At 69.0% G+C, this 230,686-nt stretch carries 220 protein-coding genes and 1 tRNA gene (2 of these 221 only partly in view); 155 read left to right on the top strand and 66 right to left on the bottom strand.

The features are described 5' to 3' along the window. The 6 genes from aroC to BHQ18_RS03050 all read left to right on the top strand — a co-directional run. Nucleotides 1-985, top strand: partial view of a chorismate synthase gene (gene aroC, locus BHQ18_RS03025; protein ID WP_069412345.1) — the 3' portion only. The gene continues 218 nt to the left of window position 1, outside the view; only the last 985 of its 1,203 coding nucleotides appear in the window; its start codon lies off the left edge, out of view; it ends in the stop codon at nt 983-985. Further along, a complete protein-coding gene (locus BHQ18_RS03030) occupies nt 985-1,629 on the top strand; it encodes a shikimate kinase (RefSeq protein ID WP_069412102.1) in 645 nt (214 codons plus the stop codon). Before aroC ends, BHQ18_RS03030 begins: the two co-directional genes overlap by 1 nt. Next, nucleotides 1,622-2,698 (top strand): 3-dehydroquinate synthase, encoded by a 1,077-nt coding sequence (gene aroB / locus BHQ18_RS03035; protein ID WP_069412103.1) that lies wholly within the window; start codon nt 1,622-1,624, stop codon nt 2,696-2,698. Before BHQ18_RS03030 ends, aroB begins: the two co-directional genes overlap by 8 nt. Next, on the top strand, nt 2,695-3,147 hold the full coding sequence (gene aroQ / locus BHQ18_RS03040) for a type II 3-dehydroquinate dehydratase (RefSeq protein ID WP_069412104.1): 453 nt from the start codon (nt 2,695-2,697) through the stop codon (nt 3,145-3,147). Before aroB ends, aroQ begins: the two co-directional genes overlap by 4 nt. Before the next feature lie 319 nt (nt 3,148-3,466). Beyond that, a complete protein-coding gene (locus BHQ18_RS03045) occupies nt 3,467-4,405 on the top strand; it encodes a methionyl-tRNA formyltransferase (protein ID WP_069412105.1) in 939 nt (312 codons plus the stop codon). Nucleotides 4,406-4,407: 2 nt separating this feature from the next. Then, complete coding sequence (locus tag BHQ18_RS03050) at nt 4,408-5,316, top strand: ATP-grasp fold amidoligase family protein (RefSeq protein WP_069412106.1); 909 nt, start codon at nt 4,408-4,410, stop codon at nt 5,314-5,316. Between the two features lie 550 nt (nt 5,317-5,866). Here the strand turns inward: BHQ18_RS03050 and BHQ18_RS03055 are convergent. Next, the gene (locus BHQ18_RS03055; RefSeq protein WP_069412107.1) at nt 5,867-6,424 is read right to left on the bottom strand and encodes a B-4DMT family transporter; all 558 of its coding nucleotides are present in this window, start codon (nt 6,422-6,424) and stop codon (nt 5,867-5,869) included. 33 nt (nt 6,425-6,457) lie between these two features. Between BHQ18_RS03055 and BHQ18_RS03060 the strand changes: the two genes are divergently transcribed. The 4 genes from BHQ18_RS03060 to BHQ18_RS03075 are packed head-to-tail and all read left to right on the top strand — an operon-like array spanning nt 6,458 to nt 9,172. Then, entirely contained in the window at nt 6,458-7,543 is a 1,086-nt protein-coding gene (locus BHQ18_RS03060) for a M24 family metallopeptidase (protein ID WP_069412108.1), read from the top strand. Between the two features lie 16 nt (nt 7,544-7,559). Continuing rightward, nucleotides 7,560-8,123, top strand: a complete 564-nt coding sequence (gene efp / locus BHQ18_RS03065) for an elongation factor P (protein WP_069412109.1) — start codon at nt 7,560-7,562, stop codon at nt 8,121-8,123. Then, on the top strand, nt 8,116-8,616 hold the full coding sequence (gene nusB, locus BHQ18_RS03070; RefSeq protein WP_069412110.1) for a transcription antitermination factor NusB: 501 nt from the start codon (nt 8,116-8,118) through the stop codon (nt 8,614-8,616). Before efp ends, nusB begins: the two co-directional genes overlap by 8 nt. Nucleotides 8,617-8,620: 4 nt before the next feature. Then, the gene (locus BHQ18_RS03075; protein WP_069412111.1) at nt 8,621-9,172 is read left to right on the top strand and encodes a hypothetical protein; all 552 of its coding nucleotides are present in this window, start codon (nt 8,621-8,623) and stop codon (nt 9,170-9,172) included. A gap of 23 nt (nt 9,173-9,195) precedes the next feature. Here BHQ18_RS03075 and BHQ18_RS03080 read toward each other — a convergent pair whose 3' ends face one another. Next, nucleotides 9,196-10,398 (bottom strand): serine hydrolase domain-containing protein, encoded by a 1,203-nt coding sequence (locus BHQ18_RS03080; RefSeq protein ID WP_069412112.1) that lies wholly within the window; start codon nt 10,396-10,398, stop codon nt 9,196-9,198. A gap of 149 nt (nt 10,399-10,547) precedes the next feature. Here BHQ18_RS03080 and pyrR point away from each other — a divergent pair, with 149 nt between their 5' ends. From pyrR to metK, 12 genes are all read left to right on the top strand, one after another. Further along, nucleotides 10,548-11,132 (top strand): bifunctional pyr operon transcriptional regulator/uracil phosphoribosyltransferase PyrR, encoded by a 585-nt coding sequence (gene pyrR / locus BHQ18_RS03085; protein ID WP_084293860.1) that lies wholly within the window; start codon nt 10,548-10,550, stop codon nt 11,130-11,132. Next, nucleotides 11,129-12,079, top strand: coding sequence for an aspartate carbamoyltransferase catalytic subunit (locus tag BHQ18_RS03090; RefSeq protein WP_069412114.1), 951 nt, complete (start codon nt 11,129-11,131; stop codon nt 12,077-12,079). The genes pyrR and BHQ18_RS03090 overlap by 4 nt, the downstream gene beginning before the upstream one ends. Further along, nucleotides 12,076-13,404: a dihydroorotase gene (locus BHQ18_RS03095; RefSeq protein WP_069412115.1), complete on the top strand. Its 1,329-nt coding sequence runs from the start codon at nt 12,076-12,078 to the stop codon at nt 13,402-13,404. Before BHQ18_RS03090 ends, BHQ18_RS03095 begins: the two co-directional genes overlap by 4 nt. Further along, complete coding sequence (locus BHQ18_RS03100; protein ID WP_069412116.1) at nt 13,401-13,904, top strand: PH-like domain-containing protein; 504 nt, start codon at nt 13,401-13,403, stop codon at nt 13,902-13,904. The genes BHQ18_RS03095 and BHQ18_RS03100 overlap by 4 nt, the downstream gene beginning before the upstream one ends. After that, a complete protein-coding gene (gene carA, locus BHQ18_RS03105) occupies nt 13,901-15,034 on the top strand; it encodes a glutamine-hydrolyzing carbamoyl-phosphate synthase small subunit (protein WP_109789176.1) in 1,134 nt (377 codons plus the stop codon). Before BHQ18_RS03100 ends, carA begins: the two co-directional genes overlap by 4 nt. Before the next feature lie 81 nt (nt 15,035-15,115). Continuing rightward, on the top strand, nt 15,116-18,463 hold the full coding sequence (gene carB / locus BHQ18_RS03110) for a carbamoyl-phosphate synthase large subunit (RefSeq protein ID WP_069412118.1): 3,348 nt from the start codon (nt 15,116-15,118) through the stop codon (nt 18,461-18,463). Next, nucleotides 18,460-19,269, top strand: coding sequence for an orotidine-5'-phosphate decarboxylase (pyrF, locus tag BHQ18_RS03115; protein WP_069412119.1), 810 nt, complete (start codon nt 18,460-18,462; stop codon nt 19,267-19,269). The genes carB and pyrF overlap by 4 nt, the downstream gene beginning before the upstream one ends. 430 nt (nt 19,270-19,699) lie before the next feature. Continuing rightward, on the top strand, nt 19,700-20,017 hold the full coding sequence (mihF, locus tag BHQ18_RS03120) for an integration host factor, actinobacterial type (RefSeq protein WP_003889986.1): 318 nt from the start codon (nt 19,700-19,702) through the stop codon (nt 20,015-20,017). Between the two features lie 10 nt (nt 20,018-20,027). Continuing rightward, entirely contained in the window at nt 20,028-20,603 is a 576-nt protein-coding gene (gmk, locus tag BHQ18_RS03125; protein WP_069412120.1) for a guanylate kinase, read from the top strand. A gap of 73 nt (nt 20,604-20,676) precedes the next feature. Continuing rightward, complete coding sequence (gene rpoZ, locus BHQ18_RS03130) at nt 20,677-20,994, top strand: DNA-directed RNA polymerase subunit omega (protein WP_069412121.1); 318 nt, start codon at nt 20,677-20,679, stop codon at nt 20,992-20,994. Nucleotides 20,995-21,011: 17 nt separating this feature from the next. Next, nucleotides 21,012-22,262 (top strand): bifunctional phosphopantothenoylcysteine decarboxylase/phosphopantothenate--cysteine ligase CoaBC, encoded by a 1,251-nt coding sequence (coaBC, locus tag BHQ18_RS03135; RefSeq protein WP_069412122.1) that lies wholly within the window; start codon nt 21,012-21,014, stop codon nt 22,260-22,262. Nucleotides 22,263-22,358: 96 nt separating this feature from the next. Next, nucleotides 22,359-23,567 (top strand): methionine adenosyltransferase, encoded by a 1,209-nt coding sequence (gene metK, locus BHQ18_RS03140; protein WP_069412123.1) that lies wholly within the window; start codon nt 22,359-22,361, stop codon nt 23,565-23,567. 47 nt (nt 23,568-23,614) lie between these two features. Here the strand turns inward: metK and BHQ18_RS03145 are convergent, their stop codons facing one another. The 4 genes from BHQ18_RS03145 to BHQ18_RS03160 form a co-directional block, all read right to left on the bottom strand. Next, nucleotides 23,615-24,526, bottom strand: coding sequence for a type IV toxin-antitoxin system AbiEi family antitoxin (locus tag BHQ18_RS03145; RefSeq protein ID WP_069412124.1), 912 nt, complete (start codon nt 24,524-24,526; stop codon nt 23,615-23,617). Between the two features lie 156 nt (nt 24,527-24,682). After that, entirely contained in the window at nt 24,683-26,161 is a 1,479-nt protein-coding gene (locus tag BHQ18_RS03150; RefSeq protein WP_069412125.1) for a flavin-containing monooxygenase, read from the bottom strand. A 29-nt stretch (nt 26,162-26,190) separates the two neighbouring features. Further along, entirely contained in the window at nt 26,191-26,610 is a 420-nt protein-coding gene (locus tag BHQ18_RS03155) for an ester cyclase (protein WP_069412126.1), read from the bottom strand. Next, nucleotides 26,607-27,560, bottom strand: a complete 954-nt coding sequence (locus tag BHQ18_RS03160; RefSeq protein ID WP_084293861.1) for an alpha/beta hydrolase — start codon at nt 27,558-27,560, stop codon at nt 26,607-26,609. The genes BHQ18_RS03155 and BHQ18_RS03160 overlap by 4 nt, the downstream gene beginning before the upstream one ends. Between BHQ18_RS03160 and BHQ18_RS03165 the strand changes: the two genes are divergently transcribed. From BHQ18_RS03165 to ribD, 8 genes are all read left to right on the top strand, one after another. After that, nucleotides 27,559-28,290: a lysoplasmalogenase gene (locus BHQ18_RS03165; RefSeq protein WP_205866031.1), complete on the top strand. Its 732-nt coding sequence runs from the start codon at nt 27,559-27,561 to the stop codon at nt 28,288-28,290. The genes BHQ18_RS03160 and BHQ18_RS03165 overlap by 2 nt on opposite strands. Before the next feature lie 77 nt (nt 28,291-28,367). Further along, on the top strand, nt 28,368-30,314 hold the full coding sequence (locus BHQ18_RS03170) for a primosomal protein N' (protein ID WP_109789186.1): 1,947 nt from the start codon (nt 28,368-28,370) through the stop codon (nt 30,312-30,314). Between the two features lie 37 nt (nt 30,315-30,351). Then, nucleotides 30,352-32,190, top strand: a complete 1,839-nt coding sequence (locus BHQ18_RS03175; RefSeq protein WP_069412129.1) for a DUF2207 domain-containing protein — start codon at nt 30,352-30,354, stop codon at nt 32,188-32,190. After that, nucleotides 32,184-32,720: a LemA family protein gene (locus BHQ18_RS03180; RefSeq protein WP_069412130.1), complete on the top strand. Its 537-nt coding sequence runs from the start codon at nt 32,184-32,186 to the stop codon at nt 32,718-32,720. Before BHQ18_RS03175 ends, BHQ18_RS03180 begins: the two co-directional genes overlap by 7 nt. A gap of 22 nt (nt 32,721-32,742) precedes the next feature. After that, a complete protein-coding gene (fmt, locus tag BHQ18_RS03185) occupies nt 32,743-33,672 on the top strand; it encodes a methionyl-tRNA formyltransferase (RefSeq protein ID WP_069412131.1) in 930 nt (309 codons plus the stop codon). After that, nucleotides 33,669-35,030, top strand: coding sequence for an RsmB/NOP family class I SAM-dependent RNA methyltransferase (locus BHQ18_RS03190; RefSeq protein ID WP_069412132.1), 1,362 nt, complete (start codon nt 33,669-33,671; stop codon nt 35,028-35,030). The genes fmt and BHQ18_RS03190 overlap by 4 nt, the downstream gene beginning before the upstream one ends. 4 nt (nt 35,031-35,034) lie before the next feature. Beyond that, entirely contained in the window at nt 35,035-35,712 is a 678-nt protein-coding gene (rpe, locus tag BHQ18_RS03195; protein WP_069412133.1) for a ribulose-phosphate 3-epimerase, read from the top strand. Beyond that, entirely contained in the window at nt 35,709-36,710 is a 1,002-nt protein-coding gene (ribD, locus tag BHQ18_RS03200; RefSeq protein WP_165614526.1) for a bifunctional diaminohydroxyphosphoribosylaminopyrimidine deaminase/5-amino-6-(5-phosphoribosylamino)uracil reductase RibD, read from the top strand. The genes rpe and ribD overlap by 4 nt, the downstream gene beginning before the upstream one ends. Before the next feature lie 4 nt (nt 36,711-36,714). Here the strand turns inward: ribD and BHQ18_RS03205 are convergent, their stop codons facing one another. The 3 genes from BHQ18_RS03205 to BHQ18_RS03215 are packed head-to-tail and all read right to left on the bottom strand — an operon-like array spanning nt 36,715 to nt 39,363. Continuing rightward, the gene (locus BHQ18_RS03205; RefSeq protein WP_069412348.1) at nt 36,715-37,710 is read right to left on the bottom strand and encodes an ATP-binding cassette domain-containing protein; all 996 of its coding nucleotides are present in this window, start codon (nt 37,708-37,710) and stop codon (nt 36,715-36,717) included. 2 nt (nt 37,711-37,712) lie between these two features. Continuing rightward, nucleotides 37,713-38,762 carry an ABC transporter permease gene (locus BHQ18_RS03210; protein ID WP_069412134.1) on the bottom strand — a complete coding sequence of 350 codons (1,050 nt, stop codon included), beginning with the start codon at nt 38,760-38,762 and terminating at the stop codon, nt 37,713-37,715. Between the two features lie 46 nt (nt 38,763-38,808). Next, nucleotides 38,809-39,363 (bottom strand): type 1 glutamine amidotransferase domain-containing protein, encoded by a 555-nt coding sequence (locus tag BHQ18_RS03215; protein WP_205866032.1) that lies wholly within the window; start codon nt 39,361-39,363, stop codon nt 38,809-38,811. Nucleotides 39,364-39,506: 143 nt separating this feature from the next. Between BHQ18_RS03215 and BHQ18_RS30005 the strand changes: the two genes are divergently transcribed. Further along, a complete protein-coding gene (locus BHQ18_RS30005) occupies nt 39,507-39,656 on the top strand; it encodes a hypothetical protein (protein WP_165614527.1) in 150 nt (49 codons plus the stop codon). A gap of 6 nt (nt 39,657-39,662) precedes the next feature. On the opposite strand, the gene BHQ18_RS03220 is transcribed toward BHQ18_RS30005, so the two are convergent. Continuing rightward, nucleotides 39,663-41,246, bottom strand: a complete 1,584-nt coding sequence (locus BHQ18_RS03220; protein WP_069412135.1) for an MFS transporter — start codon at nt 41,244-41,246, stop codon at nt 39,663-39,665. Then, entirely contained in the window at nt 41,246-41,944 is a 699-nt protein-coding gene (locus tag BHQ18_RS03225; RefSeq protein ID WP_069412350.1) for an LppX_LprAFG lipoprotein, read from the bottom strand. The genes BHQ18_RS03220 and BHQ18_RS03225 overlap by 1 nt, the downstream gene beginning before the upstream one ends. A gap of 154 nt (nt 41,945-42,098) precedes the next feature. Here BHQ18_RS03225 and BHQ18_RS03230 point away from each other — a divergent pair, with 154 nt between their 5' ends. From BHQ18_RS03230 to BHQ18_RS03245, 4 genes are all read left to right on the top strand, one after another. Further along, entirely contained in the window at nt 42,099-42,707 is a 609-nt protein-coding gene (locus tag BHQ18_RS03230; RefSeq protein ID WP_069412136.1) for a riboflavin synthase, read from the top strand. A 65-nt stretch (nt 42,708-42,772) separates the two neighbouring features. Beyond that, the gene (locus BHQ18_RS03235) at nt 42,773-44,104 is read left to right on the top strand and encodes a bifunctional 3,4-dihydroxy-2-butanone-4-phosphate synthase/GTP cyclohydrolase II (RefSeq protein ID WP_069412351.1); all 1,332 of its coding nucleotides are present in this window, start codon (nt 42,773-42,775) and stop codon (nt 44,102-44,104) included. Then, nucleotides 44,101-44,580, top strand: a complete 480-nt coding sequence (ribH, locus tag BHQ18_RS03240) for a 6,7-dimethyl-8-ribityllumazine synthase (RefSeq protein ID WP_069412137.1) — start codon at nt 44,101-44,103, stop codon at nt 44,578-44,580. The genes BHQ18_RS03235 and ribH overlap by 4 nt, the downstream gene beginning before the upstream one ends. Next, nucleotides 44,577-45,026 (top strand): PH domain-containing protein, encoded by a 450-nt coding sequence (locus tag BHQ18_RS03245; protein ID WP_069412138.1) that lies wholly within the window; start codon nt 44,577-44,579, stop codon nt 45,024-45,026. The genes ribH and BHQ18_RS03245 overlap by 4 nt, the downstream gene beginning before the upstream one ends. On the opposite strand, the gene BHQ18_RS03250 is transcribed toward BHQ18_RS03245, so the two are convergent. Then, complete coding sequence (locus BHQ18_RS03250; protein ID WP_069412353.1) at nt 45,013-45,438, bottom strand: GNAT family N-acetyltransferase; 426 nt, start codon at nt 45,436-45,438, stop codon at nt 45,013-45,015. The genes BHQ18_RS03245 and BHQ18_RS03250 overlap by 14 nt on opposite strands. A 38-nt stretch (nt 45,439-45,476) precedes the next feature. Further along, nucleotides 45,477-47,438: a gamma-glutamyltransferase family protein gene (locus tag BHQ18_RS03255; protein WP_084293872.1), complete on the bottom strand. Its 1,962-nt coding sequence runs from the start codon at nt 47,436-47,438 to the stop codon at nt 45,477-45,479. Between the two features lie 53 nt (nt 47,439-47,491). Here BHQ18_RS03255 and uvrC point away from each other — a divergent pair, with 53 nt between their 5' ends. The 14 genes from uvrC to BHQ18_RS03325 all read left to right on the top strand — a co-directional run bounded on the left by uvrC (nt 47,492) and on the right by BHQ18_RS03325 (nt 63,307). Next, nucleotides 47,492-49,474, top strand: coding sequence for an excinuclease ABC subunit UvrC (gene uvrC / locus BHQ18_RS03260; protein ID WP_069412139.1), 1,983 nt, complete (start codon nt 47,492-47,494; stop codon nt 49,472-49,474). Continuing rightward, the gene (gene rapZ, locus BHQ18_RS03265) at nt 49,471-50,385 is read left to right on the top strand and encodes an RNase adapter RapZ (protein ID WP_069412140.1); all 915 of its coding nucleotides are present in this window, start codon (nt 49,471-49,473) and stop codon (nt 50,383-50,385) included. The genes uvrC and rapZ overlap by 4 nt, the downstream gene beginning before the upstream one ends. Nucleotides 50,386-50,408: 23 nt before the next feature. Continuing rightward, complete coding sequence (gene yvcK / locus BHQ18_RS03270; RefSeq protein ID WP_069412354.1) at nt 50,409-51,413, top strand: uridine diphosphate-N-acetylglucosamine-binding protein YvcK; 1,005 nt, start codon at nt 50,409-50,411, stop codon at nt 51,411-51,413. Continuing rightward, nucleotides 51,410-52,387, top strand: a complete 978-nt coding sequence (whiA, locus tag BHQ18_RS03275) for a DNA-binding protein WhiA (RefSeq protein WP_109789188.1) — start codon at nt 51,410-51,412, stop codon at nt 52,385-52,387. The genes yvcK and whiA overlap by 4 nt, the downstream gene beginning before the upstream one ends. Before the next feature lie 90 nt (nt 52,388-52,477). After that, on the top strand, nt 52,478-53,191 hold the full coding sequence (locus BHQ18_RS03280; RefSeq protein ID WP_069412142.1) for an ABC transporter substrate-binding protein: 714 nt from the start codon (nt 52,478-52,480) through the stop codon (nt 53,189-53,191). A 72-nt stretch (nt 53,192-53,263) separates the two neighbouring features. Beyond that, nucleotides 53,264-54,286 (top strand): type I glyceraldehyde-3-phosphate dehydrogenase, encoded by a 1,023-nt coding sequence (gap, locus tag BHQ18_RS03285; RefSeq protein WP_069412143.1) that lies wholly within the window; start codon nt 53,264-53,266, stop codon nt 54,284-54,286. A 5-nt stretch (nt 54,287-54,291) separates the two neighbouring features. Then, complete coding sequence (locus BHQ18_RS03290) at nt 54,292-55,506, top strand: phosphoglycerate kinase (RefSeq protein ID WP_069412144.1); 1,215 nt, start codon at nt 54,292-54,294, stop codon at nt 55,504-55,506. Continuing rightward, on the top strand, nt 55,503-56,288 hold the full coding sequence (gene tpiA, locus BHQ18_RS03295) for a triose-phosphate isomerase (protein WP_069412145.1): 786 nt from the start codon (nt 55,503-55,505) through the stop codon (nt 56,286-56,288). Before BHQ18_RS03290 ends, tpiA begins: the two co-directional genes overlap by 4 nt. Nucleotides 56,289-56,319: 31 nt before the next feature. After that, on the top strand, nt 56,320-56,553 hold the full coding sequence (secG, locus tag BHQ18_RS03300; protein WP_066842301.1) for a preprotein translocase subunit SecG: 234 nt from the start codon (nt 56,320-56,322) through the stop codon (nt 56,551-56,553). Between the two features lie 53 nt (nt 56,554-56,606). After that, the gene (ppc, locus tag BHQ18_RS03305) at nt 56,607-59,402 is read left to right on the top strand and encodes a phosphoenolpyruvate carboxylase (protein WP_069412146.1); all 2,796 of its coding nucleotides are present in this window, start codon (nt 56,607-56,609) and stop codon (nt 59,400-59,402) included. 102 nt (nt 59,403-59,504) lie between these two features. Then, nucleotides 59,505-60,725, top strand: coding sequence for a DUF1214 domain-containing protein (locus tag BHQ18_RS03310; RefSeq protein ID WP_234794059.1), 1,221 nt, complete (start codon nt 59,505-59,507; stop codon nt 60,723-60,725). Next, nucleotides 60,722-61,867: a sulfotransferase family protein gene (locus tag BHQ18_RS03315; protein ID WP_069412147.1), complete on the top strand. Its 1,146-nt coding sequence runs from the start codon at nt 60,722-60,724 to the stop codon at nt 61,865-61,867. Before BHQ18_RS03310 ends, BHQ18_RS03315 begins: the two co-directional genes overlap by 4 nt. 50 nt (nt 61,868-61,917) lie before the next feature. Beyond that, a complete protein-coding gene (locus BHQ18_RS03320) occupies nt 61,918-62,499 on the top strand; it encodes a TetR/AcrR family transcriptional regulator (RefSeq protein WP_308204743.1) in 582 nt (193 codons plus the stop codon). Nucleotides 62,500-62,503: 4 nt separating this feature from the next. Continuing rightward, entirely contained in the window at nt 62,504-63,307 is an 804-nt protein-coding gene (locus tag BHQ18_RS03325; protein ID WP_069412149.1) for an SDR family NAD(P)-dependent oxidoreductase, read from the top strand. Nucleotide 63,308: 1 nt separating this feature from the next. Here the strand turns inward: BHQ18_RS03325 and BHQ18_RS03330 are convergent, their stop codons facing one another. Then, on the bottom strand, nt 63,309-63,680 hold the full coding sequence (locus BHQ18_RS03330; RefSeq protein WP_069412150.1) for an ATPase: 372 nt from the start codon (nt 63,678-63,680) through the stop codon (nt 63,309-63,311). Between the two features lie 9 nt (nt 63,681-63,689). On the opposite strand from BHQ18_RS03330, the gene BHQ18_RS29820 reads away from it, so the two are divergent. After that, complete coding sequence (locus BHQ18_RS29820) at nt 63,690-63,890, top strand: hypothetical protein (protein ID WP_131815646.1); 201 nt, start codon at nt 63,690-63,692, stop codon at nt 63,888-63,890. A 7-nt stretch (nt 63,891-63,897) separates the two neighbouring features. On the opposite strand, the gene BHQ18_RS03335 is transcribed toward BHQ18_RS29820, so the two are convergent. Genes BHQ18_RS03335 through tkt form a run of 6 tightly spaced genes read right to left on the bottom strand, consistent with a single transcriptional unit; the run spans nt 63,898 to nt 71,757 of the window. Next, entirely contained in the window at nt 63,898-65,337 is a 1,440-nt protein-coding gene (locus tag BHQ18_RS03335) for an HNH endonuclease signature motif containing protein (RefSeq protein ID WP_069412151.1), read from the bottom strand. A 30-nt stretch (nt 65,338-65,367) separates the two neighbouring features. Beyond that, nucleotides 65,368-66,078 carry a 6-phosphogluconolactonase gene (pgl, locus tag BHQ18_RS03340; RefSeq protein WP_069412152.1) on the bottom strand — a complete coding sequence of 237 codons (711 nt, stop codon included), beginning with the start codon at nt 66,076-66,078 and terminating at the stop codon, nt 65,368-65,370. Continuing rightward, nucleotides 66,075-66,986: a glucose-6-phosphate dehydrogenase assembly protein OpcA gene (gene opcA, locus BHQ18_RS03345; protein ID WP_069412356.1), complete on the bottom strand. Its 912-nt coding sequence runs from the start codon at nt 66,984-66,986 to the stop codon at nt 66,075-66,077. The genes pgl and opcA overlap by 4 nt, the downstream gene beginning before the upstream one ends. Continuing rightward, on the bottom strand, nt 66,983-68,509 hold the full coding sequence (gene zwf / locus BHQ18_RS03350) for a glucose-6-phosphate dehydrogenase (RefSeq protein WP_069412153.1): 1,527 nt from the start codon (nt 68,507-68,509) through the stop codon (nt 66,983-66,985). Before zwf ends, opcA begins: the two co-directional genes overlap by 4 nt. Before the next feature lie 8 nt (nt 68,510-68,517). After that, on the bottom strand, nt 68,518-69,636 hold the full coding sequence (gene tal / locus BHQ18_RS03355; RefSeq protein WP_069412154.1) for a transaldolase: 1,119 nt from the start codon (nt 69,634-69,636) through the stop codon (nt 68,518-68,520). A gap of 27 nt (nt 69,637-69,663) precedes the next feature. Then, nucleotides 69,664-71,757 (bottom strand): transketolase, encoded by a 2,094-nt coding sequence (gene tkt, locus BHQ18_RS03360; protein WP_069412155.1) that lies wholly within the window; start codon nt 71,755-71,757, stop codon nt 69,664-69,666. Between the two features lie 178 nt (nt 71,758-71,935). Between tkt and BHQ18_RS03365 the strand changes: the two genes are divergently transcribed. Continuing rightward, nucleotides 71,936-72,862, top strand: a complete 927-nt coding sequence (locus BHQ18_RS03365) for a heme o synthase (RefSeq protein WP_069412156.1) — start codon at nt 71,936-71,938, stop codon at nt 72,860-72,862. 113 nt (nt 72,863-72,975) lie between these two features. Then, nucleotides 72,976-73,947 carry an Rv2253/PknI dimerization domain-containing protein gene (locus BHQ18_RS03370; protein WP_131815647.1) on the top strand — a complete coding sequence of 324 codons (972 nt, stop codon included), beginning with the start codon at nt 72,976-72,978 and terminating at the stop codon, nt 73,945-73,947. A gap of 1 nt (nt 73,948) precedes the next feature. Here the strand turns inward: BHQ18_RS03370 and BHQ18_RS03375 are convergent, their stop codons facing one another. Beyond that, a complete protein-coding gene (locus BHQ18_RS03375; protein WP_069412158.1) occupies nt 73,949-74,920 on the bottom strand; it encodes a quinone oxidoreductase family protein in 972 nt (323 codons plus the stop codon). A gap of 28 nt (nt 74,921-74,948) precedes the next feature. Here BHQ18_RS03375 and BHQ18_RS03380 point away from each other — a divergent pair, with 28 nt between their 5' ends. Continuing rightward, on the top strand, nt 74,949-75,890 hold the full coding sequence (locus BHQ18_RS03380) for an ATP-grasp domain-containing protein (RefSeq protein WP_069412159.1): 942 nt from the start codon (nt 74,949-74,951) through the stop codon (nt 75,888-75,890). On the opposite strand, the gene BHQ18_RS03385 is transcribed toward BHQ18_RS03380, so the two are convergent. After that, complete coding sequence (locus tag BHQ18_RS03385; RefSeq protein ID WP_069412160.1) at nt 75,840-76,775, bottom strand: COX15/CtaA family protein; 936 nt, start codon at nt 76,773-76,775, stop codon at nt 75,840-75,842. The genes BHQ18_RS03380 and BHQ18_RS03385 overlap by 51 nt on opposite strands. 58 nt (nt 76,776-76,833) lie before the next feature. Beyond that, complete coding sequence (locus BHQ18_RS03390) at nt 76,834-77,403, bottom strand: TetR/AcrR family transcriptional regulator (protein WP_069412161.1); 570 nt, start codon at nt 77,401-77,403, stop codon at nt 76,834-76,836. Nucleotides 77,404-77,486: 83 nt separating this feature from the next. On the opposite strand from BHQ18_RS03390, the gene BHQ18_RS03395 reads away from it, so the two are divergent. Then, the gene (locus BHQ18_RS03395) at nt 77,487-78,182 is read left to right on the top strand and encodes a hypothetical protein (RefSeq protein ID WP_069412162.1); all 696 of its coding nucleotides are present in this window, start codon (nt 77,487-77,489) and stop codon (nt 78,180-78,182) included. On the opposite strand, the gene BHQ18_RS03400 is transcribed toward BHQ18_RS03395, so the two are convergent. From BHQ18_RS03400 to mptB, 3 genes are read right to left on the bottom strand one after another with little or no spacing between them, the layout of a single operon-like run. After that, on the bottom strand, nt 78,096-78,872 hold the full coding sequence (locus tag BHQ18_RS03400) for an ABC transporter permease (RefSeq protein ID WP_069412357.1): 777 nt from the start codon (nt 78,870-78,872) through the stop codon (nt 78,096-78,098). The two genes, BHQ18_RS03395 and BHQ18_RS03400, sit on opposite strands and share 87 nt — an antisense overlap. Beyond that, the gene (locus BHQ18_RS03405) at nt 78,872-79,816 is read right to left on the bottom strand and encodes an ABC transporter ATP-binding protein (RefSeq protein WP_069412163.1); all 945 of its coding nucleotides are present in this window, start codon (nt 79,814-79,816) and stop codon (nt 78,872-78,874) included. Before BHQ18_RS03405 ends, BHQ18_RS03400 begins: the two co-directional genes overlap by 1 nt. Continuing rightward, nucleotides 79,813-81,528 (bottom strand): polyprenol phosphomannose-dependent alpha 1,6 mannosyltransferase MptB, encoded by a 1,716-nt coding sequence (gene mptB / locus BHQ18_RS03410; RefSeq protein ID WP_069412164.1) that lies wholly within the window; start codon nt 81,526-81,528, stop codon nt 79,813-79,815. Before mptB ends, BHQ18_RS03405 begins: the two co-directional genes overlap by 4 nt. 91 nt (nt 81,529-81,619) lie before the next feature. Here mptB and BHQ18_RS03415 point away from each other — a divergent pair, with 91 nt between their 5' ends. The 9 genes from BHQ18_RS03415 to BHQ18_RS03455 all read left to right on the top strand — a co-directional run bounded on the left by BHQ18_RS03415 (nt 81,620) and on the right by BHQ18_RS03455 (nt 89,772). Continuing rightward, nucleotides 81,620-82,357: a helix-turn-helix transcriptional regulator gene (locus tag BHQ18_RS03415; protein WP_069412165.1), complete on the top strand. Its 738-nt coding sequence runs from the start codon at nt 81,620-81,622 to the stop codon at nt 82,355-82,357. Next, the gene (gene sufB, locus BHQ18_RS03420; protein ID WP_069412166.1) at nt 82,354-83,799 is read left to right on the top strand and encodes a Fe-S cluster assembly protein SufB; all 1,446 of its coding nucleotides are present in this window, start codon (nt 82,354-82,356) and stop codon (nt 83,797-83,799) included. The genes BHQ18_RS03415 and sufB overlap by 4 nt, the downstream gene beginning before the upstream one ends. Beyond that, a complete protein-coding gene (gene sufD / locus BHQ18_RS03425; RefSeq protein ID WP_069412167.1) occupies nt 83,799-84,995 on the top strand; it encodes a Fe-S cluster assembly protein SufD in 1,197 nt (398 codons plus the stop codon). Before sufB ends, sufD begins: the two co-directional genes overlap by 1 nt. Then, nucleotides 84,992-85,765, top strand: a complete 774-nt coding sequence (sufC, locus tag BHQ18_RS03430) for a Fe-S cluster assembly ATPase SufC (RefSeq protein ID WP_069412168.1) — start codon at nt 84,992-84,994, stop codon at nt 85,763-85,765. The genes sufD and sufC overlap by 4 nt, the downstream gene beginning before the upstream one ends. Nucleotides 85,766-85,768: 3 nt before the next feature. Continuing rightward, nucleotides 85,769-87,022, top strand: coding sequence for a cysteine desulfurase (locus tag BHQ18_RS03435; protein ID WP_069412169.1), 1,254 nt, complete (start codon nt 85,769-85,771; stop codon nt 87,020-87,022). Between the two features lies 1 nt (nt 87,023). Then, nucleotides 87,024-87,482, top strand: a complete 459-nt coding sequence (sufU, locus tag BHQ18_RS03440; RefSeq protein WP_069412170.1) for a Fe-S cluster assembly sulfur transfer protein SufU — start codon at nt 87,024-87,026, stop codon at nt 87,480-87,482. Continuing rightward, the gene (locus BHQ18_RS03445; RefSeq protein ID WP_069412171.1) at nt 87,479-87,826 is read left to right on the top strand and encodes a metal-sulfur cluster assembly factor; all 348 of its coding nucleotides are present in this window, start codon (nt 87,479-87,481) and stop codon (nt 87,824-87,826) included. Before sufU ends, BHQ18_RS03445 begins: the two co-directional genes overlap by 4 nt. Nucleotides 87,827-87,902: 76 nt before the next feature. Further along, on the top strand, nt 87,903-88,889 hold the full coding sequence (locus BHQ18_RS03450) for an LLM class flavin-dependent oxidoreductase (protein ID WP_069412358.1): 987 nt from the start codon (nt 87,903-87,905) through the stop codon (nt 88,887-88,889). 31 nt (nt 88,890-88,920) lie between these two features. Continuing rightward, on the top strand, nt 88,921-89,772 hold the full coding sequence (locus BHQ18_RS03455; RefSeq protein WP_234794060.1) for a hypothetical protein: 852 nt from the start codon (nt 88,921-88,923) through the stop codon (nt 89,770-89,772). A 22-nt stretch (nt 89,773-89,794) separates the two neighbouring features. Here the strand turns inward: BHQ18_RS03455 and BHQ18_RS03460 are convergent, their stop codons facing one another. Then, nucleotides 89,795-90,667 (bottom strand): alpha/beta fold hydrolase, encoded by an 873-nt coding sequence (locus BHQ18_RS03460; protein WP_069412172.1) that lies wholly within the window; start codon nt 90,665-90,667, stop codon nt 89,795-89,797. 80 nt (nt 90,668-90,747) lie between these two features. On the opposite strand from BHQ18_RS03460, the gene BHQ18_RS03465 reads away from it, so the two are divergent. From BHQ18_RS03465 to BHQ18_RS03500, 8 genes are all read left to right on the top strand, one after another. After that, complete coding sequence (locus tag BHQ18_RS03465) at nt 90,748-91,257, top strand: CGNR zinc finger domain-containing protein (protein WP_069412173.1); 510 nt, start codon at nt 90,748-90,750, stop codon at nt 91,255-91,257. A gap of 83 nt (nt 91,258-91,340) precedes the next feature. Further along, on the top strand, nt 91,341-92,654 hold the full coding sequence (locus BHQ18_RS03470; RefSeq protein ID WP_069412359.1) for an MFS transporter: 1,314 nt from the start codon (nt 91,341-91,343) through the stop codon (nt 92,652-92,654). 47 nt (nt 92,655-92,701) lie between these two features. Further along, nucleotides 92,702-93,250 (top strand): hypothetical protein, encoded by a 549-nt coding sequence (locus BHQ18_RS03475; protein WP_069412174.1) that lies wholly within the window; start codon nt 92,702-92,704, stop codon nt 93,248-93,250. 87 nt (nt 93,251-93,337) lie between these two features. Continuing rightward, nucleotides 93,338-93,976, top strand: a complete 639-nt coding sequence (locus tag BHQ18_RS03480) for a hypothetical protein (RefSeq protein WP_084293873.1) — start codon at nt 93,338-93,340, stop codon at nt 93,974-93,976. Nucleotides 93,977-94,016: 40 nt separating this feature from the next. After that, on the top strand, nt 94,017-94,382 hold the full coding sequence (trxA, locus tag BHQ18_RS03485; protein WP_069412175.1) for a thioredoxin: 366 nt from the start codon (nt 94,017-94,019) through the stop codon (nt 94,380-94,382). A gap of 18 nt (nt 94,383-94,400) precedes the next feature. Beyond that, the gene (locus BHQ18_RS03490; RefSeq protein ID WP_069412176.1) at nt 94,401-95,234 is read left to right on the top strand and encodes an enoyl-CoA hydratase; all 834 of its coding nucleotides are present in this window, start codon (nt 94,401-94,403) and stop codon (nt 95,232-95,234) included. A gap of 13 nt (nt 95,235-95,247) precedes the next feature. Next, nucleotides 95,248-96,876, top strand: a complete 1,629-nt coding sequence (locus tag BHQ18_RS03495) for an ABC-F family ATP-binding cassette domain-containing protein (protein ID WP_069412177.1) — start codon at nt 95,248-95,250, stop codon at nt 96,874-96,876. 120 nt (nt 96,877-96,996) lie between these two features. Further along, nucleotides 96,997-97,188 carry a helix-turn-helix domain-containing protein gene (locus BHQ18_RS03500; RefSeq protein WP_069412361.1) on the top strand — a complete coding sequence of 64 codons (192 nt, stop codon included), beginning with the start codon at nt 96,997-96,999 and terminating at the stop codon, nt 97,186-97,188. Here the strand turns inward: BHQ18_RS03500 and BHQ18_RS03505 are convergent. Then, entirely contained in the window at nt 97,185-97,754 is a 570-nt protein-coding gene (locus BHQ18_RS03505) for a TetR/AcrR family transcriptional regulator (protein WP_069412178.1), read from the bottom strand. The genes BHQ18_RS03500 and BHQ18_RS03505 overlap by 4 nt on opposite strands. A 15-nt stretch (nt 97,755-97,769) precedes the next feature. Further along, nucleotides 97,770-100,604 carry an aconitate hydratase gene (locus BHQ18_RS03510; protein ID WP_069412179.1) on the bottom strand — a complete coding sequence of 945 codons (2,835 nt, stop codon included), beginning with the start codon at nt 100,602-100,604 and terminating at the stop codon, nt 97,770-97,772. Nucleotides 100,605-100,764: 160 nt separating this feature from the next. On the opposite strand from BHQ18_RS03510, the gene BHQ18_RS03515 reads away from it, so the two are divergent. From BHQ18_RS03515 to BHQ18_RS03560, 10 genes are all read left to right on the top strand, one after another. After that, nucleotides 100,765-101,328, top strand: coding sequence for an Rv1476 family membrane protein (locus tag BHQ18_RS03515; RefSeq protein ID WP_069412362.1), 564 nt, complete (start codon nt 100,765-100,767; stop codon nt 101,326-101,328). A 247-nt stretch (nt 101,329-101,575) separates the two neighbouring features. Continuing rightward, nucleotides 101,576-103,000: an NlpC/P60 family peptidoglycan endopeptidase RipA gene (gene ripA, locus BHQ18_RS03520; RefSeq protein WP_069412180.1), complete on the top strand. Its 1,425-nt coding sequence runs from the start codon at nt 101,576-101,578 to the stop codon at nt 102,998-103,000. A 60-nt stretch (nt 103,001-103,060) separates the two neighbouring features. After that, on the top strand, nt 103,061-103,732 hold the full coding sequence (gene ripB, locus BHQ18_RS03525) for an NlpC/P60 family peptidoglycan endopeptidase RipB (protein ID WP_069412181.1): 672 nt from the start codon (nt 103,061-103,063) through the stop codon (nt 103,730-103,732). 165 nt (nt 103,733-103,897) lie between these two features. Then, nucleotides 103,898-105,058, top strand: coding sequence for a chaperone MoxR1 (moxR1, locus tag BHQ18_RS03530; protein WP_069412363.1), 1,161 nt, complete (start codon nt 103,898-103,900; stop codon nt 105,056-105,058). Beyond that, nucleotides 105,055-106,011 carry a DUF58 domain-containing protein gene (locus BHQ18_RS03535; protein WP_069412182.1) on the top strand — a complete coding sequence of 319 codons (957 nt, stop codon included), beginning with the start codon at nt 105,055-105,057 and terminating at the stop codon, nt 106,009-106,011. Before moxR1 ends, BHQ18_RS03535 begins: the two co-directional genes overlap by 4 nt. A 32-nt stretch (nt 106,012-106,043) precedes the next feature. Then, nucleotides 106,044-107,051, top strand: coding sequence for a VWA domain-containing protein (locus tag BHQ18_RS03540; protein WP_069412183.1), 1,008 nt, complete (start codon nt 106,044-106,046; stop codon nt 107,049-107,051). Between the two features lie 10 nt (nt 107,052-107,061). After that, nucleotides 107,062-108,072 (top strand): VWA domain-containing protein, encoded by a 1,011-nt coding sequence (locus tag BHQ18_RS03545; protein ID WP_069412184.1) that lies wholly within the window; start codon nt 107,062-107,064, stop codon nt 108,070-108,072. Between the two features lie 57 nt (nt 108,073-108,129). Beyond that, nucleotides 108,130-108,894 (top strand): 3-oxoacyl-ACP reductase FabG1, encoded by a 765-nt coding sequence (gene fabG1 / locus BHQ18_RS03550; RefSeq protein ID WP_069412185.1) that lies wholly within the window; start codon nt 108,130-108,132, stop codon nt 108,892-108,894. A gap of 30 nt (nt 108,895-108,924) precedes the next feature. Beyond that, the gene (gene inhA, locus BHQ18_RS03555) at nt 108,925-109,734 is read left to right on the top strand and encodes an NADH-dependent enoyl-ACP reductase InhA (RefSeq protein WP_069412186.1); all 810 of its coding nucleotides are present in this window, start codon (nt 108,925-108,927) and stop codon (nt 109,732-109,734) included. Continuing rightward, nucleotides 109,735-110,736: a ferrochelatase gene (locus BHQ18_RS03560; protein WP_069412187.1), complete on the top strand. Its 1,002-nt coding sequence runs from the start codon at nt 109,735-109,737 to the stop codon at nt 110,734-110,736. It begins immediately after the preceding gene. On the opposite strand, the gene BHQ18_RS03565 is transcribed toward BHQ18_RS03560, so the two are convergent. Continuing rightward, a complete protein-coding gene (locus BHQ18_RS03565; RefSeq protein ID WP_069412188.1) occupies nt 110,733-111,584 on the bottom strand; it encodes an Rv1486c family protein in 852 nt (283 codons plus the stop codon). The two genes, BHQ18_RS03560 and BHQ18_RS03565, sit on opposite strands and share 4 nt — an antisense overlap. A 60-nt stretch (nt 111,585-111,644) precedes the next feature. Here BHQ18_RS03565 and BHQ18_RS03570 point away from each other — a divergent pair, with 60 nt between their 5' ends. The 3 genes from BHQ18_RS03570 (at nt 111,645) to BHQ18_RS03580 (ending at nt 113,819) form a co-directional block, all read left to right on the top strand. Further along, nucleotides 111,645-112,076, top strand: coding sequence for an NfeD family protein (locus tag BHQ18_RS03570; RefSeq protein WP_069412189.1), 432 nt, complete (start codon nt 111,645-111,647; stop codon nt 112,074-112,076). A 29-nt stretch (nt 112,077-112,105) separates the two neighbouring features. After that, nucleotides 112,106-113,296 (top strand): SPFH domain-containing protein, encoded by a 1,191-nt coding sequence (locus tag BHQ18_RS03575; RefSeq protein ID WP_069412190.1) that lies wholly within the window; start codon nt 112,106-112,108, stop codon nt 113,294-113,296. Nucleotides 113,297-113,390: 94 nt separating this feature from the next. Then, the gene (locus BHQ18_RS03580; protein ID WP_069412191.1) at nt 113,391-113,819 is read left to right on the top strand and encodes a hypothetical protein; all 429 of its coding nucleotides are present in this window, start codon (nt 113,391-113,393) and stop codon (nt 113,817-113,819) included. Here the strand turns inward: BHQ18_RS03580 and BHQ18_RS03585 are convergent. Next, entirely contained in the window at nt 113,795-114,532 is a 738-nt protein-coding gene (locus BHQ18_RS03585; RefSeq protein ID WP_069412192.1) for a TVP38/TMEM64 family protein, read from the bottom strand. The two genes, BHQ18_RS03580 and BHQ18_RS03585, sit on opposite strands and share 25 nt — an antisense overlap. Nucleotides 114,533-114,631: 99 nt before the next feature. Between BHQ18_RS03585 and mutA the strand changes: the two genes are divergently transcribed. The 4 genes from mutA to lipL are packed head-to-tail and all read left to right on the top strand — an operon-like array spanning nt 114,632 to nt 121,028. Then, nucleotides 114,632-116,449, top strand: a complete 1,818-nt coding sequence (gene mutA, locus BHQ18_RS03590) for a methylmalonyl-CoA mutase small subunit (protein WP_069412193.1) — start codon at nt 114,632-114,634, stop codon at nt 116,447-116,449. 1 nt (nt 116,450) lies between these two features. Beyond that, entirely contained in the window at nt 116,451-118,715 is a 2,265-nt protein-coding gene (gene scpA, locus BHQ18_RS03595) for a methylmalonyl-CoA mutase (RefSeq protein WP_069412194.1), read from the top strand. Next, nucleotides 118,716-119,696 carry a methylmalonyl Co-A mutase-associated GTPase MeaB gene (gene meaB / locus BHQ18_RS03600; RefSeq protein ID WP_069412195.1) on the top strand — a complete coding sequence of 327 codons (981 nt, stop codon included), beginning with the start codon at nt 118,716-118,718 and terminating at the stop codon, nt 119,694-119,696. A gap of 57 nt (nt 119,697-119,753) precedes the next feature. Further along, entirely contained in the window at nt 119,754-121,028 is a 1,275-nt protein-coding gene (gene lipL, locus BHQ18_RS03605; RefSeq protein ID WP_069412196.1) for an esterase/beta-lactamase LipL, read from the top strand. Nucleotides 121,029-121,036: 8 nt separating this feature from the next. Here the strand turns inward: lipL and BHQ18_RS03610 are convergent, their stop codons facing one another. Beyond that, a complete protein-coding gene (locus BHQ18_RS03610) occupies nt 121,037-121,774 on the bottom strand; it encodes a hypothetical protein (protein ID WP_069412197.1) in 738 nt (245 codons plus the stop codon). Nucleotides 121,775-121,819: 45 nt separating this feature from the next. Beyond that, nucleotides 121,820-122,191 (bottom strand): DNA-binding protein, encoded by a 372-nt coding sequence (locus BHQ18_RS03615; protein ID WP_069412198.1) that lies wholly within the window; start codon nt 122,189-122,191, stop codon nt 121,820-121,822. 256 nt (nt 122,192-122,447) lie between these two features. On the opposite strand from BHQ18_RS03615, the gene BHQ18_RS03620 reads away from it, so the two are divergent. Further along, complete coding sequence (locus BHQ18_RS03620; protein WP_234794061.1) at nt 122,448-122,975, top strand: hypothetical protein; 528 nt, start codon at nt 122,448-122,450, stop codon at nt 122,973-122,975. Between the two features lie 321 nt (nt 122,976-123,296). Next, a complete protein-coding gene (gene ileS / locus BHQ18_RS03625; RefSeq protein ID WP_069412200.1) occupies nt 123,297-126,413 on the top strand; it encodes an isoleucine--tRNA ligase in 3,117 nt (1,038 codons plus the stop codon). Here ileS and BHQ18_RS03630 read toward each other — a convergent pair. Then, entirely contained in the window at nt 126,410-126,643 is a 234-nt protein-coding gene (locus BHQ18_RS03630) for an RNA-binding S4 domain-containing protein (protein WP_069412201.1), read from the bottom strand. The two genes, ileS and BHQ18_RS03630, sit on opposite strands and share 4 nt — an antisense overlap. Before the next feature lie 33 nt (nt 126,644-126,676). On the opposite strand from BHQ18_RS03630, the gene BHQ18_RS03635 reads away from it, so the two are divergent. Next, on the top strand, nt 126,677-128,044 hold the full coding sequence (locus tag BHQ18_RS03635) for a DNA polymerase IV (protein WP_084293863.1): 1,368 nt from the start codon (nt 126,677-126,679) through the stop codon (nt 128,042-128,044). Here the strand turns inward: BHQ18_RS03635 and BHQ18_RS03640 are convergent. Then, complete coding sequence (locus BHQ18_RS03640) at nt 128,026-128,502, bottom strand: hypothetical protein (RefSeq protein ID WP_069412202.1); 477 nt, start codon at nt 128,500-128,502, stop codon at nt 128,026-128,028. The genes BHQ18_RS03635 and BHQ18_RS03640 overlap by 19 nt on opposite strands. After that, entirely contained in the window at nt 128,493-129,425 is a 933-nt protein-coding gene (locus BHQ18_RS03645; protein ID WP_069412203.1) for an asparaginase, read from the bottom strand. Before BHQ18_RS03645 ends, BHQ18_RS03640 begins: the two co-directional genes overlap by 10 nt. A 43-nt stretch (nt 129,426-129,468) precedes the next feature. On the opposite strand from BHQ18_RS03645, the gene lspA reads away from it, so the two are divergent. The 5 genes from lspA (at nt 129,469) to dnaE (ending at nt 136,223) form a co-directional block, all read left to right on the top strand. Beyond that, nucleotides 129,469-130,014: a signal peptidase II gene (gene lspA / locus BHQ18_RS03650; protein ID WP_069412204.1), complete on the top strand. Its 546-nt coding sequence runs from the start codon at nt 129,469-129,471 to the stop codon at nt 130,012-130,014. Beyond that, nucleotides 130,015-130,941, top strand: coding sequence for an RluA family pseudouridine synthase (locus BHQ18_RS03655; RefSeq protein ID WP_069412205.1), 927 nt, complete (start codon nt 130,015-130,017; stop codon nt 130,939-130,941). It begins immediately after the preceding gene. Beyond that, nucleotides 130,938-131,840 carry an EamA family transporter RarD gene (rarD, locus tag BHQ18_RS03660; protein ID WP_069412206.1) on the top strand — a complete coding sequence of 301 codons (903 nt, stop codon included), beginning with the start codon at nt 130,938-130,940 and terminating at the stop codon, nt 131,838-131,840. The genes BHQ18_RS03655 and rarD overlap by 4 nt, the downstream gene beginning before the upstream one ends. A 31-nt stretch (nt 131,841-131,871) precedes the next feature. After that, on the top strand, nt 131,872-132,606 hold the full coding sequence (locus BHQ18_RS03665; protein ID WP_131815648.1) for a TetR/AcrR family transcriptional regulator: 735 nt from the start codon (nt 131,872-131,874) through the stop codon (nt 132,604-132,606). Between the two features lie 71 nt (nt 132,607-132,677). Further along, nucleotides 132,678-136,223: a DNA polymerase III subunit alpha gene (gene dnaE / locus BHQ18_RS03670; protein ID WP_069412208.1), complete on the top strand. Its 3,546-nt coding sequence runs from the start codon at nt 132,678-132,680 to the stop codon at nt 136,221-136,223. On the opposite strand, the gene BHQ18_RS03675 is transcribed toward dnaE, so the two are convergent. After that, entirely contained in the window at nt 136,186-136,980 is a 795-nt protein-coding gene (locus BHQ18_RS03675; RefSeq protein ID WP_069412209.1) for a DUF6498-containing protein, read from the bottom strand. The two genes, dnaE and BHQ18_RS03675, sit on opposite strands and share 38 nt — an antisense overlap. A gap of 68 nt (nt 136,981-137,048) precedes the next feature. Between BHQ18_RS03675 and BHQ18_RS03680 the strand changes: the two genes are divergently transcribed. Beyond that, on the top strand, nt 137,049-137,450 hold the full coding sequence (locus BHQ18_RS03680; RefSeq protein ID WP_069412210.1) for an SRPBCC family protein: 402 nt from the start codon (nt 137,049-137,051) through the stop codon (nt 137,448-137,450). A gap of 71 nt (nt 137,451-137,521) precedes the next feature. Beyond that, entirely contained in the window at nt 137,522-139,093 is a 1,572-nt protein-coding gene (locus tag BHQ18_RS03685) for a glycosyltransferase family 39 protein (protein ID WP_069412211.1), read from the top strand. 3 nt (nt 139,094-139,096) lie between these two features. Here the strand turns inward: BHQ18_RS03685 and BHQ18_RS03690 are convergent, their stop codons facing one another. After that, on the bottom strand, nt 139,097-139,324 hold the full coding sequence (locus BHQ18_RS03690; protein WP_069412212.1) for a hypothetical protein: 228 nt from the start codon (nt 139,322-139,324) through the stop codon (nt 139,097-139,099). A gap of 88 nt (nt 139,325-139,412) precedes the next feature. On the opposite strand from BHQ18_RS03690, the gene BHQ18_RS03695 reads away from it, so the two are divergent. Together BHQ18_RS03695 and ilvA are read left to right on the top strand one after the other, a co-directional pair. Continuing rightward, the gene (locus BHQ18_RS03695) at nt 139,413-139,850 is read left to right on the top strand and encodes a nitroreductase family deazaflavin-dependent oxidoreductase (protein ID WP_069412213.1); all 438 of its coding nucleotides are present in this window, start codon (nt 139,413-139,415) and stop codon (nt 139,848-139,850) included. 45 nt (nt 139,851-139,895) lie between these two features. Then, nucleotides 139,896-141,176 (top strand): threonine ammonia-lyase IlvA, encoded by a 1,281-nt coding sequence (ilvA, locus tag BHQ18_RS03700; protein ID WP_069412214.1) that lies wholly within the window; start codon nt 139,896-139,898, stop codon nt 141,174-141,176. Here ilvA and BHQ18_RS03705 read toward each other — a convergent pair. The 5 genes from BHQ18_RS03705 to BHQ18_RS03725 are packed head-to-tail and all read right to left on the bottom strand — an operon-like array spanning nt 141,150 to nt 150,004. After that, entirely contained in the window at nt 141,150-141,587 is a 438-nt protein-coding gene (locus tag BHQ18_RS03705; protein ID WP_069412365.1) for a hypothetical protein, read from the bottom strand. The two genes, ilvA and BHQ18_RS03705, sit on opposite strands and share 27 nt — an antisense overlap. A gap of 38 nt (nt 141,588-141,625) precedes the next feature. Continuing rightward, nucleotides 141,626-143,389, bottom strand: a complete 1,764-nt coding sequence (gene treZ, locus BHQ18_RS03710) for a malto-oligosyltrehalose trehalohydrolase (protein WP_069412215.1) — start codon at nt 143,387-143,389, stop codon at nt 141,626-141,628. Then, nucleotides 143,382-145,673, bottom strand: a complete 2,292-nt coding sequence (gene treY, locus BHQ18_RS03715; protein ID WP_069412216.1) for a malto-oligosyltrehalose synthase — start codon at nt 145,671-145,673, stop codon at nt 143,382-143,384. Before treY ends, treZ begins: the two co-directional genes overlap by 8 nt. A 3-nt stretch (nt 145,674-145,676) precedes the next feature. After that, nucleotides 145,677-147,827 carry a glycogen debranching protein GlgX gene (gene glgX / locus BHQ18_RS03720; protein ID WP_069412217.1) on the bottom strand — a complete coding sequence of 717 codons (2,151 nt, stop codon included), beginning with the start codon at nt 147,825-147,827 and terminating at the stop codon, nt 145,677-145,679. Beyond that, on the bottom strand, nt 147,827-150,004 hold the full coding sequence (locus BHQ18_RS03725; RefSeq protein ID WP_069412218.1) for an acetyltransferase SucT: 2,178 nt from the start codon (nt 150,002-150,004) through the stop codon (nt 147,827-147,829). Before BHQ18_RS03725 ends, glgX begins: the two co-directional genes overlap by 1 nt. A 23-nt stretch (nt 150,005-150,027) precedes the next feature. On the opposite strand from BHQ18_RS03725, the gene BHQ18_RS03730 reads away from it, so the two are divergent. Genes BHQ18_RS03730 through BHQ18_RS03745 form a run of 4 tightly spaced genes read left to right on the top strand, consistent with a single transcriptional unit; the run spans nt 150,028 to nt 153,674 of the window. Further along, nucleotides 150,028-151,323, top strand: coding sequence for an adenosylmethionine--8-amino-7-oxononanoate transaminase (locus BHQ18_RS03730; RefSeq protein ID WP_109789178.1), 1,296 nt, complete (start codon nt 150,028-150,030; stop codon nt 151,321-151,323). Between the two features lie 25 nt (nt 151,324-151,348). Further along, nucleotides 151,349-152,494 (top strand): 8-amino-7-oxononanoate synthase, encoded by a 1,146-nt coding sequence (locus BHQ18_RS03735; RefSeq protein WP_069412220.1) that lies wholly within the window; start codon nt 151,349-151,351, stop codon nt 152,492-152,494. Further along, the gene (gene bioD, locus BHQ18_RS03740) at nt 152,491-153,150 is read left to right on the top strand and encodes a dethiobiotin synthase (RefSeq protein WP_069412221.1); all 660 of its coding nucleotides are present in this window, start codon (nt 152,491-152,493) and stop codon (nt 153,148-153,150) included. The genes BHQ18_RS03735 and bioD overlap by 4 nt, the downstream gene beginning before the upstream one ends. A gap of 2 nt (nt 153,151-153,152) precedes the next feature. Continuing rightward, a complete protein-coding gene (locus BHQ18_RS03745) occupies nt 153,153-153,674 on the top strand; it encodes a 2'-5' RNA ligase family protein (RefSeq protein WP_069412222.1) in 522 nt (173 codons plus the stop codon). Here the strand turns inward: BHQ18_RS03745 and BHQ18_RS03750 are convergent. Continuing rightward, on the bottom strand, nt 153,667-154,245 hold the full coding sequence (locus BHQ18_RS03750; RefSeq protein ID WP_069412223.1) for a TetR family transcriptional regulator: 579 nt from the start codon (nt 154,243-154,245) through the stop codon (nt 153,667-153,669). The genes BHQ18_RS03745 and BHQ18_RS03750 overlap by 8 nt on opposite strands. Before the next feature lie 48 nt (nt 154,246-154,293). Here BHQ18_RS03750 and bioB point away from each other — a divergent pair, with 48 nt between their 5' ends. The 3 genes from bioB to BHQ18_RS03765 are packed head-to-tail and all read left to right on the top strand — an operon-like array spanning nt 154,294 to nt 156,138. Further along, on the top strand, nt 154,294-155,289 hold the full coding sequence (gene bioB, locus BHQ18_RS03755) for a biotin synthase BioB (RefSeq protein WP_069412224.1): 996 nt from the start codon (nt 154,294-154,296) through the stop codon (nt 155,287-155,289). A gap of 24 nt (nt 155,290-155,313) precedes the next feature. Further along, the gene (gene bsaP / locus BHQ18_RS03760; protein WP_069412225.1) at nt 155,314-155,505 is read left to right on the top strand and encodes a biotin synthase auxiliary protein BsaP; all 192 of its coding nucleotides are present in this window, start codon (nt 155,314-155,316) and stop codon (nt 155,503-155,505) included. After that, nucleotides 155,506-156,138: a DUF2567 domain-containing protein gene (locus tag BHQ18_RS03765; protein WP_069412226.1), complete on the top strand. Its 633-nt coding sequence runs from the start codon at nt 155,506-155,508 to the stop codon at nt 156,136-156,138. On the opposite strand, the gene BHQ18_RS03770 is transcribed toward BHQ18_RS03765, so the two are convergent. Both BHQ18_RS03770 and BHQ18_RS03775 read right to left on the bottom strand, forming a co-directional pair. Continuing rightward, nucleotides 156,101-157,438: a lipase family protein gene (locus tag BHQ18_RS03770; protein ID WP_069412227.1), complete on the bottom strand. Its 1,338-nt coding sequence runs from the start codon at nt 157,436-157,438 to the stop codon at nt 156,101-156,103. The genes BHQ18_RS03765 and BHQ18_RS03770 overlap by 38 nt on opposite strands. A 42-nt stretch (nt 157,439-157,480) precedes the next feature. Continuing rightward, nucleotides 157,481-158,146 (bottom strand): NUDIX hydrolase, encoded by a 666-nt coding sequence (locus BHQ18_RS03775; protein ID WP_205866038.1) that lies wholly within the window; start codon nt 158,144-158,146, stop codon nt 157,481-157,483. Between the two features lie 75 nt (nt 158,147-158,221). Here BHQ18_RS03775 and nadA point away from each other — a divergent pair, with 75 nt between their 5' ends. Genes nadA through BHQ18_RS03795 form a run of 4 tightly spaced genes read left to right on the top strand, consistent with a single transcriptional unit; the run spans nt 158,222 to nt 162,228 of the window. Then, complete coding sequence (gene nadA, locus BHQ18_RS03780; RefSeq protein ID WP_069412366.1) at nt 158,222-159,265, top strand: quinolinate synthase NadA; 1,044 nt, start codon at nt 158,222-158,224, stop codon at nt 159,263-159,265. Then, nucleotides 159,262-160,839, top strand: a complete 1,578-nt coding sequence (locus BHQ18_RS03785) for an L-aspartate oxidase (RefSeq protein WP_069412229.1) — start codon at nt 159,262-159,264, stop codon at nt 160,837-160,839. The genes nadA and BHQ18_RS03785 overlap by 4 nt, the downstream gene beginning before the upstream one ends. Further along, a complete protein-coding gene (gene nadC, locus BHQ18_RS03790) occupies nt 160,839-161,696 on the top strand; it encodes a carboxylating nicotinate-nucleotide diphosphorylase (protein ID WP_069412367.1) in 858 nt (285 codons plus the stop codon). The genes BHQ18_RS03785 and nadC overlap by 1 nt, the downstream gene beginning before the upstream one ends. A gap of 46 nt (nt 161,697-161,742) precedes the next feature. Then, nucleotides 161,743-162,228, top strand: a complete 486-nt coding sequence (locus BHQ18_RS03795) for a hypothetical protein (RefSeq protein ID WP_069412230.1) — start codon at nt 161,743-161,745, stop codon at nt 162,226-162,228. Here the strand turns inward: BHQ18_RS03795 and BHQ18_RS03800 are convergent. Both BHQ18_RS03800 and BHQ18_RS03805 read right to left on the bottom strand, forming a co-directional pair. Next, entirely contained in the window at nt 162,209-162,790 is a 582-nt protein-coding gene (locus BHQ18_RS03800) for a TetR/AcrR family transcriptional regulator (RefSeq protein WP_069412231.1), read from the bottom strand. The genes BHQ18_RS03795 and BHQ18_RS03800 overlap by 20 nt on opposite strands. Nucleotides 162,791-162,825: 35 nt before the next feature. Then, the gene (locus tag BHQ18_RS03805; RefSeq protein ID WP_069412232.1) at nt 162,826-163,236 is read right to left on the bottom strand and encodes a nitroreductase family deazaflavin-dependent oxidoreductase; all 411 of its coding nucleotides are present in this window, start codon (nt 163,234-163,236) and stop codon (nt 162,826-162,828) included. A gap of 36 nt (nt 163,237-163,272) precedes the next feature. Between BHQ18_RS03805 and hisD the strand changes: the two genes are divergently transcribed. From hisD to hisI, 8 genes are read left to right on the top strand one after another with little or no spacing between them, the layout of a single operon-like run. After that, nucleotides 163,273-164,628, top strand: coding sequence for a histidinol dehydrogenase (gene hisD / locus BHQ18_RS03810; protein WP_069412233.1), 1,356 nt, complete (start codon nt 163,273-163,275; stop codon nt 164,626-164,628). Continuing rightward, nucleotides 164,625-165,755, top strand: a complete 1,131-nt coding sequence (locus BHQ18_RS03815) for a histidinol-phosphate transaminase (RefSeq protein WP_069412234.1) — start codon at nt 164,625-164,627, stop codon at nt 165,753-165,755. The genes hisD and BHQ18_RS03815 overlap by 4 nt, the downstream gene beginning before the upstream one ends. Next, nucleotides 165,752-166,378: an imidazoleglycerol-phosphate dehydratase HisB gene (gene hisB / locus BHQ18_RS03820; protein ID WP_069412235.1), complete on the top strand. Its 627-nt coding sequence runs from the start codon at nt 165,752-165,754 to the stop codon at nt 166,376-166,378. Before BHQ18_RS03815 ends, hisB begins: the two co-directional genes overlap by 4 nt. Then, the gene (hisH, locus tag BHQ18_RS03825) at nt 166,375-166,995 is read left to right on the top strand and encodes an imidazole glycerol phosphate synthase subunit HisH (protein ID WP_069412236.1); all 621 of its coding nucleotides are present in this window, start codon (nt 166,375-166,377) and stop codon (nt 166,993-166,995) included. The genes hisB and hisH overlap by 4 nt, the downstream gene beginning before the upstream one ends. Before the next feature lie 38 nt (nt 166,996-167,033). After that, nucleotides 167,034-167,774 carry a bifunctional 1-(5-phosphoribosyl)-5-((5-phosphoribosylamino)methylideneamino)imidazole-4-carboxamide isomerase/phosphoribosylanthranilate isomerase PriA gene (gene priA / locus BHQ18_RS03830; protein WP_069412237.1) on the top strand — a complete coding sequence of 247 codons (741 nt, stop codon included), beginning with the start codon at nt 167,034-167,036 and terminating at the stop codon, nt 167,772-167,774. After that, nucleotides 167,775-168,590 carry an inositol monophosphatase family protein gene (locus BHQ18_RS03835; protein ID WP_069412238.1) on the top strand — a complete coding sequence of 272 codons (816 nt, stop codon included), beginning with the start codon at nt 167,775-167,777 and terminating at the stop codon, nt 168,588-168,590. Then, nucleotides 168,590-169,372 carry an imidazole glycerol phosphate synthase subunit HisF gene (gene hisF, locus BHQ18_RS03840; RefSeq protein WP_069412239.1) on the top strand — a complete coding sequence of 261 codons (783 nt, stop codon included), beginning with the start codon at nt 168,590-168,592 and terminating at the stop codon, nt 169,370-169,372. The genes BHQ18_RS03835 and hisF overlap by 1 nt, the downstream gene beginning before the upstream one ends. Then, a complete protein-coding gene (hisI, locus tag BHQ18_RS03845; protein ID WP_069412240.1) occupies nt 169,369-169,713 on the top strand; it encodes a phosphoribosyl-AMP cyclohydrolase in 345 nt (114 codons plus the stop codon). The genes hisF and hisI overlap by 4 nt, the downstream gene beginning before the upstream one ends. A 3-nt stretch (nt 169,714-169,716) precedes the next feature. Here the strand turns inward: hisI and BHQ18_RS03850 are convergent, their stop codons facing one another. Next, the gene (locus BHQ18_RS03850) at nt 169,717-170,517 is read right to left on the bottom strand and encodes an ABC transporter ATP-binding protein (RefSeq protein ID WP_069412241.1); all 801 of its coding nucleotides are present in this window, start codon (nt 170,515-170,517) and stop codon (nt 169,717-169,719) included. Then, the gene (locus BHQ18_RS03855) at nt 170,514-170,972 is read right to left on the bottom strand and encodes a peroxiredoxin (RefSeq protein ID WP_069412368.1); all 459 of its coding nucleotides are present in this window, start codon (nt 170,970-170,972) and stop codon (nt 170,514-170,516) included. The genes BHQ18_RS03850 and BHQ18_RS03855 overlap by 4 nt, the downstream gene beginning before the upstream one ends. Nucleotides 170,973-171,044: 72 nt before the next feature. On the opposite strand from BHQ18_RS03855, the gene BHQ18_RS03860 reads away from it, so the two are divergent. The 14 genes from BHQ18_RS03860 (at nt 171,045) to BHQ18_RS03925 (ending at nt 190,254) form a co-directional block, all read left to right on the top strand. Beyond that, nucleotides 171,045-171,746, top strand: a complete 702-nt coding sequence (locus tag BHQ18_RS03860) for a phytanoyl-CoA dioxygenase family protein (protein WP_069412242.1) — start codon at nt 171,045-171,047, stop codon at nt 171,744-171,746. Beyond that, nucleotides 171,716-173,245, top strand: coding sequence for an anthranilate synthase component I (locus tag BHQ18_RS03865; RefSeq protein ID WP_069412243.1), 1,530 nt, complete (start codon nt 171,716-171,718; stop codon nt 173,243-173,245). Before BHQ18_RS03860 ends, BHQ18_RS03865 begins: the two co-directional genes overlap by 31 nt. Continuing rightward, complete coding sequence (locus BHQ18_RS03870) at nt 173,242-173,847, top strand: TIGR02234 family membrane protein (protein WP_069412244.1); 606 nt, start codon at nt 173,242-173,244, stop codon at nt 173,845-173,847. The genes BHQ18_RS03865 and BHQ18_RS03870 overlap by 4 nt, the downstream gene beginning before the upstream one ends. A gap of 74 nt (nt 173,848-173,921) precedes the next feature. After that, nucleotides 173,922-174,740 (top strand): indole-3-glycerol phosphate synthase TrpC, encoded by an 819-nt coding sequence (trpC, locus tag BHQ18_RS03875; protein WP_069412245.1) that lies wholly within the window; start codon nt 173,922-173,924, stop codon nt 174,738-174,740. Nucleotides 174,741-174,743: 3 nt separating this feature from the next. After that, complete coding sequence (gene trpB / locus BHQ18_RS03880) at nt 174,744-176,003, top strand: tryptophan synthase subunit beta (protein ID WP_069412246.1); 1,260 nt, start codon at nt 174,744-174,746, stop codon at nt 176,001-176,003. Next, nucleotides 176,000-176,788: a tryptophan synthase subunit alpha gene (trpA, locus tag BHQ18_RS03885; protein WP_069412247.1), complete on the top strand. Its 789-nt coding sequence runs from the start codon at nt 176,000-176,002 to the stop codon at nt 176,786-176,788. The genes trpB and trpA overlap by 4 nt, the downstream gene beginning before the upstream one ends. Continuing rightward, nucleotides 176,785-179,370, top strand: a complete 2,586-nt coding sequence (gene lgt, locus BHQ18_RS03890) for a prolipoprotein diacylglyceryl transferase (protein ID WP_069412248.1) — start codon at nt 176,785-176,787, stop codon at nt 179,368-179,370. Before trpA ends, lgt begins: the two co-directional genes overlap by 4 nt. 74 nt (nt 179,371-179,444) lie before the next feature. Next, entirely contained in the window at nt 179,445-180,887 is a 1,443-nt protein-coding gene (locus BHQ18_RS03895) for an HNH endonuclease signature motif containing protein (RefSeq protein WP_069412249.1), read from the top strand. A 127-nt stretch (nt 180,888-181,014) separates the two neighbouring features. Then, nucleotides 181,015-181,422, top strand: a complete 408-nt coding sequence (locus BHQ18_RS03900; RefSeq protein WP_069412369.1) for an NINE protein — start codon at nt 181,015-181,017, stop codon at nt 181,420-181,422. Beyond that, nucleotides 181,412-181,822 carry a DUF2752 domain-containing protein gene (locus BHQ18_RS03905; protein ID WP_069412250.1) on the top strand — a complete coding sequence of 137 codons (411 nt, stop codon included), beginning with the start codon at nt 181,412-181,414 and terminating at the stop codon, nt 181,820-181,822. Before BHQ18_RS03900 ends, BHQ18_RS03905 begins: the two co-directional genes overlap by 11 nt. A gap of 83 nt (nt 181,823-181,905) precedes the next feature. Further along, nucleotides 181,906-186,447: a glutamate synthase large subunit gene (gene gltB / locus BHQ18_RS03910; RefSeq protein ID WP_069412251.1), complete on the top strand. Its 4,542-nt coding sequence runs from the start codon at nt 181,906-181,908 to the stop codon at nt 186,445-186,447. After that, entirely contained in the window at nt 186,440-187,948 is a 1,509-nt protein-coding gene (locus tag BHQ18_RS03915; protein WP_069412252.1) for a glutamate synthase subunit beta, read from the top strand. The genes gltB and BHQ18_RS03915 overlap by 8 nt, the downstream gene beginning before the upstream one ends. A gap of 27 nt (nt 187,949-187,975) precedes the next feature. Next, nucleotides 187,976-189,394, top strand: a complete 1,419-nt coding sequence (gene pyk / locus BHQ18_RS03920; RefSeq protein ID WP_069412253.1) for a pyruvate kinase — start codon at nt 187,976-187,978, stop codon at nt 189,392-189,394. After that, entirely contained in the window at nt 189,394-190,254 is an 861-nt protein-coding gene (locus tag BHQ18_RS03925; RefSeq protein ID WP_069412254.1) for an acyl-CoA thioesterase, read from the top strand. Before pyk ends, BHQ18_RS03925 begins: the two co-directional genes overlap by 1 nt. Nucleotide 190,255: 1 nt before the next feature. On the opposite strand, the gene BHQ18_RS03930 is transcribed toward BHQ18_RS03925, so the two are convergent. From BHQ18_RS03930 to BHQ18_RS03955, 6 genes are all read right to left on the bottom strand, one after another. Continuing rightward, nucleotides 190,256-190,906: a DUF4190 domain-containing protein gene (locus BHQ18_RS03930; protein WP_069412255.1), complete on the bottom strand. Its 651-nt coding sequence runs from the start codon at nt 190,904-190,906 to the stop codon at nt 190,256-190,258. Then, nucleotides 190,903-192,357 carry an ATP-binding cassette domain-containing protein gene (locus tag BHQ18_RS03935; protein ID WP_069412256.1) on the bottom strand — a complete coding sequence of 485 codons (1,455 nt, stop codon included), beginning with the start codon at nt 192,355-192,357 and terminating at the stop codon, nt 190,903-190,905. The genes BHQ18_RS03930 and BHQ18_RS03935 overlap by 4 nt, the downstream gene beginning before the upstream one ends. Next, nucleotides 192,350-193,900: a thiol reductant ABC exporter subunit CydD gene (gene cydD, locus BHQ18_RS03940; RefSeq protein ID WP_205866039.1), complete on the bottom strand. Its 1,551-nt coding sequence runs from the start codon at nt 193,898-193,900 to the stop codon at nt 192,350-192,352. Before cydD ends, BHQ18_RS03935 begins: the two co-directional genes overlap by 8 nt. A 23-nt stretch (nt 193,901-193,923) precedes the next feature. Continuing rightward, nucleotides 193,924-194,961 (bottom strand): cytochrome d ubiquinol oxidase subunit II, encoded by a 1,038-nt coding sequence (gene cydB, locus BHQ18_RS03945; RefSeq protein ID WP_069412258.1) that lies wholly within the window; start codon nt 194,959-194,961, stop codon nt 193,924-193,926. Between the two features lie 16 nt (nt 194,962-194,977). Then, nucleotides 194,978-196,426, bottom strand: a complete 1,449-nt coding sequence (locus BHQ18_RS03950) for a cytochrome ubiquinol oxidase subunit I (RefSeq protein ID WP_069412259.1) — start codon at nt 196,424-196,426, stop codon at nt 194,978-194,980. Between the two features lie 62 nt (nt 196,427-196,488). Next, the gene (locus BHQ18_RS03955; protein WP_069412260.1) at nt 196,489-197,103 is read right to left on the bottom strand and encodes an HdeD family acid-resistance protein; all 615 of its coding nucleotides are present in this window, start codon (nt 197,101-197,103) and stop codon (nt 196,489-196,491) included. A 236-nt stretch (nt 197,104-197,339) separates the two neighbouring features. On the opposite strand from BHQ18_RS03955, the gene BHQ18_RS03960 reads away from it, so the two are divergent. The 9 genes from BHQ18_RS03960 (at nt 197,340) to BHQ18_RS04000 (ending at nt 204,941) form a co-directional block, all read left to right on the top strand. Continuing rightward, nucleotides 197,340-197,690 carry a DUF732 domain-containing protein gene (locus tag BHQ18_RS03960; protein ID WP_131815649.1) on the top strand — a complete coding sequence of 117 codons (351 nt, stop codon included), beginning with the start codon at nt 197,340-197,342 and terminating at the stop codon, nt 197,688-197,690. A 171-nt stretch (nt 197,691-197,861) separates the two neighbouring features. After that, nucleotides 197,862-198,710, top strand: a complete 849-nt coding sequence (locus BHQ18_RS03965) for an ABC transporter substrate-binding protein (protein ID WP_109789179.1) — start codon at nt 197,862-197,864, stop codon at nt 198,708-198,710. 10 nt (nt 198,711-198,720) lie between these two features. After that, nucleotides 198,721-199,650, top strand: coding sequence for an amino acid ABC transporter permease (locus BHQ18_RS03970; RefSeq protein WP_069412263.1), 930 nt, complete (start codon nt 198,721-198,723; stop codon nt 199,648-199,650). Nucleotides 199,651-199,660: 10 nt separating this feature from the next. After that, on the top strand, nt 199,661-200,413 hold the full coding sequence (locus BHQ18_RS03975; protein ID WP_205866040.1) for an amino acid ABC transporter ATP-binding protein: 753 nt from the start codon (nt 199,661-199,663) through the stop codon (nt 200,411-200,413). Between the two features lie 4 nt (nt 200,414-200,417). After that, nucleotides 200,418-201,542, top strand: coding sequence for a MacS family sensor histidine kinase (macS, locus tag BHQ18_RS03980; RefSeq protein WP_205866034.1), 1,125 nt, complete (start codon nt 200,418-200,420; stop codon nt 201,540-201,542). Further along, entirely contained in the window at nt 201,515-202,165 is a 651-nt protein-coding gene (locus BHQ18_RS03985; RefSeq protein WP_069412265.1) for a response regulator, read from the top strand. The genes macS and BHQ18_RS03985 overlap by 28 nt, the downstream gene beginning before the upstream one ends. A gap of 44 nt (nt 202,166-202,209) precedes the next feature. Continuing rightward, nucleotides 202,210-203,916, top strand: coding sequence for a DUF2339 domain-containing protein (locus BHQ18_RS03990; RefSeq protein WP_069412266.1), 1,707 nt, complete (start codon nt 202,210-202,212; stop codon nt 203,914-203,916). A gap of 55 nt (nt 203,917-203,971) precedes the next feature. Continuing rightward, nucleotides 203,972-204,460 (top strand): Dps family protein, encoded by a 489-nt coding sequence (locus BHQ18_RS03995; protein ID WP_069412267.1) that lies wholly within the window; start codon nt 203,972-203,974, stop codon nt 204,458-204,460. A 28-nt stretch (nt 204,461-204,488) separates the two neighbouring features. Continuing rightward, nucleotides 204,489-204,941 (top strand): SRPBCC family protein, encoded by a 453-nt coding sequence (locus BHQ18_RS04000; protein WP_069412268.1) that lies wholly within the window; start codon nt 204,489-204,491, stop codon nt 204,939-204,941. Here BHQ18_RS04000 and BHQ18_RS04005 read toward each other — a convergent pair. Beyond that, entirely contained in the window at nt 204,913-206,208 is a 1,296-nt protein-coding gene (locus BHQ18_RS04005) for an adenylate/guanylate cyclase domain-containing protein (protein WP_084293874.1), read from the bottom strand. The two genes, BHQ18_RS04000 and BHQ18_RS04005, sit on opposite strands and share 29 nt — an antisense overlap. Before the next feature lie 723 nt (nt 206,209-206,931). On the opposite strand from BHQ18_RS04005, the gene BHQ18_RS04010 reads away from it, so the two are divergent. Then, a complete protein-coding gene (locus tag BHQ18_RS04010; protein ID WP_084293866.1) occupies nt 206,932-209,049 on the top strand; it encodes a glycoside hydrolase family 5 protein in 2,118 nt (705 codons plus the stop codon). A gap of 10 nt (nt 209,050-209,059) precedes the next feature. Here the strand turns inward: BHQ18_RS04010 and BHQ18_RS04015 are convergent. Next, a tRNA-Leu gene (locus BHQ18_RS04015) sits at nt 209,060-209,133 on the bottom strand. 87 nt (nt 209,134-209,220) lie between these two features. On the opposite strand from BHQ18_RS04015, the gene BHQ18_RS04020 reads away from it, so the two are divergent. The 6 genes from BHQ18_RS04020 (at nt 209,221) to BHQ18_RS04045 (ending at nt 215,108) form a co-directional block, all read left to right on the top strand. After that, nucleotides 209,221-209,844 (top strand): two-component system response regulator PdtaR, encoded by a 624-nt coding sequence (locus BHQ18_RS04020; RefSeq protein ID WP_205866041.1) that lies wholly within the window; start codon nt 209,221-209,223, stop codon nt 209,842-209,844. 201 nt (nt 209,845-210,045) lie between these two features. After that, nucleotides 210,046-211,263, top strand: a complete 1,218-nt coding sequence (locus BHQ18_RS04025) for a branched-chain amino acid ABC transporter substrate-binding protein (RefSeq protein ID WP_069412271.1) — start codon at nt 210,046-210,048, stop codon at nt 211,261-211,263. Between the two features lie 84 nt (nt 211,264-211,347). After that, nucleotides 211,348-212,385 (top strand): branched-chain amino acid ABC transporter permease, encoded by a 1,038-nt coding sequence (locus tag BHQ18_RS04030; RefSeq protein ID WP_069412272.1) that lies wholly within the window; start codon nt 211,348-211,350, stop codon nt 212,383-212,385. Continuing rightward, nucleotides 212,382-213,545, top strand: a complete 1,164-nt coding sequence (locus tag BHQ18_RS04035) for a branched-chain amino acid ABC transporter permease (protein ID WP_069412273.1) — start codon at nt 212,382-212,384, stop codon at nt 213,543-213,545. Before BHQ18_RS04030 ends, BHQ18_RS04035 begins: the two co-directional genes overlap by 4 nt. Further along, nucleotides 213,542-214,369, top strand: a complete 828-nt coding sequence (locus tag BHQ18_RS04040) for an ABC transporter ATP-binding protein (RefSeq protein WP_069412274.1) — start codon at nt 213,542-213,544, stop codon at nt 214,367-214,369. The genes BHQ18_RS04035 and BHQ18_RS04040 overlap by 4 nt, the downstream gene beginning before the upstream one ends. Then, nucleotides 214,353-215,108 carry an ABC transporter ATP-binding protein gene (locus tag BHQ18_RS04045; RefSeq protein WP_069412275.1) on the top strand — a complete coding sequence of 252 codons (756 nt, stop codon included), beginning with the start codon at nt 214,353-214,355 and terminating at the stop codon, nt 215,106-215,108. The genes BHQ18_RS04040 and BHQ18_RS04045 overlap by 17 nt, the downstream gene beginning before the upstream one ends. A gap of 3 nt (nt 215,109-215,111) precedes the next feature. Here BHQ18_RS04045 and BHQ18_RS04050 read toward each other — a convergent pair whose 3' ends face one another. The 4 genes from BHQ18_RS04050 to BHQ18_RS04065 are packed head-to-tail and all read right to left on the bottom strand — an operon-like array spanning nt 215,112 to nt 217,645. Further along, nucleotides 215,112-215,333, bottom strand: a complete 222-nt coding sequence (locus BHQ18_RS04050; protein WP_069412372.1) for a DUF167 domain-containing protein — start codon at nt 215,331-215,333, stop codon at nt 215,112-215,114. Continuing rightward, nucleotides 215,330-216,019 (bottom strand): YwaF family protein, encoded by a 690-nt coding sequence (locus BHQ18_RS04055; RefSeq protein WP_069412276.1) that lies wholly within the window; start codon nt 216,017-216,019, stop codon nt 215,330-215,332. The genes BHQ18_RS04050 and BHQ18_RS04055 overlap by 4 nt, the downstream gene beginning before the upstream one ends. Continuing rightward, nucleotides 216,009-217,226: a lipid-transfer protein gene (locus BHQ18_RS04060; protein WP_069412277.1), complete on the bottom strand. Its 1,218-nt coding sequence runs from the start codon at nt 217,224-217,226 to the stop codon at nt 216,009-216,011. Before BHQ18_RS04060 ends, BHQ18_RS04055 begins: the two co-directional genes overlap by 11 nt. Continuing rightward, nucleotides 217,208-217,645 (bottom strand): Zn-ribbon domain-containing OB-fold protein, encoded by a 438-nt coding sequence (locus BHQ18_RS04065; RefSeq protein ID WP_069412278.1) that lies wholly within the window; start codon nt 217,643-217,645, stop codon nt 217,208-217,210. Before BHQ18_RS04065 ends, BHQ18_RS04060 begins: the two co-directional genes overlap by 19 nt. A 122-nt stretch (nt 217,646-217,767) precedes the next feature. On the opposite strand from BHQ18_RS04065, the gene polA reads away from it, so the two are divergent. Then, a complete protein-coding gene (polA, locus tag BHQ18_RS04070; protein ID WP_069412279.1) occupies nt 217,768-220,503 on the top strand; it encodes a DNA polymerase I in 2,736 nt (911 codons plus the stop codon). Here polA and BHQ18_RS04075 read toward each other — a convergent pair. Both BHQ18_RS04075 and BHQ18_RS04080 read right to left on the bottom strand, forming a co-directional pair. Beyond that, a complete protein-coding gene (locus BHQ18_RS04075) occupies nt 220,500-221,111 on the bottom strand; it encodes a LysE family translocator (RefSeq protein ID WP_069412373.1) in 612 nt (203 codons plus the stop codon). The genes polA and BHQ18_RS04075 overlap by 4 nt on opposite strands. Before the next feature lie 54 nt (nt 221,112-221,165). Then, the gene (locus tag BHQ18_RS04080; RefSeq protein WP_069412280.1) at nt 221,166-222,332 is read right to left on the bottom strand and encodes a PrsW family intramembrane metalloprotease; all 1,167 of its coding nucleotides are present in this window, start codon (nt 222,330-222,332) and stop codon (nt 221,166-221,168) included. A gap of 162 nt (nt 222,333-222,494) precedes the next feature. Between BHQ18_RS04080 and rpsA the strand changes: the two genes are divergently transcribed. The 3 genes from rpsA (at nt 222,495) to coaE (ending at nt 226,562) form a co-directional block, all read left to right on the top strand. Then, on the top strand, nt 222,495-223,937 hold the full coding sequence (gene rpsA, locus BHQ18_RS04085; protein ID WP_069412281.1) for a 30S ribosomal protein S1: 1,443 nt from the start codon (nt 222,495-222,497) through the stop codon (nt 223,935-223,937). Nucleotides 223,938-224,121: 184 nt separating this feature from the next. Beyond that, on the top strand, nt 224,122-225,312 hold the full coding sequence (aztD, locus tag BHQ18_RS04090) for a zinc metallochaperone AztD (RefSeq protein ID WP_069412282.1): 1,191 nt from the start codon (nt 224,122-224,124) through the stop codon (nt 225,310-225,312). 29 nt (nt 225,313-225,341) lie between these two features. Continuing rightward, nucleotides 225,342-226,562 carry a dephospho-CoA kinase gene (coaE, locus tag BHQ18_RS04095; protein ID WP_069412283.1) on the top strand — a complete coding sequence of 407 codons (1,221 nt, stop codon included), beginning with the start codon at nt 225,342-225,344 and terminating at the stop codon, nt 226,560-226,562. Between the two features lie 12 nt (nt 226,563-226,574). Here coaE and BHQ18_RS04100 read toward each other — a convergent pair whose 3' ends face one another. Then, a complete protein-coding gene (locus BHQ18_RS04100) occupies nt 226,575-227,189 on the bottom strand; it encodes a hypothetical protein (RefSeq protein WP_276045471.1) in 615 nt (204 codons plus the stop codon). A 32-nt stretch (nt 227,190-227,221) separates the two neighbouring features. Then, nucleotides 227,222-227,746 (bottom strand): ribonuclease FAU-1 family protein, encoded by a 525-nt coding sequence (locus BHQ18_RS04105; protein ID WP_084293867.1) that lies wholly within the window; start codon nt 227,744-227,746, stop codon nt 227,222-227,224. An 81-nt stretch (nt 227,747-227,827) separates the two neighbouring features. Here BHQ18_RS04105 and uvrB point away from each other — a divergent pair, with 81 nt between their 5' ends. Together uvrB and BHQ18_RS04115 are read left to right on the top strand one after the other, a co-directional pair. Then, entirely contained in the window at nt 227,828-229,978 is a 2,151-nt protein-coding gene (uvrB, locus tag BHQ18_RS04110) for an excinuclease ABC subunit UvrB (protein ID WP_069412286.1), read from the top strand. A gap of 55 nt (nt 229,979-230,033) precedes the next feature. Next, nucleotides 230,034-230,686, top strand: the 5' portion of a protein-coding gene (locus BHQ18_RS04115; protein ID WP_069412287.1) for a ribosome hibernation promotion factor. It continues 130 nt past the right edge of the window; the window shows 653 of its 783 coding nt (coding positions 1-653); it begins with the start codon at nt 230,034-230,036; its stop codon lies beyond the right edge, outside the window.

Genomic DNA, 230,686 nt, shown 5'->3' on the forward strand with positions numbered 1-230,686 from the left:
CGCGGTGGAGATCGGCAACACCGAATGGCCGAAATGGGAAACCGTGATGGCGCCGGACCCCGTCGACCCGGCCGAGCTCGAAGAGTCGGCCCGCAACGCCCCGCTGACCCGGCCGCGCCCGGGCCACGCGGACTACGCCGGGATGCTGAAGTACGGCTTCGACGACGCCCGCCCGGTGCTCGAGCGCGCCAGTGCCCGCGAGACCGCGGCCCGCGTCGCCGCCGGCACCGTCGCTCGCGCGTTCCTCAAAGAGGCCCTCGGCGTCGAGGTGCTCTCGCACGTGGTCTCGATCGGCGCCTCGGCTCCTTATGTCGGGCCCCCGCCGCAACCCGCCGACCTCGCCGCGATCGACTCCAGCCCGGTGCGCGCTTTCGATGCGGACGCCGAGAAGTCGATGATCGACGAGATCGAGGCCGCCAAGAAGGACGGCGACACCCTCGGCGGTGTGGTCGAGGTGGTCGCCAGCGGGCTGCCCATCGGGCTCGGCTCGTTCACCAGCGGCGACAACCGGCTCGACAGCCAGCTGGCGGCCGCGGTGATGGGCATCCAGGCGATCAAAGGCGTCGAGATCGGCGACGGCTTCGAAACTGCGCGCCGCCGCGGCAGCGTCGCGCATGACGAGATGTACCCGGGCGCCGACGGCGTGGTTCGGTCGACCAACCGGGCCGGCGGGCTGGAAGGCGGTATGACCAACGGCCAGCCGCTGCGGGTGCGGGCCGCGATGAAACCGATCTCCACAGTCCCGCGCGCCCTGGCCACCGTCGACCTGGCGACCGGCGAGGAGGCCGTGGCGATCCACCAGCGTTCCGACGTGTGCGCCGTGCCCGCCGCCGGCGTCGTCGTCGAGACCATGGTGGCGCTGGTGCTGGCGCGGGCGGTGCTGCAGAAGTTCGGCGGCGACTCCCTCGCTGAGACCCGGGCCAACATCGACAACTATCAGCGGACGGTCGCCGACCGGCAGCGGTCCTCCCAACCGGTGCACTGATGGCGCCGCGGGCTGTGCTGGTCGGACTGCCCGGATCGGGCAAGTCCACGATCGGGCGCAGGCTGGCCAAGGTGCTCGACCTTCCCCTGCTCGACACCGACGCCGGGATCGAGGAGACCACCGGCCGCACCATCGCCGACATCTTCGCCACCGACGGCGAGCAGGAGTTTCGCCGGATCGAAGAAGAGGTCATCAGGTCCGCGCTGCAGACCCACGACGGTGTGCTGTCGCTGGGCGGCGGCGCGGTGACCACACCCGGCGTGCGCGACGCACTGGCCGGGCACACCGTCATCTACCTCGAGATCAGTGCCGCCGAGGGAGTCCGCCGGACCGGCGGCAGCACAGTGCGCCCCCTGCTCGCCGGCGGTGACCGCGGCGAGAAGTTCAAAGCGTTGATGACGCAACGGGTTCCGCTGTACCGCAAAGTGGCCACCATCCGGGTCAACACCAACCGGCGCAACCCGGGTGCCGTCGTCCGTCAGATCGTGGCCCGGCTGGAGAACGAGGACAGCGCGAACTCGCGGCGCCGTCGCCGCCCACCATGGCGCCGGGCGCCCTCCTCGCTCGCCGCCGAACCCAGCACCGAGGCCCCGCCGTCCCCGGCGGTGGTCGCCGCCCGCAACGCGAAGGTCAACCGTGACTGAACCAGTAGTCGTCAACGTGGAGGTCGACCGGCCGTACCCGGTGATCATCGGCACCGGCCTGCTCGGCGAGCTCGAGCGGGCGCTCGACGGCAGGCACAAGGTCGCGATCCTGCACCAGCCGACACTGGCCCAGACCGCCGAAGTCATCCGAAGTATGCTGTCGGACAAGGGAATCGACGCGCACCGAATCGAGATCCCGGACGCCGAAAAGGGTAAGGACCTGCCCGTCGTCGGCTTCATCTGGGAAGTGCTCGGCCGCATCGGAGTCGGCCGCAAGGACGCGATCGTGAGCCTGGGCGGGGGAGCGGCCACCGACGTCGCGGGCTTCGCCGCGGCCACCTGGCTGCGCGGTATCGACATCGTGCACGTGCCGACCACCCTGCTCGGCATGGTCGACGCTGCGGTGGGCGGTAAGACCGGCATCAACACCGACGCGGGCAAGAACCTCGTCGGCGCGTTCCATCAACCCGCCGCGGTGCTCGTCGATCTCGCCACGCTGGAGACGCTGCCGCGCAACGAGCTGGTCGCCGGGATGGCCGAAATCGTCAAGGCCGGCTTCATCTCCGACCCGACGATCCTCGACCTCATCGAGGCCGACCCCGAGGCGGCGCTGTCGCCGGCGGGTGACGTGCTGCCGGAGCTGATCCGCCGGGCCATCGCGGTCAAGGCCGAGGTGGTCGCGGCCGACGAGAAGGAGTCGCAGTTGCGCGAGATCCTCAACTACGGCCACACTCTCGCGCACGCCATCGAACGCCGTGAGCGCTATCAGTGGCGCCACGGTGCCGCCGTTTCGGTCGGGCTGGTGTTCGCCGCGGAACTCGGCCGGTTGGCCGGCCGCCTCGACGACCAGACCGCCGACCGTCACCGCAGCGTGCTCACCGCGCTGGGCCTGCCGGTCAGCTACGACCCCGACGCGTTCCCCGATCTGCTCGAGAACATGGCCGGGGACAAGAAGACCCGCGCCGGGGTGTTGAGGTTCGTGGTGCTCGACGGTCTCGCCAAACCGGGCCGACTCGAGGGGCCCGACCCGTCGCTGTTGGCGGCGGCCTACTCGGAGGTGGCGTCGTGAGCCGGACGGTGTTGGTGCTCAACGGACCCAATCTCGGTCGGCTCGGCCGCCGCGAACCGGAGGTCTACGGCAGCACCACGCACGACGAACTGGTGGCGTTGATCGAGCGCGAAGCCACCGAACTGGGGTTCACAGCCGTTGTGCGACAGAGCGACAGCGAAGCCGACCTGCTCGGCTGGATCCACGCCGCCGCGGACGCCGGAGATCCGGTGATCCTCAACGCCGGAGCGCTGACGCACACCTCGATCGCGCTGCGCGACGCGTGCACCGAGTTGCGGGCACCGCTGATCGAGGTACACATCTCCAACGTGCACGCCCGCGAGGCGTTCCGGCACCACTCGTACCTGAGCGCGGTGGCCACCGGCGTGATCGTCGGCCTCGGTGTCCAGGGATATGTTCTCGCGCTGCGATACCTGGCAACCTCGGCCGGCGACGACGCGACGACCTAGAACTCGCTCGGTCTGCGTCCCGCGTGGGCGTGCGACACGCCGATTCCGCGGCAATTGCGGCCCACGAGCCTGTCCGTCGAACAAGAAATCGAATTGCCGCCAATTTTTTGAGCTAACTAGCTTTATCGGCTTACTGACGCTTGGTAGTCGTTTATTTACTGGATCGGCTCGGCAGCAGCAAGATCCTATCGGTGATCTCGCCTGGTTGATCTTGACTTTGGCCTAGCAAGTTAGCTAAGCCTTACGTAAATTGCTCTACGATCTTGACCCGGATGGCGTCACCGCGTCGCCGCCAGGAATCCAGTAAAGGTTGGTGTGAATGCGCGTCGTGGCGTTCGGCTATCAGACCTGGGGGGTCCGAACCCTTCAAGCGCTGCTCGATCTCGGCCATGAAGTCCCGCTGGCGGTCACCCACCCGGCCAGCGAGCAGTCCTACAAGGCGATCTGGTCGGAGTCGGTCGAAGACCTTGCCCGTGACCGCGACATCCCGGTGCACCTCACCGAACGGATCGACAACGACACCGTCGACCTGGTGAAGCGCGCCGAGCCCGACGTCATCGTCGTCAACAGCTGGTACACCTGGATGCCGCCGGAGCTCTACCAGCTCCCGCCGCACGGGACACTGAACATGCACGATTCGCTGCTGCCCAAGTTCACCGGGTTCTCGCCGGTGCTGTGGGCGCTGATCAGCGGTGAATCCGAGTTCGGGCTGACCATCCACCGGATGGACGAGGGTTTGGACACCGGCGACATCCTGGTGCAGCACTCGCTGCCGATCGGGCCGGCCGCGACGGGAACCGAGCTGGTCCTGCGCGGGATGGACTTGATTCCCGGCGCTCTCGAGGAAGCGCTGACCGCGCTGGAATCGGGCACCCCCGTGTGGCGTCCGCAGAACAAGGCGGACCGCACCTACTTCCACAAGCGCTCCGAGCGCGACAGCCTCGTCGATTGGCATTGGCGCGCCGAGGATCTCGAGCGGTTCGTGCGCGCGCTCTCGGATCCGTACCCCCGTGCGTTCGCCTACTACCGCGGTGAACGGATCGAGATCGTGCAGGCGCGGATCTCCGAAGCACGGTACGGCGGAACCCCGGGACGGGTGATCGTGCAGGAGGGCGGCGGTGTCGTGGTGTGCGGACCCGATGCCATCCGCGGGGGGAACCACGGTCTGGTGATCACCCGCGTCCGCACTGCCGACGGCTTCGAGCGCGACGGGAACGAGTTCTTCCTGCGCGGCGGCCATGTGACCAGCCAGGCGTAGACATGCCGTTCCTGGCGAACCGGCCCGCCCCTCCGAAACTGCTTGCGGCGCACCGGCGGATGCTCGCCGCGTTGCCTGTCCCGCTGGTCCGGCAGGCCTTCCATCTGACGATGATCCACCGGCTGGGGAACTTCGAGGACCCGCAGACCTTCAACGAAAAGGTCAACTGGCGGATCCTCTACGACCGGCGGGAGCGCATCGTCGCGGCGTGCGACAAGATGCGGATGAAGGAGATGGCCAGGGCCGCCTGCCCGGGCAGCGACCTGCAGATCCCCGAAATACTCTGGTCCGGAACGGATCTGCGGGATGCGCCCGATCTGCGGACGCTGCCGCCGTGGGTGCTCAAACCCAACCACAGCAGCGGACACGCGCTGTTCGGGCCGAACCGCGACACCGACGTCGAAGCGCTGATCGAGGAGACCCGCGACTGGTGGAAACGCACTCCGCTGGAGCTGGGCGAATGGGGCTACAGCCGCTCCCGGCCGCTGCTGCTGCTCGAGGAGCGCATCCCCACATCGGACGGGCACCCGCCGGCCGACTACAAGTTCTTCGTCTTCGACGGCCGCGTCGAGATGATCCAGGTCAACAGCGGCCGCTTCGGCGACCAGACCGCGACCTTTCTGGATGCCAACTGGAACCGGCTACCCGTGCGCTGGCGGATCCGCCCGGTCGCCGACGAACCACGGCCCGCTGAACTCGACGCGATGCTCGAGATCGCCAGCACCCTGGGCGCCGACTGGGACTTCATCCGCATCGACCTGTACGCCGTCGACGGCGTCGTCTGGTTCGGTGAGTACACGCCGTATCCAGGCGGCGGCCTGCTGCGGTACAAGCCGCCGAGCTTCGACGCCGAGCAGGGACGGCACTGGAAGCTGCCGGACCTGGAAAGCGTGCGGGACGGCCAGCCCTGAGCCGGGCCCGCCGCGGTCCCGTCGCGCCGAGCGTCGGAAGTATGTCGGGTTTTGGGCGAAAATGCGCCATAAACCCGACGCTCACCGACGGCCCGGTAGCTCGTCGCGCCGAGCGTCGGAAGTATGTCGGGTTTCGGGCGAAAATGCGCCATAAACCCGACGCTCACCGACGGCCCGCCCGACGGCCCGAGAGCTCGTCGCGCCGAGCGTCGGAAGTATGTCGGGTTTTGGGCGAAAATGCGCCATAAACCCGACGCTCACCGACGGCCCGCCCGACGGCCCGAGAGCTCGTCGCGCCGAGCGTCGGGAATGTGTCGGGTTTTGGGCGAAAATGCGCCATAAACCCGACGCTCACCGGCCCTGAGCCGGACCTGCCGGAGGCCCGTCGCGCCGAGCGTCGGGAATGTGTCGGGTTTTGGGCGAAAATGCGCCATAAACCCGACGCTGACCGGCCCTGAGCCGGACCTGCCGGAGAGCTCGTTGCGCCGAGCGTCGGAAGTATGTCGGGTTTCGGGCGAAAACGCGCCATAAACCCGACGCTCGCCGACGGCTAGGCGCGGTCCTCGCGCGGAGTCGCCTCGGTCTGAGCCTCGGTCGGCTCGTCGCTGCGACCGTGGCTGACCGCGGCGAACACGTCAGTGTCGGCGCGGTCGTCATCGCCGGCGCGGTGCAGGTGCGGAGTCTGGTCGGCCTTGCGGTCGACGAGCCAGCGGCCGATCGCCACCCCGGCCACCGACATCAGGAACACCACCAGCGCGGTGAACGCCGCGAACGTGGTGAGCTCGTTGATCAGCGCCTCGACGTAGAGGCTCTTATAGAACAGCGAGATGATCCAGGCCACCGCGCCGCTGACGATCCCGGCGAACAACCCGGCGAGCAGCCACGTCATCGCCAAGTCGCCGCGGCGGTCCGGGTCGGGGTTGGTGCGGGCGTCGGTGCGACCGTCGACGATGCCCCAGGCGAACACCGCGACCGCGAACAGCACCACCAGCACGACGCTGATCAGACCCGCCTTGGTTTCCCACGCGTTGATCAACGCTCCCTGCAGCAATCGCACGATCACCATCAGGGTCGCGAACACCAGTCCGCGCAGCAACCACTTACTCATGGGGCCTCACCTTAGCGAGTAGCGTCATCGACCGTGACTATTTCACAGCGCAGGGCCCGGTTGCGCGACCGCCTCGCCGCCGAAGGCCTCGACGCGATGCTGATATCGGACCTGGTCAACGTCCGCTACCTGTCCGGGTTCACCGGTTCGAACGCCGCGCTGCTGGTGCGGGTCGAGGACGAGACGCCGGTGCTGGCCACCGACGGGCGCTACCGCACGCAGGCCGCCCACCAGGCGCCCGACGCCGAACTGGTCATCGAGCGGGCCTGCGGCCCGTACCTGGCCCGGCGCGCCGCGGCCGACGGTGTGCGCCGGCTCGGGTTCGAAAGCCACGTGGTGACCGTCGACGCGTTCGCCGCGTTGACCGACGCGGCCGGCGCGCAGACCGAGTGGGTGCGCGCCGCCGGAACGGTCGAGGCGCTGCGCGAGGTCAAGGACGCCGGAGAGGTCGCGCTGTTGCGGTTGGCGTGCGAGGCGGCCGACGCGGCCCTACGCGACCTGGTCGACCGTGGCGGTCTGCGCCCGGGGCGGACCGAGAAGGAGGTCCGTGGGGAACTCGAGGCGCTGATGCTCGAACACGGCGCCGACGGTCCCTCGTTCGAGACGATCGTCGCGGCCGGACCGAACTCGGCGATTCCGCATCACCGGCCCACCGACGCGGTGCTGGCCGCCGGCGACTTCGTCAAGATCGATTTCGGTGCGCTGGTCAGCGGCTACCACTCGGACATGACCCGCACCTTCGTGCTGTCGCCGGTCGCGCAGTGGCAGACCGAGATCTACGACCTGGTGGCCACTGCGCAGCGGGCCGGCCGCGAGGCGCTGGCGCCGGGCGTGGTGCTCAAGGACGTCGACGCGGCGTCCCGGCAGGTCATCACCGACGCCGGGTACGGCGAGAACTTCAGCCACGGGCTCGGACACGGCGTCGGGCTGCGCATCCACGAAGCGCCAGGGATCAGCGCAGCCTCCGCCGGTACACTGCTTGCTGGCTCCGCGGTGACCGTGGAGCCCGGTGTCTATCTGCCCGACCGTGGCGGTGTCCGCATCGAGGACACGCTTGTCGTCGGGGACGGCACTCCAGACTTGCTCACCCGGTTCCCCAAGGAACTGGCCATCCTCTAAAAGGAGTACTACCAACGTGGCAACGACCGCCGACTTCAAGAATGGGCTCGTCCTGGTGATCGACGGCCAGCTCTGGCAAATCATCGAGTTCCAGCACGTCAAGCCCGGCAAGGGTCCGGCGTTCGTGCGTACCAAGCTCAAGAACGTGGTGTCGGGCAAGACCGTTGACAAGACCTACAACGCCGGGGTGAAGGTCGAGACCGCGACCGTCGACCGGCGCGACGCGACCTACCTCTACCGCGACGGCAGCGACTTCGTGTTCATGGACTCCGAGGACTACGAGCAGCATCCGCTGCCCGAGTCGCTGGTCGGGCGCGCCGCCGACTTCCTGCTCGAGAGCATGCCGGTGCAGATCGCCTTCCATGACGGCTCCCCGCTGTATCTGGAGCTGCCGGTCACCGTGGAACTCGAGGTCACCCACACCGAACCCGGCCTGCAGGGCGACCGCTCGAGCGCGGGCACCAAACCGGCCACCGTCGAGACCGGTGCCGAGATCCAGGTGCCGCTGTTCATCAACACCGGCGACAAGCTCAAGGTCGATTCGCGCGACGGCAGTTACCTGGGTCGGGTGAATGCCTAACCACCGCAGCGAGGGGAAGAGCCGGAGAGCGGATCGGGGACGGCACGCGGCCCGCAAGCGCGCCGTCGACCTGCTCTTCGAAGCCGAGGCGCGAGGGCTCAGCGCCGCGGAGGTGGCCGACGGGCGCACCGCGCTGGCCGAGACCGAAGGCGACGTCTCCCCGCTCAACCCCTACACCGTGACCGTGGCGCGCGGCGTCACCGAGCACGCCGCCCACATCGACGACCTGATCGCCGCGCATCTGCAGGGCTGGACGCTGGACCGGCTGCCCGCGGTGGACCGCGCCATTCTGCGGGTGGCGGTGTGGGAGCTGCTGCACGCCGACGACGTGCCCGAGCCCGTCGCCGTCGACGAGGCGGTCGAACTGGCCAAGCAGTTATCCACCGACGACTCACCGGGTTTCGTCAACGGCGTGCTGGGTCAGGTGATGCTCGTGACACCGCAGATCCGGGCCGCGGCGCAGGCAGTCCGGGGGACCGGACCCCAGGGGTAGCCCGGTGGCCACACCGCAGGACTGGGCGCCGTACTCGAGCGTCGACGAGGCGGCCCGCGTGTACCTGCGCGACCCCGACCTGGCGCTGGACCAACTGCGGTCGGTGGTCGACCTGCCGACCATCAAGTCGTTCATCATGTCGCGCGGTGTGTCCGACGACGCGTGGGGCGACGCCGACCAGTCCCTGTGGCAGGAAGTGGTTCTCACCGACGGCCACCGGTTGATCATCTGGCGCGCCGACGACGAGGTGTCGTCGAACGGGGAGCGCGACCGGCGGATGCTCAACATCTCGGTGCGCACGATCCTGCTGTCGACGATCACCGACCACGTGCTCACCGCCGAATACGAGATGCTCGACGACAACACCCGCCGGCTCTCGGAGGTGCGACTGCGGATGTACACGCAGTTGATCACCCGGTCGCGGCAGAAGTCGGCCACCGAATCCGACATCTACTGCGAGTCTTTCCGCTACTACAAGTCCGTCGACAACGGCGGGCTGGCGCAGATGCAGCGGCTGCTGCAGTTCGGCCGGGTGCTCTCGCGCAGCATGCAGTAGCCGCGGGGCGCAACGATATCGGGCTACAGGTCCAGCGCCTGGTAGGTCCGGCGGATGAACTTCGGCTGGGCGCTCTGCAGTTTGGCCAGCGACGTGTTGCCGGCGATCGCGGCGGCGTCGACCCCGAGATCGGGCAGGTTCTGGATCAGGTAGATCAGGATCACGTCGGCCGACGGGTCGGCCTGCCACCACGTGCCGTAGGCGCCGGGCCAGCTGAACGTGCCCAACCCGCCCGGACCGAACAGCTGGCGGGACTTCGCCGGGTCGGTGACCACCGACAGGTTCAGCCCGAAGCCGCGGCCCACCCAGAACGGCGCACCCAGAAACGGCTGCCGCTTCTGCTCGTCGGTCAGCCGGTCGGTGCGCATGAGGTGCACCGACTCCTCGGACAGCACCCGCGTCCCGTCCAGCGTCCCGCCGGCCAACAGCATGCGCGCGAACCGCAGATAATCGTCGGCGGTCGACCACAGCCCGGCCCCGCCGGCGCAGAACGGCGGATCGGTGATCTGCGGCGGCCCCATCACGTCGTGCTGCAGCTTGTTGTCCTTGTCGAGCTTGTACATCGTGGCCGCGCGGCGGCGGCCCGCCGGGGTGACCGAGAACCCGGTGTCGACCATCCCCAGAGGTTCGAAGATCCGCTCGGCCAACACCTGCGACAGCGGCTTGCCCTCGATCCGCGACAGCACGATGCCCAGGACGTCGGTGGCGTGGCTGTAGGTGAGGCGGTCCCCGGGCTGATGGGCCAGCGGCAGCTGGGCGAGCTCGGCCAGCCAGCGGTCCTGATCCTGCCGGAACGACATCCGGCCGTAGGCGCGGGCCAGCGGCCCGAGCACCGAGAACGCGTAGGCCAACCCGCTGCGGTGCGTCATCAGGTCGTCGACGGTGATCGGGCGCCGCGCGGGCACGGTCTTGTCGAGCTCACCTTTCGGGTCCGCCAGCACCCGCATGTCGGACAGTTCGGGCAGCCACTTGACCACCGGGTCGGTCAGCGCGAGTTTGCCGTCCTCGACGAGGGACATCGCGGCCGCGACCGTCACCGGCTTGCTCATCGACGCGATCCGGAACACCGTGTCGCGCTGCATCGGCAACCGGGCGTCGACATCGCGGTGGCCGAGCTCATTGACCTGCCGCACCTCGCCGGCGTGCCACACCAGGGTGACCGCGCCGGCCAGCAGCCCGGCGTCGATGGCCTCGCGGATGGACGCCTGGTTCTCGTCGAGTTTCATCGACGACAGCGTACGTTCCGCATCCGCCGGCGATTCCGGCACGCATGACGGTCGGCAACGGCGGTAGTGCAGACGGGTGCTAAGCTCGCCGAAGTTTCGACGTCCTTTAAAGAGCCGTCCCGAGAGGCGGAGAAGGAGGTCAGAGTGGCTTGAGCGCGCATTCAGACTCGCCGAGCGCCGACCGGGAGTTGATGTCCGCAGCGGACGTGAGCCGGACCATTTCCCGCATCGCCCACCAGATCATCGAGAAGACCGCCCTCGACGGCGCCGACGCGCCCCGCGTCGTCCTGCTCGGAATCCCCACGCGCGGAGTGACGTTGGCCACCCGGCTGGTGGACAAGATCGAGGAGTTCTCCGGCGTGCGGGTGGCGCGCGGCGCTCTCGACATCACGCTGTACCGCGACGACCTCGACTTCAAGCCGCCGCGCGCGCTGGAGGAGACCTCGATCCCCGAAGGCGGCATCGACGAGGCCCTGGTGATCCTCGTCGACGACGTGCTCTACACCGGCCGGTCGGTGCGCTCGGCGCTGGATGCGCTGCGTGACATCGGCAGGCCGCGGGCCGTGCAGTTGGCGGTGCTGGTCGACCGCGGGCACCGCGAGCTGCCGCTGCGCGCCGACTACGTCGGCAAGAACGTCCCCACCTCGCGCAGCGAGAACGTCAAGGTCCGACTGGCCGAGGACGACGGAATTGACGGGATCTGGATCGCGCCGCACGGAGGGCCGCCAAGGTGAAGCATCTGATTTCGGCCGGAGACCTGTCGCGCGACGACGCGTCGGCCATCCTCGACAACGCGGATCGGTTCAGCCAGGCGCTGCTGGGCCGCGAGGTCAAGAAGCTGCCGACGCTGCGCGGGCGCACCATCATCACGATGTTCTACGAGAACTCCACCCGCACCCGGGTGTCGTTCGAAGTGGCGGGAAAGTGGATGAGCGCCGACGTGATCAACGTCAGCTCGTCGGGATCGTCGGTGTCCAAAGGGGAGTCGCTGCGCGACACCGCGCTGACCCTGCGCGCCGCGGGCGCCGACGCGCTGATCCTGCGCCACCCCGCCTCGGGCGCGCCGCAGCAGCTCGCGGAGTGGACCACCGACGCCGACGGGCACGGCCCCGCGGTGATCAACGCCGGTGACGGCACCCACGAACATCCCACGCAGGCGCTGCTCGACGCGCTGACCATCCGGCAGCGGCTCGGCGACATCGAGGGTAAGCGGGTCGTCATCGTCGGCGACGTCCTGCACAGCCGGGTGGCCCGCTCCAACGTGCTGCTGCTCAACACGCTGGGCGCCGAGGTCGTTCTCGTCGCACCGCCCACACTGCTGCCGGTCGGGGTCGGCGGGTGGCCGGTCACCGTGTCGCACAACCTCGATGCCGAACTCCCGATCGCCGACGCGGTGCTGATGCTGCGGGTGCAGGCCGAACGGATGAACGGCGGGTTCTTCCCGTCGGCCCGGGAGTACTCGGTGCTCTACGGGCTGTCCGAGAAGCGTCAGGCGATGCTGCCCGGCAACGCCGTCGTGCTGCATCCCGGCCCGATGGTCCGCGGTATGGAGATCGCCTTCTCGGTGGCTGATTCCCCGCAGTCGGCTGTGCTGCAACAGGTTTCCAACGGTGTGCACATCCGGATGGCCGTGCTGTTCCATCTGCTGGTCGGTTCGGAGAAGGAGGCCATCAGCGCATGAGCGTGTTGATCCGCGGAGTGCGTCTCTACGGTGAGGGCGACCCGGTCGACGTGTTGGTGGCCGACGGCCAGATCGCCGACATCGGCGCCGGCCTGGCGATCCCCGACTCCGCCGACGTCGTCGACGCCAGCGGGCAGATCCTGCTGCCCGGCTTCGTCGACCTGCACACCCACCTGCGCGAGCCGGGCCGCGAATACGCCGAGGACATCGAAACCGGTTCGGCGGCAGCGGCACTGGGCGGATACACCGCGGTGTTCGCGATGGCCAACACCAACCCGGTCGCCGACAGCCCGGTGGTCACCGACCACGTCTGGCAGCGCGGGCAACAGGTCGGCCTCGTCGACGTGCACCCCGTCGGCGCGGTCACCGTCGGCCTGGCCGGAACGCAGCTGACCGAGATGGGGATGATGGCCGCCGGGGCCGGACAGGTCCGGATGTTCTCCGACGACGGCCTGTGCGTGCACGACCCGCTGATCATGCGACGCGCGCTGGAGTACGCCACCGGGCTCGGGGTGCTGATCGCCCAGCACGCCGAGGAGCCGCGTCTGACGGTCGGCGCGGTGGCCCACGAAGGCCCGAACGCCGCCCGGCTCGGGCTGGCCGGGTGGCCGCGCGCCGCCGAGGAGTCGATCGTCGCCCGCGATGCGCTGCTGGCCCGCGACGCCGGCGCACGCGTGCACATCTGCCACGCCTCCACCGCGGGCACCGTGGAACTGGTCAAATGGGCGAAATCACAGGGTATCTCGATCACCGCCGAGGTCACACCGCATCACCTGATGCTCGACGATGAACGGCTGGTCAGCTACGACGGCCGGTACCGGGTGAACCCGCCGCTGCGCGAGGCCTCCGATGCCGAGTCGCTGCGCCGCGCCCTGGCCGAGGGGATCATCGACTGTGTGGCCACCGATCACGCCCCGCACGCCGAACACGAGAAGTGCTGCGAGTTCGCCGTCGCCCGCCCCGGCATGCTCGGGCTGGAGACCGCGCTGTCGGTGGTGGTGCAGACCATGGTGCGGCCCGGGCTGCTGAGCTGGCGCGACGTCGCCCGCGTGATGAGCGAGCGGCCCGCCGAGATCGTCGGGCTACCCGATCAGGGCCGGCCGCTGGAGGTCGGCGAGCCGGCCAACCTCACCGTCGTCGACCCCGACGCCACGTGGACCGTCGAGGGTGCCGCGCTGGCGAGCCGGTCGAACAACACGCCCTACGAGAGGCTGGAACTGCCCGCCGCGGTGACGCTGACGCTGCTGCGGGGCAAGGTGACCGCGCGGGACGGGAAGTGCTCCCCGGCGGGCAGCGGCGACGCGACCGGGGGACTGGCTCGATGAACACCGGGACGCTGGTCGGGTCGCTGATCATGGCCGCCATCGTGGCGGTGCTGATCGCGGTGCTGATCCAGGCGATGATGCGCGGGTGGCGCAGGCGTGCGGAGCGCCAGGCCGAGCTGATCGGCTCGCTGCCTGCGCTGCCCGACACCGTCGGACCCGCGATCGTGCCGCCCACCAAGGGCATGTACGTCGGCAGCACCCTGGCGCCGCACTGGAACGACCGGGTCGCCGTCGGTGATCTGGGTTTCCGCACCAAGGCCGTGCTGACCCGCTATCCCGAAGGAATCATGTTGCAGCGCACCGGCGGAGTGCCGATCTGGATCCCCGACGAGTCGATCAGCGAGATCCGCACGGAGCGGGGCATCGCGGGGAAGGCCCTCACGCATGAGGGGATTCTGGCGATCCGGTGGCGGCTGCCGTCGGGAACCGAGATCGACACCGGGTTCCGCGCCAACGACCGTCGGGAGTATTCGCTGTGGGTGGAACAGGAGGCCGCGTGAGCGACACCAACAAGGCTCTGCTGGTGCTCGAGGACGGCCGCGTCTTCACCGGCACGACGTACGGCGCGGTGGGGCAGACACTCGGTGAGGCGGTGTTCTCCACCGGCATGTCGGGCTATCAGGAGACCCTCACCGATCCGAGCTATCACGGCCAGATCGTGGTCGCCACGGCGCCGCAGATCGGCAACACCGGCTGGAACCACGAGGACGCCGAGAGCCGCGGCGACAAGATCTGGGTGGCCGGTTACGCGGTGCGCGACCCGTCGCCGCGGGCGTCGAACTGGCGCGCCACCGGCACGCTGGACGACGAACTCGAGCGCCAAGGCGTCGTCGGCATCGCGGGTATCGACACCCGCGCGGTGGTGCGTCACCTGCGCAGCCGCGGCTCGATGAAGGCCGGGGTGTTCTCGGGCCCGGCGCTGGCCGATCTCGACGAGCTGCTGGGCCGGGTGCGCAACCAGCCGGGGATGCTGGGTGCCGACCTGGCCGGCGAGGTCAGCACCGACGTCCGATATGAGGTGGAACCCGAAGGGCCGCAACGGTTCACGGTGGCCGCCATCGACCTCGGGATCAAGACCAACACCCCACGCAACTTCGCTCGGCGCGGTATCCGCAGCCACGTGCTCCCGTCGTCGACCACGTTCGAGCAGATCGCCGACCTCAAACCCGACGGCGTGTTCCTGTCCAACGGGCCGGGCGATCCCGCCACCGCCGACCACATCGTCGCGGTCACCCGTGAGGTCCTCGGCGCGGGCATCCCGTTGTTCGGCATCTGCTTCGGCAACCAGATCTTCGGCCGCGCGCTGGGCCGTTCGACGTACAAGATGGTGTTCGGCCACCGCGGGATCAACGTCCCGGTGATCGATCATCAGACCGGAGCGGTCGCGATCACCGCGCAGAACCACGGGTTCGCGCTCGAAGGCGAGGCGGGGGAGCGGTTCGACACCCCGTTCGGCGAGGCGGTGGTCAGCCACACCTGCGCCAACGACGGTGTCGTCGAGGGCATCAAGCTGGTCAGCGGACGCGCGTTCTCGGTGCAGTACCACCCCGAGGCCGCGGCGGGCCCGCACGACGCGAACTACCTGTTCGACCAATTCATCGACCTGATGGCAGGGGACAAGGGTGCCTGATTTGCGCCGAAACTGTATTCCAGCAGGCCCTCACTCGTACTTTCGCGACAGGATTGCAGTTTCGCGGGGCGGGGTCCGCTGATGCCGAAGCGCAGCGACCTCAACCACATCCTGGTGATCGGCTCGGGGCCGATCGTGATCGGTCAGGCCGCGGAGTTCGACTACTCGGGCACCCAGGCGTGCCGGGTGCTTCGCGCCGAGGGGCTTCAGGTCACACTGATCAACTCCAACCCGGCGACCATCATGACCGACCCGGAGTACGCCGACCACACCTACGTCGAGCCGATCACGCCGGCGTTCGTCGAGCGGGTGATCGCCCAGCAGGCCGAACGCGGCAACCGCATCGACGGGCTGCTGGCCACCCTCGGCGGGCAGACCGCGCTGAACACCGCGGTGGCGCTGTCGGAGAACGGGGTGCTCGACAAGTACGGCGTGGAGCTGATCGGCGCGGACTTCGAGGCCATCCAGCGCGGTGAGGACCGGCAGCGGTTCAAAGACATCGTCGCCAAGGTCGGCGGCGAATCCGCCCGCAGCCGCGTGTGTTTCACGATGGACGAGGTCCGCGAGACCGTCGAGGACCTCGGCCTGCCGGTGGTGGTGCGGCCGTCGTTCACCATGGGCGGGCTCGGCTCGGGCATGGCGTATTCGGCCGAGGACGTCGAACGGATGGCCGGCGACGGGCTGGCGGCCTCGCCGAGCGCCAACGTGCTGATCGAGGAATCGATCTTCGGGTGGAAGGAATACGAACTCGAGTTGATGCGCGACGGCCGCGACAACGTGGTCGTGGTGTGCTCGATCGAGAACTTCGACCCGATGGGCGTGCACACCGGCGACTCGGTCACCGTCGCACCGGCGATGACGCTGACCGACCGCGAATACCAGAGCATGCGTGATCTGGGCATCGCGATCCTGCGCGAGGTCGGCGTCGACACCGGCGGCTGCAACATCCAGTTCGCCGTCAACCCCACCGACGGCCGGCTGATCGTCATCGAGATGAACCCCCGGGTGTCGCGGTCGAGCGCGCTGGCGTCCAAGGCCACCGGCTTCCCGATCGCCAAGATCGCGGCCAAACTCGCGATCGGCTACACGCTCGACGAGATCGTCAACGACATCACCAAGGAGACCCCGGCCTGCTTCGAGCCGACGCTGGACTACGTCGTCGTCAAGGCGCCGCGGTTCGCGTTCGAGAAGTTCCCGGGCGCCGACGGCACCCTGACCACCACGATGAAATCCGTCGGTGAAGCGATGTCGTTGGGCCGCAACTTCATCGAAGCGCTCGGCAAGGTGATGCGCTCGCTGGAGACCAAGCGGGCCGGGTTCTGGACCAAGGCCGCCCCCGACGAGGACACCGTGACGGTCGACGAGCTGCTGACCCGGCTCAGCCAACCGTCCGACGGGCGGCTCTACGACCTGGAGCTGGTGCTGCGCAAGGGCGCCACCGTCGAGCAGGTGGCGCAGGCCTCCGGCGTCGACCCGTGGTTCGTCGAACAGCTCGCCGGCCTGGTCGCGCTGCGCGCCGAGATCGTCGACGCCCCCGTGCTCGACGGCGACCTGCTGCGCCGTGCCAAGTACCACGGGCTGTCCGACCGCCAGATCGCCGCGCTGCGACCCGAACTCGCCGGCGAGGTCGGGGTGCGCTCGCTGCGCGAACGCCTCGGCATCCACCCGGTGTACAAGACCGTCGACACCTGCGCGGCCGAGTTCGAGGCCAAGACGCCCTACCACTACAGCACCTACGAACTCGACCCCGCCGCCGAAACCGAGGTGGCCCCGCAGACCGAACGGCCCAAGGTGCTGATCCTGGGGTCCGGCCCCAACCGGATCGGGCAGGGCATCGAGTTCGACTACAGCTGCGTGCACGCCGCGACGACGTTGAGCCAGGCCGGATTCGAGACCGTCATGGTCAACTGCAACCCCGAAACCGTGTCCACCGACTACGACACCGCCGACCGACTCTACTTCGAACCGCTGACGTTCGAGGACGTCCTGGAGGTGTACTACGCCGAAAAGGCCTCCGGCGCAGGTGGACCCGGTGTGGTCGGGGTCATCGTCCAGCTGGGCGGCCAGACGCCGCTCGGGCTGGCCGAGAAACTGCAGGACGCCGGCGTGCCGATCGTCGGCACCAGCCCCCGCGCGATCGACCTGGCCGAGGACCGCGGCCACTTCGGCGAGGTGCTGACCGCCGCGGGGCTGCCCGCCCCCAAGTACGGCATGGCGACCAGTTTCGAGCAGGCTCGCCGCATCGCCGCCGACATCGGCTATCCGGTGCTGGTGCGGCCGTCCTATGTGCTCGGCGGCCGCGGGATGGAGATCGTCTACGACGACGAGACCCTGCACGGCTACATCACCCGGGCCACCGAACTCTCACCGGAACACCCGGTGCTGGTGGACCGGTTCCTCGAGGATGCCATCGAGATCGACGTCGACGCGCTGTGCGACGGGACCGAGGTCTACATCGGCGGCATCATGGAGCACATCGAGGAGGCCGGCATCCACTCCGGCGACTCGGCGTGCGCGCTGCCGCCGGTGACGTTGGGCCGCAGCGACATGGAGGCGGTCCGGCGGGCGACCGAGGCGATCGCGCACGGCATCGGTGTCGTCGGGCTGCTCAACGTGCAGTACGCGCTCAAGGACGACGTGCTCTACGTACTGGAGGCCAACCCGCGCGCCAGCCGCACCGTGCCGTTCGTGTCCAAGGCGACCGCGGTGCCGCTGGCCAAGGCGTGCTCGCGAATCATGTTGGGCGCCACGATCGCCCAGCTGCGCGAGGAAGGGATGCTGGCGTCGACCGGCGACGGCGCCACCACCGCGCGCAACGCCCCGGTCGCGGTCAAGGAAGCCGTGCTGCCGTTCAACCGGTTCCGCAAGACCGACGGATCGCAGATCGACTCGCTGCTCGGGCCGGAGATGAAATCCACCGGTGAGGTGATGGGCATCGACCACGACTTCGGCAGCGCGTTCGCCAAGAGCCAGACCGCCGCCTACGGGTCGCTGCCCGCCGAGGGCACCGTGTTCGTTTCGGTGGCCAACCGCGACAAGCGCTCGCTGGTGTTCCCGGTCAAACGCCTGGCCGATCTCGGTTTCCGCATACTGGCCACCGAAGGCACCGCGGAGATGCTGCGCCGCAACGGAATTCCGTGCGAGGAGGTGCGCAAGCATTTCGAGGAGCCGCGCGAGGGCAGGCCCGCGTCCTCGGCCGTCGACCTGATCAAGGCCGGCGAGGTCGACATGGTGATCAACACGCCCTACGGGAACTCCGGGCCGCGGGTCGACGGCTACGAGATCCGCTCGGCCGCAGTGGCCAACAGCATTCCGTGCGTGACGACCGTGCAGGGCGCCTCGGCGGCGGTGCAGGGCATCGAGGCCTCGATCCGCGGCGACATCGGCGTGATGTCGCTGCAGGAACTGCACAGCGCGCTGGGCTCGTGACCGGTTTCGGTGCGCGGCTGGCCGATGCGGTGCGCGGCCGCGGACCGCTGTGCCTGGGTATCGACCCGCACCCGGAACTGCTGCGCGCCTGGGACCTGACCGACGACGCCGAGGGGTTGCGGCGGTTCAGCGACATCTGCGTGACGGCGTTCGCCGACATCGCGGTCGTCAAACCGCAGGTGGCGTTCTTCGAGCGGTACGGCAGCGCGGGCTTCGTCGTGCTCGAGCAGACCATCGCCGGGCTGCGCGACGCCGGGGTGCTGGTGCTCGCCGACGCCAAACGCGGCGACATCGGCTCCACGATGGCCGCCTACGCGCAGGCGTGGGCGGGGGACTCGCCGCTGGCCGCCGACGCGGTGACCGCGTCGCCGTACCTGGGGTTCGGGGCGCTGCAGCCGTTGATCGACACCGCGCAGGCGCACGGCCGCGGCGTGTTCGTGCTGGCCGCCACCTCCAACCCGGAAGGTGCGGCCGTCCAGCGCGCCCGCGCCGACGGCCGCACGGTCGCACAGTCGATCGTCGATGCGGCGGCCGAGGTCAACCGGGAGCGGCCCGGTTCGGTGGGGGTGGTCGTCGGCGCCACGCTGTCTGATCCGCCCGATGTGAGCGCCCTGGACGGCCCGGTACTGGCGCCCGGGGTCGGTGCGCAGGGCGGCCGCCCCGACGCGCTGGCGGGCTTCGCAGGCGCCCGCCCCGGCCAGTTGCTGCCCGCGGTGTCGCGGGAGGTGCTGCGCGCCGGGCCGTCGGTGCCAGCCCTGCGCGCAGCGGCCGAAACCATGCGCGATTCGGTGCGCTATCTGGCCTGACGCCGACGCCGACGATCTCAGAAACACCGCGGGAAACAGCTGTCACATTCGTCACAACGCGGGCCGTGTGCGACACGCCGAAAGCGGATGACCAGCGAAAATTTTCTTGCGCGCCGCCGACGACCGGACCCAGATGTGGTCCAGGTCACGTCGTCTGCGCCGCGAAACGGCCCGCGTAGGCTCCGAAATACCTTGAAATGCAGCAATTTCCGGTGGCCCCAGTGCGCGATTTCGCGCCTGAAGGCGGTCGCGGCGACGGGTGCGCCCGACCCACTCGAGGGGTCGACACGCTGGGCTTTTGATGCCGAATGCGGGGGGTGGCGTTCGCTTTAGTCAGCCAGCGTGGGTACGGTCGTCGTCGCTGGCTGTTCCGGGATTTTCCGGGGCGGCTGAGGCGGTAATTATTGATGGTGATGAGACGGAGGAACCCGTGGCCCTTCCCCAGTTGACCGACGAACAGCGCGCGGCAGCGTTGGAGAAGGCTGCTGCCGCACGTCGAGCGCGAGCTGAGTTGAAAGATCGGCTCAAGCGCGGCGGCACCAACCTCAAGCAGGTGCTCAAGGACGCCGAGACCGACGAGGTCTTGGGCAAGATGAAGGTTTCCGCGCTGCTCGAGGCCCTGCCCAAGGTCGGCAAGGTCAAGGCACAGGAGATCATGACCGAACTCGAGATCGCCCCGACCCGCAGGCTGCGCGGTCTCGGCGACCGTCAGCGCAAGGCGCTGCTGGAAAAGTTCGACCAGTCCTAGGCGCAACAAGTTGAGCGCCGGCCGAGGGGCCGGACGGGTGATCGTGCTGTCCGGCCCCTCTGCCGTCGGGAAATCGACCGTCGTTCGCTGTCTGCGCGAACGCGTTCCCGACATGTACTTCAGCGTGTCCGTCACCACCAGAGCCCCGCGCCCGGGCGAGGTCGACGGCGTCGACTACTCGTTCGTCACGCCCGAGCGGTTCTCGCAGCTGATAGCCGACGGTGAACTGCTGGAATGGGCGGAAATCCACGGCGGTCTGCACCGCTCCGGAACCCCGGCGCGGCCCGTCCGCGACGCGATCGCCGCAGGCCGGCCCGTGCTGATCGAGGTCGATCTCGCGGGGGCGCGGGCCGTCAAGACGGCGATGCCGGAGGTTGTCACGGTGTTCCTGGCGCCGCCCAGCTGGGCCGAGCTGGAAAGCCGGCTGATCCGCCGCGGCACCGAGACACCCGAGGCGATGCAGCGCCGACTGGCGACCGCCCGAGCCGAACTGGCCGCTCAGGGCGACTTCGACGAGGTCGTCGTGAACAGTCAATTGGAGTCTGCCTGCGCCGAATTGGTATCCTTGCTGGTGGCCCACCGATAATTCCGCGCCGGGAGCGGCGCCGACGGGCCCGACAGCTATCGAGCACCCCGCTAAAACTCCAGGAGATTTTTTCGTGAGCACCCCCCACGCCGACGCGCAGCTGACCGCTGTGGACGACTTCGACCCGTCCGGCGCCGGCGCCTACGACACGCCGCTGGGCATCACCAACCCGCCCATCGACGAGTTGCTGGACCGCGCGTCGAGCAAGTATGCGCTGGTCATCTACGCCGCCAAGCGTGCGCGCCAGATCAACGACTACTACAACCAGCTCGGCGACGGCATCCTCGAGTACGTTGGTCCGCTCGTCGAACCGGGCCTGCAGGAGAAGCCGCTGTCGATCGCGCTGCGCGAGATCCACGCCGACCTGCTCGAGCACACCGAGGGCGAATAGCAACAGGAGCGGCCCGCATGGAGCCCAAGCGGATCATCGTCGGTGTCGCCGGTGGCATCGCGGCCTACAAGGCGGCGACCGTGGTCCGGCAGCTCACCGAGGCCGGCCATTCCGTGCGGGTGGTGCCGACCGAGTCGGCGCTGCGTTTCGTCGGGGCGGCGACCTTCGAGGCACTCTCGGGCCATCCCGTTCACACCGGCGTCTGGGACGACGTCCACGAGGTGCCGCATGTCCGGTTCGGCCAGGACGCCGATCTCGTCGTCGTGGCACCGGCGACCGCGGACCTGCTGGCCCGCGCGGTGGCCGGCCGCGCCGACGACCTGCTCACCGCCACTCTGCTGACCGCGCGCTGTCCGGTGCTGTTCGCGCCGGCGATGCACACCGAGATGTGGTTCCACCCGGCGACCGTCGAGAACGTCGCCACCCTGCGCCGCCGCGGCGCGATCGTGCTCGAACCCGCGTCCGGCCGTCTCACCGGCGCCGACACCGGTGCGGGCCGGCTGCCCGAGGCCGAGGAGATCACCACCTTCGCCCAGCTGCTGCTGGCCCGCTCGGACGCGCTGCCCTACGACCTGGCGGGGGTCAAGGTGCTGGTGTCCGCGGGGGGAACCCGCGAGCCGATCGACCCGGTGCGGTTCATCGGCAACCGCAGTTCGGGTAAGCAGGGCTACGCGATGGCCCGGGTGCTGGCCCAGCGCGGCGCCGAGGTCACGTTGATCGCCGGACATACCGTCGGCCTGATCGACCCGGCGGGCGTCGACGTCGTGCACATCAGCTCGGCCGCGCAGCTCAAGGACGCGGTGTCCAAGCACGCTCCCGACGCGCACGTGCTGGTGATGGCCGCCGCGGTCGCCGACTTCCGGCCCACCCAGATGCAGACCAGCAAGATCAAGAAGTCGGCCGACCCCGATGCCCCCACCCCGGCCATCGAGCTGACCCGCACCGAGGATGTGCTGGCCGGGGCGGTGCGGGCCCGCGCCGACGGTCAGCTGCCCAACATGCGCGCGATCGTCGGATTCGCTGCCGAGACCGGCGACGACAACGGCGACGTGCTCCACCACGCCCGGGCGAAACTGCGGCGCAAGGGATGTGATTTGCTCGTCGTCAATGCGGTGGGTGAGAATCGGGCGTTCGAAGTGGACAACAACGACGGCTGGCTGCTGGCCGCCGACGGTGCGGAGTCCGCGTTGGAGCACGGTTCGAAAACTCTGATGGCCAGCCGTATTGTGGACGCGATCGTGGCCTTCCTGCGGAGCGGCAGCGGGTAACTCGGATCACGCACACGGCTTGCGCGTAACCCTTGCGCGCGACCAGGAATTTGATGAACTAACTATCTCGATCGAGAAAAGCGGAAGGATCGCGCAGTGAGTGAAGCTCGGCTGTTCACCAGTGAGTCGGTAACCGAGGGGCACCCCGACAAGATCTGTGACGCCATCAGCGATTCGGTGCTCGACGCGCTGCTCGCCGGCGATCCCAAGTCACGCGTCGCGGTGGAGACACTGGTCACCACCGGCCAGGTGCACGTCGTCGGCGAGGTGACCACGGCGGCCAAGGAGGCCTTCGCCGACATCGCCACCACGGTGCGCGAACGCATCCTCGAGATCGGTTACGACTCGTCGGAGAAGGGCTTCGACGGCGAGACCTGCGGCGTCAACATCGGCATCGGCCGCCAGTCACCCGACATCGCGATGGGCGTCGACACCGCCCACGAGACCCGCGTCGAAGGCGCCGGCGATCCGCTGGACCTGCAGGGCGCCGGCGACCAGGGCCTGATGTTCGGCTACGCGATCCGCGACACCCCCGAGTTGATGCCGCTGCCGATCGCGCTGGCGCACCGGCTGTCGCGCCGGCTGACCGAGGTCCGCAAGAACGGTGTGCTCGACTACCTGCGCCCCGACGGCAAGACCCAGGTCACCGTGCAGTACGACGGCACCACACCGGTGCGGCTGGACACCGTGGTGCTCTCCACGCAGCACGCGGCGGGCATCGACCTCGAGGGCACGCTGACCCCGGACATCCGCGAGAAGGTCGTCAACACCGTGCTGGCCGACCTCAACCACGACACGCTCGACACCAGCGACTTCCGGCTGCTGGTGAACCCGACCGGCAAGTTCGTGCTGGGCGGGCCGATGGGCGACGCCGGGCTGACCGGCCGCAAGATCATCGTCGACACCTACGGGGGCTGGGCCCGCCACGGCGGCGGCGCCTTCTCCGGCAAGGATCCGTCCAAGGTGGACCGGTCGGCGGCGTATGCGATGCGCTGGGTGGCCAAGAACGTCGTCGCCGCCGGCCTGGCCGAGCGGGTCGAGGTGCAGGTCGCCTACGCGATCGGCAAGGCCGCCCCGGTCGGGCTGTTCGTCGAGACCTTCGGCAGCGAGAGCGTCGACCCGGCCCGCATCGAGAAGGCCATCACGTCGGTGTTCGACCTGCGCCCCGGCGCGATCGTGCGCGACCTGGACCTGCTGCGGCCGATCTACGCGCAGACCGCCGCCTACGGGCACTTCGGCCGCACCGACGTCGAGCTGCCGTGGGAGCAGCTCAACAAGGTCGAGGACCTCAAGGCCTCGGTCTGACGCCTCTTTCGCCGAGCAGACACAGAATCGCACGCATCCGCTGCGAATCACGCGATTCTGTGTCTGCTCGCGGCGTCTGGTGAGAGGCCCCGCGCCAGGTGGCGTTCCAGGCGCTCGGCGAGTTGGCGCGGATACCGACGCACGTCCTCCGCAATGATCGGCACCATCGTCCAGCCGCAGTCCTGCACTCCGCCATAGCGTTTGCGGTCGCCGATCAACTCGGCCCGACCGGCGTGCCAAGCCACGCTCTCGTATTCGGCCGCGACGCGCGCTTCGGGCCAGGCGAAATCCACTCGCCACGATTCTCCGTTGCGGCCTCGGATCTCGTACTGCAGCTCGGGCAGCGGCAGGCCGTAGTCGATCATCACCAGCCGGGCTTCGCTTTCCATCGCCGACTCCGCGCGGCCGTCCGCGTAGGCCAGAAGCTCGCGCACCGCGACGATGCCGCGACGACCGCGCTGCTCGGCGACCGCCGCGGCGAGGTCGGACGCGGTGCACCATCCGGAGTGCAGTGCGGCATCGAGGGTCGCGAGCGCGCGGGGCCTGCTGAGTTCCCGCGCCACCTCGACCGCGGTCCACGCCGGAGCGGTCGCCAGCCGACCCGAAACCCGTTGCAGCAGAGCCCCGGTGCGCTGATGAACCATCAGTCCGACGGTCGGTCGCATGCGCACGCCGGGGTCGAGGACGTGCACAGCTGAGGTGTTCTCGGTGTCGAATCCGTACAACCGGGCGGCGGTTCCCAGACACGCGACCGCGGGCTGCCCCATGAACAGATCGAGTGCGGCCAGGCGGCCCGCAAGTTCGGGTTCGGCCAGCGCATAGACGCCGTACCAGACTCGCACGAGCCCACCCTTACGCACTTGGACGTCGAGCTCCTGACAGGTCATCACGGCAAGCAGTTGCGACGTGGTTGCATATCCACCGGCGAGTGTCATCAGAGCGAGGGCGTCAGAGTTCACCCTCGAACGGTCGCCCACGCCCGCGCGATGCGGGAGGCCGTCGGCGCGGAATGTGGATCAATTGCCCCTTGGGGATAACCTCCCGTGCCGAGCAGACACAGAATCGCACGCATCCGCTGCGAATCACGCGATTCTGTGTCTGCTCGCGGTAGGGCGCTACGTGAACGCGTAGTCGGCGAGCGGGAACCGGCGGCTGCGCCAGTACGCCTCGAGCGTGGTCGTCGGCCGGATCGGCACATCACCGTTCTTGTCGAAGTAGTAGCTGTTGGCGTTGCGGCAGCTGTCCTGCCAGAAGATCTGCCGGTACCGCTTGCGCATCATCTCGTCGAAGTAGCGGTCGTTGGCGTCCTGGGTGACCTCAACCCGAGAAGCGTTGCGGCGCTTGACTTCCTTAAGACACCGCACGATGTGGTGGGTCTGCGCCTCGATCAGCGCGAAGTACGACGAGCCGACGTACCCGTAGGGCCCGAACACCGTGAAGAAGTTCGGGAAGCCCGGCACGCTGACCCCCTCGTAGGCCTGCAACCGGTGCTGCTCCCAGTGCTCGCTCCACGACCGGCCGGCCGCCCCGGTGACCGTGTACGTCGGCATCGCATCGGTGTCCATCACCTTGAAGCCGGTGGCCAGGATCAGCACATCGGCCTCGTGGGTGGCCCCGTCGACGGTGGCCACCCCGGACCCGGTGATCTTGTCGATCGGCTCGGTGACCAACTCGACGTTGTCGCGGTTGTAGGTCGACAGGTACGTGTTGTGAAAGCCCGGCCGCTTACACCCGACCGCGTAGTCCGGCGTGAGCTTCGCCCGTACCTCGGGATCGTTGACCTCCCTGCGGAGATACGATTCGCCGACCTTGGACATGTTCTTGGCCATCGGGTTGATCGTGAAGTACTGCGCGGGCAGCGTGAACGTCAGCTCGACGTAGGCCTGGCTGAGCAGCCGCTGCACGGTGTGCCCGCCCGGCAACCGCATCAACCGCCGCGCCAGCGTCGGCAGCGGCACGTCGAACTTCGGGAAGCACCAGATCGGTGTGCGCTGAAAGACAGTGAGCTGCTCGACTTTCGGCGCGATCTCCGGGATCACCTGCACGGCCGAGGCGCCGGTGCCGATCACCGCGACCCGCTTACCGGTGAGATCGAGTTCGTGATCCCAACGCGCGGTGTGCATGGTCACCCCGCCGAACGAGTCCACGCCGTCGATGTCGGGGAGCCGCGGGGTGATCAGCGCGCCGCAAGCGTTGATCAGGAAGCGCGCGGTGAGCGTCTCACCGGAGTCGAGGTCGATGCGCCACACGTTCGCGTCGTCGTCGAACGAGGCGCCGAGCACCTTGGTGCCGAACCGGATCTTCGGGCGCAGACCGTACTTGTCGACGCAGTGCTCGGCGTAGGCGCGCAGTTCGTGGCCGGGGGCATAGGTGCGCGACCAGTCCGCATTCTTCTCGAACGAGAACTGGTAGGAGAACGACGGAATGTCAACGGCGATACCGGGATAGGTGTTCCAATACCACGTCCCGCCGGGTCCGTCGCCGGCCTCGATGATCGTGTAGTCACCGACACCCGCCCGGTCGAGGTTGATCGCCGCGCCGATACCGGAGAATCCGGCGCCGACGATGATGACGCTCATATCAGGCACTGTCATAGGGCCTCCCCGTGCTGCTCACCTGCGGGTCACGGTACCCCGGACCTCAGCTGTCGCGACAGCTCCCAGGCGCTGCGTTCGACCCAGTTCGTCAACAGCTTGCCGTCCTCACCGACCGCCCAGACCGCGGTGCCGGTCATCGCGATGTCGCTGCCGTCCGCCTGGCTGCCCAGATAGCCGTTGTTCTTGCCGGTCAGCAGCCAGCGCGACGCCACCCGGCTGCCGTCCGCGTTCGAAAACGACTCCACGACCTCCAGGTGCAGATCGTCGACGACGGCCAGGAACCCGGCGATCCATTCCTTGAAACTCTCCCGGCCGCGGACGGTCTGCCCGCCGGTGACGATGACGAAGTCGTCGACGACGAAGCGGTCCGCGGCCGCCGGGTCGTGGGCGTTCCACACCTCGTCCCAGAAAGCGTGAACGATGTCAACGGATCTCGATGTGCTCATGGCGAGTGCAACGCATCGCGCAGCGCGCTCAATCCCCGATCGGTGGCCTCGGTGGCGGCGGGTACCACGCCCGCGTAGCCGACGTAGCCGTGCACGAGTGTCTCGGCGTTGTGTACCTCCACCGGAACGCCTGCTGCGGTGAGCAATTCGCCGTAGCGGATTCCGTCGTCACGCAGCGGATCGTGCCCGGCCACCGCGATGTAGGCCGGCGGCAGTCCCGACAGGTCGGCGGCGCGGGCGGGCACCAGCGTGGCCGGTGCATCGGACATGTCCAGGTCTCCGATGTACCACCGCGAGAAACCGCTGGCCGCCGCGGTGCCCAGGATCGGCGCGTCGGCGTTCTCGGTGAACGACGGCAGCGACAGGTCGAACGTCGTCGACGGGTACCACAGCAGCTGGAACGCGAGCGCCGGCCCGCCGGCATCACGGGCCAGCTGCGTCACCACCGCGGCCAGGTTGCCGCCGGCCGAGTCGCCGGCGACCGCGACGCGGTCGGGGTCGGCACCCAGGTCGGCGGCATGTTCGGCGACCCACCGCGTGGCCGCCCAGACGTCGTCGACGGCCGCCGGGAAGGGGTGCTCCGGGGCCAGGCGGTAGCTCAGCGACACCACCACCGCGTCCGCGCCGAGCGCATGGCGGCGCGCGATGCCGTCGTAGCTGTCCAGATCTCCGACCACCCAGCCGCCGCCGTGGATGTAGATGACCAGCGGCCGCGGTGACTCCGAGTCGGCGCTGGGCCGGTAAATGCGGATGTCGATGTCCCCGTCGATCGTGCGGTCCTCGCTGTGCACCTCCGGATGCACCGGGACGCGCGGGAGGTCGGCGAAGCGCCGCCGCGCCGCCTCCGGACCTCCCTCGGTTGTCAACTGAAACGGAACCGCCTCCAGTACCTTCAGCAGCATGGCGTCGATGGGTTCCGGGCTGGCCGGCTTCTCTTCGGGAACGGACATGAAGACACCGTACGGTCACCCGCGAACCAGGCTTCTGTGGGTGGCGGCCGGGACCGTCGGCGCCTGTTACGGGCTGTTTCTGCTGGTCACCGCGCTGCGGCTGCCCGCGGGCGCCGAGCTGACCGGTCAGTTCGCGTTGCAGCCGGCGGTGAAGGCGACCGCGGCCGTGCTGCTGGCGATCGCGGCGCTGGGCCACCCGGTCGCGCGGGAGCGCCGCTGGCTGGTCGCGGCGCTGCTGTTCTCGGCGACCGGAGACTACCTGCTGGCGCTGCCGTGGTGGGCGCCGTCGTTCGTGTTCGGGCTGGCCGCCTTCCTGGTCGCGCACCTGTGCTTCCTCGGCGCGCTGATCCCGCTGACCGCCCGCTCGACACCCCGGCTGGTTGCGGCCGGCGTCACCGTGGCCGCCTGCCTGGCGCTGCTGGTGTGGTTCTGGCCGCGGCTGACGGCCGAGAACATGGCGGTGCCGGTGACGCTGTACATCGCGGTGCTCGGCGCGATGGTGTGCGCCGCCCTGCTGGCCCGGCTGCCCACCCCGTGGACCGCGTTGGGCGCGGTGTGCTTCGCGGTGTCGGACGCGATGATCGGCATCAGCAAGTTCGTGCTCGCGCCGGCCGACACCGAGGCGTTGGCCGTGCCGATCTGGTGGGTCTACTGCGCGTCGCTGATGCTCATCACCGCGGGGTTCTTTTTGGGCAGGGCGTCGGTGCCGTCTGCTACCAATTCTGCGTGACGGGGCCCGACGGCCCGGCTCGGCCGGGCGCCACCAGGCAGCAGGCTGAGCACGAGCCGATCGCCCGGGTGCTGCCGATGCTGACGGTGCCGCACCTGGACCGCGAGTTCGACTACCTGGTCTCGGCCGAACAGTCCGACGACGCCCAACCCGGGGTGCGCGTCCGGGTCCGCTTTCACGGCCGGCTGGTCGACGCATTCGTGCTCGAACGGCGGTCCGACACCGACCATCAGGGCAAGCTCGGCTGGCTCGACCGGGTGATCTCGGCCGAACCGGTGCTGACCCCCGAGATCCGCCGCCTCGCCGACGCCGTCGCCGCGCGCTATGCCGGCACCCGCGCCGATGTGCTGCGGCTGGCGATCCCGCCGCGCCACGCCCGCGTCGAGAAGCAGCAGTCCGCGCCACCGGACCCGGTTCCCGCCGCCGCGGTCGACCCGACGGCGTGGAACGTCTACGGCCGCGGTGAGCAGTTCATCGCCGCGCTCGGGGACGGCCGCGCCGCCCGCGCGGTCTGGCAGGCGCTGCCGGGGGAGAAGTGGGCGGACCGGCTGGCCGAGGCCGCGGCGGTCACCGTGCACGCCGGCCGCGGGGTGCTGATCATCGTGCCGGACCAGCGCGACATCGACGCGGTGCACGCCGCCGCGGTGCGCCTGCTCGGCGAGGCGGCGGTGGTCGCACTGTCGGCGGGGCTGGGTCCCGCACAGCGCTACCGGCGGTGGCTGGCGGTGCTGCGCGGCGACGCCCGGCTGGTGATCGGCACCCGCAGCGCGGTGTTCGCCCCCGTCGCCGCCCTGGGGCTGGTGATGGTGTGGGACGACGGCGACGACACGCTGGCCGAACCGCGTGCACCGTACCCGCACGCCCGCGAGGTGGCGATGCTGCGGGCGCACCAATTGCGTTGCGCCGCACTGATCGGCGGGTACGCCAGGACAGCCGAGGCGCAGGCGCTGGTGCGCAGCGGGTGGGCGCACGACCTGGTGGCGCTGCGCCCCACGGTGCGGGCGGCCGCACCGCGCGTCGTCGCGCTCGACGACAGCGGGTTCGAACAGGAACGCGACCCCGCCGCGCGCACGGCGCGGCTGCCGTCGATGGCGCTGCAGGCCGCGCGCAAGGCCCTGGCGGCCGGCGCGCCGGTGTTGGTGCAGGTGCCGCGCCGCGGCTACGTGCCTGCGCTGGCCTGCGGGCGGTGCCGGGCCGTCGCCCGCTGCAGGCACTGCACCGGCCCGCTGTCGCTGCCCGACCGCGACGCCGCCGGTGCGGTGTGTCGCTGGTGCGGCCGTGCTGATCCGCGATTACGTTGCGGACGTTGCGGTTTCGACGAAGTCCGGGCGGTCGTCGTCGGTGCGCGGCGGACCGCGGAGGAACTGGGCCGCGCGTTCGCCGGTACCACGGTCATCACCTCCAGCGGCGACTCGATGGTTGCCGACGTGGGTCCGCGGCCGGCGGTGGTGGTGGCGACGCCCGGCGCCGAACCGGTCGCCGAGGGCGGCTACGGCGCGGCGCTGCTGCTGGACAGCTGGGCGCTGCTCGGGCGCCAGGACCTGCGCGCGGCCGAGGACACGCTGCGCCGGTGGATGGCCGCCGGTGCACTGGTGCGCAGCCGCGCCGACGGTGGTGTCATCGCGGCCGTCGCCGAGTCGACGCTGGCGACGGTGCAGGCGCTGATCCGGTGGGACCCGGTCGGCCACGCCGACGCCGAACTGGCCTCCCGCACCGAGGTCGGGTTGCCGCCGGGCACCCACATGGCCGCCCTCGACGGCACCCCCGACGCCGTCCACGCGTTGCTCGACACCGTCGATCTTCCCGATGTCGCCGAACAACTCGGCCCGGTCGAGTTGCCGTTCGGCGCCCGCCGGCCCCCCGGGCTGGCCGCGGACGCCACCGTGATCCGGATGCTGGTGCGGGTACCGCGCACCGCCGGACTCGACCTGGCGTCGGCGCTGCGCCGGGCGGTCGCGGTGCTCAGCGCGCGCCACGACCAGGATCCGGTGCGTATCCAAATCGACCCGCTGCACATAGGGTGAGTCGCGGAACCGGACCGCCGACGGACGGGAGGGTCGGATGCGGCGGCTGATCGTATGGTCGATCACGGTGCTGGTCCTTGCCTTCGGCGTGATGTGGCCGCTGGTGTTCACCGACGAGGAAACAGACGCCGAACCCGTCGCGGACCCGATGGTCATCACCGACTACCAGGCGGACTACGTCGTCGACGACGCCGGCCGCCTCAACGCGGTCGAGACCATCACCGGTTCGTTTCCCTCGGGCAGGCACGGAATCTTCCGCTACTGGGACATCACCAACCAGAACAGCCCGCATGTTCGGCAAGTGCCGCAGATCAAGTCGATCCTGCTCGACGGGCAGTCGGTGCCGTACCAGATGCTGTGGGAGGATGACGGGCGCTTCCGGGTCGCCAAGATCGGCGATCCCGAGCGCACGCTGAGCTACGGCGCGCACGAGTTCGAGATCCGCTACTCGATCGACGGGGTCCTCGACCCCGGAATCACCGGCGCGGACCGCACTTTCGCGGCGTCGACGGGGGCGCCCGACGAGGCTCCGCCGTCGGTCTTCTACTGGAACGTGATCGCACCGGCCTGGAACAACCCGATCAATCGCGCCGACATCTCGGTCACGCTGCCCGGTGAGGTGCCCGGCGCCCAATGTTCGGTCGGTTTCGGGGTGGGCCGCGAATGCGTGGGGCTGACCATCGACGGCAACACCGTGCGACTGTCGGCGCTGCGCCTCGCTCCGCGCACCCCGGTGACGGTGCGCGCGGGCGTCGACGTGCCGACCCCGGCGCGTACCGAATTGCCGTGGACCCACAAATGGGACGGCATCCTGGGCCATTCGCTGACCGGTCTGCTGTGGGTGGTGGCGCTGACCGTGGCGTCCGGTCTGGCTGCGCTGTGGTGGCATCGCACCACGGTCGAACCGTCGCCGGGGTTTCCGCTGCAGTACGCGCCCCCGGAGGGATTGGGGCCGGTGCAGACCGAGTACATCCGGACCGAAGCGATACCGAAGAACGGCCTCACCGCGACGCTGTTCTACCTGGCCGAGCGCGGTCTCGTCGAACTCCGGCAGATCAGCGACGGCAACTGGCGCATCCGCGGGATCGCCGAGCGGGGCGACTGGGCCGACGTCGACCGGGTCAGCTACGCGGTCGGGTCGGCGCTCAAAGTGACCAGCCCGGGTTCGGAGTTCGAGGCCAAGAAGACCGTCAAGTCCGGGCAGCGCCTCAACAAGGCCAAGACCGACATGACAACGGCGGCCAAGAAGTGGATCACCGACGAGAAGCTGCTGGTGAAACGTAAAGAGGAACTCTGGATCCGCGTCGGCAACGTCGTCGCGTTCCTGCTCATGCTGTGCGCGATCTTCCGCTGGATGTTCCCGACCACCATCTGGGCGGTGCCGTTCGCGGTGTTCTTTGTGCTGACCCTCGGCTCCTGGCGGGCCGGAGTGGGAACCAGGCGAACCGAGGCCGGCCGCGAATTATGGTCGCGCGCAGGCGGATTCCACCGGCTGCTGACCACCGATTCGGCTGAGTCGCGGTTCGACTTCGGGGCCCGCCGGGACCTGTACTCGGCGTACGTCCCGTTCGCGGTGGCCGCCGGGGCAGCCACGCTGTGGGCCAAGAAATACGAGACCAACACCGGAACGCCCGCACCTGACCCGGGCTGGTACCACTCCTCGCCGTCGACGACGACGGGATTCGTCGCCGCCTCCAGCGGCTTCGCCACGAGCTTCGACAGCTTCGAGTCGGCGCTGTCCTCGTCCATCGGCGCCTACACCGCGTCGCAGGCGTCGTCGGGCAGCGGAAGCAGCGGCGGGAGCAGCTTCAGCGGCGGTGGTGGCGGCGGGGGAGGCGGCGGTGGTGGCGGCGGCGGGGGAGGCGGATCATGGTGACCACGCTGCTGATCGTCGCGCTGGTGCTCGCGGTGTCGGCGTTCGTCTTTTCCGTGTTGGGCTACAACAAGTTGCGGGGCGCCGACGTACGGGTCGCCGAGGCGCTCAGCGGGATCGACGTGGAACTGACGCGGCGCGCCTCGCTGATCCCGAGCCTTGTGCACACCGTGGCGACCTTCGCCGCCCACGAGAAAGCCATCCTCGACCACGTCACCAACGCCCGCGCGGCGCTGGCGTCGGCGACGTCGGGCAAATCCGTCGCGCAGCGCAGCGCAGCCGCGAAGGACCTCGACACCGCGTTGGCGCCGCTGTTGGCGCTGGGCCAGGACTACCCGCAGCTGAAGTCCTCGGACAACTTCCTCGATCTGCAGCGCAATCTCGCCGACAGCGAGAACAAGCTCGCGTTCGCGCGGCAGTACTACAACGACGCGGTCGCCACCCTGAACCGGACGCTGACGACGATCCCGTGGATGTTCGTCGCCCCGCTGACCGGTGTGTCGGAGCGCGAGTACTACCAAACTCCGCGCTGAGCGCCGTCTCTAGACTGGCGCGGTGCGCATCGTCTTCGCCGGCACCCCGGAACCCGCCCTGCCCTCGCTGCGCCGACTCATCGAATCTCCCCGCCACGACGTCGTCGCGGTGCTGACCCGGCCCGACGCCGCGGCCGGGCGGCGCGGTAAGCCGTCGCCGTCGCCGGTCGCGCAGGTGGCGCTGGAACACGACATCCCGGTGCTGCGCCCCGCCAAGCCGAACTCCGAGGAGTTCGTCGCCGAACTGGCCGGATACGCACCCGACTGCTGCGCGGTGGTCGCCTACGGCGCGCTGCTGCGCGACGCGCTGCTCGCGGTGCCGCGGCACGGCTGGGTGAACCTGCACTTCTCGGTGCTGCCGGCCTGGCGCGGTGCGGCCCCGGTGCAGGCCGCCATCGCCGCCGGCGACACGGTCACCGGCGCCACCACGTTCCTGATCGAACCCGCACTGGACTCCGGCCCCGTCTACGGTGTCGTCACCGAGACGGTCCGGCCGAGCGACACCGCCGGTGATCTCCTTGCCCGGCTTGCGGATTCAGGTGCCGAACTACTGGAGCGCACGCTCGACGGGATCGCCGACGGATCCCTGACCCCGGTGCCGCAGCCCGCCGACGGCGTCACGATCGCCCCGAAGATCACCGTCGAGGAGGCGCGGGTGCGCTGGGACCTGCCCGCGCACGTCGTCGAGCGCCGCATCCGGGCGGTCACCCCGAACCCGGGCGCGTGGACCATGATCGGCGATCTGCGGATGAAGCTCGGTCCGGTCACCATCGACGACTCCGACACTGCCCTCGCACCGGGAGAGATCCGGGCCGACCGCACCGGTGTGCGGATCGGCACCGCGTCCGCCCCGGTCCGGCTCGGCGTCGTGCAACCGCCCGGCAAGAAGGCGATGAACGCGGCCGACTGGGCGCGCGGCGCGCGGCTCGACGAAACGGTGACAGCCGAATGACCAAGCCCCGCAGGCATCAACGCCGCAAACCGCTCGACCCCGCCCGCCGGGCGGCGTTCGACGTGCTCCGTGCGGTCACCGAGAAGGACGCCTACGCCAACCTCGCGCTGCCGGCGATCCTGCGCGACCGCGGAATCAGCGGCCGCGACGCCGCGTTCGCCACCGAACTGGCCTACGGCACCTGCCGCACGAAGGGTCTGCTCGACGCGGTGATCGCGGCCGCCGCGGGCCGGCCCACCGACCGCATCGACCCGGTGCTGTTGGACCTGCTGCGGCTGGGCACCTACCAGCTGCTGCGCACCCGCGTCGAGCAGCACGCGGCCGTCTCGACCACCGTCGAACAGGCCGGAATCGAATTCGATTCGGCGCGAGCTGGTTTCGTCAACGGTGTGCTGCGTACCATCGCCTCGCGCGACGAACAGTCGTGGGTCGCCGAGCTGGCGCCCGACGCCGAAACCGACCCGATCGGGCACACCGCGTTCGTGCACGCGCACCCCCGCTGGATCGGGCAGGCGTTCGCCGACGCGCTGGGCCCCGACGCCGGTGAACTCGACGCGCTGCTGGCCAGCGACGACGAACGACCCGCCGTCCATCTGGCCGCCCGCCCCGGTGTGCTGACCGCCGCCGAACTCGCCGAGCAGGTCGACGGCACCGTCGGCCGGTATTCGCCGTACGCGGTGTACCTGGCCGGTGGCGACCCCGGCCGGCTCGCACCGGTGCGCGACGGCGCGGCGCTGGTACAGGACGAAGGCAGCCAACTCGTCGCGCGCGCCCTGGCGCTGGCCGAACTCGACGGCGACGACCGCGGCCGCTGGCTGGATCTGTGCTCGGGACCCGGCGGGAAGACGGCCCTGCTGGCCGCGCTGGCGCCCGACGGGGTCACCGCGATCGAACCCGCCCCCGCCCGCGCCGAGCTGGTCGAGCACAACACCCGCGGGCTGCCGGTGCAGGTGCTGCGCGTCGACGGCCGCGACGCCGGCGTCGAGCCCGGCTTCGACCGGGTCCTGGTCGACGCGCCGTGCACCGGGCTGGGCGCGCTGCGGCGCCGGCCCGAGGCCCGCTGGCGGCGCCGGCCCAACGACGTGCCCCCGCTGGCCAAACTGCAGCGCGAACTGCTGGCCTCGGCGATCCGGCTGACCCGGCCCGGCGGAGTGGTGCTCTACGCCACGTGCTCACCGCACCTGGCCGAGACGGTCGGCGTGGTCGCCGACGCGCTGCGCCGCCACCCGGTCAGCGCGCTGGACACCCGTGCACTGTTCGACCCGGTCGACGATCTCGGCGCGGGCCCGTACGTGCAGCTGTGGCCGCACCGGCACGGCACCGATGCGATGTTCGCGGCCGCCCTCAAAGTAGGGTAGGCCCATGGCAAGACCCCTGATCGCGCCGTCGATTCTGGCCGCCGACTTCGCCAGGCTCGCGGAGGAAGCCGAGGCGGTGCGGGGCGCGGACTGGTTGCACGTCGACGTGATGGACAACCACTTCGTGCCGAACCTGACCATCGGTCAACCGGTGGTCGAGTCGCTGCTGAAGGTGACCGACATCCCGCTGGACTGCCACCTGATGATCGAGAACCCCGACCGGTGGGCGCCGCCGTACGCCGAAGCCGGCGCCCACAACGTCACCTTCCACGCCGAAGCCACCGACAACCCCGTCGGGGTGGCCCGCGACATCCGGGCGGCCGGCGCGAAGGCCGGGTTGTCGGTCAAACCCGGCACCCCGCTGGAGCCGTACCTGGAGATCCTGCCCGAGTTCGACACGCTGCTGATCATGTCGGTGGAGCCCGGATTCGGCGGGCAGAAGTTCATCCCCGAGGTGCTGCCGAAGGTCGGCACGGCGCGCCGACTGGTGGACGCCGGTGAGCTGACCATCCTCGTCGAGATCGACGGCGGCATCAACGCCGACACCATCGAGGCGGCGGCCGAAGCCGGCGTGGACTGCTTTGTCGCCGGGTCGGCGGTCTACAGCGCCGAGGATCCCGCCGCGGCGGTGGAGTCGCTGCGTAATCGGGCCGCAGCGGCCGCCAAGCATCTGCAGCTGTGAACGTCGAAGCCGCGATGCGGCTGGCGATCGAACGGTCCGAGGCGGTCAAAGGCCGGACTTACCCCAATCCGCCCGTGGGAGCGGTGATCCTGGACCGCGACGGGCAGGTCGCCGGGGTCGGGGCGACGCAACCGCCCGGTGGCCCGCACGCGGAGGTCCTGGCGCTGCGCAGAGCGGGGGAGCGGGCCGCAGGCGGCACCGCGGTCGTCACGCTGGAACCCTGCAACCATCACGGCCGCACCCCGCCCTGCGTCGACGCGCTGCTCGCCGCGAACGTGTCCGCGGTCGCCTACGCGGTCACCGACCCGAACCCGATCGCCGCGGGCGGGGCGGCGCGACTGGCCGACAGCGGGGTCACGGTCACCGCGGGGGTGCTCGCCGACGAGGTGTCACGTGGACCGCTGCGTGAGTGGCTTCACAAGCAGCGCACCGGAACCCCGCACATCACCTGGAAATTCGCCACCAGCGTGGACGGGCGCAGCGCGGCCGCCGACGGCACCAGTCAGTGGATCACCAGCGAGGCCGCGCGCGCGGACGTGCACCGCAGACGCGGAGTCGCCGACGCCATCGTCGTCGGCACCGGCACCGTGTTCGCCGACGACCCGACGTTGACCGCCCGCCTGCCCGACGGCACCCTTGCCGAACGCCAGCCGCTGCGCGTCGTCGTCGGGGAACGCGAGATCTCCCACGAGGCAAAGGTTCTCAACGACGATTCGCGGACGATGGTGATCCGCACCCGCGACCCGAACGAGGTCATCCGCGCGCTGTCGGACCGCACCGACGTGCTGCTGGAGGGCGGGCCGACGCTGGCGGGTGCGTTCCTGCGCGCCGGGGCGATCCACCGCATCCTGGCGTATGTGGCGCCGATCCTGCTGGGCGGGCCGATCACCGCGGTCGACGACGTCGGTGTGCTGTCCATCGCGCACGCCCAGCGCTGGCGGTTCGACGGGATCTCGCCTATCGGACCCGACGTGCGCCTGAGCCTGGTGCCGGCCTGATCGGTCAGTCCTCGGTCTCGATCGGCCTGTGCTCGAGGAAGTCGCGGGCATCGAAGGAGCCCAACCGTTTACGGAACGCCTGCACGGTGTAGCCCACCACGGTCGCGTCGGTGCCCGCGCGGACGGTGGCCGAGCGTGGCAGGTGGAACAGCGGGCCCATCTCCCCGACGTAGTCGCCCTCGGTCACCGACTTGAGCGTTTCCTCACCGCCACCGGGTGTTTCGCGCACAATTTCGAGTTCACCGCGGGTCACGGTGTAGATCAGGTCACCCATCTCGCCCTGGGTGAACAGGACGTCACCGGCCTCGAGTTCGACGGTCTCGGGTGGACGGTCGACCGAGGCGAAGTTCGGCACCATCTCCACCACCCGGTCGGCGAGCGGCAGGATCCGGCTGTCGTGGGTGGCGACCACCACCATCCGGTCGCCGGAGGCCAGTTCGCGGATCAGCTTGAGCACTTCCTCGACCTGGATGAAATCCAGGTGCGCGGTGGGTTCGTCGGCCAGGATGAGCGGCGGGTCCAGGGCGATCGCCCTGGCCACCGCGACCCGCTGCTGCTGCCCGCCGCTGAGGTCACCGGGCCGGTGCCCGAGGCGGTCCTGCAGGCCGACCCGCGCCAGCAACTGCTCGGCACGTTTTCGTGCCGCGCGCCGCGACAGCCCGGAGGCGCGCAGCGGCACCATGACGTTCTCCGTCGCGGTGAGGCTGGGCACCAGGTTGAACGCCTGGAAGACGAAGCCCACCGTCTCCCGCCGGTATGTCGCAAGGCTTTTCGCGTCCAGCGCGGTGACGTCGATGTCGCCGAAGGTGATCGAGCCGTCGGTGGGCGCCAGGATGCCGCCCAGGCACGACAACAGGGTTGTCTTCCCGCATCCGCTGGGCCCGAGCAGGATGACCAGCGAGCCCGCGGGCACCTCGAGGTCCAGCCCGTCGATCGGGCGCACCGCATGCCCACCGCTGGCGTACTCGACGACCAGCTTCTGCACCGACAGGTCACCCACGATCACGGCCCCCCGAACGCCAGCGCCGGATCGACCTTGACCGCGCGCCGCAATCCGGCGGCGCTGGCCAGCAACCCGATCACCACCGCGATCACCGGCAGCGCCACGAACGCCTGCACCGGCACGATCACCTGCATCGGGAACAGCGGACCGAGCAGCAGCGACAGGCCCGCACCGAGCAGCGCGGCCAGCAGAGCCACGATCACCGCCTGCAGCGCCAGACCGGCCATCACCGAGCGGGTGGGCACGCCGATCGCCTTGAACACGGCGAAGTCGCGCAGCCTCTCCAGCGCCGACAGGTACACCACGGACCCGACGATCAGCGCCGCCACGATCCACAGCAGGACCGCGACGATGGTGATCGAGTTCACCGCGACGCGCAGCGGGCGCAGCAGATCCTCGATCGCACCCGCGCGGTCGAGGACCCGGTAACCGTCGGGCACCTGCTCGAGCGCACCCCGCACACCGATCGAGGCGACCAGCGGCTCACCGCCGTACACCAGTTGTTGGGCGCCCGGTATGGTGAGAAACACGTTGGGCAGGTTGGCCAGCGCGGTCGAGTTGTCGACGAGACCGGTGACCGTCAGCCTGCGCGAAGCGATTTCGACCTCGTCGCCGACGCCGCGGCCCAGCGTCGTCGACACCGCCACCTCGTCGGGACTGCGCGGGACGCGGCCGTCGATCACCGCCGGCATGCCGGGGCCGTCCTCGGGCGCGCCGAAGATGTCGATGTTGCGGGTGTCGCCGTCCAGGGTCGCCGTACCGCCCGCGTAGGCCAGCGGTGCGGCCGCCTCGACGCCGGGCGCCGCCGCGATGCGCCGCAACTCCACCGGCGCGAACGGGGTGGCCCCGACGAACGGACCGGATGCGCCCGCCTTGATCACGAACTCGTCGACCCCGAGGGAATCGACCGTGCGTTCGGCCTCGGTCTGAAATCCGTTGGCCAGACCGGTCAGCACCAGCGTCATCCCGAAGATGATCGCCGTGCTCACCACCGCGATGGCGAAACGCCGCTTTCTCCACTGCATGTCGCGCAGCGCGGCGATGAGCATGCTCGCGACGTTACCGACGTGGCCGCACCCGTGGGCGGGCTTTCACCTACTTGGCGAACGCGTCCACCAGCGCGTTGCAGAACGCGGGCAGATCGTCGGGCTTGCGGCTGGACACCAAAGTGTTTGCCCCGCGCGAGCATTCGACGACCTCGTCGTCGACCCAGTTCGCGCCGGCGTTGACCAGGTCGGTCTTGACGCTCGGCCACGAGGTCAGCGTGCGACCGCGCACCACGTCGGCCTCGATCAGCGTCCACGGGCCGTGGCAGATCACCGCGACCGGTTTACCGGCCTCGAAGAAACTCTTGGCGAACGCCACGGCGGCGGCGTCGGTACGCAGGTTGTCCGGGTTGGCCACCCCGCCGGGCAGCACCAGCCCCGCGTAGTCGGCCGCCGACACCGAATCCGCGGCTTTGTCGGCCTCGAATGTGTCGGCTGGGGTGAGGTGGTTGAACGCCTGGACCTTGCCCACCTCGGTGGACACCAGTTCGGGTGTGCCCCCGGCCTGTTCGACGGCCTTCCAGGGTTCGGTGAGTTCGACCTGCTCGACACCCTCGAGCGCGACCAGAAACGCAATCTTCTTGCCAGTCAATGAATCAGCCATGACCAACGCATACCCACCAGACGAGCGGTCAACCTGACCGGTTTTTCCTCGGTACACTCGATGCGGACGGGGGCCGACACGGCCCCCGATCGCGCTTTCACCGACGATGTGCGCGCTGGTGAGCACGAACAAAGGAACGACCCATGACTGCACTGCAGGACTGGCTCAGTGACCCCCCGATGGTTCCCCGCAGCGTCAAGGCGCTGATCTGCGACGTCTTGCGCCGCCAACCGCCCGAGCCCGTTCGCGAGGCCGAACCGCAACTGCTGGCCCGCGGACTCGAGCGCTGCTGACCGCGACTAGCTGCGGTGGCGGCCCGCGGGTTGCTCAAGTGCGGTCTGCTGGGCGTCGGTTTCGTCGGCGTGTTCGTTCTTCCCGCTGATCAGCAGGCCCAGCAGCGCGCCGACGACGCAGATCACAACGGTGACCAGGAAGATGTCGCCGTACTGCAGGACGTAGGCCTCGCGGTAGCGTTCGGCCTCGGCGGCCAGACGCTCGGCCAGCGTGTCCGCACCGGGCGGGAACGGCAGCGTCTGCAGGTGCTGGTTGAGCCGGTACAGCCCCCACGCGGTCAACCCCGCCAGCCCGATCAGCATGCCGATCATCCGGGCGACCACCACGGCCGCCGACGCGATGCCGTGCTGGGCGGCCGGCACCACCCGCAGCGTCGCCGAGGTCAGCGGGCCGATCACCAGGCCGAGTCCGAGTCCGGCGATGGCCAGATCCGTGTCGAGCACCGGCAGCGAGATGAACCCGAGATCGTGGTGTGACGACAGCACGTCGACGCGCCAGTTCGACACCAGCCAGTAGCCGCCGGCGGCGATCATCAGCCCGACGAACGTCACGATCCGGTCGCCGATGCGGCTGGCCAGCCAACCGCCGATGAGGGCGCCGATCGGCAGCGCGATCAGGAACCGCAGCAGCAGCAGGACGGCCTCGGTCTGGCCCTTGCCCAGCACGCCCTGGCCGAACAGTTCGACGTTGACCAACGTCACCATCAGCGCGGCGCCGGCGCACAGGGAGGCGCCGAGCGCGGCCAGGAACGGCCGGAAATGCACGCCGGCGGGTTCGATCAACCGGGTGCGGGCGAACCGCTCCCAGACGAAGAACGCGATCAGGGCGACCGCGGCGCCGATCAACACCGGCGGGCCGTATTCGGGCAGGATCTGGCGGCCGTCCGGAGCGGGGTTGTAGAGGCCGATCACGGTCAAGCCCAGCGCCACGGCGAGCAGCACACCGCCGACGACGTCGACGCGCTCGGGTTCCTCGGGTTTGAGCCGCCCCGGCAGGCTGTAGTGGATCAGCACCATCGCGACCGCGGCCAGCGGCACGTTGATCCAGAACACGTCGCGCCAGGTGTTGAGCACGGCCACCACCGCGATGCCGTACAGCGGGCCCAGGACGCTGCCGAGTTCCTGCGCGGCGCCGATCCCGCCGAGCACCGAGGCGCGGTTGCGGCTGGCCCACAGGTCGGCGGCCAGCGCCAGGGTCACCGGCAGCAGGGCGCCGCTGGCGACGCCCTGGATGGTGCGCCCGATCACCATCGGGACCAGGTCGTTGGACAGCGCGGTGACCACCGAACCGACCGCGAACCCGGCCAGGCTCAGCTGCAGGATGAACTTGCGCCCGAACCGGTCCGAGGCGCGGCCCAGCAGCGGCATCGCCGCGATGTAGCCGAGCAGGTAGCACGTGATGATCGGCGTGACCCGCTGCAGCTGGTTGATCGGAATCTGCAGGTCGACGATGATGTCGCGGATGATCGCGACGACCACGTAGGTGTCGAGAGCGCCCAGCAGCACCGCCAGGCTGCCGGCGCTGATCGCGATGCGCCGGTTGGTGGTGGCCGAACCGCTACCGGTGAGGACCGACTCCGACGGCGGCATCAGGCGGCGGGCTTGGTGACCGTCACCGGCTTACCCCAGTCCGTCATCGTCATCGTCACGCTGTTGCCCGACGACGGCTCGAGCTTGGCCTGCATCAGCTCGTGGTCGCCGTCCTCGGCGATCCAGGCGGTGCCGGGCACCGGGCCGGTGGCACCGATCTGCGGGGCGATCGCGTTGACCGCGTCGGCGGTGACGGTCCCGGTGACGCGGACGGTCTCGACGCCGTTGAGCGTCTCGCGGCCGTCGGACTTGGCGTCGGAGAAGTTGGCCAGGATGTTGGCCAGACCCTTTTCGGGGCTCAGGATCGCCGACGCGTCGTACACCTCGGCCGCCGGACCGAAGTCCTGCAGCTGGCCGCCGGCGCTGATCGCGCCGTAGAGGATCCCGTCGAACACCACGAACTCGATGCCCTCGAGGCGCTGGCCGAGGAAGTTGATGTTGGCCTTGCCCTGCGCGGCGACCTCGGGCACGTTGGTCAGATCGCCTTCGAGCGACTCGATCGGCAGCTGCTCGATCGTGCCCTCCACGGTCAGCCGCAGATGCACGCTCGTCTGGTTCTTGGTGGTCTCGCTGGACTGCTGCAGCAGCGTCGCCGCATCGGGCAGATCCTTGGCCGACTCATCCGATGACGAGCAGCCGGCGAGGAAAGCGACAGCAAAGACTAGGGCGGCGAAGATCGCCGTGAGGCGGGAGCGCATGAGTGCATCGTAGAGGGTCCGGCGCACCGGACACGGTGCACGGGTGCGACGACAACCCGCCGGACTCCCCGTTGAGCTGCGCATTCGCGGTAATGGTCGGCTGCGGCACACTCGCCCGCGGGTGCGCACGCCGAGCACTGGATAGTCTGGCGGCGTGTTCACCGGAATCGTCGAAGAAGTGGGCGAGGTCGTCGAGAAACAGGATCTCGGCGACGCTGCCCGGCTCGCCATCCGTGGGCCCGTGGTGACCTCCGACGCCGGGCACGGTGACTCGATCGCGGTCAACGGCGTCTGCCTCACCGTCGTGGAGGTGCGCGCCGACGGCGCCTTCACCACCGACGTCATGGGGGAGACCCTGAACCGGTCCAGCCTGGGCGCGGCGGGGGTGGGCAGCCGGGTCAACCTGGAGCGCGCGGCCGCGGTCAACAGCCGCCTCGGCGGGCACATCGTGCAGGGCCACGTCGACGGCACCGGACACGTGATCGCCCGCACCCCGTCGGAGCACTGGGAGGTGGTGCGGATCGCACTGCCCACCGCGTTGTCGCGGTATGTGGTCGAGAAGGGTTCGATCACCGTCGACGGGGTCTCGCTGACGGTTTCGGCGATCGGGCACGACTGGTTCGAGGTCTCGCTGATCCCCACCACGCTGGACCTGACGACGCTGGGCCGCGCCGAGGTCGGCACCCGGGTCAACCTGGAGGTCGACGTCATCGCCAAGTACGTCGAGAGGCTGCTCGGCAGCCGCGACGACGACAGCCGATAACTGGCGTCGGCGCAGGTCAAGCACGCGGCAATAAGTTTACGACAGTGGTGGTTCATACTGATGTGGTGACGAGGCTGGACTCCATAGAGCGCGCGGTCGCTGATATCGCGGCGGGGAAAGCCGTCGTCGTCGTCGACGATGAGGATCGCGAGAACGAGGGCGATCTGATCTTCGCCGCCGAGAAGGCGACACCCGAACTGGTCGCGTTCATGGTCCGCTACACCTCCGGTTACCTGTGTGTTCCGCTGGACGGCGCGATCTGCGACCGGCTGGGTCTGCTCCCGATGTACGCGGTGAACCAGGACAAGCACGGCACCGCCTACACCGTCACCGTCGACGCGAAAATGGGTGTGGGAACCGGGATTTCGGCATCCGATCGGGCGACGACGATGCGGCTGCTCGCTGACCCGACCGCGGTCTCGGACGACTTCACCAAGCCCGGGCACGTGGTGCCGCTGCGGGCCAAGGACGGCGGCGTGCTGCGTCGTCCCGGCCACACCGAGGCCGCAGTCGACCTGGCCCGGCTGGCCGGACTGCAGCCCGCGGGCGCGATCTGCGAGATCGTCAGCCAGAAGGACGAAGGGGCGATGGCGCAGACCGACGAACTGCGCATCTTCGCCGACGAGCACGATCTGGCGTTGATCTCGATCGCCGATCTGATCGAGTGGCGCCGCAAGCACGAGAAGCACATCGAACGCATCGCGGAAGCGCGGATCCCCACGCGGCACGGCGAATTCCGCGCGGTCGGCTACACCAGCATCTACGACGACGTCGAGCACGTCGCGCTGGTCAAGGGCGACATCGTCAACCCGGGCGCAGGGCCCGGCGCCGACGGCCACGACGTGCTGGTGCGGGTGCACTCTGAATGCCTGACCGGCGACGTGTTCGGCTCCCAGCGCTGCGACTGCGGACCCCAACTCGACGCCGCGATGGCGATGGTGGCCCGCGAAGGCCGCGGAGTCGTCCTGTACATGCGCGGGCACGAGGGCCGCGGCATCGGGCTGATGCACAAGCTGCAGGCCTACCAGTTGCAAGACGCCGGCGACGACACCGTCGACGCCAACCTCAAACTCGGGTTGCCCGCCGACGCCCGCGATTACGGCATCGGGGCGCAGATCCTGGTCGATCTGGGTGTGCGGTCGATGCGGCTGCTGACCAACAACCCCGCCAAGCGGGTCGGCCTGGACGGCTACGGGCTGCACATCATCGAGCGGGTCCCGCTCCCGGTGCGGGCCAACAAGGAGAACATCCGCTACCTGATGACCAAACGCGACCGCATGGGCCACGACCTGGTGGGGCTCGAGGACTACCACGAGGCCACCACGATGGCCGACTACGACGAAGGTGTGTACCTGCTGGGCGACCGCCGGCCCACCGATCTCGGTGGAGCGCTGTGAGCGGTGGCGGCGTCCCCGATCTTCCGCAGCTGGACGCATCGGGTCTGAAACTGGGGATCGTCGCCAGCACCTGGCACGAAACCATCTGTGACGCACTGCTCGACGGTGCCCGCCGGGTCGCCGTGGATGCCGGTGTCGTCGATCCCACGGTGGTGCGCGTGCTCGGCGCCATCGAGATTCCGGTGGTGGCACAGGCTTTGACGGCCGACCACGATGCGGTGGTTGCATTGGGTGTGGTGATCCGCGGTGAGACACCGCATTTCGACTACGTCTGCGATGCGGTCACCCAGGGGCTGACCCGGGTGTCGCTGGACTCGTCGACCCCGGTCGCCAACGGTGTGCTGACCACGAACACCGAGGAGCAGGCGCTCGACCGGGCCGGTCTGGCCACCTCGTCGGAGGACAAGGGCGCGCAGGCGGCCGCCGCCGCGCTGTCCACGGCGCTGACGCTGCGACAGATCCGGTCGGGCCGATGAGCACGTGGGACGTCGAGATCCGGCCGCGGCTGGCGCCGCGCTTCGCCTACGGCGCCGCGGCGATCATCCTGGCCGCGCACGTGACCGTCGGCGCGCTGCTCAAGATCGCCTCGACCGGGGTGATCTTTCAGACCGCCGACCAGGTCGCCATCGGGTTGCTCGGTGTCGTGATCGCCGCGATCGTGCTGTTGTTCGCACGGCCCCGCCTGCGGGTCGGGCCGTCGGGGCTGGCGGTGCGAAACCTGGTCAACGACAAGCTCATTCCGTGGTCCGACGTGGTCGACGTGTCGTTCCCGCGCGGTGCGCGGTGGGCGCGGGTCGACTTGCCCGACGACGAGTACGTGCCGATCCTGGCGATTCAGGCCGTCGACAAGGGCCGGGCGGTCGACGCGATGAACAGCGTCCGCGAACTGCTGGAACGCTACAAGAATGTCACCTCACGCTGAGCGACATCATGAGTTCGCCGTCGCGCCGGTGGTCTTCGTCGTGCGAGATGGTGAACCCGAGATCCTCGTAGACGCCCCGAGCCGCCATGTTGTCGGCGGCGACCCGCAGTTTCACTGTCCGGACCCGGCACTCGCCTGCCCAGTCGACCGCGGCGGTGACCAGGCTGTGGGCCAGCCCCCGGCCGCGAACCGCGGGATCCAGCCACAGCGAATACAGGTAGACGGCCTCGGCGTTCTCGTACTGGGCGCCGATCAGGCCGACCGGACGCTCCTCGAGCAGTGCCGCGAACTGCGCGTGATCGCGTAACCGGCGCCGCCACTGCGCGGCGGTGAAGCTCACCTCCTCGCGGAAGCTCGGATCATCCTCGCCGACGGCGTCGGCCAGCGCACGTAACCGCACCGCGGCGAACATCCGCCAGTCGGACTCGTCGAGCCGGGTGACGTGCGCGCTCACCGCGAGTCGCCCATCACCAGACCTTCCCGGCGAGGGTCCGCACCGCCGACCAACTCCCGTCCGTCGCGGACGATCGCCGACAGGCCGCTGGACTGATCGGCCAGGTCCACGTCGTGACCGAGCGCGCGCAGCCCCTGTACCAGTGGGTCATGGTCGCCGTCGTCGGTGGTGTCGATGACCGGGTGCTCGCCGCCGACGTTGGTCTTCGGGGTGTTGGCGGCGCCGAAGTCCACCATGGACACCGCCCGTTGGGGATCCATCCCCCAATCCAGAATGCCGACAGTCGTTTTCACGACGAACTGGATGATCACCGAACCGCCCGGCGAACCCAGCACCGCAGACAGCGGTCCGCGTCGACCCGGCGGACCCGGCGCCGGGCCGAAGATCAACGTCGGCGCCATCGAACTGCGGGGCCGCTTGCCGGGCTGAATGCGGTTGGCCACCGGGACGCCGTCGGGTTTGGTGGGCTCGGCGGAGAAGTCGGTCAACTGGTTGTTGAGGATGAAGCCGTCGACCATGTGGTACGAGCCGAACGAGGACTCCACGGTGGTGGTCAGCGAGGCGGCGTTGCCCTGCGCGTCGACGATGCTGAGCTGACTGGTGCCGTGCTCGGGGGTCGGCGGCCCAAGGCTGCCCGGCGGTCCGAACGGGCCCGGTTCGGCCTTGCCCATGGTGCGCTGTTCGGAGATCAGCGCGGCGCGCCCGGCGAGATAGTCGCTGCCGAGCAGGGTGTCGGGCGAACCGCCGGGCAGCGGGACGAAATCGGTGTCGGCGACGTACTCGTCGCGGTCGGCGTACGCCAGGCGCTCGGCCTCGGAGATCAGGTGCACACCCATCACCGTGGGCCGTCCGCCGTTGAGGTCCATGTCGGTGGGCCGGTGCTCGGCCATCGGGAACCGTTCGAGGATGCCCAGCGCCGAGGCGACCGCGATGCCGCCCGACGACGGTGGCGGCATCCCGCAGATCTCGTGGCCGCGGTAGGGCCTGCAGAGCGGCTCACGCTTCTTGACGGCGTAGCCGGCCAGGTCCTGCGCGGTCATCAGGCTCGGCGTGCGGCCGCCGGACGTGTCGGCCGCCGCGGCGACGATGGCCCCGGCGAGGTCGCCGGTGTAGAACGACTCGGGGTCAGAAGCGATGACGTTCAAGGTCTTCGAGTACGCGGGGTTGGTCAGCCGGGTGCCGGCCTGCTTCGGGCTGCCGTCGGGGTTGAGGAAGTACTCGGCGGCCTGAGGATCGGCCTTCAGGTCCGGTGCGGCGTCCTCGATGGCGGCCGCCAGTCGGTCGCTGATGTCGAAACCGTCGTCAGACAGGGCGACGGCCGGCGCGAACAGGTCGCGCCACGGGGTCTTGCCGTGTTCGGCGTGGGCTTCCTGCAACATCCGGACGATGCCGGGCACGCCGATGGAACGGCCCGAGCCGCGGGTATCGGGTCTGGGTTCGGTCCGGTCGGTGTCGGAGATCCAGCGCAGGTAGTTCTCGGTGGCCGCCGCGGGCGCCGTCTCGCGTCCGTCGTAGGCCTGCACCTGACCGGACGCGGCGTCGAAGTACATCAGGAAGCCGCCGCCGCCGACACCGGAGGACTGCGGCTCCACCAACCCGAGCACCGCCTGGGCGGTGACGAGCGCGTCGGCCGCGGTGCCCCCGTCGCGGAGCACCTCGCAGGCGGCCTGCGTGGCCAGCGGGTTGGCCGTGACGACCGAGTAGGTGGCGGTGCGCACGGGCGTCATGTCCGCGCGGTAGCCGGTGGCGACCCCGGGGTTGGTCGCGATGTTGCGCGGTGTGCTGGACTCGCCCGCGGGGGTCTTCGGCGTCGGGGTGCCGTTCTCGACGATCGCGCACGGCCCTGAGGCTTGCGGATTTTCGGTGCTCTGCTCACCGTCTCGTCCGGCGCATCCGCCGAGCACCATCACGATCGTGGCCAGCGAGGCCAACAGCGTGGTGGGCGTACAGGGCCGCATCACCCGACGGTAGTGGATCGGGCGCGTCGGGACGCGGCAGTAACCTGGATTGCGTGCCCGACCCATCGACGTACCGACCCGCCCCCGGGTCCATCCCCGTCGAACCGGGCGTCTACCGATTCCGCGACCCGCACGGCCGGGTGATCTACGTCGGCAAGGCCAAGAGCCTGCGCAGCCGACTGAACTCCTACTTTGCCGACGTCGCGGGGTTGGCGCCGCGCACCCGGCAGATGGTGACGGCCGCGGGCAGCGTCGAGTGGACGGTGGTCAGCACCGAGGTCGAGGCGCTGCAGCTCGAGTACAACTGGATCAAGGAGTTCGATCCGCGGTTCAACATCCGCTACCGCGACGACAAGTCGTATCCGGTGCTCGCGGTCACCCTGAACGAGGAGTATCCGCGCCTCATGGTGTACCGCGGCGCCCGCCGCAAGGGAGTCCGATACTTCGGGCCGTACTCGCACGCGTGGGCCATCCGCGAGACCCTCGACCTGCTGACCCGGGTGTTCCCCGCCCGCACCTGCTCGGCGGGAGTCTTCAAGCGGCACAGGCAGATCGAACGCCCATGCCTGCTCGGCTACATCGACAAGTGCTCGGCGCCGTGCGTCGGGCGGGTCAGCGCCGAGGAGCACCGGCGCATCGTGCTCGACTTCTGCGACTTCCTGGCCGGCAAGACCGACCGGCTGATCCGCGACCTGGAACGCCAGATGAACGCGGCCGCCGAACAACTCGACTTCGAGCGTGCCGCCCGGCTGCGCGACGACGTCGGGGCGCTCAAACGCGCGCTGGAGAAGCAGACCGTGGTGTTCGGCGACGGCACCGACGCCGACGTGGTGGCGTTCGCCGACGACGAACTCGAGGCCGCGGTCCAGGTGTTTCACGTGCGCGGCGGGCGGGTGCGCGGCCAGCGCGGGTGGATCGTCGAAAAGTCCAGCGAGCCGGGCGATGACAGCCAGGAACAGCTCGTCGAGCAGTTCCTCACCCAGTTCTACGGCGACCAGGCCGCCCTCGGTGGGGCCGCCGACGAGTCGACGAACCCGGTGCCGCGCCAGGTGCTGGTGCCGTGTCTACCGGGCAATTCCGACGAGTTGGCGACGTGGCTGTCCGGGTTGCGCGGGTCGCGGGTCAGCCTGCGGGTGCCGCAGCGGGGCGACAAGCGGGCGCTGGCCGAGACGGTGCGCCGCAACGCCCAGGACGCGTTGGCGCAGCACAAACTCAAGCGCGCCGGTGATTTCACCGCGAGAACTGCTGCGCTGCAGAATATTCAGGATTCGCTCGGGTTGGCCGAGGCGCCGCTGCGCATCGAGTGCGTCGACATCAGCCATGTGCAGGGCACCGATGTGGTGGCCTCGCTGGTGGTGTTCGAGGACGGGCTGCCGCGGAAATCCGACTACCGCCACTACGCGATCCGCGAAGCGGCGGGTGACGGCCGCTCCGATGACGTGGCGTCGATCGCCGAGGTGACCAGGCGCCGCTTCTACCGTCATCTGCACGACACTGCGCACCCGACCGAGGTTGCACCGGAAGGAAAGTCGCGTAAGTTCGCCTATCCGCCCAACCTGTACGTCGTCGACGGCGGGGCTCCTCAGGTCAACGCCGCGCAGGCGGTGCTCGACGACCTCGGCATCACCGACGTCGCGGTGATCGGGCTGGCCAAACGCCTCGAGGAGGTGTGGGTGCCTGCCGAGCCCGATCCGCTGATCATGCCGCGCAACAGCGAGGGGCTGTATCTGCTGCAGCGGATCCGTGACGAGGCGCACCGGTTCGCGATCGCCTACCACCGCAGCAAACGGTCCAAGCGGATGACCGCCTCGGCGCTGGACTCCGTGCGCGGGCTGGGCGAGCACCGGCGCAAGGCGCTGGTCACCCACTTCGGTTCGGTGGCCAGGCTCAAGCAGGCCTCGGTGGAGGAGATCACCGCCGTGCCCGGAATCGGGGTCGCGACCGCACGCGCGGTGCTCGAAGCGCTTGGCGTACCGTCGCAAAGCGACGCGCCCGAAGCCGTAATCGGCAATGATCAGGACAAGGTATCGGGATGACGGACCAGGGTATGCACGAGCATCTGCGCGACGCGGCGGCCGCCGACTCCGGGATCGACGTGGTGCTGGTGACCGGCCTGTCCGGGGCTGGCCGCGGCACCGCGGCCAAGGTGCTCGAGGACCTGGGCTGGTACGTCGCCGACAACCTGCCGCCGGAACTGATCGCGCGGATGGTGGAGTTGGGTCTGGCCGCCGGTTCTCGGATCACCCAACTGGCGGTGGTGATGGATGTGCGCTCGCGCGGGTTCACCGGCGACCTGGACTGGGTGCGCAACGATCTGGCCACCCGCAACATCTCCCCGCGGGTGCTGTTCCTCGAGGCGTCCGACGACATCCTGGTGCGTCGCTACGAGCAGAACCGGCGCAGCCATCCGCTGCAGGGCAACCAGACCCTCGCCGAAGGCATCGCGGCCGAACGCGCGTTGCTGGCGCCGGTGCGGGCCTCGGCGGACCTGGTGATCGACACGTCGACGCTGTCGGTGCCCGCGCTGCGGGAGAGCATCGAACGGGCCTTCGGCAACGAAACCGTCGCGCACACCAACGTCACCGTGGAGTCGTTCGGGTACAAGTACGGGTTGCCGATGGACGCCGACACGGTGATGGACGTGCGGTTCCTGCCGAACCCGCACTGGGTGGACGACCTGCGGCCGTACACCGGGCAGCATGCCGCGGTCCGCGACTACGTTCTCGGACAACCGGGCGCCGCTGACTTCCTCGACACCTATCATCGGCTGCTCGACGTGGTCATCGACGGATACCGCCGCGAGGGGAAGCGATACATGACCGTCGCCATCGGATGCACCGGCGGCAAGCACCGCAGCGTGGCGATCGCCGAGGCGTTGGCGGCGCGACTCGGAGAGGGTGAGGACTTGACGGTGCGGGTGTTGCACCGGGATCTGGGGCGCGAATGACGCCCGGACTCGACGAGGACCGGATGCCGCCGCGGATCGTCGCGCTCGGCGGCGGGCACGGCCTATACGCGACGCTGTCGGCTGCGCGGCGGCTGACACCGCACGTGACCGCGGTCGTCACCGTCGCCGACGACGGCGGGTCATCGGGACGGCTGCGCAACGAGCTCGATGTGGTCCCGCCCGGGGATCTGCGAATGGCATTGGCGGCCTTGGCTTCCGACAGCCCGCACGGGCGGTTGTGGGCGACGATCATCCAGCACCGGTTCGGTGGCAGCGGCGCACTGGCCGGCCATCCGATCGGCAACCTGATGCTGGCCGGGCTCAGCGAGGTGCTGGCCGACCCGGTCGCCGCGCTCGACGAGCTGGGCCGCATCCTCGGTGTCAAGGGCCGGGTGCTGCCGATGTCCCCGGTCGGGCTCGGAATCGAGGCCGACGTCGCCGGGTTGGAGTCCGATCCGCGGATGAGCCGGGTGATCCGCGGCCAGGTGGCGATCGCCACCACCGTCGGCAAGGTGCGCCGGGTCCGGCTGCTGCCGGGCGACCCGCCGGCCACCAGGCAGGCCGTCGACGCGATCCTGGCCGCCGACCTGGTGGTGCTGGGCCCGGGTTCGTGGTTCACCAGCGTCATCCCGCACGTGCTGGTGCCGGAACTGGCCGCCGCGCTGCAGGCGACGACCGCGCGCCGGGCGCTGGTGCTCAATCTGGTCGCCGAACCGGGGGAGACGGCGGGCTTTTCGGTGGAGCGGCACATCCACGTGTTGGCCCAGCACGCACCGGACTTCACGGTGCATGAGATCATCGTCGACGCAAGCCGAGTACCGAGCGACCGCGAGCGTGAGCAACTGCGTCGCACCGCGAACATTCTGCAAGCTCATGTGGAGTTTGCTGACGTTTCCAGACCTGGTACACCTTTACATGACCCGGCGCGGTTGGCCGCGGCGCTGGAAGGTGTGCGGCTGCGCGGCCCGGCGCCGACCGTGCCCACGTCGACAGTGAATGGACCGAGAGGTGACGATCCGTGGCGATGACAGCCGAGGTCAAGGATGAGTTGAGCCGGCTGGTCGTCAATTCGGTCAGCGCTCGACGCGCCGAGGTGGCCTCGCTGCTGCGGTTCGCGGGCGGCCTGCACATCGTCTCGGGCCGGGTGGTGGTCGAGGCCGAGGTCGATCTGGGCATCATCGCGCGGCGGCTGCGCAAGGACATCTACGACCTCTACGGCTACAGCGCGACGGTTCATGTGCTCTCGGCCAGCGGTATCCGCAAGAGCACCCGCTACGTGGTACGGGTGGCCAAGGACGGCGAGGCGCTGGCCCGGCAGACCGGCCTGCTGGACCTGCGCGGCCGACCGGTGCGGGGACTGCCGGCGCAGGTGGTCGGGGGCAGCGTCGCGGACGCCGAAGCTGCTTGGCGCGGAGCGTTTTTGGCGCACGGTTCGCTGACCGAACCGGGGCGCTCGTCGGCGCTGGAGGTCAGCTGTCCCGGCCCGGAAGCGGCGCTGGCGCTGGTCGGCGCGGCGCGTCGGCTGGGGGTCAGCGCCAAGGCGCGCGAGGTGCGCGGCACCGACCGTGTGGTGGTGCGCGACGGCGAGGCGATCGGCGCGCTGCTGACCCGGATGGGCGCGCAGGACACCAGGCTGACATGGGAAGAGCGCCGGATGCGCCGCGAGGTGCGCGCGACCGCCAACCGGTTGGCGAACTTCGACGACGCGAACCTGCGGCGGTCCGCGCGGGCCGCGGTCGCCGCGGCGGCCCGGGTGGAACGGGCGCTGGAGATCCTGGGCGACACGGTGCCCGACCATCTGGCTGCGGCCGGCAAGCTGCGCGTCGAGCACCGGCAGGCGTCGTTGGAGGAACTCGGCCGGCTGGCCGATCCGCCGATGACCAAAGACGCTGTGGCAGGCCGGATCCGGCGGTTGCTGTCGATGGCCGACCGCAAGGCCAAACAGGACGGCATCGCCGACACCGAGTCGGCCGTGACGCCGGATCTGCTCGAGGACGCCTGACTTTTTTGTGGCGAGTGGCCACTTAGCGCGCACGTGTGGGCGAAAAGCGCGTGATAACTGGCCACTCGGCCGGACGACTACGGTGAAGACATGGAGACACTGAGAGTCGGCGTGGCAGCACCCGATCCGCCGTTCAACTCCATGCCCGACGGTGACGGCCTCGACCTCGACCTGATGCGCGCCATCGGCGACAAGATCGGCGCCACCGTCGAATTCGTCGACTACGAGGGTGCCGACTTCACCGGCATCTTCGACGCCCTGGGCGACGGGGCATACGACTGTGTGGCCGCAGGCACCACCGTGACACCCGAACGCGAGCGCAACGCGACGTTCGTCGCGCCGTACCTGATCTCCGGCCAGGCGCTGGCCGTCGACAGCCGTCGTCTGCCCGAGGTCACCTCCGTCGACGACCTCGACGGCCTCATCATCGGCGTGCAACGCGGGAGCACCAGCCAGGCGATCGCCGAACGCCTGGTCGACGACGGCAGAGCCGGCGCCGTGCGCGTCTACGACTACAACGCCGTGCGCACCGCGCTGACCGACCTGAGCAGCGGCGGCTGCGATGCGTTCCTCAAGCTCGCCCCGGTGCTCACCGAACTGGTCAAACCGCTGCCCGGGGTCGAGGTGGTCCAGCGCGGCATCACGGTCGAAGACATCGCGATCGCCGTCGCGCCCGGAAACCAGGCGCTGCTGGGCCGGCTGACCGTCGCGCAGGCCGAACTGGAAGCCGAGGGCGCCCTACAGCGGATCCGCCGCAAATGGCTCGGCAACCCCTTCACCGACCAGAGCCTGGCCGTGCACTGACCAGGTCGCGCGTGGCAGGTATCACACCACTAGGCTGGCTGCCAGTACACCAGGAGCGACTAAGGAGACAGCGTGACCATCCGGGTAGGCGTGAACGGCTTCGGCCGCATCGGTCGGAACTTCTTCAGGGCGCTCGACGCCCAGAAGGCCGAGGGTAAAGCCACCGACATCGAGATCGTCGCGGTCAACGACCTCACCGACAACGCCACGCTGGCGCACCTGCTCAAGTTCGACTCGATCCTGGGCCGGCTGCCCTACGACGTGAGCCTCGAGGGTGAGGACACGATCGTGGTCGGCGACACCAAGATCAAGGCGCTCGAGGTCAAAGAAGGCCCGTCCGCGCTGCCGTGGGGTGACCTGGGCGTCGACGTGGTCGTCGAGTCGACCGGCATCTTCACCAAGCGTGACAAGGCGCAGGGCCACCTGGACGCCGGCGCCAAGAAGGTGATCATCTCGGCCCCGGCCAGCGATGAGGACATCACGATCGTGCTGGGCGTCAACGACGACAAGTACGACGGCAGCCAGAACATCATCTCGAACGCCTCGTGCACGACGAACTGCCTCGGCCCGCTGGCCAAGGTCCTCAACGACGAGTTCGGCATCGTCAAGGGCCTGATGACGACGATCCACGCCTACACCCAGGATCAGAACCTGCAGGACGGCCCGCACAAGGACCTGCGTCGCGCCCGCGCCGCGGCCATCAACATCGTGCCCACCTCCACCGGCGCGGCCAAGGCCATCGGCCTGGTGCTGCCCGAACTGAAGGGCAAGCTCGACGGCTACGCGCTGCGGGTGCCGATCCCCACGGGTTCGGTCACCGACCTGACCGCCGAGCTGCGCAAGTCGGCCACCGTCGACGAGATCAACGCCGCGATGAAGGCCGCCGCCGAGGGTCCGCTCAAGGGCATCATGAAGTACTACGATGCCCCGATCGTGTCCAGCGACATCGTGACCGACCCGCACAGCTCGCTCTATGACGCCGGCCTGACCAAGGTCATCGACAACCAGGCCAAGGTCGTGTCGTGGTACGACAACGAGTGGGGCTACTCGAACCGGCTCGTCGACCTCGTCGCGCTGGTCGGCAAGTCGCTCTAAGACCCGTGGCCATCAAGACACTCGAAGACCTTCTGCAGGAGGGTGTTTCGGGGCGTGGAGTGCTGGTCCGGTCGGACCTCAACGTCCCGCTCGACGAGCAAGGCGCCATCACCGACCCGGGTCGGATCATCGCGTCGGTGCCGACGCTCAAGGCGCTGTCGGATGCCGGCGCCAAGGTCGTCGTCACCGCGCACCTCGGCCGCCCCAAAGGCGGTCCGGACCCGAAGTTCTCGCTGGCCCCGGTCGCCGCGGCGCTGGGGGAGCAGCTGGGCAGGCACGTGCAGCTGGCCGGCGACGTCGTCGGCACCGATGCGCTGGCCCGGGCCGAGGGGCTGACCGACGGTGACGTGCTGCTGCTGGAGAACATCCGCTTCGACACCCGCGAGACCAGCAAGGACGACGCCGAACGGGGCAAGCTGGCCAAAGCGCTGGTCGAACTCGTCGGGGACGACGGCGCGTTCGTCTCGGACGGCTTCGGGGTGGTGCACCGCAAGCAGGCCTCGGTGTACGACGTCGCCACGCTGCTGCCGCACTACGCGGGCACGCTGGTGGCCGCCGAGGTCAAGGTGCTCGAACAGCTGACCAGCTCCACCGACCGGCCGTACGCGGTGGTGCTCGGCGGGTCCAAGGTGTCCGACAAGCTCGCGGTCATCGAGTCGCTGGCCCAGCGCGCCGACAGCCTGCTCATCGGCGGCGGGATGTGCTTCACCTTCCTTGCCGCACAAGGGTTCTCGGTCGGCAGCTCGCTCCTGGAGGAGAGCATGGTCGACACCTGCCGCACGCTGCTGGACACCTACGCCGACGTGCTGCACCTGCCGGTCGACGTGGTGGTGGCCGACAAGTTCGCCGCCGACGCGACCGCCGAGGTGGTCGCTGCCGACCGGATCCCCGACGACCGGATGGGCCTGGACATCGGCCCCGGCACGGTGCAGCGGTTCACCACGCTGCTGTCCAACGCCCGGACCGTGTTCTGGAACGGCCCGATGGGCGTGTTCGAGTTCGCGTCGTTCGCCGCGGGCACCAAGGGGGTGGCCGAGGCCATCATCGCCGCGACCGGCAAGGGCGGTTTCAGCGTCGTCGGCGGTGGCGACTCCGCGGCCGCCGTGCGCCAACTCGGCCTGCCCGACGACGGTTTCTCGCACATCTCCACCGGCGGTGGGGCGTCCCTGGAATACCTTGAGGGCAAGAAATTGCCAGGTCTGGAGGTTCTGGAATCGTGAGCCGCAAGCCGCTGATCGCCGGCAACTGGAAGATGAACCTCAACCACTTCGAGGCCATCGCGCTGGTGCAGAAGATCGCTTTCGCGTTGCCCGCGAAGTACTTCGACAAGGTCGACGTGACGGTCATCCCGCCGTTCACCGACCTGCGCAGCGTGCAGACCCTGGTCGACGGCGACAAGCTGCTGCTGACCTACGGCGCGCAGGATCTCTCCGAGCACGACTCCGGTGCCTACACCGGCGACATCAGCGGGGCGTTCCTGGCCAAGCTGGGCTGCACGTATGTCGTCGTCGGGCACTCCGAACGCCGGACCTACCACCACGAGGACGACGCGCAGGTCGCCGCCAAGGCCGCCGCGGCGTTCCGGCACGGCCTGGTGCCGATCATCTGCATCGGTGAACAACTCGAGGTCCGCGAGGCCGGTAACCACGTCGAGCACAACGTCGAATCGCTGCGCGGTTCGCTGGCCGGGTTGTCCGCCGAGCAGATCGCGCAGGTGGTCATCGCCTACGAACCGGTGTGGGCGATCGGCACGGGCCGGGTGGCCAGCGCCGCGGACGCGCAGGAGGTCTGCAAGGCGATCCGCGAGGAACTGGGCAAGCTCGCGACGCCCGAACAAGCGGCCGGAATCCGCGTCCTCTACGGCGGCTCGGTGAACGCCAAGAACGTCGGCGAGATCGTCGCGCAGGCCGACGTGGACGGCGCGTTGGTCGGTGGCGCGTCGCTCGACGGTGAGCAGTTCGCCACGCTGTCGGCGATCGCCGCCGGCGGCCCCCTGCCCTGAGCACGGTCGCGAGTTAGGTAGTCTGGTCGCCATGGAATTGGCCCTGCAGATCACCCTGGTCGTGACCAGCCTCCTGGTCGTGCTCCTGGTGCTGCTGCATCGCGCCAAGGGCGGTGGTTTGTCCACGCTGTTCGGTGGTGGTGTGCAGTCCAGCCTGTCGGGCTCGACGGTGGTCGAGAAGAACCTCGACCGGTTGACGCTGTTCGTCACCGGTATCTGGCTGGTGTCGATCGTCGGCGTCGCGCTGCTGATCAAGTACAGCTGACCTCACACCCGCCTCACCGTGCGGCCCCCTACCGGGCCGTCGATACTTGACCCATGGCTGAAGTCGCGGACCTCGAACCGATCGGCGCGGTCATGCGCACCCGCGTGGGCCGCGAGGCCACCGAGCCGATGCGCGAAGACATCCGGCTGCTCGGGGCGATCCTCGGCGACACCGTGCGCGACCAGAACGGCGAGCAGGTGTTCGACCTCGTCGAACGTGCCCGCGTGGAGTCCTTCCGGGTGCGCCGCTCGGAGATCGACCGCACCGAGCTGGCCGGCATGTTCGACGGGATCGACGTGCGTCAGGCCATCCCGGTCATCCGCGCGTTCACCCATTTCGCGTTGCTGGCCAACGTCGCCGAGGACATCCACCGGGAGCGCCGCCGCGCGGTGCACATCGAGGCCGGTGAACCGCCGCAACCGAGCAGCCTGGCCGCGACCTACGCCAAACTCGACTCCGCGCAACTGGATTCGACCACCGTCGCCGAAGCGCTCGCCGGGGCGCTGGTGTCGCCGGTGATCACCGCGCACCCGACGGAGACGCGGCGCCGCACCGTGTTCGACACCCAGCACCGCATCACCGCGTTGATGCGGCTGCGCATGCACGGTCACAGCCACACCGAAGACGGCCGCGACATCGAACACGAGCTGCGCCGCCACATCCTCACGCTGTGGCAGACGGCGCTGATCCGGTTGTCGCGGTTGAAAATCCAGGACGAGATCGAGACCGGCCTGCGGTACTACCGGGCGGCGTTCTTCGACGTCATCCCCGCGGTGAACGCCGGTGTGCGCGCCGAACTGAACACCAGGTGGCCCGACGCCGATCTGCTGGCCGAGCCGATCGTGCGGCCCGGCTCGTGGATCGGCGGTGACCGCGACGGCAACCCCAACGTCACCGCCGAGGTGGTGCGATTGGCCACCGGCAGCGCCGCCTACACCGCGCTGGAGCACTACTTCACCGAGATCACCGCGCTCGAAGAGGAGCTGTCGATGTCGGCGCGGCTGGTCCGCATCAGCGACGAGCTCGCGGCCCTGGCCGACGAACGCCACGAGCCGGCCCGCGCCGACGAGCCGTACCGGCGCGCGCTGCGGGTGATCCACGCGCGGCTGACCGCGACCGCGCAGCAGATCCTCGACCGGTTGCCCGAGCACGTGCTCGACCTCGGCCTGGAGCGCTACGACACGCCCGCCGACCTGTTGGCCGACCTCGATGTGGTCTACGGGTCGCTGAAGGCCAACGGCAGCGCCGTGCTGGCCGACGACCGGTTGGCCCGGCTACGGGAAGCGGTGCGGGCCTTCGGGTTTCATCTGTCCGGTCTGGACATGCGGCAGAACTCCGACGTGCACGAGGAGGTGGTGGCCGAACTGCTGGCCTGGGCCGGCGTGCACGCCGACTACCCCTCGCTGGACGAGGCCGAGCGGGTGCAGCTGCTGGCGCGGGAGCTGGCGACCCGGCGGCCGCTGGTCCGCGACGGCGCCGAGTTGTCGGAGTTGGCGCGCAGGGAACTCGACATCGTGGCGGCCGCGGCCCGCGCGGTGCGGGTGTTCGGTCCTGCGGCGGTGCCCAACTACATCATCTCGATGTGCGGTTCGGTGTCGGACATGTTGGAGGCGGCGATCCTGCTCAAGGAGGTGGGCCTGCTCGATGTGTCCGAGTCGCAGCACTACGCCCCGGTTGGGATCGTGCCGCTGTTCGAGACCATCGACGATCTGCAGCGCGGCGCGTCGATCCTGGAGAGCGCGCTGGACCTGCCGGTGTACCGGCGCATCGTCACCGCGCGTGGCGAGAGCCAGGAGGTGATGCTGGGCTACTCCGACTCGAACAAGGACGGCGGTTACCTCGCGGCGAACTGGGCGCTGTACCGCGCCGAGCTGGATCTGGTGGAGACCGCGCGCAAGACCGGAATCCGGTTGCGGCTCTTCCACGGTCGCGGCGGAACCGTCGGCCGCGGTGGCGGGCCCAGCTACGACGCGATCCTTGCGCAGCCGCCCGGCGCGGTGAACGGCTCGCTGCGGATCACCGAGCAGGGCGAGGTGATCGCGGCCAAGTACGCCGAACCGCAGATCGCGCACCGCAACCTGGAGACCCTGGTGGCCGCCACGCTGGAGGCCACGCTGCTCGACGTCGAAGGGCTCGGGGACGAGGCGGGCCCGGCGTACCAGGTGCTCGACGACCTGGCCGCCCGGGCGCAGCGGGCCTATGCCGAATTGGTGCACGAGACACCGGGATTCGTAGAGTATTTCAAGGCGTCCACGCCGGTCAGCGAGATCGGTGCGCTCAATATCGGCAGCAGGCCGACGTCGCGCAAGCCGACGACGTCGATCAGCGATCTGCGGGCGATCCCGTGGGTGCTGGCGTGGAGCCAGTCACGGGTGATGCTGCCCGGTTGGTACGGCACCGGAACGGCTTTCGAGGAGTGGATCGCCGACGGGCAGGGGGAGGACCGGGTCGAGGTGCTGCGCGACCTGTACCGGCGCTGGCCGTTCTTCCGGACCGTGCTGTCGAATATGGCGCAGGTGCTGGCGAAGTCGGACCTGGGCCTGGCCGCGCGGTATTCGGAACTGGTCGACGACGAGCAGTTGCGGCGGCGGGTGTTCGACAAGATCGTCGACGAACACGCGCGCACCCTGCGCATGCACCAATCGATCACCGGACAGGACGATCTGCTGGCCGACAACCCCGCGCTGGCCCGGTCGGTGTTCAACCGCTTCCCGTATCTGGAGCCGCTGAACCACCTGCAGGTGGAGTTGTTGCGGCGCTACCGCTCCGGTGACGACGACGAGCTCGTGCAGCGCGGCATCCTGCTCACCATGAGCGGGTTGGCCACCGCGCTGCGCAACAGCGGGTAACCCGGCCGGTCATTGACACCTCCGACGTGAGGTGTCACAGTCATACCGTCTTAACTGAAAACATAATTTTCATTTAAGCTCGGTCCGACGGTTGGAGTGCCTGTGAGCGACGCGAACCCGATGGCGTGGCTGCCGTTCTCCATCGCGCAGGCGGCGCTGGCCGGGCAGGGCGGCGCAGACGAGCTGGCCCCGGCGTGGGCACACCTCCTGGACCGGTTGAAAGCCGCGGGCACGCTCGTCGCCTCGGCCGACGGCAACCGCAACAGCGTCGACTACGCGTCCGGGATGAGGCACCTGCTGGTGCTGTTGGCCGTCGGTGTCGACGAGGCGCTGCGGGCCGATCCCGATCCGGTGCTGGCGGTGACCCGCACCAGCACCGACGACATCCTGAGCTGGGGCATGGAGTGTCCGGACTGTCTGTATCTGCGGGCCACGCTGCGCAAAGGCGAGACGTACCGGCTCTTCGGCAACCGGGGCACCGCGCGGTACGTCGGACTCCAGACCATGGACGGCATCACCGCCACCTCCAACTGCCTGGTGGACGACCTGAAGCCGGACGCGGACGGGAACTTCGAGGTGGCGCTGTCCGCCGATGAGCAAGAGGGCAACTGGATGCGCGTCGAGGGGGAGCATCCGACCTTGGTCGTCAGGCACTTCTTCTACGACTGGGATACCGAGAAGCCGTCCTCGCTGCAGATCGAGCGGATCGGCGACGCCGCTGAACCGCCCGACCGTTGGCCGGCAGGCGGGTCGAGCGTCGCGCGCCAGATCGAGGCGCTGGGGGAGTTCGTCCACGACAACCTCAAGTTCTTCCTCGACTTCAACGCGGGTCCACCGGCCAACGGGTTCCTGCCGCCGATCGACCGCTCCGACATGGGCGCAGCGGCGGAGAACCGTCCGGTCATCGGGCGCTACGAACTCGAGCCCGACGAGGCCCTGATCCTGGAGGTCGAGCCGCCCCGCGGGGTGTACTGGAGCTATTCGGTGGGCAACGCGTGGTGGGAGACCATCCACTACGGGCGCCATCAGTCCAGCCTCAACGCCCACCAGGCGACGATCGACTCCGACGGGATCCTGCGGGTGGTGGTCAGCGCAAGCGATCCCGGCGTCGCGAACTGGCTCGACACGGCCGGGCACAGCAACGGGGCGATGATCTTGCGATGTGTGCGCACCGAGACCGCCCCGACACCGAGCGCCCGGGTGGTCAAGTTCGCCGATGTCATGTCGGAATTGCCCGCTGACACAACGACGGTCAGCGCCGAGCAGCGAGCGGCCACCCTGGCTGCGCGTCGTCGCGCGGTGCACCGGAGGTTTTCGGCATGACGTTCGTGGCCGATGAGCTGGAAGAGGGGGCACGCGCGGCCACCGGCCTCGACGACTTCGGGTCGCCCTACTACCGCGAGGGTCTGGAGCGCACCGTCGACGCGCTGAACACCGAAGCCGACCTCAACGAGATGGGCAACGTCATCCAGCACGCGACGATCAGCAACGCGCTCATCCAGCGGCTGCGGATCGTCGACACCTACCGGCAGCACCCCGAGATCGACGAGCAGGTCGTCGGGGGGCCGGTGTTCGTCATCGGGTTGCCGCGCACCGGGACCACCGCGCTCAGCCAGCTGGTCGCCAGCGACCCGCAGTTCCGGTCGCTGCGGATGTGGGAGTCCCAGGCGTGCACGCCGCCACCGGAAGCGGCCTCGCAGCACGACGACCCGCGCATCGCCCAGGCGGCCGAGTCGATCGCGATGATGGACAGCATGTTTCCGCTCATGCGCACGATGATGAACTCGGAGCCGGAGGCGGCCACCGAGTGCCAGGATCTGATGGGTATGAGCTTTCGCACCTTCCACTTCGACGGGGTGGTGCGGGTGCCCGGATACGTCGCCTGGCTGCTGCGGTGCGACATGCGCGAGACCTACACCTTCCACCGGCAGGTGCTCAAACTCCTGCAGTGGCATTGCCCACCGACGTTGTGGCACCTGAAGACGCCGGTGCACATGTTCTCGCTCGACGCTCTGGTTGCGGCCTATCCGGACGCCAAATTCCTGTGGTGTCACCGTGATCCGGCCAAGGTGCTGGCCTCGGTGTGCAGCCTGATCCGGTACGTGCGCAGCTGGAGCAGCGATCACGACGACCCGCACGAACTCGGGGTCGAACAGCTCGACTGCTGGGTCGAGGCCATCCGGCGCGCCATGGACTTCCGCACACGCTTCGGAAGTGACCGGTTCACCGACGTCTCCTTCGCCGAGCTGAATGCCGATCCGATCGGCACGCTCGAAAGCAGCTACGACCGCCTGGGTCTGGCGTTCACCGACGAGGCGCGCCGACGGGTGCAGCAGTGGGCGGATGGGCACCGCCCCGGGTCGCGGGGCGAGCACACCTACGAACTCGCCGACAACGGCCTGACCCGCGAGCAGGTGCACGAAGCGTTCGCGGACTACCTCGCGAAGTACGACGCCACCGCCTGATGGACACGGTCGCGCGGCGCAGACGCAAGAAGACGGACCCCGATCCCGGGGTGCGCGATGCGCTGATTCAGGCCGCCGTCGAGATACTGCTGGACGAGGGGATCGGCGCGGTCAGCGTCGCCAGGGTGCTCGAACGGGCCGCGCTGAGCACCCGGGCGTTCTATCGGCATTTCGCGTCGAAGGACGCACTGGTGGCAGCGGTGTTCCTGGAGTTGGCGCGCACCGAGACCCGCAGGCTCAAGCGGAAGATGGCCGCGGCCGCGGATCCGGCCGAAGCGGTGATCGCGTGGATCGACGGGCGGCTGGACCTGGCGTTCGGCCAGGAGGTCAGGCCCGACCTGCGGCGGATGTCGCTTGAGGCGCAGACGCAGATGTCGACGACGCCCGAGCTGATCAGCGACGCTTACGCAGAAATCCTGAAGCCGCTCGTCGTACAACTCGAAAAAGGCAGGGCCGCCGGGATTTTCGCGGACGGCGACCCGGTTACCGACGCATTGTCGATACACGGCGCGATCTGGGCGAGCGTGGAGCGCCAATGGACCAGCGGAGACGGTGATCTGGACGAGGTGCGCGAACACATCATCCGCTTCTGCCTGCGCGGACTCGGCGTGACACACCCGAAGGAAAGGTGACTCGATGGACCTGGGACTGGCCGGCGCGGTGGCCGTCGTGACCGGCGGCAGCAAGGGTATGGGCCTGGCGATCGCAACGACACTCGCTGAGGAGGGTGCGCGGGTCGCGGTGATGGCCAGGGGTGCCGAGGCCCTTGAGGCGGCTGAGGCGAGGCTGCGCGAGGCGGGGGCGCCCGACGCCGTCGGGATCAGCGTCGACATGGCCGACCCCGCGTCGATCACCGCCGGCTTCGACACCGTGGCGCAACGGTGGGGCGAGATCAACAGCCTGGTACACACGGTTGGGCCGGGCGACGGGTACTTCGAGGATCTCGACGACGCGCAGTGGGAACAGGCTTTCACGCTGGGGACGATGTCGGGAGTCCGAGCGGTGCGGGCCGCGCTGCCACTGCTGCGGGCCGCGCAGTGGGGCAGGATCGTCACCCTCTCGGCCCACTCGATCCAGCGGCAGAACCCGCGCATCGTCGCATACACGGCGTCGAAGGCGGCGCTGAGCAGCGTCACCAAGAATCTGTCGAAAAGCCTTGCCAAGGACGGCATCCTGGTCAACTGCATCTGCCCCGGCACGATCGTGACTGCCAGCTTCACCGAGGTGCTCAAGGACATTCTGGCCGCCGACGGGCTCGACGCCACCGACCCCACCGACGTGATGACCTGGATCGACAACAACTTCCACCAGCCGTGCGATCTCGGGCGGGCCGGGCTGCCCGAGGAGATCGCCTCGATCACGGTCTATCTGGCGTCGAGGCGCAACGGCTATGTCACCGGCGCCACCGTCAACGTCGACGGCGGCTCGGATTTCGTCTGAGCTACAGGCCGGCGGAGCGGCGCACCTTGTTCACGGCTCCGCGCACCACCTGCTCGGTGGCGGCCAGTGGTGAGATCACCGACTCGCCGAGGCCGACGATGCGCTCGACGCGGCTCACCACACCCTCCATGCGGTCCACCACCGCGTTGAGCCGCGGGGCGAGCTCGTTGATCTGATTGATGGTTTCGTTGAACCGTTCGAGCGTGGCGTCGAGGGTGGCCGTCGAACTGTTCAGGTCTTCGAGCGTCTCGCTGAGACTCTCGAGGATGGTGTCGACCTGCTCGACCGTGACGTCGGCGTTGAGCGCCGCCTGTGCGAGCTTTCTGATCCGCTCGGGCCCGGTGCGCGCCGGCCGATCACTTTTGTCCACCATGGGGCCATTATGGCGGCCGCTGATCAGCCGTCGGCGTGGAACCGCCGGGCGCGCCGCAGCGTCTCACTTGATGTGGACCAGGAGCAGACCGCGCGGCGGCAGTGCCTGACCGACCCGCGCAGACGCAGGCCACCGTCGCCCAACCGGGGCCTCGACTACGACGCCGGGCTTCGTGACGGCCGGGCTGATGCTCGCAACGACACCGGGTGACGATGCCTCAGAAGGGTGGTGGTTCGTCGTCTCTGGCGAGTTGTTCTGCGAGGAGGAGTTGTTTGCGGTGGAGGCGTTCGGCGTTGTGTTGGCGTTCCAGGGCGATGCGGTAGGCCTTGTCTTGGGCTCTGGTGCGGCGGCGTTTGGGCATCATCGCCCCGCGATGGATGTTGTCGTCGGGGCCCTGGCTGGGCGGGTTCAGGTCGATGACGCCGGTGGGTTCGCCGAGCCGCTTGAAGAATTCGGCTCCGGCGGGGGTGGTCGTGTACGTGTGGCCGCTGGGGGCGCGCCAGATCACCGTGCCGTCGGGCAGTTGAAAATCACGCCAACCATCGGGGCCGGTCCAAAACGTCTTGAGCAGATGGTGAAAAACGCACAGCAGCTTGAGGTTCGACGGATGTGTGGGCCCCATCGGATGGGCGATGGTGTGGTCGATCTGACACTTGGCGGCGGGCACATCACAGCCGGGGAACCGACACGCGAGATCCCGGCAGCGGATGAAACGCGCCAACCCCGCCGAGGGCCGATACCCCGCCTGCGCGCACGGGGCGGGCAGCGCGACCGGTACGAGTTTGGCGGTGGTCAGCCGCTCGCGCAGCAGGGCGGCCGGGATCGCCCCGACTCCGGGCAGATACCCCGGATTACTGCTGCGGCCCTCGATGGTGGCTTGTTCGGCGATCACGTTGATCACCACCTGCGTCGAGGCCGGCAGCGCGGCGCTGTTGGGGCAATCGTGGGCCCCGCAGCCGCACTGCAGCCGCATCTGCCCCTGGGTCATGGCCATCATCGCATCGACGCGGCGCTGCTCGGGCGGGCGCGGATCATCGCGGCACACGGTGGCGGCGACCTCATCGACGCGGGTGTCAAAGCAGACGCCCTCTTCGAAGGTCAGCCGCGCCCACACCCCGACCATCCCTCCACCCATCGGCGCCACATGAACGTAGCGGTCATCACGGGCTGGTTTGGGTTCACGCACCCCGCTCGGGTCGAATTTTTCCACCCACATGTCGATGCGCTCGTCGAGCTTGGGCCCCGACAGTTTCATCCACTTGGTCGCATGGGTGGCAAACGCGGCATCCAGGCGGGCCAGCAGGTCTTTGTCGGTGACGTTGCGGCTGCGGTTGACCAGCGCGATCACCATCCGGTAGTCGATGTCCCCGCCGGCGAACACCGCGCCCACCTTGGGTAGCCGCTCCCGCAGATCGATCGCCAACTCCAACCGGCTGGCCGCCCGCCCACGGCTGATGTTCAACGCCGCCGACAGCTCGGCCACCACGTTGGCATGCCCGTCGATCGCCCAATTGATGCGCTCGTCTTCGTCCTCAGGAGCACGCCGGGCATAAAGCTCACCAACGGCAAGCAACTCCCGACCACAAGCCGCGTTCTGCGCACGCGACGCCGCAGCGATGCACTCCACCACCGCCGCGTCATCGGACCTATCGAACATACATTCGATACTACCCGCGCGGTCGGACAATCAGAGCTGGCTCGCGGCCGCCTCGTCAACCAGCCACACCGTCGCCTCGCGGCCGACGGCCCCCGCGGCCGGCCAGTCGTCGGCATCGGCGCCGCCGACGGCCGCGGCCACCGCCTCGGCTTTGCCCTCGCCCGAGACGACCAGCCACACCTGCCGTGAGCGGCGGACGGCCGGCAACGTCAGGGTGATCCGGCGCGGCGGCGGCTTGGGGGAGTCCTCGACGCCCACCACGAGACGCTCGGTCTCGCGCACGGCGGGGGTGTGCGGGAACAGCGAGTTGATGTGCCCCTCGCCGCCCATCCCCAACAGGTGGACGTCGAAGTCAGGAGCCAGCACCTGCTCGTATGCCGATGCCGCGGCCTGGATGTCGTCGCCGAACTCACCGTCGCTGGCGGCCATCGGGTGCACATTTCCCGTCGGGATGTCGACATGGTCCAGCAGTGCCTCGCGCGCCTGCTTGTGGTTGCGCTCGTCGTCGTCTTCGGGCACGAAACGGTCGTCGCCCCAATACAAGTGGACCTTCGACCAGTCGATGCGCTCGCCCTGTTCGGCCACCCGCCTGAGCAGACCGGTTCCGGTGCCACCGCCGGTCAGCACGATGTGGGCGACGCCGCGGCTGCCGACCGCGTCGAGGATCGCGGTCACCAGCCGGTCGCCGGCCGCGGCCACCAGCGCATCGGTGTCGGCGTACCGTTCGACGACCGCGCTCACAGGTACTCCACCTTGTCGAGGCCCAACAGCGCTTCGTGGTAGATCTCGTCAGGGTCGAGCCGACGCAGATCCTCGGCCAGACATTCCTTGGCTTCCCTGCGCGCCAGGGGGATCAGCGCCTCCGGCCGGCTGGTGCGGGTCAACGTCGCGGTGGTGCCGTCCTGCGGCCGTTTCAGCGTGATGGTCTCGCTGCCGCGGGTCAGTTCCACCTTCAACTCGCCGACCGCGCGCCGGACCGGCCCGCCGATCCGGTTCGCCAGCCAACCGGCCAGCACGTCGAGTGACGGCTCGTCGCGCAGCCCCGACACCAGCGCACCGTCGATGGGCTCGTGCGGCTCCTGGTCGACCGCGGCGGCGAGCAGAGCCCGCCAGTAGGTGATCCGCGCCCAGCACAAATCGGTGTCGCCCGCGGTGTAGCCGCCGAGCCGGCTCTTGATCGCCGCCAGCGGGTCCGAGCACTGCGTCGCATTGGTGATCCGACGGATTGCCAAGCGGCCCAATGGATCCTTGGCCGGCACCTCCGGTCCGCCCGCGGGCCACCACGCAACCACCGGGGTGTCCGGCAGCAGGAACGGCAGGACCACGGCACCGGCGTGGTCGGCCAGTTCACCGTGCAGGCGCAGCGCCACCACTTCACCGGCTCCCGCGTCACCGCCTACGCGCAACTGCGCGTCGAGCCGTGACTCGGCGGCACTCCGGTCGCCGGGCACGACCAGGATGACGCGGCAGGGATGTTCGCGGCTCGCGAAGTTCGCGGCCTCGATCGACTCTTCGAGGAGATCGTCGGAGTCCAGCGAGATCACCAGCGTCAGCACACGGCTCAGCGTGATCGCCCCGCCCTCCTCGCGCAGGTCGGTGATCTTCTTGTTGATGTCGTTGGTTGTCGTGCCCGGCAGATCGACAATCACGGCCGCCTCCATTCCCGGCCCATGCGGTGCAGCATCTCGTCGGCCGACGCCGGACCCCAGGTTCCGGACGCGTAGGCCTCCGGCTTTCCGCCGGCTGCCCAGTGGTCGAGCACGGGATCGAGTATCTCCCAAGACAATTCGACTTCACGGTTGACGGGGAACAGTGACGGCTCCCCGAGTAGCACGTCAAGGATCAGTCGCTCGTAGGCCTCGGGGGAGTCCTCGGCGAACGCCGACCCGTAGGAGAAGTCCATGTTCACGTCGCGTACCTCCATCGCGCTGCCGGGCACCTTCGACCCGAACCGGGTGGTGATGCCCTCGTCCGGCTGCACCCTGATCACCAACGCGTTCTGGCCGAGCTCCTCGGTCATCGTCTTGTCGAACGGTAGGTGCGGGGCCCGCTTGAAGATCAGCGCGATCTCGGTCACCCTGCGGCCCAGGCGCTTCCCGGTGCGCAGGAAGAACGGCACCCCGGCCCAGCGGCGGGTGTCGACCTCCAAAGTGATGGCCGCGTAGGTCTCGGTCGTGGAGTCCTGCGAGAAGCCCTCCTCCTCCAGCAGACCCACCACTTTCTCGCTGCCCTGCCAGCCGGCGGCGTACTGACCGCGGGCGGTGGTCTGGTCCAGCGGCTGCATCGGCCGCGTCGCCGAGAACACCTTGATCTTCTCGACCTGCAACTCTTTCGGCCCGAAGCTGACCGGTTCCTCCATCGCGGTCAGCGCGAGCAGCTGCAACAGATGGTTCTGGATGACGTCGCGGGCCGCGCCGACACCGTCGTAGTAGCCTGCGCGCCCGCCCAACCCGATGTCCTCGGCCATCGTGATCTGCACGCTGTCGACGTAGTTGTTGTTCCAGATCGGCTCGTACAACTCGTTGGCGAAGCGCAGGGCGAGAATGTTCTGCACCGTCTCCTTGCCGAGGTAGTGGTCGATGCGGAACACCGACTCCTCGGGGAACACGCTGTTGACCACCTCGTTGAGCTCCTGGGCACTCTGCAGGTCGTGGCCGAACGGCTTCTCGATGACCACCCGGCTCCAGCGGCCCTCCTGCGGGTTGGCCAGCCCGGACTTGTGCAGCTGTTCACAGACCAGCTGGAACGCCTTCGGCGGAATCGACAGGTAGAACGCGTGATTGCCGCCGGTGCCGCGTTCGGCGTCGAGCTTCTCCAACGTCTCGGCGAGCCGAGCGAATGCGGCTTCGTCGTCGAATGTGCCCTGCACGAACCGGAAACCCTCGGCCAGCCGGTCCCACACCTCCTGCCGGAAGGGGGTACGGGCGTGCTGTCGGACCGCGTCGTAGACCACCTGACCGAAATCCTGATCCGCCCAGTCCCGCCGGGCGAACCCGATCAACGAGAACGACGGGGGGAGCAGGCCGCGGTTGGCCAGGTCGTAGATCGCGGGCATCAACTTCTTGCGCGAGAGATCGCCGGTGACACCGAAGATCACAATTCCGCAGGGCCCCGCGATCCGGGGCATCCGCTTGTCACGTTTGTCGCGAAGCGGATTGACCCAATCCGTCATGGTCCCGGTTATCCCTTTTTCTCGTCGAGCTGACCCTGGGTCGCCTCGAGCAGCTCGAGCCAGGACTTCTCGAACTTCTCCACCCCTTCGTCCTCGAGGAGCCGGAACACGTCGGGCAGATCGATCCCGACGGCCGCGAGCTGGTCGAACACCGCCTGCGACTCGTCGGCCGTCCCGGTCACCGTGTCGCCGGTGATGACGCCGTGCTCGGCGACCGCCTCGATGGTCTTCTCCGGCATGGTGTTCACCGTGTTCGGCGCGACCAGTTCGGTGACGTAGAGGGTGTCGGAATACTCCGGGTTCTTCACCCCGGTCGACGCCCACAGCGGACGCTGCACCCGCGCGCCCGCGGCCTTGAGCGCCTCGAACCGCTGCCCGCCGACGAAGACCTCCTCGTAGGCGGCGTAGGCCAGTCGCGCGTTGGCGACACCGGCCTTGCCCCGCAGGTCCTTGGCCTCCTGCGACCCGATCTTCTCGAGGCGCTTGTCGATCTCGGTGTCCACCCGCGACACGAAGAACGAAGCGACCGAATGGATCTTGGACAGGTCGTGGCCCGCCTCCCTGGCTTTCTCCAGGCCCGCGAGGTAGGCGTCCATCACCATCCGGTGCCGCTCGACGGAGAAGATCAGCGTGACGTTGACCGAGATGCCCTCGGCGATCACCGCGGTGATCGCCGGCAGGCCGGCCATCGTGGCGGGGATCTTGATCAGCAGGTTGGGCCGGTCGACGATCTTCCACAGCTCGATCGCCTGCAGGATCGTCTTGTCGGTGTCGTGGGCGAGGCGCGGGTCGACCTCGATCGACACCCGGCCGTCCACGCCGTCGGACAGCTCGTACTGCTTGGCCAGCACATCGCAGGCGTTGCGCACATCGTCGGTGGTGACCGTGCGGATCGTGGCGTCCACGTCGGCGCCGCGTTCGGCGAGTTCCTTGACCTGGGCGTCGTAGGCGGTGCCCGCCGACAGCGCGGCCTGGAAGATCGACGGGTTGGTGGTCACCCCGACGACGCTTCTCGTGTCGATGAGCTCCTGCAGGTTGCCGGTCTGCAGCCGGTCGCGCGACAGATCGTCGAGCCACACCGACACACCCGCGTCGGACAATGCCGCGAGATTCGGATTCTGAGCCATAGCTGTGCCTTTCCTAGCGTTTCGACATCAGTTGTCTATCGATCGCTCCGCAGCGGCCACCACGGCCTCGGGCGTGAACCCGAACTCGCGGAACAATGTCTTGTCGTCGGCGGACTCCCCGTAGTGCTCGATCGAGATGATCTCGCCGGTGTCGCCGACGAGCTTGTACCAGCTCTGCGCCACCGCCGCCTCGACCGCGACGCGCGCCGAAACACTCGGCGGCAGCACCTTGTCGCGGTACTCCTTGGGCTGCGACTCGAACCACTCGACGCACGGCATCGACACCACGTAGGCGGTGATGTCCTTGTCCGCCAACTGTTTTCTGGCCTCGACGGCCAGTTGCAGTTCTGAACCAGTCGCAATGATGATCACGTCCGCGTCGTCGGCCGGATTACCGCCGCCGAGCACGTAACCGCCGCGGGCCACGCCGTCGGCATCGGTGCCCTCCAATACCGGGATGCCCTGTCGGGTCAGGATGAAACCCACCGGGCCGCTGCCGTTGCCGCGGGCGATGATGCTGCGCCAGGCGTACGCGGTCTCGTTCGGGTCACCCGGGCGGACCACGGACAGGTTCGGGATCGCGCGCAGCGCCGCGAGATGCTCGATCGGCTGGTGGGTGGGGCCGTCCTCGCCCAGGCCGATCGAGTCGTGGGTCCAGATGTAGATCGTGTCGATGTCCATCAGCGACGCGAGCCGCACCGCGGGCCGCATGTAGTCGGAGAACTGCAGGAACGTGCCCCCGAACGCGCGGGTCGGACCGTGCAGCACGATGCCGGACAGGATCGCGCCCATCGCGTGCTCGCGAACACCGAAGTGCAGCACCCGGCCGTACCAGTCGGCGGTGAAGTCGTCGGTCGAAATCGACGGCGGCCCAAACGATTTGACGCCCTTGATGGTGGTGTTGTTGCTGCCGGCGAGATCGGCTGAGCCACCCCACAACTCCGGCAGCTTCGGCGCCACGTCGTTGAGCACCTGACCGAACGCCGCGCGGGTGGCCAGCGGTTTGGATCCCGGCTCCCAGTGGGTCAGATCGGCGTCCCAGCCCTCCGGCAGCTCCTGGGCCAGCAGCCGGTCCAGCAGCGCCTTGCGGTCCGCTTCGCGCTCGGCCCACGCGTCGAAGGTGCTCTGCCACTTGTCGTGCGCCTCACGGCCGCGGTCCACCAGCTTGCGGGTGTGCTCGATGACCTCGGGGCGCACCTCGAAGGTCTTGTCCGGGTCGAAGCCGAGAATTTTCTTGACCGCGGAAACCTCTTCTTCGCCGAGCGCCGAGCCGTGTATCCCGCCGGTGTTCATCTTGGTCGGCGCCGGATACCCGATGACCGTCCGCAGCGCGATGAACGACGGCTTGTCGGTGACCTTCTTGGCCTCGGCGATGGCCTGCTCGATGCCGACGACGTTCTCGCCGCCCTCGATCTCCTGCACGTGCCAGCCGTAGGCCCGGTAGCGGGCGGCGACGTCCTCGGACAGTGCGATGTTGGTGTCGTGCTCGATCGAGATCTGGTTCTTGTCGTAGAACACGATCAGGTTGCCGAGCTGCTGGGTGCCCGCCAGCGACGACGCCTCGCTGGTGATGCCCTCTTCGATGTCGCCGTCGGAGGCGATCACATAGATGTAGTGGTCGAACGGGCTCTCGCCCCACGGGGTGTCCGGGTCGAACAGGCCCCGCTCGTAGCGCGAGGCCATCGCCATGCCGACCGCCGATGCCAGGCCCTGACCCAGCGGGCCGGTGGTGATCTCGACGCCGTCGGTGTGCCGGAACTCCGGATGACCCGGCGTCTTGGACTTGAACGTGCGCAGCGCCTCGATGTCGGACAGCTCCAGCCCGAAGCCGCCGAGATAGAGCTGGATGTAGAGGGTGAGGCTGGAGTGCCCGGCGGACAGCACGAAGCGGTCCCGGCCCAGCCAGTGCACGTCGCTGGGATCGTGGCGCATCTGGCGCTGGAACAGCGTGTAGGCCAGCGGCGCCAGGCTCATCGCGGTCCCCGGGTGGCCGTTGCCGACTTTCTGTACCGCGTCTGCGGCCAGCACCCGGATGGTGTCCACGGCCAACGTGTCCACATCGGTCCAGTCGTCCGGGTGGTTCGGACGGGTCAGCGCGGAAATCTCTTCGGACGTGGTCACAGGCGCACTCCAGGTCGGCGTTGAGCGTGGTCGGCTTCGAGCTCTTCTCGCTGCTCGTTTAAAACACCCTAGTGCGGGATGGTCATCCGCTGCAGGCCTGCCGGGGGAGGATTAGGCCGCCGTTGTCGTGCGGTCTACCATCGTCTGTAGTAGAAGCTGTTCGACAGGAGTAACTGCGTTGAGCGTTCGCGAAGGCCGCCTGGTCGACGGGTCGTCGATCCGGGTTCGCGACCGGCTCCTGGGCTACCTGTCGTTGACCAAGCCCCGAGTCATCGAGCTGCTTCTGGTCACCACCATCCCGGCCATGCTGCTCGCCGACCGCGGCAACGTCGACCCGCTGCTGATCTTCAACACCCTGGTCGGCGGGATGCTCGCCGCGGCGGGCGCCAACGCGCTGAACTGCGTGGCCGACGCCGACATCGACAAGGTGATGAAGCGGACCGAGCGCAGGCCGCTGGCGCGGGCCACCGTGCCGCGCAGCCACGCGCTGGTGTTCGGGCTGGCGCTCTCGGTCGGCTCGTTCTTCTGGCTGTGGTGGACCACCAACATGCTCTCCGCGCACCTGGCGGGCGCGACCATCGCGTTCTACGTGCTCGTGTACACGCTGGTGCTCAAGCGCCGGACATCGCAGAACGTGGTGTGGGGCGGCGCGGCCGGCTGTATGCCGGTGATGATCGGCTGGTCCGCCGTCACCGGAACCATCGCGTGGCCCGCGCTGGCGATGTTCGCGATCATCTTCTTCTGGACGCCGCCGCATACCTGGGCGCTGGCCATGCGCTACAAGGAGGACTACCGCGCGGCGGGCGTGCCGATGCTGCCCGCGGTGGCCACCGAGCGCGAAGTCACCAGGCAGATCGTGATCTACACCTGGCTGACCGTGGCCGCCACGCTGGCGCTGGTGCCGGTCACCGGCTGGCTGTACACCTCGGTCGCCGTGCTCGCCGGCGGCTGGTTCCTGGTGATGGCGCATCAGCTCTACCGGGGCGTGCGCCGCGGTGAACCGGTCAAACCGTTGCGGCTGTTCCTGCAGTCGAACAACTACCTCGCGGTGGTTTTCTGCGCTCTCGCGATCGACTCGGTTCTCGCGCTTCCGACTTTGCTCTGAGCAAGTTTCTCCGCACCCGGCACCTCCTGAGCTAAGGTGCTGCGAAGTTGCGCAAACAACTTCTAGCAGGGGGCGGAATGGTGTTGTGGTGGCGAGGGCTCGCGGTGGCAATGATGACCGCACTTCTGGTCGTTGGTTGCTCGTCCGGTGGTGACGAGAGTGAGCCGACGACACCGTCGCCCGCACCGAGCGCGGCCGGACCGGTTCTCAACGGGCTGTACAAGGTCGACTTCGACGTCGCCAAACGCACTCAGCTGGGCGCGCCGTCGCCGCGCACCGAGCCGATGAGCGCCCGCTGGGTGCTCGACTCGCACTGCGCCGCCGACAACGTGTGCGTGGCCACCGGCACCCGGATCAAACCCGACGGGTCGCCGACCAACATCCAGGGCACGCTCGACCTGATCGACGGCAACTGGGTGATGGTCATCGCCGAGGACAGCAAGTGCCGCGCCGGCGGGCAACCCGCCCGGGTGCTGGGCACCTGGGTGCTCACACCGCAACCCGACGACACGCTGAGCGGCACCTGGACCGAGATCACCACCGGGCCGGACTGCCCGTGGGTGGTGCAGATGCCGGTCACCGTCACCAAGCAGGGCGAGATCCCCGAGGGTGTCCAGCTCATCGACCCCGCCGCGGTCGAGGCCAGGAAGCCGTCGAAGGCGCAGGCGTTCGGCGGCACCTACACCCAGACCATCACGACGCAGCCGCCCGACGGCGCGCCCGGTGTGCTCACCGTCGAGGTCGCGACGTTCTGCGTGCGCAACACCGACGAGTGCGCGAGCACCCAGGCGACCGCGATCGACAACGATCCGCAGCTGACGCCGCTGACGTTCACCGGTGACCGGTGGACCTACCGGTGGGACCGCGGGGAGAAGTCCTGCGGACCCGGGATGCCCGACAAGGTGCGGTCGTTCGGCTTCGACGAGATCGTGTTCCCCGAGCCGTCGGAGAACCCGATCGTGACGCTGAGCGGCACCCGCCGCCTCGAGGCGGGTGAGCCGTGCCCGACGCAGCAGACCTTCGACCTGGAGTACGACCGGGCCGCCGCGCCGCCGCCGGCTCCCGCGCCGGCCCCGGGCGGCTGAGTCAGGGCACCAGCACGACCGACCCGACCGTCTTGCGGCCCTGCAGATCGGTGTGTGCCTGGGCGGCCTCGGCCAGCGGATAGCGGTGGCTGACCGTGATGTTCAGCGCACCCGACGCGATCGCATCCAGCAGTTCGCCTGCGCGCCAGGCGAACTCGTCGGCAGTGCGGGTGTAGTGCACCAATGTCGGGCGGGTCAGGAACAGTGAGCCGGCGGCGTTGAGGCGCTGCGGGTCGAACGGCGGCACCGGCCCGCTGGACGCGCCGAACAACGCGAGGGTGCCCCGCACCGCGAGGCTGGCCAGGCTGGCCTCGAAGGTGGCCGCGCCGACGCCGTCGTACACCGCGGCCACGCCGCCGTCGGTCATCTCCTTGATCGTGGCGCCGAACTCGGCGGGGTCCTGCGGATAGTCGAGCACCTTCACCGCGCCGGCCTGCCGGGACAGCTCGGCCTTCTCCGGCGTCGACACCGTGGTGATCACCCGCACCGCCATGCTGGTCGCCCACTGGGTGAGGATCAGCCCGACCCCACCGGCGCCGGCGTGCACGAGCACCGAGTCGCCCTGCTGCACCGGGTACAGCGATTTGATGAGATAGTGCGCGGTCATGCCCTTGAGCAGGCTCGCCGCGGCGGCCTCCGGTGTCACACCGTCCGGTACGTAGGCGACGAAATCGGCTGGAGCGACAGAATATTCGGCGTACGCGCCGTTGGCCTGCGCGGTGACCACACGGTCGCCGACCTTCAGCGCGGCCACGCCCTCGCCGACGGCGGCCACGGTGCCGCACACCTCGTTGCCGAGGATGAACGGCGTCTCCCGCGGGTACTGGCCCGAGCGGAAGTAGGTGTCGAGAAAGTTCACCCCGATCGCCTCGGCCTTGATGAGCACTTCGCCGGGCCCCGGCGTGGGCTGAGGCTTCTCGACGTAGCTCATGACTTCGGGTCCGCCGGTCTCGGCGATTTCGATGGCGTGCATGCTCACATCTTCCCAATATCCTGCAACCGTGAAACTTGCCCGCCCCGACGTGTTCCATCCGCGCATCGTGTTGGCCGGCTGCCCGGCGCTGCCCGACGGGGACGGCGACGACGCGGGGCTGGTGGCGGCCCTGGGCCGCCGCGGTCTGCACGCCCGCTGGCTGTCCTGGGACGACCCGGCGACGCTGGAGGCGGACCTGGTGATCCTGCGGGCGACGTGGGACTACATCGAGCGACGCGACGAGTTCCTGGCCTGGGCGCGGCGGGTCCGCCACCTGCTCAATCCGCTGCCCGCGGTGTCGTGGAACACCGATAAGCGGTATCTGGCCGACCTCGCCGCCGCGGGTGTGCCGACGATCGCCAGCCGGTTCTTCGCCCCGGGGCAGCAGGTGCGCCTGCCCGACAGCGGCGAGGTGGTGGTCAAACCGTCGGTCGGCATGGGTTCGGTCGACGCGCTGCGCTTCTCGGAGCACGACGACGCCCTCCGGCACGCGGCGAGGTTGCACGACGCCGGGCGCACCGTGGTGGTGCAGCCCTATGACGACCGGGTGGAAGACGGGGAGACCGCGCTGGTGTTCCTGGCCGGAACCCAGTCGCACGCGTTCACCAAGGGGCCGATCCTGCTTCGGCCCGGCAGGCCGCCGCAGTTCGACGAGTCGGGCATCTACGCCCGCGAGACCCTGTCGTCGGCCGAACCCGATTTCGAGCTGTGGGACGTCGGGCACGCAGCGCTGGCAGCCGCCGCCGACCACCTGGACCTGAGGCCCGCCGACCTGCTCTACGCGCGGGTGGACGTCATCGGCGGACCGTCGGATCCGCGGGTGCTCGAGGTCGAACTGGTCGAACCCTCGCTGGGGTGGGGGCAGCTCGATGACGCGACCCGCGACCGTCAGCAGCGCGAGTTCGCGCTCGCCGTGGAGTCAGCGCTCGACCGGTTCGGGCTGGGCCCGCTCTCGCATCGACGCCCATAGCGCGGCGGTGGCCGCGGTGCACAGTGCGGCGCCCGCGACGTGGATGGCGACCAGCGCCGCCGGCACCCCGGTGAAGAACTGCACGGTACCGACCAGTGCCTGGGCCACGACGAGAACGAGCAGCACGCCCAACCGGATGAGGACCGGGCGCGGAGCCCGCACCGCGAGCAGCCCGAACCCGAGGCCGACGAGCAGCGACAGATACGCCACCAGCAGCGACGAGTGCATGTGCACCAACGTGGTGATCTCGACCTCGAGGCGCGGAATCGTCCGGTCCACGCTCTTGTCGCCGGCGTGCGGGCCGGCGCCGGTCACCAGCGTGCCGGTCACCAGAACGGCCGCCAGCGCCACCGCGCTGAGCAGTGCCAGCCGGCGCAACGCCTTCGGGGCTCGCCGAACCGGAACACCGTCGTCCGGCTCGCCGATCTTGACGAACAACAGCACCGACAGCCAGACCATCGTCATCGAGGCGAGCAGGTGGATGGCGACGGTCCACCACAGCAGCCCGGTGAGCACGGTGATCCCGCCGATCACCGCCTGCACGACCGTCGACACCGGCATCAGCCACGCGTAGACCAGCACCTCGCGCCGACGGCGGGCCCGCAGCACCGCCAGCACCGCGGCCGCGGCGGTCAGCACGACCAGGAACGTGATCAGCCGGTTGCCGAACTCGACCACCTGGTGCACGACCGGGACCTCGGCGACCGGAACCGGGGTGAAGCTGCCGGGGAAACACTGCGGCCAGGTGGGACACCCGAGACCGGACGCGGTGACCCGCACGATCGACCCGGTGACCGAGATCCCGCCCTGGGTCAGGATGACGAGAAAGGCGATGACGCGCTGAGTTCGCAGGCTGGGGAGCGGCAGCAGATCGACCAGCCGCATGAAGGCGCGTCGCACGTACCGATGGTAGAGCAGCGCAACTACAACCCGTAGTAGCGGGTCAGCGCGGTGCGACGAACGGGACCAGCACCTCGTCGACCAACTGTACGACCAGCGCGTCGTCGATCGGGTCGCCGGAGACCAGCAGGCGGTGCCACAGCACGCTCTGCCCCAACTCGCGGGCGATCTCGACCGGGACGTCGGCGCGCACATCGCCGCGGTCGACGCCACGCGCCAGCAGCGCGGCCATCTCGGTCTTGCGCCAGCCGATGACGCCGGTGCGGAACGCCTCGGTCAGCGCCGGGTCGTGGGCGGCCGCGCCGATCGCCGCGCGGATCACCGCTGCCTGCGGGCCGGTGAACAGCGCCGCCCAACCGCGCAGCACGGCGAGCATGTCGCCGCGGTAGCTGCCGGTGTCCTCGTGCGGGATCGCGGCGGTCGCGATACCGAGCAGGGTGTCGCGCAGCAGCGCCGCGGCGTCCGGCCAACGGCGGTAGAGCACCGGCTTGCTGGTCTGCGCCGCCGCGGCGACCGCCTCCATCGTCACCCCGGCCGGGCCCTGTTCGGCGAGCAGAGCCACGGTCGCGGCGCGGATCGCCGCCTCCAGTTCCGCACCGCGCCGACGCGACATCCGACCTCCTAAAGGAAACGCTTGCGTACCTTACCGCATCGGCCTACCGTTAAGAAACGTTTCCGTATCTTTGGAGGGTTACCATGAAGATCCCGCCCGCCCGGCTGGTGCTTCACCCGCTGCGCACCGTCGATACCGCGACGGTCCGCTACCTGGAGTGTCCGCACGGCCGCCGGCGCATCACGATCGACCACCGGCCCCTTGCGGGTCTGACCCCGACGATGCTGCTGGACTGGTTCACTCACCTCGGCGGCACCATGGACTACGGCGGCGAGGTCATCGACCGGTACCTGGCCTGGCATCCGATCGACCACATCCGGTGGGAGCTGGCGCGTCCCGCGCCCGGCGGCGGGGCCGCTGACGGCGCCCGGTTCCGGATGGTCGAGGCTTTCGGTGCGCGTCCGGAGTTCACCATCGACGAGGTCGCCCGCGTCGAGAAGCTCGACGAGACCGGCATCCGGCTGGTGAAGCGGATCGCCGGCATCCCGGTCTTCCAGCTCGAGCACACCTGGTCGGCGGGCGACGGGCGGGCGCACTACGTGACCGTGATGGATCTCGGGGCGCGGTCACCGCTGCTGGCCCCGGTCAACGCCGTCGTGCGGCGTCGGTTCGGCCCCGACAAGATGCGCGCCTGGGTCCGGCACAACATCGAAGAGGTGGGGCAGCTCGAATACCTGTTGCCGAGGCTGGCCTCAGGTGAAGCGGAACCAGCGCAGAGCGCACAGCGCGGCGACGCCGCCCCACACCGCGAGGACGAGCAGGCCGAACCAGTCCACTGACAGGCTCATCGCCCGCGACAACGCCTCGGTCAGCGCGCCCGACGGCGTCAACCGGGCCACCCACTGCAGCGCCGAGGGCACCATCCCGCCCTCGAGCGTGAGCGCGCCGAGCCCGGCGAAGACGAACCACAGCAGGTTGGCCACGGCCAGCACGATCTCGGCGCGCAGGGTGCCGCCCAGCAGAAGGCCCAGCGCGGCGAACCCCGCGGTGCCCAGCGCGATGATCACCGCGCCCAGTGCGAGCCCCGCCAGGTGCGGCCGCCACCCGAGGGCAAAGCCGATGGCGCCCAACACAATCGACTGCAGGATCACAACCGCCACCACGGCCAGCGATTTGCCCGCGATGATTCCCCAGACCGGCAGCGCGGTGGCACCCAGCCGTTTGAGCGCACCGTAGCGCCGGTCGAACGCCACCGCGATCGCCTGCCCGGTGAACGCGGTCGAGATTACCGCCAGCGCCATGATCGCCGGCACGAACGTCGCCGCCCGGTTGGCGCCGAAATCACCCAGCGGCAACAACGTCAACCCGATCAGCAGCGTGATCGGGATGAACATCGTCAACAACAACTGCTCACCGTTGCGCAGCAGCAGCCGCAGCTCGAGACCGAACTGCGCGGCCAGCATCTTCTGCACACTGGCCGGGCCCGGCGCCGGCGAAAACGTTCCCGGCGCAAAACGATTCGTCGTCATCATGGCCGCAACTCCCGCCCCGTCAGCTCCAGGAATACATCCTCGAGACTGCGTTGTTCGACGCGCATGTCGGTGGCCAGCACGTCGAGTCGGGCGCACCACGCCGTGACGGTCGCCAGCACCTGCGGATTGATCGCACCCTCGATCAGGTACTCACCGGGCGCCGTCTCGGTGGCCCGGTAGCTCTCCGGCAACGCCGAGACCAGCAGCGACAGATCCAGCATGCGCGGCGCGCGGAACCGCAACTGGTTCTCGGCGCCGCTGCGCATCAGCTCGTCGGGGGTGCCGGTGGCCACCGGTCGGCCGTGGTCGATGATCATGATCCGGTCGGCGAGCTCCTCGGCCTCGGTCAGCTGGTGGGTCGTCAGCATCACCGTCACCCCGTCGCGGCGCAGCGCATCGATCAACTCCCACACCACAATTCGCGCGTGAGCGTCCATCCCGGCGGTGGGTTCGTCGAGGAACACCAGCTCGGGGCGGCCGACGACCGCGCACGCCAGCGCCAGGCGCTGCTGCTGACCGCCCGACAGCCGGCGGTAGGTGGTCCTGGCGGCCTCGGTGAGCCCGAGGGTGTCCATCAGCCACGCCGGATCCAACGGGTCGGCCGCATAAGACGCGACCAGGTTGAGCATCTCACCGGCCCGCGCGGCGGGATAGCCGCCGCCGCCCTGCAGCATGACGCCGATGCGTTCGCGCAGTCGGGCGTTGTCGGCCCCCGGGTCGAGGCCCAGGATCTCGACGGTGCCCGTGTCGGGCCTGATGAAGCCCTCGCACATCTCGACCGTGGTGGTCTTGCCCGCGCCGTTCGGCCCGAGCAGCGCGAACACCTCGGCCGTCTGGACCTCGAGGTCGAGTCCGGCCACCGCGACGGTCGACCCGTAGCGTTTTGTCACCCCGTGCAGTCGCACGGGGACGGCGGAAGCCCGGGCCCCTTGCTGCGTCACGGGGAATCAGCGTAGGCGTCGGGCCGCGCAGGGTGCGGCTGCGGTGGCGCGGGCCCGGACGAACGGTCGGCGGGACGGTCGGGCGGCAGCGTGGTCATGGCACGCCACGGCAGCCGCTGGTAGGTCAGCAGAATCAGCAGCAGCACGACGACGGTGCTCGCGGCGACGGCCAGCAGGATCTGGAACAACGTGAACCGGTCGCCGTTGGCGGTGGGCCCGAAGATCCCGACGGCCAGCGTCACCACGATCGTCGTGCTGCGGAACGCGGGGCGGGTCGCCCACGCGGCCAGCGGCAGCACCGCCCACAGCACGTACCAGGGCTGCACCACCGGGAACAGCAGCACCGTCATCCCGAGCGCGACGCCGAGCCCGCCGACCGGATGCAGCCGGCCGCGCAGCACCGACAGCAGCAGCCAGGTGACCAGGATCGCGATGATCGACACGCCGATGGCGCGGGTCAGGCCCAGCACCGCGGTCGTGTGGTCGCCGAGACCGAGCAGGATCCCGACCTGGCCGGTGCCCAGCGCCAGCAGGGTGGGCAGCGACATCCAGCTGCGTACGACGTTGGCGGTGCCGAGGGTGAAGATCCAGCCGAACCCCAGACCGCTGGCCCAACCGATGACCGCCATCACCGCCACCGACACCGCGGTCAGCGACCCGCCGGCCAGCAGGAACGCCTTGACGGTGCCGCCCCAGCGGCAGGCCAACGCCATCGCCACGAACCCCAGTGCCAGCAGCGACGGGAGTTTGACCTGAGAGGACATCGTGATCAGCACAACACCGAGCAGCAGCATCGCCGCCGGCCACCACCGGCTCCACTGCTGCCGGTCCCGCGGCCACGTCAGCGGGCGGGGCAGCAGGGGCCGCGTCGCTCCGATGCTGCTGACACCGCGCAGCGCGAACTCGGTGCCGGCCAGCATCAGCCCCAGCATCAGCGCCTCGTTGTGGATGCCCGCCACCAGATGCATGATCAGCAGCGGATTGGCCGCGCCGAGCCACAGCGCGCTGACCTCGGCGACGCCGCAGCGGCGGGCCAGCCGGGGCACCGCCCAGACGATCAGCCCGACGCCCAGCAGCACGACCAGCCGGTGACACAGCACCGCGGCGACGATGTTCTCACCGGTCAGCGACGAGATGCCCTCCCCGATCCACAGGAAGAGCGGGCCGTAGGGCGCGGGCGTCTCGCGCCACATGTTGGGTACCGACAGCGTGAACACGTGGTCGAGGCCGAGCCCGGGTGCGGGCCCCACCCGGTAGGGGTCCAGGCCCTTGGCCGCGATCTCGCTCTGCGCCAGATAGGAGTAGACGTCGCGGCTGTACATCGGAGGGGCGATGAGCAGCGGGAGCACCCACAGCCACAGCAGCCGGTCCAACTGGCTGCGCGACATGCGGCGGTCGCCGAGCGCGAACCTGCCCAGCATCAGCCAGGCCAGCGCCATCATCACCGCGCCGGTGGTGGTCATCGTCAGCGATACCGTCTGGATGCGCGACGGCAGGTTCAGCAGCCGCACGCCGAAGGTCGGATCCTGCACCACCGGGCGGGCGCCGACGCCGAGCGCCCCGATGGCCATCAGCACCGTGCCCGTCGCGCCGAACAGCCGGGTGTGGCGCAGCGCGATGACCTCGGCATCGTTCAGCGGGGAGCCGACCGGCGCTTCGTCGGCGTGCCAACGGGCAATCGACGAGCTGAACGAGCGGAGGCGGGCTGCCACCTCAGCAGCGTAACCGCCGTGGATGAGGGGTCAGTCACGCTAAGGGTGCCCTTGCTTTACAGGGCTTTCGGAATTCCGTCACAATAGTGTTGTGAAATTCAGTCCGGACGCTGGAGCCGCCCCGGCGGCGACATCCAGCTCAGCGGATCGCCACACCCGTGGGGCGATCGTCCGGCTGCTGCTCGAGTCAGGATCGATCACCGCAGGTGAGATCGGTGAACGGCTCGGGATCTCCGCGGCCGGGGTGCGACGGCACCTCGACGCGCTGGTCGAGGCGGGCGACGCGCAGTCCAGCGCCGCCGCCGCCTGGCAGCACACCGGCCGGGGCCGTCCCGCCAAGCGGTACCGCCTCACCGCGGCCGGCCGGGCCAAGCTGGGACACGCCTACGACGATCTGGCGGTCGCAGCGATCCGGCAACTGCGCGAGATCGGCGGCGACGAGGCCGTCCGCACCTTCGCGCGGCGGCGGATCGACGGAATTCTCGCCGGCGTGGCGGGAGTAACCGAGGGGTCCGATGACGTTGAACCAGCTGCCGGCCGGATCGCGGACGCGCTGAGCGAAGCGGGTTACGCGACGACGACCACCCCGGTGGCCGGTCCGATGCCCGGCATCCAGCTGTGCCAGCATCACTGTCCGGTGTCGCACGTCGCCGAGGAATTTCCGGAGCTGTGCGAAACCGAACAAGAGGCCTTCGCCGACATTCTCGGCACCCACGTGCAGAGGCTCGCCACGATCGTCAACGGCGACTGCGCCTGCACCACGCACGTTCCGCTGGTCGACAAGATCAGCGTTGCAGCCCCCACGAAGAAGCAAGGAGCGTCGACATGACGACCACACCCGAGGTCCACAAGGTGGGCGAACCGCTGAGCCAGGAAGAGGCGATCGCCTCGCTGGGGCGGTACGGCTACGGCTGGGCGGACTCCGACGACGCCGGCAGCGCGGCGAAGCGGGGACTCTCGGAAGAGGTGGTCCGCGACATCTCGGCCAAGAAGAGCGAGCCCCAGTGGATGCTCGACGTCCGCCTCAAGGCGCTGCGCACGTTCGACAAGAAGCCGATGCCGAACTGGGGCTCCAACCTCGAGGGCATCGACTTCGACAACATCAAGTACTTCGTGCGTTCCAGCGAGAAGCAGGCCGCGACGTGGGACGACCTGCCCGAGGACATCCGCAACACCTACGACAAGCTGGGCATCCCGGAGGCCGAGAAGCAGCGGCTGGTCTCTGGCGTCGCGGCGCAGTACGAGTCCGAGGTCGTCTACCACTCGATCCGCGAGGACCTCGAGGCCCAGGGCGTGATCTTCCTCGACACCGACACCGCGCTCAAAGAGCACCCGGAGATCTTCAAGCAGTACTTCGGCACGGTGATCCCGGCCGGTGACAACAAGTTCTCCGCGCTCAACACCGCGGTGTGGTCGGGTGGTTCGTTCATCTACGTGCCGCCGGGCGTGCACGTCGACATCCCGCTGCAGGCCTACTTCCGGATCAACACCGAGAACATGGGCCAGTTCGAGCGGACGCTGATCATCGTCGACGAGGGCGCCTACGTGCACTACGTCGAGGGGTGTACCGCACCGATCTACAAGAGCGACTCGCTGCACTCGGCGGTCGTCGAGATCATCGTCAAGGCCGGCGGCCGGTGCCGCTACACGACCATCCAGAACTGGTCGAACAACGTCTACAACCTGGTCACCAAGCGTGCGCGGGCCGAGGCCGGCGCCACGATGGAGTGGGTCGACGGCAACATCGGCTCCAAGGTCACGATGAAGTACCCGGCGGTCTGGATGACCGGTGAGCACGCCCGCGGGGAGGTGCTCTCGGTGGCGTTCGCCGGTGAGGGCCAGCACCAGGACACCGGCGCCAAGATGCTGCACCTGGCACCGAACACGTCGAGCAACATCGTGTCCAAGTCGGTGGCACGCGGCGGTGGCCGGGCGTCCTACCGCGGCCTGGTCCAGGTCAACAAGGGTGCACACGGTTCCCGCTCCAGCGTGAAATGCGATGCGCTGCTGGTCGACACGATCAGCCGCTCCGACACCTACCCCTACGTCGACATCCGCGAGGACGACGTCACGATGGGCCACGAGGCCACCGTGTCGAAGGTCAGCGAGGACCAGCTGTTCTACCTGATGAGCCGCGGGCTGACCGAGGACGAGGCGATGGCGATGGTGGTGCGCGGGTTCGTCGAGCCGATCGCCAAGGAGCTCCCGATGGAGTACGCGCTGGAGCTCAACAGGCTGATCGAGCTGCAGATGGAAGGCGCGGTGGGCTAGTGACATCGGAGCTTTCCACAGCGATCGAAGGGACACCGGCGGGTTCGGCGCTGAACAAGGGTGAGGTCTTCACCTCGTTCGACGTCAACGCGTTCGAGGTGCCCGGCGGCCGCGACGAAATCTGGCGGTTCACCCCGCTCAAACGGCTACGCGGCCTGCACGACGGGTCCGCGAGTGCCAGCGGCAGCGCCGACATCGAGGTGTCCGAGCGACCGGGCGTGACGGTGGAGCGGGTCCAGCGTGACGACCCGCGACTCGGTCAGGGTGGCGTGCCGGCGGACCGTGTTGCGGCGCAAGCATATTCGTCGTTCGAGACGGCCACCATCGTCACCGTCGGTCGGGACACCGAGGTAGCCGAGCCGATCGAGGTCGACATCACCGGCCCGGGTGAGGGTGCGGTGGCCTACGGGCACCTGCAGATCCGCGTCGAGGAGCTCTCGCGCGCCATCGTCGTGGTGGATCTGCGCGGCAGCGGAACCTACGCCGACAACGTCGAAATCATCGTCGGCGACTCGGCCGGGCTCGGGGTCATCTGGATCGCCGACTGGGCCGACGACACGGTGCACGTGAGCGCGCACCACGCCAAGCTCGGCAAGGACGCGGTGCTCGGCCACGTGAACGTCACCCTGGGCGGCGATGTCGTGCGCACCACCGCGAACGTGCGGTTCACCGCACCCGGCGGGGACGCGAAGCTGCTCGGCACCTACTTCGCCGACGACGGCCAGCACTTCGAGTCACGGCTGCTGGTCGACCACGCGCACCCCAACTGCAAGTCCGACGTGCTGTACAAGGGTGCGCTGCAAGGTGATCCGGCGTCGAACCGGCCCGACGCGCACACCGTGTGGGTCGGCGACGTGCTGATCCGCGCGGCGGCCACCGGCACCGACACCTTCGAGGTCAACCGCAACCTGCTGCTCACCGATGGGGCCCGCGCCGACTCGGTACCCAACCTCGAGATCGAGATCGGCGAGATCGTCGGCGCCGGTCACGCCAGCGCCACCGGCCGTTTCGACGATGAGCAGTTGTTCTACCTGCAGGCCCGCGGCATCCCCGAGGTTCAGGCGCGTCGACTGGTGGTCCGCGGCTTCTTCAACGAGATCATTGCGAAGATCGCCGTGCCCGCAGTGCGCGAACGCCTCACCGAAGCAATCGAACGAGAACTAGCGATCACGGAATCGAGAACAGACCAATCATGACCACTTTGGAAGTCAAAGATCTGCACGTCAGCGTCGTCTCCGCCGAGGACGGCACCGACATCCCCATCCTCAACGGGGTCAACCTGACCGTGAAGTCGGGGGAGACCCACGCGGTAATGGGCCCCAACGGATCCGGCAAGTCCACGCTGTCGTATGCGATCGCCGGCCACCCCAAGTACACGGTGACGTCGGGCTCGATCACACTCGACGGCCAGGACGTACTGGAGATGAGCGTCGACGAACGCGCCCGCGCCGGGCTGTTTCTGGCCATGCAGTACCCCATCGAGGTGCCCGGCGTGTCGATGTCGAACTTCCTGCGCACCGCGGCCACGGCCGTGCGCGGTGAGGCGCCCAAGCTGCGGCACTGGGTCAAGGAGGTCAAGGGCGCGATGACCGACCTCGGCATCGAGCCGTCGTTCTCCGAGCGCAGCGTCAACGAAGGCTTCTCCGGCGGCGAGAAGAAGCGTCACGAGATCCTGCAGCTGTCGCTGCTCAAGCCGAAGATCGCCATCCTCGACGAGACCGACTCCGGTCTGGACGTCGACGCGCTTCGGGTGGTCAGTGACGGGGTGAACAGGTACGCCGAGTCCGAAAACGGTGGCGTGCTGTTGATCACGCACTACACCCGGATCCTGCGCTACATCCAGCCGCAGTTCGTGCACGTGTTCGTCGGCGGCCGCATCGTCGAGTCGGGCGGTCCGGAGTTGGCCGACGAACTCGAGGAGAACGGTTACGTCCGCTTCACGCAGACGGCGGCAGCGGGGGCCTAACCCGTGAATCGCCGCCTGGACGTCGATGCCGTCCGCGCCGACTTCCCGATCCTGAAGAAGCAGATGCGGGGTGGGGACCAGTTGGCGTACCTGGATTCCGGGGCCACGTCCCAGCGCCCGCTGCAGGTGCTCGACGCCGAACGCGACTTCCTGGTGACCTCCAACGGCGCGGTACACCGTGGGGCGCACCAGCTGATGGAGGAGGCCACCGACGCCTACGAGGACGGCCGCGCCGACATCGCGTCGTTCGTCGGCGCCGATCCCGACGAGCTCGTGTTCACCAAGAACGCCACCGAGGCGCTCAACCTGGTGGCCTACGTGCTCGGCGACAACAGGTTCGACCGCGCCGTCGGGCCCGGCGACGTCATCGTCACCACCGAACTCGAGCACCACGCCAACCTGATCCCGTGGCAGGAACTGGCGCGGCGCACCGGCGCGACGCTCAAGTGGTACGGCGTCACCGACTCAGGCGATCAGGCGGGGCGCATCGACCTCGACTCGCTGCAGCTCGACGAGCGGGTCAAAGTCGTTGCCTTCAGCCACCATTCGAACGTCACGGGTGCGCTGGCCCCGGTCAGTGAGCTGGTGAAGCGCGCCAAGGCGGTCGGCGCGCTGACCGTGCTGGACGCCTGCCAGTCGGTGCCGCACCAGCCGGTGGACTTCCACGCGCTCGACGTCGACTACGCGGCGTTCTCCGGGCACAAAATGCTCGGCCCCAACGGTATCGGCGTGCTGTACGGCCGCGCTGACCTGCTGAACACGATGCCGCCGTTCCTGACCGGCGGTTCGATGATCGAAACCGTCACGATGGAGAGTGCGACGTACGCGCCCGCACCGCAGCGATTCGAGGCCGGCACCCCGATGACGTCGCAGGTCGTCGGATTGGCCGCGGCCGCGCGGTATCTCGGTGCGATCGGAATGGAGGCGGTGGCCCAGCACGAGGCGCAACTCGTGGCCGCCGCGCTGGAGGGGCTCGCGGCCGTCGACGGGGTGCGGATCATCGGCCCGACCACTGTGGAGGACCGGCTGTCGCCGGTGAGTTTCGTGGTCGACGGCGTGCACGCCCACGACGTCGGTCAGGTCCTCGACGACGGCGGGGTGGCAATCCGCGTCGGGCACCACTGCGCGTGGCCGCTGCACCGGCGGTTCGGCATCGCCGCGACCGCGCGCGCCTCGTTCGCGCTGTACAACACCGTCGACGAGGTGGACAGGCTGGTCGCCGGTGTCCGGCGCGCCGTGAAATTCTTCGGGGACTGACATGCGACTCGAGCAGATGTACCAAGAAGTGATCCTCGATCACTACAAGCACCCGCACCACCGCGGCCTTCGCGAGCCGTTCGGCGCCGAGGTGCACCACGTCAACCCGACGTGCGGGGACGAGGTGACGCTGCGGGTGGCGCTGTCCGACGACGGCGAGAAGATCCTCGACATCTCCTACGACGGTCAGGGCTGTTCGATCAGCCAGGCGTCGACGTCGGTGCTCACCGATCAACTCATCGGACGCAACGTCGCCGAGGCGCTCGAGACCGTCGCGGCGTTCAACGAAATGGTGGCCTCGCGGGGCAAGGTCGACGGGGACGAGGATGTACTGGGAGACGGCATCGCGTTCGCCGGTGTCGCGAAGTACCCGGCACGCGTGAAGTGCGCGCTGCTGGGCTGGATGGCTTTCAAAGATGCGCTGGTGCAGGCGTCGGAAGGATTGCAGGAGGCAGGATGAGTGACACCGCGGTTCCGAGCGAGGAATTCCTGTTCGATCTCGAGGAGGCGATGCGCGACGTCGTCGACCCCGAGCTCGGCATCAACGTCGTCGACCTGGGGCTGGTCTACGGCATCAACGTCGAACAGGGTGACCAGGGCAAGGTCGCGCTGATCGACATGACGCTGACGTCGGCGGCCTGCCCGCTGACCGACGTGATCGAGGACCAGTCGCGCACCGCGCTGGTCGGCGCCGGTCTGGTCAGCGAGCTGAAGATCAACTGGGTGTGGAACCCGCCGTGGGGCCCGGACAAGATCACCGACGACGGCCGCGAACAGCTGCGCGCGCTCGGCTTCACGGTCTGAGCGCTCGGAATAGCGGCCCGGCATCGGGCGTTGAACCTAATTCGTATCCCGATGCCAACGTGAGGTGAGCCCGGCCTTGTCTGTCCCCCTGAGCATTCTCGACCTGGTCCCGATTTCAGAGGGTTCGACCGCGCGCGACGCGATCGCCGCCTCGATGAGCTCGGCGCGCCTCGCCGATCAGCTGGGGTACCAACGGCTCTGGTTCGCCGAGCACCACAACACGCCGAACCTCGCCGCGAGCAGCACCGCGCTGTTGATCTCGCAGGCCGCCTCGGTCACCGAGCGGATCCGGCTCGGCTCCGGCGGCGTCATGTTGCCCAACCACGCCCCGCTGATGGTGGCCGAGCAGTACGGGACGCTGGTCAACATGCACGGGCCGCGCATCGACCTGGGCCTGGGGCGTGCCCCGGGCACGGACATGCGGACCGCGCAGGCGCTGAGCCGGTCATCGGCCGAACCGCAGGCCTTCGCCCAGAACATCTACGACCTGCAGGGCTGGTTCGGTGAATCCGGCACCGCGCACAGCATGCCGATCATGTCCGCGGTGTCCGCAGGTACCGACGTGCCGATCTGGGTGCTGGGCTCGACGGTCAACGGTGCGGCCATCGCCGGGCAACTCGGCCTGCCGTTCTCGGTGGCGTCGCACTTCGCGCCCGAACAGCTCGACGACGCCATCCGGACCTACCGGGAGGCGTTCAGCACCGAGATGCCCACCGCGCAGATCGACCGGCCGTACGTCATGGCCGGGATCAACGTGATGGTCGCCGACACCGATGACGAGGCGCAACGGCAGTTCACCGTGGTCGAGCAGATGTTCCTCGACGTCCAGCGCAACCAGCGGCGCAAGATCCAGCCGCCGGTCGATCCGGCGACGCTGCCGCCGGGCGCGGGCGCCAACCCGATGCTGAGCATCAAGGCGGTCGGCGGACCCGAGACCGCCAAGGCACAGTTGGAGCGGTTCGTCGAGCGCACCGGCGCAGACGAGTTGATCACCGTGACCTACGCCTACGACCCCGCGGTCCGGGACCGGTCGCTGGAGTTGCTCGCCAAGATCTGGATGTGACCTGTCGGTGCCCGGTGCTACCACTTCGGGCATGAAAACAGTCGGCGACTCGTTGGTCCTCGGTCCGGTGCGCATCGGGTTCGAACGCACGCTTCGCATCCCCGAAACCGGATTACACCCGCTGCCACCGAGTCTGGGGTCGTTTCCGTTGCGCCCGGTCGAGGACTATCCGGACACGGCGCCAGCGCACTGGCTGGCCCGTGGCGGGGTGATGCTGCCCGTCTACCAGCGTGAGGCGATGTGGTTGTCGTTCGAGGCCGACGAACCCGCCGCGCTGCAGGTCGGCGTCGGCACGGTTTGCGCCGTCAGCGGTGAGGACTGGACGGAACGGCTGACCAAGGATCCGCAGAACTATGTCGCGCTGCCCAAGCAGCCCTGGCTGGACGGGATCAACGCCGGGGAGGGGTTCATCCGGCAGTTCGTCGCGGTCCGGCACGGCTCAGGTGCCACCGTCGAAGCGCAGGTCACCGGTCAGGAGATTCACGGTGGCATCCAGCTTCGAGCTGTCGGCCTGACCGAGCAGGCACTGCAACGGTGGCGCGAGACCCCGGTCGAGCAGGTCTTGTGTTGCGCGCCAGACGAATCGGCGGAGGCCGATATGGGTGTCGGCGCCGGCGGCCGGATGCGGCAGGAGATCTACGCCGACGAACGCGCGCTGTCCGACTACGACGTCGAGCGGTCCGCGCGGGTTTTCGTGCACCTGTGCTCGGCGGCTGTGTGGACGGCGATCACCGGCGAGGCGCCGCCGCCCAGCCCCGTCGACCGGGACGCCTATGTCAGGGAGGGGCTGCCGTGGTTCGACTACTACGACGCCGACGCGCAGGATCTGGCGGCTTCGCAGACGCTGGCGCGGGTCAAGACGGTCGGCGAACTGCTCGGGTGAATCGCACTGCAGAAAGCCGGCCTCACCGGGTGAGCACTCGGCCCAGGAAGTCGCGCATCAGTTCGGCGACCTCCTCGACGGCGGTCTCCAGCAGGAAGTGCCCGCCGTCGAGGAGGTGGATCTCCGCGTCGGGAGCGTCCTTGCCGAACGCGCGGGCACCGTCGGGGCCGAAGATCGGGTCGTTGTGGCCCCACACCGCAAGCACCGGTATCCGGTTGCTCCGCAGCTGCTCGTGCAGCGCCCGATACAGCGGCGGATTCGTCGCATAATCGCGAAACAGCTTGAGCTGCACCAGGTCGTTGCCCGGTCGGCCGATCAACGCCGCGTCGTGTGACCAGGTGTCGGGGCTGACCAGGCTTTCGTCGGGCACGCCGGTCACGTACTGCCACCTGATCGCGTCGACGCCGAGGGCGGTGCGCACAGCGGCCTCGGTCTCCGGGGTCTGCTCGCGCTGATAGGCCCACACCGGTGCCCAGAAGTCCTCGATGAATCCTTGGTCGTACCCGTTGCCGTTCTGGGTGACGATCGCGGTGATCGCGTCGGGGTGCCGCAGGGTCAACCGCCACCCGATCGGGGCGCCGTAGTCCTGGACGTAGATCGCGTAGCGGTCGACGCCGAGCTGGTCCAGAAGTTCCTCGGTCAGATCGGTCAGCGCGTCAAACGTGTAGTCGAACTCGTCGACGGACGGGGCGTCGGACAGCCCGAAGCCGAGGTGGTCCGGGGCGATCACGCGGTAGCAGTCGGCCAGCCGCGGGATGAGGTCGCGGAACATGAACGAGCTGGTCGGATAGCCGTGCAGCAGCACCACGGCGGGCGCGTCGGGATGCCCGGCCTCCCGGTAGAACAACCGCCTGCCGTGGACTTCCGCGTAGCGATGATGGACGCCAGCAACCATATCTAACTCCATTGACTCGTTATGCCAGTTAGTCAACGCCCTTTCATGTAACCTGTCAACATCGGATAGGAGGTTAGGTGATGGAGCTGGTGGCGACCGGACCTGCAGACGAGGCGCTGCTGCTCGACCTGCTCAACACGACGCCGGTTGTCGACGGCGTCCCGCGCGACGACCTGGCCGACGCCCGCGCCGCGCGAAAATGGCTCAGCGACAGGGGAGTAGCGCAGACCGCTGCCGAACTGGCGGCACTACGCGAGGTGCGGGCCCTGCTGCAGGGCGTGGTGCGCGGCGACACCGAACCGGTCGCGCTGCGGCGGTTCCTCGCCGGTGTCCGATTGGAGGCGTCGATGGGCGAGACCGGCGTGGGCTGGCACCTGGCGATCGACGGCGCCCGGGGTGCCACGCGCGCGGTGTTGGCCTGGGATGCGCTGCGGATGACGAGTCCGGGCCGTCTGCGTCCCTGCGCGAACACCGAATGCCGGCTGTTCCTGCTGGACAGAAGCAAACCGAACACCGCGCGGTGGTGCTCGATGGCGGTGTGCGGCAACAGGATGAAGGCGCGCCGGCACTACCGCCGCACCAAGACCTGACCCTTTCCGATCACGCCGGATACAACCCTTCACCGCGGCGGCCCGATCGGGGATCGTCGCCGTTCGTGTCTTCTGCGACCGATCTGTCGATCGACCCCGGGACGTCCCCGCCGGATGCCGCCACCCGGTCCCGGGTGCGTACCGCGCTGGTCGCCAGCCTCGTCGGCACCACTATCGAGTGGTACGACTTCTTCCTCTACGCGACCGCGGCAAGCCTGGTGTTCAACCAGGCGTTCTTCCCCGACCAGAGTTCACTGGTCGGCACCCTGCTGTCGTTCGCGACGTTCGCCGTCGGGTTCGTGGTCCGGCCCATCGGAGGGTTCGTGTTCGGCCACGTCGGCGACCGCATCGGCCGCAAGAAGACCCTGGCGTTGACCATGGTTCTGATGGGCGGCGCCACCGCGCTGATGGGGGTGCTGCCCACCGCGGCGCAGATCGGGGTCCTCGCGCCGATCCTGCTGTTGCTGCTGCGCGTCGTGCAGGGCTTTGCGCTCGGCGGCGAATGGGCCGGTGCCATCCTGCTCGCCGTCGAGCACAGCCCGCCGCGCCGGCGCGGGTTCGCAGGCAGCATTCCGCAGGTCGGGCTGGCGTTGGGGCTGGCTCTGGGCACCGGTGTGTTCGCGCTGTTGCAGATCGCGCTGCCCGACGACGCGTTCGAGTCCTACGGCTGGCGGATCGCGTTCCTGATCAGCATCGTGCTGGTCGTGTTCGGGCTCGTGGTGCGCTGGAAGGCGACCGAGACACCCGCTTTCGAGAAGGTCCGCGACGACGACGACCGCTCACCGGCGCCGCTGCGCGAGGTGTTCCGTCCACCGGCGCTGCGCAGCACCGTGCTCGGTCTGCTGTCGCGCTGGGGTGAGGGCGCCGCGTTCAACACCTGGGGCGTATTCGCGATCTCCTACGCGACGGGCACGCTGCACCTGGAGCGGGTGCCGGTGCTGATCGCGGTGACGCTCGCCGCGCTGCTGATGGCCGCGCTGTTGCCGGTCTCGGGACTGCTCACCGACCGGTTCGGGGCGCGCACGGTGTACGCCAGCGGCATCGCCGCCTACGCGGTCGCGGTCTTCCCGGTGTTCGCCCTGTTCGACACCGGCAACATGACCGCCTACACCCTCGGGATGCTCGTGGTGTTCGGGGTGATCCACGCCTGGTTCTACGGCGCCCAGGGCACGCTGTACGCGTCGCTGTATCCCGCACGGGTGCGTTACACCGGGCTGTCGACGGTCTACCAGCTGTCCGGGGTGTACGCCTCGGGGCTGACCCCGCTGATCCTCACCGCGCTGATCGCCGCCGCGGACGCGTCGCCGTGGCTGGCCTGCTCCTACCTCGTGGCGACCGCCGTGATCAGTGTGATCGCAACACTGCTGCTGCGGCCCAAGGAGTTATCCGAGATCTGAGCCCGAAAGCTGCGGCGGCCCGCGGTGAACCCGAGCACAATCTCCATGTGGTCACCGTTCCGGCGGTCGGGTGGCGAGGCGGACCTGTCTACCGCGCCGTGGCCAGCGGCGGCGCGGTCGGTGTCGCGTTGGGAGTCCTGGCGTGGATCGACTCCGGGATGTGGCTGACCGCAGTGATCGTCCTCGTCGCGGTCGGGTCCTTCTACGGCTTCTTCATGCAGCGGCGGATGGCGCGGTTCTGGCCGTCCGCGAGCGAGTTGACCGGTCGAGAGCGCGTGAATGTGGTGCGCACGGCCCGGCGAGGTGAGGCGATCACCGACGCAGCGCTGGCACAGTTCGTGGTCGACTACGGTCGCGGTCTGCGCGCGGCGGCGGACGCGGCGCGACCGTTTCGCTGGGTGGTTTCCCTGGTGCTGGTGGTGGCGATCGGAACCGCCGTGTGGGACACCGTCTTCGGCTCCTGGGGTAATGCCGTGGTGTCTGTGCTCTACCTCGCGGCGCTGCTGGCGGAGCTGTTCTGGTGGCCGAAGCGTCGCCAGCAATTGCTCGACAACGTCGACAGGGCAGCGGCATTCGCTGATCGTCACGCTCGGTAGGGCCACGCCATGTGCCGCAGCTTCACATCGGCCGCGGGATTGAGCGGTACCCGAGACGCCGACTCGATGATCTGGTACCCACTTCCCGTGACCTTCGAAAAGACCTATGTCGCCACCCGCCGCCAGTTGCGTTGGGTTGCCGAGAGCCTGATCGCCGGACCCCAGTACCGGACGGCCGGCACCATCCGCCTCGCGGTGCGCCCGGACGGCTTCGCCGGGGTCGCCATCGCGCTCGCCGTGCACGGCACCGACCTGGTGTTCGGCGACGACAGCGTTGCGCTGCGCGGCCCGGTCGCGGCGATCGCCGAGGCCGCCGGAGTGGTCGCGGGTCCGCCCGAGGGTGTCTACCCGCTCGACGACCCGCTGCCCGACGACGCCGAACTCGACCTTGACCCGGATGCGGCCAACTGGCTGCACCGCAGCCTCTACGCCGGCGGCTACGCCATCAAACAGGTTCTGCCGCAACAGCATCCGACACTGTGGCCGGAGCACTTCGACGTCGCCGCCGTCGAGGACGAGGTGAACTACGGGGTGTCGCCGGGCGACGACACCCACCCGACCCCGTATGCGTACGTCGGTCCGTGGCGCACCAGGACCGGCCCGTTCTGGAATGCACCGTTCGGTGCGCTGCTGCCACTCGGGAGCACCGACGACGTCGACACACTGTCCGCCGGCATCGAGCAGTTCTTCGAGCGCGGTCGCGCCGAACTGGGTGACCGCCCGTAGGCTGGGAACATCCGGCCGTCGATCAGCGTTAGGAAGCAACGTGGCTACCCAAGACATCACCGCCGAACAGTTCAACGACACCATCAACGACAACGAGATCGTGCTGGTGGACTTCTGGGCGTCGTGGTGTGGTCCGTGCAAGGCCTTCGCCCCGACGTTCGCAGCGTCGTCGGAGAAGCATCCCGACGTGGTCTATGCCAAGGTCGACACCGAGGCCGAGCAGGCGTTGGCCGCCGCCGCCGACATCCGGTCGATCCCCACGCTGATGGTCTTCAAGAAGGGCAAGCTGGTCTTCAACCAGGCCGGCGCGCTGCCGCCCGCGGCGCTGGAGGACCTCGTGCAGAAGGTCAAGGAGTTCGACATCGACGCCGCGATCGCCGCGCAGGACAACGGCGAGCAGGAGTAAGCGCCCGCACGCGATAGCGTGCACTGCGTGGACAGCGAACGCAGCGACTTCGTGCTGGTCGACCGGCCCCGGCCGGGACTGGCGCTGGTGACCCTGAACCGGCCCGAGCGGATGAACTCGATGGCGTTCGACGTCATGGTGCCGCTGAAGAAGGTCCTCGACGAGCTCACCCACGACAATTCCGTGCGCGCGGTCATCCTGACCGGCGCGGGACGCGGGTTCTCCTCGGGCGCCGACCACAAGTCCGCCGGTTCCGTGCCGCACATCGACGGGCTGACCCGGCCGACGTTCGCGCTGCGGTCGATGGAGATCCTCGACGACGTCATCCTGGCTCTGCGCAAAATGCATCAACCGGTGATCGCCGCTGTCAACGGCGCCGCGATCGGCGGGGGCCTGTGCCTGGCGCTGGCCTGCGACATCCGAGTCGCTGCCGACGGCGCCTACTTCCGGGCGGCCGGCATCAACAACGGGCTGACCGCCAGCGAACTCGGGCTGTCCTACCTTCTGCCCCGTGCGATCGGCACGTCACGCGCGTTCGAATTGATGCTGACCGGGCGTGACGTGGACGCCGCGGAGGCCGAGCGCATCGGCCTGGTCTCGCGCGCCGTCCCCGAGGCCGACCTGCTCGACGTTTGCTATCAGTTCGGTGAGCGGATCGCGGGATTCTCCCGGCCCGGAATTGAGTTGACCAAACGCACACTGTGGAGTGGACTGGACGCCGGTAGCCTGGAAGCACACATGCAAGCCGAGGGCCTCGGACAACTGTACGTCCGGTTGCTCACCGCCAACTTCGAAGAAGCCGTGGCGGCGCGCGCCGAGAAACGCGCCCCGGCCTTCACCGACGACAAGTAAGGACGGCCCCAGCGTGATCACCGCAACGGACCTCGAGGTCCGCGCCGGGGCGCGCACGTTGCTGTCCACCGACGGAACCGCGCTGCGCGTGCAGCCCGGCGACCGGATCGGGCTGGTCGGACGCAACGGCGCGGGGAAGACCACCACGATGCGGATCCTCGCCGGCGAGGGGGAGCCGTACGCGGGCACCATCCTGCGCAACGGCGAGATCGGTTACCTGCCACAGGATCCCCGCGAAGGCGACCTCGACGTCCTGGCCCGCGACCGGGTGCTCTCGGCGCGCGGACTCGACACCCTGCTGGCCGATCTGGAAAAGCAGCAGGTGCTGATGGCCGAGGTCGCCGACGACGCCGCCAGGGACAAGGCCGTCCGCCGGTACGGTCAGCTCGAGGAACGGTTCGCCGCCCTCGGCGGGTACGCCGCCGAGAGCGAGGCGGGCCGGATCTGCGCCAGCCTGGGCCTGCCCGAGCGGGTGCTGACCCAACCGCTGCGCACGCTCTCCGGTGGTCAGCGGCGCCGGGTGGAGCTGTCGCGGATCCTGTTCGCGGCCTCCGAGAGCGGCGCCGGCTCGGACACCACGCTGCTGCTCGACGAGCCCACCAACCACCTCGACGCCGACTCCATCGGCTGGCTGCGCGACTTCCTGCAGCAGCACACCGGCGGGCTGATCATCATCAGCCACAACGTCGAGCTGCTGGCCGAGGTGGTCAACCGGGTGTGGTTCCTCGACGCCGTGCGCGGTGAGGTCGACGTCTACAACATGGGCTGGCAGAAGTATCTCGACGCCCGCGCCACCGATGAGCAGCGGCGCCGCCGCGAACGCGCCAACGCCGAGCGCAAGGCCGCCGCGCTGCGCACCCAGGCCGCCAAGATGGGCGCCAAGGCCACCAAAGCCGTTGCCGCACAGAACATGCTGCGGCGCGCCGACCGGATGATGGCCGCGCTGGACGAGGAGCGGGTGGCCGACAAGGTGGCCCGCATCAAGTTCCCCAACCCGGCGCCGTGCGGGCGGACCCCGCTGGTGGTCAAGGGGCTGACCAAGAACTACGGCTCGCTGGAGGTGTTCACCGGCGTCGACCTCGCGATCGACCGCGGGTCGCGCGTCGTCGTGCTCGGGCTCAACGGTGCCGGAAAGACCACGCTGCTGCGTCTGCTGGCAGGCGTCGAGACACCGGACGCGGGCGGGATCGAACCCGGACACGGGCTGCGGATCGGTTACTTCGCCCAGGAACACGACACGCTCGACGACGCGGCGACGGTCTGGGAGAACATCCGGCACGCCGCCCCCGACACCGGTGAGCAGGACCTACGAGGCCTGTTGGGCGCGTTCATGTTCAGCGGACCGCAGCTCGAGCAACCGGCCGGCACGCTGTCCGGCGGGGAGAAGACCCGCCTGGCGCTGGCCGGACTCGTCGCGTCGACGGCCAACGTGCTGCTCCTCGACGAGCCCACCAACAACCTCGACCCGGCGTCGCGCGAACAGGTGCTCGACGCGTTGCGCAGCTACCTCGGCGCCGTGGTGCTGGTGACGCACGACCCCGGCGCCGCCGAGGCGCTGGAACCTCAGCGCGTCGTGCTGCTGCCCGACGGCACCGAAGACTTCTGGTCCGAGGACTACGCGGAGCTGATCGAACTCGCCTGACATCGGCCGGGTCGCGTCGGGTGCATCCAAATCGCGAACGCTTTCGTCAATTTCGGCTACCGGGGTGTAGTCGCTTCCTACCCTGGGTAACCGTCGGGGCATCTACTTGGGGAGGTGCTGATGAAGAAACTGGACAAATCGCGCGACGAGCTGCTCAACGAGTTGCGCAGCGCGTACGAGGGCGGCGCGAGTATTCGGACGCTGGTCGCATCGACCGGACGCTCCTACGGTTCGATTCACAGCATGTTGCGCGAATCGGGGACCACGATGCGAAGCCGCGGCGGCCCCAACCACCGCCGCAGGCACCGTTAAGCGCGGGGCTGCCGGACCGAGTCCTCGACGAGGTCCAGTACCGCACTGAGCTTTTCGGGATCGTCGCCGGAGGCCAAGCGGGCCACCAGGCCGTCGAGGATGAGATCGAGATAGGTCTGCAGCACGGCTCCGGGAACGTCCTCCCGGAGCCGTCCCGCCTGCTTCTGCATCCGTAACCGCGCCTCGGTGGCCGCCGACAACTCCGCCGAGCGCTCCAGCCAGCCACGTTGGAACTCGGGATCGTTGCGCAGTTTGCGCGCGATCTCGAGCCTGGTGGCCAACCAGTCGAACTGATCCGGCGCGGCCAGCATGTCGCGCATCACCTGAACCAGACCTTCGCGCTCGGCCACATCGGCCATCCGCTCGGCGTCCTCGCGGGCGAGTTCGAAGAACAGGGTGTCCTTGTCGCGGAAGTGGTGGAAGATGGCGCCGCGCGACAACCCGATCGTCTGTTCGAGCCGCCGCACGGTCGCCTTGTCGTAGCCGTATTCCGCGAAACACCGGCGGGCACCGTCGAGAATCTGCCGACGGCGCGCCGCCAGGTGGTCGTCGGTGACCCGGGGCAACGAAGTCCCTTCCCGTTACTGCGTTTTGAGCATGTTGCGCAGCACGTACTGCAGGATTCCGCCGTTGCGGTAGTAGTCGGCCTCGCCGGGGGTGTCGATGCGCACCACCGCGTCGAACTCGACCTTCGAGCCGTCATCCTTGGACGCGGTGACCTTCACCGTCTTCGGGGTCCTGCCCTCGTTGAGCTCCTCGATGCCGGTGATGTCGAAGGTCTCGGTGCCGTCGAGACCCAGCGACTCCGCCGACTCACCCTGCGGGAACTGCAGCGGGATCACGCCCATACCGATCAGGTTGGACCGGTGGATGCGCTCGAACGACTCGGTGATGACCGCGCGCACCCCCAGCAGGCTGGTGCCCTTGGCCGCCCAGTCCCGAGACGAACCCGAGCCGTACTCCTTGCCGCCCAGCACGACCAGCGGAATGTCCTGCGCGGCATAGTTTTGCGCGGCGTCGTAGATGAACGCCTGCTCCCCGTCCTTGGTGAAGTCGCGGGTGTAGCCGCCGGACACGTCGTCGAGCAGCAGGTTGCGCAACCGGATGTTGGCGAACGTGCCGCGGATCATCACCTCGTGGTTGCCGCGCCGCGAGCCGAACGAGTTGTAGTTCGCGCGCTCGACGCCGTTGGACTCCAGGTACTCGGCGGCCGGTGTGCCGGGCTTGATCGCGCCTGCGGGGGAGATGTGGTCGGTGGTCACCGAATCGCCCAGCAGCGCCAGCACTCTGGCGCCCTTGATGTTGGTGACCGGCTCCGGTTCGGCCGACATGCCGTCGAAGTACGGTGGCTTGCGCACGTACGTCGAGTCCTCGGCCCATTCGAAGGTGTTGCCCTCCGGGGTCGGCAGGTTGCGCCAGCGCTCATCGCCCTTGAAGACGTCGGCGTAGTTCTTGGTGAACATCTCCTGGCTGATCGCGTTGGCGATCGTGTCGTTGATGTCGGACTGCGACGGCCAGATGTCGCGCAGGTAGACGTCGTTACCGTCGGTGTCCTGGCCGAGCGGGGTGGTGTCGAAGTCGAAGTCCATCGTGCCGGCCAGCGCGTAGGAGATCACCAGCGGCGGGGACGCCAGGTAATTCATCTTGGTGTCCGGGTTGATCCGGCCCTCGAAGTTGCGGTTGCCTGACAGCACCGCCGCCACCGCGAGGTCGTTGTCGTTGACCGCCTTGCTGATCTCCTCGGGCAGCGGGCCGCTGTTGCCGATGCACGTCGTGCAGCCGTAGCCGACCAGGAAGAAGCCCAGCTTCTCCAGATACGGCCACAGCCCGGCCTTTTCGTAGTAGTCGGTCACCACCTGCGAGCCCGGCGCCATCGTGGTCTTCACCCACGGCTTGGTGGTCAGGCCCTTCTCGACCGCGTTCTTGGCCAGCAGCGCCGCGCCGAGCATCACCTCGGGGTTGGAGGTGTTCGTGCACGACGTGATCGCCGCGATCACCACCGCGCCGTGGTCGAGCACGAACTCGCCGAGCTCGTCGGACTTCACGGTCACCGGCTTGCTCGGCCTGCCGTCGGGCTCGACCGCCGCGGAGGCGATGTGCGCCGGCGGCTTCTTGTTGTTGAGGAACGACGTGTTGCGCACCGGATCGCTGGCCGGGAACGTCTCGTCGATCGCCTCGTCAAGTTGGGAGTACTCACCGTTGAACTCGCCGTCTTCGACGTAGTCGGTGATGTCGCGGCGGAACGCCGACTTGGCCTCGTTGAGCGCGATGCGGTCCTGCGGGCGCTTCGGCCCGGCGATCGACGGAACGACGTCGGACAGGTCCAGCTCGATGTACTCGGAGAACTTCGGCTCCCGCTGCGGGTCGTGCCAGATGCCCTGTTCCTTGGCGTAGGCCTCGACCAGCGCCAGTTGTTCCTCGCTGCGCCCGGTGAAGCGCAGGTAGCTGATGGTCTCCTCGTCGATCGGGAAGATCGCCGCGGTGGAACCGAACTCGGGGCTCATGTTGCCCAGCGTGGCCCGGTTGGCCAGCGGCACCTCCGCCACGCCGTCGCCGTAGAACTCGACGAACTTGCCGACCACACCGTGCTGGCGCAGCATCTCGGTGACCGTGAGCACGACGTCGGTGGCCGTCACGCCCGGCTGCCGTTCACCGGTGAGCTTGAACCCGACGACGCGGGGGATGAGCATCGACACGGGCTGCCCCAGCATCGCGGCCTCGGCCTCGATGCCGCCGACGCCCCAGCCCAGTACGCCCAGGCCGTTGACCATCGTGGTGTGGCTGTCGGTGCCCACACAGGTGTCCGGGTAGGCAATCCCGTCACGGTCCATCACGACTGACGCCAGGTACTCGATGTTGACCTGGTGGACGATGCCGGTGCCCGGGGGTACCACCTTGAAGTCGTCGAAGGCGCCCTGCCCCCACCGCAGGAACTGGTAGCGCTCGCCGTTGCGTTCGTACTCGATCTCGACGTTGCGCTCGAAGGCGTTGGCGGTGCCGAACAGGTCGGCGATCACCGAGTGGTCGATCACCAGGTCGGCCGGGGCCAGCGGATTGACCTTCTCGGGGTCACCGCCGAGGTCGGCGATCGCCTCGCGCATGGTGGCCAGGTCGACAATGCACGGCACGCCGGTGAAGTCCTGCATCACCACGCGCGCGGGGGTGAACTGGATCTCCACGCTCGGGTCGGCCTCGGGATCCCAGTTCGCGATGGCCTCGATGTGGTCCCTGGTGATGTTCGCGCCGTCCTCGTTGCGCAGCAGGTTCTCGGCGAGGACCTTCAGGCTGTAGGGCAGCTTGTCGGTACCCGGCACCGCGTCGAGGCGGTAGATCTCGTAGCTCTTGTCTCCGACCTTGAGGGTGTCGCGGGCGCCAAAAGAATTGGGGGAAGTATTTTCCGTATTACCTTTGCTCACATCAACTCCCGGCTAGTTCTCGCAGCCGACGGGCTGTGACGGCCACGCTCCAACTCTAACAGTACGCTTGTCCTGCATAACAGTCAGGGTCGGGTTTCCAGTCTGGCCTCACCTGCGCGTGCTGTCACCGGGTTGGGTACCCATCACGTACGGTTTCCCTGTGATCGGACCGCATGTCATTCCGCTCCTGCCGGCCTACATCCCGCCCGATGTGTGCGGGCCGGTCGGCCAGGACCCGGCGACCACCCCGGTCGACACGTGCATGAACCTGGTGATCGACGACGTCCGCGACGACGGTGTCAGCGCCGCACCCGCGCCCGAGAACGAGGGGCTGACCGACGTCGTCGCCGAGGCCCAGCAAAAGGGCGTCGACCTCAAGATCGTGGTCGTCGACCGCAACCCGCCGATCGACACACCGCTGCGCGATATCGCCACCGAGGTCGGTGAGGCGTTCCCCAGTTCCACCGTGCTGGTGCTCAGTCCGACCGAGTCGGGCACGTTCAGCACCACCTATGACCGGATGACCTTGGAGGCCGGTCAGGACGTCGCCGAGGGTCGGGGTCCGGTGCAGGGTTCGAAGAACTTCCTGAGCGAACTCACGGCATCGCATTTCCCCTGGACGGCATTCACCATATTGGTCGTTCTGGGGGTGGTCGCGGCCGTTATCGGAACGCGACTTCTGCAGGTTCGCGCCCGCCGATCCGTCACCGCGGAACAGCGCTAAACCCGCACCGCGACAACAGCTTTCGCCCATGTGCGCGGGCGCCCCGCAGAGCCCGAAATAACGGTCGGATAACGCTCTTTTCAATTACAAACTTGTAATTCGTGACTTAAGTTTCTTTGGCGTCAGATGTGACGTACGGTGCAGTCGGTAACTGTGTTGTGGATGTGCATTGTGTGACAACTGTGCACAGTTACCCCGACGAATGTGTCCGCACGTTCGCAGAAGAGCCATAGGAGAACTGAGTCGGATGAGACGCACCCCTGGCCCATCCGTTACGCGGCCGCGCGGACGGTTCTGCGCGGCTCTGCTCGCCCTCGCCGTCGTGTTCGCCACCCCCGGCCTGGCGGTCGCCCAGCCGGGCAGCCCGGACGGCATCGCCGAACTCGTCGCGGCCGTGGCGAACGCCGACCAGAAGCTGCAGGACCTCGGCGCCCAGATTCAGCAGCAGCAGGAAAGCGTCAACAAGGCGATCCTCGACGTGCAGACCGCCCGCGACAACGCCGCGGCCGCCCAGCGCGAGGTCGACGCCAGCAGGCAGCGGGTGGCCGACGCCAACATCGCGATCGAACAGGCGCAGAAGCGGTTCGATTCGTTCGCCGCCGCCACCTACATCAACGGTCCGTCGGACTCCTATCTCACCGCGGCCGATCCGGCCGACATCATCAGCACCGCAGCGGCCGGGCAGACGCTGTCGCTGAGCTCGCAGAAGGTGATCGCCGACCTTCAGCGGGCGCGCACCGAGCAGGTCAACCGCGACTCCGCGGCGCGGCTGGCCAAGGAGAACGCCGACAAGGCGGTCACCGACGCCGAGGCCAGCCAGCAGTCGGCGGTCTCGGCGCTGACCGCCGCGCAGGACACCTTCCGCACGCAGCAGGCCGAACTCGACAAGCTGACCGCCGAGCGCTCGGCCGCCCAGGCCCGGCTGGCGGCAGCGCGCGCGTCGTCGGCACCGGCCGCGGCGCCGGCCGCCGCACCAGCACAGCCGGCGGCCAACCCGGCCAAGCCGGGAGACCCGAACTGGGACCGCTCGCCGCAGAGGCCCGACCCGGCCACCGGCAACTGGGCCACCCCGTGGGACCCGACGCTGCCTGCCATCCCGAGCGCGTTCGTCAGCGGCGACCCCATCGCGATCATCAACGCGATCCTCGGCATCGCGTCGACGTCGGCGCAGGTCACCCAGGAGCTGGGACGCAGCTTCCTGCAGAAGCTGGGCCTGCTGCCCACCCCGACCGGCTACACGAACAGCGGCGGCATTCCCCGCGTCTACGGCAGGCAGGCCACCGAGTACGTGATCAAGCGTGCGATGTCGCAGATGGGCGTGCCCTACTCGTGGGGCGGCGGCAACGCGGCCGGACCCAGCCGCGGCATCGACTCCGGCGCCGGGACCGTCGGCTTCGACTGCTCGGGCCTGATGCTCTACGCGTTCGCCGGCGTCGGCATCAAGCTCGACCACTACTCCGGTTCGCAGTACAACGCCGGGCGCAAGATCCCGACGTCCCAGATGCGCCGCGGCGACATGCTGTTCTGGGGTCCCAACGCCAGCCAGCACGTGGCGCTCTACCTCGGCGACGGCCAGATGCTCGAAGCGCCCTACACCGGATCGGTGGTCAAGGTGTCGCCGGTCCGCACCAGCGGCATGACCCCCTACGCGACACGTCTCATCGAATGGTGACCGGACGATAGGAAAACCTTGCAGTTCAAGCGCTTCCGCTTTCACCGTCGTACCACGCGGATGCTCGCCGCCGCCGCGCTGGCGGTGGGCCTCGCGGTCGGTCTGGCCAACCCGGGCGCCGCGGCGCCCGAAGACGGCCAGTGGGATCCGACGCTGCCGAAGCTGATCAGCGCCGGCGCCCCGGGGGATCCGCTGGCCATCGCGAACGCCTCGTTGGCCGCCACCGCCCAGGCCACCGAGGTCACGATGAACCTCGGCCGCAAGTTCCTGTCCACCCTCGGGTTCGGACCCGCACCCGAGGCCGGCGTCGCCCCCGGGCGGGTGCGCGGCCCGCAGGCCATCGAGTACGTGATCCGGCGCGGCGCCAGCCAGATGGGCGTGCCGTACTCGTGGGGCGGGGGCAAGCCCAGCGGACCCACCCGCGGCATCGACTCCGGCGCCGGAACCGTCGGCTTCGACTGCTCGGGTTTCACCCAGTTCTCGTTCGCCGGGGTCGGTGTGCTGATCCCCAAGTACTCCGGCGACCAGTACGACACCGGCCGCAAGGTGCCGCTGTCGCAGGCCAAGCGCGGCGATCTGCTGTTCTGGGGGCCGGGCGGCAGCCAGCACGTCGCGCTCTACCTCGGTGGCGGTCAGATGATCGAGGCCTCCGGCAGCGCGGGCAAGGTCACCGTCAGCCAGGTCCGGCGCGGCGGGCTGCAGCCGTACGCCGCGCGCATCATCGAATCCTGAGCGTCGGCTGAGTGCTTGCTGAGCGGCTGTTTTGAATGCGCCTCGGGGGCGTGTCGAACCACGGGCAACGTCGACGGATTCTGCGGTGCCTGGAATAGTTGACGGCGAGCGTGCGGCCCGGACCGGCCTGCGCCGCCCAAAGCACAGAACGTGGAAGGAACGTGGATGACGTCACCGAGTGGGCCGCCGCAGGGCGCTGGAGGCTATCCCGGCCAGCCGCAGCCGCAGGGTTACCAGGGTGCGCACGCCGCACCGGCCAACCCCACTCCGGCCGCGGCCGCCACCAACGGCGGGCTGCAGCAGGAGGTCCACACCCTCGAGCGGGCCGTGTTCGAGGTCAAGCGGATCATCGTCGGCCAGGACCAACTGGTCGAGCGCATGCTGGTCGGCCTGCTGGCCAAGGGCCACGTGCTGCTCGAGGGCGTGCCCGGGGTAGCCAAGACGCTGGCCGTCGAGACCTTCGCCAAGGTCGTCGGCGGCACCTTCGCGCGCATCCAGTTCACCCCTGACCTGGTGCCCACCGACATCGTCGGCACCCGCATCTACCGGGTGGGCAAGGAGGAGTTCGACATCGAACTCGGCCCGGTGGTGGTCAACTTCCTGCTCGCCGACGAGATCAACCGCGCACCCGCCAAGGTGCAGTCGGCGCTGCTCGAGGTGATGGCCGAGCGCAAGATCTCGATCGGCGGCAAGACGTTCCCGCTGCCGCAGCCGTTCCTGGTGATGGCCACGCAGAACCCGATCGAGCAGGAGGGTGTGTACGCCCTGCCCGAGGCGCAGCGCGACCGCTTCCTGTTCAAGCTGAACATCGACTACCCCACGCCGGAGGAAGAGCGCGAAATCATCTACCGGATGGGCGTCAAGCCGCCGGAGCCCAAGCAGATCCTCGGCCCCGGCGACCTGCTGCGGCTGCAGGACGTGGCGGCCAACAACTTCGTGCACCACGCGCTGGTCGACTACGTGGTGCGCATCGTCACCGCGACGCGTGAGCCGGAGAAGTTCGGGATGCCGGACGCCAAGGCGTGGATCGCCTACGGCGCCTCGCCGCGCGCGTCGCTGGGCATCATCGCCGCCTCCCGCGCGCTGGCCCTGGTGCGCGGCCGCGACTACGTCATCCCGCAGGACGTCGTCGAGGTGATCCCGGACGTGCTGCGGCACCGGCTGGTCCTCACCTACGACGCGCTGGCCGACGAGATCTCCGCCGAAACGGTGATCAACCGGATCCTGCAGACGGTGGCGCTGCCGCAGGTGAACGCCATTCCGCAGCAAGGTCATTCGGTACCGCCCGTCGTGCCCGCCGCCGCAGGCGCGGCCGGTGGTCGGTGACTACACCTTCCGGGCCGCGACGCTCCGTAGACCTACCGTCGCTCAAGCGCGGGGAGATTCGTGACCCCGCGCTGAGCGCGGCGCTGCGCAAGCTCGAGCTGACCGTGCGCCGCAAACTCGACGGTGTGCTGCACGGCGACCATCTCGGTCTGCTGCCGGGCCCCGGCTCGGAACCCGGCGAGTCGCGGCTCTACCAGCCCGGTGACGACGTGCGCCGGATGGACTGGTCGGTCACCGCCCGCACCACCCACCCGCACGTGCGGCAGATGATCGCCGACCGGGAGCTGGAGACCTGGCTGGTCATCGACATGTCGGCCAGCCTGGACTTCGGCACCACCGGGTGCGAGAAGCGCGACCTGGCGGTGGCCGCGGCGGCCGCGATCACGTTCCTCAACAGCGGCGGGGGCAACCGCATCGGCGCCATCATCGCCAACGGTGACACGGTGCGGCGGGTGCCCGCGCTGTCGGGCCGCATGCACGAGCAGGAGATGCTGCGCACGATCGCGACCATGCCGAAGGCGCCCACCGGGGTGCGCGGTGACCTGGCCGCGGCGATCGACGCGCTGCGCCGCCCCGAACGTCGGCGCGGGATGGCGGTGATCATCAGCGACTTCCTCGGCCCCATCAACTGGATGCGCCCGCTGCGGGCGATCGCCGGCCGCCACGAGGTGCTGGGCATCGAGATCCTCGATCCCCGCGACGTGGAACTGCCGCCGGTCGGGGACGTCGTCCTGCAGGACGCCGAGACCGGCGTCACCCGCGAGTTCACCATCGACGAGCAGTTGCGCGCCGACTTCGAACGCGCCGCAGGCGCGCACCGCGCGGAGGTGGCCAGGACGTTGCGGCGGTGCGATGCCCCGCTGCTGACCCTGCGCACCGACCGCGACTGGATCGCCGATGTCGTCCGCTTCGTGGCCAACCGCAGGCGCGGCGCGCTGGCGGGCCACGCCTAGCTCAACGTGATGATCGAAATGAACAGGCGCATATGACTTTGCCGCTGCTCGGACCGATGAGTCTGTCGGGATTCGACAACGCGTGGTTCTTCCTGTTCCTGCTCGCCGTGCTCGGGCTGGTCGGGCTCTACATCGTGGTGCAACTGGGCCGGCACCGCCGGATGCTGCGGTTCGCCAACATGGAGCTGCTGGAAAGCGTTGCGCCCAAACGCTCTTCACGGTGGCGACATCTGCCGGCGATCCTGACGGTGATCGCGCTGGTGTTCCTGACCGCCGCGATGGCCGGTCCGACGCACGACGTGCGGATCCCGCGGAACCGGGCCGTGGTGATGCTGGTGATGGACGTGTCGCAGTCGATGCGCGCCACCGACGTGTCGCCGAACCGGATGGCCGCCGCCCAGGAGGCCTCCAAGCAGTTCGCCGACGAGCTGACCGCGGGCATCAACCTCGGGTTGATCTCGTACGCGGGCACGGCCACCGTGCTGGTGTCACCGACGACCGGCCGCGAGGCCACCAAGGCCGCGATCGACGGGCTGCAGTTCGCCGACCGCACCGCCACCGGTGAGGGCATCTTCACTGCGCTGCAGGCGATCGCGACCGTCGGCGCGGTGATCGGCGGCGGCGACGAACCGCCGCCGGCGCGCATCGTGCTGTTCTCCGACGGCAAGGAGACCGTGCCGTCGAACCCCGACAACCCCAAGGGCGCCTACACCGCGGCGCGCACCGCCAAGGACCAGGGCGTGCCGATCTCGACGATCTCATTCGGCACCCCGTACGGGTACGTCGAGATCAACGATCAACGTCAACCGGTGCCGGTCGACGACGAGATGCTCAAGAAGATCGCCGACCTCTCCGGCGGCGAGGCGTTCACCGCGTCCAGCCTCGAACAGCTGCGACAGGTGTATGCGAACCTGCAGCAGCAGATCGGCTACGAGACCATCCGCGGCGACGCGAGCGTCGGCTGGCTGCGGCTCGGCGCGCTGGCGCTCGCCCTGGCCACCGTCGCGGCGCTGGCCATCAACCGTCGGCTGCCGAACTGAGGACGCTGACATGACCATTCCACTGCTCGGCCCGGTTTCACTGACGGGATTCACCCACCTCTGGTGGTTCCTGCTGTTCCTGATCGTGGTGGCGGCGCTGGCCGCGATGTACGTGGTGGCCCAGATCCGCAGGCGCCGCCGGCTGCAGCAGTTCGCCAACACCGAACTGCTCGACAGCGTGTCCACCACCCGGCCCAGTCGCTGGCGCCACGTTCCGGCCGCGCTGCTGGCAGTGGCGTTGCTGCTGTGCACGATCGCGCTGGCCGGCCCGACCCACGACCAACGGCTGCCGCGCAACCGCGCGGTGGTGGTGCTGGCCATCGACGTGTCGCAGTCGATGAACGCCACCGACGTGGAGCCGAACCGGCTCGCCGCCGCCCAGGAGGCATCCAAGAAATTCGTCGACGAGCTGACCCCGGGCATCAACCTCGGGGTGATCTCGTTCGCCGGTACCGCGACGGTGCTGGTGTCCCCGACGACGAACCGCGACGCGAGCCGGCGCGCCATCGAGAACCTGCAGGTGGCCGAGCGCACCGCCACCGGTGAGGCGATTCTCACCGCGCTGTCGTCGATTTCGACGGTCGGCGCGGTGATCGGCGGCGGCGACGAACCGCCGCCCGCGCACATCGTGCTGTTCTCCGACGGCAAGGAGACCGTGCCGAACAATCCGGACAATCCCAAGGGCGCGTTCACCGCTGCGCGCGCCGCCAAGGACCAGGGTGTGCCGGTCTCGACGATCTCGTTCGGCACGCCCAACGGCAGCGTCGAGGTCAACGGGGAACGGGTCCCGGTGCCCGTCGACGACGAGATGATGAAGAAGATCGCCAACCTGGCCGGGGGAGAGGCCTACACCGCCGAGAACCTCGAGGAACTCAACAAGGTGTATACGACCCTGCAGGACCAGATCGGCTACGAGACCGTCCGCGGCGAGGCCACCACCGGTTGGCTGCGGCTCGCGGCTCTGGTCGCCGCGGTCGCGGCCGCGGCGAGCCTGCTGATCAACCGCCGGCTCCCGCTGTAGCGAGCCCGGAGTAAGGCGATTTCTTAGGAATGGCGTGCAGGCGATAGGTTGGCGGGCATGACCGAGACTGCAGCACCTGAATCGGCCGGCCAAACCGGAGGCGGCCGTCCGCCGTTCGTGTCACGTTCGGTTCTGGTCACCGGCGGTAACCGGGGGATCGGGCTGGCGATCGCGCAGCGCCTGGCCGCCGACGGGCACAAGGTCGCCGTCACCCACCGCGGGTCCGGGGCGCCCGAGGGACTGTTCGGGGTGGTGTGCGACGTCACCGACAGCGACGCCGTCGACCGCGCGTTCAAAGAGGTCGAGGAGCATCAGGGTCCGGTCGAGGTGCTGGTGTCCAACGCCGGGATCTCCAAGGACGCGTTCCTGATGCGGATGACCGAGGAACGGTTCACCGAGGTGATCGACGCGAACCTCACCGGCGCGTTCCGGGTGGTGCAGCGGGCGTCGCGCAGCATGCAGCGCAAGCGTTTCGGCCGGATCATCTTCATCGGTTCGGTCTCGGGCATGTGGGGCATCGGCAACCAGGCCAACTACGCGGCGGCCAAGGCCGGTTTGATCGGGATGGCCCGCTCGATCTCGCGTGAGCTGTCCAAGGTCAACGTCACCGCCAACGTGGTGGCCCCGGGCTACATCGACACCGAGATGACCCGCGCGCTGGATGAGCGGATCCAGGCGGGCGCACTGGATTTCATCCCGGCCAAGCGCGTCGGCACCGCAGAAGAGGTGGCCGGGGCGGTCAGTTTCCTGGCATCCGAGGACGCCAGCTACATCGCCGGCGCGGTGATCCCCGTCGACGGCGGTATGGGCATGGGCCACTAGAACTTTCACCGAAAGAGAAGGACTCAGAACATGGCAGGTCTGCTCGAAGGCAAACGGATCCTGGTCACCGGGATCATCACCGACTCGTCGATCGCGTTCCACATCGCCAAGGTGGCCCAGGAGGCCGGCGCCGAACTGGTGCTCACCGGGTTCGACCGGATGAAGCTGATCCAGCGGATCGCCGACCGGTTGCCGAACCCGGCGCCGCTGCTGGAACTCGACGTGCAGAACACCGAACACCTGGACTCGCTGGCCGGCCGCATCGGCGACGCGATCGGCGAGGGCAACAAGATCGACGGTGTCGTGCACTCGATCGGCTTCATGCCGCAGTCCGGGATGGGCATCAACCCGTTCTTCGACGCCCCGTACGAGGATGTGGCCAAAGGCATTCACATCTCGGCCTACTCGTACGCCTCGCTCGCGAAGGCCACGCTGCCCATCATGAACCGCGGCGGCAGCATCGTCGGCATGGACTTCGACCCGACCCGCGCGATGCCCGCCTACAACTGGATGACCGTGGCCAAGAGCGCGCTCGAGTCGGTGAACCGGTTCGTCGCCCGTGAGGCCGGCCCGTACGGGGTGCGCTCCAATTTGGTTGCCGCCGGACCGATCCGGACGCTGGCGATGAGCGCGATCGTCGGCGGCGCCCTGGGTGCCGAGGCCGGCGAGCAGATGCGCCTGCTCGAGGAGGGCTGGGATCAGCGCGCCCCGGTCGGCTGGGACATGAAGGATCCGACGCCGGTGGCCAAGACGGTCTGCGCGCTGCTGTCGGACTGGCTGCCCGCCACCACCGGCACCGTGGTCTACGCCGACGGCGGCGCGAGCACCCAGTTGCTGTAGATGGAGTTCCCGGCGGACATCGAAGCCGTCCTGCTGCTGTCGTTCGGCGGGCCGGAGGGTCCCGACGAGGTGATGCCGTTCCTGGAGAACGTCACCCGCGGTCGGGGGATCCCGCCGGAGCGGCTGGCCGGTGTCGCCGAGCACTATCTGCACTTCGACGGTGTCTCGCCGATCAACCGCATCAACCGGGCTCTGATCGACCGGCTGCAGGGCCTGATCGACGTGCCCGTGTACTTCGGCAACCGCAACTGGCGGCCCTACGTCGAGGACACCGTGTCGGCCATGCGCGACGACGGCATCCGGCGGGCCGCGGTGTTCACCACCTCGGCGTGGGGCGGCTACTCGAGCTGCACGCAGTACGTCGAGGACATCGCGCGGGGACGGCAGGCCGCCGGAGCCGATGCGCCCCGGCTGATCAAGCTGCGCCAGTACTTCGACCACCCGGTGTTCGTGCAGATGTTCGCCGACGCGATCACCGCGGCCGCCCGCACCGTTCCCGACGGTGCCCGGCTGGTGTTCACCGCGCACTCGATCCCGCTGTCGGCCCGGTCACGTTGTGGGACCGACCTTTACGCGCGGCAGGTGGCCCACGCGGCGAAGCTGGTCGCGGCCGCCGCCGGTTACCGGGACTATGACCAGGTGTGGCAGTCGCGGTCGGGACCGCCGCAGGTGCCGTGGCTGGAACCCGATGTGGGCGATCATCTCGCGGCACTGGCGCAGTCCGGGACCGGGGCTGTGGTGGTGTGCCCGATCGGCTTCGTCGCCGATCACATCGAGGTGGTCTGGGATCTGGACGAAGAACTGCGCGTGCAGGCACAGGATCTGGGGGTGGCCTTCGCCCGGGCCGCGACACCCAACGCCGACCTTGCGAAGGTGGGCGCCGACCTGCTCGACGAGCTCCGCCAGGGCCGACCCGCCGCGCGGGTGCCCGCGGCCGATGCACCTCCGCTGCAGGGGGTTTCGGTCGACGGTGTGGTCTGCACGCCCGCCTGCGCGAGCTAGCCTCGCCAGGCCGAGTGCAGGATCGCGGTGACCGCGGCGATCCTCGCGGCCCGGACCACGGCGTCCAGTGGACGCAGTGCGTCGCTTGCCAATTGCACCTGCGTCGAACTGTGCAGTCCGCTCGGGATCAGTTCCGCGCTGACCGCAATGATCGCGTCGACGTGCGCGGCGTTCTCCAGCACCCGCAGTGCCCGGTCCGGCGCATGCTCTGGAATGCGATGGGCGCGACCGGCTTCCAGGATCTCCTCGACCAGCCCACGCGGGTCTTCGACGTCGACGTCGGCGGCCCCGGTGCGCAGCGCGCCGAGCGCTTCGGCGGCCGCCCGGACCGCCGAGCGCAGTTCGTACTCGGCTTCACCGAGGTCGATGTACGCGGCGGGGGCCACGGTGGGCAGCGAGTACACCGTCCACGACAGTCCGACCGGTTCGTGGCCGAACTCGTCGTCGACGTCGAGTTCGTCGTACTCGAAGTCCGGTACCAGGCCGATGGCGTCCGCGTCGCCGCCTGCGACGATCAGCGCCTCGCCCGCCGTGACGGCGTCGCGCTGGAACTGGGTACCGGCCGGCAGTCCGCGCACGTCGCCGGGCACCGGCAGCGCCAACTGGATCGGCGGCGACGTGCGCTGCGGGCCTGCCGCGGTGCGCAGCGTCTGCAGCAGCGACACCGCGCCCGAGTCGAGCAGATCGGGCCACGGCAGACCCGTGCGACCGGCCGCAACCGAGTCATACGCTGTTACGGAATGCTTTGGTGCCCAGAGTGATAACGCATCAAGAACATCATCGGGCGCGGCCGCGCCGGCAAGCCAGGCGTTGGCCCACACCGTCAAAGAAACACTCGGACACCACATGATGCTCGCAGTGTAGTTGTTACGCCCGCATGTGGCCGGTCACGACAGTAGGGTGGCGGTATGCCCGCTGCGCTGCTCTGGCTCATCGCCGCGCTGGCCCTCGCCGGGGCCGAAGCCCTCACCGGCGACCTGTTCCTGCTCATGCTCGGCGGCGGGGCGCTCGCCGCGGCGGGGTCGAGCCTGATCTTCGACGACCTGTGGGTGCACGGCGCGGTGTTCGCGGTGGTCTCGGTGCTACTGCTGGTGCTGGTGCGGCCCGCGCTGCGCAGGCACTTCCGGTCCGGTACGGGTCTGCCGGATCCGGCGGAGGCGCTGGAGGGCAAGACCGCGCTGGTGCTCGACCGGGTGGCCCGCCACGAAGGACAGGTCAAGCTCGACGGCGAGGTCTGGACGGCCCGGCCGCTCAACGAGAGCGACATCTACGAACCGGGCGACAACGTGACCGTCGTGCACATCGACGGCGCCACCGCCGTCGTCCAGAAGCTCGCCTAGAGACCACTGGGCGCGGTTAGGAGGAAGTCATGGAAGGTGCCGTCGCCGGCCTGATACTCGTCGGGGTGCTGGTGGTGTTCGCCGCCATCATCGTCGCGAAGTCGGTCGCGTTGATCCCGCAGGCCGAGGCCGCGGTCATCGAACGGCTGGGCCGCTACAGCAAGACGGTGTCGGGCCAGTTGACGCTGCTGCTGCCCTTCATCGACAAGATCCGCGCCCGGGTGGACCTGCGCGAGCGGGTGGTGTCGTTCCCGCCGCAGCCGGTGATCACCGAGGACAACCTGACCGTCAACATCGACACCGTCGTCTACTTCCAGGTGACCAACCCGCAGGCCGCGGTCTACCAGATCAGCAACTACATCGTCGGCGTCGAGCAGCTGACCACCACGACCCTGCGCAACGTGGTCGGCGGGATGACCCTGGAGCAGACCCTGACCTCGCGGGACTCGATCAACGGCCAGCTGCGCGGGGTGCTCGACGAGGCCACCAACCGCTGGGGACTGCGGGTGGCGCGCGTCGAGCTGCGCAGCATCGATCCGCCGCCGTCGATCCAGGACTCGATGGAGAAGCAGATGCGCGCCGACCGCGAGAAGCGCGCGATGATCCTGACCGCCGAGGGCAGCCGGGAAGCCGCGATCAAACAGGCCGAAGGCCAGAAGCAGGCGCAGATCCTGGCCGCCGAGGGCGCCAAGCAGGCCGCGATCCTGGCCGCCGAGGCCGACCGGCAGTCGCGGATGCTGCGGGCACAGGGCGAGCGGGCCGCGGCGTACCTGCAGGCCCAAGGCCAGGCCAAGGCCATCGAGAAGACGTTCGCCGCGATCAAGGCGGGCCGGCCGACCCCGGAGATGCTGGCCTACCAGTACCTGCAGACGCTGCCGCAGATGGCCAAGGGTGAAGCCAACAAGGTGTGGCTGGTGCCCAGCGACTTCGGTTCGGCGCTGCAGGGTTTCACCAAACTGCTCGGCGCGCCCGGCGAGGACGGGGTGTTCCGGTACACGCCGTCGCCGGTCGACGACACCCCGCCGCCGTCCGACGACGACGAGGTCGCCGACTGGTTCAACACCGAGACCGATCCCGAGATCGCGCGGGCGGTGGCCCGGGCCGAGGCCGAGGCGCGCGCCTCGGTCGACGGGCCGGGTTACGCGCCGCCCCAGCAGTTGAGCGGCCCTCGGGCCAACCCGCCCGCCACCTCCGACGGCGGCGGAGCGCATTCCGTCTGACCCGCTGCTGCCAATCGCCGGTCAGCCACCCCGGTGCCAGCTATCGTTGATCCAGCAAACAACGACGGCTGTCGGTGATGCAGGGGAGGGTGCGATGTCACAAGCGGAAACAGGTCCGGCGGGGGCCGGGGAATCGCCCGCGCAGACCGAGACCAGCGAAGTTCCGACCACCACCCGCGGCCGGTACGCGGTGCCGATCGCGGTGCTGGCCGCGCTGCTCGGGCTCTACGAACTGATCGCAGGGTTCGCGCTGACCGGTGCGGTGGCGACCATGGACGGGGCCTCGGCGGCGTGGTGGGTGACCGGACCGCTGCATCTGGTGCTCGGCGGGCTGCTGATCTACGGCAGCGTCGCAACGGTACGCAACCGCCCCAACGGCATCCTGGTGCCGGTCGCGGCGGTCGCCGTGATCGCGATCCTGGTGTCGGCGGTCATGAAGATCGCCGACGGTGTGGTGCCGCTGGAGCTCGTCGTGGTGCTGCTCTACGCGGCGCTGGCCTACCTGGTCAGACGCGCCGGCTGATCCGGCACGGCGTCGGCGGCCGGGCGACGGCGGTGGCGGTAGACCTCGTAGGTCAGCCCCGCCACGCCGACGCTCGCCGTGCACAGCGACACCAGCACCAGCAGCGGGCTGACGTTGCCGGTCAGCGCGTCGCCGAGGATGACCACCGCGGCCGTGCCCGGCAGCAGCCCGGCCAGCGTGGCCAGCGTGTACGGCAGCACCCGCACTGACGACGCCCCGGCGGCGTAGTTGAGCACCGAGAACGGGACCGCCGGGATCAGCCGCATCGACACCACCGTCGGCCAGCCGCGGTCGCGCAGCCGCGCGTTGAGCGACTCGATCCGCGGATGCGGCAGCAACCGATCCAGGTGCAGGCCGACGGCGCGGACCAGCAACAGCGCCAGCAGCGCGCTGACCGTCGCCGCCGTGACCGCCAGCGGAATCCCGAGCGCGGGACCGAAAAGCAGACCCGCGGCCAGCGTGAACGCGGTACGCGGGAACGGAAACACCGTCACCACGGTGTGGGCCAGCAGGAACGCCAGCGGGAACCACGGACCCACCGACGTGGCCCAGTCCCGCAGCTGCAGCGCCGTCGGCAACGGGATCAGCGAAGCGATTGCGACGAGAATCACAATCGCCGACAACGTGCCGATCAGCCGGACCCGGGACGTCCCCGACGCCGTCGCGACAACTGCGGCTCTGACTGCGCGCAGGGTGTTGACGACGGTGTTCACGCCTACCAAGAGTACGGAACGGCGCCGACAGCCACCCGCCGGCGCGAGCGCGCGTCGCCCGACCGGCCAGCGAGCCTGTGATGGCCATCATTTAGCCTGATGGACGTGCAGAAACCCACTGCGGTCGAGGCCGATCGGGAGCGTTGGCGCTCCGCGGTGGCCGGGGTGCTGGCAAAGAGCACCCGACGCGATCCCGCCGATCTACCCGCCGAACCCGAACGCCTGCTGGATTCGCCGACGTATGACGGCTTCGCCATCCGTCCGCTCTACACGAGCCTGGACGCGCTGCCCGAACCGCCGCTGCCGGGTCGGTGGCCGTTCGTGCGCGGCGGCGACGCGCTGCGCGACGTCAAGACCGGGTGGCGGGTCGTCGAGGCCTACCCGGCGGACGACTCCGGGACCGTCGCCGAGCACAACGGCGCGGTGCTGCTCGGGCTGACCGAGGGGGTCAGCGCAGTGGCGGTCCGGGTCGGATCACCGTCGGGGGTGGCGGCCGCCGAACTGGACCGCTTCTTCGACGGGGTGTTCCTCGACCTGGTCCCGGTCGTCTTCGACAGCGCCGGAGCCGAATTCGTCGCCACGGTCGACGCAGTGTTGGCGCTGGTGGACGGTTTCGACGCCGACCAGCGGTCGCGGTTGTCGATCGACTTCGGCGCCGACCCGCTGACGGCCCCGCTCAGCGCGCGGCGGGCACCGGAGGTCTCCGACGTGGTCGCGACGGCGAACCGACTCGCCGGCTTCGACGGTCACGTCCGGTCGGTCACCGTCGACGGTCCCGCGTTCCACAACCGCGGCGCCAGTGCGGCCTGGGAGCTGGCGGGCGTGGTGGCCGCCGGGGTGGACTACCTGCGGTTGCTGGGGGAGGGCGGTCTCGAGGTCGCAGACGCGTTGCGGCAGATCAGTTTCCGCATCGCCGCCGACGACGACCAGTTCATGACGATCGCCAAGGTGCGCGCGGCCCGCCGGCTGTGGGCGCGGGTCGCCGAGGTGGTCGGCGCGCCGGAGGCGGGCGCGGCCACCATCCACGCGGTGACGTCGCTGCCGATGATGACCAAGCGCGATCCGTGGGTGAACATGCTGCGCACCACGGTGGCGGCCTTCGCCGCGGGCGTCGGGGGCGCCGACACCGTGCAGGTGCACCCGTTCGACGTCGCGATCGTCGGCGGCTATCCCGGCACCGCGGCCAGCTTTGCCCGCCGGATGGCCCGCAACACCCAGCTGCTTCTGCTCGAGGAGTCGCACCTGGGCCGGGTGCTCGACCCCGCGGCCGGCTCCTGGCACGTCGAGGACCTCACCAACGAGCTCGCCGAGCTGGCCTGGAAACACTTCCAGGACATCGAGTCCCGCGGCGGCTTCACCCAGGCCAGCGCGCACGTCGCCGAACAGATCGACGAGGTGGCCGCACGCCGCGCCGCCGACATCGCGCACCGGCGCACCTCGCTCACCGGCGTCAACGAGTTCCCCAACCTCGCCGAGACGCCGCTGCCCGCGGGTGAAGCGCTGACGAATGTGGCGCGCTACGCGGCCGGTTTCGAAGAGTTGCGCGACCGCTCCGATGCGTTCCTGGCCGCGACGGGCGCACGGCCGCAAGTGCTGCTGCTGCCGCTCGGTCCGCTCGCCGAGCACAACGTACGCACCACGTTCGCGACGAACCTGCTCGCCGCCGGCGGTATCGAGGCGGTCACCGAGGCGTCCGACGGCACATCGATCGCGGTGATCTGCGGGACCGACAAGCGCTACGGCGAAGAAGCGTCGGCCGCCGTCGAATCCGCGCGCGCCGCGGGTATCTCCCACGTCCTGCTGGCCGGTCCGGAAAAGGCCGTCGCCGAAGCGGATTCGAAACCGGACGGCTATCTGACCGCGAAGATCGACGCGGTCGCCACACTGTCCGACCTGCTCACCAGATTGGGGGCCTGAGGTGACCATCGACAATGTCGCCAGCCGCATCGGCAGCTTCGCCGACGTCCCGCTCAGCGGTGACACCGCTGTCGAGGCGCCCACCGAGGCCGCGGTCGCCGCCCACGTCGAGGCCGCGGCGGTCGCGCACGGTTACACCGCCGAGCAGGTCGACTGGGTGACGCCGGAGGGCATCGACGTCAAACCGGTCTACATCGGCGCCGACCGCGACGCCGCGGTCGAAGCCGGGTACCCGCTGGACAGTTTCCCCGGCGAGCCGCCGTTCGTGCGCGGTCCGTATCCCACGATGTACGTCAACCAGCCGTGGACCATCCGGCAGTACGCGGGATTCTCCACCGCCGCTGAGTCCAACGCCTTCTACCGCCGCAACCTGGCCGCCGGGCAGAAGGGCCTGTCGGTCGCGTTCGACCTGGCCACCCACCGCGGCTACGACTCCGACCATCCCCGAGTTCAGGGGGACGTCGGAATGGCCGGTGTGGCAATCGATTCCATCCTCGACATGCGGCAGCTGTTCGACGGTATCGACCTGTCGTCGGTGTCGGTGTCGATGACCATGAACGGCGCGGTGCTGCCGATCCTGGCGCTCTACGTCGTGGCGGCCGAGGAGCAGGGGGTGCCGCCGGAGAAACTGGCGGGCACCATCCAGAACGACATCCTCAAAGAGTTCATGGTCCGCAACACCTACATCTACCCGCCCAAGGCGTCGATGCGGATCATCTCCGACATCTTCGGCTACACCAGCACCAAGATGCCGAAGTTCAACTCGATCTCGATCTCCGGCTACCACATCCAAGAGGCCGGTGCGACAGCCGATCTCGAGCTGGCCTACACGCTGGCCGACGGTGTGGAGTACATCAAGGCCGGGCTGGACGCCGGGCTCGACGTGGACAAGTTCGCACCGCGGTTGTCGTTCTTCTGGGGCATCGGCATGAACTTCTTCATGGAGGTCGCCAAGCTGCGCGCGGGCCGGCTGCTGTGGAGTGAGCTGGTCGCCGAGTTCAACCCCAAGAGCTCCAAATCGCTGTCGCTGCGCACACATTCGCAGACCTCCGGCTGGTCGTTGACCGCCCAGGACCCGTTCAACAACGTCGCCCGCACCTGCATCGAGGCGATGGCGGCCACGCAGGGACACACCCAGTCGCTGCACACCAACGCGCTCGACGAGGCTCTGGCGCTGCCGACCGACTTCTCGGCCCGCATCGCCCGCAACACCCAGCTGGTGCTGCAGCAGGAGTCGGGCACCACCCGGCCGATCGACCCGTGGGGCGGCTCGTACTACGTCGAGTGGCTGACCCACCAGCTGGCCACCGCGGCGCGCATGCACATCGGTGAGGTCGTCGCGCACGGCGGGATGGCGCAGGCGATCTCCGACGGCATCCCGAAACTGCGCATCGAGGAGGCCGCCGCGCGCACCCAGGCGCGCATCGACTCCGGTCAGCAGCCGGTGATCGGCGTCAACAAGTACCAGGTCGACGAGGACCACGAGATCGAGGTGCTCAAGGTCGAGAACAGCCGGGTGCGTGCCGAGCAGCTGGCCAAGCTCGAGCAGCTGCGCGCGAACCGCGATCAGGCCGCCGTCGACGCGGCGCTGGCCGAGCTGAGCCGCGCCGCAGACGCCCGCGAACCCGCCGGCAAGGACGGCCTCGGCAACAACCTGCTGGCCCTGGCCATCAACGCCGCCCGCGCCAAGGCCACCGTCGGCGAGATCTCCGATGCGCTCGAGAAGGTGTACGGGCGTCACGTCGCCGAGATCCGTACCATCGCCGGCGTCTACCGCGATGAGATGGGGGGTGCCGGGATCAGCAACATCACGCAGGCCACCGACCTCGTGCAGAAGTTCGCCGAGGCCGACGGCCGCCAGCCCCGCATCCTGATCGCCAAGATGGGCCAGGACGGTCACGACCGCGGCCAGAAGGTGATCGCCACCGCGTTCGCCGACATCGGTTTCGACGTCGACGTCGGCTCGCTGTTCTCCACCCCGGACGAGGTGGCACGCCAAGCCGCCGACAACGACGTGCACGTGGTCGGGGTGTCGTCGCTGGCCGCCGGCCACCTGACGCTGGTGCCCGCGCTGCGTGAGGCGCTCGCCGAGGTCGGCCGGCCCGACATCATGATCGTGGTCGGCGGCGTGATCCCGCCCGGCGACTTCGACGAGCTGTACGCTGCGGGCGCGACGGCGATCTTCCCGCCCGGCACGGTGATCGCCGAGGCCGCCGTCGGTCTGCTGCGCAAGCTGGCCGAACGACTGGGCTACCGCCTCGACTAGATGGCCGACCGGACCGCCGACCTCGCGGCTGCCCTGAGAAACGGTGACCGCGCCGCCCTGGCGAGGGCCATCACGCTGGTGGAGTCGACCCGCGCCGATCACCGGCGCCAGGCGCAGGAACTGCTGCTGGAGTTGACCTCCGAGGCGGGCAAGGCGCTGCACATCGGCATCACCGGGGTGCCCGGGGTCGGTAAGTCGACGTCGATCGAGGCGCTCGGCATGTACCTCATCGAGCAGGGGCACCGGGTGGCGGTGCTGGCCGTCGACCCGTCCTCCACCCGCACCAAGGGGTCGATCCTCGGTGACAAGACCCGGATGGCCCGGCTGGCGGTGCACCCGGACGCCTACATCCGGCCCTCACCGACGTCGGGCACGCTCGGCGGGGTCGCCAAGGCCACCCGCGAGACGATTCTGCTGCTCGAAGCCGGCGGTTTCGACGTGATCCTGGTCGAGACCGTCGGGGTCGGGCAGTCCGAAGTGACGGTCTCGAACATGGTCGACACGTTCGTGTTCCTCACCCTGGCCCGCACCGGGGACCAGCTGCAGGGCATCAAGAAGGGTGTGCTCGAACTCGCCGACATCGTCGTGGTCAACAAGGCTGACGGCGAGTACGCGATGGAGGCCAAGCGCGCCGCCCGCGAACTCGCCGGCGCCATCCGTCTCATCTACCCGCGCGAAACGCTGTGGCGCCCACCGGTTCTGACGATGAGCGCGCTGGAGGGCGTCGGCCTCGAAGAGCTGTGGGCAACCGTGCTCAGGCACCGTGACGTGCTCACCGAGGCGGGCGAGTTCGAGTCCAGGCGCCGGGCCCAGCAGGTCGAGTGGATGTGGTCGATGGTGCGGGACACGGTCATCGACCGCGTCGTGTCCAACCCGGATGTGAAGGCGATCCGCGCCGACATCGAGCGTCAGGTCCGCGACGGGGAGCTGACTCCCGCGCTTGCTGCCGAACGCCTGCTCGATGCGGCTGAGCTGCGTTGACCTAACAAATTGGTAACTGCCGGATTCTTTGCCGGGCCGACGGGTAAATTCAATATTGTGACGGGTGTCAAATCCGGGGAGCGCAGCGCGGCGCTCCCTCGAGGTGTCCAGGGCGCGGCCGACACGAACTTCGCGTGCGCCCTGCGTGGGTTCTCGCGACTGTTTCCCGGGCGCCGGTACGGCGGCGGAGCACTGTCCATCTATCTGCACGGCGAGCCCGTCGTCGACGTCTGGACCGGTTACCGCGACCGGCGCGGCGCCGAGCACTGGACCGCCGACACCGGAGCCATGGTGTTCTCGGTGACCAAGGGCATGGCCTCGACGGTCATCCACCGACTCGCCGACCGCGGCCTGCTCGACTATGACGCGCCCGTCGCCGAATACTGGCCCGAGTTCGGCGCCAACGGCAAGGCCCGGATCACGGTGCGCGACATGATGCAGCACCGCGCGGGGCTGTCACACCTGAACGGGTGCACCAGAGAAGAACTGCTCGATCACCGCGTCATGGAGGAGCGGGTCGCGCGGGCGTCGGTCAACAAGCTGCTGCACGGTCACCAGGCCTACCACGCGCTGACCTACGGATGGCTGATGTCCGGCCTTGGCCGGGCGATCACCGGCAAGGGGATGCGCGACCTGATCCGCGAGGAACTCGCCGAACCGCTCGGCACCGACGGTCTGCATCTGGGCAGGCCGCCGGTCGAGTCGCCGACCCGGGCCGCACAGATCCTCGCCCCGCAGGGCACCCTGACCAACCCGGTCTTCAACTTGGTCGCACCGCGGGTGGCCGCGCTCGGCGTGTCGGGCATGTTCGGTTCGATGTACTTCCCGGGCATGAAGGCCGTCGTGCAGGGCGACACCCCGTTCCTGGACGCGGAGATCCCGGCGGCCAACGGCGTCGCCACCGCGCGCAGCCTGGCCCGGATGTACGGGGCGATCGCCAACGGCGGCAGCATCGAGGGCCGGCGCTTTCTGTCCGAGGAGCGGGTGGCGCAGCTGACCGGAACCCCGAGTTACTGGCCGGACCGCAACATCTTCGTGCCGCTGAGCTTCCACCTCGGATACCACTCGCTGCCGGTGCCGCCGGGGCTGATGCCGGGCTTCGGGCACGCCGGGCTGGCCGGATCGGTCGGCTGGGCGGACCCGTCGAGCGGGTTGGCGTTCGGCTTCGTGCACAACCGGTTGCTGACGCGGATGGTGCTCGACCAGGCGTCCTTCGCCGGGCTCGGCGTGCTGATCCGCCGCGACGCGGCGCGCGCCCGCAAACGCGGATACCATTGCGTGCCCGATCTGGGCGCGCCGTTCACCACGGTGCCGCGGCCCGCCGCGGGGTAGCGCTTCTGTCAGTTGGGGGCGCTGCTGAACCAGCGCGTCTTCTGGCGCCACGACTCCGCGGACGTCAGCGCGAACCCGGCGCCGCACATACAGGCGAACACCCACACCAGGGTGGTGCCGGCGTCGAGTTGCTGAAGCGCCGGGATGTAGGCGGTCAACAGGCGCACGACGCAGGCCGCGATGCCGGCCGCCGATGAGATCAGATAGACGTTGGCGATCTTGCGTGACCGCGGATCCCTACGCAGCACCAGCAGCGCGCGACTGCCGTAGCCCAGCAGGTAGATCAGGATCCCGCACAGGATCAGCCAGTACGTGTTCAACCAGAAATCCGTTGGCACCTGGAAGAAGTCGGCCTTGTAGATGCGGGCGCCGTTGCCGAGGGAGAATGTCACCAGCAGCAGCGGGATGCACAGGGTGGCCGGGAGTTCGACGTACTTCTTGAACGACCGCTGCAGCAAGTGGTCGTCCTGCAGCCGGCCCAGCGCGTTGTAGACGACGGCCGAGGCCGCCACGATGTAGCAGTCGTGGCCGATGAAGTCCTCGAGGTTCCATTTGCCGGTCAGCGCGTGCAGCGCGACACCCAGCGTCTCCGACGCCCACGGCGACATCAGCAGCACCGCCATACCCTGCAAAGCGATGTTGAGGGTGGCGGCCACTTCCCAGCGGGACGACCAGGTGACCCGGCGGATCCACAGGCTCCAGGCGATACAGCAAAGCGTGATCGCGATCAGTGTCGCCAGTGCCATGGAAAACGCCTTCAAGCCGCCGAGGTACTCAGCAAAGTGTACGGCTTAAAGCGGCGGTGCGTCACTCCGCGGCCGTAGTTCGGAGAGTCGAGGTGCACGGGTGCGCGTCCTCGCCGCCGACTTCAACGCGGTCTGGCCGGCGCCCTCGCTGACCTGCAGCGATTCCGCATAGCTCAGCACTTCCTGACGTGTCATCAGGCCGAACCGGATCTGCAGATCGGGATAACTGAGGCCGAACCTGTCCGAGACGCGACGCAGTTCTTCGGCATCGGGATAGTCGGCTTCCTTGATGCGCCGGTAATAGGTACTGCTCGAGGTACCCAGCGCGTCGTAGATGTCCTTGGCTTCGATGTCCCCGTCCAGGAGGTAATCGAGCAGGGCTTTGAGCTGTCTGCCGTTCTCATCGGTACGTGGCACTCACATACTGTAGACCACCTTCCCGCCTTTGGGCGAGGCGGTCCGCAAACCGGATGAGGTTGCCTTTATTGACACGGCCGTCACAGTTTTGGGAGGTGTCTCCCAATTTTGGGACACGTCCGCTATCTTTAGTCGCATGGTTGCCCCTTACATGGTTCCGTCGGTATCTGAGGTGATTCACCGCCCCGGCGATTTAGCTCTAGCAACGATCCGCATCACGGATCACGACGTCGCGGAGACCGGACGGTCCGCGACGATGTCCAAGCGTTCGACTCCGGCCCGCGATGAGCTGACGGCCGAACTCGACGGCGCCACCGAGTGGCTCGGTCTGCCCGCCGACGAGATCCTGCTCGCCGCGCTGACCAGGACCATCGCCCGCACCCTCGGCGAGGGTCTGGTGCGGGTCGACATCGCCAGCGAGCGGGGCAGCCTGCTCGACGCGGTGCCGATGGTGTGTGCGTCGGCCGCGCAGGCCACCGCGACGGAGGTGCTCGCCTCGGTGCACCGCACCCTGGCCGGGGCCTCCGAGCACGTCGCCGCCGCCACCTCCGAGGTGTACTTCAACTACATCGGCGAGGTACCCGCCGCGACCGAACCGGTGCAGGACACCCCGCCCGGGCTCGGCCACGCTCTCGAAGTGCGGGTCTACCGCGCCGACGGCGACGTGCACGTCGACTGGTGGTACGACACCAGCCGGTTCGAGGCGTACACGGTCGAGGAACTCACCGAGCAGTTTCCGCTGGCGCTGTACGAGATGACCTCGGACGCGCTGCCGCCGAACTGATTTCCCGTCTCGCGGACTGGATCGGCGTTCGCCCTCGCGCGGAGCCGGTCCAGTCCGTTTTCGTTTCCCCGCCGACGCGTCGTTAGAATCGTCGGCAACGGCACCGATCCGGCTATCACCGGGGAGCCTTCGGAAGAACAGCTCGACACGCTCAGTAGACCCGAACGGGTGGGCCCGTCATCGCCCGAATCGAGCGGCGCACAACGGTGCCCACCGGGGTGCGCAAGCGGGGTGGTACCGCGGCGCCCGCGCACCAGCGCGACGTCGTCCCCGTGCCTTGACGAACTGAGGCCCCCGAGGCCGACATGAGGCACAGGAGCTATGACCGCCTACCCGAAGCCGGCTGCCGGAGCCCCGAAATTCCCGGCGTTGGAAGCCGACGTCCTGGCCTACTGGGACAGCGACGACACGTTCCGCGCCAGCATCGCCAACCGCGACGACGCGCCCGAGTACGTCTTCTACGACGGTCCGCCGTTCGCCAACGGTCTGCCGCACTACGGCCACCTGCTCACCGGCTACGTCAAGGACATCGTGCCGCGGTACCGCACCATGCGCGGCTACAAGGTCGAGCGCCGGTTCGGCTGGGACACCCACGGACTGCCCGCCGAACTCGAGGTGCAGCGCCAGCTCGGCATCACCGACAAGGCGCAGATCGAGGAGATGGGCATCGAGAAGTTCAACGATGCGTGCCGCGCGTCGGTGCTCAAGTACACCAACGAGTGGCGCGACTACGTGACCCGCCAGGCCCGCTGGGTGGATTTCGACAACGACTACAAGACGCTCGAGCCCGAGTTCATGGAGTCGGTGATCTGGGCGTTCAAGCAGTTGTGGGACAAGGGTCTGGCGTACGAGGGCAACCGGGTCCTGCCGTACTGCTGGAACGACGAGACCCCGCTGTCGAGCCACGAACTGCGGATGGACGACGACGTCTACCAGAGCCGCCAGGACCCGGCGATCACCGTCGGCTTCCAGGTCGCCGAGGGGGACCTGGCCGGCGCGTACCTGCTCATCTGGACGACGACGCCGTGGACGCTGCCGTCGAACCAGGCCGTCGCGGTGCACCCCGACGTGACCTACGTGCAGGTGGCAGGCAGCGACGGGCGCCGCTATCTGCTGGCCGAGGCCCGGGTCGGCGCGTACGCGCGCGAACTCGGGGAAGAGCCCGAGGTGCTGGGCACCTACTCCGGTCGCGATCTGCTCGACACCCGCTATCTGCCGCCCTTCGCGTACTTCTCGGATGCGCCGCACTCGTTCCGTGTGCTGCCCGCCGACTTCGTCAGCACCGAGGACGGCACCGGGATCGTGCACATGTCGCCGGCCTACGGCGAGGACGACATGCTCACAGCGCAGGCCGCGGGCATCGAGGCCGTCACACCCGTGGACCCGCGGGGCCGGTTCGACCAGACCGTCGCGGACTACGCGGGCCAGCACGTGTTCGACGCGAACCCGCAGATCATCCGTGACCTGAAGAACCAGACCGGCCCGGCGGCCGCCAACGGCGCGGTGCTGCTGCGGCATGAGACCTACGAGCACTCCTATCCGCACTGCTGGCGGTGCCGCAACCCGCTGATCTACCGCGCGGTGTCGTCGTGGTTCATCAAGGTCACCGAGTTCCGCGACCGGATGGTCGAGCTCAACCAGGAGATCACCTGGTACCCCGAACACGTCAAGGACGGCCAGTTCGGCAATTGGCTGTCGGGCGCCAGAGACTGGTCGATCTCGCGGAACCGCTACTGGGGCAGCCCGATCCCTGTGTGGAAGTCCGACGATCCGGCGTACCCGCGCATCGACGTGTACGGCAGCCTCGACGAACTCGAGCGCGACTTCGGGGTGCGGCCCACCGATCTGCACCGGCCCTACATCGACGAGCTCACCCGCCCCAACCCCGACGACCCGACCGGCCGGTCGACGATGCGCCGCATCGAGGACGTGTTCGACGTGTGGTTCGACTCGGGCTCGATGCCGTACGCGCAGGTGCACTACCCGTTCGAGAACCAGGACTGGTTCGACTCGCACTTCCCGGGCGACTTCATCGTCGAGTACATCGGCCAGACCCGCGGATGGTTCTACACGCTGCACATCCTGGCCACCGCGCTGTTCGACCGGCCTGCGTTCAAAACCTGTGTGGCGCACGGCATCGTGCTGGGCAACGACGGCCAGAAGATGAGCAAGTCGCTGCGCAACTACCCCGACGTGACCGAGGTGTTCGACCGCGACGGCTCTGACGCGATGCGGTGGTTCCTGATGGCCTCGCCGATCCTGCGCGGCGGCAACCTGATCGTCACCGAGCAGGGCATCCGCGAGGGTGTGCGCCAGGTGCTGCTGCCGCTGTGGAACGCGTACTCGTTCCTGGCGCTCTACGCTCCGAAGAAGGGGACCTGGCGCACCGACTCGAAGCATGTGCTCGACCGCTACATCCTGGCCAAGCTCGCCGTGCTGCGCGACGACCTCACCGCCGCGCTGGACGTCTGCGACATCTCCGGGGCGTGCGACCAACTGCGGCAGTTCACCGAGGCGCTGACCAACTGGTATGTGCGACGGTCTCGTTCGCGGTTCTGGGAAGAGGACCCCGACGCCATCGACACCCTGCACACCGTGCTCGAGGTGGTGTGCCGGCTGGCCGCGCCGCTGCTGCCTCTGGTCACCGAACGCATCTGGCGCGACCTGACCGGTGAGCGATCGGTGCACCTGACCGACTGGCCGTCCGAAGGCCTGCTGCCCGCCGATCCTGAACTCGTCCAGACCATGGACCTGGTGCGCGAGGTGGCCTCCTCGGGCTCGTCGCTGCGCAAGGCCAAGAAGCTGCGGGTACGGCTGCCGCTGCCGAAACTGACTGTGGCGGTGGACAACCCGCAGCGGCTGCAGCCGTTCGCCGACCTGATCGCCGACGAGCTCAACGTCAAGGCCGTCGAGCTGACCGACGACATCGACACCTACGGCCGGTTCGAACTGACCGTCAATGCCAGGGTCGCAGGCCCGCGGCTGGGCAAGGACGTGCAGGCCGCGATCAAGGCGGTCAAGGCCGGCGAGGCGGTGGTCAACGCCGACGGCACGCTGAGCGCGGGCCCGGCGGTGCTACGACCCGAGGAGTTCACCTCACGGCTGGTGGCCGCCGATCCGGAGTACACCGCGGCGCTGTCCGACGGCGCCGGACTGGTGGTGCTGGACGGCACGGTCACCGAGGAACTGGAGGCCGAGGGCTGGGCCAAGGACCGGATCCGCGAACTGCAGGATCTGCGCAAGTCCTCGGGTCTGGACGTGTCCGACCGCATCTCGGTGGTGATGGCGGTGCCGTCCGAGCGACAGGCGTGGGCGCAGACGCACAGCGGCCTGATCGCCCGCGAAATCCTGGCCACCAGTTTCGATTTCGGTGACCCGGTCGACGGCAGCGAGATCGGCGACGGAGTGCGGGTGGCGATCGCGAAGGTCGACCGCTAACCGTCGACCACACGGGCGCTGCGCCCGGCGAAGCTCACCACGTCGCCGCTGCGCAGCTGCCTGCCGCGCCGGTGCTCGACCTGGCCGTTGACGTTGACCTGCCCGTCGGCGATCACGGTCTTGGCGTCGGCGCCGGAGTCGATGAGCGCGGCGAGTTTGAGGAACTGGCCCAACCGGATCGCGCCGTCGCGGATCGCGACATCGAACGGTTCGGCACCTGGGTGTGCCATGCCGGTCAGGCTAGCGCCTTAGCATCTGCAGGTGTGGACGGTCGCTGGGTGCTGCACCTCGACATGGACGCGTTCTTCGCGTCCGTCGAGCAGTTGACCCGTCCCACGCTGCGGGGACGCCCGGTGCTGGTCGGCGGGCTCGGCGGGCGCGGTGTGGTCGCCGGCGCCAGCTACGAATCCCGGGTCTACGGCGCACGATCGGCGATGCCGATGCATCAGGCCCGCCGGATGGTCGGCGCGTCGGCGGTGGTGCTGCCGCCGCGCGGTGTGGTGTACGGCGTGGCGAGCCGCCGCGTCTTCGAGACCGTGCGCACGCTGGTGCCGGTGCTCGAACAGCTCTCGTACGACGAGGCTTTCGGTGAGCCCGCCGAGTTGGCCGGCGCGTCGGCGGACGAGGTCGACGAGTTCTGCCGGGTTGTCAAGGCGCGGGTGCTCTCCGAGACCGGCCTGGTCTCGTCCATCGGTGCCGGGTCGGGCAAGCAGCTGGCCAAGATCGCCTCAGGGTTGGCCAAGCCGGACGGCATCCGGGTGGTGCGGCGCGACGAGGAGCGCAGCCTGCTCGACGGTCTTCCGGTGCGGCGGCTGTGGGGCATCGGACCCGTCGCGGGGGAGAAGCTGCACCGGCTCGGCGTGGAGACCATCGGCGCATTCGCCGCACTCACCGAGACCGAGGCCGCCGACATCCTCGGCGGCACCGTCGGCCCGGCGCTGCACCGGCTGGCCCGCGGGATCGACGACCGGCCGGTCGCCGAGAACGCGCCCGCCAAACAGATCAGCGCCGAATCCACGTTCCCCGCCGACCTGACCACACTCGATCAGCTGCGCGAGGCGATGGGCCCGATCGGCGAGCACGCGCACGCGCGGCTGCTCAAGGACGGCCGCGGCGCCCGCACGGTCACGGTCAAGCTGAAGAAATCCGACATGAGCACGCTGACCCGCTCGGCCACGCTGCCGTACGCCACCACCGATGCGGGCACACTGATCGCGACCGCTCGCCGGCTGCTGCTCGACCCCGTCGAGGTCGGCCCGATTCGCCTTCTCGGCGTTGGCTTTTCAGGACTGTCCGAGGTGCAGCAGGAGTCCCTGTTCCCGGATCTGGACCTGATGGCCGCCGACGACGTCGCCCACACCGGCCCGCCGCCCACCGTCACCGACCTCGCCGCGACGCCGCCGGCCTGGCGCATCGGCGACGACGTCCTGCACCCGGACTACGGGCACGGCTGGATCCAGGGCGCCGGCCACGGCGTGATGACCGTGCGCTTCGAGACCCGCGCCAGCGGGCCGGGGCAGGCGCGGACCTTCCCCGACGACACGCCGGGGCTGGACCGGGCCAACCCGGTCGACAGCCTGGACTGGCCCGACTACGTCGCCGAATTGGCGCGTTACCAGAGCACGCCGTAGGTCGCCGAGATGGTGAAGCCGTGCCCGCCGTACGTCTCGCACGTCACGGTGCCCTGGTGTCCCACCGCGCAACTGGCGCCCCAGTTCTCCAACCGGTGACCGGCGGGCAACACGTCGACGCCCGGGCGGGTGAAGGTCGGCGTGTCCGAGTGCCGGTACTCGGCGGGCCCGCCGGTGGTCAGAAACGTCTGGTTGGTTCCGGTCGGGGCGTCGTGAGGAACGCCGTCGCAGCCGATCGGGCCGCCGTTGGGTCCGATGCCGCAGAACATCCCGTCGGGGGTCTGGAAGTACACGTGGTAGTTCGGCGGTGGGCCCGGCCGGTAGTTGCCCTCGGCGACCGGATACTCGTCGATCGGATCGGCCCACGGATCGGCCGACGGGTCGGCCGAGGCTATCGCGCCCGCGGTCAGCGCGAGCGCACCGGCCGCGATCGCCACGGCCACGCGCGTCAACCCCACCGGCGGACCACCTCGGCCACCGGTTGCCCGGCCGCCAGCGCCGCCATCAGCAGCACCCGCGCCTGCGCGGGCCGCAGTGACGGCACCGGCACCGCGCCCGCGGCCACCAGATCGTGGCCCGGCCCGTACGCCGGGGCGACCCGCCCGCCGGGCACCCGCGTCGACACGGCCACCGCCACCCCGGCGTCGCACGCCCGGCGGACCCCGTCGACCACGGCCGCGCCCGCGTTGCCCGCACCCAGCGCCTCCAGCACGATCCCGCGCGCCCCGGCGGCCACACATGCGTCGATCGCCACGGTATCGGCACCCGGATAGGCGGCGACGATGTCGACGCGCGGCGCCTGTGCGGCCGACAATGCCCGGAACTGCGGCCGCCGCTTCGCCGCCCGCGCACTGAACCGACCATCGGACACTGCGCCGACCGCGGATCCGGTGAAGCTCTGCAGGTCGGCGGTGCTGACCTTGCTCATCCCCAGAGGTTGCCACACGACCCCGGCGAACCCGACCAGCACACCCAGGTCCCGCGCCTCGGGGCTGCCCGCCACCGCCACCGCGTCACGCAGGTTGGCGGGCCCGTCGGCGTCGGGCGCGTCGGCGCTGCGCTGAGCCCCGGTCAGCACCACCGGCACACCGCCGTCATACGTCAGGTCGAGCCAGAGCGCGGTCTCCTCCATGGTGTCGGTGCCGTGCGTGACGACGACCCCGTCGGCGCCTTCGGTGACCGCCCGCCAGATCGCCGCGCCGATGCGGTCCCAGTCGGCCGGGGTGAGCGCCGAGCTGTCGACGGCCATCAGGTCGACCGTCGTCAGGCCCGCCAGCCCCGCGGTCAACTCGGCGCCGCTGCGGGTCGGACGTTTGACACCGTCGTCGCCCCCACTGGTGGCGATGGTGCCGCCGGTGGTGATCACGACGAGGCGAGCCATGGTGCGAGATTCTTCCTCATCCGAGCTTTGGAATGATGGATGCGTGACTGACGACCCGGATGCGCCCGAACAGACGATCGAGGCGCCACCCCGCCGCCGACTGCGCCTGCTGCTGATCGTCGCGGCGGTCGTGCTGGTCACCGACATCATCACCAAAGTGCTTGCGGTCAAACTGCTCACGCCCGGCCAGCCGGTGTCGATCATCGGCGACACCGTGACCTGGACGCTGGTGCGCAACTCGGGGGCCGCGTTCTCGATGGCGACCAGCTACACCTGGGTGCTGACGCTGGTCGCCACCGGCGTGGTGTTCGGGATCATCTGGATGGGCCGCCGGCTCGTGTCGCCGTGGTGGGCGGTCGGGCTCGGGATGATCCTGGGCGGGGCGCTGGGCAACCTCGTCGACCGGTTCTTCCGCTCGCCGGGCCCGCTGCAGGGCCATGTCGTGGACTTCCTGTCCATCGGGTGGTGGCCGGTGTTCAACGTCGCGGACCCGTGCGTGGTCGGCGGGGCGATCCTGCTGGTGGTGCTGTCGGTGTTCGGCTACGACTTCGATACCGTCGGACGGCGCCGGCCGGACGAGGACGCGTAGATGACCGATCGGTCGCTACCGGTTCCGGAGGGACTGGCCGGGATGCGGGTCGACGCCGGGCTGGCCCGGCTGCTCGGCCTGTCCCGCACGGCCGCAGCGGCGCTGGCCGAGGACGGCGGCGTCGTGATCGACGGATCACCGGCCGCCAAGGCCGACAAACTCGCCGCGGGCTCATGGCTGGAGGTGCGGCTGCCCGAGGCGCCCGCGCCGGTGGAGAACACCCCGGTCGAGATCGAGGGCATGGCGATCCTGTACTCCGACGACGACATCGTCGCCGTCGACAAGCCGCCGGGCGTCGCCGCGCACGCGACCGTCGGCTGGCACGGCCCCACCGTGCTCGGCGGACTGGCCGCCGCCGGCTTCCGGATCAGCACGTCGGGCATCCACGAACGCCAGGGCATCGTGCACCGTCTCGACGTCGGAACCTCGGGGGTGATGGTGGTCGCGCTGTCCGAACGCGCCTACACCGTGCTCAAACGGGCGTTCAAACAGCGCACCGTCGACAAGCGCTACCACGCGCTGGTACAGGGGCACCCCGACCCGTCCAGCGGCACCATCGACGCGCCGATCGGCCGGCACCGCGGCCACGACTGGAAATTCGCGGTCACCGAGAACGGCAGGCACAGCGTCACCCACTACGACACGCTCGAGGCGCACCGCGCCGCCAGCCTGCTCGACATCGAACTCGAAACCGGCCGCACCCATCAGATCCGGGTGCACTTCGCGGCGCTGCACCACCCGTGCGCCGGTGACCTGACCTACGGCGCCGACCCGACCCTGGCCAAACGCCTTGGGCTGGAACGGCAGTGGCTGCACGCCCGGTCTCTGGGGTTCGCGCATCCGGCCGACGGCCGGCGCGTGGAGATCACCAGCCCGTATCCCGCAGACCTGCAGCACGCCCTGGACGTGCTCCGGCACGAACTGTGAGCGAGGACCGCAGGTCCGGTCTGCTGTTCGGCGTCGGCGCCTACCTGTGCTGGGGTGTCTTCCCGGCCTTCTTCCCGCTGCTCAAACCCGCCGGCGCGGGGGAGATCCTCGCGCACCGCATCGTGTGGGGCTTCCTGCTGCTGGTGGTCGTCGTCGCAGTCGTGCGGCGGCTGGGCGATCTGCGGACGATGAGCGCCCGCACCTGGCTGCTGCTGGCGGCGGCGTCGGCGCTGATCTCGATCAACTGGGGCATCTACGTCTGGGCGGTCAACAACGGTCACGTCGTGGACGCCGCGCTCGGCTACTTCATCAACCCGCTGGTGACCGTCGCGCTGGGCATGCTGGTCTTCCGCGAGAAACTGAACACGGCACAGCGTTTCGCGTTGGCGGTGGCGGTGATCGCGGTCGTGGTGCTGACGGTGAACGCGGGTACCCCGCCGTGGATCGGGCTCGGGTTGGCGGCCTCGTTCGGGCTCTACGGCGCGGTCAAGAAGGTGGTCCCGGTCGACCCGCGGGTCAGCGTCGGGGTCGAGGCCGGGCTGGCCACCCCGTTCGCCGTCGCCTACCTGGTGATGCTGCACCTCACCGGCCACGCCGCGTTCGGCGGGTACGGCGGCGGACACATGTCGCTGATGGTGGTGGCGGGGTTCGTCACCGCGCTGCCGCTGCTGCTGTTCGCCGCGGCCGCCCAGCGGCTTCCGCTGGTGACCATGGGCCTGCTGTTCTACCTGACCCCCGCGATGCAGCTCACCTGGGGAGTGGTCGTCGGGCACGAGCCGATGCCGGCGGCGCGCTGGTTCGTGTTCGGGTTGATCTGGACAGCGCTGCTGGTGTTCAGCGTCGACGCGACCCGGCGCGCGCGGGCCGACCGGGTGAGTTTGCGCGCGGCCGGCGGTTGACCTTGATCTAGCTATGTCCTAGCGTTTGCTCGTGGCCAGCAGGATCGGACCCGCCTCGAGCGGGCGCGGACGGGGGCGCCCCGTGGGTTCGGACTCGACCGAAACGCGGGCCACCATCCTGCAAGCCGCTCGCGCGGTGATCGTCGAACGCGGCTACGAAGCGGCGACCTTCCAGGCCATCGCGCAGCGCGCCGGGTTCAGCCGGCCGACCATGCACTACTACTTCCACACCAAGGAAGAGATCTACGACAGCCTCCAGCGCGAGGCATATTCGGTTGTCTCCGACTGCATCGCCGCGGCCAAGCGCCAGGATACGTTGCTTACGCAATTGGCCACCTTCATTGCTGCGGCGCGTCGGCTCGATCAGTCCGACGGCGCGATCATGCGGTTTCTGGTGATGTCGCGGCTCGAACAGCACCGCCATCCCAAACTGCGCGGCAGCACCACCGCCGCCACCGAGGCGGTCGCGGCGTTCTACGCCTGGATGGTCGACGACGCGATCCGCCGCGGCGAGATCGCCGCCGACGTGGACGCCGACGCGGTGGCCAACATGTTGTTCGCGATGTTCTGGGGCATGGGGCTGTTCAGCGGGTTCGTGCGCGAGGCCGCCGACCTGTCCAGCATTGCCAAGCAACTGAACTTGTTATTGCGCCGAGGATTGCTGCAGCCGGCGCCCGTCGTGGATCTCACGGTGATGGCGGGTCCGGGATACCGGGAAACTCCCGAGCCGGCCGCGGCGGTGGAAGCCGTCGCGTTCGGGGCATGACGGGCGCCGGCGAAGACACGCACCGCGACACGCCGGGACTTGTCGGGCGGCGGCCATAGACTGGCCACCCTATGAGCGGTTCGCCTTCGCAGTCCTTCGTGCACCTGCATAACCACACCGAATACTCGATGCTGGACGGCGCCGCCAAGGTCAAGCCGATGCTCGCCGAGGCGCAGCGGCTCGAGATGCCCGCGATCGGCATGACCGACCACGGAAACATGTTCGGCGCCAGCGAGTTCTACAACGCCGCCACCGAGGCCGGCATCAAACCGATCATCGGTGTCGAGGCCTACATCGCCCCGGCGTCGCGGTTCGACACCAAGCGCATCCAGTGGGGCGATCCCAGCCAGAAGGGCGACGACGTCTCCGGCAGCGGCACCTACACCCACATGACGATGGTGGCCGAGAACGCCACCGGGCTGCGCAACCTGTTCAAGCTGTCGTCGCTGGCGTCGTTCGAGGGGCAGCTCGGCAAGTGGTCCCGCATGGACGCCGAGCTGATCGCCGAGCACGCCGAGGGGATCATCGCCACCACCGGCTGCCCGTCGGGGGAGGTGCAGACCCGGCTGCGGCTCGGACACGACCGCGAGGCACTGGAGGCCGCCGCCAAGTGGCGCGAGATCTTCGGCCCGGAGAACTTCTTCCTCGAGCTGATGGACCACGGCATCGACATCGAGCGCCGGGTCCGCGAAGGGCTGCTCGACATCGGGCAGAAGCTGGGCATCCCGCCGCTGGCCACCAACGACTGCCACTACGTCACCCGCGACGCCTCCCAGAACCATGAGGCGCTGCTGTGCATCCAGACCGGCAAGACGCTCTCGGATCCCAACCGGTTCAAGTTCGACGGCGACGGTTACTACCTCAAATCGGCGGCCGAGATGCGGGCGCTGTGGGACGGGCAGGTGCCCGGGGCCTGTGATTCGACGGTGCTGATCGCCGAGCGGGTCACCTCGTATGCCGACGTGTGGACCCCGCGCGACCGGATGCCGGTCTTCCCTGTCCCCGAGGGCCACACCCAGGAGTCCTGGCTGCGCCACGAGGTCAGTGCGGGCCTGGCCCGCCGGTTCCCCTCGGCCGAGGTGCCGCGGGAGTACGTCGACCGCGCCGACTTCGAGATCAAGGTCATCTGCGAGAAGGGCTACCCGTCCTACTTCCTCATCGTCGCCGACCTGATCAACTACGCCCGCTCGGTCGACATCCGGGTCGGGCCGGGCCGCGGGTCGGCCGCCGGGTCGCTGGTCGCCTACGCGCTGGGCATCACGAACATCGACCCGATTCCATACGGTCTGCTGTTCGAGCGGTTCCTCAACCCCGAGCGGGTGTCGATGCCCGACATCGACATCGACTTCGACGACCGGCGCCGCGGCGAGATGCTGCGGTACGCGGCCAACAAGTGGGGCAGCGACCGGGTCGCCCAGGTCATCACATTCGGCACCATCAAAACCAAGGCGGCGCTGAAGGACTCGGCCCGGGTGCATTACGGGCAGCCGGGGTTCGCGATCGCCGACCGGATCACCAAGGCGCTGCCGCCGCCGATCATGGCCAAGGACATCCCGCTGTCGGGCATCACCGACCCCAACCACGAGCGGTACAAGGAGGCCGCCGAGGTCCGCGGGCTGATCGACACCGACCCCGACGTGCGCACCATCTACGAGACCGCGCGCGGCCTCGAGGGCCTGGTCCGCAACGCCGGTGTGCACGCCTGCGCGGTGATCATGAGCTCCGAGCCGCTGATCGACGCGATCCCGCTGTGGAAGCGGCCGCAGGACGGCGCGATCATCACCGGCTGGGACTATCCGTCGTGCGAGGCCATCGGCCTGCTGAAGATGGACTTCCTGGGGCTGCGCAACCTGACGATCATCGGCGACGCGCTGGAGAACATCAAAGCCAACCGCGGCATCGAACTGGACCTCGAGTCCGTACCCCTCGACGACCAGCCCACCTACGAGCTGCTCGGCCGCGGTGACACGCTCGGCGTGTTCCAGCTCGACGGCGGGCCGATGCGCGACCTGCTGCGGCGCATGCAGCCCACCGGGTTCGAGGACGTCGTCGCGGTGATCGCGCTGTACCGCCCCGGCCCGATGGGCATGAACGCCCACAACGACTACGCCGACCGCAAGAACGGCCGCCAGGCGATCAAACCGATCCACCCGGAACTCGAAGAGCCGCTGCGCGAGATCCTCGCCGAGACCTACGGCCTGATCGTCTACCAAGAGCAGATCATGCGCATCGCCCAGAAGGTCGCCAGCTACTCGCTGGCCCGAGCCGACATTCTGCGCAAGGCGATGGGCAAGAAGAAGCGCGAGGTGCTGGAGAAGGAGTTCGAGGGCTTCTCCGAGGGCATGAAGGCCAACGGCTTCTCGGCCGCGGCGATCAAGGCGCTGTGGGACACGGTGCTGCCGTTCGCCGACTACGCGTTCAACAAGTCACACGCCGCCGGCTACGGGTTGGTGTCGTACTGGACCGCCTACCTGAAGGCCAACTATCCGGCCGAGTACATGGCCGGGCTGCTCACCTCCGTCGGCGACGACAAGGACAAGGCCGCGGTCTATCTGGCCGACTGCCGCCGGCTGGGCATCACGGTGCTGCCGCCCGACGTCAACGAGTCGGCGCTGAACTTCGCCTCGGTCGGCGAGGACATCCGCTACGGGTTGGGCGCGGTCCGCAACGTCGGCGCCAATGTGGTTGCGTCGCTTATCAACACGCGCACCGAGAAGGGGAAGTACATCGACTTCTCCGACTACCTCAACAAGATCGACATCAGCGCCTGCAACAAGAAGGTCACCGAGTCGCTGATCAAGGCCGGGGCATTCGACTCGCTCGGGCATCCGCGCAAGGGCCTGTTCCTGATCCACACCGACGCCGTCGACTCGGTGCTGGGCACCAAGAAGGCCGAGGCGATGGGCCAGTTCGACCTGTTCGGCGGCGCCGATACCGCGACCGACGCGGTGTTCACGATCAAGGTGCCCGACGAGGAGTGGGAGGACAAGCACAAGCTGGCGCTGGAACGCGAGATGCTCGGCCTCTACGTGTCCGGGCACCCGCTCAACGGCATCGCCCACCTGCTGGCCGCTCAGGTCGACACCGCGATCCCGGCGATCCTCGACGGCGATGTGCCCAACGACACGCAGGTGCGGGTCGGCGGGATCCTGGCGTCGGTGAACCGGCGGGTCAACAAGAACGGGTTGCCGTGGGCCTCAGCGCAACTGGAGGATCTCACCGGCGGCATCGAGGTGTTGTTCTTCCCGCAGACCTACTCGACGTTCGGCGCCGAGATCGCCGACGACGCCGTCGTGCTGGTCGGCGCCAAGGTGGCCATCCGCGATGACCGGATCTCGTTGATCGCCAACGACCTTGTGGTGCCGGACTTCTCGAGTGCACAGCTGGACCGGCCGCTGGCGGTGAGCCTGCCGACGCGGCAGTGCACCGTCGACAAGGTGACCGCGCTCAAGCAGGTGCTGGCGCGGCACCCGGGCACCTCGCAGGTGCATCTGCGGCTGATCAGCGGTGAGCGGATCACCACGCTCGAACTCGACGCCGCGCTGCGGGTGACCCCGTCGTCGGCGTTGATGGGTGACCTCAAGGCACTGCTGGGTCCGGGCTGCCTGGGCGGCTGACCGGCTCCTCGTTCCGTCGGCGTCGCTCGGCCTCCTTGGCCCGGTCCTCGGCCCAGAAGTCCTCGAAGCGCCGCCCCGGGTGCGCATTGGGCAGCCGGTTCATCGCGGCGCTGAGCCAGCGCGGCGCGGTGGCCGGGTCGTACTGCGGCAGCGCCGATCCCACGGCGTACAGCGTCTTGAGGGCCACGAAAACCCCGAACAGCGTCGACGGGGCACCGGTGATCGCAACACCCAGCAGGCCGAAGATCAGCGTCAGGTGCACCACGATCACCCGGCCCAGTCCACGGTTGGCGACCTGCTCGATCCGCCAGAACGGCCACCGGCGCAGCGCCATCAGGTCGACGACCAGGTCGGTGGCCAGAAACGCCAGGACCCAGGTGCATCCGAGCGCGACGCTGTGCCACTGGACGCGGGCGATGGCCTCACCGTTGTGGCTGAGCGTGCCGAGGATGACCGCGAGGAAAACCGCGTGGCCCGCGGAGAACGCCAGTGCGACGAGCAGGAACCCTTTGACGAACGAACCCTGCCCGCGCGAGGTGCGGCGGTCGGTGCTCGGTGCCAGATAGCGAAAGTGCCCGCGGCGCGGGTTCATTCGCTGATGGACCAGGATCCGGACCGCGACGAACAGGCAGGCGATGACGTTTTCGGCCCAGTAGACCAGCAGCGTGGTGCCCGCCGACCAGTGCCCGACGAACCAGCCCGCGGCCGGAACCAGGTTGACTCCCAGCAGCGCGAGCACATGCGCGATGCGCGTCACCGGGTCATCGTCGCACGATCTGCTCAGCCGAGAGCCTGGATGTCAGTGCGGTGCGCCAGGATGGCGCAATGGAATCACGACACGTCAGCGTGTGGATCAACGCGGACCCGGACACCGTCTACCGGTTCGCTGCCGACCTGCGAACGTGGCCGTCCTGGGCGGCCGGGCTCGCCGAGGGCGGGCTGCGCCAGACGGCCGACGGGTGGGTGGCCGACTCGCCGATGGGGCAGGTGCGCGTCGAGCCCACGCCGGAAAACGAATTCGGCGTACTCGACCACGTCGTGCAGTTGCCGTCGGGCGAGAAGGTGTACAACCCGATGCGGGTGCAGCCGGGCGACACCGCGGACGCCGCATGCGAGGTGGTGTTCTCGGTGCGGCGCAGGGCGGGGATGTCGGACGCGGACTTCGACGCCGACGCCGCGGCGGTCGCCGACGATCTGGCGACGCTGCGGGGGCTGATCGAGCGCTGAGCCGCCGGCGCGTTACGGTGGGGCACGGTCACCCGGGGGGGTGATAGTGACGGTGCCTTGGGGGGAAGCGGATGAATTCCGCCGTTGTATTCGATCGCGTGACAAATGCGGCCAGGGAGCGGCGCGCTGCTGCATCTGACGCCGCGCTCGTAGGACTGGGTGCATTTCTGGTCGGTCTGGCCGGCGCGCATCAGCCATCGTTCTGGAAAGACGAAGCGGCCACCATCTCGGTGGCGACGCGCGCGCCTTCGCAGATGTGGGAAATGCTCTCCTCTGTCGACGCTGCGCACGGCTTGTACTACTTCCTGATGCACGCCTGGTTCGCGATGGTCCCTGTGACAGAGTTCTGGGCGCGTGTGCCGAGCGCTGTGCTGATCGGTGTCGCCGCGGCCGGCGTGGTCGTGCTCGGTCGTCTGCTGTCGTCGCGGTACGTCGCTGTTGCTGCCGGCGTCGCGTTCGCGGTGCTGCCCCGTACCACCTGGGCCGCGGTCGAGGCACGCTCCTACGCGCTGACGATGGCGATTGCGGTGTGGCTGACGGTGCTCTGCGTCATCGCGACACGCAGGAACCAGCCGTGGCTGTGGTTGGCCTACAGTGCCAGCCTGGCGGCCGCGACGGTTGCCAACCTGTTCCTGCTCCTGATGGTCTGCGCCCACGTTGCAGTGGTCGCCGCAACGGCGAACTCGAAGCGAGCGAAGGCAGCCGCCGGATTCGCCGCGATGTTGGGCGTGGCCCTGGCGGCCCCGTTCCTGCTGCTCGTGCGCTCACAGCTGACCGCTTTCAACTGGATTTGGCCGATCGGCCCGGCGACTATCGGCCAAGCCCTCGGTGATCAGTACTTCCCCGCCGTGTACTCCAGCAGGCACCAGGCGCAGGACCCGGACCAGACACAGCTCACGCCGGAGATGATCGACGCGACCGTACGGTCCTGGGCGTTGGTGGCGCCGGTGCTGCTGGTCGTGGTGATCCTCGGTGTGGTCGCTGTGCGTAACCGACGAAACGCCCAGTTCGTCGCGGGTTCGCGACCGAGGGTGCTGGTGGCGGTGAGTGCAGCCTGGATCGTCGGCCCGACAACGGCGATGGTGATCTACTCCTTGGTGCAGACGCCGGTGTATGTGCCCCGCTACCTGTCGTTCACCACGCCGGCGGTCGGGTTGCTGATCGGACTCGCCGCGGCCGTGGCGGGGGTGCACGCCAGACGGATAGCGGCGATCATCGCGATACTCGTCGTCGCCTCGGTGCCGAACTACCTCGCGCAGCGAAGCGCGTACGCCAAATTCGGGATGGATTACAGCCAGGTCGCGGACCTGGTGGAGACCGCATCGTCACCGGGCGATTGCCTGGTCATCGATGACTCCGTCGAAGAAACCAAGCAACTCAAGTCGGCACGCCCGGATGCGTACCCGCAACTAAGGGACATCGGGCAGGACAAGGACGGCGCCGAACTCAGGACGTGGTCGGAGTCGCGGTTGCCGGCGTCGGCCTGGGCGCCGAGAGTGACAACCTGCCCCCGCGTCTGGATGATCACGCATCGGGATGCCGCAACGGTGGGGGAAGTCTCGAACATCGTTCGTAGCCACGGGTTCCGCGTCGAGCAGCGATGGGAGTTCAACCTCCATCAGGTGGCACGGCTGAAGCGTTGAGCCCTATCGGGTGGCGGCGCAGAACGCGCTGAAGACCACCCACGTGACGGTGCCGACACCGGCCCCGGCGAGCACCGCGGTCGCGGCCGTCGTCGTCGCCACACCGACCACCAGCGCCACCACCGCGCCCAGCACGAGCGCGATCACCTTGTAGGCCGGCCACGGCACCCCGGCGACGTTGACATCACAGGCCACGCGGGCGGCCGTGGTGCGGAAGTCGGCGGTGGTCATGGCTCCAACGATAGCTCGTAACTCAAGTTTCGGCCAGCCGAAACACCGCGTGAGGTCTGTCGCATGACGGGCGGTTTAGTCTGGTCACATGCCACTCTCCGGAGAGTATGAGCCGAGCCCGTGGGACTGGGTGCGCGAGCACGCCGACAAGATCGAGGAGACCGGCAGCACGGCCGGCATCGAACTCAAGGGCAAGCCGCTGATCCTGCTGACCACCGTCGGCGCCAAGACCGGCAAAATCCGCAAGACGCCGCTGATGCGCGTGGAGCACGACGGTGAGTACGCGGTGGTGGCCTCGTTGGGCGGCGCCCCGAAGAACCCGGTCTGGTACTACAACGTCAAGGCCCATCCGCGGGTGGAACTGCAGGACGGGCCGGTGACCAAGGAGTACGACGCGCGCGAGGTCTCCGGCGACGAGAAGGCGGTGTGGTGGGAGCGCGCGGTCGCGGCGTGGCCGGACTACGCCGAGTACCAGACCAAGACCGACCGCCAGATTCCGGTGTTCGTGCTCACTCCGGTCGGCTGACGGTCCGATTCAGAGGTACGGCCAGGTTGGTGGCACTATTGACCGGTGTCCGCTGAACTGAGCCAGACCCGGAGCACGTCGCCGCTGACCGCGGCCGATGTCGACGAGGCCGCTCAGCGAATTTCCGGCGTGGTGCTGCGCACCCCGCTGCAGCTCAGCGACCGGCTCTCCGCCGTCACCGGTGCCACGGTGTACCTCAAGCGCGAGGACCTGCAGCCGGTCCGGTCCTACAAGCTGCGCGGCGCCCACAACCTGCTGATGCAGTTGTCCGCCGACGAGCTCGCCGCCGGGGTGGTCTGCTCGTCGGCAGGCAACCACGCGCAGGGCTTCGCGATGGCCTGCCGGTCGATGGGTGTGCGCGGCCGTGTCTACGTGCCGGGCAAGACGCCCAAGCAGAAGCGTGACCGCATCCGCTATCACGGCGGCGAGTTCATCGAGTTGATCGTCGTGGGGCGCACCTACGACGATGCGGCGGCCGCCGCGCTCGACGACGTCGCCCGCACCGGCGCCACGCTGGTGCCGCCGTACGACGATCTGCGCACGATGGCCGGGCAGGGCACGATCGCCGCCGAGATCCTCGACCAGCTCGACGGTGAACCCGATGTGGTGATCGTCCCGGTCGGTGGCGGCGGCTGCGTCGCGGGCATCACCGCCTACCTGGCGGAGAAGACCACCAACACCTCGGTGCTCGGCGTCGAGCCGGCCGGAGCCGCGTCGATGATGGCGGCGCTGGCAGCCGGCGAGCCGGTGGTGCTCGACGAGGTCGACCAGTTCGTCGACGGCGCCGCGGTGAACCGCGCGGGCGCGCTGCCGTACCGGGCGCTGGCCGCCGCCGGCGACATGGTGTCGCTGACCACCGTCGACGAGGGCGCCGTGTGTACCGCGATGCTCGACCTGTACCAGAACGAAGGCATCATCGCCGAACCGGCGGGTGCGCTGTCGGTCGCGGGCCTGGTGGAGGCCGAGATCGAACCCGGCTCGACCGTGGTGTGCGTGATCTCCGGCGGCAACAACGACGTGTCGCGCTACGGCGAGGTGCTCGAGCGGTCGTTGGTGCACCTCGGGCTCAAGCACTATTTCCTCGTCGACTTCCCGCAGGAACCCGGGGCGCTGCGCCGGTTCCTCGATCAGGTGCTCGGCCCGAACGACGACATCACGCTGTTCGAATACGTCAAGCGCAACAACCGCGAGACCGGTGAGGCGCTGGTCGGCATCGAACTAGGGTCGGCCGCCGATTTCGACGGTCTGCTGCAGCGGATGCGCGCCTCCGACATCCACGTCGAGGCGCTCGAACCGGACTCACCGGCCTACCGGTACCTGCTCTAACAGATCCAGCGACTCGTCGTGGGCCCGGAAGATCGGCTCGATGTCGACCCGGTGGCGCCGCGCGGCCTCGATCAGCAGCGCCGCCCATTGCCGGTCCAGGCCCGACACCGGCCCGACCCCGGGCCGGGTGAGCAGCAGCGCCACCGAGGTGCCGTCCGGGAAGTCGGCCAGGACGTCGCGGACTCCGGTCATCACCTCGTCGGCGAGATCGGCGTTCGCGGTCGCCCGCAGCTCGACCTGGCTGAGCGCTTTGATCATTCGGCGGTCGGGGCCGACGAACCCGACCCACAGCAGGCGTTGACCGAATCCCAGTTCACCCATGAGTGCGCGCCAGCGCTGGCCCATGTCGGCGGTGGAGTGGATCGGGTCGGTCGCGGTCTCGATCGGCGGCGGCAGGTACGGATGCGTCATGACACCGAGCATCACCCGCACGGCGCCCGAAGCGGTAATCAGTTATCCACAGGGCGTCCGGTTGTGGATGACGACTTGACAACGGCGAACGAATGCCCCTCGAGCCGAGTCGATTCGGCGGACACGACGGGCTCGCCCCAGGCCAGCACCACGGCGCCGGTGACCGGCACCTCGACCGGTTCCGGGCCGAGGTTGCACGCGATCGTGAACGCCCCGCGGTGCATCGCGAACCAACGGGCATTCTCGTCGTAGTCGACCTTCAGGTTGTCCAGCCACGGGTCGGACAGGTCGGACTCGCTGTGCCGCAACCTGATCAGCTCGCGGTAGACCCTGCGCAGCCCGCCGTGCTCACCCTCGTCGATCTCGTCCCACTTGAGCTTCGAGCGCAGGAACGTCTCGGGATCCTGTGGATCCGGGATGTCGTCGGCGTCCCAGCCGTGTTCGGCGAACTCCCGTTTGCGTCCTTCGGCGGTGGCCCGTGCCAGTTCGGGCTCCGGATGCGAGCTGAAGAACTGGAACGGCGACGACGAACCCCACTCCTCACCCATGAAAAGCATTGCCGTGTAGGGGGAGAGGATCGCCAGCGCGGCCTTGACCGCGAGCTGGCCGAATGTCAGGTTCTGCGACGGGCGGTCGCCGACGGCGCGGTTGCCCACCTGGTCGTGGGTCAACGTGTACGCCAGCAGCCGGGTCGCGGGGATGGTGGAGGTGTCCAGTGGACGCCCGTGCCTGCGGTGCCGGAACGACGAGTACGTGCCCGCGTGGAAGTACCCGTGGGTGAGCGTCGCGGCCAGCGCCTCCAGCGTGCCGAAATCGCCGTAGTAGCCCTGTGTCTCGCCGGAGACCGCGGAGTGGATGGCGTGGTGGATGTCGTCGTCCCACTGCGCGGTCATTCCCAGCCCGCCCCGGTCCCGCGGAGTGATCAGCCGCGGGTCGTTGAGGTCACTCTCGGCGATCAGCGACAGCGGCCGGCCGACTTCGGTTGCCAGCGCGTCGGTTTCGGCGGACAACTCCTCGAGGATGTGGATCGCTGTGGTGTCGACCAGCGCGTGCACCGCATCCAGCCGCAGCCCGTCGGCGTGGAAGTCGCGCATCCAGCGCAGCGCACAGTCGAGGATGTAGCGGCGCACCTCGTCGGCGTCGGCGTCGGCGATGTTGATCGACTCGCCCCACGGGTTGCTGCCCGAGGACAGGTACGGACCGAACTTCGGCAGATAGTTGCCCGACGGGCCGAGGTGGTTGAACACCGCGTCGATCAGCACGCCGAGACCGCGTCGGTGACAGGCGTCGATCAGCCGGATCAGTGCGTCCGGCCCGCCGTACGGTTCGTGCACGGCGTACCACAGCACCCCGTCGTACCCCCAGCCGTGTGTTCCGCCGAACGCATTGACCGGCATCAGCTCGACGAAGTCGATGCCGAGATCGACCAGGTAGTCCAACTTCTCGATCACCGCGTCGAACGTGCCCTCGGGGGTGAACGTGCCGACGTGCAGCTCGTAGATCACCGCACCTTCGATCGAGCGGCCGGCCCAGTCGCCGTCGCTCCATGCCGACGGGTCCGGTTGCCACAGCTGCGATCTGTCGTGCACGCCGTCGGGCTGGCGGGGTGAGCGGGGGTCGGGCAGCACCTTGGGGTGCTCGACATCGAGCTGGTCGAGGACGAAGCCGTACCGCGCGTCGGCCGCCGCGTCGACCTCAGCGCGCCACCACCCGTCATCGGAGCGGACCATGTCGTGCAGTGTGCCCTCGACGTCGAGCCGGACCAGCTCGGGGCGCGGCGCCCACACCGCGAACTCAGTCATCGGCGCGCTCCAGCAGTGTGACGGGAAGTTCGGTGAACAGTTCGGCCACCGGCACGGTGCCGCGGTGGGCGCGACCGGAGATGCGGTCCGTCCACGCGCCCGCGGGAAGCGTGATCGACGTGTCGCCCCAACCGGTTTCGGACAGCCGCACCGAGTGGCGGGTCACCGCGGTCAGCACCTCGCCGCCGCGCAGGAACGCCACCACATGATCGGCGGCCTGGCCGTCGGCCAGCACCGGCAGGTAGCCGCCGTCGGCGAACACCGCGGGACGGTCCCGCCGCAGCGCCAGCGCCGCGGACACCACCCGCAGTTTGGGATGCCGGCGCGCGGCCAACGCGTCGCGGCGGGCGGAGTAGTCGACGGGTCTGCGGTTGTCCGGGTCGACGAGGCTGTCCTCCCACAGTTCGGTGCCCTGGTAGACGTCCGGGACACCGGGCGCGGTCAACGCCATCAGCTTCTGGCCCAGCGCGTCGCTGCGGGCGTGCAGGTCCAGGCGCGCGACCAACGAGGTCATCTCCGCCGCCACCGGACCGTCGAGCACGGCGTCGACCCACTCGTGCACGCCGGTTTCGAAGGCGGTGTCCGGATCGTTCCACGACGTGTGGGTGCCGGCCTCGCGGATGGCCTTCTCCGCGTAGGCGTGCAGCCGCCCGCGCAGGTCGTCGCTGATCTCACCGTCGACCGGCCAGACCCCGAAGATGTTCTGCCACAGGAACAGCCCGGTTCCGGCGTCCGGCGGGGGCGCCGCCGGCGTCCACTTGCCGATCAGCTCCGCCCACAGCGAGGGCACCTGCGAGAGCACACCGATGCGGGCGCGCACATCCTCACCTCGCTTGGTGTCGTGCGTCGACAACGACACCATGGCGTGCGGCCACAGCTGCGCGCGCACCGCGGCCCGGTGGTGCAGTTCGGCGACCGACACCCCGAAGTGATGCGGTTCGGAGCCGACCTCGTTGAGCGACACCAGCCGGGCGTCGCGGTAGAACAGGCAGTCCTCCATCGACTTGGCTGTCGACGCGCCGCACAGCTGCTGCAGCCGCACCCCGGTCTCCGGCCCGCGCGCCAACGCCGAGCTCAGAACGGCCAGCGCGGGTGCCAGATCAGGTTCCTGCGAGGCGGTTTCGGCGATCGCGGCGGGCAGCACCCCGGATAACGAGGGGTAGTCGGACCGGTAGACCCCGACGCGGCTGAGCAGGGCGGCGATCGCGGGGGGCAGGTCGTCGTGATCGGTGCCGGCGGCGGCGACAACGGTGCGCCGCAGCCGGGCCAGCTCGCTGCCCAGCGTCTCGGTCATGGCCTGCGCCTTGAGCGTTTGCGCGGACTCGCCGACCGCGCGATAGCTGACCCCCGTCGATTCGAACAGTTCGGTCAGCGCGCGCTCGCCGGTGGGATCGATGAACACGCCGCCGATCTCGCGCATCGCGTCGTACCCGGTGGTGCCCTCGACCGGCAGGTCGAGGTCCAGCGGTTCGTCGGCGGCCAGGATCTTCTCGATCACGATCCAGGCGTCGGGTCCGGTGATCTCCCGCAACCAGCCGAGATATCCGGCGGGGTCGGACAATCCGTCCGGGTGGTCGATGCGCACGCCGTCGACGAGCCCCTCGGTGAACCACCGCTTGACCTCGACGTGCGTGGCGTCGAACACCGCGCGGTCCTCCTGGCGCAGGCCGGCCAGCGAGGTGATCGAGAAGAACCGGCGGTAGCCGCAGATACCGTTGCGCCAACCGATCAGGTGGTAGTGCTGTCGGTCGTGCACCTGCGGACCGGTGCCGTCCGCGGTGCCGGGTGCGATCGGGTACACCAGGTCACCGAGCCGCAGCACCGGTTCGGCGCCGCTGTCGTCGACCACGAGATCGTCAGCGTCGCTGTCGGATCCGAGCACGGGCAGCACGACACGCCCGCCGTCGAGATCCCAGTCGATGTCGAAGTAGGACGCGTACGACGAACCCCGCCCGTGCTTGAGCACATCCCACCACCACGGGTTTTCCCGGGGCTTCTCCACCCCGACGTGGTTGGGCACGATGTCCACGATCAGGCCGAGACCCTTGGCGCGGGCCGCGCGCGACAGTTGTTCGAACCCGTCGCGGCCACCCAGTTCGGGCGAGATCTCGGTCGGGTCGGTGACGTCGTAGCCGTGGGTGGAACCCTCGGCGGCGGTCAGGATCGGCGACAGGTACAGATGCGAGACGCCTAGCGCGGCATAGTAATCCAGCAGGTCCTGCGCGTCGGCGAAAGTGAAGGCGTCACCGCGCATCTGAAGGCGGTAGGTCGACAGGGGAGCCATGGCTCAGGCCGTCTTGCGCAGAACGAGCAGCGACCGGGGCGGCAGCGTGATCTTCTCGCCCGCGGTGGCGGTCAGATCTGTTTCACCCCTGCCGTCGGAGGTGTCCAGCGCCGCGGTCCACTCCGCGGCGTAGCTTTCGGACGGGGCGACGAAGTCCTGCGGATGGTCGTGGGCGTTGAAGCACAACAGGAACGAGTCGTCGACGACCCGCTCGCCGCGCTCGTTGGGCGCCGAGATGGCGTCGCCGTTGAGGAACACCGCCACGCACTTGCCGAGCCCGGTGCCCCAGTCCTCGAGCGTCATCTCCTCACCGGCCGGCGTCAGCCAGGCGATGTCGCGGACCTGGTCACCGCTGCGGATCGGCTTGCCCTCGAAGAAGCGTCGGCGACGGAAGACCGGGTGCTCGGTGCGCAACCGGGTGACCGTGCGGGTGAACTCCAGCAGATCGGCGTTGGTCTCGCACAGCGACCAGTCCATCCACGCCGTCTCGTTGTCCTGGCAGTAGACGTTGTTGTTGCCGTCCTGCGTGCGCCCGATCTCGTCGCCGTGCGAGATCATCGGGGTGCCCTGCGACACCATCAGCGTGCCCATGATGTTGCGCATCTGCTTGGCCCGCAGCGCGTTGATCTCCGGATCGTCGGTCGGACCTTCGACACCGCAGTTCCACGACCGGTTGTGGCTCTCGCCGTCGCGATTGTCCTCGCCGTTTGCTTCGTTGTGTTTCTCGTTGTACGACACCAGGTCGTTCAGCGTGAAGCCGTCGTGGCACGTGACGAAGTTGATGGACGCGCTGGGGCGCCGGCCGGTGGCCTCGTAGAGATCAGAGGAACCGGTCAGCCGCGAGGCGAACTCGCCGAGGGTTGCGGGTTCGCCCCGCCAGTAATCACGCACAGTGTCGCGGTACTTCCCGTTCCATTCGGTCCACAAACCTGGGAAGTTGCCGACCTGGTAGCCGCCTTCGCCGACGTCCCACGGTTCGGCGATCAACTTGACCTGGCTGACCACCGGATCCTGTTGCACCAGGTCGAAAAACGCGCTCAGCCGGTCCACGTCGTAGAACTCGCGGGCCAGCGTCGCGGCCAGGTCGAAGCGGAACCCGTCGACGTGCATGTCGAGCACCCAGTAGCGCAGCGAGTCCATGATCAGCTGCAGGGTGTGCGGGTGCCGGGCGTTGAGGCTGTTGCCGGTGCCGGTGAAGTCCTTGTAGAGCCGCAGGTCCCCGTCGAGCAGTCGGTAGTAGGCGGCGTTGTCGATACCGCGGAAGTTCAGCGTCGGGCCCAGGTGGTTGCCCTCGGCGGTGTGGTTGTAGACCACGTCGAGGATGACCTCGATGCCGGCCTCGTGAAACGACCGCACCATCGTCTTGAACTCGGCCACCGCGCCGCCGGCGTGCTTGTTGGCCGCGTACTCGTAGTGCGGTGCGAAGAAGCCGAAAGTGTTGTAGCCCCAGTAGTTTCGCAGCCCAAGGTCGACGAGCCGGTGGTCGTGCAGGAACTGGTGTACCGGCATCAGCTCGATGGCCGTGACATTGAGCGACCTCAGGTGGTCGATGATCGCCGGGTGACCGAGCCCGGCGTAGGTGCCGCGCAGTTCTTCGGGGATGCCGGGGTGGGTCTGGGTCATGCCCTTGACGTGCGCCTCGTAGATCACCGTCTCGTGGTACGGGGTGCGCGGCGCCCGGTCCGACGCCCACTGGAAGAACGGGTTGATCACCACGCTGGTCATGGTGTGGCCCAGCGAGTCGACACGCGGCGGGGTGCCGCCGGACGCGAGGTCCTCGGCGTCGAGGTCGTAGGAGAACAGCGCCTGGCTGAAGTTGAAGTCGCCGTGGAACGACTTGCCGTACGGGTCGAGCAGCAGCTTGCTCGGATCGCAGCGGTGCCCGGACGACGGGTCCCACGGGCCGTGCACCCGGAAGCCGTAACGCTGCCCGGGGGTCACCGTCGGCAGGTAGCAGTGCCAGACGTAGCCGTCCACCTCGTCGAGGTCGATCCGCTCCTCGCGGCCGTCCTTGCCGATCAGGCAGAGTTCGACGCGCTCGGCGACTTCGGAGAACAGCGAGAAGTTGGTGCCCGCCCCGTCATAGGTGGCGCCGAGGGGATAGGCGGTTCCCGGCCACACGGTGGGTACCGAGGCCGGCTCGTCCGATGTCATCAGTCAACCCACCAACCGGTGGCGTCGGCGATCTGGCGACCCAGTTCGGGCGCCATCGTGCGCATGTAGGTCTTGGAGATGTGGTGAGCGTCGTGATACAGCAGCACGTTTCCCTCCACTGCGCGGCAGATGTCCTTGCGACACACCGCATCACTCATGTCGAGCGGCTTGAGCAACGGGAACTGCTTGACGATGTCGAGTGTGGGGTTGTGTTCTGACAGTACGTCGGATCGGCGGGTTCCGCACGAGATCGCGTCGCCGCCGTCGGCCAGGCAGTCGGCGGCGAAGAACGGCTCCCCGTTACGCACCAACCACGGGGTGTCGCGCATGGCCAGGATCGGAATGTCGTTGTCGGACAACTCCCGCCAGATCCCGACATAGGTGGACGGCATCACGTCGCCGGCCCGGATGTTCCACGGCCGCGTGGACGTGGTGAACACGTAGTCCGGCCGGTCGTCGATGATCTCGGACATCACCCGCTGGTTCCACTCGTGGCACTTCGGGTACGGGCGGTTGTCGCCCATCACCAGCGGCACCTCTTCGGTGGTCAGCGGGCAGCCCATCTTCAGATAGGTGGTCACCTTGAACCGGTGCTGCTTGCCGAGCAGATCGAGCGCGGTGATCCAGTGTTCGGCGTGTGAGCCGCCGGCCAGCGCGATGGTGCGCTTGGCGTCGGGGTCGCCGTAGGTGCAGGTGATCACGTCGACGTTGTCGAAGTCGCTGATGCAGCCGTCCTCGGTGGTCTGCGGCAGGTCGTTCTTGGCCTCCAGCACCGTCGGGCGCATCGGCAGCTTGGGCACCTTGGCCTTGCTCAGCAGAGCCGCGGCGCCCGGGTAGTCGTCGGTGGACAGCCCCGCGAGTTCCTCGCCGTTGGCGCGCTGCACCACGACGTGCTCGCGCCACGTGAACGACGTCGCGGTCAGCGCCACCCCGAGCAGCGCCACCACCGAGCCGAGCACGATCGTCGGCCTGCGCCGCCGCCTGCGCACCGGCACCGGGGCCGTCGGCGCCGCCGATGACCGGTACCGCAGCGGATTCTCGATGTAGCGGGTGGTCAGCCACGCCAGTGCACCGGAGACCAGCAGCACGACGGCCCCGTCGAGGAAGCTGGCGCGGGTGCTGCCGGTGTAGGACAACCAGAAGATCAGCAGCGGCCAGTGCCACAGGTACAGCGAGTACGCCATCGAGCCCAGCGACACGAACGGCGCGGTGGCCAGCAACCGGTTGGGCAGCGGCATCCGGCCCGTAGTGTGCGGGTCGGCCACCCGGTTGGCCGCCGACAGGATGAACAGCACCGTCGCCCCGACCGGCACCAGCGCCCGGGGACCCGGGAATTCCTTGACGCCGTCGATCAGCGCGCCGCACGCCAGGATCGCCGCCAGCGAGACGACCGCCAGCGAGGTGCGCAGCCACATCGGCATCCGCAGGTGGGAGACGAACGCGCCGACGAGCGCCCCGAGCAGCAACTCCCAGGCGCGGGCGAAGCTGTTGTAGTAGGCGGTGGCCTGATCGGCGTCGTGCGCGATGATCGCGTACACGAACGACGCGATGGTCAGCGCGCTGAGCAGCAGCACGAAGGCCAGCCGCATGTGTCGGCCGAACACCCGCCGGAACAGCACGGCGGTGCCGAAGATCAACGCCAGGAACGCGATGTAGAACTGGCCCTGCACCGACATCGACCAGATGTGCTGCAGCGGGCTGACCGCCTCGCCGGCGCGCAGGTAGTTCGACGCGGAGTTCGCCAGCTCCCAGTTCTGGTAGTAGCCGAGGCTGGCCAGGCTTTGATCGGCGTAGGTCTCCCACCGGGTCTCGGGTTGGATCAGGATGGTCAGCACCGCGCCCGCGGCGAGCACCACCACCAGGGCGGGCAGCAGCCGGCGGATCAGCCGGGTCACCTCGGGCACCGGCCACAGCGACGCGCCGGGCGTCATCGCGGTGCGCAGCAGCCGGCCGCCGAAGAAGAAGCCCGAAAGCGCCAGGAACACGTCGACCCCGCCGGAGACCCGGCCGAACCAGACGTGGAACACCGCGACCAGGGCGATCGCGATGCCGCGCAGTCCGTCGAGATCGTGCCGGTAGGACGCCGTTCCGCGGGTGCCGCCAGGGGCTTTCGCGGCGCGCGACGGTGAGCCCCGATCGGTGACGGGCGCCGGCCGGGGAGGGGCGAGGGTCATCATGGTCGACCGATAATCTACCGAAGGTGCCAGCCATGACGCCTGCCGAGATCAGCGCGGTCGATGCCGCCCACGTCTGGCATCCGTACAGCACGATCGGTGCCGAGGCCCTCGCACCCGTCGTCGCCACCGGTGCCCGCGGGGCCTGGCTGACCCTGCACCACGACGGTCGGGAGCTGGAAGTTCTCGACGCGATGGCGTCGTGGTGGACGGCGATCCACGGGCACGGGCACCCGGTGCTGGACGCGGCGATCACCTCGCAGCTGGCCACGATGAACCACGTCATGTTCGGCGGGCTGACCCACGAACCGGCGGCCCGGTTGGCGCAGTTGCTGGTCGAGATCACCCCCGACGGCCTGGAGACGGTGTTCTTCAGCGACTCCGGGTCGGTGTCGGTGGAGGTGGCGGTCAAGATGGCGCTGCAGTACTGGCGCAGCCTGGGCCGCGGCGGCAAGCACCGGCTGATGACGTGGCGCGGCGGCTATCACGGCGATACGTTCACCCCGATGAGCGTGTGCGACCCCGAGGGCGGCATGCACGGGTTGTGGACCGACGTGCTGGTCGCCCAGGAGTTCGCGCCCGCGGTGCCCGGTGACTACAGCTCTTCCTACGTCGCGGATTTCGAGCGGCAACTGGCTTCCCGCGCCGACGAACTGGCCGCGGTGATCGTCGAGCCTGTCGTGCAGGGTGCGGGCGGGATGCGGTTCCACGACCCCCGCTATCTGAGTGACCTGCGCGAGATCTGCTCCCGGCACGAGGTGCTGTTGATCTTCGACGAGATCGCCACCGGGTTCGGCCGCACCGGTGAGTTGTTCGCGGCCGACCACGTCGGCGTGTGCCCGGACATCATGTGCGTGGGCAAGGCGCTGACCGGCGGCTACATCACGCTGGCCGCCACGCTGTGCACGGGCGAGATCGCCGAGACGATCAGCACCCGCGAGCCCGGCGCGCTGATGCACGGGCCGACGTTCATGGCCAATGCGCTGGCGTGTGCGGTCGGGGTGGCCTCGGTCGAGGTGCTGCTCGGCTCGGACTGGCGCTCGTCGGTGCGGGGTATCGAGGCCGGGTTGCGCGAGGGTCTGGCCCCCGCCGCGGACCTTCCCGGGGTCGCCGACGTGCGGGCGCTCGGGGCGATCGGGGTGATCGAGATGGAGCATCCGGTCGACCTGCGGGTGGCCACCCCCGCGGCGCTGGAACAGGGTCTGTGGCTGCGGCCGTTCCGCAACCTGGTCTACGCGATGCCGCCCTACATCTGCACACCCGAGGAGATCGCCGCGATCGGTGCGGGCATGGTCGGCGTCGCCCGCGCACTGATAACCTGAACACCGTTCAAGTTACGGAGGCGCCATGATCCGCGCAGGTCTTTCCCCGCTGGCCTGGCTCGACGATGTCGAGCGGCAGCGGCGTGCCGACGGCCTGCGCCGGTCACTGCGGACGCGCCCGCCCGTCGGCGCCGAACTCGACCTCGCCTCCAACGACTACCTCGGCCTGTCGCAGCATCCCGCGGTGATCGAGGGCGGTGTGTCGGCGCTGCGGACCTGGGGTACCGGCTCGACCGGATCTCGGCTGGTCACCGGGAACACCGAACTGCACGAGGGCTTCGAGCAGGCGCTGGCCGCGTTCGTCGGCGCCGAATCCGCGCTGGTGTTCTCCTCGGGTTACACCGCCAACCTCGGCGCGGTCGTCGCGCTGTCGGGCGCCGGGTCGCTGGTGGTGTCCGACGCGCTGACCCATGCCTCGCTGGTCGACGCGTGCCGGTTGTCGCGGGCGCGGGTGGCCGTCACCCCGCACCGTGACGTCGCCGCGGTGGACCGGGCGCTCGCGTCGCGCAGCGAGGAACGGGCCGTCGTGCTGACCGACTCGGTGTTCTCCGCCGACGGGGTGATGGCGCCGCTGCGCGCGCTGCACGACGTGTGCCGCCGCCACGGTGCGCTGCTGATCGTCGACGAGGCGCACGGCCTCGGCGTGCGCGGCGCCGGTGGCCGGGGCCTGCTGCACGAGGTGGGCCTGGCCGGCGCGCCCGACGTGGTGATGACGACGACGCTGTCGAAGGCGCTCGGCAGCCAGGGCGGAGTGGTGCTCGGCCCGGCGGCGGTGCGCGACCATCTCATCGACGCCGCGCGCCCGTTCATCTTCGACACCGGCCTGGCCCCGGCCGCGGTCGGCGCGGCGTGGGCGGCGCTGGAGGTGCTGATCGCCGAACCGTGGCGCGCGCGGGCGGTGCTCGAGCACGCCGCCGAACTCGCAGAGATCTGCGAGGTGCCCGAGAGGCCGGAGTCGGCGGTGGTGTCGGTGATCCTCGGCGAGCCCGAGGTGGCGTTCGGCGCCGCGGCGGCCTGCCTCGACCGCGGTCTGCGGGTCGGGTGTTTCCGGCCGCCAACCGTGCCCGCCGGGACGTCCCGGTTGCGGCTGACCGCGCGGGCATCGCTCACCGAGGACGAAATGTCCTCGGCGCGTGCGGTTTTGACCGACGTACTCGCTGCCCGCCGGTGAGCACGCTGATCGTCACCGGCACCGACACCGGCGTCGGCAAGACGGTGACGACGGCGGCGCTGGCGTGCCGTGCGCGGCTGGCCGGGATCGATGTCGCGGTCAGCAAGCCGGTGCAGACCGGCGCCCCGCGCGACGACGACCTCGCCGATGTCGCCCGGCTGTCCGCAGTGGTAAAGCTCTCGGGCGGCTGGCGCTATCCCGAACCGCTCGCACCGCGCGCGGCCGCCGAACGGGCCGCGATGGCGCTGCCCACCCGTGCCGAGCTCGTCGCATCCATCCCTCGTGCCGAACTGGTGCTGGTGGAGGGTGCCGGTGGTCTGCTCGTCGAGATCGGCGCCGGGACGACGGTGCGTGACCTCGCCGAGGACCTGTCCGCGCCGGTGCTGGTGGTGGTCTCCGCGGGGCTCGGCACCCTCAACCACACCGCGCTGACCCTGGAAGCACTCGCGGCCCGGGGCGTCGCATGCGCGGGACTGGTGATCGGCGCGTGGCCCAGGGAGCCCGGTGTGGCCGAGATGGGCAACCGTGAGGCGCTGGCAACCCTGGCGCCGGTGCGCGCAGTACTGCCCGCAGGGGCCGGTGCGCTGTCGGCAGCCGAGTTCGAGGCGACGTGCGCGGCGGCGTTCGACGCCGACTGGATCGCAAACCTGGTGTAGCCGTGGTGCATTCGGTGGAGGTGGTGTTCGACGCGGACACCGACGCCGCGGTCCGCGCCAGCTGGGACGACCTGACGCGGGCCGGTGTGCGCAGCCAGGCCGGCCACACGTCGCCGAGCAACCGGCCGCACGTGACGCTGACCGTCGCCGACGAGATGGACGACGCGGTGAACACCGCGCTGCGGCCGGTGGCAGAACAGCTCCCGCTGGCCTGCACGATCGGGGCGCCGATGCTGTTCGGCGGCCGGACATTCACACTGGTCCGCCTGGTGGTGCCGTCGGCCGAATTGCTGGCGCTGCATGCGCACGTACACCGGATCTGCCTGCCGCACATGCCGAACGGTCCGCTTCCGCACGCCGCACCCGGGCACTGGACACCGCATGTGACGCTGGCCCGCCGGGTCCCGCACGACCAACTGGCGGCCGCGCTGGCGGTGAAATCGGTGCGCCGCGACCTAACCGGCCGCATCGTCGGGTTGCGGCACTGGGACGGCGACAACCGCGTCGAGCACCCGATCAGGTGAGCGCGGTGTCGGCGACGCCGATGCCGCCCAGCAGCAGGCCGACCCCGAACCGGAAGCGGGCCGAGCCGTCCGCGGCGAGCACCGACTGGTCGTCGGGGAGCGCCGCGCCCGCGGCGTCCCACTGCAGCCGGGACTGCTCGTCCACGGTGAAGCCGAGCACGTAGTACACGATCGTGCGGGCGGCCAACTCGGCGTGGGCGTCGTCGACCCCGGCCTGCGCGGCCGCCTCCGTCAGCCCCGACACGATGACCTTCATCGCTGCGGACTGCCCGGCGGCGAAGCTGGCCGACACCAGTTCGGCGCCGTCGGTGTGCGACAGCAGCGCGTCGCGCAGCGCGGCGCAGGTCTGCCAGACCCGGTCGCGCCAGTCTCCCGCCGGTTCGGACACGGGCTCGAGGATGCGGTCGGCGACCGCGCCGAGCAGCTGCTGCTTGTTGGCGAAGTGCCAGTACAGCGCGCCGGGGGAGACCTCGAGCTCACGCGCCAGCCGCCGCATCGTCAGGTCGGCGATGCCGTAGCCGTCCAGAAGCCTGGTCGCCGCCTCGACCACGTCGCGTTTGTGGAGCTGCACGCCAGTACCTTAACCTGAACACCGTTCAAGACACGGAGGAGCGATCAGTTGAGTGACATTCTGGCAGTGGCCCGCGAGCAGGTGCTCGAGCGCGGCGAGGGCCTGAACCAGGAGCAGACGCTGCAGGTGCTGCAGTTGTCCGACGACCATCTCGACGAGCTTCTCTCGCTTGCGCACGAGGTACGGATGAAGTGGTGCGGTCCGGACGTCGAGGTCGAGGGCATCATCAGCCTCAAGACCGGCGGGTGCCCGGAGGACTGCCACTTCTGTTCGCAGTCGGGCCTTTTCGCATCGCCGGTGCGCAGCGCGTGGCTGGACATCCCGAGCCTGGTCGAGGCCGCCAAGCAGACCGCCAAGACCGGCGCGACCGAGTTCTGCATCGTGGCCGCGGTGCGCGGGCCCGACGAACGGCTGCTGGCCCAGGTCGCCGCGGGCATCGAGGCGATCCGCAACGAGGTCGACATCCAGATCGCCTGCTCGCTGGGCATGCTCACCGAGGAGCAGGTGCAGCGCCTGGCGGACATGGGCGTGCACCGCTACAACCACAACCTCGAGACCGCGCGGTCGTTCTTCACCAACGTCGTCACCACCCACAGCTGGGAGGAGCGCTGGGACACCCTGCAGATGGTCCGCGACGCCGGCATGGAGGTGTGTTGCGGCGGCATCCTCGGCATGGGTGAGACGCTCGAGCAGCGCGCCGAGTTCGCGGCCAACCTCGCCGAACTCGACCCGCACGAGGTGCCGCTGAACTTCCTCAACCCGCGTCCGGGCACGCCGTTCGGCGACCTCGAGGTGCTGCCGGCGTCCGAGGCGCTCAAGGCCGTCGCGGCTTTCCGCCTGGCGCTGCCGCGCACCATGCTGCGGTTCGCCGGCGGCCGCGAGATCACGCTCGGCGACCTCGGCGCGAAGCAGGGCATCCTCGGCGGCATCAACGCCGTGATCGTCGGCAACTACCTGACCACGCTGGGCCGGCCGGCCGAGTCGGACCTCGAACTGCTCGAGGACCTGCAGATGCCGATCAAGGCCCTCAACGCCAGCCTCTGACGGCCGGGCGTAGATACTGCGTAGATGGCGTTCAACGTCTACACCGGCGAACCCGACGGCACCGCGGTGCCCACCGCGGCCAGCCTGGGCCTGGAGCCGCCGCGGTTCTGCGCCGAGTGCGGTCGTCGGATGATCGTGCAGGTCCGGCCCGACGGCTGGTCGGCCAAGTGCTCCCGGCACGGGTTCACCGACTCCAAGGACCTGGAGCAGCGTTAGATGAATGGCATTGCCGCACCGCGGTATTCACGCAGACGCGCGGTGCTGACCGTGATCGCCGGGCTCGCCGGCGCAGGTGCGGTGGTGGGGGCGCTGTGGGCGTGGCTGGCGCCGCCGGTGCGCGGCGTGGTGGCGCTGGCCCGCGACGGCGACCGGATCCGCGCCTACCTGGGCAACGAGGGTGACAACTTCTTCGTCGCCGCCTTCCTGCTGGTGGGCATGCTGTGCGTGGTGGCGACGATCGCCGCGGTGCTGGTCTGGCAGTGGCAGGCCCACCGCGGGCCGGCGATGATGGCGGCGCTGACCGTCGGCGCCATGACCGCCGCGGGCGTCGCCGCGGGGGTGGGTGCGCTGCTGGTGCACCTGCGCTACGGGACCATCGACGTCGCGGCCGCGCCGGTCTCCCCGGAGCACCGGGTGCATTACGTGGCGGAAGCGCCCGCGGTCTTCTTCGGGCACTCGCCGCTGCAGGCGGCGTTGACCATCCTGTTCCCGGCCGCGGTCACAGCGTTGGTCTACTCGCTGATCGCGGTGGCGACCGCACGGGACGACCTCGGCGCCTGGCCGCCCGTCGATGCGGCGTGGGCGCCGCCGGTCACAGCGGAGTCCGCTCCACCTTCCGCCCCGTCATGACCTTGACGGCGATCTTCACCAGCCGCGTCATCCCCACGTAGGTCATCGGGTTCAGCAGCGTCGGCCAGGTGGTCCGCACGATGTGCTCGGAGACGGGCTTGCCGTCGAACCGGTCGATCAGCCAGCGCAGCGCCATCGGCGCCGACATGGGGTGCAGCAGCATGTGCTCGCTGAACAGGTCGCGGTGATAGGTCACCGACGCGCCGCCGGACCGGTAGGTCTCGGTCAGCTCGTCGATGTCGTCGACCGAGACGATCCGGTCGTGCACGGCCTGCACGATCAGCACCGGCGGGGTCGGCACCGCCGTGCCCAGCTTGATGCTGTCGAAGACCTGCTTGACCTCGGGCATGTCGAGGATCTCGTTGAGCGGCCGGTCGACCAGCCGGCCCATGTCCATGCCCGCGAACCGCAGCACCGCCTGCGCGGTGGTCATGTTCTCGACCCGCAGCAGCATCGCCTTGCCGGCGTCGGTGGCGTGCTCCTGGATGACGCGGTTGAGCTCCGGGTAGACGTGCGTCAGCGCCGCCACCACCATCGCGGGCAGCCCGGAGTACAGGCTGCCGTTGAGCCGGCGGTAGGCGTGCCCGAGGTCGCCGACCGGCGAACCGAGCACGGCGCCCACGATGTTCAGCTCCGGTGCGTACTGCGCGTGCATCTCAGCGGCCCACGCCGTCGCCAGCCCGCCGCCGGAGTACCCCCACAGGCCGATCGGTGACGATTCGCGCAGGCCGAGCCGTTCGCAGCTCAGGGCCGCGCGCAGGCCGTCGAGGATGCGGTAGCCCGGTTCGTACGGGGTGCCCCAGGTGCCGTGCGGGCCCTCGTGGTCGGGCACCGAGACCGCCCAGCCCTCGGCGAGCGCGGCCGCGATCAGCAGGAACTCGAACTGGGCCAGCGCGCCGGGCGCGAGCGCCTTGCGCCGCAGGGCGTAGGACGGGAAACAGCGCGAGCTCACCGCGTCGATCGCGCACTGGTAGGAGATCACCGGTACGACGGCCCGGTTCGCGCGGTCGGCGGGTGCGATCACCGTGGTGACGGTGGCCTCCGGTGCGCCGTTCATGTCCGTGGTGCGGTAAAGCAGCTGGGTGGCGGTGAACTTCTGCGGGATAAGCCCGAGAAACGCCAGCTCGACGTCGCGGCTGCGCAGCACGGTGCCCGGTGCGGCGTGCTGGAAGCCGCTGGGCGGCCGGTAGAACGGATCGTCGGCCGGAAGCTGCGGGCGGGAGCGCCGGGCCAGGTCCTCGTGCGGTGTCTGGCCGATCCATTCGGCACCGGAGGCCGGCGCGGCGTTGCCCGAAGTCATCCGGCCATTGTTACTTAAGGAAGTCTTAAGAAGCCAGCCGACTCACCCGGGCGGGCGCAGCGCGGCGAACTCGTCGGTGACGCGGTAGCGGGATTCGGTGAACCGGTACAGCGCGGCGGGACGGCCGCCGCTGCGGCCCGAGCGCGCGGTGGTGCCGGTCCTGGTGATCACCTTGCGGCGTTCGAGCACCCGCTGCAGGTTGGTGGCGTCGACGGGGTGACCGAGCGCCGCGCTGTAGATGTCACGCAGCGCCGACAATGCGAATTCCATTGGGGCCAAGGCGTATCCGATGTTGGTGTAGGAGAGTTTGGCGACCAGCCGGGTGCGCGCGTGCTCGACCATCGTGCCGTGGTCGAACGCCATCGGCGGCAGGTCGCTGACCGGGTGCCAGCGGGTGTCGGGTGGCAGTTCGGGCGTCGCGGGGGAGGGCACCAGTCCCAGGAACGTCGACGCGATCATGCGCACCCCGGGCACCCGGGCGGGGTCGCTGAACGCCGCGAGTTGTTCGAGGTGAGCAACTTCACGCAGGTCGACCTTCTCGGCCAGTTGGCGCCGAACGGAGTCGGTCATGTCCTCGTCGTCGCCGAGACGGCCACCGGGCAGCGACCACTTGCCGCGCTCCGGATCGAGTGCACGCTGCCACAACAGCACGTGAAGTGCTGGTTTCTCCGACGCGCCGGCGCGAACCTGGAACACGGCGGCGAGCACTTCGTGGGCGGTGCTAGTATGTGCCATGTTTTCGATTGTAAGTCGAAAACTTGAATCGGGATGAAGGAGGCGGCCATGACGGTTCTGGACCGTATGCCCGCGGACGATCTGACAGGCCGGATCACCGACGGCCCGGCAGGCTTTTCAGGCGTCGACGGCGACGAGTGGTGGGCCGCCGAAGTGCGCCGCCTGGCCGATCAGCGCGGCGCGACGCTGCTGGCGCACAACTACCAGTTGCCGGCCATCCAGGACGTCGCCGACCACGTCGGTGACTCGCTGGCGCTGTCGCGGATCGCGGCCGAGGCCCCGGAGGACACCATCGTGTTCTGCGGTGTGCACTTCATGGCCGAAACCGCCAAGATCCTGTCTCCGGACAAGACCGTGCTGATCCCGGATCAGCGGGCGGGATGCTCGTTGGCCGACTCCATCAGCGCCGACGACCTTCGCGCGTGGAAGGCCGACCACCCCGGCGCGGTGGTGGTGTCCTACGTCAACACCACCGCGGCGGTGAAGGCCGAGACCGACATCTGCTGCACCTCGTCCAACGCGGTGGAGGTGGTGGCCTCCATCCCCGAGGACCGTGAGGTGCTGTTCTGCCCGGACCAGTTCCTCGGCGCCCACGTCCGCCGGGTCACCGGCCGCACCAACATGCACGTGTGGGCCGGCGAATGCCATGTGCACGCCGGGATCAACGGCGACGAGCTGGCCGACCAGGCCCGCGCGCACCCCGATGCGGAGCTGTTCGTCCACCCCGAATGTGGCTGCGCCACTTCGGCGTTGTACCTCGCCGGTGAAGGCGCCGTACCCGAGGAGCGGGTGAAGATCCTGTCTACCGGCGGCATGCTCGACGCCGCCCGCGAAACCGGCGCACGCCAGGTGCTGGTCGCCACCGAGGTCGGCATGCTGCACCAACTGCGCAGGGCCGCACCGGATGTCGACTTCATGGCGGTCAACGACCGGGCTTCCTGCAAGTACATGAAGATGATCACGCCGGCGGCGCTGTTGCGCTGCCTGGTCGACGGCAACGATGTTGTCGACGTCGATCCCGAGACCGCCCGCCTGGCCCGCGCCAGCGTGCAGCGGATGATCGAGATCGGGCAGCCCGGCGGCGGCGAATGACACGGGCCGCGGGTCAGGGTCCGGGCTGCGGGTCCGGCCGCTGGGCCGGGCACTGGCAGCAGCGCGCGGATGTCGTCGTCATCGGCACCGGGGTCGCCGGACTGGTGGCGGCACTGTCCGCGCACCGTCGCGGCCGCAAGGTCGTGGTGCTCAGCAAGACCGGTGAGACCGCGACGTTCTACGCGCAGGGCGGTATCGCGGTGGTGCTGCCGGACGCCCTGCGCGATGCGGGCGACTCGGTGGACACGCACGTCGCCGACACGCTCGCCGCGGGCGCCGGGCTGTGTGACCCGGAGGCCGTGCGCTCGATCGTCGCCGACGGCTACCGCGCCGTGCGCGACCTCGTCGACGCGGGAGCCCGGTTCGACGAAGCCGCAACCGGATCCTGGTCGCTGACCCGCGAGGGCGGTCACACCCGGCGCCGGATCATCCACGCCGGCGGGGACGCCACCGGCGCCGAGGTGCAGCGCGCGCTCAACGTCGCCGCCGCCACCCTCGACATCCGGCACAACCACGTCGCGGTGCAGATCCTGCACGAGGCGGGCGCGGTCACCGGGGTGCTGGTGCTCAACGACGACGGGCCCGGCGTGGTGCACGCGCCGTCGGTGATCCTGGCGACCGGCGGTCTGGGGCAGCTGTATTCGGCCACCACCAACCCCGGCGGCTCGACCGGCGACGGGGTGGCGCTGGCGGCGTGGGCCGGCCTGGCGGTCGCTGACCTCGAGTTCATCCAGTTCCACCCGACCATGCTGTTCGACGGCGACAACGCGGGCAGGCGGCCGCTGATCACCGAGGCGGTTCGCGGCGAGGGCGCCAAACTCGTTGATCTGCAGGGTAGTTCGGTGACCGCCGGCGTGCATCCGATGGGCGATCTGGCGCCGCGCGACGTGGTCGCCGCCGCCATCAACGCCCGGATGGAAGAGACTGGCGCGCCGTGCGTGTTCCTCGACGCCCGCGGTATCGACGGGTTCACCGCCCGCTTCCCGACCGTCACCGCGGCCTGCCGGGCGGCCGGTATCGACCCCGTGCTCGAGGCGATCCCGGTGGTGCCCGGCGCGCACTACAGTTGCGGCGGCGTTCGCACCGATGTGCACGGGCGCACCGACATGGCGGGCCTGTTCGCCGCGGGCGAGGTCGCGCGCACCGGCATGCACGGGGCGAACCGGTTGGCCTCCAACAGCCTGCTCGAAGGCCTGGTCGTCGGCGCACGCGCGGGCCGGGCCGCCGCCGTGCACGCCGGTGATGCCGGCCCGACGACCGCGGCGCCGCCGGAACCTGCCCTGCGGCACGCACTTGCCCGGCGCGACCTGCAGCGCGCGATGACCAAGCACGCCGGGGTGGTCCGCGACGGCGACGGATTACGGCTGCTGACAAAGGAACTGGACACCGCACGGCCGCGCCCGGTCGATTCCCGGGCCGCGTTCGAAGACGTCGCGCTGACCACCGTCGCCGCCTCTGTCGCCGCGGCGGCGATGGCGCGCACCGAGACCCGGGGTTGCCACCACCGGCGCGACTTCCCCGACACCACAGCCGAAGTCGCGCCCGCCCTGGTCGCCGCGGAGGCGTGCTGTTGATGGGCCTGACATCTGACGAACTCGCCGAGGCGCGACGGGTCATCGCCCGCGCCCTGGAGGAGGACCTGCGCTACGGACCCGACGTCACCACACAGGCGACCGTGCCGCCCGACGCGCGCACCACGGCGTCGATGGTGGTCCGGGAGCCGGGCGTGATCGCAGGCGTGGAGATCGCGCTGCTGACCCTCGACGAGGTGCTCGGTCGCGACGGCTACCTCGTCAAGGACCGCGTCGAGGACGGCGCCCGACTCGAACCCGGCGCCGCGGTGCTGACCGTCGAGGCGCCCACCCGGGGTCTGCTGACCGCCGAGCGCACCACGTTGAACCTGGTCTGCCACCTGTCGGGGATCGCGACCGCGACCGCCGCCTGGGTCGACGCGGTGGCCGGCACCGACGCCAAGATCCGCGACACCCGCAAGACGCTGCCCGGTCTGCGGGCGCTGCAGAAGTACGCGGTGCGGGTCGGCGGCGGCGTCAACCACCGGATGGGCCTGGGCGACGCGGCGCTGATCAAGGACAACCACGTCGCCGCCGCCGGTTCCGTGGTGGCCGCGCTGCGGGCGGTGCGCGCCGCGGCGCCCGACATCGAGTGTGAGGTCGAGGTCGATTCGCTCGAGCAACTCGACGAGGTCTTGGCCGAGGACGTCGAACTGGTGTTGCTGGACAACTTCCCGGTCTGGCAGACACAGATCGCGGTGCAGCGCCGCGACGCCCGGGCCCCGGCCACCAAGCTCGAGTCCTCCGGCGGGTTGTCACTCGACAGCGCAGCCGAATACGCCGGTACCGGCGTCGACTACCTCGCGATCGGTGCGCTCACCCACTCGGTGCGGGTTCTCGACATCGGGTTGGACGTTTAGCGCGCCGCTGCCCGTCCGGGACCGCGCGACCGCTACGATCGCTTGCGTGTATGACGACGACGAGCCACGCCGCTTCAGTTTGCTGACCGTCATCTCGCTCATCATCGCCGTGGTGGCGCTGGGGGTGGCCGGATGGACGCTGTACAAAACCGAGTTCAGCAAGACCGAGTACGACCCGACCCAGATCGCCGACGCCAAGGGCAAGGTGTGCGGCGCGGCCGACGTCGTGCGTCGCGGCATCTCGATCAACACGAACCTGACCCCCGCGGGCGGCCCGCAGGACATCACCGGCGCGCAGGCCGTCGCGGCCAACGCCCGAATCTCGCTCTACGACGGCGGCCAGTACCTGCTGGAGCGACTGGACCCGGCGACGCCGGCCCAGCTCGCCGACAAGGTCCGCGAGTTCGCCAACAACCTGCTCGACATCGGCGCGCACGCGACCGCCGGTGTGCCCAACGACGAACCGGCACAGGCCAAACGGCTCACCGACGCCGATGCGGCCAACACCACGATCACCGAGCTGTGTAAGTAGTCGCCAGCAGCGTTCGGGCGGCCGCCTTGGCCGCCTCGAGCGTGGCGCGGTCACCGGCCACACGCGCCAACATCAGCGCCCCCTCGATCAGCGCGATCAGAGCGAGCCCGGTCCGGTCCGCGTCGTCCTGCGGCCAGCCGTCGGCGCGCAACCGTTCGGAGATGGCGCGCCGCCAGCGGTCGAACACCGCGGCCGACGCGGTGCGCACCGCGGCGCTGGCGTTGACCGACTCGGTGGCGATCGGTTCGATCGGACAGCCGTCGCGCTGGTCGCCGGCCAGCCCGGCGGCCATCAGATCGATCCAGCCGTCGACGATCTCGGTCACCGGCAGGTCGGCGGCCAGGGCCTCACGCAGCCGCCGTTCGATGTCCGAGCCGACCCGCTCGACCACGGCGGCGGCCAGCTGCGCTTTGCCGTCGGGGAAGTGGTGGTACAGCGAGCCGGCCTTGACGTCGGCGGTCTCGAGGATCTGGTTGACCCCGGTCGCGGCGTACCCCTGCCTGCGGAACAGCACCGCCGCGGAGTCGACGAGCGCGCTGCGGCTGCGGTCGGGGCGGGGCATGCCCCGACCTTACTGGAACGGTCACTCAAGAAGGCTCAGGCGACGTCCGCGACGAAGATCGCCATCCGGCCGACCTGCAGCCGGGCCATCCGAGGCAACCCGGTGGCGTCACCGCCGACGGGCACGATCCGTGGGTTGACCAGGCGCAGATCGCGGCGGCCGATGCGCAGCTCGGCCTCGCCGGCCGCCAGCACGTTCTTCACCCAGTCGGTCTTGCCGTGCCCGAGCGCGACGGCCACCGTGTCGCCGGTGCGGTAGGCAGTGACAATCGTCTCGTACGGCTTGCCGGACCTGCGCCCGCGGTGTTTGACCGTCGCCATCCCCGGCATCACCCGCGCCAGCGGCCGCATCACCTTGTTCAGGTACTTCACCTGCAGGTTCTCGATCCACGGCGGAAACAGCATGGGCACGCCGGGCGCGTTGTTGGGGTGCTCGCTGGCTCGCACGACGCCTCCATTACCGATTTGGTCTGCTCTGGGAGAATGGTCAGCGTGAATGTATCGCCGGCGCCGATCGCCCGCATCGACTTGCGCAACCGCGCGCTGAGCGCGGCGCAGCTGCGGGCCGCGCTGCCCAGGGGTGGCGTCGACGTCGACGCGGTGCTGCCGCGGGTGCGTCCCATCGTCGACGCCGTCGCCGAACGCGGCGCCCAGGCCGCCCTGGAGTACACCGAATCGTTCGACCATGTGCGTCCCGCCCAGGTCAGGGTGCCTGCCGACCGTCTCGAGGCCGCGCTGGCCGCGCTGCCAGCCGACGTGCGCGCCGCGCTGGAGGTCGCGATCGAGCGGGCCCGCACCGTGCACGCCGATCAGCGGCGCACCGACACCACCACCACGCTGGGGCCCGGGGCCACTGTCACCGAACGCTGGGTGCCGGTGGAGCGGGTCGGCCTCTACGTGCCGGGCGGCAACGCCGTCTACCCGTCCAGCGTCGTGATGAACGTGGTGCCCGCGCAGACGGCGGGCGTCGACTCGCTGGTGATCGCCAGCCCGCCGCAGGCCGGCAACCCGGAGCCGTTCGCCGGGCTGCCGCACCCCACCATCCTCGCCGCGGCGGCGCTGCTCGGCGTGCAGGAGGTGTGGGCGGTCGGCGGGGCGCAGTCGGTCGCGCTGCTGGCGCACGGCGGCACCGACACCGACGGCACCGAACTGGCGCCGGTCGACATGATCACCGGGCCGGGCAACATCTACGTCACCGCCGCCAAACGGATCTGCCGTTCGCAGGTCGGCATCGACGCCGAGGCGGGCCCCACCGAGATCGCGATCCTGGCCGACCACACCGCCGACCCGGTGCACGTCGCCGCCGACCTGATCAGCCAGGCCGAACACGATGAGATGGCGGCCAGCGTGCTGGTCACCCCCAGCGTCGACCTCGCCGACGCCACCGACCGGGAACTGGCCAACCAGCTGGCCACCACCGTGCACCGCGAACGGGTCACCGCCGCGCTGGGCGGCAGGCAGTCGGCCACGGTGCTCGTCGACGACCTCGACGCCGGTATCCGCACCGTCAACGCCTACGCCGCCGAACACCTGGAGATCCAGACCGTGGCCGCGCGCGAGGTGGCCGGCCGGATCCGCTCGGCGGGCGCGATCTTCGTCGGTCCGTACGCGCCGGTCAGCCTCGGCGACTACTGCGCGGGCTCCAACCACGTCCTGCCGACGGCCGGCTGCGCGCGGCACTCCAGCGGCCTGTCGGTGCAGACGTTCCTGCGCGGCATCCACGTCGTCGACTACGACGAGGCCGCCCTCAAGGATGTGTCCGGCCACGTGATCACGCTCGCCGAAGCCGAGAACCTGCCCGCCCACGGCGAGGCGGTCCGGCGGAGGTTCGAGCGGTGACGGTCGGGGAGAAGGTGACGCTCGACGATCTGCCGCTGCGTACCGACCTGCGCGGTAAATCGCCCTACGGCGCACCGCAATTGGACGTTCCGGTGCGGTTGAACACCAACGAGAACCCGCACCCGCCGACCCGCGCGCTCGTCGACGACGTCGCCGCGTCGGTGGCCGCGGTCGCCGGCGATCTGCACCGCTACCCCGACCGTGACGCGGTGGCGCTGCGCACCGACCTGGCCGCCTACCTCGCCGCGCAGACCCACACCCCGGTCACCGTCGAGAACGTCTGGGCGGCAAACGGATCCAACGAGATCCTGCAGCAGCTGCTGCAGGCGTTCGGCGGGCCCGGCCGCAGCGCGATCGGGTTCGTGCCGTCGTACTCGATGCACCCGATCATCTCCGACGGCACCCAGACCAGGTGGCTGGTGGCCCACCGGGCCGACGACTTCACCCTCGACGTCGAGGTCGCTGTCGAGGCGATCCGGCGGAACACACCCGACATCGTGTTCCTGGCCAGCCCGAACAACCCGTCGGGACAGAGCATTCCGCTCGACGACCTGCGCCGCCTGCTCGACGCGATGAGCACCGGGGTGATGATCGTCGACGAGGCGTACGGCGAGTTCTCGTCGGAGCCCAGCGCGGTGCAGCTGATCGAGCAGTTCCCGACCCGGCTGGTCGTCACCCGCACCATGAGCAAGGCGTTCGCGTTCGCGGGCGGCCGGCTGGGCTATCTGATCGCCGCACCCGCCGTGATCGACGCGATGCTGCTGGTGCGGCTGCCCTACCACCTGTCGTCGGTCACCCAGGCGGCCGCCAGGGCCGCGCTGCGGCACGCCGACGACACCCTCGGTAGCGTGGCCACCCTGATCGCCGAACGTGAGAGGGTCACGAAAGCACTGTCGGACATGGGATTCCGGGTGATCCCCAGTGACGCCAACTTCGTGCTGTTCGGCGAGTTCGCCGACGCCGCGGCCAGCTGGCAGCGGTACCTCGATGCGGGCATCCTGATCCGCGACGTCGGCATCCCCGGCTACCTGCGCGCCACCACCGGGCTCGCCGAGGAGAACGATGCGCTGCTCGCGGCCAGCGCGCGTCTCGCCGCAACCGAACTGTCGACACTAGGAGCAACGTGACTTCTCCCGATCCCACGCCCCGCCGGGCGACGATCGAACGCAAGACCAGGGAAAGCGACATCGTCGTCGACCTGAACCTCGACGGCACCGGCCAGGTGCACATCGACACCGGTGTGCCGTTCTTCGACCACATGCTGACCTCGCTGGGCAGCCACGCCAGTTTCGACCTGACCGTACGGGCCAAGGGCGACATCGAGATCGAGGGACACCACACGATCGAGGACACCGCGATCGTGCTCGGCCAGGCGCTCGGCAAGGCCCTCGGCGACAAGAAGGGCATCCGCCGGTTCGGCGACGCCTGGATCCCGATGGACGAAACCCTCACCCACGCCGCGGTCGACGTGTCGGGCCGGCCGTACTGTGTGCACACCGGCGAGCCGGACCACATGCTGCACTTCACGATCGCGGGCAGCTCGGCGCCCTACCACACCGTCGTGAACCGGCACGTGTTCGAGTCGCTGGCGCTCAACGCCCGCATCGCCCTGCACGTGCGCACGCTCTACGGCCGCGACCCGCACCACATCACCGAGGCGCAGTACAAGGCGGTGGCCCGCGCCCTGCGCCAGGCCGTCGAATACGACCCGCGCGTCACCGGCGTGCCGTCCACCAAAGGCACACTGTGACAAGCAGAGTCGTCATCCTCGACTACGGGTCGGGCAATCTGCGCTCAGCGCAGCGCGCGCTGGAACGGGTGGGCGCCGACGTCGAGGTGACCGCCGACGCGGACGCGGCGATGAACGCCGACGGACTGGTGGTGCCCGGCGTCGGAGCGTTCGAGGCGTGCATGGCCGGGCTGCGCACGATCGACGGGGCCCGGCTGATCGCCGACCGGGTGGCCGCCGGCCGGCCGGTGCTCGGGGTCTGCGTCGGCATGCAGATCCTGTTCTCGCGTGGAGTCGAGTTCGGTGTGGAGACCGCCGGCTGCGGGCAGTGGCCCGGTTCGGTGGTGCGGCTCGACGCCCCGGTGATCCCGCACATGGGCTGGAACGTCGTCGACGCCCCCGAGGGCAGCACGCTGTTCGCCGGAATGGACATCGGCACCCGCTTCTACTTCGTGCACTCCTACGCCGCCCAGCAGTGGGAGGGCGACCCGGCCGCCAAGCTCACCTGGGCCACCCACCACGTGCCGTTTCTGGCCGCGGTCGAGGACGGGCCGCTGTCGGCGACACAGTTCCATCCGGAAAAGAGCGGCGATGCCGGTGCCGCTCTGCTCACCAACTGGGTAAAGGCATTAGGTTGAGCGCCCATGAGCGCTCGCGCGAAGAGGAGACCACAACAGTGTCGCAGCGACTGATTCTTCTCCCCGCCGTCGACGTGGTCGACGGCCGCGCCGTGCGCCTCGTGCAGGGCCAGGCCGGCAGCGAGACCGAGTACGGCTCGGCGCTCGATGCCGCGATGACCTGGCAGCGCGACGGCGCCGAATGGATCCACCTCGTGGACCTCGACGCCGCGTTCGGCCGGGGCAGCAACCGCGAACTGCTGGCCGAGGTGGTCGGCAAGCTCGACGTCGCGGTCGAGCTGTCCGGCGGGATCCGCGACGACGACTCGCTGTCGGCGGCGCTGGCGACCGGGTGCGCCCGCGTCAATCTCGGCACCGCGGCGCTGGAGAACCCGCAGTGGTGCGCGAAGGTCGTGGCCGAACACGGCGACAAGGTCGCGGTCGGCCTGGACGTGAAGATCGAGGACGGCAACCACCGGCTGCGCGGCCGCGGCTGGGAGACCGACGGCGGCGACCTGTGGGACGTGCTCGAGCGCCTCGACCGCGAAGGATGTTCGCGCTTCGTCGTCACCGACGTCACCAAGGACGGCACGCTCAACGGGCCCAACCTCGACCTGCTCTCGAAGGTCACCGAACGCACCGACGCGCCGGTGATCGCCTCCGGCGGGGTGTCGAGCCTGGACGACCTGCGGGCCATCGCCACCCTGACCGACCGCGGCGTCGAGGGCGCGATCGTCGGAAAGGCCCTGTACGCCGGGCGCTTCACGCTTCCCGACGCGCTGGCCGCGGTGGAGCGCTAGATGGCGCTGGACGCGAACGACCTCGACGCGCTGGTCGCCGAGGCCACGAAGATCCTCGACGCCGCCGTCCCTCCGTTCATCGCCGGGCACCGCGCGCAGTCCGCCGTGCAGAAGAAGGGTGACGACTTCGCGACCGAGGTCGACCTGGCGATCGAGCGCCAGGTGGTCGAGGCGCTGACCCGCAGCACCGGAATCGGCGTGCACGGCGAGGAATTCGGCGGCGAGGACCTCGAGTCGCCGCTGGTGTGGGTGCTCGACCCGATCGACGGCACGTTCAACTACGCCGCGGGGTCCCCGATGGCGGCGATCCTGCTCGGCCTGGTGCGCGACGGCGAACCGGTGGCCGGTTTGACGTGGGTGCCGTTCACCGGTGAGCGGTTCACCGCGGTCGTCGGCGGGCCGGTGCGCAACAACGGTGCCGAACTGCCACCGGTCACACCGGCGAACCTGTCGGAATCCATCGTCGGGGTCAGCACCTTCAACGTCGACTCCCGAGGCAAGGTCCCGGGTCGGTACCGGCTCGCGGTGATCGAGAACCTCAGCCGCCAGTGTTCGCGGATGCGCATGCACGGCGCCACCGGAATCGACCTGGCGTACACGGCGGCCGGAATCCTGGGCGGCGCCATCAGTTTCGGCGGCCACGTGTGGGACCACGCGGCAGGCGTCGCGCTGATCCGCGCGGCCGGCGGGGTGGTGACCGACCTGGCAGGCAACGACTGGACGGTGCGCTCACCGTCGGCGCTGGCCGGTGTGCCCGGCACCCACGAGCAGCTGCTCGAGCTGCTGCGCGCCGTCGGCGACCCCAAGGACTTCTGATGAACCCGAAAGACCTGGCGGTGCGGATCATCCCCTGCCTGGACGTCGACGACGGCCGGGTGGTCAAGGGCGTCAACTTCGAAAACCTGCGTGACGCCGGGGATCCCGTCGAACTGGCCGCCGCCTACGACGCCGAGGGCGCCGACGAGTTGACGTTCCTCGACGTCACCGCGTCGTCGTCGGGGCGGGCCACCATGCTCGAGGTGGTCAAGCGCACGGCCGAGCAGGTGTTCATCCCGCTGACCGTCGGCGGTGGTGTGCGTTCGGTGGCCGACGTCGACGTGCTGCTGCGCGCCGGCGCGGACAAGGTCGCGGTCAACACCGCGGCGATCGCGCGCCCGGAACTGCTCGCGGAGCTGTCCCGTCAGTTCGGGTCGCAGTGCATCGTGCTGTCGGTGGACGCGCGCACGGTGCCGGCCGACCAGGAGTCGACGGCCTCTGGGTGGGAGGTCACCACCCACGGCGGTCGGCGCGGCACCGGCATCGACGCGATCGAATGGGCAACGCGCGGTGCGGAACTGGGCGTCGGCGAGATCCTGCTGAACTCGATGGACTTCGACGGCACCAAGGCCGGTTTCGACCTGCCGATGATCCGGGCGGTGCGCGGCGCGGTGAACGTGCCGGTGATCGCCAGCGGTGGAGCGGGCGCGCCGGAGCACTTCGCGCCGGCCGTCGGTGCGGGCGCGGACGCGGTGCTGGCCGCCAGCGTGTTCCACTTCCGCGAACTGACCATCGGCCAGGTGAAGGCGGCGATGGCGGCCGAAGGGATCACCGTCCGATGACGCTCGATGCGGCGATCGCCTCGCGGCTCAAACGCGACGCCAACGGCTTGATCACCGCGGTGGTGCAGGAACGCGGCACCGGGCAGGTGCTGATGGTCGCATGGATGGACGACGTCGCGTTGGCCCGCACCCTGGAAACCCGTCGGGCGACCTACTTTTCGCGATCCCGTCAGCAGCACTGGGTGAAGGGGGAGACATCGGGGCACACGCAGTACGTGCACTCGGTGCGGCTGGACTGCGACGGGGACACGGTGCTGCTGGAGGTCGACCAGGTCGACGGCGCCTGCCACACCGGCGATCACACCTGCTTCGACGCCGACCAGTTGCTGGCGCCGGAGTGAGCGCTACACGTCGATGATGCGGGCGGCTTTCGCGCGTGCGGTCCAGCGGCCCTCGTCGTAGCCGACCGTCACGGGGTGCGCGAACGCGGTGCTGACGTTCTCCGTCGTCACCGTCTGCCGTGCCGGACCCGCCGCCACCGTGCGCCCCTCGGCGATCAGCAGCGCGTGCGTCGTCGTCGTCGGTAGTTCCTCGAGGTGGTGGGTGACCAGGATCGAGGCCACATCGGGATGGGTGTCGTCGAGCGAGTCGAGGGTCTCCAACAACTGCTCGCGTGCGGCCACATCGAGGCCCGTCGTGGGTTCGTCGAGCAACAGCAGTTTCGGTTCGGACACCAGGGCGCGGGCGATCAGTGTGCGGCCGCGTTCGCCCTGCGAGAGCGTCGGCCATGCGGCACTCGCCTTGTGCGACAACCCGACCGCATCGATCATCGCGTCGGCCCTGGCGATCTCCGCGCCGCTCGGGGTGAACCGCATCGGGAGATCGATCGTCGCGGTGATCCCGGTCAGCACCACCTCGCGCACGGTCAGCGGGTACTGCAGCCGGTGGCGCGGGTTGACGTGCCCGATCGAGTGGCGCAGCCGGGCCAGGTCGACGCGGCCCATCTGCTCGCCGAGGATGTGCACCGTGCCGCTGGACGGGAACTGCACCGCGGCGCAGAACCCGAGCAGCGTGCTCTTGCCCGCGCCGTTCGGTCCGAGCAGTGCCCAGTGCTCGCCGGCGTGCACGGTCACCGAGATACCGTCGATGATCTGCTTGCCGTCGCGGCGGAACGTCACGTCGGCCAGCTCGAGAACCGGTGTCATACGCGTTGCCGCAACACCTCGAGGGCCTTGTCGGCGTGGCTGTCCATGTTGAGCTCCGACGCGATGACCGCCAGCACGGTGCGGTCGGTGTCGATCACGAAGGTGGTGCGCTTGACCGGCATGAACTTGCCCAGCAGCCCGCGCTTGACGCCGAACTGGGTGGCCACCGCACCGTCGATGTCCGACAGCAGCGGGTAGTCGAAGTTCTGCTTGCCCGCGAACTCGGCCTGCTTGTCGACCGCGTCGGTGCTGATGCCCACCCGGCTGGCGCCGGCCGCGGCGAATTCCGAAGCCAGGTCGCGGAAGTGGCAGGCCTCCTTGGTGCAACCCGGCGTCATCGCCGCCGGATAGAAGAACAGCACGATCGGCCCGCCGGCGAGCAGCTCGGTCAGGCTGCGCACCGTGCCCGTCTGGTCCGGTAGCTGGAAATCGGCAACTTTGTCACCCTGCTTCATGTGCGCCACGCTACGCCGCGGAAGAGGAAAACCGTTGGCGCCGGTCGCGCCGGCCGTGCGAACCTGCGGGCGATGTTCGCGACCGACGGATACCTGAAGATCGAACGGGCGGCGCCGCGCGAGGTGGCCGATGCCGCACGGGCCCTGCTGTGGCGTCAGCTCGGGCTCTCACCCGACGACCCCGGGTCGTGGACCGAGCCGGTGCGCTGGGCCGCCGACATGACCGGCGCAGGTCCGTTCGGCGAGCTGGCCCGCAGCCCGAAACTCGCTGCCGCACTGGACGATATCTGCGGGCCGGGTGGGTGGCTGCCGCTCGGCGCGCTGGGCAACATCCCGGTGCGCTTCCCGGTCTCACCGCCCGATGACGACCGCGGCTGGCACATCGACGCCAACACCCCGCTGCCCGACGGCTCGTGGGCGGTCACCGGGCGCCCGCACACCGTGCTGGTGCTGACCCTGCTCTCGGAGGTCGGTCCCGACGACGCCCCGACCCGGATCCGGGTCGGCTCGCATCACGATGTGGCCCGGGTGCTGGGGCCCGAACCGGTGGAACTGGCCGAGATGGGCCGCCTCGTCGACGAAGCCAGCGCCGCCCGGCCGGTGACCTACGCCACCGGATCACCCGGCGACATGTACCTGCTGCACCCGTTCACCGCGCACGCCGCCGACGAGCATCGCGGCAGCACACCGCGGTTCATGGCGCAGTCGCCGGTCATGCTCACCGCGTCTGGGACACTTGACCCGTGCAGACCACCGCCAACCCGCTGGCGATAACCACCTCCCGGGAGGACTTCCGCGCGCTGGCCGCCGGTCACCGCGTGGTGCCGGTGACCCGCAAGGTGCTCGCCGACAGCGAGACCCCGCTGTCGGCCTACCGCAAGCTCGCCGCCAACCGGCCGGGAACGTTCCTGCTCGAGTCGGCCGAGAACGGCCGGTCCTGGTCGCGCTGGTCGTTCATCGGCGCAGGCGCGCCGTCGGCGCTGACCGTCCGCGACGGAGAAGCGGTGTGGCTCGGCACCACACCGCAGGACGCGCCCAGCGGCGGCGACCCGCTGCAGGCGCTGCGGGCCACGCTGGAGCTGCTGAGGACCGAGCCGGTGCCCGGCCTGCCGCCGCTGTCGAGCGGGCTGGTCGGGTTCTTCGCCTACGACATGGTGCGCCGGCTGGAGAAGTTGCCGTCGCTGGCCGTCGACGACCTCGGCCTGCCGGACATGCTGCTGCTGTTGGCCACCGACATCGCCGCCGTCGACCACCACGAGGGCACGATCACGCTGATCGCCAACGCGGTCAACTGGAACGGCACCGACGAACGCGTCGACTGGGCGTACGACGACGCGGTGGCCCGCCTCGACGTGATGACCGCCGCGCTCGGTGAGCACCTGCCGTCGACCGTGGCGACGTTCAGCAGGCCCGAACCGGTGCACCGCGCCCAGCGCACGGTCGAGGAGTACGGCGCGATCGTCGAGAAACTCGTCGACGACATCGAGGCCGGCGAGGCGTTTCAGGTGGTGCCCTCGCAGCGGTTCGAGATGGACACCACCGCCGACGCCCTCGATGTGTACCGGATGCTGCGGGTGTCGAACCCGAGCCCGTACATGTATCTGCTCAACGTGCCCGACGCCGACGGCGGGCTGGCCTTCTCGGTCGTCGGCTCCAGCCCCGAGGCGCTGGTGACGGTCAAGGACGGCCGAGCCACCACCCACCCGATCGCGGGCACCCGCTGGCGCGGCGCCACCGAGGAGGAGGACCTGCTGCTGGAGAAGGAGCTGCAGAGCGACGAGAAGGAACGCGCCGAACACCTGATGCTGGTCGACCTCGGCCGCAACGATCTGGGCCGGGTGTGCCAGCCCGGCACGGTGCGCGTCGAGGACTACAGCCACATCGAGCGCTACAGCCACGTCATGCACCTGGTGTCGACGGTGACGGGTCTGCTGGCCGAGGGCAAGACCGCGCTCGACGCGGTGACCGCCTGCTTCCCGGCAGGCACGCTCTCCGGTGCGCCGAAGGTGCGGGCGATGGAGCTGATCGAGGAGGTCGAAAAGACCCGCCGTGGGCTCTACGGAGGTGTGCTCGGCTACCTCGACTTCGCGGGCAACGCCGACTTCGCGATCGCGATCCGCACCGCGCTGATGCGCGCCGGCACCGCCTACGTGCAGGCCGGCGGCGGCGTCGTCGCCGACTCCAACGGGCCCTACGAGTACACCGAGGCCGCCAACAAGGCCCGTGCCGTGCTCAACGCCATCGCCGCGGCCGAAACGCTGGCCGAGCCGTGATCAGGGCCGCCCAGCTGGGACTGGTGCTCGCCGCCGCGGGGCTGTGGGGGGCGTCGCGTTTCACCTGGGTGGACGTGACGTCGTTCGACGGTCTGGGCCAGCCCAAAACGGTCGGGCTGTCGGGCGGCACATGGTCGACGGCGCTGGTCCCGCTGGCGGTGCTGCTGCTGGCGGCGGCCGTCGCGGCGCTGGCGGTGCGCGGCTGGCCGCTGCGCGCGCTGGCCGTCCTGGTGGCGCTGACCAGCGCCGGGACCGGATATCTGGGGCTGAGCCTGTGGCTCGTCGACGACGTGGCGGTCCGGGCCTCGCACATCGCCGAGGCGCCGGTCGCCGACATCATCGGCACCCAGCGGCATTACACCGGCGCGGTGATCACCGTGGTCGCCGCGGCGTTGACGCTGGCCTGTGCGGTGCTGATGGTGCGTGCGGCCCGACGCGAAACCTCGGGCGCGGCCCGGTACTCGCGCCGCCCGGCTGCCCGCCAGGACGATCCGGCCGAGGCGATGTCCGAACGAGCCATCTGGGACGCCCTCGACGAGGGCTCCGATCCGACCCAGGATCCCACCCGGGATGCCGCCGATCCGGACAACAAGGGGCGGTGATCGCCGATGGCGCGATGGCGACTACCCTTCGTGGTTGAAGATCTGGTCATGTCGGGGGAAGGGAAGCGGCAGTCATGAGTTCGGCAACCGTGCTCGACTCGATCATCGAGGGAGTTCGTGCCGACGTCGCGGCCCGTGAAGAACTCGTTCCGCTCGCCGACATCAAGGCCAGGGCCAAGGACGCGCCGCCGCCGCTCGACGTGATGGCGGCGCTGCGCGCACCCGGAATCGGGGTGATCGCCGAGGTCAAGCGCGCCAGCCCGTCCCGCGGTGAACTGGCCCCGATCGGGGATCCCGCCGACCTGGCCCGCGCCTACGAGAGTGGCGGCGCGCGGGTGATCAGCGTGCTGACCGAGCAGCGCCGGTTCAACGGTTCGCTCGACGACCTCGACGCCGTGCGGGCCGCGGTGTCAATCCCGGTGCTACGCAAGGATTTCATCGTGCGGCCCTACCAGATCCATGAGGCGCGCGCCCACGGCGCGGACATGCTGCTGCTGATCGTGGCGGCACTGGAACAGCCGGTGCTCGAATCGCTGCTGGAGCGCACCGAGTCGCTGGGGATGACCGCGCTCGTCGAGGTGCACACCGAGGAGGAGGCCGACCGCGCGCTGTCGGCCGGCGCCACCGTGATCGGCGTCAACGCCCGCGATCTCAAGACCCTGAAGGTCGACCGGGACTGCTTCGCGCGCATCGCACCGGGCCTGCCGACCGACGTCATCCGCGTCGCAGAGTCCGGGGTGCGCGGGACGGCCGATCTGCTCGCCTACGCCGGCGCGGGCGCGGACGCGGTGCTCGTCGGTGAGGGACTGGTCACCAGCGGTGATCCCCGCACCGCCGTCGCCGATCTGGTCACCGCAGGCACGCATCCGTCGTGCCCCAAGCCTTCGCGGTGACCCGTGGCCGATTTCGCCGGGCCTGAACTGCCCCGTTCCAGCGCGGCCGTGGCCGAACCGTCGGCGCACGATCCCGACGAGCGCGGCCACTTCGGCGTGTACGGCGGACGTTTCGTCGCCGAAGCGCTGATGGCGGTGATCGAGGAGGTCACGGCGGCCTACGAGAAGGCGCGCGGTGACCAGACGTTCCTGGATGAACTGGACCGGTTGCAGCAGCACTACAGCGGGCGGCCGTCGCCGCTGTACGAGGCCGAGCGGTTGTCCGAGCACGCCGGGGGCGCCCGGATCTTCTTGAAGCGAGAGGATCTGAACCACACCGGATCTCACAAGATCAACAACGTCCTCGGCCAGGCGCTGCTGGCGCGGCAGATGGGTAAGAACCGGGTGATCGCCGAGACCGGCGCGGGTCAGCACGGGGTGGCGACCGCCACGGCCTGCGCGCTACTCGGCTTGGAGTGCGTCATCTACATGGGCGCCGTCGACACCGCGCGGCAGGCGTTGAACGTCGCGCGGATGCGGTTGCTCGGCGCGACCGTGGTGTCGGTCGAGGCCGGCTCGAAGACGCTGAAGGACGCGATCAACGAGGCGTTCCGCGACTGGGTCACCAACGCCGACAACACCTACTACTGCTTCGGCACCGCCGCCGGTCCGCATCCGTTCCCCACGATGGTGCGGGATTTCCAGCGGGTCATCGGGCTGGAGGCGCGGGCCCAGATGCTCGCACAGGCCGGCCGGTTGCCAGACGCGGTGACCGCGTGCATCGGCGGCGGCTCCAACGCGATCGGCATCTTCCACGCGTTCATCGACGATCCGAACGTGCGGCTGGTCGGCTACGAAGCCGCCGGTGACGGCGTCGAAACCGGGCGGCACGCAGCCACTTTCACGGGCGGCTCACCTGGGGCGTTCCAGGGGTCGTTCTCCTACCTGCTGCAGGACGAGGACGGTCAGACCATCGAATCCCATTCGATCTCGGCGGGTTTGGACTATCCCGGCGTCGGCCCCGAGCATGCGTACCTCAAGGACACCGGGCGGGCCGAGTACCGGCCGATCACCGACACCGAGGCGATGGACGCGTTCTCGCTGCTCTGCCGCACCGAGGGCATCATCCCCGCGATCGAGTCCGCGCACGGGCTCGCCGGGGCGCTGCAGCTGGGCCGGGAACTCGGCCGCGGGGCGATCGTGCTGGTGAACCTGTCCGGCCGCGGCGACAAAGACGTCGAGACCGCGGCGAAGTGGTTCGGACTGTTGGACGGTGCGCCATGAGCCGGCTCGCGCCGCTGTTCGAGACGTGCCGTAACGAGGGGCGCTCGGCGCTGATCGGCTATCTGCCGACCGGTTTTCCCGATGTCCCGACCTCGATCTCGGCGATGACGACACTGGTCGAAAACGGTTGCGACATCGTCGAGGTCGGCATCGCCTACTCCGACCCGGGGATGGACGGCCCGGTCATCGCCGCCGCGACGGACGTCGCCCTGCGCGGCGGGGTGCGGGTGCGCGACGCACTGGCCGCGGTCGAGGCGATCAGCAACGCCGGCGGCCGCGCCGTGGTGATGACGTACTGGAACCCCGTGTTGCGCTGGGGGATCGACGCTTTCGCTCGTGACCTGGCGTCGGCCGGCGGGCTCGGGCTGATCACGCCGGACCTGATCCCCGACGAGGCAGCGGAGTGGCTCGAGGTGTCCGAAACCCACGATCTGGACCGCATCTTCCTGGTGGCGCCGTCGTCCACGCCGGAGCGGCTGGCGATGACGGTCAACGCGTCGCGAGGTTTCGTGTACGCGGCCTCGACGATGGGGGTCACCGGCGCGCGCGACGCCGTTTCGAACGCGGCACCGGAGTTGGTGCGCCGCGTCAAAGAGGTGTCCGACATCCCGGTCGGCGTCGGCCTCGGGGTGCGCTCCGCCGAACAGGCCGCTGAGATCGGGGCGTACGCCGACGGGGTGATCGTGGGTTCGGCACTGGTGTCGGCGCTGCAGACCGGTCTCGACGCGGTCGGGGCGTTGACCGCCGAACTCGCTGACGGGGTGCGGCAGAGGATCACTGCGTGACGACGACGTATCTGGCGGCGATTCCCAGCCCCGCTCAGGGTGTCTGGTACCTGGGTCCGATACCGCTGCGGGCGTACGCGTTGTTCATCATCGTCGGCATCATCGCGGCGCTGGTCATCGGTGACCGGCGCTGGGAGGCGCGCGGCGGTGAACGAGGCGTCATCTACGACATCGCGCTGTGGGCGGTGCCGTTCGGTCTGATCGGTGGGCGGCTGTACCACGTGATGACCGACTGGTGGCGGTACTTCGGCGAGGGTGGCGCCGGGTTGGACGGGGTGTTCCGGATCTGGGACGGCGGTCTCGGAATCTGGGGTGCGGTCGCGTTCGGCGGTGTCGGCGCATGGATCGCCTGTCGGCGGCGGGGGATACCGCTGCCTGCGTTCGGCGACGCGATCGCGCCGGGAATCGTGCTGGCACAGGCGATCGGCCGGATCGGCAACTACTTCAACCAGGAGCTGTGGGGCGGTCCGACAACGCTGCCGTGGGCGTTGGAGATCTACGAGCGCCGTGATGCGTCGGGTGCGCTGGACAACCTCAACGGTGTGTCGACTGGCGAGGTGGTGCACCTCGTCCATCCGACGTTCCTGTACGAACTGCTGTGGAACCTTTTGGTTTTCGCGGTGCTCATCTACGTCGACCGGCGGTTCAAGTTCGGCCACGGCCGGCTGTTCGCGATGTATGTCGCCGGGTACTGCCTGGGCCGGTTCTGGATCGAGTTGTTGCGGGTCGACGACGCCACGCTGATCGACGGGGTGCGGATCAACTCGTTCACGTCGACGTTCGTGTTCATCGGCGCGGTGGTCTACATCATGGTGGCGCCGAAGGGCCGTGAGGACCCGGCGACGCTGCGGGGTGACGTCCGCGACGAGGATCTGACCGAGGAGCTGGCTGCCGTCGGCGCGACGGCGGGGGTGGTCGCGGCGGCGAAAGCGGCTGCGGCGGATGAGGACGAGGCGACTAAGGAGATCTCGGCAGAGGATTTCGGCGCCGATGTCGCGGGTGTGCCCGCCGACTCTGTCGAGGAGGCCGAGGAGTTCGCGGTCGAGGGCGAGGACGACAAGGCGGAAGCCGTCGCCGAGGCCGAGGAACTCTCCGCGGCGGTCGCCGAGGCGCCCGCTGAAGAGATCGCCGAGGCTGAGGAGTTCGCCGAAGCCCGTTCGGCCGCTGAGGCGGAGGCCGGGCTCGGGGTGGTCGAGGGTGAGGAAGCCGCTGACGCTCTCGCCGACGCCGGAGAGGCACACGAGTCCGCGGTTGAAGGCGAGGCCGAGGCCGCCGAGCTGGCCGACGATGCCAACGCCGACGAAACCCCCGAGCCGGTCGCTGAATCGGAAGCCAGGATCGGCGCGGTCGAGGGCGAGGAAGCGTCCGACGCGGCTGAGGCACATGAATCCGCCGTCGAAGGTGAGGCGGAAGCTGTCGAGCTGGCCGACGATGCCAACGCCGACGCAGACACTCCCGGCGAAGAAGCTGAAGCTGAGGCCGGCCTCGGTGCGGTCGAAGGTGAGGAAGCCTCCGACGCGCTCGCCGACGCGACCGAGGCACACGAGTCCGCGGTCGAAGGCGAGGCCGAGGCCGCCGAACTGGCCGACGAGGTCGCTGAGGCGCCGGCTGAGGAGATCGCGCAGGCTGAGGAATTCGCCGAAGCTGCAGAAGCTGAGGCCGGGCTCGGGGTGGTCGAGGGTGAGGAAGCCTCCGACGCGCTTGCCGACGCGGCCGAGGCACACGAGTCCGCGGTTGAGGGCGAGGCGGAAGCCGCCGAGCTGGCCGAGGAGGCCAGCGGTGACGAAACCCCCGAGCCGGTCGCTGAATCGGAAGCCGGCCTCGGTGCGGTCGAAGGCGAGGAAGCGTCCGACGCGGCTGAGGAGATCGCGGAGGCTGAGGAATTCGCCGAAGCTGGCGAAGCAGCTGAAGCTGAGGCCGGCCTCGGTGCGGTCGAAGGTGAGGAAGCCTCCGACGCGCTCGCCGACGCGACCGAGGCACACGAATCCGCGGTCGAAGGCGAGGCCGAGGCCGCCGAACTGGCCGACGATGCCAACGCCGACGAAGACACGCCTGAGGCGGTCGCTGAAGCCGAAGAACTGGCCGACGAGGTCGCTGAGGCGCCGGCTGAGGCGATCGCGGAGGCTGAGGAATTCGCCGAAGCTGGCGAAGCAGCTGAAGCTGAGGCCGGCCTCGGTGCGGTCGAAGGTGAGGAAGCCTCCGACGCGCTTGCCGACGCGGCCGAGGCACACGAATCCGCCGTCGAGGGCGAGGCGGAAGCCGCCGACCTGGCCGAGGACGCCGACGAGAAGGCTTCTGCGGTGCAAGGCGAAGAGTCCACCGACACCTTGGCCGACAATTCCGAGACAGATGACTCCGCGGTTGAAGGCGAGTCCGAGTCGGCCAAGGAAGCCAGCGCCGACGAGGTCGCTGAGGGGCCCGCTGCCGAAGGCGGGCTAGGTCCCGTTGAAGGCGAGGCGGAAGCCGCCGAGTTGAGCGATGAGGGCCGCACCGACGAAGCCGAAACTGCAACTCCCGCGGCACCTTCCACAGACTCTGGTGGTCGAGTTCGTCGCTGGTTACGCGGCCGTCGTAATCGCTAGCACGAATCCGGAGCTATCCACAGGCGAGAAATTTTTGGTCGCCCAGGTCTGACCCCGCGGGTAGTATCGAATGTATGTTCGATAGGTCCGATGACGCGGCGGTGGTGGAGTGCATCGCTGCGGCGTCGCGTGCGCAGAACGCTGCCTGTGGTCGGGAGTTGCTTGCCGTTGGTGAGCTTTATGCCCGGCGTGCTCCTGAGGACCAGGACGAGCGCATCAATTGGGCGATCGACGGGCATGCCAACGTGGTGGCCGAGCTGTCGGCGGCGCTGAACATCAGCCGTGGGCGCGCGGCCAGCCGACTGGAGTTGGCGATCGATCTGCGGGAGCGGCTACCCAAGGTAGGCGCGGTGTTCGCCGCTGGGGACATCGATTACCGGATGGTGATCGCGCTGGTCAATCGCAGCAGCAACGTCGAGGACAAACAGCTGTTAGCCCGCTTGGATACCGCGTTTGCCACCCACGCGCCGAAGTGGATGAAACTGTCGGGGCCCAAGCTCGACGAGCGCATCGACATGTGGGTGGAGAAGTTCGACCCGACCGGGGTGCGTGAACCCCAACCGGCCCGCGATGACCGCTATGTGCATGTCGCCCCGATGGGCGCCGGGATGGTCGGGGTGTGGGCGCGGCTGACTTTCGAAGAAGGGGTCTGCTTTGACACCCGCGTCGATGAGGTCGCCGCCACGGTGTGCCGCGATGATCCGCGCCCGCCCGATCAGCGCCGCGTCGATGCGATGATGGCCATGTCCCAGGGTCAGCTGCGGCTGCAGTGCGGCTGCGGGGCCGCCGAGTGCCCCAACCGTGCCGCGCTGCCGGCCTCGACGCAGGTGGTGATCAACGTCATCGCCGACCAAGCCACCGTCGAGGGGCGTTCCACCAATCCGGGGTATCTGCCCGGTGTCGGGGCAATCCCGGCCGCCCTGCTGCGCGAGCGGCTGACCACCGCCAAACTCGTTCCGGTTTCGCTGCCCGCCCCGTGCGCGCAGGCGGGGTATCGGCCTTCGGCGGGGTTGGCGCGTTTCATCCGCTGCCGGGATCTGGCGTGTCGGTTCCCCGGTTGTGATGTGCCCGCCGTCAAGTGTCAGATCGACCACACCATCGCCCATCCGATGGGGCCCACACATCCGTCGAACCTCAAGCTGCTGTGCGTTTTTCACCATCTGCTCAAGACGTTTTGGACCGGGGCCGATGGTTGGCGTGATTTTCAACTGCCCGACGGCACGGTGATCTGGCGCTCCCCGGGCGGCCAGCGATACATGACCACCCCGGCGGGGGCCGAATTCTTCAAGCGGCTCGGCGAACCCACCGGCATCATCGACCTCACACCACCCAGCCAGGGCCCCGAAGACGACAACATCCACCGCGGGGCGATGATGCCCAAACGCCGACGCACCAGAGCCCAAGACAAGGCCTACCGCATCGCCCTGGAACGCCAACACAACGCCGAACGCCTCCACCGCAAACAACTCCTCCTCGCCGAACAACTCGCCAGAGACGACGAACCACCACCCTTCTGACACGCCACGTGATAGACGATGCCCCGCAGCGAGATTCACCGTTCGCGGGCGCATCGTCGTGTTCAGGCGCGAATAGGTGGGTTTTCCTTACTTACCGCAGCCACATGCGTCTGGCATGCTGGGGTCCATGACTGAGCCGCAGTTCGGTGGCAGCGAGTACGGCAACACGCCTCCGCCGCCTCCACAGCAGCCGCCATACCCGCCCCCACCAGGGCAGTATCCGCCGCCGCCCGCAGGCTATCCCTCCGCCTACGGCGACCCCACCGCGCCTTATGGCCGCAATCCGATGACAGGGGAGCCGTACTCGGACAAGTCGAAGATCGTCGCGGGTCTGCTGCAGCTGATCGGGCTGTTCGGTCTCGTCGGCATTGGCCGCATCTACCTCGGCTACACCGGGCTCGGCATCGCCCAGCTCGTCGTCGGCCTCATCACCTGCGGTATCGGCGCCATCATCTGGGGCATCATCGACGCGGTCCTGATCCTCACCGACCGGGTCCGCGATCCGCAGGGACGGCCCCTGCGCGATGGCACCTAACACCGGCACCAGCCGAACACGCCGGTACTCGACACTCGGAGCGGGCGCCGCACTGGCGGGTGCGCTCACCTACATCGGCCTCGCCGACCCCCACCGACCGGGCTTCCTCTTCCCTCCCTGCCCTTTCCACGCCATGACCGGGCTCTACTGTCCCGGCTGCGGGGGCCTGCGCATGACGCACGATCTGCTGCACGGTGACCTCGCCGCCGCCGTCGTCGACAACGCCTTCCTCCTCGTCGGTCTGCCGCTCCTGCTGGCATGGGTGGTCATCCGCACACGAACCGGTAAACCCGCGCTGAACACCCCGGCCCTCATCGTGATTTTCGTCTCCGTCGCAACCTGGACCATCGCGCGCAACCTGCCCGGATTCCCGCTGGTCCCGACGCTTCTCGACGGGTGAGCCAGCAACCTCGCTGATACACTTGCCGACGGGCCGGTGCAGTCCCGGACATTTTCACTTCCGGACTGCGAAGGTGCCCCTCGATGCTGTTCTCGGCATTCCCCGAACCTCAGGGCCTCTACGACCCCGACAACGAAGCGGACTCCTGCGGCGTCGCCATGGTCGCCGACATCCGCGGCCGCCGCTCACACAGCATCGTCGTCGACGGCCTGACCGCCCTCGAACACCTCGACCACCGCGGCGCCGCCGGCGCCGAAACCAACAGCGGCGACGGCGCGGGCATCCTCATCCAGCTTCCCGTCGAACTGCTGAGTGAGGTCGTCGACTTCGACCTGCCGCCCAGCGCGCTCAACGGTGAGAACACCTTCGCCGCCGGCATCTGCTTCATGCCCACTGACCCCGAAGCCCGCACCACCGCAAGGGAATCCGTTGAAGCCATCGCCGATGACGAAGGCCTCAAGATCCTCGGCTGGCGTCCGCTGCCGATCGATCCGCAAAGCGCGGACCTCGGCGCCACCGCCCTGGGCTGCATGCCGCACATGGAGCAGTTGTTCGTCGCTTCCACCGACAACGCCAGCGGCCTCGAACTCGACCGTCGCGTCTACCCGCTGCGCAAACGCGCCGAACGCAACGGCGTCTACTTCCCGTCGCTGTCCAGTCGCACCATGGCCTACAAGGGCATGCTCACCACAAAGCAACTGCCGCAGTACTTTCCGGACCTGCGCGACGAACGTTGCCGCAGCGCGATCGCGATCGTGCACAGCCGCTTCTCCACCAACACCTTCCCGTCCTGGCCGCTCGCGCATCCGTTCCGCTTCGTCGCCCACAACGGCGAGATCAACACCGTCCGCGGCAACCGCAACCGCATGCACGCCCGCGAGGCGATGCTCGCCAGCGCCAACATCCCCGGCGACCTGTCGCGGCTGTCACCGATCTGCACCCCGGAAGCCTCCGACTCCGCGTCCTTCGACGAAGTGCTCGAACTGCTGCACCTCGGCGGCCGCAGCCTGCCGCACGCCGTGCTGATGATGATCCCCGAGGCGTGGGAGAACAACACCACGATGGACGCCGCCGAGCGCGCGTTCTGGCAGTTCCACTCATCGCTGATGGAGCCGTGGGACGGCCCCGCCTGCGTCACCTTCACCGACGGCACCCTGGTCGGAGCAGTGTTGGACCGCAACGGGTTACGGCCCGGCCGGTGGTGGCGCACCATCGACGACCGCATCATCCTGGCCAGCGAGAGCGGGGTGCTCGACGTGCCGTCGGCGCAGATCGTGGCCAAGGGACGGCTGCAGCCCGGCAAGATGTTCCTCGTCGACACCGCCGCAGGCCGCATCGTCAGCGACGACGAGATCAAGGAATCGCTGAGCAGGCAGCAACCCTACGGCGAGTGGCTGCACGCCGGCCTTCTCGACATCGCCACCCTGCCCGAGCGGGCCCACGTCCAACCCAACCACGACTCCGTCGTACGCAGGCAGATCGCCTTCGGCTACACCGAGGAAGACCTGCGCATCCTGCTCACCCCGATGGCCGCCTCCGGCGCAGAACCGCTGGGCTCCATGGGTACCGACACCCCGGCTGCTGTGCTGTCCCAGCGTTCGCGGCTGCTCTACGACTACTTCGTCGAACTGTTCGCTCAGGTCACCAACCCGCCGCTGGACGCGATCCGCGAAGAGGTCGTCACCTCGATGTCGCGCGTCATGGGACCCGAGCAGAACCTGCTCGAACCCTCAGCCGTCTCGTGCCGTCAGATCCTCTTGCGGTGGCCTGTTCTGGACAACGACGACCTCGGCAAGCTCGTCCACATCAACGACGACGGTGAACATCCCGGGCTGCGGACCGCGGTGCTCAAGGCCCTCTACGAGGTCGAACGCGGCGGCGAAGGCCTGGCCGAAGCGCTCGACGACCTCCGCGCCAAGGCCAGCGACGCGATCGCCAAAGGCGCCCGCACACTGGTGATCTCCGACCGCGACTCTGACCACACCCGCGCGCCGATTCCGTCGCTGCTGGCCGTCTCCGCGGTCCACCACCACCTGGTCCGCACCAAGGAGCGCACCACTGTCGCTCTGGTCGTCGAGAGCGGTGACGCCCGCGAGGTCCATCACATTGCGATGCTGATCGGCTTCGGCGCCGCCGCCGTCAACCCGTACCTGGCGTTCGAGTCCATCGAGGACCTCGTCCGCGAAGGCGAACTCACCGGCATCGAAACCGCTGCGGCCCTGCGCAACTACTGCAAGGCGCTCGGCAAGGGCGTGACGAAGGTGATGAGCAAGATGGGCATCTCGACCGTCTCCTCGTATACCGCCGCGCAGGCTTTCGAGGCCGTCGGGATCGACAGGGATGTCATCGACGAGTACTTCACCGGCACCCCCAGTCAACTCGGTGGCGTCGGCCTCGACGTCATCGCCGAGGAGGTCAAGCTCCGGCACCGCCGCGCCTATCCGGAGAATCCGACCGAGCGCGTGCACCGACGCCTGGAGGTCGGCGGCGACTACGCGTTCCGCCGTGAAGGCGAACTGCACCTGTTCACCCCCGAGGTGGTGTTTCTGCTGCAACATTCGACCCGGACCGGCAGAGCCGACATCTTCCGCCGCTACACCGAGGAGGTCGACCGGCTGTCCCGTGAGGGCGGGACGCTGCGTGGGCTCTTCGAGTTCAAGAAGACCCGCCCACCCGTCCCTCTCGACGAAGTCGAACCCGTCGAGGCGATCGTCACCCGGTTCAACACCGGCGCCATGAGCTACGGCTCGATCTCGGCCGAGGCGCACGAGACGATGGCGATCGCGATGAACAAGCTCGGCGGCCGGTCCAACTCCGGGGAGGGCGGCGAGGACACCGACCGCCTCTACGACCCGAGACGCCGCAGCGCGGTCAAACAGGTCGCCTCCGGACGCTTCGGTGTCACCAGCGACTACCTGGTCAACGCCACCGACATCCAGATCAAGATGGCCCAGGGCGCCAAACCGGGTGAGGGCGGCCAGCTTCCGGGCTTCAAGGTGTATCCGAACATCGCCAAGACCCGGCACTCGACACCCGGCGTCGGCCTCATCTCGCCGCCGCCGCACCACGACATCTACTCCATCGAGGACCTGGCCCAGCTGATCCACGACCTCAAGAACGCCAACGACCGGGCCCGCGTCCACGTCAAACTGGTCAGCAGCGTCGGCGTCGGTACGGTGGCTGCCGGTGTGTCCAAGGCGCACGCCGACGTCGTGCTGATCTCGGGGTACGACGGCGGCACCGGGGCGGCGCCGCTGACCAGCCTCAAACACGCCGGCGTGCCGTGGGAGATCGGTCTTGCCGAAACCCAGCAGACGCTGATGCTCAACGGGTTACGTGACCGCATCACCGTCCAGTGCGACGGCGGGATGCGTACCGCGCGCGACGTGATGGTGGCCGCGCTGCTCGGCGCCGAGGAGTACGGGTTCGCGACGGCGCCGCTGATCGTGTCGGGCTGCATCATGATGCGGGTCTGCCACCTCGACACGTGCCCGGTCGGGGTCGCGACCCAGAACCCGGAGCTGCGGGCGCGGTTCACCGGCAAGCCGGAGTTCGTCGAGAACTTCTTCCGCTTCATCGCCGAGGACATCCGCTCCTGCCTCGCCGAACTCGGCTTCCGCAGCCTCGACGAGGCCATCGGCCACGCCGAGATGCTCGACACCGACCCCGGGGTCGCGCACTGGAAGAGCCGCGGGCTGGACCTGAGCCCGATCTTCGCCGTGCCGGCCGACGGGCACACCGGTGAGCCGGCGCCGCGCCGCAAGGTCCGCGATCAGTACCACGCGCTGGACCGGGCGCTGGACCAGACGTTGATCCAACTCGCCGAAGGCGCACTCGAAGACGCGCATCCGGTGCGTCTGGACCTCCCGGTGCGCAACGTCAACCGCACCGTCGGCACCCTGCTGGGTGCGGAGGTGACGCGCCGCTACGGAGCGCAGGGACTGCCCGACGACACGATCCACGTCACGCTGACCGGATCGGCGGGCCAGTCGCTCGGTGCGTTCCTGCCGCCGGGGATCACGGTGGACCTCATCGGCGACGCCAACGACTATGTCGGCAAAGGCCTTTCCGGAGGCCGGATCATCGTGCGACCGCCCGATGACGTGCTGTTCCTGGCCGAGGACAACGTCATCGCGGGCAACACCCTGCTGTTCGGCGCGACGTCCGGTGAGGCGTTCCTGCGCGGTCGGGTCGGGGAGCGGTTCGCCGCGCGCAATTCCGGCGCGCTCACCGTCGTCGAAGGGGTCGGCGACCACGCCTGCGAGTACATGACCGGCGGGCGGGTGGTGGTGCTCGGCCGGACCGGACGCAACATGGCCGCGGGCATGTCCGGCGGGATCGCGTTCGTGCTCGGCCTCGACCCGCGACGGGTCAACACCGACATGGTCGAACTGCAGCGCCTGCAACCCGAAGATCTCGCCTGGTTGCACGACGTCATCGCCCGCCACGCGCAGTACACCGGCAGCAGCCTGGCCGCCTCGGTGCTCGCCGACTGGCCTAGGCGCAGCGCACAATTCACCAAGATCATGCCTCGTGACTACCAGCGCGTGCTGGAGGCCACCCTGACGGCCAAGCGCGAGGGGCGTGACGTCGACACCGCGATCATGGAGGCCAGCCGTGGCTGATCCCACCGGATTCCTGAAGGTCCCGCGCATCGAGACCGCCAAACGCGCCGTCGACGAACGCGTCGGCGACTGGCGCGAGGTCTACGAACGGCAGGACCCGCACCAGCGCTCCCACGAGGTGTCCCAGCAGGCCCGCCGCTGCATGGACTGCGGTATCCCGTTCTGCCACTCCGGAAGTGCCGGCTGCCCGCTGGGCAATCTGATCCCCGAGTGGAACGACCTGGTGCGCCGGGGCCGTTGGGCCGCCGCCAGCGACCGCCTGCACGCGACCAACAACTTCCCGGAGTTCACCGGCCGGTTGTGCCCGGCGCCGTGTGAGGCGGCCTGCGTGTTGTCGATCGCCGAGGAACAGACCGGCGGCAGCGTCACGATCAAACGCATCGAGCAGACGATCGCCGACCAGGCGTGGTCAGACGGCATCGTCGAACCGCAACCGGCGGCCCTCGCGACCGGTAAGCGGGTCGCGGTCGTCGGGTCCGGGCCGGCCGGACTGGCTGCGGCCCAACAGCTCACCCGCGCCGGCCACGACGTCACCGTCTACGAGCGCGATGACCGCATCGGCGGCCTGATGCGCTACGGCATCCCCGAGTACAAGCTCGAGAAGCGCACCCTCGATCAGCGGCTGACCCAGATGCGTGCGGAGGGAACGCGGTTCGTCACCGAGACCGAGGTCGGTGTCGACCTGCCGATCGAACAGCTGCGCGCGCAGTACGACGCGGTGGTGCTCGCGGTGGGTGCGCTGCGCGCCCGTGACCACGACGTCGAGGGCCGCGATCTCAAGGGCGTGCACCTGGCGATGGAGCACCTGGTTCCCGCCAACAGGGAGTGCGAGGGCGACGGGCCGAGCCCGATCTCGGCCAAGGGTAAGCACGTCGTGATCATCGGCGGCGGCGACACCGGCGCCGACTGCCTGGGCACCGCGCACCGGCAGGGCGCACTGTCGGTCACCCAGCTCGACTACAACCCCGAACCGCCCGAGGTGCGCGACGACACCCGCACGCCGTGGCCGACCTGGCCGCTGGTGCTGCGGACCCGGCTGTCGCCGGCGCACGCCGAGGGCGGCGAGCGCCGCTACGAGGTGGCGGTGCAGCGGTTCGTCGGCGACGACCGCGGGCGGCTGCGGGCGCTGGAGATCGCCGAGGTCAAGGTCGAACGCGACGCGGAGGGGCGCCGCGTCATCACCCCCGTCGGGGAGCCGATGCAGATCCCGTGCGAGCTGGCGCTGCTGGCGATCGGGTTCGAGGGCGTCGAGCACATACCGGTGCTCGACGGGCTCGGCCTGACGCTGAACCGCCGCGGCGCGGTGTCGTGCGGCTCGGACTGGCAGACCGACGCGCCGGGGGTGTTCGTTTGCGGTGACGCGCACCGGGGCGCGTCGCTGATCGTGTGGGCGATTGCGGAGGGCCGCAGCGCGGCGCACGCGGTGGACGCCTACCTGATGGGGGAGTCGGACCTGCCGGCGCCGGTGGTGCCGGGCGCGCTTCCGCTGGCCGTGGTCTGAATCGATTAACGACTATGCTCGGTTCCCGTGAATAGACGCGGAAAGATCGTCTGCACCCTGGGTCCGGCCACCGCTTCCGAGGAGGCGGTGCGATCGCTGGTCGAAGCCGGAATGGACGTCGCGCGGCTGAACTTCAGCCACGGCGACTACCCCGATCACGAAGCCAACTACAAGAGGGTGCGGGCGGCGTCGGACGCCACCGGGCGCGCGGTCGGGATCCTGGCCGACCTTCAGGGCCCCAAGATCCGGCTCGGCCGGTTCAAGGACGGCCCGACGTTCTGGGCCAACGGTGAGACGGTGCGCATCACCACCGACGACGTCGAGGGCTCCGCCGACCGGGTTTCGACGACCTACAAGCGGCTCGCCGAGGACGCCTCGCCGGGGGACCGGGTGCTGGTGGACGACGGCAACGTCGGCCTGGTCGTCGACCGGATCGAGGGCAACGACGTGATCTGCACGGTCACCGAGGGCGGACCGGTCAGCAACAACAAGGGCATGTCGCTGCCCGGGATGAATGTCTCGGCGCCCGCCCTGTCCGAGAAGGACATCGACGACCTCGAGTTCGCGCTGCGCCTCGGGGTGGACCTGATCGCGCTGTCGTTCGTGCGCTCACCGGCCGACATCGAACTCGTGCACGAGGTGATGGACCGCGTCGGCCGCCGGGTGCCGGTCATCGCCAAACTGGAGAAGCCCGAGGCCATCGACAACCTCGAAGCCGTCGTGCTGGCGTTCGACGCGATCATGGTCGCCCGCGGTGATCTCGGCGTCGAGCTGCCGCTCGAAGAGGTGCCGCTGGTGCAGAAGCGCGCGATCCAGATGGCAAGGGAGAACGCCAAACCCGTGATCGTGGCGACCCAGATGCTGGAGTCGATGATCGACGCGCCGCGCCCCACCCGGGCCGAGGCGTCCGACGTCGCCAACGCGGTGCTCGACGGCACCGACGCGGTGATGCTCTCCGGTGAGACCTCGGTCGGCAAGTATCCGCTCGAGGCGGTCAAGACGATGGCGCGCATCATCCACGCCGTCGAGGAGAACTCGGTGGCCGCGCCGCCGCTGACGCACGTGCCGCGCACCAAGCGCGGGGTCATCTCCTACGCCGCCCGCGACATCGGTGAGCGGTTGGACGCCAAGGCGCTGGTGGCCTACACCCAGTCCGGTGACACCGTGCGCAGGTTGGCGCGGCTGCACACACCGCTGCCGCTGCTGGCGTTCACGTCGCTGCCCGAGGTGCGCAGCCAGTTGGCGCTGAGCTGGGGTACCGAGACGTTCATCGTGCCGCACATCCAGACCACGGACGGGATGATCCGCCAGGTCGACAAGTCGCTGCTCGAACTCGGCCGCTACAAGCGCGGGGATCTGGTCGTGGTGATCGCGGGCATTCCGCCGGGCACAGTAGGTTCGACGAACCTGATCCATGTGCACCGGATCGGGGAGGACGACGTTTAGTGTCAGCAGATCTCGACGAGTTGCTGGCAATACTGGACCTGCGTCGAATCGACGACAACACGTTCGTCGGGTCGCACCCGAGCAAGAACCCGGTGCGCACGTTCGGCGGTCAGATGATGGCCCAGGCGTTCGTCGCCGCCAGCCGCAGCCTCGACCACCCGACGCCGCCCAGCGCGCTGTCGGCGCATTTCATCGCCGGCGGTGACCCGCAGAAGGATCTCGAGTTCCACGTCGTGCGGTTACGCGACGAACGCCGGTTCGCCAACCGCCGCGTCGACGTGATGCAGGACGGGCTGCTGTTGACCACCGCGATGGTGTCCTACCTGTCCGGCGGGCGCAGCCTCGAGCACGGCGTGGAGCCGCCGCCGCTGCCCGACCCGCTCGACGTTCCGCCGGTCGACGACCTGCTGCGCGGCTACGAGGACGTCGTGCCGCACTTCGTCAACGCGCTGCGGCCCATCGACTGGCGCTACACCAACGACCCCACCTGGGTGATGCGCAGCAAGGGCGAGACGCTCACGCACAACCGGGTGTGGATGAAAGCGCTCGGCGAGATGCCGGACGACCCGGTGCTGCACGCCGCCGCGCTGGTCTACTCGTCGGACACCACGGTGCTGGATTCGATCATCACCACGCACGGGCTGTCGTGGGGGTTCGACCGGATCTTCGCGGTGACCACCAACCACTCGGTGTGGTTCCACCGCCCGGTCCGGTTCGACGAATGGGTGCTGTACTCCACGTCGTCACCGGTGGCGGCGGATTCGCGCGGGCTCGGCACCGGACACTATTTCGACCGGGCCGGTCAGCCGGTCGCCACGGTCGTGCAGGAAGGCATCGTCAAGTACTTCCCGGCGCGCTGACTCACGGGGTCGGGGTCAGCGTGACCGAGAACTGGTCCTCGACGCGCTGCTGGAACTGCTCGGAGCACTGCTGGATGGCTTCCTGGTCGTTGCCCGCGCGTGACACGCAGTCGATGTAGTCGGTGCCGCCGACCTCGTTGAAGCCCCACACCGCCAGCCAGATCATCACGATCGCCTCGATGATGCTCAGCACGCCGAGCACGATGCCGGCGACCGCGATGCCGCCGTTGTTGGCCTCACCGCGTTTGGCGCGGCCCCAGCCCAGGAAGCCGAGGATCACCGCGACGACGCCGAGCACGATGCCGCCGAACACCGACAGCAGCGCGATGATCGCGACGACCAGCGCCGCGATGCCCAGGCCGTTCTTGGGTGCCGACGGCGCAGGCGGGTAGCCCGGATACCCCGGGTAACCCTGCGGCGGTGGTGGATAGCCGCCCTCCGGCGGCGGTGGTGGATAGCCGCCCTCCGGCGGCGGTGGTGGATAGCCGCCCTCCGGCGGCGGTGGTGGATAGCCGCCCTCCGGCGGCGGTGGTGGATAGCCGCCCTCCGGCGGCGGTGGTGGATAGCCGCCCTCCGGCGGCGGTGGCGGATAACCACCCTGATACGCCCCGTACTGCGGCGGCTGTTGCTGCGGCGGGTCCGGTTCGCTCATGCCGGTGAGGGTACCCCGACCGGAAGGTGATGGGTGGCGATAACCACCGTGCGGTCGGCGGGGAAAAGCCCGCCGGGCGAGAGCAGTTCGACCAGCATCCGTTGCCCGTCGACGGCGTCGAGGTGTTCGGTCGGCTCGTCGAGCAGCACGATCGGCGCGGCGCTGACCAGGGCGCGGGCCAACAGCAGCCGCCTGCGCTGACCGGCCGACACCGCGGCCGCACCGCCGACGAGCACGGTGGACAGGCCGTCGGGCAGCGCGTCGAGCCAGTCGCCGAGCCCCACGCGGTCCAACGCGGACCGGATCTCAGGATCGGTTGCGTCGCCCCGCGCGACCAGCAAGTTGTCGCGGACCGTCGTCGCGAACAGGTGCGCATCTTCGGCGAAGAACGTTGCCCCGTCGTAGGTTTCGGACAGCTTCAACAGTTGGGTGGTCTTGCCCGATCCGCTGGGCCCGGTGATCGCGCGGCGCTCACCGGGGGCGAGTACGGCGGGCGCGACGTCGGGCCTGGTGCGGTTCGACGGTGCCGGTTCGGTGAGTTCGCGGATCCGGCGGGCGGCGATGCGCGACCGGCTCAGTTGCGCGGCGGCGGCGGGCAGGGCCGTGGTCGCCTCGAACGCCGACAACGGCAACAGCATCAGGATCGCGAGCGTCGTCGGCGCGACCGATCCCGCGATCAGCACCGCCGCGACGACCGCGCCGAGCACACTGACCCCGATCGCCAGCGTGTTGGCGGCCGCCGCGACCGCCGCCGGCCTGGCCGCCCGGTCGGTGGCCTCACCCCACCTGCGGTGCCGGTCGTCGGCGTCAGCGAGCACGGCGTCGAGGCGCCCGCCCACCCGCAACTCCGGTGCGTGTTCGAGCGCCAGCATGACCGCCACGTCCCGCCCCGAATGATGCTGGGCAGCAACGGCCTCGACAGCGAGGGCCGCACGCGAGGCCAGCCAGGGCGCGGCGACACCCGCGATCAGCAGGCACGCCGCGAGCACAGCCGCCGCGGCGGGCGAGATCACCGCGATGACCGCGACCGAGACCAGCCCGAGCACCGCGGCGACCGCGATCGGCAGCACCGCCCGCACCAGCACATCGGCCAGATCGTCGACCGCCCCGCCGATTCGGGCCACCAGTTCGCCGCCGGGGATGCGCATCAGGGTGTCGGCAGGTGCGGCAGCCAGACGTCGGTACACCTCCTGGCGGAGATCGGCCGCCGACCGCAGCGCGGTGTCGTGTGCGGCCAGGCGCTGGCAGTATCCGAGCACACCGCGGGCGATGCCCAGCGCGCGCACCGCGACGACGGCGACCGTCAAATGCAGCACGGGCGGCATCTGCCACGCCCGGGTGATCAGCCACGCCGAGATCGCCGCCAGCGCCAGCGCACTGCCCAGTGACAGCACGCCCAGCACCGTCGCGACCACGAGTCTGCCGAGCCGGGCCCGCACCAACTCACGCATCGACGAGGCTCCCCAGGTGAAGTACACGGTCGCCGATCGCCACAACCGGGTCGCGGTGCCCCACGACGAGCACCGTGTCGCCGGCGCGGGCACGCGCGACGACGGCCGCCAGGACCCGCGCCTCCATCGCGGCGTCCAGGTGCGATGTCGGTTCGTCGAGCAACACCACCGGCGCCGGCGAACCCAGCGCCCGGGCCAGGCCCAGCCGCTGGCGTTGCCCCAGCGACAGCCCGTCACCGTCACGGCCGATCACGGTTTCCAACCCGTCCGGCAGCGTCGCCAGCACCTCATCGAATCCGACGGCGCGGCAAGCGCTCTCGAGGTCGTCCAACGGGCCGAACAGTTCGAGGTTGTCGCGCACGCTACCTGCGACAAGAACGGGGCGGTGGGGCAGCCAGGTGATCTGCCGCCACCACGCCTGCAGGTCGAGGTCCTCGAGAAGTATCCCGTCGACCAGGACGCGGCCCGGGTGCAGTCCGAGCACGGTGTGCAGCGCCGTCGTCTTACCCGATCCGTTCGGGCCGGTCAGCACGGTCACCTCGCCGGGCCGCACCTCCTCGCGCGGGGTGTCGAGGAGGATCGTCGCACCCCGGGCGTTGACGGTACGGGTTCCCTTGCGCTGCTGCGGAAGAGAGTCGAGCAACCGCATCGCGGATTCGGCGGCGGTCTTACCGTCCTGGGCGGCGTGGAATTCGACGCCGACGCGGCGCAGCGGCCAGAACACCTCGGGGGCCAACAGCAGCGCGGTCAGCCCGGCCACGAGCGTCATCTCCCCGAACACCAGTCGCAGGCCGACCCCGACCGCGACGAGCGCGACGCCGAGGGTGGCCAGCAGTTCGAGTACCAGTGCCGACAGGAACGCCATCCGCAGCGTCGCCATCGTCGAACGCCGGTGCGCGGCGGCCAGTTCGGCGATCCGCTCGGTCGCGCCGTCGAGTCGGCCCAGCGCCCGCAGCGTCGGGATGCCCGCCACCAGATCGAGCAGCCGCGACTGCAGGGTGGTCATCGCCGCCAGAGCGGCCTCGGTGCGGTCCTTGGTCAGCAGGCCGATCAACACCATGAAGATCGGGATCAGCGGCAGCGCCACCAGGACGATCAGCGCCGAGCGCCAGTCGTACACCGCGATCACCAGCGCCGCGGCGGGGGTCAGGAGCCCGGCCAGAAACAACGCGGGCAGATAGGAGGTCAGGAAGGGTCGCAGCCCGTCCAGGCCGCGGGTGATCAACGCCGCCGCGGTGTCGCGCTCGGTGGCCAGCGCGCGGGTGGGCAGTGCGGTGACCGTGCGCAGTACCCGGCCCGCCAGTTCGGCGATCACCTGCGTCGCGCCGGTCGAGGCCAGCCGGCCCTGCCACCAGTGCGCCACCGCACGCAACGCCCACAGCGCCGCCAGCAATGCCAACGGGCCGGCCCACCGGTCGAGGCGCCATGACGACGGATCGGTGATGACGCCGGCGACGATCTGGGCCAGCAGCACGGCCGCCGCGATGGTCGCGCCCGCGATCACGACACCGCAGGCCACCGCGGTGACCAGATACCGCCGCATCGCCGCCGACGCGCGCCACAGGTTCATCGCCGGCGCGCCAATCCCACCGGGTCCGGTATCCGGTCCGCCGAGATCCGTTGCCGGAAAACCCAGTACGTCCAGCCCTGGTATATCAGCACCATCGGGGCGAATACCACCGCCGCCCAGCTCATGATCGTCAGCGTGTACTGGCTCGACGCCGCGTTGGCGATTGTCAGGCTGTAGGCGGGGTCGATCGTCGAGCGCATCAGGTACGGGTACATCGCACCGAAGATCAGCACCACCAGCGCGCCGACCACCACGCAGGTCGACGCGAACGCCCATCCCTCACCGGTGCGCCGCCACACCCGGGTCATCGCCGCGAAGTGGCACAGGCCGGCGACGATGAGCACCACCCATGTCCAGGTCTTGCCGTAGGACAGCTGCGTCCACAGCCCGAAGGTGGCCAGCACCACGGTCACCGGTATCGCCAACCGGTTGGCGAAGCGCAGCGCGTCATCGCGCACCGCGCCATCGGTTTTCAGCGCCACGAACACCGAACCGTGCAGCAGGAACAATCCGGCGGTGGTCAACCCGCCGAGCAGTGTGTAGACGTTGACCAGATCGGAGAACCCGGGGCGCAGTTGTTTTTCGGCGTCGACCGGAAGGCCGCGCACCAGCGCCGCGAAGGCCACGCCCCACAGCACCGCGGGCACCCAGGATCCGGCCGCGATACCCAAATCGGCCCATCTGCGCCACTGCGGGTCGTCGACCTTGCCGCGCCATTCGATCGCCACCACCCGCAGGATCATCGTCACCAGGATCAGCAGCAGCGGCAGATACAGGCCGGAGAACATCGTCGCGTACCAGTCGGGGAACGCGGCGAACATCGCACCGCCTGCGGTGATCAGCCACACTTCGTTGCCGTCCCACACCGGTCCGATGGTGTTGAGCGCGGCCCGCCGGTGCCGCTCGGATTCGGCGCCGCCTGCGCGCCCGAAGAAGCTCATCAGCATGCCGACGCCGAAGTCGAATCCTTCGAGGACGAAGAACCCGACGAACAGGCCCGCCATCACCACGAACCAGATGTCCGGTAACGCCATTGCTGCTCAACTCCTTTCAGTACGCGAACGAGAGCGGGGCGACATCGTCGCCGCCCGGCGGCAGCGGTGGGGCCGGTTCGCTGTCGTGCTCCTGAGGCCCTTCGATGGTGTAGCGGCGGATGAGCCAGAACCACACGACCGCGAGCGCGCCGTAGATCACGGTGAAGGTGACCAACGACAGCACGACCATGCCGACCGGGTGGCCGGACACGCCGTCGGCGACGGTGAGCCGGATCATCGGGTCACCGGTCGGGTTCGGTACCACCACCCACGGCTGGCGGCCCATCTCGGTGAACACCCATCCGGCGCTGTTGGCCAGGAACGGGGTGGGCAGCGTCACCAGCGCGAAGCGAGAGAACCACCGGGACCGGGGGATTCGGCCGCCGCGGGTCAGCCAGAGCACGGTCAGCGCGAACAACGCGGGAACCGCGAGCAGTCCGATCATCGCGCGAAAGGCCCAGTAGGTCACGAACAGGTTCGGCCGGTAGTCGCCCGGCCCGAACTTCTCGACGTACTGCTGCTGCAGGTCCTCCACACCCTCGAGGCGGACACCCTCGAATTCGCCCTTGGCGAGGATCGGTAACACGTAGGGCACCTCGATGAGGTGGATGACGCCGTCGCAGTTGTTGTGGGTTCCCACGGTCAGCACCGAGAACGCCGGGTCGGTTTCGGTGTGGCACAGGGATTCAGCGGAGGCCATCTTCATCGGCTGCTGTTCGAACATCAGCTTGCCCTGCACGTCGCCTGTGACCGCGAGGCCGACGGCCGAAACTAGTACGACCACGGCGCCCATCATCGCGGCGGGCCGAAACATGGTGCGGGCCTTCTCGTCTTGGTGAGACCGGACCATCCACCATGCGCAGACGGCTGCGACGAAGGCACCCGCGGTGAGGAACGCGCCGAACACCGCGTGGGAGAAGGCCGCGATCGCGGTGTTGTTGGTGAACAGCGCCACGATGCTGGTCAATTCGGCGCGACCGGTGTCCGGGTTCACCCGCGCGCCGACCGGGTGCTGCATCCAGGAGTTCGCGGCGATGATGAAGAAAGCCGACAGGTTCACCGCGATCGCGACGACCCAGATGCACGCGAGGTGGACCAGCCGCGGCAGCCGGGTCCACCCGAAGATCCACAGCCCCAAAAACGTCGACTCGAAGAAGAACGCGGCCAGCCCCTCCATGGCGAGCGGGGCACCGAAGACGTCGCCGACGAACCGCGAGTACTCACTCCAGTTCATCCCGAACTGGAATTCCTGCACGATCCCGGTCGCCACGCCGAGCGCGAAGTTGATCAGGAACAGCTTGCCGAAGAAACGCGTCAAGCGGTACCAGGCCGGGTTGCCTGTCAGCACCCACGCGGTCTGCATACCGGCGATCAGCGGCGCCAGGCCGATGGTCAGCGGGACAAAGATGAAGTGATAGACGGTGGTGATCCCGAACTGCCACCGCGACACATCCAGCGTGTCCATCGGCCCCTCTTTCGTGGCTGAGACACCAGCCTACGACAGGGTGTAGTAGATAGCAGTGTGCGTTAGCTCACCGCGGTGTCCTCGGCCGGTAAGGACGGGGATGCGGGCTCGTCGGTGCGGTTCCTGGAGGCCTTGCGGATCGCGAATGCGGACACGATCTCGAACAGGCCGAGCACGACCAGCGAGATCCCGGCGACGACCGTCAGGATCGCCAGCGATTCAAACGGTGCAGCGAGCATCACCACACCGGCGATCAGGCTGACGACGCCGGTGAAGATCTCCCACGCGCGGCCCGGCAACGTGGGGTCGCTGATTGCCGACACCGCTGTCGCGACGCCGCGGAAGATGAAGCCGATACCGATCCAGATCGCCAGCAGCAGAATCGACTCCTGCAAACTGCGGAAGCACAGCACGGCAAGGATCAGCGCCGCGGCGCCGGAGATGAAGAGCAAGACGCGGCCGCCGGCGGAGACGTGCAGGCTGAAGGCGAAAATCACCTGGCTGATGCCGGCGATCAGCAGGTAGGCGCCGAAGAAGATCGCCGCGATGACAATCGTCTTGCCTGGCCAGAGCCAGACCAGGACGCCGAGAATGACCGCGAGGATTCCCGAGACGAGCGTGGTCTTCCACAAATGTTGCAGCAGGCTGGGAGGGGTGGTACTTGCGGGGCTTTCCATGGCCGAAGTTTGGCACAGTGGGGTGGACGTGCTGTCGCATTCCGGTATCGATTCGGTGCGTAATCGGCATCGCGCAAACAATTGCCGCGTGTCCGCGCAAATTCGGGGACCGGCGACCCGACAGCGGGATTGGCGGTAACGCGCGAACCGTTGGGTACGATGTGTTTTCTGAACGCCCGCCTCGAGCACATCTCGGACACCTCGGCGGGCAAACATTACGCAGGCGAGGAGTGACCATGGCATCGACGGCACCGACCGCGTGGCACCGAGGCGTAAGCGCCGCGGCGGCGGTTGCTCTGCTCGCTGTGGGCAGCGCGGCGATCCCCGTCGCCCCCGCGCACGCCCAGGAGGACAAGAACCAGACGTTCATCGACTTCCTGGATCAGAAACGGATCCCGTACAAGAACGAAACCACGGCGATCCGGATGGCCAAGGAGTTCTGCGTCGACGCGGTGCGGCAGGGAAATCCCGACTGGCTGGCAGGTTACAACCTGCAACACGCCGGCGGCTGGACCCAGACCGAGGCCGAAACCTTCGTCGAGGGGGCGGTCTACGTGTACTGCCCGAAGGTCTGGGGCGTGGGGTAGGCGCGCAATAGGCAGCCAGCGCGTTAGGTCTCTACTACTGTTCCGTTACCGGCGCTTCGCACCGGGTCCACGAGGCAGAAGGAAGAGGCACACGTGTTTGGTGACTGTCAAAACCGTCGAGGGAAATTCTGGCGCTTCGCCGCGGTCTTTGCTGCGACCGGTGCGCTCGCCATGGCCGGCTGCGCGAGCGACACCGGCGGATCGGGTGGCGAGGAGACGAACGGTCAGCCACCGGCCGCCTCGGCGGAGAAGGTCGACGAGATCGCCAACACCGTGCCCGAGGCGATCAAGTCCTCCGGAGAGCTGACCATCGGCGTCAACATCCCGTATCCGCCCAACGAGTTCAAGGATCCCAGCGGCAAGATCGTCGGCTTCGACGTCGACCTGATGAACGCCATCGCCGCCACCCTCGGGTTGACCCCGGACTACCGCGAATCCGACTTCGCCAAGATCATCCCCTCGATCCAGGGTGGCACCTACGACGTGGGCATGTCGTCGTTCACCGACACCAAGGAGCGCGAGCAGTCGGTCGACTTCGTCACCTACTTCAACGCGGGCACGATGTGGGCGCAGCGGCCCGGCACCGGCATCGACCCGAACAACGCGTGCGGCAAGAAGGTGGCGGTGCAGGCCACCACCACGCAGGAGACCGAGGAACTGCCCGCCAAGAGCAAGGCCTGCACCGACGCGGGTAACCCGCCCATCGAGATCGTGCCCTTCGACGGTCAGGACGCCGCCACCAACGCGGTGGTGCTCGGGCAGGCCGACGCGATGTCAGCGGACTCCCCGGTGACGTCGTACGCGATCAAACAGAACAACGGCAAGCTCGAACCGGCCGGCGACATCTTCGACTCGGCGCCGTACGGATGGCCGGTGCAGAAGGGCTCGCCGCTGGCGCAGTCGCTGCAGAAGGCGCTCGAACACCTGATGGAGACCGGCACCTACGAAGAGATCGCGCGCAACTGGGGCGTCGAGAACGGGATGATCGACAAGCCCGTCATCAACGGCGCCGTCAACTGAGGAAATCCACATGACCGATGTCGACACGCCGTCACCCACAGCCCCCGCCGCCATCGACGCCGTCCCGCTGCGTCACCCCTGGCGGTGGGTGGCGGCGGTCGTCATCGTCGTGCTGGCCGTGCTGTTCCTCTACGGCGCCGCCACCAACGAGGCCTACCGGTGGTCGACGTACTGGGAGTACCTGTTCAACGAACGGGTGCTCGTGGTCGGGGTGGTCAACACCCTTCAGCTGACCATCTATTCGATGGTGCTGGCGATCGCGCTCGGCGTCCTGCTCGCGGTGATGCGGCTGTCTCCGAACCCGGTCTTCAAGGCAGTGTCGTGGGTCTATCTGTGGATCTTCCGCGGCACACCGGTGTACGTGCAGCTGGTGTTCTGGGGACTGCTGCCGACCATCTACCAGAACGTCCGGCTCGGGGTGCCGTTCGGGCCGGCGTTGCTCGAGATCAACCTGCAGGCGTTGTCGATCCCGTTCCTGCTGGCAATCCTCGGGCTGGCCCTCAACGAGGCCGCCTACATGGCCGAGATCATCCGCGCGGGAATCAGTTCGGTGCCCGAAGGGCAGGCCGAGGCGTCGACCGCGCTGGGGATGTCGTGGGGGATGACGATGCGCCGCACCGTGCTTCCGCAGGCGATGCGGGTGATCATCCCGCCCACCGGCAACGAGGTGATCAGCATGCTGAAGACCACGTCGCTGGTGACCGCCGTCCCGTTCACGCTGGACCTCTACGGCATCACGTCGCGCGAGATCGCCGCGCGCACATTCGAACCCGTTCCGCTGCTGCTGGTGGCCGCGACCTGGTATCTGGCGATCACCAGCGTGCTGATGATCGGTCAGTACTACCTCGAGCGCTACTACTCGCGCGGCGCGTCACGCAAGCTGACGACCAAGCAGCTCGAAGCGCTGGCCAAGGCGCAGATCGAGAACCCCGGAGCATGAGATGACACCGATGGTCAAAGCCGAGCAGGTGTGCAAGAGCTTCGGCGCTCTCGAGGTGCTGAAGGGCATCACGCTGGAGATCGGCCGCGGCGAGGTGCTGTGCATGGTGGGCCCGTCGGGTTCCGGCAAGTCCACGTTCCTTCGCTGCATCAACCACCTCGAGCAGGTCAACGCCGGCCGGCTCTACGTCGACGGCGAACTCATCGGCTATCGCGAGCGCGGCAACAAGCTGCACCAGATGTCGCCGCGCGACGCGGCCAAACAGCGCCGCGAGATCGGGATGGTGTTCCAGCACTTCAACTTGTTCCCGCACCGCACGGCGCTACAGAACGTGATCGAGGCGCCGATCCACGTCAAGCGGATGAAGAAGGACGCCGCGATCGCCCGGGGCCGCGACCTGCTCGACCAGGTGGGGCTGTCGGCCAAGGCCGACGCGTACCCCGCGCAGTTGTCGGGCGGGCAGCAGCAGCGGGTGGCGATTGCCCGCGCGCTTGCGATGAACCCGAAGCTGATGCTGTTCGACGAGCCCACCTCCGCGCTCGATCCCGAACTCGTGGGTGAGGTGCTCGAGGTGATGAAAAAGCTTGCCGCCGAGGGTATGACGATGGTGGTGGTGACCCACGAGATGGGGTTCGCCCGCGAGGTCGCCAACCACCTGGTGTTCATGGACGGCGGCGTGGTGGTGGAGGCAGGGCCGCCCCGCGAAGTGCTCAGCAACCCGAAACACGAACGCACGAAGGCGTTTCTGTCCAAGGTGCTGTAGCCCGATGCGGACTGGTGCGCCGGACCCGGCCACGCCGCTGTGGCGCGCAGCCCAGGTGTTCCGGCTGCTCAGCTGCCTGTACGCGCTCGGGTTCCAGGTGTCGGTCAACGACGACCTGGACCGCCCGGGCCTGGCGTGGCTGCTGTTCGCGGTGCTGCTGGCGTGGAGCGCACTGTGCGCACTGGCCTATCTGCAGGGGTTCGGCAGACGCTGGTCGTGGGTGCTGGCCGAGATCGCGGTCGTCGTCGCGTTGATCCTGTCCACCGAGGTGGTCGCGTCGGCGCAGTGGGCCTTCGACAACCAGTCCTGGCCGACGACGCTGTGGGCCACCAACGCCACGATCTCGGCGGCCATCGTCTCCGGCCCGATCGCGGGCATGGCGACCGGGCTGGCGGTGATGGCGGCCAGCACCGCAGTCAAAGGCTTCATCAACTACGACCTGGGCCGCAACGCGACGATCGTGATCGAACTCGCCGTCGGGCTGGCGGTCGGGATGGCCGCCCAGACCGCGCGGCGCGCCCACGCCGAACTCGAGGAGGCCGCGCGGCTGGCCGCGGCGCACCAGGAGCGCGAACGGTTGTCCAGGGAGGTGCACGACGGGGCGATCCAGGTGCTTGCCCTGGTGTCGCGGCGCGGTCGGGAAATCGGCGGGGCGACAGCCGAACTGGCCGAGCTCGCCGGCCAGCAGGAGCGGGCGCTGCGGCGGCTGGTCAGCTCGGCGGCCGAACCGAGCGTCGGATCACTGACCGACGTGGGTGCGCTGCTGCGCCAACGCGCCTCCGACCGCGTCTCGGTGAGCCTGCCCGCCGAACCGGTACTGCTGGAGGCCGGCGTCGCGGCCGAGCTGGCGGCGGCGGCCACCAACGCGCTGGACAACGTGGCCGCACATGCCGGCCCCGACGCGCGCGCCTACGTGCTGGTCGAGGACCTCGGCGACGCGGTGACGGTCAGTATCCGCGACGACGGTGCCGGAATCCCGGACGGCCGCCTCGATGAAGCCCTGCGCGAGGGTCGCGTCGGGGTGTCCAAATCGATTGTGGGACGGATGGAATGGCTCGGTGGCAGCGCCAAGCTGACTACCGGGGCGGGAAGCGGGACGGAATGGGAACTGACGGTACCCCGACGGTGATGGTGGTCGACGACCATCCGATCTGGCGCGACGCGGTGGCCCGCGATCTCGAAGAGGACGGCTTCACCGTGGTGGCGACCGCGGACGGCGTCGGTGCCGCGCGCCGACGCGCCGGCGCGGTGCGGCCCGACGTCGTGCTGATGGACATGCGCCTGGCCGACGGCGACGGTGCACAGGCGACCGCGGAGGTGCTGGCCGTCTCACCGTCGTCGCGGGTGCTGGTGCTCTCGGCATCCGACGAACGCGAGGACGTGCTGCAGGCCGTCAAGGCCGGCGCCACCGGCTATCTCGTGAAGAGCGCATCCAAACAGGAACTCGGGGACGCGGTACGCGCCACCGCCGACGGGCGCGCGGTGTTCACTCCGGGCCTCGCCGGCCTGGTGCTCGGCGAGTACCGGCGTATCGCACAGGACCCGGGCCCGGAGACGCCGAGCCTCACCGAACGCGAGACCGAGATCCTGCGGTACGTCGCGAAGGGGTTGACGGCCAAGCAGATCGCGGCGCGGCTGTCGCTGAGCCACCGCACCGTCGAGAACCACGTGCAGGCCACGTTCCGCAAACTGCAGGTCGCCAACCGGGTGGAACTGGCGCGCTACGCGATCGAACACGGCCTGGACGAGTAGTCCTACTCATCCGCGGGGCCGTGTGCGGCTGTGACGATGTCCGCATGACCCAACCGCACGCCGTCATCGCCCGGATATCGGCCGACGTGACCGCATTGAACGCCTACCTCGGCAGGGTGTCCGCGGACCTGACCGAACTGCAGCGCATGCTCTCGTCGGCGCCGCCCGTGTACGCCCCACCCGCGCCCGTGTCGCCGGCGCCACCGCAGATGCCCGCCCCGCCGGCGCCTGTGCCGTCGACGCCCCGCGGGGAGGGCTGGATCGGGAAACTGCTCGCCGTCGCGGGTGTGGCGGTCACGCTGATCGGTGTCGTGCTGCTGCTCGTCCTGGCTGCGCAGGCCGGCATCCTGCGTCCGGAGGTGCGCGTGGCCGCCGGCGCTGTGCTGGCCGGCGCGCTGGTGGCCGCGGCGCATCGGTTGCACAGCCGGCAGGGCGGACGCACCGGGGCGGTCGCGTTGGCGGCCACCGGCGTTGCGGCGGCGTACATGGATGTCATCGCCGTCACGACCATCTATGAGTGGCTGCCCGCACCGGCCGGGTTGATCCTGGCCGCGCTCATCGGCGGCGGCGGTCTGACCTTGGCCCGCCACTGGGACGCCGAGTCTCTGGGCCTGCTGGTGCTGGTGCCGCTGCTGATCCTGGCCCCGGTCGTCGCCGGCGGTGTCACGCTGCTGTTGATCGCGTTCATGCTGGCGATCTCGGCGGCGTCGCTGCCGGTGCAACTGGGCAGGGACTGGCTGGGGCTGCACGGTGCGCGCACGGCAGCGGCCTCGCTGCCGCTGCTGGTCGCGTTGGTCGGGGTGTACTTCGATGACGGACGCGATCCCTGGCTCGCAGGCGCCTGCGGTATCGCCGCGCTGCTGGCCTTCACCGGGGCCCTGCTCCTGCTGCCGCGGACCGCCAACAAATCGGTGATGGCCGTGCTGACCGCGGGCGGCGTGCTGCCGGTGCTGTGTGCCGGATTGGCGGTCGACCGGTGGGCGGCGGCGTTGATGGCCGCGGCGCTGGCGGCCGCGCTGCTGGCGATCGTGCTGGCAGGTGACGAGCTGCCCGGAGTGGACACCGAGGTGCGGCGGATCTGGAGTGTGCTGGCAGCGTTGTCGGCGTTGGTCGGCGTGCTGGTCGCGTTCGACGGCCGGATCGCGGGTCCGGTGTTGCTCGTGATGGCGCTGCTGGTGGCGGCGACGGGTCGCCGGTCTGCGGTGGCGAGGGTGTGCGCCTTCGGCTTCGCGGCAATCGGTGCGGCGCACTACCTGTACTTCTCGCCGCCGGCCGCGGTGATGTACCCGACGGAATTCACGGCCGCGGAGGGTGTTTCGACGCTGATCGGCAGTGTGCTCGTGGTGGCGTGCGCAGCGACGCTGATGTGGGCACTGCCGCGGCGGGACTTCGCGGCGTGGGCGGGCACGGCGCTCGCGTGCGGCTACGCCGTCACCCAGTTCACCGTCACCGCCGGCGTTCTGATCGGCGGGACCGACGGCGGCTTCTTCGCCGGGCACATGGCGGCGACGATCTTCTGGATCGCGTTGGCGGCGGCGCTGTTCGCCTACGCGGCGCGCCTGCCGCGTGCGGACCGGTCGCTGCCGATCGGGGCGGGGCTGGCGGTGGTCGCGGCGGCGATGGCCAAACTGTTCCTCTTCGATCTCGGCACGCTCGACGGCATCTTCCGGGTGGGAGTCTTCATCGTCGTCGGCCTGACCCTGCTCGGCATGGGCGCCGGTTACGCCCGCCTTCTGGAAAGGCGGATGTGACCAACCTCATATGATAAACTGGACTTAGTCCAATTTAGGAGGCGTTGAAGAGGACATGAACAGCACACGTCGTAGCGAAATCGAAATTCAAGGGTTCCAGGCGTCACCGGAACTGGCCGCCAACCTGCAGCGCGTTCTGGTCGACCTGATCGAGTTGACACTGCAGGGCAAGCAGGCCCACTGGAACGTCGTCGGCACCAACTTCCGTGACCTGCACCTGCAACTCGACGAGCTGGTCGACTTCGCGCGCGAGAACAGCGACACCGTCGCCGAGCGCATGCGCGCGCTGGACGCCGTGCCCGACGGCCGTTCGGACACCGTGACGTCCTCGACCACACTGCCGCAGTTCCCGGCTTACGAGGTCAGCACGCAGGAAGCCGTCGACCTGATCACCGGCCGCATCTACGCGGCCGTCGACACGATCCGCACCGTGCACGACGCCGTCGACGCCGAGGATCCCACGACCGCCGACATCCTGCACCAGATGATCGACGGGCTGGAGAAGTTGGCCTGGCTGATCAAGTCGGAGAACCGCAAGGTCTAAATCAGCGCTCTGCGGGTATCCACCCGTCGTGACTGTGACGCGAGATATCCATGCCTCCCGCCAACAGGTCTGGGACGTCATGGCCGACGGGTGGACCTACTCGCAGTGGGTGGTCGGCAACAGCCGCATGCGGGCCGTCGACCCGAACTGGCCGGCGCCGGGTTCGTCGATCCGGCACTCGGTCGGAGTCTGGCCGCTGTTGCTGGACGACGTGACCATCGTCGAGAAGAGCGTTCCCCTCGAGGAACTGGTGCTGCACGCCAAGGGTCGGCCGTTCGGTGGCGCACGAATCATATTGCGGCTCAGCGATATCCCCGACGGCTGCCGGGTAGAGATGACGGAATTCCCGATCAGCGGGCCCGCCGCGATAATGCCGAACAAACTCTCCGACCTGGCGGTCTACCCCCGCAACCGGGAGACACTGTGGCGGCTGGCGGCATTGGCCGAGCGGCTCAAACCGACTGAGGTCTCCGACGACTGAGTTGGTCGACCGCCCGGTCGTCTGACGCGGCGCGGCGCCCGACCAGGTACCACGTCGTCATGACGCCCTTGCCTTTGACCTCGACCTCGCCGCGGGGTTCGAGGACAAAGGTGTCGCTGAGCCGTTCGTAGACGTCCTGCGGGACCTGGATGCGTCCCTCGACGTCGGTGGTCTCCATCCGCGATGCGACGTTGACCGCGTCGCCCCAGACGTCGTAGAAGAACTTGCGGGCGCCGACGACGCCGGCGACGACGGGTCCCGCGGCCAGTCCGATGCGCAGCGGTACCTCCCGGCCGAGTGGGTCGCGCAGGTCGGCCACCGCGTCCGCCATGTCGAGCGCCAGCGCGGCCAGCGCCTCGATGTGGTCCGCGCGGGGTTCCGGGACTCCGCTGACCACCATGTACGAGTCGCCACTGGTCTTGACCTTCTCGAGGCCGTGCCGGTCGACGAGCGCGTCGAGGTCGGTGTAGAGGCGGTCGAGGAAGCGGACCAGATCGTCGGGCGTGGTGTCGCTGGCGCGCTTGGTGTATCCGGCGATATCGGCGAACAGGATTGAGGCGTCGTCGTAGCGGTCGGCGATCACGGTGCGCGTCGGGTCTTTGAGGCGCTCGGCGATCTGGGCCGGAAGGATGTTGGCCAGCAGGCGTTCTGACCGCTCGTACTCGGCCTCCATCGCCAGGCGTGCCCGGCGGATCTCACGAAGTGCGTACCAGAGCGTGGCGATGACGAGGATCCACGCGGTGAGCACGGTGAGCACGAACGACGTCGAGAACGCCCAACCCGGCTGCGCGCCCGTGTCATTGGGGACGAAGAACTCCAGCAGGATCACCGTCACGGCGCCGACAGCGGCCAGCGCCGACGCCAGCACGATGTGGTCGATGCCCAAGACCAGCACGGTGATCGCCGCGGCGACGACGAAATAGAACTGCAGCCCCGTGCCGGTCCCGAGGTGGATACAGACGACGGTGATCGTCGTGTAGGCGATCGCGAAGAACACCAGCGGCGCGACCAGCTCGCCGAATCGGCACAGATAGGGGATGGCCGCGAATGCGGCCGCGCTGCCGAGGTTGACCAGCGCGATCCACCAGATCTCGCGCCCGATCAACAATCCCTGGATGCCGAAGAAGGCGCTGATCGCCGCGCTGATCATCGCGGTCACGTTCAGCACCCGGCGATGACGTACGGCGTTGTCGGCGTAGTGCCGGACGCGCGCGGGAGTGCGACTGTCGAGCGCCACCTCAGGCACGCAGACCGGCCGCAGCCTCATCTCCACAAGCACAGGGTAGCGCCGAAAGCGGTGCCGACCTGCGCTTTTGCCAGTCAAAGAGCGAGCAGACCGCGCGTCGCGACTACCGAAGCCCGGCACCGTTTGCTTTTGACACCCCGGATCAGCGCCCGTAATTAACCGCAGGTTTGCTCCATTCTGTCGGGGTGAATGTCCGACGGGTACCGATTGTCGACATGACGAGGGGCGGCGTAGAGGACGCAACAGCACGGTCGCAACGGACGTCACGTGACGAATCCGGGGAGCTCATCCGGGGGCATACCGGCCGCCGCGAAATCCGCCGAAGCGGTAGCTGATGAAAACTGTGACCGCGAATTTATTTTCGCGTTGGCAAATAAAATCGTTCGGTCATTGCCGGGCGCATTCACAGCTAGCGGGCCACCATTCCGGGGACGGATATTCGTCTAACCGACCGCCCGGCTCATGCGGCTATGAGCTGCGCTTACCGCTGTCCAGCGCGTTATCGCAGGTCCGGGAGCCGGCAAACGGTACCAATGGTATGGAATTTGCCGGTACGGCGCGGATGTGGACAGGAAACGGCCATACAACTGACTTGGTAAACGGCGGGGCGATCGGCGATCGGTATTCGCTTAATGGCTAAGAAGATTTCCTGACGATTAGGTGTGTATGGTCCTCCCGAATGCGTTAATTTGTGTTTCTCGCATCGCTGACTGCCGTCTGGCTGAGAACTGAACAGGAGTGCCCATGGGGCTCATCGGGAAGCGCCGACTGCGTCGCTATGGGGTGGCAAGCGTGATTGCCGCTGCGCCTCTCGCGGTGCTGTGCGCCTATGTGACGAATTTGCTTGTCCCCACGGAGCCGCTGCCGCGGCCGGTCAGCTACAGCTACGTCCCCGCAGCGGTGATCGAGAATTCCAACGACACGATCGGCATCGCCGACTCCGACATCTACGGTCTCACCACGCCGGACGGCGGTATCGACTACGACGCCATCGACCGGCATCTCGAGGAGATGCAGAAGCTCGGTGTGAACACCGTCCGTGTGCTGATTCCGTGGGCCGACATCCAACCGGTTCCGCCGGGCACACTTCCGCCGGACTGGGAAGAATCGCTGTGGAACCGCTCCGACTACATCATCAATGCGGCCCACGAGCGGGGAATGGCGGTTCTCGGGGTGCTGAACACGACGCCGAACTGGGGTGATGACCCGAACGAGCCGGGCTTCGGAATCTACACCCCGCCGGATCCGGAGCTGTACGCCGCGTGGGCCGCCACCGTCGCGGAGGAGTACAAAGGCATGGTCTCGGCGTACGAGATCTGGAACGAGCCGAACTACGTCGCGTACTGGACCGCCGGCCCCGACCCGGAGCACTACACCGAGATCCTCAAGGCCGCATACGAGGCGATCAAAGACGTCGATGCCGAAGCGCTCGTTGTCGCCGGAGTGCTTGGCACGGTTCAGGATTCAAGTTTGACGATGAACCCGGTGACGTTCGTCGAGCGGATGTACGCCGCGGGCGCGAAGGGCTTCTTCGACGCGCTGTCGATCCACCCGTACAACAACGAAATCAAGTTCTCCGACGGGCTTGATCCCGACAACCTGTGGCAGACGCCCGTCGAGCAGCTGATCGCGATCCGGCAGCAGATGATCGACAACGGTGATGACGCGCTGAAGATCTGGGCCACCGAGTACGGCTTGAGCACCTACATCAAGGACCAGGAGACCCAGGCCGCCTGGGTGAAGGACTTCCTCGACTACTGGGGTGCGCAGGACTACACGGGCCCGGCGTTCCTGTTCACGCTGCGGGACCGGCTGAACGACATCAGCGAAGAGGGCACGATGGGCATCTTCACCTACGAGTGGGGACGCAAGTTGGTGGCCGACGTGATCGAATGCGCGACGACGGGCCGCAAGTGCGCCGTTGAGCCCGATCCCGATCCGGTGGATCCGATCACGGGTCTCGTGCAGGCGATCGCGGCAGTTCTCCAGCAGGTGTACAACGTTGTGGCGCAGACGGTTACGCAGCTGGCCAACGCCGTGGTCAACCTGGTGGCCGACGCGCTGCGCAACCTGTTCGGCGGCCTGACCAACCCGGCGACGGCCACCCTCGACGTTCCGGCCGAGACCCGGATCGCGCTGGCCGATGCGGTCACCGTCGCCGCCGAAGACGTGACGGGAGAACCGCTCTCGTCGGTCGAGGCGCTGGACAACCCGGTCGCCGAAGAGGCCCCCGAGGTCACGCCGGAGCCGGCTGAGGTCGTGCCTGCGCCGGCCGAAGAGGTCCCGGCCGAAGAGGTCCCGGCCGAGGTGCTGCCCGAGCCCACCCCGGTCACCGAGCCGACCGAGGAACTGCCGGTCGAGGAGGTACCGGTCGAAGAAGTGCCGGTCGAAGAGGTCCCGGCACCGGTGGTCGAGGAGACCCCCGCGCCGGTCGAACCCGAGGAACCGGCGCCGGCCGACGAGGACGAGGAACTCCCGGCCGAAGACGAGGAGGCCCCGGCCGAGGACGAGGAGGCCCCGGCCGAAGACGAGGAGACGACAGACAACGACGATGCCTCCGATGACGGCGCGTCCGACGAGGACACCCGCACCGACACCAAGGACGGGAACAAGGCCACACCGGGCACCGGTGGCGCCGGGAATGGCGCTGGCACAGGCAGTCCCGGCTCCGGCGGCGCGAGCGATCCGGGCTCTGCCGGGGACGCCGGCGGAACGGGTCCGGGCGGTGCCGATGCGGGCGGTGCCGATGCGGGTGGTGCCGGTTCCGGAGGTGACGACGGGTCCGGTGGCGGTGACAAGTCCGGCGGTGGCTCCAACGTGAGCTACGTGCAGGGGCCGTGGGGCATGATCCTGGTGGTGTGAGCGCCGTCGGTGCCCTCGGTGAGATTCGAACTCACACTGTACGGGTTTTGAATCCGTTTCCTCTGCCAGTTGGGATACGAGGGCTCGCAGTTGCTGCGGGTTACCACCATAGAGGATGACCCGAAGTCGCTGAACGGGGCCGTTACCGCCACAATGTCATCCATGGCATCCATGAGCGGGTCACCGACCGAAGGCCAGCAGGCGCGCCGTGTACTCGTCGCCGAAGACGAGGCACTGATCCGCATGGATTTGGCCGAGATGCTGCGTGAGGAGGGCTACGAGATCGTCGGCGAGGCCGGTGACGGGCAGGAGGCCGTCGACCTGGCCGAGAAGCTCAAGCCCGACCTCGTGATCATGGACGTCAAGATGCCGCGCCGCGACGGAATAGACGCCGCCGCGGAGATCGCGAGCAAGCGCATCGCGCCGATCGTCATCCTGACCGCGTTCAGCCAGCGCGAACTGGTGGAACGCGCACGCGACGCCGGCGCGATGGCCTACCTGGTCAAACCGTTCACGGTCACCGATCTGATCCCGGCCATCGAGGTCGCGGTCAGCCGGTTCAGCGAGATCTCCGCGCTCGAGCAGGAGGTCGCGACGCTGTCGGACCGGTTGGAGACCCGCAAGCTGGTCGAACGCGCCAAGGGTTTGCTCCAGGAAAAGCAGGGGATGACCGAACCCGAGGCCTTCAAGTGGATCCAGCGTGCTGCGATGGACCGCCGCACGACGATGAAGCGGGTCGCTGAGGTGGTGCTCGAAACCCTCGACACGCCTGGCGACGCGGCGGCCTCGAGCTGACCCGCGGCGGCTCCACCAGGTAATAATTACGTTTCCGACGGCACCGTTTCGCCCCGCCGATCACGCGAAAGCCACCAAGCCTTTTCCAACAGCGCGCACTGAGGCCATGCGTTGGTTAAGGTTCACCCGAAGCATCGCCGCCCCCGCCTTGTCGGGTCGAGGCGCCGAAGCCGACATACATCATTGACACGGAGGTGAAGCGTGCGCTTTGGCGTGGCACGGAAAGCATTTGCCATCAGCAGTGCCGGTTTGGTCGCGCTCGGTATAGCCGGCTGCCAGCAGTCCGAACCGAGCGAGGACGGCGGGAGTGCGCAGAGCGACCTCAAGATCGTCGAACAGGTGCAGATCGACGAGACCGGGGCCGAGGTCAAGGCCGACGAGAGCGCCGCGCCCGCCGATCCGGCAGGGGACGGCAACGCCCAGTGCCCGCCGGTGTCGCTCGCGATGGCCGGCGCGCTCAACGGCCCCGACGCCGCGCTCGGCATCAACATCAAGAACGGCATCCAGCTCGCCGTCGACAAGCACAACGCCGCCAACCCCGGCTGCCAGGTGCAGCTCAAGACCTTCGACACCGAAGGTGACCCGCAGAAGGCCACCCAGATCGCGCCGCAGATCATCAACGACGCGTTCACCATCGGCCTGATCGGCCCGGCCTTCTCCGGCGAGACCAACGCGACCGGTGACGTGTTCAACCAGGCCGGCCTGGTCGCGGCCACCGCCTCGGCCACCAATGTCACGCTCTCCGAGAAGGGGTGGCGGACGTTCTTCCGCGGTCTGGGCAACGACGGCGTGCAGGGCCCCTCGGTGGCCAACTACCTGAAGAACACACTCGGCCACCAGAAGGTGTGCGTGGTCGACGACAGCACCGACTACGGCCTGGGCCTGGCCCAGACCGTGCGCGAGACGCTCGGCCCGGTGGCCGATTCCGGCTGCAACATCTCGGTGAAGAAGGGCGACAAGGACTTCTCGGCAGCCGTCACCCAGATCAAGGGCGCCGCGCCCGATTCGGTGTTCTTCAGCGGCTACTACGCCGAGGCGTCGCCGTTCGTGCAGCAGCTCAAGGACGGCGGCTTCGAGGGTGCATTCGTCAGCGCCGACGGCACCAAGGACCCCGAGTTCGTCAAGCAGGCCGGTGACGCGGCCAAGGACGCCATCCTGTCCTGCCCGTGCGGCCCGGCGACCGGCAGCTTCGCCGAGGAGTACACCCAGAAGTTCAACCAGGAGCCCGGCACCTACAGCTCCGAGGGCTACGACCTGGGCACGATCATGCTCAAGGGCATCGACTCGGGCGCGATCACCCGGCCGGCGCTGCTGGACTTCGTCCGCAACTACAACGGTCGCGGCGTCGCCCGGCAGTATCAGTGGACTCCGGAAGGTGAGCTGACCACCAGCCTCATCTGGATCTACAAGGTTCAGTAGGAAGACAGGCGAGACGCGTCCGATGCCGCCACGGCTCGGGCGCGTTCTCGTGACCACACCCTTGTCGCGAGGAGCCGCCCCCGGATGAGTCACCAGTGCGTCGAGCAGTACGCCTGCTTGGCCGCGAACATCAACTTCAACCTGGACGGCCTGCGGGACGGGTTCTGGCAGTTGACGATCGACGGCCTCTCCTGGGGCGCGATCTACGCGCTGGTCGCGGTCGGGTACACCCTGGTGTACGGCGTGCTCAAGCTGATCAACTTCGCGCACTCCGAAGTGTTCATGTTCGGCATGTTCGGCGCCTACTTCTGCCTCGACATGATCCTGGGTTTCACCCCGAGCGGGAACACCTACGACAAGGGCATCGGGTTGACCGTGCTCTACCTGGGCATCGCGATGCTGTTCGCGATGGCCGTGTCGGGCGGCACGGCGGTGGGACTGGAGGCGATCGCCTACCGGCCGCTGCGCCGACGCAAGGCCGAACGGCTGTCGTTTCTGATCACCGCGATCGGCATGTCATTCGTACTACAGGAATTCGTGCACTTCATCCTGCCGAAGATCATCGACGGATACGGCGGCTCCAACGCCCAGCAGCCGATCCGGCTGGTCTCGCCGGAAACCCAGTTCACGGTGTTCGGCGCCGCGGTCTCCAACATCACGCTGATCATCGTTGTCGCGGCGCTGTTCCTGGCACTGATGACCGATATGACGATCAACCGCACCAAGTTCGGCCGCGGCATCCGGGCGGTGGCCCAGGATCCCGACACCGCGACGCTGATGGGCGTCTCCCGCGAACGCATCATCATGACCACCTTCCTGATCGGCGGTCTGCTGGCCGGCGCGGCCGCACTGCTCTACACCCTGAAGGTCCCGCAGGGCATCATCTACTCCGGCGGCTTCCTGCTCGGCATCAAGGCGTTCTCGGCCGCCGTGCTCGGCGGCATCGGCAACCTGCGCGGCGCGCTGCTGGGCGGTCTGCTGCTGGGGATCATGGAGAACTACGGGCAGGCGGTGTTCGGCACGCAGTGGCGTGATGTGGTGGCGTTCGTCTTGCTGGTTCTCGTGCTGTTCTTCCGCCCCACCGGGATACTCGGCGAGAGCCTCGGAAAGGCGCGAGCATGACACGCAACCTGCTGGCCCCCGGTGACGGGCTGCGGAGGTGGTGGGACGGCCGCAGCCGGGCGCAGAAGTGGGGTTTCGGGCTGGTCGCGTTCGGTGTGCTCGCGATGCTGCCGTTGTTCCCGCCGCCGTTTCTGAACACCCCGAACATCAGTTTCGGCGGGACCATGGCGCAGTTCGCGATGGTCGCGATCATCGCGATCGGCCTCAACGTCGTCGTCGGCCAGGCCGGCCTGCTCGACCTCGGCTACGTCGGCTTCTACGCCGTCGGCGCCTACACCGTCGCACTCCTGACCAGCCCCAACAGCCCGTGGAACCGGCTGGGTGCGACAGGCTGGTTCACCGAGGACTGGGCGTGGCTGGCGTGTGTGCCGCTGGCGATGGCCATCACCGCGCTGACCGGCCTGATCCTGGGTACGCCGACGCTGCGGCTGCGCGGTGACTACCTGGCCATCGTCACGCTCGGGTTCGGCGAGATCATCCGGCTGATGGCCGACAACCTCTCCGACATCACCAACGGCCCGCGCGGGCTCAACGAAGTCGCCTACCCCCGGCTGGGGGAGAGCGAACGGTTGCCCGAAGGTGTGTTCTCCAGCGGCAACTCGTCGGGGCTGGCGAACTACGGCACGTGGTGGTTCTGGCTGGGCATCGTGCTGATCATCGCGATCCTGATGTTGGTGGGCAACCTCGAACGCAGCCGCGTCGGCCGCGCCTGGATCGCGATCCGCGAGGACGAGGACGCCGCGGAAGTCATGGGCGTCAACACGTTCAAGTTCAAACTGTGGGCGTTCGTGATCGGCGCTGCGATCGGCGGACTGTCCGGTGCGCTGTACGCCGGGCAGGTGCAGTTCGTGGCGCCGCCGACGTTCAACATCATCAACTCGATGCTGTTTCTGTGCGCGGTGGTGCTCGGCGGGCAGGGCAACAAACTCGGTGTGGTGGTCGGCGCCTTCGTCATCGTCTACCTCCCGAACCGGCTGCTGGGAGTGGAGTTCCTGGGCATCAACCTCGGGGACCTGAAGTACCTGTTCTTCGGGATGGCGTTGGTCGCGCTGATGATCTTCCGGCCGCAGGGCCTGTTCCCGGCGCGCCAACAGCTGCTGACCTACGGCAGGGCCGCACGCGACCTCCTGCGCAACCCGGAGAAGGAGGCGGTGAAGTGACCATCGAAGAACTCGCCGGCGTTCACCGCGAGATCCAGGCCGCTGAGGGCGAGATCCTGCTGCAGACAACCGATCTCACGATGAAGTTCGGCGGCCTGACGGCGCTGGATTCGGTGTCGTTCGACATCCGGCGCGGCGAGATCCTCGGCATGATCGGGCCGAACGGGGCGGGCAAGACCACCTGCTTCAACGCGATCACCGGTGTGTACCGCCCGACCTCGGGCACCGTCACCTTCGACGGCGCGCCGCTGGGAAAGATCAAGCGGCACCAGATCACCCGCCGCGGCATCGCCCGCACGTTCCAGAACATCCGCCTGTGGGGTGAGATGACGGCGCTGGAGAACGTCATGGTGGGCACCGACGCCCGGCACTTCACCTCGGTCCCGGGCGCGCTGGTGCGCACGCCTCGGCATCGCCGCGAGGAGATGTCGGCGGTCGAGAGGTCCGCGGCGCTGCTGCATTTCGTCGGGATCGGCCACCGCGGTGAGGAGAAGGCCAAGAACCTCCCGTATGGCGATCAGCGTCGTCTCGAGATCGCCCGCGCGCTGGCCACCGAACCCAAACTGCTCTGCCTGGACGAACCCGCCGCCGGGTTCAACCCGAACGAGAAGGCCGCGCTCATCGAGCTGATCCAGAAGATCCGCGACGACGGCTACACGGTGCTGCTGATCGAGCACGACATGCGGCTCGTGATGGGCGTGACCGACCGGATCGTGGTGCTCGAGTTCGGCCGCAAGATCGCCGACGGGCTGCCCGCCGAGATCCGCGAGGACCCCAAGGTCATCGCCGCTTACCTGGGAGTGCCTGATGACGAAGTCGAATGAGCCGGTCACCGACGACCGCCCGGTCATCCTGGAACTGCGTGACCTCGTCGTGCAGTACGGGCGAATCCGTGCGCTGCACGGCATCTCGCTGACGGTGCGCGAAGGGGAGCTCGTCACGCTGCTGGGTTCCAACGGTGCCGGCAAGACCACCACCATGCGGGCGATCTCGGGGCTGCTGCCGTTGACGTCGGGTTCGGTGTGGTTCGAGGGCAAGGACATCAGCAAGGTCAAAGCGCACCACCGGGTGATCCAGGGCCTGGTTCAGGCGCCCGAAGGCCGCGGCGTGTTTCCCGGCATGACCGTCGTCGAGAACCTCGAAATGGGTTGCTACGGACGCAAGTTCGCGAACAAGCACGAGCACCGGGAGCGGCTCGACTGGGTGCTCGAGACCTTTCCCCGGCTGGCCGAACGCCGCACGCAGGTGGGCGGCACGCTGTCCGGCGGTGAACAGCAGATGCTGGCGATCGGGCGCGCGCTGATGGCCCGCCCGCGGGTGCTGCTGCTCGACGAGCCGTCGATGGGTCTGGCGCCGATGGTCATCTCGCAGATCTTTCGGATCATCGCCGAGATCAACGCGCAGGGCACGACGGTGTTGCTCGTCGAGCAGAACGCGCAGCAGGCGCTGAGCCGCTCGGACCGCGCCTACATCCTCGAGACCGGCGAGGTCACCCGCACCGGTGATGCCCGGGAGTTGTTGGCCGACGACAGCATTCGGGCCGCCTACCTCGGCGTGGCGTGAACGCTAGGTGATCTCGAAGCGCTTGATCCGCGAGGCCGCGCCCGACACCAGCCGGACCCGGCTGGGCGCGACTCCCAGGTGCTCGGCCAGCAGTTTGACGACGGCCTTGGTCGCCTTCCCGTCGACCGGGCGCTCACGCACGTAGACGGTGAGGTCGCCGTCGTCACCCGATTCGACCAGCGGCCCCTTGGCGCTGCCGGGTTTGACGCGCACGGTGACGATCACCGTCGCGCCCGTTCCGGCCGCACCCACGGCCAGGTCATCAACGCCCACACGGCGAACACCAGCGCGGCGGTCACCACGATGTAGGCCGGCCACGGCCCGAGCAGATCCAGCAGCGACGCCGAGGCCGGTTTGCGGTTGGTGAACCCGTAGTTGGTGTCGGCGAGCCTGTTGAACACCACGGTCACCACCGCCCATGCCGACGTCACAACGACGGCCAACCGGTAGTCGCGCCAGCCGGGGCGCATCCCGCGGCCCCAGGTCAGGTAGATCGCCGCCCACACCACCACCAGATGGATCGCGTAGAACGCCAGGAACTGGTAGTGCGGAAAGTCCGGGCCGCGCAGCACGGGGGAGATCAGCGCCTGCACGCTGAGCACCAGACCCCAGTAGTAGGTGAGCGCATAGGCCCAGTGGCGCTGCGTCCACAGCGCGTACGCGGCGACGACGGTGGCCAGGTCGGTCAGCTGCAGCGGCACCGAACTGTCCAGCGTCGGCGGAACCAGGTTGTAGACGACGATCGCGGCGTAGATCGCCGCGGTCACCCCGCCGAGTGTGCGGCCCACCCGACGAGCCGATGTGTGCGACATGCGCCGGCCGGCCCGGACGAGCAGGGCCGCGCCGACGACGAACACGGCGAGGGCGCCCCAGTACGAGGGCCCGTACGGTTCGAACTGCCTAGCGAGCAACAACGACGGACGAACCGTGGCCGAACAGGCCCTGGTTCGCGGTGATGCCGACCTTGGCGCCGTCGACCTGGCGGCCGGTGGCCTGTCCCTTGAGCTGCCAGGTCAGCTCGCACACCTGCGCAATGGCTTGCGCGGGAATGGCTTCGCCGAAGCACGCCAGCCCGCCGGACGGGTTGACGGGGATCTTGCCGCCGATCGTGGTGGCGCCGCTGCGTAACAACTGCTCGGCCTCACCCTTGGCGCACAGCCCGAGGTGTTCGTACCAGTCCAGTTCCAGCGCGGTGGACAGGTCGTAGACCTCGGCCACGCTCAGGTCCTCGGGACCGATACCGGCCTCGGCGTAGGCGGCGTCGAGGATCTGATCTTTGAAGACGCGTTCCGGTGCGTTCACCACGGCGGTGGAATCGGTTGCGATGTCCGGCAATTCGGGAAGGTGCTGCGGGTACTGCGGTGACTGCAGGCTGATGGCGCGCACCGACGGCACACCGTCGAGTGAGCCGAGGTGCTTCTCGGCGAACGACTTGCTCGCCACGACCAGCGCCGCCGCGCCGTCGGACGTCGCGCAGATGTCCAGCAGCCGAAGGGGATCGGAGACCACCGGGCTGGCCAGCACGTCGTCGACGGTGGCCTCCTTGCGGTAGCGCGCGTTCGGGTTGTCCAGACCGTGCCTGGCGTTCTTGACCTTCACCGCGGCGAAGTCTTCGAGGGTGGCGCCGTACAGGTCCATCCGGCGCCGGGCCAGCAGCGCGAAATACACGGTGTTGGTGGCGCCGATCAGGTGGAACCGCTGCCAGTCCGGGTCGTTCTTGCGTTCCCCGCCGACCGGCGCGAAGAACCCCTTGGGGGTGGTGTCGGCGCCGATCACCAGCGCCACGTCGCAGAAGCCGGCCAGGATCTGCGCGCGGGCGCTCTGCAGTGCCTGCGACCCGCTGGCGCATGCGGCGTAGCTCGACGTGACGGGAACCCCGTTCCAGCCGAGCTTCTGGGCGAACGTCGCGCCGGCGACGAAGCCGGGATAGCCGTTGCGGATGGTGTCGGCACCGGCGACCAGCTGGATCTGGCGCCAGTCCAGGTTCGCCTCGGCCAGGGCGGCGCGGGCGGCGACGACGCCGTACTCGGTGAAGTCGCGGCCCCACTTGCCCCACGGGTGCATGCCGGCACCGAGGATGTAGACGGGTTCCGGTGCGCTCACGAGGCGATCCTCCATGCGTAGACGACGCGTTCGATGCCCTCGTCGTCGACGAACAGCGGCATCGTGGTCAGTTCCATCTGCATGCCGACCTTCAGGTCCGCCGCCAGCGTGCCCTCGACGACCTTGCCGAGCACGATCAGACCCTCGTCGGCGAGCTGCACGGCGGCAACGGCGAACGGCTCGAACGGATCCGGCGCCGGGTACGGGGGCGGGGGAGCGTAGCGGTTCTCGGTGTAGCTCCACAGCGTGCCGCGGCGCGACAGCGGGACCTGCGCGAGTTCGTCGCCGTCACAGGCCGGGTTGGGGCAGTTGTTGGCGCGGGGCGGGAACACGTAGGTCCCGCATTGATGGCACTTGCCGCCGATCAGGTACGGCGCACCGGATCCGTCGGTGGCGAACCACCCGTCGACGGCCGGTTGAGTGGATGCTGACACGCGGTCAGCGTACCGAGTCGACCAGCAGAACTGAAACGTGTTCCAGTTGAGTGGGACACCGGGGCCGATGTGATGGGGCGGGTGGGCGCCGGGTGTCGGTCGCGGTGCCTAGAGTTGAGGCCGTGAGCCCAGCCAGCACCGCCACCGCGAAGAAGACGGCGTCCGTCAAGCCCGGTGAGAAGGCCGACGACAAACCGACTCTGATGTTGCTCGACGGCAATTCGCTGGCGTACCGGGCGTTCTACGCGCTGCCCGCGGAGAACTTCAAGACCCAGGGCGGGCTGACCACCAACGCGGTCTACGGGTTCACCGCGATGCTGATCAACCTGCTGCGGGACGAGCAGCCCAGCCACATCGCCGCCGCGTTCGACGTGTCGCGCCAGACTTTCCGCGTCGACAAGTACCCCGAATACAAGGCGGGCCGGTCCACCACCCCCGACGAGTTCCGCGGGCAGATCGACATCACCAAGGAGGTGCTCGGTGCGCTGGGCATCACGGTGCTGGCCGAGCCCGGCTTCGAGGCCGACGACATCATCGCCACCCTGGCCACCCAGGCCGAGCAGGGCGGTTACCGCGTCCTGGTGGTCACCGGTGACCGCGACTCGCTGCAGCTGGTCAGCGACGACGTCACCGTGCTCTATCCCCGTAAGGGGGTCAGCGAGCTGACCCGGTTCACCCCGGAGGCGGTGGTCGAGAAGTACGGGCTCACCCCGCAGCAGTACCCCGACTTCGCCGCGCTGCGCGGCGACCCGAGCGACAACCTGCCGGGCATCCCCGGTGTCGGCGAGAAGACCGCCACCAAGTGGATCGCCGAATACGGTTCGCTGCAGGCGCTTGTCGACAACGTCGACAAGGTCAAGGGCAAGGTCGGGGACGCGCTGCGCACCAACCTGTCGTCGGTGGTGCTCAACCGCGAGTTGACCGATCTGGTCAAGGACGTGCCGCTGCCGCACACCCCCGACACGTTGCGGATGCAGCCGTGGGACCGCGACCAGATCCACCGGCTGTTCGACGACCTCGAGTTCCGCGTGCTGCGCGACCGGCTGTTCGACACGCTGGCCTCGGCCGACCCGGAGGTCGATCAGGGGTTCGACGTGCGCGGCGGTGCGCTGGAGTCCGGGGAACTGGCCGCCTGGCTGGCCGAGCACAGTTCGGGGCAGCGGTTCGGTCTGGCCGTCGTCGGCACCCACCTGGCTTTCGACGCGGACGCCACCGCGCTGGCGGTCGTCGCCCCCGACGGCGACGGTCGCTACATCGACACGACGACACTGAGCGCCGAGGACGAGGCCGCGCTGGCGTCGTGGCTGGCCGATCCGGGACCGCCCAAGGCGCTGCACGAGGCCAAGCTGGCGATGCACGACCTGCAGGGGCGCGGTTGGACACTGGCCGGCGTCACCTCCGACACCGCGCTGGCGGCGTACCTGGTGCGGCCGGGGCAGCGCAGCTTCGCGCTCGACGACCTGTCGCTGCGCTACCTCAAACGCGAGCTGCGCGCGGATAACCCTGAGCAGCAACAGCTTTCGCTACTCGATGACGGCGCTGACGACCAGGCCGTGCAAGCCACGCTGCTGCGGGCCAGCGCGGTGATGGACCTCGCCGACGCGCTCGACGAGGAGCTCGCCCGCATCGACTCGCTGGCGCTGCTGAACAACATGGAGCTGCCGGTACAGCGGGTGCTGGCCGAGATGGAGACCGCGGGCATCGCCGTCGACCTGGAGCAGCTGGGCCAGTTGCAGAGCGAGTTCGCCGACCAGATCCGCGACGCCGCCGAGGCGGCCTACGCGGTGATCGGCAAACAGATCAACCTCGGCTCACCCAAACAGCTGCAGGTGGTGCTGTTCGACGAGCTGGAGATGCCGAAGACCAAACGCACCAAGACCGGTTACACCACCGACGCCGACGCGCTGCAGTCGTTGTTCGACAAGACGGGTCACCCGTTCCTGCAGCATCTGCTGGCGCACCGCGACGCCACCCGGCTCAAGGTGACCGTCGACGGGCTGTTGGCCTCGGTGGCCTCCGACGGCCGGATTCACACCACGTTCAACCAGACCATCGCGGCCACCGGCCGGCTGTCGTCGACCGAGCCGAACCTGCAGAACATCCCGATCCGGACCGAGGCGGGCCGCCGCATCCGCGACGCGTTCGTGGTAGGCGCGGGGTTCGCCGAGTTGATGACCGCGGACTACAGCCAGATCGAGATGCGCATCATGGCCCACCTGTCGAAGGACGAGGGCCTGATCGAGGCGTTCCGCACCGGCGAGGACCTGCACTCGTTCGTCGCGTCGCGGGCGTTCGACGTGCCGATCGACGAGGTGACCGCCGAACTGCGGCGCCGGGTCAAGGCGATGTCGTACGGCCTGGCCTACGGGTTGAGCGCGTACGGGCTGGCCGCGCAGCTGAAGATCTCCACCGAAGAGGCCAAGGTCCAGATGGAGCAGTACTTCGACCGGTTCGGCGGCATCCGCGACTATCTGCGCGACGTCGTCGATCAGGCCCGCAAGGACGGCTACACCTCGACGGTGTTCGGCAGGCGCCGGTATCTGCCGGAGCTGGACAGCAGCAACCGCAACGTGCGTGAGGCCGCCGAACGCGCCGCGCTCAACGCGCCGATCCAGGGCAGCGCCGCCGACATCATCAAGGTCGCGATGATCAACGTCGACGCGGCGATCAAGGAGGCCGGCCTCAAGTCGCGCATGCTGCTGCAGGTGCACGACGAGCTGCTCTTCGAGGTCGCCGACGGTGAACGCGACGCGCTGGAGACGTTGGTCCGCGAACAGATGGGCAACGCCTACCCGCTCGACGTCGCGCTCGAGGTGTCGGTCGGGTACGGCCGCAGCTGGGACGCCGCGGCGCACTAACGCGCGTCGGCCGCCAGTCCGAGCCCGAGCGCCATCAGGCAGGCGCCCATCACGCGCTCCATGCGCCGGCGAATGTGCGCCCGCCGCAGCACTTCCCGTGCCCTGGCGGCGAGCAGCACCACGCCCGCGCACCACGAGGTGTCGATGACCAGCTGGATGACCGCGAGCACGAGCAGCGTCGGCAGCACCGGACCGCTGGACGGCAGGAACTGCGGGATCACGACGATGCCGAACGCCGCGGCCTTCGGGTTGGCCGCGATCGACAGCAGCGCCGCCCGGAATGCGGCGGCGGGCGTGCGCCCGCGCGGCGGCGCCGCCGGCTCCAGCCCGATCGGTTGTTTGGCGTTGCGCCACGCGCTGATGCCGAGCCACATCAGGATCGCGGCGCCACCGATGTGCAGCACCACCGACAGCGCATGGTTGGCCAGCAGCAGCACCGACAACCCCGCGCCGCCGGCCAGCGTCCACGCGAAGATCCCGATCTCATTGCCGACGACCGCGGCGAGGCCCGCAGCGCGGCCGTCGCGCACCGACCGGTGCAGAAACAGCGCGGTCGCGGGGCCCGGCAGGGCCGCCAGCACCACGCAGGCCAGCAGGAAGGCCGGCATCACGTTCCACAGATGAGTCGCCACGTGAAAAGTATCGCGGCGCGCGCAACCGAGTTAGCGACCCGCGGCGCGGTAACCGGCCATCGCCTGCAGCGTCGGGCCGGCGGCACGGGCGGCGTGCACGGCGTAGGCCTCCTCGGTCAGCAACGCATGCACCCGCGGGTCGCCGAAGCCACGGTCGATGCGGTCGCGCACGAAGGCCAACTCGACGACCTGCGCGGCGAACCGCTTCACGGCCTTGCGGCCGGTCGGCCCGCCCAGGCGGGAGGCGTAGGCCAGCGCCGCCTTGCGGCCCCGCAACGAGCCCAGCCAGGTCGCCTCGTTCGGCGTCACCAACCCGGCTTCGAGCATGCCCGGGAGCTTCGCGGTCACGATCTTCTGCTCGCGGCGCCGGCTGTACACCCCGAGCCCGATCGCCAGCGCGAAGATCGGCATCATCCACAACACGTAGATCCCGAGGTACCAGTCGACTCCCAGCAGTGACGAGCCGTTCCACAGCCCGTGCATCACGACCGCGGCCAGATAGCCGAGCGCGATGTGGACCGCCCTGGCCGCCTGCCCGCGCCGCTGCATCGCGAAGTAGACACCGATCGCGAAAAAGGTGGTGAACAGCGAGTGCGCGAACGGCGCCATGATCAGCCGCAGCGCCGCGGTCATCAGCGAATCGCTCAGCGACTCGCCGCTGGAGATGTAGAGGATGTCCTCCAGCCACGCGAACCCGGCGCCGACCAGCCCCGCGTAGACCAGGCAGTCGGTCAGCGAGTTGAGCTCGTTGCGTCGCCTGCCGGTCATCATCAGCAGCAGGAACGCGCCCTTGGCGGCTTCCTCGATGACCGGGGCGGCCACCGCCACCGACACCCAGCTGACCTCGTCGGACTCGCCGGCAACGATCAGCGACTCGACGAACAGGCCGACGATGACCGACAGCACGACCGCGACCGACGCGCCCCATAAAAACGCGAAGAGGAGGAGCCGCGGCGGTTCGGGCTCCCAGCGGTCGAGCCAGATGTAGGCCAGCGCCACGACGAGCATCGCCACGCTCGACAGGACGAACCCGATCGCGGTGCCGACCGGGTTGAGCGCGGTCAACCCGACGATGATCAGTCCGACCACGGTGGCCATCACGATGAGCGCCGCCAGCGGCGCTCCGGCCGCGCGGACCTTACGCTGGAACGGCGGTGCGGACAGCCACGGCTGCTGGGGTGCGCCGGGGTGTGACACGCAAGCAGACTAGCGGCCTGGGGAGACCGGGTTTGTCCAGCATGTGCCCCGTCGAGTAACCTCTACGGGTACCTGTCTGTGGTTTTTGCATTCTTCTGCGGCGGGTATCACCAATAACAAGTCCCGTCCCTACGATGAAACCTGTCCGGAGCAACCCAACATATGCCAAGTCCCTCCGTCACCTCGCCGCAAGTAGCCGTCAACGACATCGGCTCGGCTGAGGACTTTCTCGCCGCCATCGACAAGACCATCAAGTACTTCAACGATGGCGACATCGTCGAAGGGACCATCGTCAAGGTTGACCGTGACGAGGTCCTGCTCGACATCGGCTACAAGACCGAAGGCGTCATCCCGTCCCGGGAGTTGTCCATCAAGCACGACGTCGACCCCAATGAGGTCGTTTCCGTGGGCGATGAGGTCGAAGCCCTGGTCCTCACCAAGGAGGACAAGGAAGGCCGCCTGATCCTGTCCAAGAAGCGCGCACAGTACGAGCGCGCCTGGGGCACCATCGAAGAGCTCAAGGAGAAGGACGAGGCCGTCAAGGGCACCGTCATCGAGGTCGTCAAGGGCGGCCTGATCCTCGACATCGGCCTGCGCGGCTTCCTGCCCGCGTCGCTGGTCGAGATGCGTCGCGTCCGCGATCTGCAGCCGTACATCGGCAAGGAGATCGAGGCCAAGATCATCGAGCTCGACAAGAACCGCAACAACGTGGTGCTGTCGCGTCGCGCCTGGCTGGAGCAGACCCAGTCCGAGGTGCGCAGCGAGTTCCTCAACCAGCTGCAGAAGGGCGCCATCCGCAAGGGTGTCGTGTCCTCGATCGTCAACTTCGGCGCGTTCGTCGATCTCGGCGGTGTCGACGGCCTGGTGCACGTCTCCGAGCTGTCCTGGAAGCACATCGACCATCCGTCCGAGGTCGTCCAGGTGGGCGACGAGGTCACCGTCGAGGTGCTCGACGTCGACATGGACCGCGAGCGGGTTTCGTTGTCGCTCAAGGCGACTCAGGAAGACCCGTGGCGCCACTTCGCCCGCACCCACGCGATCGGGCAGATCGTGCCGGGCAAGGTCACCAAGCTGGTGCCGTTCGGCGCGTTCGTGCGCGTCGAGGAGGGCATCGAGGGCCTGGTGCACATCTCGGAGCTGTCCGAGCGGCACGTCGAGGTACCGGACCAGGTGGTCCAGGTCGGGGACGACGCGATGGTCAAGGTCATCGACATCGACCTGGAACGTCGCCGGATCTCGCTGAGCCTCAAGCAGGCCAACGAGGACTACACCGAGGAGTTCGACCCGTCGAAGTACGGCATGGCCGACAGCTACGACGACCAGGGCAACTACATCTTCCCCGAGGGCTTCGACGCCGAGACCAACGAATGGCTCGAAGGCTTCGAGAAGCAGCGTGAAGAGTGGGAGTCCCGCTACGCCGAGGCCGAGCGCCGGCACAAGATGCACACCGCGCAGATGGAGAAGTTCGCCGCTGCCGAGGCCGAGGCGGCCAGCCGCCCGGCGAGCAACGGCACCTCGCGCGGCGACGAGCCGTCGGGTGGCGGGTCGCTGGCCAGCGACGCCCAGTTGGCGGCGCTGCGCGAGAAGCTCGCAGGCAACGCGTAGTCCACAGCAGTATCGAGAACGCCCCGGCTCGTCGAGCCGGGGCGTTTTTCGTCGTTTACGACCGAAACTGAGCTTGTGTGCGAGAAACCCGCCGGATATCGGACAAAAGTTCAGTTTCGACGGCCCGACATGTGCACACATCGCTTTTTGACAATGATTTTCATTAACTGGTCTACTCACCGGCATGAAACGAGTCGTAACCCTGCTTTCTGTCGCGCTGCTGGCCGCCGCGTGCGGTACCACCGAGACGACCGAGGCGGCGGTGCCGGTCGAGCGGGGATCGGCGACCCCACGGCTGGCGCTCAGCTATGACGGCGGCATCCTCGTCGTGGACGCCGCGACGCTGGCGCCCGTCGCCGACATTCCGGTCGAGGGCTTCGTCCGACTCAACTCGGCCGCCAACGGCCGCCACGTGCTGGTCTCGCAGACCGATGGCTTCGCGGTGCTCGACATGGGCACCTGGAGCGACGAACACGGCGACCACGCCCATCACTACACCGCGACGCCGCGTCTGACCGACATGCGGTTCGGTGGCGCCCAGCCCGGCCACGTCGTCGCCCACGACCAGAAGCTCACATTGTTCAGCGACGGCACCGGCACGGTCGACGTCGTGGACCCCGAAGCGCTGCTTGACGGTGAATCCGAGCCGCTCGCGTCGCTGACCCGCGAACCGCACCACGGGGTCGCGGTCGCCCGGGCCGACGGATCCATCGTCGTCAGCGTCGGCGACGAGGAGACGCGCTCCGGGCTGGCGATCCTCGACGCGTCGGGCCGACCGGTCGCCGCCAACGGCGAATGCCCCGGCCTGCACGGTGAGGCCGCCGCCGCCAACGGTGTCCTCACCTTCGGGTGCGAGGACGGGATGCTGATCGTGCGGGGCAACGACATCCGCAAGGTCGCGAGTCCCGACGCCTACGGACGCATCGGGAACCAGGCCGGCAGCGCCCGGTCTACCGTCGTGCTCGGCGACTACAAGACCGATCCTGACGCGGAACTCGAACGGCCGCAACGGTTCACGCTCACAGACACAACAACCGCCACGATCCGTGTGGTGCCGATCGACGCGAGCTACACCTTCCGCTCGCTGGATCGCGGACCGGCGGGGGAGGCCGTGCTGCTCGGCACCGACGGCGCCCTGCACGTGTACGACGCCGTCACCGCACAGCGGATCGCGCACCACCGGGTGATCGGCGCCTGGACCGAACCCGACGACTGGCAGGACCCGATGCCGAATCTGCACGTGCAGGACGACGTCGCCTACATCAGCGCTCCGGCCGAACGTCGGCTGGTCGCCGTCGACCTGGCCTCCGGCGCGGTGGTCGCCGATACACGTCTGGAGCAGACCACGATCGAGCTCACCGGTGTGGCGGGCTGAGCGCGATCCCGGCCTGACAGACTGGTGCGGTGCTGCGCATTGGCCTGTCCGGCGGTATCGGCGCCGGGAAATCGACCGTGTCATCGACCTTCAGTGAACTCGGCGGGATCGTCGTCGACGGGGATGTGATCGCCCGCGAGGTCGTCGAGCCCGGCACCGAGGGGTTGGCCAAGCTGGTCGACGCCTTCGGCCACGAGATCCTGCACGCCGGCGGGCCCGACGCGGGCTCGCTGAACCGTCCCGCGCTGGCCGCGATCGCGTTCAGCGACGAGGAGAAGCGCCAGACGCTCAACGGGATCGTGCACCCACTGGTCGCGCACCGGCGCTCGGAGCTGATCGCGGCGGCGGCCGACGATGCGGTGATCATCGAGGACATCCCGCTGCTCGTGGAGTCCGGTATGGCGCCGATGTTCCCGCTGGTGGTGATCGTGCACGCCGACGAGGACGTCCGGGTGAAGCGGCTCATCGAGTACCGCGGATTCACCGAACAGGACGCCAGGGCGCGGATCGCCGCGCAGGCCACCGAGGAGCAGCGACGGGCCGTCGCCGATGTGTGGTTGGACAACTCGGGCAGCGCGGGTCAGCTGGTCGAGCAGGCCCGCGCGCTGTGGCACGAGCGCATCCAGCCGTTCGCCCACAATCTGCGCGAGAACCAGTGGGCGACGGCCGCGCCGACCCTGGTGCCCTACGACGACACGTGGCCCGAGCAGGCGCGGCGCGCCGTCGCGCGGCTCACCACCGCGTGCGGGCACCGCGCCGTACGCGTCGACCACATCGGTTCGACCGCGGTCCCCGGGATGGACGCCAAGGACATCATCGACATCCAGGTGACGGTCGATTCGCTCGAGGTGGCCGACGAGTTACGCGACGCGCTGACGTCGGCGGGCTATGTGCGTACGCCGTTCACCGCCGACGTCGCGAAACCCGACGCCCGCAGCACCGTGCCCGGATTCGACCACACCGGTGAAGCGCTGTGGGACAAGCGACTTCACTGTTCAGCCGATCCCGGCCGGCCGACGCACGTGCACGTACGGGTGGCCGGCCGGCCGAACCAGCAGTTCGCTCTGCTGTTCGTCGACTGGCTGCGCGCCAATCCCGGGGTGCGGGCCGACTACCTGGCGCTCAAGCGGCGGGTCGCCGCCGAGGGCCACGCCACCACCGGCGCGTACGCCGAGGCGAAGGAGCCGTGGTTCCTGGAGGCCTACCGGCGGGCCTGGGAGTGGGCCGATACGACGGGCTGGCGGCCGTAGCGAACGCGGTCGTCAGGCCGCGGGCGGGGCAGGCTCGACGGCCGGTGCGGGTGTGTCGGGTGCGGCGGGCGCCGTCCCGTCGATCGGGATGTCCAGCGGGGCGCCGCACTGCAGAACGCCGTAGAGGGGATCGTCCTTCGGGCGGAACAGCCGCGGCGCGATGAACTGGTCGGCCTTGGCCACGATCTGATCGTCGACCAGGATCTCGCAGTGCAGGTTGGACCCGTAGGGCCACTCGATGGAGATCTCCATGCCGGCCAGTTGCGGGTCGGCGAGCACCGCGTTCACCTCGAACGTCTGGCCCGGCAGCAGGGTCGGGGTCGCGCTGTTGACGTTGTGGTCGTCCATCTTGTAGGCGACGACCGCGCCGCGAGACGTACCGTCGGCGCGCGCCCGGTAGATGACGTTGTGCAGCAGATCCGGCTCGGCGGGGGCCGGCGCCGCCTCGGTTCCGGTGTCGACGGGTTGGTCCACCGGCTGGGCCGACGCGGACGGGGGCACCAGCAGCGAGCCCGCGAGCAGGGCGCCCGCAGCGCCGACGGCTGCGTAGCGGGTCCGCGTGGTGGGCCTCACGCGACCAGAGATTACCGCTCGACGTGGCCAGGACAAATTCAGAGTCGTTGCCATCACGATCAAGATCGGCCGGCGTCGACGTTCCGTTACGCCCGGTTCGCTCGCCGGGAGTCGCGCCATGTCACCGGCATACCCAGCGTGGACAGCCACCGGTTCAGGTCGTAGTCGTGCCGGGACAGTCCGTCGATCGCGGTCACCGCGGTCTGCACGGCCCGTTCGGCCGTCTCCGGTGTCAGCAGGTTGTGGCGGACCGCGGTCAGCAGTTCGTCGACGTCGCAGAGCTCGGCTCCCGCACCGGTGCGGACCACCAGATCGAGGTAGTGATCCTCGGAGTGCCAGACCTTCTCGCCCGCGGTGTAGTCGCCGACGTCGAGGTAGTAGTCCTGATCGCGTTCGTGGCCGGGGTTGAAGTGGAACACCGTCGCCCGCAGCCGCAGCGACGGCAGCAGCCACGACTCCAGATAGTGGAACTGGGCCCGGCCGGGGGTCGGGCGCGCCATGTAGAGCCCCCACCGTTCGACGGTGTACACGTCGACCGCCCGCACGATGCCCTTGGGATCGGTGTTGGTGCGGGCGTGCAGGTCGAAGGTCTCGTGTTTGGGAGCGTGGATGAGCCAAGGATAAGGCCCGCGTCACCACCGCGGCCGCGACGGGAATGAACTTGTCGGTGGGCGCGCTTACCCTGGTTGATTATGGCTTTCGCTACCGAACATCCCGTGCTCGCGCACTCGGAGTACCGGCCTGTCGACTCGGTTGTGCGCACCGGCGGCCGCTTCGAGGTGGTCAGCCCCTACGAACCCGCCGGTGACCAGCCCGCGGCCATCGACGAACTCGAACGCCGCATCAAGGCCGGCGAACACGACGTGGTGCTGCTCGGCGCCACCGGCACCGGTAAGTCGGCGACGACGGCGTGGCTCATCGAGCGGCTGCAGCGGCCCACCCTGGTGATGGCCCCCAACAAGACGCTCGCCGCACAGCTGGCGAACGAGCTACGGGAGATGTTGCCGCACAACGCGGTCGAGTACTTCGTCTCGTACTACGACTACTACCAGCCCGAGGCGTACATCGCCCAGACCGACACCTACATCGAGAAGGACAGCTCGATCAACGACGACGTCGAGCGGCTGCGGCACTCGGCGACGTCGAGCCTGCTGTCGCGCCGCGATGTGGTGGTGGTGGCGTCGGTGTCCTGCATCTACGGTCTGGGCACCCCGCAGTCGTACCTCGACCGCAGTGTCGAACTGAAGGTCGGCGACGAGGTGCCCCGCGACGGATTGCTGCGGCTGCTGGTCGACGTCCAGTACACCCGCAACGACATGGCGTTCACCCGCGGCTCGTTCCGGGTCCGCGGCGACACTGTGGAGATCATCCCGTCCTACGAGGAACTCGCGGTACGCATCGAGTTCTTCGGCGACGAAGTCGAGGCGCTGTACTACCTGCACCCCCTGACCGGCGACATCGTGCGCAAGGTCGACTCCCTGCGCATCTTCCCGGCCACCCACTATGTGGCGGGTCCCGAGCGGATGGCGCAGGCCATCTCGACCATCGAGCAGGAACTCGAGGAGCGGCTGGCCGAACTCGAGGGACAGGGCAAGCTTCTGGAGGCCCAGCGGCTGCGGATGCGCACAAATTATGACATCGAGATGATGCGCCAGGTCGGTTTCTGCTCGGGTATCGAGAACTACTCACGCCACATCGACGGGCGGGGTCCCGGAACCGCGCCCGCGACGCTCATCGACTACTTCCCCGAGGACTTCCTGCTCGTCATCGACGAGTCCCACGTGACGGTCCCGCAGATCGGCGGCATGTACGAGGGCGACATGTCGCGTAAGCGCAACCTCGTCGACTTCGGCTTCCGGCTGCCGTCGGCCGTCGACAACCGGCCGCTGACCTGGGAGGAGTTCGCCGACCGGATCGGGCAGACGGTCTATCTGTCGGCGACCCCGGGACCGTATGAGCTCAGCCAGTCCGGCGGCGAGTTCGTCGAACAGGTCATCCGCCCGACCGGGCTGGTCGACCCGCAGGTCGTCGTCAAACCGACCAAGGGGCAGATCGACGACCTGATCGGCGAGATCCGCAAACGCACCGAACGCGACGAACGGGTCCTGGTCACCACGCTGACCAAGAAGATGGCCGAAGACCTGACCGACTACCTGCTGGAGATGGGCATCCGGGTGCGGTACCTGCACTCCGAGGTCGACACGCTGCGCCGCGTCGAGCTGCTGCGGCAGCTGCGGCTCGGTGACTACGACGTGCTGGTCGGCATCAACCTGCTGCGCGAGGGCCTCGACCTGCCCGAGGTGTCGCTGGTGGCGATCCTCGACGCGGACAAGGAGGGTTTCCTGCGGTCGCCGCGCAGCCTGATCCAGACCATCGGCCGAGCCGCCCGCAACGTGTCCGGTGAAGTGCACATGTACGCGGACAAGATCACGGATTCGATGAAGCAGGCCATCGACGAGACCGAACGTCGCCGCGCCAAGCAGATCGCGTACAACACCGAACACGGCATCGACCCGAAGCCGTTGCGCAAGAAGATCGCCGACATCCTCGATCAGGTCTACCGAGAGGCCGACGACGTCGAGGTTGGCGGATCCGGCCGGAACGCGTCCCGCGGTCGGCGTGCGCAGGGCGAGCCGGGCCGGGCGGTCAGCGCGGGCATCATCGAGGGCCGCGACACGTCGAACATGCCGCGCGCGGAGCTGGCCGACCTGATCAAGGATCTGACCGAGCAGATGATGACCGCGGCGCGCGATCTGCAGTTCGAGTTGGCCGCGCGGATCCGCGACGAGATCGCCGACCTGAAGAAGGAATTGCGCGGCATGGATGCCGCCGGCTTGAAGTAGGCGGTCGGGACCTTCGGCCCTAGCCCTGGCCGGCAGCTTCGCGTACAACGAAAGTATGAGTGGCAAAACGGATTTCGAGTCGTCAGTCAACGTCGAAGTGACGACGCGCGGTGACCTTCCCGGTGCGGACGAATATGCGCGGACCACCGTCGAGGAGCTGAGCCGGTTCGCGCATCGACCGTTGTCGCATGCGCACGTCAAGCTCACCCGGCACGGGGACCCGGACCTGGAACGCCCGGTGATCGCGCAGGCCAACCTCGACGTGGACGGCCGGCTGGTGCGGGCCCAGGCGCAGGGCGACACCGCGCGCGAGGCGATCGACCGGCTCGGAGAGCGGCTGCGGCGCCAGCTCAAGCGTGCCGGCGACCTCGTGCAGGCGCGCCGGTCGGCGCGGGCCGCTCACGACGCCGGCGCCGCTCACCCGCCGACCCGGGCGCCGGTGGACCCGGCCGAGCGTCAGGTCGTGCGGCGCAAGTCGTTCACGCTCGCGCCGTGCACGGTCGACGAGGCGGCGGTCGAGATGGAGCTGCTCGACTACGACTTCCACCTCTTCACCGAGAAGCGCACCGGCATGGCCAGCGTCCTCTACAAGGACGGTCCGACCGGGTACCGGCTGGCCCAGGTCGAACCGGCCCCGGCGGAAGACCTCGCGCCGTTCGAGCTGCCGCTGACCGTCAGTTCTCAACCGCCGCCGTGTCACACGGTCGA

It is taken from the genome of Mycolicibacterium flavescens, assembly GCF_001722335.1.
Lineage (GTDB): Bacteria > Actinomycetota > Actinomycetes > Mycobacteriales > Mycobacteriaceae > Mycobacterium > Mycobacterium flavescens.

Excerpts from the sequence above, each read along its gene's own strand:
- BHQ18_RS03030 (WP_069412102.1), top strand. The coding sequence starts at position 985 with ATGGCGCCGCGGGCTGTGCTGGTCGGACTGCCCGGATCGGGCAAGTCC.
- BHQ18_RS03045 (WP_069412105.1), top strand. The coding sequence starts at position 3,467 with ATGCGCGTCGTGGCGTTCGGCTATCAGACCTGGGGGGTCCGAACCCTT.
- BHQ18_RS03050 (WP_069412106.1), top strand. The coding sequence starts at position 4,408 with ATGCCGTTCCTGGCGAACCGGCCCGCCCCTCCGAAACTGCTTGCGGCG.
- BHQ18_RS03055 (WP_069412107.1), bottom strand. The coding sequence starts at position 6,424 with ATGAGTAAGTGGTTGCTGCGCGGACTGGTGTTCGCGACCCTGATGGTG.
- nusB (WP_069412110.1), top strand. The coding sequence starts at position 8,116 with ATGCCTAACCACCGCAGCGAGGGGAAGAGCCGGAGAGCGGATCGGGGA.
- BHQ18_RS03080 (WP_069412112.1), bottom strand. The coding sequence starts at position 10,398 with ATGAAACTCGACGAGAACCAGGCGTCCATCCGCGAGGCCATCGACGCC.
- BHQ18_RS03095 (WP_069412115.1), top strand. The coding sequence starts at position 12,076 with ATGAGCGTGTTGATCCGCGGAGTGCGTCTCTACGGTGAGGGCGACCCG.
- BHQ18_RS03100 (WP_069412116.1), top strand. The coding sequence starts at position 13,401 with ATGAACACCGGGACGCTGGTCGGGTCGCTGATCATGGCCGCCATCGTG.
- carB (WP_069412118.1), top strand. The coding sequence starts at position 15,116 with ATGCCGAAGCGCAGCGACCTCAACCACATCCTGGTGATCGGCTCGGGG.
- coaBC (WP_069412122.1), top strand. The coding sequence starts at position 21,012 with ATGGAGCCCAAGCGGATCATCGTCGGTGTCGCCGGTGGCATCGCGGCC.
- BHQ18_RS03150 (WP_069412125.1), bottom strand. The coding sequence starts at position 26,161 with ATGACAGTGCCTGATATGAGCGTCATCATCGTCGGCGCCGGATTCTCC.
- BHQ18_RS03155 (WP_069412126.1), bottom strand. The coding sequence starts at position 26,610 with ATGAGCACATCGAGATCCGTTGACATCGTTCACGCTTTCTGGGACGAG.
- BHQ18_RS03165 (WP_205866031.1), top strand. The coding sequence starts at position 27,559 with ATGAAGACACCGTACGGTCACCCGCGAACCAGGCTTCTGTGGGTGGCG.
- BHQ18_RS03160 (WP_084293861.1), bottom strand. The coding sequence starts at position 27,560 with ATGTCCGTTCCCGAAGAGAAGCCGGCCAGCCCGGAACCCATCGACGCC.
- BHQ18_RS03170 (WP_109789186.1), top strand. The coding sequence starts at position 28,368 with ATGCTGACGGTGCCGCACCTGGACCGCGAGTTCGACTACCTGGTCTCG.
- BHQ18_RS03175 (WP_069412129.1), top strand. The coding sequence starts at position 30,352 with ATGCGGCGGCTGATCGTATGGTCGATCACGGTGCTGGTCCTTGCCTTC.
- BHQ18_RS03180 (WP_069412130.1), top strand. The coding sequence starts at position 32,184 with ATGGTGACCACGCTGCTGATCGTCGCGCTGGTGCTCGCGGTGTCGGCG.
- BHQ18_RS03190 (WP_069412132.1), top strand. The coding sequence starts at position 33,669 with ATGACCAAGCCCCGCAGGCATCAACGCCGCAAACCGCTCGACCCCGCC.
- rpe (WP_069412133.1), top strand. The coding sequence starts at position 35,035 with ATGGCAAGACCCCTGATCGCGCCGTCGATTCTGGCCGCCGACTTCGCC.
- BHQ18_RS03210 (WP_069412134.1), bottom strand. The coding sequence starts at position 38,762 with ATGCTCATCGCCGCGCTGCGCGACATGCAGTGGAGAAAGCGGCGTTTC.
- BHQ18_RS03215 (WP_205866032.1), bottom strand. The coding sequence starts at position 39,363 with ATGGCTGATTCATTGACTGGCAAGAAGATTGCGTTTCTGGTCGCGCTC.
- BHQ18_RS30005 (WP_165614527.1), top strand. The coding sequence starts at position 39,507 with ATGACTGCACTGCAGGACTGGCTCAGTGACCCCCCGATGGTTCCCCGC.
- BHQ18_RS03220 (WP_069412135.1), bottom strand. The coding sequence starts at position 41,246 with ATGCCGCCGTCGGAGTCGGTCCTCACCGGTAGCGGTTCGGCCACCACC.
- BHQ18_RS03225 (WP_069412350.1), bottom strand. The coding sequence starts at position 41,944 with ATGCGCTCCCGCCTCACGGCGATCTTCGCCGCCCTAGTCTTTGCTGTC.
- BHQ18_RS03245 (WP_069412138.1), top strand. The coding sequence starts at position 44,577 with ATGAGCACGTGGGACGTCGAGATCCGGCCGCGGCTGGCGCCGCGCTTC.
- BHQ18_RS03250 (WP_069412353.1), bottom strand. The coding sequence starts at position 45,438 with ATGTTCGCCGCGGTGCGGTTACGTGCGCTGGCCGACGCCGTCGGCGAG.
- BHQ18_RS03255 (WP_084293872.1), bottom strand. The coding sequence starts at position 47,438 with ATGCGGCCCTGTACGCCCACCACGCTGTTGGCCTCGCTGGCCACGATC.
- rapZ (WP_069412140.1), top strand. The coding sequence starts at position 49,471 with ATGACGGACCAGGGTATGCACGAGCATCTGCGCGACGCGGCGGCCGCC.
- yvcK (WP_069412354.1), top strand. The coding sequence starts at position 50,409 with ATGCCGCCGCGGATCGTCGCGCTCGGCGGCGGGCACGGCCTATACGCG.
- whiA (WP_109789188.1), top strand. The coding sequence starts at position 51,410 with ATGACAGCCGAGGTCAAGGATGAGTTGAGCCGGCTGGTCGTCAATTCG.
- BHQ18_RS03280 (WP_069412142.1), top strand. The coding sequence starts at position 52,478 with ATGGAGACACTGAGAGTCGGCGTGGCAGCACCCGATCCGCCGTTCAAC.
- secG (WP_066842301.1), top strand. The coding sequence starts at position 56,320 with ATGGAATTGGCCCTGCAGATCACCCTGGTCGTGACCAGCCTCCTGGTC.
- ppc (WP_069412146.1), top strand. The coding sequence starts at position 56,607 with ATGGCTGAAGTCGCGGACCTCGAACCGATCGGCGCGGTCATGCGCACC.
- BHQ18_RS03315 (WP_069412147.1), top strand. The coding sequence starts at position 60,722 with ATGACGTTCGTGGCCGATGAGCTGGAAGAGGGGGCACGCGCGGCCACC.
- BHQ18_RS03325 (WP_069412149.1), top strand. The coding sequence starts at position 62,504 with ATGGACCTGGGACTGGCCGGCGCGGTGGCCGTCGTGACCGGCGGCAGC.
- BHQ18_RS03330 (WP_069412150.1), bottom strand. The coding sequence starts at position 63,680 with ATGGTGGACAAAAGTGATCGGCCGGCGCGCACCGGGCCCGAGCGGATC.
- BHQ18_RS29820 (WP_131815646.1), top strand. The coding sequence starts at position 63,690 with ATGGCGGCCGCTGATCAGCCGTCGGCGTGGAACCGCCGGGCGCGCCGC.
- BHQ18_RS03335 (WP_069412151.1), bottom strand. The coding sequence starts at position 65,337 with ATGTTCGATAGGTCCGATGACGCGGCGGTGGTGGAGTGCATCGCTGCG.
- zwf (WP_069412153.1), bottom strand. The coding sequence starts at position 68,509 with ATGACGGATTGGGTCAATCCGCTTCGCGACAAACGTGACAAGCGGATG.
- tal (WP_069412154.1), bottom strand. The coding sequence starts at position 69,636 with ATGGCTCAGAATCCGAATCTCGCGGCATTGTCCGACGCGGGTGTGTCG.
- BHQ18_RS03370 (WP_131815647.1), top strand. The coding sequence starts at position 72,976 with ATGACCGCACTTCTGGTCGTTGGTTGCTCGTCCGGTGGTGACGAGAGT.
- BHQ18_RS03375 (WP_069412158.1), bottom strand. The coding sequence starts at position 74,920 with ATGCACGCCATCGAAATCGCCGAGACCGGCGGACCCGAAGTCATGAGC.
- BHQ18_RS03385 (WP_069412160.1), bottom strand. The coding sequence starts at position 76,775 with ATGCGGCTGGTCGATCTGCTGCCGCTCCCCAGCCTGCGAACTCAGCGC.
- BHQ18_RS03390 (WP_069412161.1), bottom strand. The coding sequence starts at position 77,403 with ATGTCGCGTCGGCGCGGTGCGGAACTGGAGGCGGCGATCCGCGCCGCG.
- BHQ18_RS03395 (WP_069412162.1), top strand. The coding sequence starts at position 77,487 with ATGAAGATCCCGCCCGCCCGGCTGGTGCTTCACCCGCTGCGCACCGTC.
- BHQ18_RS03400 (WP_069412357.1), bottom strand. The coding sequence starts at position 78,872 with ATGACGACGAATCGTTTTGCGCCGGGAACGTTTTCGCCGGCGCCGGGC.
- sufB (WP_069412166.1), top strand. The coding sequence starts at position 82,354 with ATGACGACCACACCCGAGGTCCACAAGGTGGGCGAACCGCTGAGCCAG.
- sufC (WP_069412168.1), top strand. The coding sequence starts at position 84,992 with ATGACCACTTTGGAAGTCAAAGATCTGCACGTCAGCGTCGTCTCCGCC.
- sufU (WP_069412170.1), top strand. The coding sequence starts at position 87,024 with ATGCGACTCGAGCAGATGTACCAAGAAGTGATCCTCGATCACTACAAG.
- BHQ18_RS03445 (WP_069412171.1), top strand. The coding sequence starts at position 87,479 with ATGAGTGACACCGCGGTTCCGAGCGAGGAATTCCTGTTCGATCTCGAG.
- BHQ18_RS03455 (WP_234794060.1), top strand. The coding sequence starts at position 88,921 with ATGAAAACAGTCGGCGACTCGTTGGTCCTCGGTCCGGTGCGCATCGGG.
- BHQ18_RS03460 (WP_069412172.1), bottom strand. The coding sequence starts at position 90,667 with ATGGTTGCTGGCGTCCATCATCGCTACGCGGAAGTCCACGGCAGGCGG.
- BHQ18_RS03465 (WP_069412173.1), top strand. The coding sequence starts at position 90,748 with ATGGAGCTGGTGGCGACCGGACCTGCAGACGAGGCGCTGCTGCTCGAC.
- BHQ18_RS03500 (WP_069412361.1), top strand. The coding sequence starts at position 96,997 with ATGAAGAAACTGGACAAATCGCGCGACGAGCTGCTCAACGAGTTGCGC.
- ripA (WP_069412180.1), top strand. The coding sequence starts at position 101,576 with ATGAGACGCACCCCTGGCCCATCCGTTACGCGGCCGCGCGGACGGTTC.
- ripB (WP_069412181.1), top strand. The coding sequence starts at position 103,061 with ATGCTCGCCGCCGCCGCGCTGGCGGTGGGCCTCGCGGTCGGTCTGGCC.
- moxR1 (WP_069412363.1), top strand. The coding sequence starts at position 103,898 with ATGACGTCACCGAGTGGGCCGCCGCAGGGCGCTGGAGGCTATCCCGGC.
- BHQ18_RS03540 (WP_069412183.1), top strand. The coding sequence starts at position 106,044 with ATGACTTTGCCGCTGCTCGGACCGATGAGTCTGTCGGGATTCGACAAC.
- BHQ18_RS03545 (WP_069412184.1), top strand. The coding sequence starts at position 107,062 with ATGACCATTCCACTGCTCGGCCCGGTTTCACTGACGGGATTCACCCAC.
- fabG1 (WP_069412185.1), top strand. The coding sequence starts at position 108,130 with ATGACCGAGACTGCAGCACCTGAATCGGCCGGCCAAACCGGAGGCGGC.
- inhA (WP_069412186.1), top strand. The coding sequence starts at position 108,925 with ATGGCAGGTCTGCTCGAAGGCAAACGGATCCTGGTCACCGGGATCATC.
- BHQ18_RS03560 (WP_069412187.1), top strand. The coding sequence starts at position 109,735 with ATGGAGTTCCCGGCGGACATCGAAGCCGTCCTGCTGCTGTCGTTCGGC.
- BHQ18_RS03565 (WP_069412188.1), bottom strand. The coding sequence starts at position 111,584 with ATGTGGTGTCCGAGTGTTTCTTTGACGGTGTGGGCCAACGCCTGGCTT.
- BHQ18_RS03570 (WP_069412189.1), top strand. The coding sequence starts at position 111,645 with ATGCCCGCTGCGCTGCTCTGGCTCATCGCCGCGCTGGCCCTCGCCGGG.
- BHQ18_RS03575 (WP_069412190.1), top strand. The coding sequence starts at position 112,106 with ATGGAAGGTGCCGTCGCCGGCCTGATACTCGTCGGGGTGCTGGTGGTG.
- BHQ18_RS03580 (WP_069412191.1), top strand. The coding sequence starts at position 113,391 with ATGTCACAAGCGGAAACAGGTCCGGCGGGGGCCGGGGAATCGCCCGCG.
- mutA (WP_069412193.1), top strand. The coding sequence starts at position 114,632 with ATGGACGTGCAGAAACCCACTGCGGTCGAGGCCGATCGGGAGCGTTGG.
- meaB (WP_069412195.1), top strand. The coding sequence starts at position 118,716 with ATGGCCGACCGGACCGCCGACCTCGCGGCTGCCCTGAGAAACGGTGAC.
- BHQ18_RS03610 (WP_069412197.1), bottom strand. The coding sequence starts at position 121,774 with ATGGCACTGGCGACACTGATCGCGATCACGCTTTGCTGTATCGCCTGG.
- BHQ18_RS03620 (WP_234794061.1), top strand. The coding sequence starts at position 122,448 with ATGTCCAAGCGTTCGACTCCGGCCCGCGATGAGCTGACGGCCGAACTC.
- ileS (WP_069412200.1), top strand. The coding sequence starts at position 123,297 with ATGACCGCCTACCCGAAGCCGGCTGCCGGAGCCCCGAAATTCCCGGCG.
- BHQ18_RS03630 (WP_069412201.1), bottom strand. The coding sequence starts at position 126,643 with ATGGCACACCCAGGTGCCGAACCGTTCGATGTCGCGATCCGCGACGGC.
- BHQ18_RS03645 (WP_069412203.1), bottom strand. The coding sequence starts at position 129,425 with ATGGCTCGCCTCGTCGTGATCACCACCGGCGGCACCATCGCCACCAGT.
- BHQ18_RS03655 (WP_069412205.1), top strand. The coding sequence starts at position 130,015 with ATGACCGATCGGTCGCTACCGGTTCCGGAGGGACTGGCCGGGATGCGG.
- dnaE (WP_069412208.1), top strand. The coding sequence starts at position 132,678 with ATGAGCGGTTCGCCTTCGCAGTCCTTCGTGCACCTGCATAACCACACC.
- BHQ18_RS03680 (WP_069412210.1), top strand. The coding sequence starts at position 137,049 with ATGGAATCACGACACGTCAGCGTGTGGATCAACGCGGACCCGGACACC.
- BHQ18_RS03685 (WP_069412211.1), top strand. The coding sequence starts at position 137,522 with ATGAATTCCGCCGTTGTATTCGATCGCGTGACAAATGCGGCCAGGGAG.
- BHQ18_RS03690 (WP_069412212.1), bottom strand. The coding sequence starts at position 139,324 with ATGACCACCGCCGACTTCCGCACCACGGCCGCCCGCGTGGCCTGTGAT.
- BHQ18_RS03695 (WP_069412213.1), top strand. The coding sequence starts at position 139,413 with ATGCCACTCTCCGGAGAGTATGAGCCGAGCCCGTGGGACTGGGTGCGC.
- BHQ18_RS03705 (WP_069412365.1), bottom strand. The coding sequence starts at position 141,587 with ATGACGCATCCGTACCTGCCGCCGCCGATCGAGACCGCGACCGACCCG.
- treZ (WP_069412215.1), bottom strand. The coding sequence starts at position 143,389 with ATGACTGAGTTCGCGGTGTGGGCGCCGCGCCCCGAGCTGGTCCGGCTC.
- treY (WP_069412216.1), bottom strand. The coding sequence starts at position 145,673 with ATGGCTCCCCTGTCGACCTACCGCCTTCAGATGCGCGGTGACGCCTTC.
- glgX (WP_069412217.1), bottom strand. The coding sequence starts at position 147,827 with ATGACATCGGACGAGCCGGCCTCGGTACCCACCGTGTGGCCGGGAACC.
- BHQ18_RS03725 (WP_069412218.1), bottom strand. The coding sequence starts at position 150,004 with ATGATGACCCTCGCCCCTCCCCGGCCGGCGCCCGTCACCGATCGGGGC.
- BHQ18_RS03735 (WP_069412220.1), top strand. The coding sequence starts at position 151,349 with ATGATCCGCGCAGGTCTTTCCCCGCTGGCCTGGCTCGACGATGTCGAG.
- bsaP (WP_069412225.1), top strand. The coding sequence starts at position 155,314 with ATGGCGTTCAACGTCTACACCGGCGAACCCGACGGCACCGCGGTGCCC.
- BHQ18_RS03765 (WP_069412226.1), top strand. The coding sequence starts at position 155,506 with ATGAATGGCATTGCCGCACCGCGGTATTCACGCAGACGCGCGGTGCTG.
- BHQ18_RS03770 (WP_069412227.1), bottom strand. The coding sequence starts at position 157,438 with ATGACTTCGGGCAACGCCGCGCCGGCCTCCGGTGCCGAATGGATCGGC.
- nadA (WP_069412366.1), top strand. The coding sequence starts at position 158,222 with ATGACGGTTCTGGACCGTATGCCCGCGGACGATCTGACAGGCCGGATC.
- BHQ18_RS03785 (WP_069412229.1), top strand. The coding sequence starts at position 159,262 with ATGACACGGGCCGCGGGTCAGGGTCCGGGCTGCGGGTCCGGCCGCTGG.
- nadC (WP_069412367.1), top strand. The coding sequence starts at position 160,839 with ATGGGCCTGACATCTGACGAACTCGCCGAGGCGCGACGGGTCATCGCC.
- BHQ18_RS03800 (WP_069412231.1), bottom strand. The coding sequence starts at position 162,790 with ATGCCCCGCCCCGACCGCAGCCGCAGCGCGCTCGTCGACTCCGCGGCG.
- hisD (WP_069412233.1), top strand. The coding sequence starts at position 163,273 with ATGGTCAGCGTGAATGTATCGCCGGCGCCGATCGCCCGCATCGACTTG.
- BHQ18_RS03835 (WP_069412238.1), top strand. The coding sequence starts at position 167,775 with ATGGCGCTGGACGCGAACGACCTCGACGCGCTGGTCGCCGAGGCCACG.
- hisF (WP_069412239.1), top strand. The coding sequence starts at position 168,590 with ATGAACCCGAAAGACCTGGCGGTGCGGATCATCCCCTGCCTGGACGTC.
- hisI (WP_069412240.1), top strand. The coding sequence starts at position 169,369 with ATGACGCTCGATGCGGCGATCGCCTCGCGGCTCAAACGCGACGCCAAC.
- BHQ18_RS03850 (WP_069412241.1), bottom strand. The coding sequence starts at position 170,517 with ATGACACCGGTTCTCGAGCTGGCCGACGTGACGTTCCGCCGCGACGGC.
- BHQ18_RS03855 (WP_069412368.1), bottom strand. The coding sequence starts at position 170,972 with ATGAAGCAGGGTGACAAAGTTGCCGATTTCCAGCTACCGGACCAGACG.
- BHQ18_RS03860 (WP_069412242.1), top strand. The coding sequence starts at position 171,045 with ATGTTCGCGACCGACGGATACCTGAAGATCGAACGGGCGGCGCCGCGC.
- trpC (WP_069412245.1), top strand. The coding sequence starts at position 173,922 with ATGAGTTCGGCAACCGTGCTCGACTCGATCATCGAGGGAGTTCGTGCC.
- trpA (WP_069412247.1), top strand. The coding sequence starts at position 176,000 with ATGAGCCGGCTCGCGCCGCTGTTCGAGACGTGCCGTAACGAGGGGCGC.
- BHQ18_RS03895 (WP_069412249.1), top strand. The coding sequence starts at position 179,445 with ATGTTCGATAGGTCCGATGACGCGGCGGTGGTGGAGTGCATCGCTGCG.
- BHQ18_RS03900 (WP_069412369.1), top strand. The coding sequence starts at position 181,015 with ATGACTGAGCCGCAGTTCGGTGGCAGCGAGTACGGCAACACGCCTCCG.
- BHQ18_RS03905 (WP_069412250.1), top strand. The coding sequence starts at position 181,412 with ATGGCACCTAACACCGGCACCAGCCGAACACGCCGGTACTCGACACTC.
- gltB (WP_069412251.1), top strand. The coding sequence starts at position 181,906 with ATGCTGTTCTCGGCATTCCCCGAACCTCAGGGCCTCTACGACCCCGAC.
- BHQ18_RS03930 (WP_069412255.1), bottom strand. The coding sequence starts at position 190,906 with ATGAGCGAACCGGACCCGCCGCAGCAACAGCCGCCGCAGTACGGGGCG.
- BHQ18_RS03935 (WP_069412256.1), bottom strand. The coding sequence starts at position 192,357 with ATGCGTGAGTTGGTGCGGGCCCGGCTCGGCAGACTCGTGGTCGCGACG.
- cydD (WP_205866039.1), bottom strand. The coding sequence starts at position 193,900 with ATGCGGCGGTATCTGGTCACCGCGGTGGCCTGCGGTGTCGTGATCGCG.
- cydB (WP_069412258.1), bottom strand. The coding sequence starts at position 194,961 with ATGGCGTTACCGGACATCTGGTTCGTGGTGATGGCGGGCCTGTTCGTC.
- BHQ18_RS03950 (WP_069412259.1), bottom strand. The coding sequence starts at position 196,426 with ATGGACACGCTGGATGTGTCGCGGTGGCAGTTCGGGATCACCACCGTC.
- BHQ18_RS03955 (WP_069412260.1), bottom strand. The coding sequence starts at position 197,103 with ATGGAAAGCCCCGCAAGTACCACCCCTCCCAGCCTGCTGCAACATTTG.
- BHQ18_RS03960 (WP_131815649.1), top strand. The coding sequence starts at position 197,340 with ATGGCATCGACGGCACCGACCGCGTGGCACCGAGGCGTAAGCGCCGCG.
- BHQ18_RS03965 (WP_109789179.1), top strand. The coding sequence starts at position 197,862 with ATGGCCGGCTGCGCGAGCGACACCGGCGGATCGGGTGGCGAGGAGACG.
- BHQ18_RS03970 (WP_069412263.1), top strand. The coding sequence starts at position 198,721 with ATGACCGATGTCGACACGCCGTCACCCACAGCCCCCGCCGCCATCGAC.
- BHQ18_RS03975 (WP_205866040.1), top strand. The coding sequence starts at position 199,661 with ATGGTCAAAGCCGAGCAGGTGTGCAAGAGCTTCGGCGCTCTCGAGGTG.
- macS (WP_205866034.1), top strand. The coding sequence starts at position 200,418 with ATGCGGACTGGTGCGCCGGACCCGGCCACGCCGCTGTGGCGCGCAGCC.
- BHQ18_RS03985 (WP_069412265.1), top strand. The coding sequence starts at position 201,515 with ATGGGAACTGACGGTACCCCGACGGTGATGGTGGTCGACGACCATCCG.
- BHQ18_RS03990 (WP_069412266.1), top strand. The coding sequence starts at position 202,210 with ATGACCCAACCGCACGCCGTCATCGCCCGGATATCGGCCGACGTGACC.
- BHQ18_RS03995 (WP_069412267.1), top strand. The coding sequence starts at position 203,972 with ATGAACAGCACACGTCGTAGCGAAATCGAAATTCAAGGGTTCCAGGCG.
- BHQ18_RS04005 (WP_084293874.1), bottom strand. The coding sequence starts at position 206,208 with ATGAGGCTGCGGCCGGTCTGCGTGCCTGAGGTGGCGCTCGACAGTCGC.
- BHQ18_RS04010 (WP_084293866.1), top strand. The coding sequence starts at position 206,932 with ATGGGGCTCATCGGGAAGCGCCGACTGCGTCGCTATGGGGTGGCAAGC.
- BHQ18_RS04020 (WP_205866041.1), top strand. The coding sequence starts at position 209,221 with ATGAGCGGGTCACCGACCGAAGGCCAGCAGGCGCGCCGTGTACTCGTC.
- BHQ18_RS04030 (WP_069412272.1), top strand. The coding sequence starts at position 211,348 with ATGAGTCACCAGTGCGTCGAGCAGTACGCCTGCTTGGCCGCGAACATC.
- BHQ18_RS04035 (WP_069412273.1), top strand. The coding sequence starts at position 212,382 with ATGACACGCAACCTGCTGGCCCCCGGTGACGGGCTGCGGAGGTGGTGG.
- BHQ18_RS04045 (WP_069412275.1), top strand. The coding sequence starts at position 214,353 with ATGACGAAGTCGAATGAGCCGGTCACCGACGACCGCCCGGTCATCCTG.
- BHQ18_RS04060 (WP_069412277.1), bottom strand. The coding sequence starts at position 217,226 with ATGGAGGATCGCCTCGTGAGCGCACCGGAACCCGTCTACATCCTCGGT.
- BHQ18_RS04075 (WP_069412373.1), bottom strand. The coding sequence starts at position 221,111 with ATGCCGGCCTTCCTGCTGGCCTGCGTGGTGCTGGCGGCCCTGCCGGGC.
- rpsA (WP_069412281.1), top strand. The coding sequence starts at position 222,495 with ATGCCAAGTCCCTCCGTCACCTCGCCGCAAGTAGCCGTCAACGACATC.
- aztD (WP_069412282.1), top strand. The coding sequence starts at position 224,122 with ATGAAACGAGTCGTAACCCTGCTTTCTGTCGCGCTGCTGGCCGCCGCG.
- BHQ18_RS04100 (WP_276045471.1), bottom strand. The coding sequence starts at position 227,189 with ATGGCAACGACTCTGAATTTGTCCTGGCCACGTCGAGCGGTAATCTCT.
- uvrB (WP_069412286.1), top strand. The coding sequence starts at position 227,828 with ATGGCTTTCGCTACCGAACATCCCGTGCTCGCGCACTCGGAGTACCGG.